This is a genomic window from Pseudomonas sp. YJ42 (assembly GCF_047225135.1).
In the GTDB taxonomy this organism is placed as follows: Bacteria; Pseudomonadota; Gammaproteobacteria; order Pseudomonadales; family Pseudomonadaceae; genus Stutzerimonas; species Stutzerimonas stutzeri_E.
Map to the genome: position 1 here is coordinate 2,934,496 of NZ_CP178378.1, position 226,789 is coordinate 3,161,284.

The following is a 226,789-nucleotide window of genomic DNA, read 5'->3' on the forward strand; positions in this document are numbered from 1 at the left end:
TCACCGTGGTCGAAATCATGCAGCAGGCCAAGAACATCGGCTCAGAGAGCTTTCGCTACCTGGAACCGATCACCATGGTCGGCCTGTTCTTCCTGATCCTAAGCCTGGCCCTGGCCTGGTGCGTCCGCCGCCTCGAAAACCGCTTGGAGCTTGCCCGATGAACACTTCACCGCATTTCGACGCCAATCCGAACACCTCCTTCAATGGCAACCCTGAGATGGCCGAGCCACTGGTGCGCTTCGACCAGGTGACCAAGCGCTACGGCGACCTCACCGTACTCGACCATCTCGATCTGGAGGTTGCCAATGGCGAGAAGGTCGCCATCATCGGCCCCAGCGGCTCGGGTAAATCGACCCTGCTGCGGGCGCTGATGACCCTGGAGACGATCGATGATGGCGTCATCGAAGTCGACGGTGAGCCATTGACCCATATGCCGGCATCCGATGGTCATTTGGTGCCGGCCAGTGGCCGTTACCAACGCCATGTGCGCGGCAAGGTGGGCATGGTATTCCAGAGCTTCAACCTGTTTCCGCACATGAACGCTCGGCAGAACGTGATGGAAGCACCGGTACAAGTCCTCGGGCTATCGAAAAACGAAGCCCGTGAACGCGCGGATGAATTGCTGGCCATGGTGGGACTGGAGGACAAGCTCGAGCATTACCCGGCGCAGCTGTCAGGCGGCCAGCAGCAGCGTGTCGCCATTGCCCGCGCCATGGCCATGCGGCCACGGGTGATGCTGTTCGACGAGGTGACCTCGGCGCTGGATCCGGAGCTCTGCGGAGAGGTGCTCAATGTCATTCGGCGGTTGGGGGACGAGCACAACCTGACCATGTTGATGGTCACCCATCAGATGGGCTTCGCCCGGGAGTTCGCCGACCGGGTATGCTTCTTCAACGAGGGCCGCATTCACGAACAGGGCACGCCGGACGAGCTGTTCGGCAATCCGCGGGAACTGCGCACTCAGGAATTTCTTAGCGCGGTCACCCAGGCAAGCTAGCTTTCGGCGACGGTGGGCCGGCCCGCGCCTTTGCACCGGTACTGCCGCCCCGCGGCCAAGAGGAAGCCATGCTCGAATCGCTGGAAAAGATGCTCGCCAAAGGTATGGATAATTCCATGCTGCGCTTTGGCCTCGGCAAGGGTTATCTGGACGCCGGTGACGCGGCTCGGGCCGCTGACCATCTGCAGCGCTGCGTCGAGCAGGATCCCAAATATTCGGCTGCCTGGAAGCTTCTCGGCAAAGCGCTACAGGCCGACGGCAACCTCAATGGAGCCCGTCATGCCTGGGAGCAAGGCCTGATCGCCGCGCAAGCGCACGGTGACAAGCAGGCCGAGAAGGAAATGACGGTATTCCTGCGCAAACTGAACAAGCAGACCGGGGCCTAGCGTCGCTGGCGAGACCCGCCGTGCGGCAGCATCACCTCGTTCAGGTGTCTTGAATGAAGCGCAAGCCGACCCCCTCGGCATCGACGCGCATCACTTCCATCTGCAGAACAGGCGCCGGGATAGGCAGATCCTGCACCTGACCAGTGACGACCATCCCGAGCCGCAACTCAGTCAGCTGCGGATGTTTGACGTAGACACCGCCATCCGATAGATCGCGGGTATGCGCAAACACCTCGCCAAAGGATTCATGGGCGATGCGTATTCGACATTTCATGGGTGAGCGCGGGTGCTGTCGCTGGTTTGACATCTGACGTTCCCTTGTTCGTTAGCTGGTGGTCAGTACCAGCGGCGTTCGCCTGCCGGGCGTTTCTTGAAACGTTTCATGGTCCACATGTATTGGCTCGGCCAGGTGCGCACGTAGCGCTCGATGACGCCGCTCATGGCAGCGACCGCGACATAGACGTTCTCGTCGTACATCGCCGGCGGCGCCGCTTCGAGAATCACCTTGTAGCCTGAACCATCCTCCAGGCGCAACGCATGAAGAAATACCCCGATGGCCTTGCCACCCGTGAGCATACCGGGCACGAACTTACTGGTCAGCGCCTGCGTGCCGAGAAAGGGCACGAATACACCGGCACCTTCACTGGGTTCCGGATCGGCCGGAATGCCGACGGCGCCCCCCCTGCGGACTTCCTTGATGACGCTGATGATGCCCTCGCGAGTCGAAGGCGCAACCTTGTTACCCAGCTGGACCCGTTGGCGCTGCAAAAGGTCATCCACAGCCTTAAGCTTCGGCGGACGGTAGAAAATGATCGGCTTGCACTGCGCGCAATAGAAGTGATTGAGCACTTCCCAATTACCCAGATGGCTGGTGATACCCACGACCCCCTTACCGGATGCCAAAGCATTTTCCAGCACCTCCAGTCCTTCGACCTGCCTGACCAGACGCAACGTCTTTTCTGCTGGCCAGATCCAGGCACAGGCACTTTCGGTAAAGGTTCTGCCGATCTGCTGCAGACCGTGCCGCAACAGCCGTTCCTGTTCGGCGGCGTCAAGCTCGGGAAAGCACTTGCTCAGGTTGGTTCGGGCAACCTCACGAGAACGGTTGGGCAACTTCCACATCAACCAGCCGATGAAGCCGCCCAGACCCTGTACCGCACGCCAGGGCAGCAGCGCGAACAGGCGCAGGAAGCCGACCACCAGCGCACCTTTGAACTTGTCCAAGGATCTCTCCCGAAAAATCAAAGCCGCTAGTGTAACTGCTTCGGGCGCTGCGCTACTCGTCCGCCCGCCTGGCCGCTACGTACGGGTCGATGTATCGGTCAGCAGCGCGTAGCGATCACAGTTGGTGGTGTGGTCCATGACCATGCCGCAGGCCTGCATGTAGGCGTAGCAGATCGTCGGGCCCACGAAGCTGAAGCCGGCCTTCTTCAATGCGCGACTCATCGCCTCGGCTTCGGCTGTCACCGCCGGTACCTGCTTGATCGACTCGAAATGGTTGACCTTCGGCCGCCCACCGACGAACGACCACAACCAGCCGACCGGATCCTCCAGCTCGAGCCACAGCTGGGCGTTGCGCCGTGCCGCTTCGAGTTTTCGTCGGTTGCGAATGATGCCGGGGTCGAGCATGCGCTCATCGATTTCAGCATCCGTCATCTGTGCCAGGCGCTGGGGGTCGAAACCGAACAGGACCTGGCGATAGCGCTCGCGCTTGCGCAGGACCGTGATCCATGACAGCCCGGCCTGAAAGGCCTCAAGAATGAGAAATTCGAACAGGACCTGTGGGTCGCGGGTCGGAACACCCCACTCGCTGTCGTGATATTCGATATACAGCGGATCATCGCTACACCAGGCGCAACGCGGCATTTTTTCTAGTCCTTCGAAGGGCGACGAGCAGAGGGGGTTGTTCACCAACGCCTGCCGGAAGGCACGCGCTACAACGGGCCGGAGCCGTTATCGGGTATACTCCGAGGCTTTCTGTCGAAGCCAGCACAGGTGAAATTTTGACCCAGCCTACGCCTGCCGTGCGCACCTTCCAAGACCTGATCCTCGCCCTGCAAAGCTATTGGGCAGAGCAGGGTTGCATCGTTCTGCAACCCTATGACATGGAAGTGGGCGCCGGTACATTCCACACCGCCACGTTCTTGCGTGCCGTGGGTCCAGAGACCTGGAACGCAGCCTATGTCCAGCCTTCGCGCCGTCCGGCCGATGGCCGTTACGGTGAAAACCCCAACCGCCTGCAGCACTATTACCAGTTTCAGGTAGTGCTCAAACCGAATCCCGACAATATCCAGGAGCTGTACCTCGGATCCCTGCGCCACATCGGCGTAGATACGTTGGTGCACGACGTACGCTTCGTTGAGGACAACTGGGAATCGCCGACATTGGGCGCGTGGGGGCTCGGCTGGGAAGTCTGGCTGAACGGCATGGAAGTCACCCAGTTCACCTACTTCCAGCAGGTCGGCGGGATCGAGTGCTACCCGGTCACCGGCGAGATCACCTATGGCCTGGAGCGTCTGGCCATGTACCTGCAGGGCGTCGACTCGGTCTACGACCTGATCTGGACAGACGGCCCGTTCGGTACCGTCACTTACGGCGACGTGTTCCACCAGAACGAAGTGGAGCAGTCCACCTATAACTTCGAACACGCCAACGTAGACAAGCTGTTCGAGCTCTTCGATTTCTACGAGTCGGAGGCTAACCGGCTGATCGAACTGGAGCTACCGTTACCCACCTATGAAATGGTGTTGAAGGCCTCGCATACCTTCAATCTACTGGATGCGCGGCGCGCCATCTCGGTGACGGCGCGTCAGCAGTACATCCTGCGCGTACGGGCGCTGGCGCGGGCAGTAGCGCAGAGCTACCTGCAGGCACGTGCCAAACTCGGCTTCCCCATGGCCACCCCCGACCTGCGTGACGAAGTACTGGCCAAGCTGGAGGCTGCAGAATGAGTGCACTGGATTTCCTGGTCGAGCTCGGCACCGAAGAGTTGCCACCCAAGGCCTTGGGCAAGCTGTCTGACGCCTTCCGCTCAGGCATCGAAAAAGGCTTGAAAGACGCCGGCCTCTCACATGGGCGGGTACAGGCATTCGCTGCGCCACGACGTCTCGCCGTGCTGATCGAGCAGCTCGAAAGCGAGCAGCCGGATCGCAGCATCAACCTCGAAGGGCCACCGTTGCAGGCCGCTTTCGACGCCGAAGGCGAGCCCACTCAGGCCGCGTTGGGTTTTGCCCGTAAATGCGGCGTCGACCTCGCTGAGATCGATCGCAGCGGTCCGAAACTCAGATACAGCCGCTCGATACCCGGCCAGGCGACTGCTGAGCTGTTGCCCGGTATCGTCGAAACCTCGTTGAGCGAGCTGCCGATTCCCAAACGCATGCGCTGGGCCGCACGCAAGGAAGAGTTCGTCCGGCCGACCCAGTGGCTGGTGATGCTGTTGGGTGACCAGGTCATAGACTGCACGATCCTCACCCAACGCGCCGGTCGCGAATCCCGGGGCCATCGTTTCCATAGCCCCGGCCCGGTGCGCATTTCCAAGCCGACAAGCTATCTGGAAGATCTGCGCGGCGCCCGGGTAATCGCCGATTTCACCGAACGCCGTGAGCTGATCGCCAAGCGTGTCGAGCAACTGGCTGGCGAGCAGAACGGCAGCGCCATCGTGCCGCCGGCGCTGCTGGACGAAGTCACCGCACTGGTCGAATGGCCGGTGCCGCTGGTGTGCTCGTTCGAGGAGCGCTTCCTTGAAGTTCCGCAGGAAGCGCTGATCACTACCATGCAGGACAACCAGAAGTACTTCTGCCTGCTAGATGCCAATGGCAAGTTGCTGCCGCGTTTCATCACCGTGGCCAACATCGAATCCAGAGACCCGGCGCAGATCGTCGCGGGTAACGAGAAGGTCGTCCGTCCACGTCTGACCGATGCGGAGTTCTTCTTCAAACAGGACAAGAAGCAGCCGCTGGACAGCTTCAACGAACGGTTGAAGAACGTAATCTTCCAGGCGCAACTGGGCACGGTGTACGACAAGGCGGTGCGGGTTTCAAGGCTCGCCGCCTTTATCGCCGAGCGCACGGAGGGCAACGCGCAATGGGCGGCCCGTGCCGGACTGCTCAGCAAGTGTGACCTCGCAACCGAAATGGTCGGTGAGTTTCCGGAAATGCAAGGCATCGCCGGTTATTACTATGCCCTCAATGGCGACGAGCCCAACGATGTAGCCCTGGCGTTGAACGAGCAATACATGCCGCGCGGTGCGGGTGCCGAGCTGCCTTCTACCCATACCGGCGCGGTACTGGCAGTCGCCGACAAGCTGGACACCCTGGTCGGCATTTTCGGCATCGGCATGCTCCCCACCGGCAGCAAGGACCCTTACGCGCTTCGTCGCGCGGCCCTGGGTATCTTGCGCATCCTGATCGAAAAACAGCTTGATCTCGATCTGGTGGAGGCGGTGCGCTTTTCCATCGGCCAGTTCGGCAATCAAGTCAAGACCGCTGGGCTGTCCGATCAGGTCTTGGAGTTTGTCTTCGATCGCCTGCGGGCACGCTACGAGGACGAAGGCGTCGATGTCGCCTCGTACCTGTCGGTACGCGCCGTGCAGCCCGGATCGGCGTTGGATTTCGATCAGCGAGTGCAGGCGGTGCAAGCGTTCCGCAATCTACCGGAAGCCGAAGCCCTGGCGGCGGCAAACAAGCGTGTGTCGAATTTGCTGAGCAAGTTCGAAGCGAAACTGCCGGAAACCGTCGAGCCTCGCTATTTCGACAATGCCACCGAGTTTTCACTGTACTCGGCGCTGCAGCAGGCCGAGCAGGCCGTGCTGCCATTGGCCACCGCGCGTCAGTATCGGGAAATGCTCGAACGGCTGGCGCACCTGCGCGGACCGGTGGATGCGTTTTTCGAAGCGGTACTGGTCAATGCCGAAGACGCTTCGGTGCGAGCCAACCGCTATGCCTTGCTAGCCAGGTTGAGGGGGTTGTTCCTTGGCGTTGCCGATATTTCCACACTTGGCTAAGCCGGTGAAACTGATCGTGCTCGACCGCGACGGCGTCATTAACGAAGACTCCGATGCGTACGTCAAAACTCTGGACGAATGGATCCCCATTCCGGGTTCACTGGAAGCCATAGCACGATTATGCAAAGCCGGCTGGACGGTGGCGGTCGCCACCAACCAGTCCGGCCTGGCTCGCGGCATGTTCGACGCCTCCACACTCAGCGACATGCATTTCAAAATGCAGCAGCTGGCAATGGAGCAGGGCGGACACATTGACCTGATCGTGCATTGCCCCCATGGCCCGGATGACGGCTGCGATTGTCGTAAGCCGTTACCTGGGTTATTCCAGACAATCGCCGAGCATTTTCATTTGGAAGATCTCAAGGGTGTGCCGGTCGTTGGTGACAGCCATCGGGACCTTCATGCAGGAATGTGCCTCGGGGGCGTGCCTTATCTCGTGCGCACCGGTAAAGGCATCAAAACGTTGGAAGGATCACTGCCACCGGGAACGCAGGTGTTCGATGATCTTGCGGCAGTGGCCGATCATTTACTGAGAACCAAACGATGAGCGTTTTGCTGCCTGTACGCATCGCGCTGTTCTACTTCTTATTGGCGTTCACCGCCTTCGCCTGGTGTCTGGTCAGCCTGGTCTTCGCGCCGTTCATGTCGTTCCGTACGCGCTACCGATTCGTGGTGCAGACTTGGTGTCGCAGCGCCGTCTGGTTGGCTAAGACCGTTATTGGCTTACGTTACGAAGTGAGCGGTCAGGAAAACATTCCAGACAGGCCCTGCGTGATCCTCTCCAAGCACCAGAGTACCTGGGAAACCTTCTTTCTCTCGGCGTATTTCGAACCGCTGAGCCAGGTACTCAAACGTGAACTGCTCTATGTGCCGTTCTTCGGCTGGGCGATCATGCTGCTCAAACCCATCGCCATCGACCGCGACAACCCCAAGGCGGCGTTGCGCCAGGTCGCCAAGCAGGGCCAGGAGCGGCTGGAGCAGGGCGCCTGGGTGCTGATATTCCCTGAGGGCACTCGCGTTCCGGTTGGCCAGGCGGCCAAGTTCTCTCGCAGCGGAGCGGCGTTGGCGGTCAACGCCAAGCTGCCAGTGCTGCCGATCGCACATAATGCCGGGACCTTCTGGCCGAAGTCGGGCTGGGGCAAGCGGCCTGGGACCATTCGGGTGGTCATCGGTCCGGCGATGCAGGCCGAAAGCGAAGGACCGCGCGCGGTCGCCCAGCTCAATCAGCGCGCCGAGGACTGGGTCAACCAACAGGTCATGGAACTTGAAAGCAGCGCCTGAGCCAGGACGGGAAGCAAAAAAAGGGGAAGCAGACGGACGTCTGCTTCCCCTTTTTCCTTAGCGCTGTGCTCAGTCGTCGACGGAGCTGCGGATCAGGTGGTCGAAGGCACTCAGCGAGGCCTTGGCGCCTTCGCCGACGGCGATGACGATCTGCTTGTACGGCACGGTGGTGACGTCGCCGGCGGCAAAGATGCCCGGCAAGGAGGTCTCGCCACGCGCATCGACGATGATCTCGCCACGTGAAGTCAGCTCCACGGTGCCTTTCAGCCAGTCGGAGTTGGGCAACAGGCCGATCTGTACGAAGATGCCTTCCAGCTCCAGCTCATGAAACTCGCTGGAGTTGCGGTCCTTGTAGATCAACCCGTTGACCTTCTGGCCGTCGCCGGTGACTTCGCTGGTCAGCGCGCTGGTGATCACGCTGACGTTCGGCAGGCTGTAGAGCTTCTTCTGCAGCACGGCATCGGCGCGCAGTTGGCTGTCGAACTCGAGCAGGGTCACCTGAGCGACGATGCCGGCCAGGTCGATGGCCGCTTCGACACCCGAGTTGCCGCCACCGATTACCGCCACGCGCTTGCCCTTGAACAGCGGGCCGTCGCAGTGCGGACAGTAGGCGACACCGCGCCCACGATATTCCTGTTCACCGGGCACGTTCATCTCGCGCCACCGCGCACCGGTGGCCAGGATCAGGGTCTTGGCCTTCAGCGAGCCGCCATTCTCCAGTTTGATCTCATGCAGGCCGCCTTGGTTCGAGGCCGGGATCAGCTGGGCTGCGCGCTGCAGGTTCATGATGTCGACGTCGTATTCGCGCACATGGTTTTCCAGCGCACGGGCCAGTTTCGGGCCTTCGGTCTCGTTCACCGAGATGAAGTTCTCGATGGCCATGGTATCGAGCACCTGACCACCGAAACGCTCGGCGGCGACACCGGTACGGATGCCCTTGCGCGCGGCATAGATGGCCGCTGCGGCGCCGGCTGGTCCACCACCAACGATGAGTACGTCGAACGGTTCCTTGGCGCTGAGCTTCTCGGCATCACGCGCCGAAGCGCCGGTGTCGAGCTTGGCGAGGATTTCTTCCTCACCCATGCGCCCCTGGCCGAACAGCTCACCGTTGAGGTAGATGCTCGGCACGGACATGACCTGGCGCACCGTGACCTCTTCTTGGAACAGTGCACCATCAATGGCGACATGGTGGATGTTGGGGTTGAGCACCGCCATCAGGTTCAGCGCCTGGACCACGTCCGGGCAGTTCTGGCAGGACAGCGAGAAGTAGGTTTCGAAACGGTACTCGCCGTCGAGGTTCTTGATCTGTTCGATGATCGCCGGCGCAGTCTTCGACGGATGACCGCCGACTTGCAGCAGGGCGAGGACCAAGGAGGTGAATTCATGTCCCATCGGGATGCCAGCGAAGCGCAGGCTGGTATTGCCGCCGATACGGTTGAGCGCGAACGAGGGGCGACGCACGTCATCGCCGTCAGTACGCAGGGTGATCTTGTCGCTCAGGCTGGTGATCTCTTCCAGCAGCTCGAGCATTTCCTGTGACTTCTCGCCGTCACCGAGGGACGCGACGATCTCGAACGGCTGGGTGACCTTTTCCAGATAGGTTTTCAGTTGCGATTTCAGGTTGCTGTCGAGCATGTGAAATTTCCCCGTAGCGAAAGGCCTCTGTCAGGGCAGAGAACCAGAAGGTTGAATACTTTTGATGAGAGGAGCATACGAGGCCACAAAGAATTCTGAAAATTGATTAATCCAAGAGCGATGATCGAGTAAGTCTATCGTGTTCCACGTGGAACAAAAAAACCCGGCTTGCGCCGGGTTTAGTGATTCTTATTGATCCAGCGATCAGAAATCCAAATTGGATACCGCTAAAGCATTGGATTCGATGAAATCGCGCCGTGGCTCTACAGCGTCGCCCATCAAAGTATTGAAGATCTGATCCGCTGCAATGGCGTCTTCGATGGTGACCTTGAGCATCCGGCGAACCGCCGGATCCATAGTGGTTTCCCATAGCTGATCCGGATTCATTTCACCCAATCCCTTGTATCGCTGGACACTATGGCGGCGAGTTCCTTCGGTCATCAACCAATCAAGCGCCTGCTTGAAAGTCGTGACCGGCTTCTTGCGCTCACCACGCTGAACGTAGGCACCTTCCTCAAGCAGGCTATTCAGCTTCTCACCCAAAACGGTAACCGTCTTGTAGTCGTTACTGCCAAAGAAGTCGCGATTGAAAGTGATGTAGCTGGCCAGCCCGTGGGAAATAATCTCCACCTCTGGCAACCAAAGATTTCGCTCTTTATCTTCACGCAGGCTTGCCTTGTAGGCCAATCCGGAACGCTCGACACCTTTCAGCAAAGCCGCGTAGGGCTCCAGCCAGGCCTGCATCGCTGCGTGATCACCGAGCTGCTCGACGCTCACCCGCGGTAGATAGATGAAGTGTTCGGTCAGCTCTTGCGGATAAAGGCGGGAGAGCCGCTGCAGCGTTTTCATCACAGTGCGATAGTCGTTGACCAGCCGCTCCAGCGCTTCGCCCGAAAGGCCTGGCGCGTGCTCGTTGACGTGGAGGCTGGCGTCCTCGAGCGCAGACTGGGTGAGATATTCATCCATCGCCTCGTCGTCTTTAATGTACTGCTCTTGCTTGCCGCGTTTGACCTTGTAGAGCGGAGGCTGAGCGATATACACATAACCACGCTCAATCAACTCGGGGAGCTGGCGGAAGAAGAACGTCAGCAGCAGCGTGCGGATGTGCGAACCGTCAACGTCGGCATCGGTCATGATGATGATGTTGTGATAACGCAACTTGTCGATGTTGTACTCTTCACGGCCGATGCCGCAGCCAAGCGCCGTTATCAGCGTGCCAACTTCCTGCGAAGAGATCATCTTGTCGAAGCGGGCCTTCTCAACGTTGAGAATCTTGCCTTTGAGCGGCAGGATGGCCTGAGTCCTGCGGTTGCGGCCCTGCTTGGCAGAACCGCCCGCGGAATCACCCTCCACTATGTAGAGTTCGGAAAGGGCAGGGTCCTTTTCCTGGCAATCAGCGAGTTTGCCGGGCAGACCGGCAATGTCCAAGGCGCCCTTACGCCGGGTCATTTCACGGGCCTTGCGGGCAGCTTCGCGTGCACGAGCGGCATCGATCATCTTGCCAACGACCGCCTTGGCCTCATTGGGATGCTCCAGCAGGAAGTCAGCGAAATGCTTACCCATTTCCTGTTCGACCGCCGTCTTGACCTCGGAAGACACGAGCTTGTCTTTGGTCTGAGAACTAAACTTGGGATCCGGCACTTTTACCGAGATGATGGCTGTCAAGCCTTCACGGGCATCATCACCGGTAGTCGCGACCTTGTGCTTCTTCGCCAGGCCTTCTTGCTCGATATAATTGTTCAGGTTACGCGTCAGCGCCGAACGGAAGCCCGCCAGATGAGTGCCGCCGTCACGCTGCGGAATGTTATTGGTGAAGCACAACAAATTTTCATTGAAGCTGTCGTTCCATTGCAGCGCCACTTCGACACCAACACCATCATCGCGTTGAACATTGAAGTGGAATACTTCGTTAACGGGCGTCTTGTTGGTATTGAGGTAGGTCACGAACGCGCTCAGACCGCCCTCGTACTTGAACAGCTCCTCCTTGGCATTTCGCTCATCGCGAAGCACGATTCCCACGCCCGAATTAAGGAACGACAGTTCTCGCAAGCGCTTGGCCAGAATGTCCCAGCTGAAATGAATGTTCTGGAAGGTTTCGGCCGACGGTTTGAAATGAATTTCGGTGCCTGAACCGTCAGTTTCGCCGACTGCGGCCAATGGTGCTTGTGGTACGCCATGACGGTAGGTCTGCTCCCAGACCTTACCCTCACGGCGGATCGTCAGTACAAGCTCTTCTGACAGAGCATTCACTACCGAGACGCCCACTCCATGAAGGCCACCAGAAACCTTATAGGAATTGTCGTCGAACTTACCGCCGGCGTGTAGCACGGTCATAATGACTTCGGCTGCGGATACACCTTCTTCGTGAGTATCGACCGGGATCCCGCGGCCGTTGTCACGGACACTGATGGATTCATCTACGTGAATGGTGATGCAGATATCGCTGCAATGACCAGCCAGCGCTTCGTCGATCGAATTGTCGACGACTTCGAAGACCATGTGGTGCAGACCGGTGCCGTCGTCCGTGTCTCCGATGTACATGCCGGGACGTTTACGAACTGCATCGAGGCCTTTGAGGACCTTGATGCTGGACGAATCGTACGTGTGATTTTCACTCATGCCTTCACTCCCGAGGGGCCGTGGACTTGGGTTATCTCACCATGTTCCACGTGAAACATTGAGACTGGCGTATCTTCACGCCAGCCTTCTCGCAATACGTTCGAATCGACACAGGTGATAAATACCTGACAATTCAGTTGTTCCAACAACCGGCACAACGAAAGCCGGTGGTAATCGTCCAGTTCGGACGGCAAATCATCGACCAGGTAAATGCACTGACCCCGCTTGGCCTCGCTTACCAAATGCCCTTGAGCGATTCGCAGTGCACAGACGACAAGCTTCTGCTGGCCACGCGACAGTGTCTCGGCCGCATTATGATTAGCAATCCGTAAGCGAAGATCAGCCCGCTGCGGTCCTGCTTGGGTATGCCCCATAAGTCTGTCGCGCTCGATCGAAGCTGCCAGCACCTCAGCAAGGGACCGCTCTTTATCCCAGCCGCGGTAATAGCTCAATTGAAAGCCTTCCAGCTCCAGAAGGGAGGCCAAGATGCGTTCGAACACGGGTTTGAGAGCCTGGATATAGGCACGCCGATAACTATCGATTTCATCGCTTGCCGCACTCAGCTCGCGGCTCCAAGCAGCCTGCGAAGCGGCGTCCAGTGTACCATGCCGTAACCATGAGTTTCGTTGCCTCAGCGCTTGCTGAAGGCGCTGCCAGGCTTGAAGAAAACGGGGTTCCACGTGGAACACGCCCCAATCTAAAAATTGACGACGAAGCTTTGGTGCACCTTCCAGTAAACGAAAGCTATCAGGATTGATCAGTTGCAATGGCAGGGTTTCAGCAAGCTCCGCAGCGCTCCGGACGCTCTGACCATTGATGCGTATACGGATTTCTCCACCGCGATCTCTCGCAATACCCAACGCGCTGGATTGTTCTACACCCAGCTCAACCTGGCCGAAGACGGTGCAACTCGTCTGCTCATGGCTAATAACGGGATTCAGGCGCGTGCTGCGGAAAGAACGGGCCATGCCAAGGAGATGGATGGCCTCAAGAAAACTGGTTTTCCCACTGCCGTTGTCGCCGTGGAGGATGTTGATCCGAGGGGAGGGAGTTAGCGTCACCGGCTGCAAATTGCGAACGCCGGTGACGGAGATACGGCTAAGCGACATCTAGTTGTGGTTACAGGCGCATCGGCATAACGACATAAGCCGAATCATCGTTATCGAACTCCTGAACCAGGGCGCTGCTGTTCGCATCGGAGAGGATCAGCCGGACCTGGTCGGTAGTCATGACGCCCAGTACATCGAGCAGATAGCTGACGTTGAAACCGATCTCCAGCGAGCCGCCCGAGTAATCGACGGCGACTTCTTCTTCGGCTTCTTCCTGCTCAGGGTTGTTGGCCTGGATCTTCAACAGACCGCTTTCCAACTGCAGACGAATGCCTCTGTACTTCTCATTGGACAAAATCGCTGTACGGCTGAATGCTTCGCGTAGCGTCTGACGCTCACCCACAACGAGCTTGTCACCACCGCGCGGCAGGACGCGCTCATAGTCAGGAAACTTCCCATCTACCAGCTTGGAAGTGAACGTGAACTCGCCAGTGGTTGCCCGGATGTGGTGCTGACCGAGAACGATACTGACATCACCGTCCTGATCGGTGAGCAGGCGCGCCAGTTCGAGAATACCTTTACGTGGCACAATGACCTGATGGCGATCAGGCTGTTCGATGCCGGCCTGCATGGAGCACATCGCCAAACGATGGCCGTCAGTCGCGACGGCGCGCAGCATTCCGCTGGATACCTCGATCAGCATCCCATTCAAGTAATAGCGTACATCCTGCTGCGCCATGGCAAAGCTGCTGCGTTCGATCATGCGGCGCATCTTTCCCTGATTGACACTGAAATTCAGCGAACCCGGGCCTTCCTCAACGGTGGGAAAATCGTTTGCCGGCAAGGTCGACAGGGAAAAGCGACTGCGCCCCGATTTAATTACCACCTTTTGATCGTCCAGACGGATATCTATCAGCGCGTCAGGCTGCAGGCTCTTGCAGATGTCCATCAGCTTTCGTGCCGGCACGGTAATCTCGCCCGGCTCGAATGCATCCTCCAAAGCGACACGGCCAACCAATTCGACTTCGAGATCGGTTCCGGTAAGGGACAACTGGTGATCCTGAACCACCAGTAGAACGTTGGACAACACCGGCAAGGTCTGGCGCCGCTCAACGACGCCGGCCACTAACTGCAGGGGTTTCAACAGGGCTTCGCGCTGGATAGTGAAATGCATGGTCTGGTCCCTTGCCTATTAATTGGCCGCAGTCTGTTAAGTTGTCAAAGTACGCAGCAGATTTTTGTAATCTTCGCGAATATCAGCATCTAATTCCCGAAGTTCAGCAATTTTACGACAAGCATGCAGCACCGTCGTGTGATCACGCCCACCAAACGCGTCGCCGATTTCGGGCAGGCTGTGATTGGTGAGTTCCTTGGACAACGCCATCGCAACCTGGCGTGGTCTCGCTACGGAACGCGAGCGTCGTTTCGACAGCAGATCGGATATCTTGATTTTGTAGTATTCCGCGACCGTGCGCTGAATATTATCAACGCTGACCAGCTTGTCCTGCAGGGCAAGCAAGTCTTTCAGCGACTCGCGAATAAGCTCGATGGTGATGTCACGCCCCATGAAATGCGCATGGGCGATCACTCGCTTCAATGCCCCTTCCAGTTCGCGGACATTCGAACGGATCCGTTGCGCAATGAAGAAGGCTGCGTCATGAGGTAGATCGACATTGGCTTGATCGGCCTTCTTCATCAGGATCGCCACCCGCGTCTCGAGCTCCGGTGGCTCTACAGCCACGGTCAGGCCCCAGCCGAAGCGGGACTTGAGTCTTTCCTCGAGCCCGTCGATCTCCTTCGGATAGCGGTCGCTGGTCAGGATCACCTGCTGGCCACCTTCGAGCAAGGCGTTGAAGGTATGGAAGAACTCTTCCTGCGACCGTTCTTTCTTGGCGAAGAACTGGATGTCATCGATCAGCAACGCATCCACGGACCGATAAAAGCGCTTGAATTCATTAATGGCGTTGAGCTGCAGCGCCTTGACCATATCGGCAACGAAGCGCTCGGAATGTAGATAGACCACTTTGGCGTTGGGGTTCTTCTTCAGCAGGTGGTTACCTACCGCGTGCATCAGGTGGGTTTTACCGAGGCCCACGCCACCATAGAGAAACAACGGGTTATAGCCGTGCTTCGGATTGTCCGCGACCTGCCACGCCGCGGCACGGGCCAGCTGGTTGGACTTGCCCTCGACGAAATTCTCGAACGTGAAGGTGCGATTGAGATAGCTGGTGTGCTTGAGGCCGCCTTCGACCTGGACGTTGCGTTCGATGCGCGTCGGAGCGGGTGCCGCTACGGCTTCGGCCGCAACCGGGACCGCGGCGTCCGAAAGCGCTGCCTGCGCCGGCGGCGCGGCCGCGGCGGGCGCGCCTACCGGCTGTTGGGTACGCGGAGCGGATGCGGGCGCCAGCGCCGCGGAGGCCGTACGCCTGCTACCGATCAATAAAGATAAAGAAGGGGCCAAGCCCGTGGCGCGCTCGGACAACAACTCAAGCAGCCGAGACAGATATTTCTCGTTGACCCAATCGAGAACGAAGCGGTTCGGCGCATAGACGCGCAGCTCATCGCCTTCGGCTTCAACCTGAAGCGGACGAATCCATGTGTTGAATTGCTGGGCCGGCAGCTCATCTCTCAAAAGGTCAATGCATTGCTGCCAAAGTTCCACCGACACGGAATCTCCTAGACGCTGTCGAGCTTTTAAACGGCTGCCATTGTAGCCCCCGGTCGTGCAGTTATCCACAGTCCGTACGCCATATGAACGCAAAGAATGATTTCGTAGTATCACGCACTTGCGTCATGAAGCCTGTTGATAACCAAGCCTGAACCCTCAGGAAAAGCCTGTGTGCAAGATGCCAGCAACCCCATCTGTTGATAAAAAGCAATTTCATCCACAGGAAACCCAATAGGTTCCCACCGGAGCCACACCGCTTCCACAGAGCCTTTCAAACCTCTGAAAAGCCCGTCGTGTCTGCTTCAAAAGCCCTTATCCACAGATTCACCGCTCACCTTCTATAAGCATTGCATTAAGAAGAACTTTAACTTCTTTTCTTTCTTATTTAATTCTCTCTCTATCTTGCTGGTTGGAAATTGACCTCACCGCGCAGCTTCTCTACAATCGCCGGTCTCTTAAAAGGGGGCCATTCCGGCCCGCAATGGATCACCAGGTAACGCATCATGAAACGCACTTTCCAACCCAGCACCCTCAAGCGCGCTCGCACTCACGGTTTCCGTGCTCGTATGGCCACCAAGAACGGTCGCGCCGTCCTGTCGCGTCGTCGTGCCAAAGGTCGTAAGCGCCTGGCAGTCTGAACACGTCGGAACAGGTAGTGAGTCGAGACTTCGCTCGGGAAAAGCGATTGCTGACCCCGCGTCAATTCAAGGCAGTCTTCGACTCCCCTTCCGGCAAGTTACCGGGCAGGAATGTCCTGCTCCTGGTGCGCGAAAATGGATTGCCACATCCCCGTATCGGGCTGGTGATCGGCAAGAAAAGCGTCAAGCTCGCGGTGGAGCGCAATCGCATCAAGCGGCAACTGCGCGAAACCTTTCGTCTCCACCAGACGGAACTAACGGGGTGGGACATCGTGGTTATCTCGCGCAAGGGATTGGCTGATCTGGATAATCCCGAACTGGCACGGCAATTCGCCAAGCTCTGGAGGCGGTTGTCTCGCACCCCTTCCCAGAACGTCGACAATCCGGAACAGGGCAAGCCCGCCCATGCGTAACCTGGCTTTGATTCCGATCCGGGTCTACCGGTATGCCATCAGTCCCATGATGGCGAGCCATTGTCGCTTCTACCCCAGTTGCTCTTGCTACGCACAAGAGGCCATCGAAAGTCATGGCCTGCTGCGCGGTGGCTGGCTGAGCCTGCGCAGGCTTGGCCGTTGCCATCCATGGAATCCGGGCGGCTATGATCCCGTGCCTTCCAACCACACCTCCAATTCATCTTCGATGACCGAGTAACCATGGATATCAAACGCTCGATTCTGCTTGTCGCACTGGCAGTCGTTGCCTACCTGATGGTCCTTCAGTGGAATCAGGACTACGGCCAGGCCGCCTTGCCTGCCGAGACAAGCCAGGAACAACCTTCGCTAGCTCAGCTACCGGACACACCGCCAGCCACCCGCGCTGAAGACGCCCAGCAGGACATTCCTTCCGTTGGCGGCGAGCAATCGGCCAGCACGTTGCCTGAAACCCAGGCCAGCAGCACCCAGCTGATCCGCGTACGTACCGATGTCCTCGATGTCGCGATCGATCCGCGTGGTGGCGACATCGTCGACCTACGCTTACCGGAATTTCCCCGTCGCCAGGATCGGCCGGACGTTCCGTTCCAGTTATTCGAGCGTAGCGCGGAGCGGACCTATGAAGCCCAGAGCGGCTTGATCGGTGACGGGCCGGACAAGGCCAGCGGACGTCCGCTGTACAGCAGCGAGCAACAGCAGTACCAACTGGGCGAAGGTCAGGATCAACTGGTCGTCGATCTGAAGTACAGCGAAGACGGCGTCGATTACACCAAGCGCTTCACCTTCGATCGCGGCGACTATGACCTGCGCGTCAGCTATCTGATCGACAACCAGAGTGAAAAGGCCTGGACGGGCCACATGTTCGGTCAGCTCAAGCGTGACGACAGCGGCGATCCGTCTTCCAGCACGGCGACCGGCACGGCAACTTATCTGGGGGCCGCGCTCTGGACCAAGGATGAGCCCTACACCAAGGTCTCCATGAGCGACATGGACGACAAGAACCTGAAAAAGACCGTCGAAGGCGGCTGGATCGCCTGGTTGCAGCATTACTTCGTGACGGCTTGGATCCCGGCGCCCGATCAAACCAACCAGGTGCAGACCCGCAAGGACAGCCGCGGCAACTACATCATCGGCTTCACCGGTCCGGCGATCTCCGTCGCCCCGGGTAGCCAGGGTGAAACGTCCGCTACGCTGTACGCCGGCCCCAAGAGCCAGGACAAGCTTGAGGAACTCTCGCCGGGCCTGCGCCTGACCGTTGACTACGGCATCCTCTGGTTCATCGCCCAGCCAATCTTCTGGCTGTTGGAAAACATCCACGCGCTGCTCGGCAACTGGGGTTGGTCGATCATCGTGCTGACGATCGTGATCAAGCTCGCGTTCTTCCCGCTCTCGGCGGCCAGCTATAAATCGATGGCCCGCATGCGTGCGGTATCGCCGAAAATGCAGGCGCTGAAGGAGCAGTTTGGCGATGACCGCCAGAAGATGTCCCAAGCGATGATGGAGCTGTACAAGAAGGAGAAGATCAATCCTCTTGGGGGTTGCTTGCCGATTCTGGTGCAGATGCCGGTGTTCCTTGCGCTCTACTGGGTGCTGCTGGAAAGCGTCGAGATGCGTCAGGCGCCGTGGATGTTCTGGATCACCGATCTATCCATCAAGGATCCGTTTTTCATCCTGCCGATCATCATGGGCTTGACCATGTTTATTCAGCAGCAGCTGAACCCCACGCCACCGGACCCAATGCAAGCCAAGGTGATGAAGCTCTTGCCTGTAATCTTCACCTTCTTCTTCCTCTGGTTCCCAGCTGGCCTGGTGCTGTACTGGGTGGTCAACAACGTCCTGTCGATCGCACAGCAGTGGTACATTACGCGCAAGATCATCGGGCAGACCGCAGCCGCAACCTGAGATTTTCGTTGACGTGAACAGAACGCCCCTTGATTGGGGCGTTTTGCTTTTTTCGATCTGCCTGGGAGAGAAGACACATGAGCCAAGATCGCGAAACCATCGCCGCAGTCGCTACCGCTCAGGGAAGAGGCGGCATCGGCGTGGTGCGCGTCTCAGGATCACGAGCCAAAGCTGTCGCCATCACCCTCAGCGGACGAGAACCGGTCCCGCGGCATGCGCACTATGGCCCCTTCCACGCCGATGACGGCGAGGTCATCGACGAAGGGGTGATGCTGTATTTCCCAGGCCCCCATTCGTTCACCGGCGAAGACGTGCTGGAACTGCAAGGCCATGGCGGTCCCGTGGTGATGGACATGCTGCTACAGCGGTGCGTGGAACTTGGCGTTCGCCTTGCCCGCCCCGGTGAATTCAGTGAACGGGCCTTCCTCAACGACAAGCTGGATCTGGCCCAGGCCGAGGCGATCGCCGACCTGATCGAGGCGAGTTCCGCTCAGGCGGCGCGCAACGCTGTCCGCTCGCTGCAAGGCGAGTTTTCCCGCCGGGTTCATCAACTGACGGAAAAGCTGATCCAGCTGCGCATCTACGTCGAGGCGGCAATCGATTTCCCTGAAGAGGAGATCGATTTTCTGGCCGACGGCCGAGTGCTGGCCTTGCTGCAAGCCGTCAGGCAGGAGCTGGCCGAGGTGATCCGCGAGGCGGGTCAGGGCGCGCTGCTGCGCGAAGGCATGAACGTGGTGATCGCCGGTCGCCCCAATGCCGGTAAATCCAGCTTGCTCAACGCCTTGGCGGGCCGTGAGGCGGCTATCGTCACCGACATCGCCGGCACCACGCGCGATGTGCTGCGCGAACATATTAATATCGACGGCATGCCCTTGCATGTCATCGATACCGCCGGCCTGCGCGATACCGACGACCAGGTCGAGCGCATCGGCGTGGAGCGGGCCATCAAAGCCATCGAGGATGCCGATCGCATACTGCTGGTGATGGATGCCAGTGCAGCTTCGGCAGGCCCTGACAGCTCCGATTGGCCCGATTTCCTGGCCATCAGGCCCGATCGCGCGAAGACCACCCTCATTCGCAACAAGGCTGACCTGACGGGGGAGGGCGCCACCCTCTCGATCGATCCTGACGGCTATAGCACGCTGAGCCTTTCGGCACGGTCCGGCGAGGGCCTTGAGATGCTCCGCGAGCATCTCAAGCGCTGCATGGGGTACGACCAGACCGCAGAGAGCGGCTTCAGCGCCCGCCGCAGGCACCTGGACGCACTGCGGCAGACGGCAGCGCATCTGGACCATGGCCACGCGCAGCTCACCCTGGCCGGAGCCGGAGAGCTGCTGGCCGAGGACCTGCGCCAAGCCCAGCAAACCCTTGGCGAGATCACTGGTGCCTTCAGCTCAGATGACTTGCTGGGACGCATTTTTTCCAGCTTTTGCATCGGCAAATAGCACATCGCCTGAAGCCGCCATCGCCGTCCGATGACTGGGACGGGCGCTGAGGCGTTTCCCGCAGGGAAACTGGCGCTCGGCCGGTGCCCTTCAAAGACACCGGGCTGCGACGTCCCTGCCTCGATTCCGGCGAAACCGTTCGTTTTTTATTATCAACCGCCCCCCTTGAGCCCTGTGGAAAACCAGCCCTAAGGTCGGTCCATAACCCTCTGGATAAACCGGTGATGAGCTGGCCTGTGTATAAGTAGCTATTTAATACACAGGCTGTAAACCGGTACTGCACCGTCCGAGCCCAGCTTCAGCACAAGGTTTTGGTACGCTGAAGCCCTTATAAATAAAGGGTTGCAGCGATCTATCCACAGATAATCGGCACATATTTATAAACATAGAAATAAGCTTTAAATCATTTCTCTCTTTTTTATATATTGCTTGAGCTCCCGGCACACCTTGAGCAGTTGGTCATTTTTTGTGCAAAGGCCCTTCTTTCACAGCCCTCCAGCCCCTATACTTGCGCGTTTTCCCAGGCTCAACTGAACAGGCACGAGGTGCGTGGTGGATTTCCCTTCCCGTTTTGACGTCATCGTTATCGGCGGCGGCCATGCCGGTACCGAAGCTGCGTTGGCAGCCGCTCGAATCGGTGTAAAAACCCTGCTGCTCACCCATAACGTCGAAACACTGGGACAGATGAGCTGTAATCCAGCCATAGGCGGCATCGGTAAAAGCCATCTGGTCAAGGAAATCGATGCGCTAGGCGGTGTCATGGCAACGGCCACCGACCAAAGCGGCATTCAGTTCCGTGTGCTCAACAGCCGCAAAGGCCCAGCCGTACGCGCGACTCGTGCCCAAGCGGATCGCGTGCTGTACAAGGCTGCGGTCCGTGGGGTTCTGGAGAACCAGCCGAATCTGTGGATATTTCAACAGGCCGCCGACGATCTGATCGTTGAAGCCGACCAAGTCAAGGGTGTCGTGACACAGATGGGTCTGCGTTTCTTCGCCGACTCCGTGGTACTCACCACCGGTACCTTTCTTGGTGGACTTATCCACATCGGTCTGCAGAATTATTCCGGCGGTCGTGCTGGTGATCCGCCCTCGATCGCCCTGGCTCGTCGTCTTCGTGAGTTACCGCTTCGCGTTGGTCGCCTGAAGACAGGCACGCCGCCACGCATCGACGGACGCAGCGTCGATTTTTCGGTGATGACAGAGCAACCAGGCGATATACCCATCCCACCTATGTCGTTCCTGGGGCATGCCGCGCAGCATCCGAAGCAGGTCAGTTGCTGGATCACTCATACCAACACGCGAACCCACGAAATTATTGCCGCAAATCTCGACCGATCGCCGATGTATTCCGGCGTCATCGAAGGCGTCGGTCCACGTTACTGCCCGTCGATCGAGGACAAGATCCATCGTTTCGCAGACAAGGACAGCCATCAGGTCTTCATCGAACCAGAAGGCCTGACCACACACGAGCTTTACCCCAACGGTATCTCCACATCGTTGCCATTCGACGTGCAGCTGCAGGTCGTCCAGAGCATCCGCGGCATGGAGCAGGCGCACATCGTTCGCCCTGGCTATGCCATCGAGTACGACTACTTCGACCCGCGCGATCTCAAGTACAGCTTGGAAACCAAGGTGATCGGTGGCTTGTTCTTTGCCGGTCAGATCAACGGCACCACCGGTTACGAAGAGGCCGGCGCTCAGGGGCTGTTGGCCGGCGCTAACGCGGCTTTGCGCGCACAGGGCCAGGACAGCTGGTGCCCGCGCCGCGACGAGGCCTATCTGGGCGTACTTGTCGACGACCTGATCACCCTGGGAACCCAGGAGCCTTATCGCATGTTTACTTCGCGCGCCGAGTACCGGTTGATCCTGCGAGAAGACAATGCGGACCTACGGCTGACCGAAAAAGGCCGTGAATTGGGCTTGGTCGATGATGCTCGTTGGGCCGCTTTCGAGCGCAAACGCGAAAGCATCGAGCAGGAAGAGCAGCGACTGAAAAGTACCTGGGTGCGTCCGGCAACGCCGCAGGGCGATGCGATCGCCGAGCGTTTTGGAACGCCGCTGACCCATGAGTACAACTTGCTCAATCTGCTTGCACGACCCGAAATCGATTATCTCAGCCTGATCCAGCTTACCGGGGCGGGAGTCGAGGACCCGCAGGTTGCTGAGCAGGTCGAGATAAAGACAAAGTACGCCGGCTACATTGATCGTCAGCAGGAAGAAATCGCCCGCCTTCGCGCCAGCGAGAGTGTTGCGCTACCGGCGGATCTGGACTATTCGACCATCTCTGGCCTGTCCAAGGAGATCCAGCACAAGCTCACCCTTGCTCGACCGGAAACGCTCGGCCAGGCGTCGCGAATTCCCGGTGTAACCCCAGCAGCAGTGTCGCTTCTGATGATCCATCTGAAAAAACGCAGCGCCGGAAGCAAGCTGGAGCAAAGCGCTTGATGGACGACGAATACGCACGCTATGCCGAAGAACTCCAGCGTGGCGCCGAATTACTCGGCGTAGAGCTTAGCGACTCGCAGCAAGCGCAGCTGCTTGCCTATCTGGCGTTGCTGAACAAGTGGAATAAGGCCTACAACCTGACCGCCGTGCGCGATCCGGCTGAAATGGTCTCGCGTCATCTGCTCGATAGCCTTAGCGTCGCTCCATATGTAGAGCAAGATGGCGCTCGCTGGCTGGACGTGGGCAGTGGCGGTGGGATGCCTGGCATTCCGCTAGCCATTTTGTTTCCCGAGCGCAGCTTTACGCTACTCGACTCGAACGGCAAGAAGACCCGTTTTCTTACGCAGGTCAAACTGGAGCTGAAACTCGCCAAGCTCGAAGTTGTCCACAGCCGCGTCGAGCAGTTCCGACCCGAACGGCCTTTTGCCGGCATCACGTCTCGGGCATTCAGCTCGCTGAGCGACTTCGCCGACTGGACGCGCCATCTGGGAAATCTCGAAACTCGCTGGCTCGCCATGAAAGGAGTCCAACCCGATGACGAGCTACAGGCGCTACCGGCGGATTTCCAACTAGAGCGCTGCCTCGTTCTCAAGGTTCCCGGTTGCCAAGGGCAACGCCATCTGCTGATACTGCGCCGCACTTCATGACTCCGGACAGACGCTGACCATGGCTAAAGTATTTGCCATCGCCAACCAGAAGGGCGGTGTCGCCAAGACAACCACCTGTATCAACCTCGCCGCCTCGCTTGTAGCGACTCGTCGTCGTGTTCTGCTCATTGATCTTGATCCACAGGGCAACGCCACAACGGGCAGCGGTGTGGATAAGTTAAGCTTGGAGTATTCGATCTACGACGTGCTCATCGGCGAGTGCAGCCTGGTCGATGCCATGCAGTTTTCCGAGCATGGTGGCTACCAGCTGCTGCCGGCCAACCGTGATCTGACTGCCGCCGAGGTCGCGCTCCTCAAATTGCCAACCAAAGAACATCGCCTGCGCGAGGCGCTTGCACCGGTACGCGAGAACTACGATTACATTTTGATCGATTGCCCGCCCTCGCTGTCGATGCTCACGATCAACGCGCTAACGGCCGCAGACGGCGTGATCATTCCAATGCAGTGCGAATACTATGCACTGGAGGGGCTGACCGATCTGGTCAATTCGATTCAGCGCATCGGTCAGGCGTTGAATCCGTCGCTGCAGATCGAAGGTCTGTTGCGCACCATGTACGATCCGCGCAGCAGCCTCACCAACGATGTCACCGAGCAGCTCAAGACGCATTTCGGTGAGAAACTCTACGACACGGTCATTCCTCGCAATGTACGGCTGGCCGAAGCCCCCAGCCATGGCATGCCGGCGCTGGTCTATGACAAGCAATCCAAGGGCGCCTTGGCCTATCTGGCACTGGCCGGCGAGCTGTCACGCCGTCAGCGGCGGGCCGCTCGCAGCGCAACTGCATAAGGAAATTTTCATGGCGACCAAAAAACGAGGCCTAGGACGCGGACTGGATGCCCTGCTCGGAGGCGCCAATGTGACGGCGATGCAGGAAGGCGCCGTTCAGGTCGATGAGCGGGAATTACAACAATTGCCGCTCGACATCATTCAGCGAGGCAAATATCAGCCTCGCCGCGATATCGATCCGGTGACCCTCGATGAGCTGGCACACTCCATTCGCAGTCAGGGCGTAATGCAACCGATTGTCGTTCGTTCGATCGGCTCTGGCCGCTACGAAATCATTGCTGGCGAACGTCGCTGGCGTGCCAGCCAGCAGGCCGGCCTCGAGAAGATCCCGGCACTGGTGCGCGACGTTTCCGATGAAGCGGCGATTGCCATGGCGCTGATCGAGAATATCCAGCGTGAGGACCTTAACCCGATCGAGGAAGCCGTAGCCCTGCAGCGGCTGCAGCAGGAATTCCAGTTGACTCAGCAGCAGGTGGCTGACGCGGTGGGCAAGTCGCGCGTGACCATCAGCAACCTGCTGCGTCTGATCGCGCTGCCGGAGGAGATCAAGACGCTCCTGTCGCATGGCGATCTGGAAATGGGCCATGCCCGAGCGCTGCTCGGGTTGCCGGCGGAGCAGCAGGTCGACGGGGCGCGTCATGTTGTCGCACGTGGTTTGACTGTCCGCCAGACCGAGGCGCTGGTGCGGCAATGGCTGAACAGCTCCGAGGGTTCGAAAGCCGAGACGAGGAATGATCCTGACATTGTCCGTCTGGAACAGCGTCTGGCTGAGCGTCTGGGTTCTCCAGTGCAAATCAAGCATGGTGAAAAGGGCAAAGGACAGTTGGTGATTCGCTACAACTCTCTGGATGAATTGCAAGGTGTGTTAGCACACATACGCTGAAACAATTACGGGCGTATAAGGTTGTAGTACTGCCTGGTAGTCACTACCAAACGGTTGTACCTGACCCTAACGCCACATATAATCTGCGCGCATTTTCAAAGACATAAGGCATGGTGATTGACTGACATGCCGGCGAAAGCCAAGGGACAATAATTGGTCGGCTACGAGCAGAAACGCCTACCCTTCCATCGGTTAGCGGTTTTTCCGGTTCTGATGGCGCAGTTGTCGTTATTGCTCATCTCAGCGGTCGTGCTGTGGCTGTGGGTCGACAATGTTGCGGGTTACTCTGGATTGCTTGGTGGTCTGATCGCCTTGCTTCCGAATATTTATTTCGCTCACAAGGCTTTTCGCTTTAGTGGCGCTCGGGCTGCTCAAGCTATCGTCAGGTCATTTTATGCTGGCGAAGCAGGGAAACTGATCTTCACGTCAGTGCTGTTCGCGCTGGCCTTCACAGGGGTGAAACCGCTGAACCCACTTTCGTTGTTCGGTGTGTTCATACTGACTCAAGGAGTCGGCTGGTTTGCTCCTCTGCTGATTAAGAAAAGAATTTCAAATTGATTCATTGAGGCAATCATGGCAGCAGAGAACGCTTCGGGTTACATACAGCACCACCTGTCTAATCTGACCTACGGGCGGTTGCCGACTGGGGAATGGGGGTTCGCCCATTCCGCGGAGCAAGCCAAGGAAATGGGTTTCTGGGCATTTCATGTGGATACTCTGGGAGTTTCCGTGGTGCTCGGCCTGGTTTTTATCCTGCTGTTCTGGGCTGTTGCTAGAAAGGCTACATCCGGCCAGCCCGGTGGCGCGCAGAACTTCGTCGAGTTGATGGTCGAGTTCGTCGATAACAGCGTCAAGGACACTTTCCATGGCCGCAACGCCCTTATCGCTCCGTTGGCTCTGACCATTTTTGTCTGGGTGTTCCTGATGAACTTCATGGACCTCATTCCGGTAGATTGGCTGCCTATGCTGGCTGCCAACATCGTCGGCAATGAGCACCTGTTCTTCCGTGTGGTCCCCACCACCGACCCGAACGCGACGCTCGGTCTGGCACTCTCGGTGTTCGCTCTGCTGCTCTTTTACAGCGTCAAGGTAAAGGGTCTGGGCGGTTTCTTCGGGGAGCTCACACTGCATCCGTTCAGCAGCAAGAACATGGCCGTGCAGGTCCTGCTCATCCCAATCAACTTCCTTCTCGAATTCGTTACCCTGATCGCCAAGCCTGTTTCGCTGGCGCTGCGTCTGTTCGGCAACCTCTATGCTGGCGAACTGATCTTCATCCTCATTGCCATCATGTTCGCTAACGGCGTGATCCTGGGTGGGCTGGGTATTGTTCTGCAGTGGGCGTGGGCTGTGTTCCACATCCTGATCATCGTGCTGCAGGCTTTCATCTTCATGATGCTGACGATCGTCTATCTATCGATGGCTCATGAAGAAAACGATCACTGATTCGATTCGCTTTACCTAAACCCTTAACCAATACGACATAAAGTCGGAGGAAAAATGGAAACTGTAGTTGGACTGACTGCTATCGCTGTAGCTCTGCTGATCGGCCTGGGTGCCTTGGGCACTGCAATCGGCTTCGGCCTGCTCGGCGGCAAATTCCTGGAAGGCGCAGCGCGTCAGCCGGAAATGGTGCCGATGCTGCAGGTGAAAATGTTCATCGTCGCCGGCCTGCTCGATGCGGTGACCATGATCGGTGTAGGTATTGCGCTGTTCTTCACTTTCGCGAACCCCTTCGTTGGTCAATTGGCAGGCTGATCCATTCGGTTTATCGAATGGATGGTTTGACGGACAACGAACGAGCGAGGTGTTGGCGTGAACATTAATGCAACCCTGATTGGCCAGTCCGTTGCGTTCTTCATTTTTGTGCTGTTCTGCATGAAGTTCGTATGGCCTCCGGTCATAACAGCTCTGCGGGAACGCCAGAAGAAGATCGCTGACGGTCTGGAAGCTGCCAGTCGCGGTGCTCGTGATCTGGAGTTGGCTCAGGATAAAGCGAGCCAGCAACTGCGCGAAGCCAAGACGCAAGCGGCTGAAATCATCGAGCAAGCCAAGAAGCGCGCTAACCAGATCGTCGACGAAGCTCGCGATCAGGCCCGTGTCGAGGGTGAGCGGCTCAAGGTCCAGGCTCAGGCCGAGATTGAGCAGGAATTGAACGCGGTCAAGGATGCCTTGCGCGCCCAGTTGGGTAGCCTGGCGGTCAGTGGCGCCGAAAAGATCCTGGGCGCATCCATCGATCAGAACGCGCATGCGGAGCTGGTTTCCAAATTGGCAGCCGAAATTTAAGCGAGGGGCGCGATCATGGCAGAACTGACCACGCTGGCCCGACCTTACGCCAAGGCTGCCTTCGAGTACGCACAGGTCCATCAGCAACTGGCCGAATGGTCAGCCATGCTTGGTCTGGCTGCTGCGGTGTCGCAAGACGACACCATGCAGCGCGTGCTCAAGGCCCCGCGTATGACGAGAGACGACAAGGCCACCACCTTCGTCGAGGTGTGTGGTGAAAAGCTTGATGCTCAGGCACGCAATTTCATTCACGTGTTGTCCGCCAATGACCGCTTGCCGTTGTTGCCGGAAGTCTCCGAACTGTTCGAGCTGTACAAGGCCGAGCAGGAAAAAACGGTTGACGTGGATGTGACCAGTGCTTTCGCGTTGAGCAACGAACAGCAAGACAAACTCGCCAAGGTTCTCAGTGCACGGCTCGGCCGGGAAGTGCGCCTGCATGCCGCGGAAGATGCCTCCCTTTTGGGTGGCGTGTTGATCCGCGCCGGCGACCTGGTTATCGATGGCTCAGTCCGCGGCAAGATCGCGAAACTGGCCGAAGCATTGAAATCTTGAGTTTGAAGGGGCAGCAGAGCAATGCAGCAACTCAATCCTTCCGAAATAAGTGAAATCATCAAGGGGCGTATCGAAAAACTCGATATCGCCTCCCAAGCCCGTAACGAAGGCACCGTCGTCAGCGTGTCGGACGGCATCGTGCGAATTCATGGTCTGGCCGATGTCATGTATGGCGAGATGATCGAATTCCCGGACGGCGTCTACGGTATGGCCATGAACCTTGAGCGCGACTCTGTCGGCGCCGTGGTTCTGGGTGCCTACCAGACGCTTGCCGAAGGCATGAGCGCCAAGTGCACCGGTCGCATCCTCGAAGTTCCGGTGGGTCCTGAGCTGCTCGGTCGCGTCGTCGACGCGCTGGGCAACCCGGTTGACGGCAAGGGTCCGCTCAACAACGTCGCTACCGACGCGGTTGAAAAAGTTGCGCCGGGCGTGATCTGGCGGAAGTCGGTCGATCAGCCGGTGCAAACCGGTTACAAGGCCGTTGACGCCATGATCCCGGTTGGCCGCGGTCAGCGTGAGCTGATCATTGGCGACCGTCAGATCGGTAAGACTGCTCTGGCGATCGATGCGATCATCAATCAGAAAGACAGCGGTATTTTCTGTGTGTATGTCGCCATCGGACAGAAACAATCGACCATTGCCAACGTGGTGCGCAAGCTCGAGCAGAACGGTGCTCTGGCCAATACCATCATCGTTGCCGCGAGTGCTTCTGAATCTGCTGCGCTGCAGTTCATCGCACCATACGCTGGCTGCACCATGGGCGAATACTTCCGCGACCGCGGCGAAGACGCGCTGATCGTTTATGACGATCTGTCCAAGCAAGCAGTAGCTTACCGCCAGATTTCCCTGCTGCTGCGCCGTCCGCCAGGCCGTGAAGCTTACCCGGGCGACGTGTTCTATCTCCACAGCCGTCTGCTGGAGCGTGCATCGCGCGTTTCCGAAGAGTATGTCGAGCAGTTCACCAAAGGCGAAGTGAAAGGCAAAACCGGTTCCTTGACCGCTCTGCCGATCATCGAAACCCAGGCTGGCGACGTTTCCGCGTTCGTTCCGACCAACGTGATCTCGATCACCGACGGTCAGATCTTCCTGGAATCGGCGATGTTCAACTCCGGCATCCGTCCTGCTGTGAACGCCGGTGTGTCGGTTTCCCGCGTAGGTGGTGCCGCTCAGACCAAGATCATCAAGAAGCTATCCGGTGGTATCCGTACCGCTCTGGCTCAGTACCGTGAATTGGCGGCTTTCGCCCAGTTCGCCTCTGATCTGGACGAAGCCACCCGTAAGCAGCTTGAGCATGGTCAGCGTGTTACTGAGCTGATGAAGCAAAAGCAATATGCGCCTATGTCCATCGCCGACATGTCGCTGTCCCTGTACTCGGCCGAACGTGGCTTCCTGCAGGACATCGAAATCGCCAAGATCGGCAGCTTCGAACAAGCGCTGATTGCTTACTTCAACCGCGATCACGCCGATTTGATGGCGAAGATCAACGTGAAGGGTGACTTCAATGACGAAATCGACGCGGCCCTGAAAGCCGGTATCGAGAAGTTCAAGGCCACCCAAACCTGGTAAGCCGCAGCGGAGGTCGCAAGGCCTCCGCCTGCTAACCCGATAGGTGTCAAATGGCAGGCGCAAAAGAGATTCGCAGCAAGATTGCGAGCATCAAAAGCACGCAAAAGATTACCAGCGCCATGGAAAAGGTAGCTGTCAGCAAGATGCGCAAGGCTCAAATGCGCATGTCTGCCAGCCGTCCTTATGCGGAGCGTATCCGCCAGGTGATTGGTCATCTGGCCAACGCCAACCCGGAGTATCGCCATCCTTTCATGGTCGAGCGTGAAATCAAGCGCGTCGGTTATGTCGTGGTGAGCAGTGACCGGGGGCTGTGTGGTGGCTTGAACACCAACCTGTTCAAGGCGCTGGTCAAGGATATGGCAGCGAACCGCGAGCAAGGCGTGGAGATTGATCTCTGCGTCATTGGCAGCAAGGGCGCTGCGTTTTTTCGCAACTTCGGTGGCAATGTCGTAGCGGCAATCAGCCACCTGGGCGAGGAGCCGTCGATCAATGATTTGATCGGTAGCGTCAAGGTCATGTTGGACGCTTACCTCGATGGTCGTATCGATCGTCTGTCGGTGGTCTCGAACAAATTTATCAATACCATGACGCAACAGCCGACAGTGGAGCAGTTGGTTCCTCTGGTGGCCGATCCGGATCAGCAACTCAAGCATCACTGGGACTATCTGTACGAACCCGACGCCAAGGAACTGCTCGACGGTTTGATGGTGCGCTACGTGGAGTCGCAGGTGTACCAGGCGGTGGTCGAGAACGGCGCGGCTGAACAGGCCGCCCGGATGATCGCGATGAAGAACGCAACTGACAACGCCGGTGATTTGATCAGCGATCTCCAGCTGATCTACAACAAGGCTCGTCAGGCCGCGATCACCCAAGAGATCTCGGAAATCGTCGGCGGCGCTGCCGCGGTTTAACGGTTCAAATATTCAGAGGAACCAGCTATGAGTAGCGGACGTATCGTTCAAATCATCGGCGCCGTGATCGACGTGGAATTCCCACGTGATCAGGTCCCGAATATCTACGACGCCTTGAAAGTACAAAGCGTCGAAACCACTCTGGAAGTCCAGCAGCAGCTGGGTGACGGCGTGGTGCGTACCATTGCGATGGGCTCGACCGAAGGTCTCAAGCGCGGTCTGGACGTCAACAACACGGGCGCAGCCATCTCTGTACCGGTCGGTAAAGCGACCCTGGGCCGGATCATGGACGTGCTGGGCAACCCGATCGACGAAGCCGGCCCGATCGGCGAAGAAGAGCGCTGGGGCATTCACCGCCCTGCGCCTTCCTTCGCTGAACAAGCGGGCGGCAACGATCTGCTGGAAACCGGCATCAAGGTTATCGACCTGATCTGCCCGTTCGCCAAGGGCGGTAAAGTCGGCCTGTTCGGTGGTGCCGGTGTGGGCAAGACCGTAAACATGATGGAACTGATCCGTAACATCGCCATCGAGCACAGCGGTTATTCCGTGTTCGCCGGTGTGGGTGAGCGTACTCGTGAGGGTAACGACTTCTACCACGAGATGAAGGATTCCAACGTTCTGGACAAAGTGGCACTGGTTTATGGCCAGATGAACGAGCCGCCGGGAAACCGTCTGCGCGTAGCCCTGACCGGCCTGACCATGGCAGAGAAGTTCCGTGACGAAGGTAACGACGTTCTACTGTTCGTCGACAACATTTACCGCTACACCCTGGCCGGTACCGAGGTATCCGCACTGCTCGGCCGTATGCCGTCGGCGGTAGGTTATCAGCCGACCCTGGCCGAAGAGATGGGCGTTCTGCAGGAACGTATCACCTCGACCAAGAGTGGCTCGATCACTTCGATTCAGGCCGTATACGTACCTGCGGACGACTTGACCGACCCGAGCCCGGCGACCACCTTCGCCCACTTGGACGCCACCGTCGTATTGTCGCGTGACATCGCTTCGCTGGGTATCTACCCGGCCGTGGATCCACTTGACTCGACTTCGCGTCAGCTCGACCCGAACGTGATTGGCAATGAGCACTACGAGACTGCTCGTGGCGTTCAGTATGTTCTGCAGCGCTATAAAGAGCTGAAGGACATCATCGCCATTCTGGGTATGGATGAACTGTCCGAATCCGACAAGCAGCTGGTATCTCGCGCACGTAAGATTCAGCGTTTCCTGTCGCAGCCGTTCTTCGTGGCAGAAGTTTTCACGGGCTCCCCAGGAAAGTACGTTTCGCTGAAAGACACCATCGCAGGCTTCAAAGGCATCCTCAGCGGCGACTACGATCACCTGCCGGAACAAGCGTTCTACATGGTTGGTGGCATCGAAGAAGCCATCGAAAAAGCCAAGAAACTGTAATCCTGCGCCCGGCGACGGGCGCTCACCAGGCGGCGCGGCTGGCGGTAGCCAACCTCGCCGTTTGATACGTGAGGCTAGATATGGCTATGACAGTCCATTGCGATATCGTCAGCGCTGAAGGCGAGATCTTTTCCGGTCTGGTCGAGATGGTGATTGCCCATGGCAACCTCGGCGACATTGGTATTGCTCCGGGCCACGCGCCGTTGATTACCGATCTGAAGCCAGGTCCGATTCGCCTGACCAAGCAAGGTGGCGAAAGTGAGGTGTTCTACATCTCCGGCGGATATCTGGAAGTTCAACCCAACATGATCAAGGTGCTTGCCGACACCGTGCAGCGTGCCAGTGATCTCGACGAAGCGTCTGCTCAGGAAGCGCTCAAGGCAGCCGAAAAAGCCCTCAACCAGAAGGGTGCGGAGTTCGATTACGGTTCCGCGGCGGCGCGTCTGGCCGAGGCCGCGGCGCAACTGCGGACGATTCAGCAGATGCGTAAGAAGTTCGGCGGCTAACCCTCGGCTTCTTCATCGCAGGTAATTAAAAGGGTAGCCTTGGCTACCCTTTTTTATTGTCCAGGCTCGGCAAAAAACGTCGTCTAGGCGGTACGAGCCGCCCCATGATTTGCTCAGGATCTGCCATGTCTCTCGATATCGTCATTCTCGCTGCCGGTCAAGGAACACGTATGCGTTCCGCTCTGCCCAAGGTACTTCACCCGGTCGCTGGACAATCCATGCTCGGTCATGTGATAGAAACCGCTCGCGGGCTCAAACCGAAGGCCATCCATGTGGTGATCGGCCATGGTGCCGAACAGGTTCGTGAACGGCTCGCTGCGGATGACCTGAGCTTCGTGGTGCAAGCCGAGCAGTTGGGGACCGGGCATGCGGTCGCCCAGGCGCTCCCGGCGCTGACGGCCGAGCGGGTGCTGATTCTGTATGGCGACGTGCCATTGATTGAGGTCGCGACGCTGGAGCGACTTCTGCAAAAGGTCGGTCCGCAACAATTGGCGCTGCTAACGGTGAGTCTGGACGATCCGACCGGTTACGGGCGGATCCTGCGCGACGAGCAGGGCGTGGTTCAAGCGATCGTCGAGCACAAAGATGCCTCGGCCGAGCAGAAGCTTATAGCGGAAGGGAACACCGGGATTTTGGCCGTCCCAGGTGAGCGCCTTGGCGATTGGCTGGGTAGGCTTTCGAACAGCAATGCGCAGGGCGAATACTACCTGACCGATGTGATCGCCATGGCAGTGGCCGATGGTCTGGTGGTTGCGACCGAGCAGCCGCAGCATGCAATGGAGGTGCAGGGTGCCAACGATCGCATGCAGCTGGCCGAGCTCGAGCGGCATTATCAACAACGCGCTGCGCGCCGTCTGATGGCTCAAGGCGTGACCTTGCGTGACCCGGCCCGTTTCGACCTGCGCGGAGAGGTTACGGTCGGTCGCGATGTGCTGATCGACGTGAACGTGATTCTTGAAGGTCAGGTAGTTATTGAGGATGACGTCGAGATCGGCCCCAATTGCGTGATTCGCAACAGCACGCTTCGCCGTGGCGCGGTGGTCAAGGCCAACAGCCATCTGGACGGTGCCGAGCTGGGCGAAGGCGCTGATTGCGGACCATTTGCACGTTTGCGTCCCGGCGCAGTGCTGGGCGACCGGGCGCACGTCGGCAATTTCGTCGAGGTCAAGAACTCACGCTTGGGCGATGGCGCCAAAGCTGGCCACCTGGCGTACCTGGGCGACGCGGAAATCGGTGCGCGAACCAACATCGGGGCCGGCACCATCACTTGCAACTATGATGGCGCCAACAAGTCCCAAACGGTGTTGGGCGAGGACGTTTTCATCGGCTCCAACAGCTCGCTGGTCGCTCCGGTTACCCTTGGCGATGGTGCTACCACCGGCGCCGGTTCGGTTATCACGGCCGATGTGCCGGCCGGCACGCTGGCGCTGGGGCGGGCACGGCAGGCATTGATCCAAGGCTGGGAGCGCCCACAGAAGACTCGCAAATAAGTTATCGCGATGGCAGAGGACCTCGGTGTGCTACCGAGGTTTTTGAATAGCGATACTCAAGAGATCGTATATCTGGCCGATCTAACGGGGCATAACAACATAGGACGCGGTCATGCCCTCCCTCACTCGCTTGTCCATCCAGTGGAAGCTCACCCTGCTGGCTGGTCTCTGCCTCCTGCTAATCGTCGGCTTGCTGGTCGGCGCATCGCTCTATCAATCGCGCCAGGCCGTGGCTCTGGTCAATGCATCGAGCAGCGCCATGCTCGAAGAGGCGGCGCGCAATAACTTGCAAGCGCGGGGCCTGTCGCAGGCGCTGCGTATGGAACGCCAGTTCAACGATGCCTATCAGTACGGCAAGGGTTTCGTTCGCCAAGTGCTGTCGCTGCGTGAACAATCCATCGAGCGAATGTCGAACGCCTTCGAACTTCGGGAGGACTTGCATCATCAGATCGAGAGTGCGCTCCGAGCCAATCCGGATCTGATCGGTCTCTACGTGGTGTTCGAAACCGATGCGCTGGATGACAAGGATGGCATGTTCATCGGTAACCAGGAGATGGGTGGTAACGACAGCGGCCGCTTCTCGTTGTACTGGTCGCAACGTACGCCGGGACAGCTCACCGCTGAAACCATGAGCGAGGAACTCCTCGCCGATACTACGCCGGGCATCAGTGGTGCCCCTTACAACGCCTGGTACAGCTGTCCGCGCGACAGCGCCCGGGTCTGCTTGCTCGATCCGTATTTCGATGAGGTGGAAGGTCAGCCACTGCTGATGACCAGTGTCGCCTTTCCGTTGATCGAAAATGGAAAGGTCATTGGCGTTGTTGGCGTCGATATCAGCCTGGCTTCCCTGCAGCAGCTCAGCCAACAGGCTCATCAGGAGCTGTATCAGGGTGAAGGCCAGCTGAGCGTGATCAGCCCGGCCAAGCTTCTCGGCGGACACAGTCGAGATACCAGCTTGCTGGGTCAGCCGTTGAGTGCCGCATTTGGCGCTGATAGCGAGGCCATCGCCCGAGCGGTCGATGCAGGCCAGAAGGCGATGCTTGAGAACGACGACATGCTTCGTGTACTGCAACCTGTACAACCGATTGCTGAACTCAAGCCCTGGGCAATTCTGCTGGAAGTACCGAAGTCGGTGCTGCTCGGCCCGGCGTTGCGTCTTGAGCAGACACTGCAAGCCCAAAGCCGGCAGGACAGTGCGATCGCCCTGGCCATCGGGCTCGGTGCGGTCCTGTTGGGTCTGGCGTTGATGTGGTTGACCGCTCGAGGGGTCACCCGGCCTATCGAAGGGGTCGCAGCAATGCTCAAGGACATCGCCAGTGGCGAAGGTGATCTCACCCGCCGCCTGACCTACACGCGAGACGATGAACTGGGCGCCCTGGCCGGTTGGTTCAACCGATTCCTCGACAAGTTACAGCCGACCATCGCCGACGTGCAGCGCTCGGTTCAGGATGCACGCAGCAGTGCCGATCAATCGGCAGCCATTGCCAGCCAGACCAGTGCGGGTATGCAGCAGCAGTTCCGCGAAGTTGATCAGGTCGCAACCGCATCGCAGGAGATGAGCGCCACCGCCCAGGATGTCGCACGCAACGCCGCTCAAGCGGCCGAAGCAGCCCGCGACGCGGATCAGGCCACCCTCGAGGGGCTGAGCGTGATAGATCACACCACGCACAGCATCGGCAGCCTCGCTGACGAACTCAACCATGCGATGAGTCAAGTCGAAAGCCTGGCGGCCAGCAGCGACCAGATTGGCTCGGTGCTCGAGGTGATCCGCGCTATTGCCGAGCAAACCAACCTGCTGGCGCTCAACGCGGCGATCGAGGCGGCGCGAGCGGGTGAAGCCGGGCGCGGTTTCGCTGTGGTGGCCGATGAGGTGCGCAGCCTGGCGCAGCGTACTCAGAAATCCATCGAAGAGATTCGCCAGGTCATCGAGCGGCTGCAGAATGGCACTCGAGATGTGGTGACGGCGATGCAGAGCAGCCGGAGCCAGGCTCAGGGCAGTGTCGATCAGGTGAGCCATGCGGTTGCGGCGCTGCGCAAGATCGGTGATGCGGTAGCGGTGATTTCCGACATGAATTTGCAAATCGCCAGCGCGGCCGAAGAGCAGAGCGCGGTGGCCGAAGAGATCAACCGCAACGTGGCAGGTATCCGCGACGTGACTGAATCGCTGTCCGGGCAGGCCGACGAATCGGCACGGGTCAGCCAGGCGCTCAATCAGTTGGCCAATCATCAACAGAGCCTGATGGGCTATTTTCGCGTCTGATGCCAAACGGGAGTTGACGTATTTGGCGGAGTAGGTTTTGATTCGAGAAATATTCTTTCGAATCGAAACTTAAGCATGTCGAAACGCAACACCCCGCAACGACGTCACGCCATCCTGGCCTTGCTCAGCGATCAGGGTGAGGTGAGCGTCGATGAGCTGTCCAAGCGTTTCGAAACGTCCGAGGTCACCATCCGCAAGGACCTCGCGGCGCTCGAGAAGAATGGTCTGCTGCTGCGTCGTTACGGCGGTGCGGTGCCCTTGCCGCAGGAACTGATCGGCGACACCACACAGCCTGTTTCGCCCTGGAAACAGGCCATTGCCCGAGCGGCCGTTAACTGCATTCGCGAGCATGCTCGCATCATCATCGACAGCGGCACCACCACCGCGGCAATGATCCCCGCGCTGGGTCACAAGCACGGCCTGCTAGTCATGACCAATTCGCTGGGCGTTGCCAACGCCCTGCGTGAGCTGGAACACGAGCCCACGCTGCTGATGACCGGCGGTACCTGGGATCCGCACTCCGAGTCGTTCCAGGGGCAAGTGGCGGAACAGGTACTGCGCTCCTACGATTTCGATCAGTTGTTCATCGGCGCGGACGGCATCGATCTGCAGCGCGGCACGACCACCTTCAATGAATTGCTCGGCCTTTCGCGGGTCATGTCGGAGGTGGCTCGCGAAGTCATAGTGCTCGCCGAATCCGACAAGATCGGCCGGCGCATACCCAATCTGGAGTTGCCCTGGGGCGACATCCACACCCTCATCACGGACGAACGCCTCACTGCCGAGGCGCGATCCAGTATTCAGGCCCGCGGCATCAAGCTGATCTGCGCGGCCATCGAACCTTCTCAGGAGACCTGATCATGTGTGGCATCGTCGGCGCGGTCGCTGAACGCAACATCACTGCAATTCTGCTCGAAGGCCTCAAGCGCCTCGAGTATCGAGGTTATGACAGCGCTGGCGTTGCCGTGCTGGATGCCAGCGGTCAGCTGAATCGCCTGCGCCGCTCCGGCAAGGTTGCCGAGCTTGAGCTGGCGCAACAACAGGCGCCGCTCGCCGGTCGGCTGGGTATTGCACACACCCGTTGGGCCACCCACGGGGCGCCCTGTGAGCGTAATGCACATCCGCATTTCTCTGGCGAAGACCTGGCGGTGGTGCACAACGGGATCATCGAAAACCACGAAGCCCTGCGCCACCAACTGAGGGCGTTGGGTTATGTGTTCGTTTCCGATACCGATACCGAAGTCATCGTGCATCTGCTGCGCCACAAGCTCGATGAGTTCGGCGATCTGACGGTCGCGCTCAAGGCGGCGGTCAAGGAGCTGCATGGTGCCTATGGCCTGGCCGTGGTCAGCGCCAAGCAGCCCGACCGCCTGCTGGCGGCCCGCAGTGGCAGTCCGCTGGTGATCGGCTTGGGCATGGGCGAGAACTTCCTTGCCTCTGATCAGCTGGCCTTGCGTCAGGTGACTGACCGTTTCATGTATTTGGAAGAAGGCGACATCGCCGAAATCCGTCGCGACAGCGTGCATATCTGGGACGTCGGAGGTCAGCCCGTTGAACGCGAAAGCGTGCAGTACCACGAGGGCGCCGAAGCGGCGGACAAGGGCGAGTACCGTCACTTCATGCTCAAGGAGATCCACGAACAGCCCAAGGTCGTGCAACGCACGCTCGAAGGCCGGCTGGGCGATCATCAGGTGCTGGTGCAGGCCTTCGGTCCGCAGGCCGCCGAGCTGTTCGCCAAGGTGCGCAACGTGCAGATCGTCGCTTGCGGCACCAGCTACCATGCCGGCATGGTTGCACGTTACTGGCTGGAAGAGCTGGCCGGCATCCCCTGCCAGGTCGAAGTGGCCAGCGAGTTTCGCTACCGCAAAGTGGTGGTTCAGCCCGACACGCTGTTCGTGACCATCTCCCAGTCCGGTGAGACAGCCGACTCCCTCGCGGCGCTGCGCAACGCCAAGGCGCGTACGGCCGAGGAGGGCCGTTACCTCGCCAGCCTGGCGATCTGCAACGTCGGTATCAGTTCGCTGGTGCGCGAATCCGATCTCACCCTGCTGACCCAGGCCGGGCCGGAAATCGGCGTGGCGTCCACCAAGGCGTTCACCACCCAGTTGGTCGGCCTGCTGCTGCTGACCCTGTCATTGGGCCAGGTACGCGGCACCCTGGCACCGGCGCTGGAGGCGGAATTGATCGATGAGCTGCGCCGTCTGCCGACGCGTCTGGGCGAGGCGCTCGCCATGGACACCACCGTGGAAAAGATTTCCGAACACTTTGCCGAGAAGCACCACACGTTATTTCTCGGACGCGGTGCGCAATACCCGGTGGCGATGGAGGGGGCGCTCAAGCTCAAGGAAATCTCCTATATCCATGCCGAGGCCTATCCGGCCGGCGAACTCAAGCATGGCCCGCTGGCGCTGGTAGACGCCGATATGCCGGTGGTCACCGTGGCGCCGAACAACGAGCTGCTGGAAAAACTCAAATCCAATCTGCAGGAAGTGCGCGCGCGCGGCGGCGAGCTGATCGTTTTTGCTGACCGGGAAGCGGGCATCGAAAACGGCGAGGGCACCTTCATTGTCAGCATGCCGCACATACACGACGTACTGGCGCCGATTCTCTATACCCTGCCGTTGCAGCTGTTGTCCTATTACGTCGCGGTACTGCGCGGCACCGATGTCGATCAGCCCCGCAACCTGGCCAAGAGCGTAACGGTGGAATAAGCGGCGCCGTTCCGAGCGAGCTCCCTCATCCTCTCCTCCTGGGATACGCTCGCTCGGGGCGGCCAGCGGCATTCCGTTCTGCCAGACGGATGCTGACGCTAGGGGCGGCGTGTCTCACCCCCAACGGCGCGTAGTGCCTCGGCGATGATCATCAAGCGGTCCGCGACGGCGAACTCTCCATCGTTGTCATGCAGATCGAATATTCGCTGAAGGAATGGTTCCGGCGTGCGCAATGCTGCGCCCTAGCTCATCGCGGTGTCGATTTCAGCCGCCCTCATTCGATGATTCAGTGACCGGGAAAGTCGTTGAGGATCGTCGGCGGGCTCCACGCACGCTTGCACACGAATATCCCGCCACCTGAAACGGAAGCAAAAAACCGAGGACACCCGTCGTTCGTTCTCTGGATAACGCAACCACGGGAACTGGAGAAAGCTGATGAGAAAGATCATTGCCATCACCCATGTCACTCTCGACGGCATCATGCAGGCCCCTGGCGGGCCGGAGGAAGATCCGAGGTACGGGTTTCTGCACGGCGGCTGGGTCATGCCGTTCTGGGACGACGCCCTGGGCCAGGCGATCGGCGAGATTCTGTCCGGTGAGTTCGACATGCTCCTGGGGCGGCGCACCTATGAAATCTTTGCAGCATATTGGCCGTACGCTGGCGACAATTACATCGCGACGGCCTTCAACAAGGCCATCAAATACGTCGCCACCTGCAGCCTGGAAAAACTCGAGTGGAACAATTCGCTGGTCATAAACTGCGATGTCATGGCTGGGATCCGCCGGCTGAAAGCAACGGAAGGGCCTGAGGTACATATCTGGGGTAGCGGTGAACTGCTGCAATCGTTGATCGCCGCCGAGCTCATCGATGAATACCGCCTCTGGATCTTCCCGCTGATGCTCGGCGGAGGAAAACGGCTATTCGAACAGGGTGTGCCGCCGCGCAGCCTTACCCTTGTCGACACGCACAGCACGCCGAAGGGCGTCCTCATCAGTACCTATCGACCAGCCGGCCCGCTAGCGCTGGGCGCCACCGAGGCAGATACGCCCTCGGCCGCTGAATTGGCTCGACGCGAAAAGATCGCTGGCGAAGAAACTGACGCATACGAGACGGAGTCGCCGAAGGGCTAATTCGTTCAGAGCATGGCGCGCGCGCGTAGCAGCGCCATGACCTGTTCGGCGAGCACCTCGGGTGACGCTTCGCCCGCTGGCAGGCGCAACTCGGGCGCGCTCGGCGGCTCGTAACGGCTGTCGATGCCGGTGAAGTTAGGCAACTGGCCGGCCCTCGCCTTGCGGTACAGGCCCTTGGGATCGCGCGCTTCGCAGATTTCGAGCGAGGCGTCGACGAAAATCTCGAGAAATTCGCTCGGCTCCATCAACGTGCGCACCATCTGCCGTTCACTGCGGAACGGCGAGATGAAGCTGACCAGCACGATCAGCCCGGCATCCACCATCAGCCGTGCGACTTCTCCCACTCGGCGAATGTTTTCGATTCGATCGGCGTCGCTGAAGCCGAGATCGCGGTTGAGCCCATGGCGCACGTTGTCACCATCCAAAATCATGGTGCGTTTGCCCAGAGCGTGCAGCTGCTGTTCGACCAAGTCCGCCACTGTCGATTTGCCCGCTCCCGACAATCCGGTGAACCACAGGACACACGGCTTCTGACCGTTGATTGCGGCTCGTGCGGCCTTGTCCACCGTCATCGCATGCCGATAAAGATGCGCTTCCGGCTTCGCGCCAACCCGCGGGATTTCCTCGATGCCAGGCGGCTCGGCCTGGTGCAGCGGGGCGCCGGTATGTGCCATGGGGACCTCTTCAATGGGCTGAGTCATCTTCTGGAAACTGCGTCTTCGCCGTAGCCGAAGCGGGCTGCGACCGGACCGGTGATGGTCTGGATGAGCGCCAGCTCCTCGTCGCTGAACGTCGGACGGTAATAGCCGGGGGCGTGCAGTCCTGCTGCGGCGGTGTCCAACCAGTCACCTGTAACGGGCAGGTCACTGTGTTCGAAAACCCGTGCCAGCGTGGTCCTCGGGTCACTGCACAAGGCTTCGTAGCGCACCATCAGGCAAGCTTGGTGTAACGCCTCGTCGTTCGCCAACACATCGGCCACGTAGCTGTAGATGGCTGCCCAGTAGTGCGCCCAGCCTTCCACTTCGCGTCCCGATGCCCAGAGCTCGGTGATCTTGCGGGTCAGGGCGGTGTCGCCGGTATTGATCGCCCGCCGGTCGAGCCCGAATTCATAGTGGCCGACCCTACGCATGTGTTCCAGGGCTCTGGGCTCTGCGTTCTCGCCGGTGACGAACAGGCGGTGCTGCTTGATCAGCGAAGCGATGTGCCAGATCGGATCGCGGATCGCCAGCACGAAGCGGGCTTCGGGATAGAGACGATGTAGGTATCCCAGCCGGACCAGATTGTAGTTTCCCTTGGCGACATAGCGCTGGCGTTTACGCACGGCCAACAGCTTGCGCAGGTGCTCCGCGTAGAAGCGCTCGAACTCGGGATGGACGTGTTGCCCCCCCATGACCGAGCTGTGATCCGGATCGTGAGCGTCGGGGAAAAACGCCATCCAGAGAACCTCCTCGAAGGCTTCCGGACTCTGCGAGGTGATGCTGATGCCGTCCTGGTGCGCACGCTCCCTGGCGACTTCGGTCGCACGTGGCACCATTTCCAGCCAGCGGTTCCACCAATAGGGCGTCAGTACCGGCGGATAGTCGATATAGCGATGGCTGGTCACCTGCGGGTGCGTAGCCAGCTGCTCGAGCAACACGGTGGTGCCTGAACGAGCCAGTCCGGCGATAAAGATCGGCCGATCCACCCGCACATCCTCGATGGCGTCGGCGACCGCCTTGGTCTCCAGATTACCGAGCCGGATCCAGAGCTGCGGATTGCGATGAATCCAACCGCTGAGCAGGTGCATCCAGGTCGGTACCGTGAAACCGGGATCGCGCGTCTCGTGCTTGATGTTGGCGACGTTCAGATCGTTCATTCCACGCGCGCCCAGCGATAGGTGAGCAATGACACCAGCACCATGGTTGGTAGCAGAATGGCCAGCCAGGAGCGCATCCAGGGGGGGCCGAAAGGCAGGTAGGCGCGCTGTGGCAGGTCAATGCTGACGCGCTCCAGGCCGGTTTCGCCGGACAGATAGCCAAGGGGGTTGGCGACCAGCCAGTTCCACCACTGGCGCCGCTCGATCACTGGGATCGGTGCGGTTAAGGCGATTTCCACCAGTTCGCTGCCGGCAACGCCGATGCGGACCAGCGGTATGTCGCTGTCGGCGATCCATTCAGCGAAATCGGGTTCGGGTTCGACCATCATCACCGGGGGATCGTCTCGGTCCGGAAAATCGTAGCTGTAGGTATGATCGATCCAGGTCAGCAGCGCGAGTAGCGGCAACATGGAGAGTAGGGTAGGGATCAGCACCAGGCCAAGATGGCGAAAGGCAGCGCTGAACTGACCCCGGATCAAGGGACCGGCCTCGGCGAATTCGCCGTCGAACTCGTTCAGTCGACGTCGGGCTTCGCGAGCGTCTCGCTTGGCCTGCCCGATCCGTGCCTGGGGCGAGATCAGCCGATACAGCAGCAGAGTGCCGGCGCCGGCCATGATGGCCCAGATGACCAAGCGTGCACCAGCGGGCATCAGCGCAGCCATCAGGCTGTCAATCGCGGCGAATAGCGGTCCGGGCAGATCCAGAATTCCCATGACAATCCTCCCAATCAACCAGCCGCTTGGCTGCTATGTCGGCCGGCCTTCCAGGCGTTGCCCTGGCTCGGCAAGCCGGGTCAGGAGTGCGTGGAATCCCGGCTACGTTCAGGCTCGATGGTGGGGTGCGCGGCTCCCTCAGTGCGCGCCGTAGCGGCGGCCTGTTCGGCCTTGCGCCGCCGGCGCATGCGGCGGATCGGCCACATCACTACGTAGAAGACCGCGACTCCGACTGCCGCCAACAGACCCCACAGCGCCGTCAGGAGCCCCAGCCCAGCGCCTGGACCGACATAGGCGTTAGCAACCAGCGGCAGCGCGGCGGCCGTCACGATAAGAAAATTCATGCTGTTTCGGATGTGCCGTGAATTCATGTCATTCACCTGTTCAGCGACTGATCGATAACGGCGCGGAATGTCGCGTCGAGCGTTTCGTAAGCGATCCGTTGCCCAGATGAGACGATGGGGATAAAGGCTTCGTTATCACCGCCCCGAACCGGGTTGATGAACTCCCAGACGATGTTCCCTTCCTGAGTGACCTCAAACAGGCGCCCGCCATCGGATTCGGTGATCAAGCGGTTGCCGTTGGGCAGTGTTTCCGCAGAGCTGCGGACGTAACTTTCAAAGGGTTGCTCATCGTTTCCTTCGTAACTCCAGACCACTTCATGGGTGCCCGGGTTCACTTCCAGCACCCGGGAAATATTCGCCTCCCGATAGTTGGCCGCATTGTCGAAGAGGGTCATATTTCCGTTCGGCAGCACACGGGCATCGTGCTGGACCAGCCAGGGGCCGGTGGTGGCCCAGGTTGCGACGCCCTGTTGTGGGTCGACCAACGCGATGGTGCTGAGGTTGCGGAACGAGACGAGCACCTGCCCCGGTCGGCCCTTGGCTGGGGCGAAGGCAGCGGTTTGCCGGTCGTCGAGAAAGTGCACGCTGTTGGCATGCAGCGGATCGCCGGTGGCGTAGCTGGGCGTCTGGTACAGCGGCTCGGCGAAGCGCGACTCGAGAAAGGCCTGGGACAGCGATACCTTGCTCAACTCTTTGCCGCTTTCCAGATCCAGGGTCACCAGAAAATCATCCAGCCAAGGGCGTTGGAGACCCTGCAGGCCGGGGATATCTTCCTCGCTGAAGTCATGGGTGAGGGTGACCACCCGACCGTCCGGCGTCAGGTGCAGGTCGTGATGGGCAGCGCCGTGGTAAGCCCAGACCAGCTTGGAGTCGCGATCGATGCGGATCAGGCCGTAGCCCCAAGGCGTGTCGTTATCGGCGGTGATCACCACCAGCAAATCGCCGTTGGGCAGCAGGCGAACCTTGTCCCAGTAAATTCTGTCTTCCGGCCTTGGGGTGCGGCCGGCCGGGCTCTGTTTCCAGATCTCGCGATAGGGCAGCTGCCAGCGGTGAATCACCTTGCCCTGCATATCCATCAGGTTGGCGTAACTGCCATCGCCTGAGGTGTAGACCGTCAGCCCCTCGAACGCGCCCTGCGCATCATGAATGGTTACGCCCCGCTCCTGGCGCCGTGCTTGTCGCCATAGATGCGTCTCGGTGTAGAGATCGGTTTCGGTGAGCTGGGCCAGCGCCGCGTGAGCCGCCTTGTAAGCGTCGTTCAGATAGCGATAAGGAAAGCTCTGCGAAAGCGTGACCAACGCGCCACCCACAAAGGCGATGAAGGCAATGGCAAGGATGAATACAACGAAACCGGCACGATCTGCCTTGTCCATGAACCCCCCTGGTGGGCTGCGATATCGAGTTGGCTGCTGGCCGTTTCTGGCTAACGAAACGGTGAATGCTGCGTGTTGAGACTCGCATAGCCGGACCAGGTTCGCCGTTGCGCCCATAGGGAGCGATCGTTGGGAAGGTGAAGAAGAAATGGCCGGACGGCGCTAAGGCGATGGCGAGGCGGTCGCTTGCAATTCGTACTCGGCGGCCCGGAGAAACCGGCCGAATGCCAGCTGGGTCCCGAGCAGCAGTTGGCCGCGGTCGACGCGCGTTGCTCGTTGCTCGAATTGCGCCAGAAAACGCGGCCACAACGGAATGCCTTCGCCATGAGCGAGGTAGTGCAGTGGACTGCCCGAGCCGCCGGCGCGGACACGCTGGGACAGCACCCGGCCACCGAGCCGCGAGCCTTCCAGCACATAGACGACCCCCCAGTACCAGCCCTCGTCGCTGCCCGGTTGGACACTCAGCGCTGCTGGTAGGGCGATCTGCAGCGCCTGCAGGTCTTGCCGTAACGCCGCGCTGCGGCGCCGTTCGGGCCAATCATTCAGCAGTTGTGCTATCGGGCCCTGTTCGAGTGCCGTTTCCAGGGCGAACAGCGCCGCAGCGTGTGCACGCAGAAAAAGTTCGTAATCATGGCGTTCGCTCAGGTCGAAGCGGGAGAATGCCGTATCGACGCGCTGGTGCAGCGGCGCGCTAGCGTCGCGGAGCCATTGACGCAGGGATGACATCAGGCGGGACTCGTTTCGGTGAGCGCGCCGAGAATCTTGCTGGCCAGATCGTCTTCGCGGAAGGGCTTCTGGATGATCGTCGTGCTGCCCATGCCCAGTTCGCCGAGCTCGGCATAGCCGGTGATGAATACCACGGGCAGCTTCGGGTAACTCGACAGAACGGCGCGGGCCAGCTCGCCGCCGTTCATGCCCGGCATGGCGAAGTCGGCCAGAAGCAGATCCACCGTCGTGCCGTCTTTCAGCAATTGCAGGGCCCGCTGGCCGCTCTCCGCCTGGATCACCGAATAGCCCAGGTTGATCAGCATCTGCGCGGTCACTTCACGTACGCTCTGATCGTCGTCCACCAGCAGGACGGTGTTCGATGCGTCACCGATCGGTGTGCTGTGTGAGTATGCCGGCGCGTCGATCGTCAGCTCCGGAGCCCGAACCCGAGGCAGGTAGACGCTGACGGTAGTACCCACGCCCAGCTCGGTCTCGATCCGCGCGCCACCCCCGGATTGCTTGGCGAAGCCGAACACCTGGGCCAAGCCGAGCCCCGAACCCTTTCCCACCTCTTTGGTGGTGAAAAACGGTTCGAAGGCCTTCTGCAACACCTCGTCGCTCATACCTGAACCGGTATCTCTCACCGACAGCACTACGTACTCGCCGGGCCCCGGCTCTTCGGCACGTTGCGCGGGTGTGTCGATCACCGCGTTGGCGGTACTGAGGGCGAGCCGGCCACCAGAACCCATGGCGTCGCGAGCGTTGATCGCTAGGTTGAGGATGATCATCTCGATCTGGGTCGGATCGACCAGTGCATGCCAGAGCCCGGCGCAGGTGTCGGTTTCGATGGTGACGGAGCCACCAAGCGTGCTGTGCAACAGGCTGAGCATGCCGACCAGCGTGTCGTTGAGGTCCACCGCCTTCGGGGCTAGCTGCTGACGACGAGCGAACGCCAGCAGCTGACTGGTCAGGGTCGCACCGCGCTCGCCGGACTCCTGGATGTATTGCAGGCGGCTCAGCGACTTGGCCAGCGGCCCGCCACGCTCCAGGTCGTTCTTGAGAAAGCTGGCGCTGGTGAGGATCACTGTCAGCAGATTGTTGAAGTCATGCGCGACGCCGGCGGTGAGCTGGCCGACAGCCTCCAGTCGCTGCATCTGCTGAAGGGTCGCCTCGATGCGTTCACGTTCCTTGATCTGTTCCGTCAGCTCGCGGTTGGCCGCCGCGAGCCGGTCGACGGCCGCGATCTCGCTGGTGATGTCGCGTCCCGCGGCGTACATCTTTTCGCCCTCGGGCACGGCGGTCCAGGACAGCCAGCGATAGCTGCCATCGCGGTGCTGCATGCGGTTGACGAAGCGGTCGGTGACTTGGCCCCGGCGAATCCGCTCGGTTTCTTCGAGGGTTGCGCTGAGGTCGTCGGGGTGCACCAGCGCCCAGAGCGGTCGGTCAGTGAGTTTTTCGCGCGGCCAGCCGAGCATGCCTTCCCAGACCGGATTGAGCGCGACGGCCGTGGTATCGAAGCGCATCACCGCGAGCAGGTCGCGTGACAGCTCCCAGGTGCGGTCGCGCTCGCGGGTGCGTGCCTCGACGCGCTCGCCGAGTGTTTCGTTCATGCGCTTGAGCGCTTCGGTGGCCAGTTTCTGTTCGGTGACATCCATCACCACGCCGATGAAGCGCTTGCACGCGCCGTCCTCGAAGAAGCCTTGTCCGCGGGTCTCCACCCAGCGTACCCGCCCGTCGCCGAGCAGAATGCGATAGTCGACGGTGAATTCCTTGTCGCCCTCGTCCGTAAGCGTGTCCCGGACCTTCTCGCGTATGCGCGACAGATCATCCGGATGGCAGAACGACGCCAACGCGGTGATGTTCACCGCTGCGTCGGGTGGCAGACCGAACATGGTGCGACAGCGCTGATCGAGAATCATCGTGCCGCTTGCCAGCTCGTAGTCCCACATGCCCAGGCCCGCCGCATCGATCGCCAGACGAGCGCGCACCTCCACTTCGCGCAGCGCCTCTTCGGCGCGCAGGCGTCCGTGGCGTTCCTGCACCTCGCTCAGAGCCCGCTCGACCGCTTTGGGCAAAAAATTCAGGTTCTGTTTGAGCACGTAATCAACGGCGCCGGAGCGCATCATGTTGACCGCGTGCTCCTCGCCGAATACGCCGGAGAGGAAAATGAAGGGGGTGTCGGGGGCCAGTTGCTTGGCGTCCTGCAGGGCCTGGCTGCCGGAATAACCCGGCAGGATCAAGTCCGAAAGAATCAGATCGAAACGCCGTCGTTGCAGTGCCTCGACAACGCCGGCACGGTCGTAGACGACTTCCGTCTCGATGATGTAATGGTTTCGTTCGAGCGTCAGGAGCGCCAGCTCGGCATCGTGCGGGCTGTCTTCAACGAACAGGAGGCTGATGTTTTTTTTCGGTGGCATAACCATCCTGTTGCGGGTGTCGCACGGCTTGATAAAAGTCTGCTTCTGAGTCGCTCAAAGTCGCTGCCTTTCAGCTCTGCTCCTCATCGTCCTGGCGATCCCGGCGTTGGCGTTGCAGCCGCAACGATCCCGGCGGCGGCTCGTTGAGCACAGCCCAGAAGATACCGAGGTCGGAAATGGCGGCCACGAAGTCCCGGAATTCGACCGGTTTGACCACGTAAGCGTTCACCCCCAATTCATAGGCCTTCGTCAGGTCGGGTTCCTCACGCGAGGACGTCAGCATCACCACCGGTATGCTGCGCAGCTCAGGGGTCTCGCGAACAATTTTCAGCACCTCAAGCCCGTCTACTTTGGGCAACTTGAGGTCTAGCAGCAGCACGGCCGGATTGCCATCGGCGCGATGGGCATAGTCGCCGCGACGCAGCAGGTAATCGAGTGACTCGGCGCCATCGCGCATGACAATCACATCGTTGGCCAGTTGACTGCGCTCGAGCGCGACCAGCGTCAGCTCGAGGTCGTGAGGATTGTCTTCTACCAAAAGAATCGGTTTGAGCATCAAAGGTCTCGTACTAAAGGGATGACGCGTAAGCGAGGCGAGGCAGTGAAAAGAAGAAGGTAGCGCCCTGGTCGACTTCGCCGTTCGCCCAGACCTGCCCATCGTGGCGCTCGATGATACGTCGCACGCTGGCCAGCCCGATTCCGGTGCCTTCGAACTCCTCCATCCGATGCAGGCGCTGGAAGACGCCGAATAGCTTGTTGGCGTATTGCATGTTGAAGCCGACACCGTTATCGCGAACGTAAACGATGGTTTCTTCGGCGCGCTGTTCGGCGCCTATCTCGATGACCGCCTGCTCACGCGTGCGGCTGTACTTGAGCGCATTGGAAATCAGGTTGCGCAGGGCCATGTGGATGAACGCGGCGTCGGCGACCACGACGGGCATGGACTGAACGTGCCATTCTATCTGCCGGCCTTCGCAGTCCGGCGCCAACTCCCGACGGATGGATTCGACCAGCGCGCTGAGATTCACGTCGGACAGGCGCAGCGCGGCGCGGCCCATCTGGGAGAAACTCAGTAGATTGTCGACGAGCGTGCCAGCGAAACGGGCGGCATCGCCGATGTTGTCAAGGAAGCGCAGGCCACGATCGCTGAGTTTGCTGCCTTCGAGCTCGCCCAACAGCTCGGCATAGCCGGCGATATGCCGCAGCGGCGCGCGCAGATCATGCGAGACGCTGTAGGAGAACGACTCCAGCTCTTTGTTGCTTTCACGCAGCTCACCGGCGAGCTGGGCCATTTCTTCGGCCTTACGCAGCACGATGCCGAGCACTGCGGTGCGCAGTTCGAGTGCACCTTCCAGCTCCACCGGTTGCCAGGGCTGGGCGTAGCCACGCACCGTCTCGCGCCAGCTCTCGAAACTGTCGCGCGGGGACAATCCGCCGCGACCGTCAAACTGCTTGCCCGTCTGACCGGCCCAGTTCACGGTCTTGATCTGCTCACGACGGAACCACAGCAGGTAATGCGGATGCAGGCGCGAAATCGACACCGCCAGCAGGCCCGCACAATGCGCGGCCAGTTCCGGCACGGCGGGAATGTCGCGAGAAACGCAATCGGAACTGAACACCAGACGCTCATGCTGCTGCGACAGCCATAGCGTCAAGGCGGTCAGCAATTCGGGAGGAGGTGTCTCACCGATGATTTCGTGGGATTCGCCCGAGACGATGGCGGCGCCGTCGGCACTGGCGAATCCGAGTACGGCGGCCGGAAGATTCTTGAAGCCTTCGATGACGCTGTCGCGGTCGGCCATTGCCGAAAGCAGCTCGACGATCTGGCGACGTAATTCCAGCTTGCGCTGGGCCAGCGCCGCCGCCTCCTTGGCTTCGATCTGCAGCGAAAGAATTCGCCCCAACAGCTCGCAAGCCGTGCGGGTCTGATAACCCACGGTGCGCGGCGCGGCGTCATGGCAAGAGATCATGCCCCAGAGCTCGCCCTGCACGACGATGGAAATCGACATCGTCGCGAGCGTGCCCATGTTGCGCATGTACTGTAGGTGTACCGGCGACACGCTGCGAAGCGAGGCGAAGCTCAGATCCAGCGGTTCACCCGTGTCCGGATTGAGCGCGGGTACCAGCGGGGAGGGTCGGTAGTTGGCGTCCTGGATCACGCGGATCAGGTTGTTGCGGTAGAGCTGGCGTGCCTGTGGCGGAATATCCGAAGCTGGAAAGTGCAGCCCCAGATAGCGCGGGTAACCTTCGTCGGCTTCTTCTGCCAGTACCACGCCGTTGCCTTGGGCATCGAAGCGGTAAGCCTTGACCCGACCGAAGCCGGTGATGCGTTTGACTTCGCGCACGGCCAGTTGGCAGATGAATTCAAGCGCCTGCGCTTCTTGCAGCTGCACCACGAAGGTTCGCATCAGCGGATAGAGCGTGTCGTAGGCCTTGCCGGAACTGCCCGCGGCCTCGAACTCGACGATGAGCCGGCCCGCGTAGCGGTGGGCCATCAAGGCGAATGTCGGCCGGTCATTGCTACCCGGCAGCGTGAAACTGATGTCGCTCAGGTGGAACGGATTGTGATCGTCTTCGGCCAGCGCAGCCAGGCGTTCGGCGAAGCCGCACTCACCGATGAGCTCGGCGAGGGGCTGGCCGAGCAACGCATGGGCTTCGACGCCGAGCCACTGCAAGACATTGTCGCTGGCTTGAACGATGGTCAGCTGAGGTTCGCGGAGCACCAGCAGAAACCCATGGGGTTGAATACTGCCGGGGATGTGGATGGGTTCTTCAGCGCACTGGGCGAGCGCCTCTGTGAGCCTGTCGCTTGCTGGGGTGGATGCCACGATATCTCCTAGTCGAGCCCGAGCGGGCTGAACGATGAGCAGGCATCCATGCGGCTATTCAGGTCGGTGCCTGCTTCGTAACGCTTGCATGGGCACACCGGATTTTCGAGCGGAGGCCACTTTAGCGCGACTGGTACTGGCTAGCCAATGCGAGGGCTTGTATAAACGGCGCATTCCAGGCGACTGCAGAGGGGGGATTGTCATGGAAGAGGTGATCGAGCAACTGCGTGAGCTCAACGAACCGGTACCGGTTCCGTTGGAGCTCCCGGACGACGACCGGCTGGTCGAGGTCGAGGAAGAGCTGTTGATCAACCTGCCGTTCGGTTTGCGTGAATTCCTGCTGACGGTCAGCGACGTGGTCTATGGCCGGCTGGAGCCGGTGACCGCGGCCGACCCACAGTCGCACACCTATTTGCCGGAAGTGGCCGCCAACGCCTGGGACGCTGGCGTGGCGCGCGACCTGCTGCCGATCTGCCAGGACGGGCCGGATTATTACGTGGTCGATCTCGAAGGCGAGGTCATGCTGTTCGACGGCGACGAGCACGAGTTGACCGACGAGAGCTGGGAGTCGGTGTGGCACTGGGCGCGCGACGTCTGGCTGGAAAGTTGAGCGGCCAGGCCCACGTCTGCGGGCGCATATCGCCCATATCGGGCCGGCACGTGCCGTTCGCGGCGATCTCCCATGGAGCGCAACGTCCATGGTGACGCTCGGCAATCTGTTCATCTTTCTCTTGCTGCTAACCGGTGTCGCCTGGCTTTGGCATGCGCATGGCATCCGTGAGCGCGCGCTGGCAGCGGTGCGGCGCCACTGCAAGACGATGGATGTCGAGCTGCTGGACGGCAATGTGGCGTTTCGCCGTCTGGGAGTGATTCGTGACGCACGGGGACAACGCCGTTTCGCACGGGTCTACGGTTTCGAATTCACCGTCACCGGAGAGCAACGCCATCAGGGCAGCATCGTCATGTTCGGTGCCCGTCCAGGATCGATCGAGATGGAGGCGCACCCCTTTCATGCGCCACCTGATTCGGGACGAGTGATCCAGTTGGACGAGTGGCGCCGTCGCGGCGAGTGAGCCTGCGTTAGAGTCGACAGGCCGCCATTGCTGCCATCAGACGCTCTTGGTCTTGGGGCTCGTCGAAAATCAGTTCGAGCCTCGAATCCTTCCGCCATTCGCTGGGCTCGAACCGCAGCGGCTCGCCGGCCAGTGCGTTAGCCGAGCGCCAGCCATCGGGCCCGTGCACGACCAGCTTCGCTCTGCGCCAGTTGAGACTACCGAGCCATTGGGCTATGTCTTGCAGATCGAAATGCTGGCTCGGATGCCAGCGCCAGCCGATGCTCCAGCCATCCGCGCCGCCCTGGCTCTGGGAGAAGGGCTGTTGCGGATCCAGCCAGACGCCACCGGTTACGCCGGCGGTAGCGGGCAAAGGCATTTCAAGCTCGTCATGGGCCATGCCGGCTTGTCTGTCGATGCCGGGCAGTTCGGTGATCGGCAGAGCGCCCTCACGTGTCCAGCGCAGGGGTAGCGCGGGCAGCCGCGTAGCGAGGTGCTGGCGATCGGTCTGAGTCAGCTGTTCGCACTTGTTCAGCAGCAACAAGCCGCTGCTCTGTAGCGCTTGTTGCTGGCTCGGCGGCAACGGCTCACCACGCGCCAGAGCTGCGGCGTCGAGCACGGTGACGCACGGCTGTAACGCCAGAACTTCGTGCCAGGGTGGCGCACTGAGTTGCTTCAGCAGCTCGGACGGATGCCCCAGTCCTGAGGGCTCGATCAGCAGCCGATCCGGTTTGGCCTTGCGCAGCAAGCGGCTCAGGCCGACCTGGAACGGCACGCCATTGATGCAACACAGGCAGCCACCGGCGATTTCGGCCAGGCTGATACCGGTGTCATCGGTGGTCAGCAGCGCGGCGTCGATTCCAATCTGGCCGAACTCGTTGATCAGCACGGCCCAGCGTTCGCTGGCGGGCTTCTGCGCCAGCAGCGAGCGGATCAGACTGGTCTTGCCGGCGCCGAGCGGTCCGCAGATTACATGGGTAGGTATGTGGGTCAGCATGTGGGCTATGGTGCGCATTCGGTGGCTGGGGTGGAAGCGATTTCAGGATCTGCGTGCTAGAGTCGCGGCGGGTAGATCAAGGGTACCGTTCGATGCGTTCAATGTGTTTTCTGTTGCTGTCGCTGACCATCGCTGGACAGGCGTGGGCCGAGGGTTGCGTGATCCACAGCCAGGATGAGCGGATCGAGGTGAAGCTCTGTCAGCAGAATCGCACGATCCCGGCGGAACTGTTTCGCTCCGGCTTCTGCCAACCGCAACTCAAGGACCAAGAGGTGGAAGTCGCTTTCGTCGAGCAATGCCCCACCGGCGCCTTTGGTATCTGCCGTAATGCCCAGGTCTCCAATATGCCCTATCGGCAAGATATTCATTATTACGGCGTCGCCAGCGACGCACGCTTTCTCCAGCCAGCCTGCGAGCAGACCAGCGGCGGTGAATGGGCTGAAGAATAGCGTGGGGCAGGCTGATGCCCATGGGTTCCACGTGAAACCTTCGCTATTTTCTCGGCTTGAGCGTGCCGCAATCGGTGCCCAGCCACTTCCCGCGTGATTGCATGCGGCTGCTGCCCTGCTGCGTGCCGACCCGATAATCGCTTTCGATCGTGCTGACCACCTCTCGCTCGCTGATCAGCTGGGTCTCGCCGTGCCCCTTGGCGTCAGGGCATTCGAAGCTGAATTTCCACAGATTGTCGGTCTGTTCGACGAGTTTCTGGCTGCAGCCGGGCTCATCCTGAAATGGCAGTTCACGGGATTTCACCTGCGCTTCGCTCAGGCACATGCGCACCCCGCCAGAGCCCAGCTCGACGCCTTGCGCCGCAAGCATGTCTTCCATCATTTTCTTTTGCTCAGGCGGCAAGCCTTTCATCTGCTCGAGCATTTCCGCCATGCCTGGCATCTGCGTGCCATCCACTTCGATGTTGTCACTGGAAAACTCCCAAAGCCCAGGAAGCATTTCCAGCGCCTGAACAGGGAGTGAGCCAAGCAGTAACGCAGCAGCGCAGAGGTGAATGATGGGTTTCATCTCGAGACTCCAAAGTGATGTCCGTAAAGCCTAGCCGAGTCAGAAAAACCCGAGTGGTGTTGAGTCATGCGTGTCGACGCGCGAGGGGCATAGCTTTGTGTTTATGAGAAGCGTTAGCATTAACGCTTCTCAAGGCGAAGGGTACGACCATGGCGACCGAGGGTATGGTCAGACATGAGCTGGTGCATCGGCTGTATGTCGACCATCAAGGCTGGCTGAACGGCTGGTTGCGGCGTCAGCTCGGCTGCAGCCAGAAGGCCGCCGATCTGGCGCAGGACACCTTTGTTCGCGTATTGAGCAAAGACCATGGTCTGGAACCCATTCGCGAACCTCGCGCCTACCTGCACACCATCGCCAAGGGGTTGCTGATCAATCACTGGCGACGCAAGCAGATCGAGCAGGCCTATCTGGACGCGCTCGCTTTGCAGCCGGAGGCGGTCATGCCGTCGCCCGAATCCCAGGCGCTGATCGTCGAAACGCTGATGCAGGTCGATACGATGCTGACGCGTCTACCTTACAAGGTGCGTCGCGCATTCCTGCTGTCGCAGTTGCACGGGTTGACCTATGCGGCCATCGCCGTCGAGCTCGATGTGTCCGAGCGAATGGTTAAGAAGTATATGGCGCAGGCCATGCTGCATTGCCTGATGCTGGCCGAGGAGGCGCCATGAGCCTCGACTATCAGGTGCTGCAAGCGGCGGCGCAGTGGTTCGCGGTGCTGCAGTCCGATTCGGTCAGCGAGGCCGATCGCGAGGCCTGGCGCGCCTGGCTCTCGACGCCGGAACATGCCCGGGCCTGGCAGCGGGTGGAGCGGATCAGCGGACGTCTGGAGCCCTTGGCCGGCGATCCGTTCAGCCCCGCAGCGACGGCTTTATTGCGCTCGGGACAGCCAACTCGGCGACAGGCGCTGAAAACCCTGTCGATTCTTTGCGGAGGCGGCGCGCTGGCCCTGGCCACGGGCGCGGTGCCTTGGCGAAGCTGGGCGGCGGACCAGCGCACGGCTGTTGGAGAGGTGCGCAACTGGCGCCTGGATGATGGCTCGCGGCTGTGGCTGAATACCGACAGCGCGGTGGATGTCGTCTTCGAAGAGCGCACCCGTCAGCTCTCGTTGTACCGCGGCGAATTGCTGATGCAGGCGGCCGCCGAGCCTCGTCCGCTGGTGCTGCAAACGGCCGAACGCAGGTTACGGGCGCATGGCGTTACCCGGTTTTCGGTACTGCAACGTGACGGCAGCTCCCAGCTCAGTGTGTTCGACGGCACGGTCGAAGTCATGCCCAGCGGGCAGGGGGGCGCGCGTACCGTCATGAGCGGCCAGCAAGTCGCTTTCGACAGCCGTCACATCGAACCCGAACGTTCCGTGCAGGCGGGCCGGCAGTCCTGGACCAATGGTGTTCTGGTGGCCGATAACCTGCGCCTCGACGCGTTCGTCGCCGAGCTGGCGCGTTATCGCCAGGGCTATCTCGGTTGCGATCCGCGTGTAGCGGGCTTGCGCGTGGTGGGCGCCTATCCCCTGGCGGACACCGATCGAGTGCTGGACGTGTTGGCGGACACCCTGGCGCTTCGCATCAATCGCCGGCTGCCTTGGTGGGTGAGCCTCGAACCTGCGGAACAGCGTTCCAGTGCCTGATTAAACACGAATGCAAAAAAATTCGTATCTGCAGTTCCCTTTTTGCGATGTCACGGGGCTTAACGGCAACGATCACGATTTTGCCTTTCGCAAAAAGGATGACTCATGCGCTCCATCGCTCTTCCGTTCCGCCGCTCCAGTACGCTTGCCCAGGCCGTTCGTGCCGCCATGCTCTGCCTGCCTCTGGCGGCGCTCGCCACTTCGCCGATGGCCTTGGCGCAGTCCACCAGCCAGCAGTCGGTGCGCGGTTACGACATTCCCGGGGGCTCGCTGTCCAGCGCCCTTAGTCGCTTTGCCGGCGAAGCCGGGGTCATGCTGTCGGTCGATGCCCGACTGATCGAAGGGCGGCAATCGAGCGGCCTGCAAGGCCAATACGGTATCGAGGATGGCTTCGCGGCGCTGCTCCAGGGCAGCGGGTTGCAGGCGGTGCGCGATGGGCACGGCACCTATTCGCTGGCGCCGCGTCCTGAGCAGACCGGCACCGTCGAACTGAAGCCCATGGTGGTCGAGGGCTTTGCGCTGGGTAACGCCTTGGGCGAGATGGAAGGCTACAACGCGACCCACAGCAGCGTGGCGACCAAGACGAGCATGCCGCTGGTACGTACTTCGCAGAGTGTTTCGGTGGTGACGCGGGAGCAGATCGACAAACAGGGCTCGATGACTGTCGCAGAAGCGGTGCGCTATACCCCGGGTGTGCTCAGTAACCCCTACGGCAGTACGCGGCGCTACGACTATCTGGCAATGCGTGGGATCAATGACGGGTCGGTGGACAACATCATCATTGACGGCCTGAAGTCCATGGGCGACCCGGGCTCGTACAGCAGCTTGCAGATCGATCCATACTTCATTGAGCGCATCGACGTACTCAAGGGGCCATCGTCTGTCCTTTATGGCCGCAGCAACCCTGGAGGTCTGGCGTCGCTGACCACCAAGCGGCCGCAATCCACAGAGGATGCGCGCATCGATCTCTCCTACGGCAGTAATGACTATAAGAGCCTAGGATTTGACGTGACCGGGCCGCTAAATGAGAACATAGCTTATCGCGTGCTCGGCGTATCCGAGGATGCCGACAGCCAGGTCGATCATGTCGAGGAGACCCGCTACGCGCTGATGCCAAGCCTGGCGATCTACCTCAACGATGACACCAGCCTTAACCTCTATGCCTATTTGCAGCACGACCCCAACGGCGGCTACCACGGCAGTCTGCCGGCTTCCGGAACGCTGGAGAAGCGCAACGGAGAACGACTTTCCGGCAGCTTTTTCGAGGGCGATCCGGATATCGAAGAGTTCAAGCGTACCCAGCAAATGGTCGGCTACGAGTTCCAGCACCGCTTCAATGATGTATGGAGTGCGAGACAGAACTTCCGCTATCTGGATGCAGAGGTCGAGAACAGCCAGGTTTGGCAGAGCGGCTATTATGGTCCGACCAGCAATCTTCTGTACCGTGGCTTCAGCGGAGGCGAGGAAAGTCTCCACGCATGGATCGTCGACAACATGCTACAAGCGGATTTCAGCACCGGTTCGGCGATGCACACGGTCGTGGTCGGACTGGATTACCAGTCCACCAAGAACAAGACACTCGACGAATACGATTACAGCACTGTCAGCCCGCTGGACATCGCCAACCCCATCTATACAAGTAACGACTTGGCCGGCCTAGCCACCAGCAGTAACGCGCTTCGCCGACAGAAGCAGGCTGGCCTCTATGTGCAGGATCTGATCGAACTGGACAATTGGAACTTCTCCTTCGGCCTGCGACAGGACTGGTACGACGTCTCGATCGACGATGCCATCAAAGGCAAAGATGCGAATCAGGGCGAGAAGCTCAGCGGTCACGCCGGTGTGCTCTATGCGTTCGACAACGGCGTATCGCCTTATCTGAGCTATTCCACCTCGTTCAATCCGACCTCCAACTATTCCAGTGGCGCCCAGATACTCAAGCCGACCACCGGCAAGCAATGGGAAGCAGGTGTGAAGTTTCAGCCAGTCGGCCGTAATGATCTGTACACCCTGTCGTTTTTCACCATCGAGATGGAGAATCTCTTCGCCAAGGAAAACAGCCTGGTCACTGACAACTTTTATAAAGGCGTCGGCGGGATGAGATCGCGAGGTGTCGAACTCGAAGCTCGGGTGAGCGTAACGGAGCGTCTGCGCCTGCTGGGAAGTGTCACGCTGAACGATGTCGAATACAGCAAGGGCTATTTTACCTTCGACACGTCCGGTGCCGTGGTGAATGCCAAGGGCAATACGCCGTATCAGACCCCCGAGCGTATGGCCAGCCTCTGGGCCGACTATAGCTTCGCCGAAGGTCTTCTCGCAGGGTTGAACATTGGCGGCGGCGCGCGGTATGTCGGCTATAGCTGGGGTAACGATGCGCATGACTTCAAAGTGCCGTCCTACAATTCTGTTCGATGCCTCTATTGGCTATGATCTGGGCAGATTGGGGTTGCCCGGCACCTCGGTTCGGCTCAATGCCAACAACCTGACCGATGAGTACTACGTAGCCTCCTGCTACAGCGCGTCCTCGTGCTATCTGGGCGCTGAGCGCAATGTCGTGGCGACCATCACCCATCAGTTCTGATCGAAGAACTAGCCGCTGGCTCAAAAGGCCGGCGGCTTTTTGCTATCTGCAAGAAGGGAACCGACGATGCGCTCCATACTCGTTCTTCTGCATCGCTACATCGGCCTGGCCACGGCGCTGTTCCTTTTTCTCGCCGGCATCACCGGCAGCGTTCTAGCCTTTCACCATGAGCTGGACGAGTGGCTGAATCCGGAGTTCTATCACACTGAGAGCCGTGGTCCGGTGCTGGCCCCGGGCACGCTGGTCGATCGTGTCGAACGGGCGAACCCGCGGATGCAGGTCTGGTACATGGAATTCCCGGATGAACCGGGGCACGCCGCGCTGATGGCGTTGGTGCCGCGCAACGACCCGGCGACCGGCAAGCCATTCGAAGAGCAGCCGGTGGTGCATTATCTCGACGCGGTGACCGGTGAGCAGGTCGGCACGCGCTATTGGGGCGAGTGCTGTTTCTCGCGGCAGAATTTCGTGCCGTTCCTGCTGGAGTTTCACTACAACCTGTCGCTGCCGGGCAACTGGGGACTTTGGTTGATGGGGCTCGTTGCCATCTTCTGGACCCTCGACTGCTTCGTCTCACTGCTGCTGACCTTCCCTCGCGGGCGGCCGTTCTTCGGCAAGTGGTGGACGGCCTGGAAAATCAAGCGGCAGCGTCTCAACCATGATGTGCATCGTGCCGGCGGCCTTTGGTTGTGGTTGTTGCTCACGCCGGTGGCGGTCAGCAGCATTGCGATGAACCTGCCCGAACAGGTCTTCAAACCGGTGGTGTCGCTGGTATCGAAGGTGGAGCCGAGCGTCTACGCGGCGCGCGGCAAGTTGCCAAAGGAAGAGCTGGGCGTGACTCAGTACGACTTTCATCGGGCCTATGACTTCGCCATGCAGCATGCCGCCGAGCTGGGCCTGAGCGAGCCCATCGGCGAGCTGTATTACAGCTTCGAGTACAACTTCTACGGGGCCGGTTTCGGTGATCACGACAGCGATCAGGGCAACGCCTGGCTGTTCTTTCATGGCAGTGATGGCACGCAGTTGCTGGGGCAGGAAATACCGGGGCAGGGCACGCTGGGCGAGCAGTTCCACATGCTGCAGCCGGCGATCCATGGCGGACGGATTCTCGGCTTGCCCGGACGCATTTTGATCGCGGCATTGGGCATAGCGATCGCCGTGCTCTCAGTGACCGGCGTGGTGATCTGGCGGCGCAAACGGCGCGCCAGGTACGTAGCGGCCAGCAAGCGCAACGAGGCATTGCACGCGATCTGATGAACGCCTTCGGCGCTGAGTCAACGTAGGGTGGATCTCGCTTCACCGATCTACCGTGAAGTGATCCCGAGCGCGGCAGGCCTCCAGCTAACGTAGGGCGGATCACGCTTCACCGATCCGCCAGGGCGTTGTACGCGCCCCGAACGAGGCGAAGCCTGACACAGAATTAGGTGGAGCCGTCCGCTTGCGCGGCGCAACTCCAGAGTTCCAGCGCGGGCTGGTCCGCTTTTGGCGGGCCGAGCCATTCGCTCACCGCGTGGCAACGCTGGTCGAAACACAGTTGGTAGTCCCCTGCTTCGGGGGTTCGCCCCACACGCAGCGGTTGTAACGGTGGCATCTGGCGCTGGTAGTGCCAGGCCCCGTCACGCAGTTCGGCGTTGTCCGGAATCTCCATCCCGGCACCTGAACCCTTGACCCGCGCTTCGCCGAGCAGCAGCCCGTCCGGTGTCACGCGGTAATCTTCTTCCCAGCGGATCTTCTCGATCGTATGGGTCCAGGCCAGGGTGAAGTCGGCTGTGGGCACCTGTGCCCACACCACCCCGGCCAAGCCCAGGCAGAGTCCGATCACGCCAGCGCCGGTCCGGCGCGGCGGGCCCGGACGATGTGCTGTGCCAGCAGCAGCGCGCCGATGGCGAAGCCAATTTCATCGGTGATCGGCATGGCCATGATCAGCGTCGCACCTGCGGCAAATCCAAGCACGCGTTCCCACCAGGCCAGCGGACGCTGCAGATAGCCGATCGAGGCGATACCCCAGAGACCGATGGCGAATGCGGCCTTGAACAGCATGTACGCAGTCATCCAGAGGCTGTCGCCCTGCAGCATCAGCGCCGGGTTGTAGACCGCCATGAATGGCACCACGAATCCCGCGATGGCGATCCGTACGGCCCACATGCTGATTTTCAGCCCGGTCTCCTTGGCAATCGGCGCAGCGGCAAAGCACGCCAGCGCCACGGGCGGGGTGAGATCGGCAAGGATGCCGAAGTAAAACACGAACATATGCGAGACGATCAGCGGTACCCCGAGATCCAGCAGCGCTGGCGCGGCGATCGAGCTGGTGATGATGTAGTTGGGGATCGTCGGGATGCCCATCCCCAGAACCAGACAGGTCAGCATTGTCAGGAGCAGGGAGAGGAACAGGTTGTCCTGGCCAACCGCGAGGATGTAACCGGCGAAGGTCGAGGCCACACCGGTCAGTGAAACCACGCCGATGATCACGCCCACCAGGGCACAGGCGATACCGACCGGGACCGCATGACGGGCGCCTTCGACCAGCGCATGCAGACATACCCGCAGCGTGTCGCGGCCACCCTTGATGAACCAGCAGGTCGCCACCAGTGCCGCGATGACCCCGAAGATCACTCCGATGCCCATCTGGAAGAATCCTGCGCAGAGCAGCCCCAGGGCGATCCAGAAGGCGATTCGCAAGCCGAACGAGGAAACCTTCAGAATGATCGCCGAGCCGAGGATCACGATGGCGGTCAGCGACAGGCCGATAATCCCGGCGAACATGGGCGTGCGGCCGGAGAACAGCAGCCAGACCAGCACCAGCAGCGGAATCAGCAGGTACCAACGTTCTTTCACAGCCGCCATGGCGCTGGGGCACTGATCTTTCGGGAGACCCTTGAGGTCGGCGCGTTTGGCTTCCAGATGCACCATCCAGAACGTCGAGCCGAAATACAGCAGCGCCGGAATCAGGGCGGCCTTGGCCACTTCGACGAAGGGCACGTTGATCGTCTCGGCCATGATGAAGGCTACGGCGCCCATCACGGGCGGCATCATCTGGCTGCCCATGCTCGCCGTCGCCTCGACACCGCCGGCAAACGCGGCGCGGTAACCAAAGCGCTTCATCAGCGGGATGGTGAACTGGCCGGTGGTGACCACGTTGGCCACGCCTGAGCCGGTGATGGTGCCCATCAAGGCTGATGACACCACCGACACCTTCGCCGGGCCGCCGAGCTTGTGGCCGAACAGGCCCATGGCGAAATCGGTGAACAGCTTGATCATGCCAGCCTGCTCTAGGAAGGCACCGAACAGGATGAACAGGAAGATATAGGTGGCCGACACGTAGGTCGGTGTTCCGTATAGGCCCTCGGTGCCAAATGCCAGCTGATTGACCAGTTGGTCGAAACCATAACCGCGGTGTGCAAGGTCGCCGGGCAGGTATTCACCCAGCAGACCATAGGCGAGGAACGTCGCGCAGATGATAGGCAGTGCGATTCCCATCACACGGCGCGCGGCCTCGAAGACCATGACGATGAGCACCACCCCGACAGCGAAGTCGAAGGTCGTCAGATCACCGGAACGCTGAATTAGGTCGCCTTCGAAATACCACTGATAAAACGCCGTACCCATGCCGGCCAGCGCGAGCACCCAGGCCAGGGGTTGCCAGGGGCGACCTTTGCCATGGGCAGGGAAGCTCAGGAAGACAATCATCAGCAAGAAACCGACGTGCCCCGCCCGCAGTACCTGACTCGACACCGGATGAAACGCCGCCATGGTGATCTGGTAGATGGAAAACAGCAGGGCGACATAGAACAGCGCCTTGGGCCACTCGGCAGGGCTGCCGCCCAGGCCTTGCTCTTGTTGTAATTCGCTCATGAAATGCCTCGAGCTGATAAAGCGTGGTCGCGTAGAGCCGCTAACAAAACCTGCCGTGAACACACGCTGGTTTTACTAGCACCTCTGCAAAGATCGTTTGGGATGCCGGCAGCGAGTGCGGGGATGCACTCGCCAGCCGGAGTCGGAGCGGCGTTTGCCGCTCCTCGGCGTACTCAGAGTACGCCGGCTTCCTTGTAGTAGCGCTCGGCGCCCGGATGCAGCGGGATCGGCAGGGCCTTGGTGGCGTTTTCGAGCTTGATGTCCTTGGCAGCCGAATGGGCCTTGGTCAGCTGGTCGAGGTTCTCGAACAGCAGTTTGGTCATTTGGTACGCCACGTCATCGGATACGCCTTCATGGGTCACCAGAATGTTGGTGATGGCCACTGTAGGTACGTCAGCATCCTGGCCGTCATAGGTGCCCGCCGGGATGTTGGCCGCCTGGTACGCCGGGTTGTTGATCTTGGTGACGACGTCTTGCGGAATTTCGACGTAGTTCAGCGGCATGGTGGATGACAGGTCACGGATCGCAGCCATGCCCAGACCAGCGGACTGCAGGGTGGCATCGAGCTGACGGTTCTTGATCAGCTCCACGGACTCTGCGAACGGCAGGTATTCGACCTTGCCGATGTCCTCGTAGCTCAGGCCTGCGGCCTTGAGGATGGCGCGAGCATTGAGCTCGGTACCGGACTTCGGTGCGCCGACGGACAGCGATTTGCCCTTGAGATCGGCCAGGGTCTTGATGCCGGACTCTTTGCTGGCAACGATCTGGATGTAGTTCGGGTAGCTGCCGCCGATGGCGCGCAGCTTTTTCAGCGGGGCCTTGAAGCCGGCGTCTTCGACACCATTCCAGCCGTCTGCCACCGAGTCACCAAGCGCGAGGCCCAGCTCACCGCGGCCGGCTTGCAACAGGTTGAGGTTTTCCACCGAAGCCTTGGTGGCCTGTACGGACGTTTTCGAGCCTTCGATGCCTTTGCTGTACAGCTGGGAGATGGCTACGCCGATCGGGTAGTAAACACCGCTGGTGCCGCCAGTCAGAATATTGATAAAGGTCGGCGCGGCAACCGCGGCGGTGCTGGCGGTAAAGGCCGCTGCGGCAGCCAGCAGGGTGAGTTGTTTGGTCAATCTCATTGTGTTTCTCCGTTTCGTTGTTATTGGTTTTCGCAGAACTGACGATAGACGATCAGCCGCAGCCATAGCGCTGCGAGCGGGCAAGAAAAGACGGATACACACGAATGGCTTTCGCTGGAAAGCGGGAGTGCGCTGTGCGGCTTTTCTTGTGGTTGATCGCATCGGGCACTACAGACATAGCACGAGCTGTGCCATCACTGGCGAAGGCTCTGGCCTGCGGCGTCGATCTATTTCCGCTGTGTCTATGGGCGAAAAGCTGCCTATGGGTGCATGGGGATCGGCGGATTTTCGCCTATCAACCCGGCTCTATGGGAACCCCGGCATGCATCGAGGCGTCGCATTGGGACGCCCTTTCAGACGAGGTGCAGCATGGCCAGCGAAATCAGTGCGAAGGAACTCGGTATCGACATCGAGAAGGGTGAAGGCGAGCTGTTCAAATGGTTCATTGCCAGCTTTCTGTTCGGCAAGCGCATCCAGCAGGACATCGCCGCCGAGGCCTATCGGGTGATCGTCGAAAAGCATGGGCGCGACACGCCCCGCAAACTCTGCAATTGCAGCTGGCAGACGCTGGTGAACATGCTCGGCGAGGGGCATTACGTGCGCTACGACGAGTCGACCGCCGAGCGTCTGCTCAAGCTGTGCGACAAGCTCAACAAGGAATACGGCGGCAAGCTCGGTAACCTTCACCAGCAAAGCAAGGATCGCAAGGACCTGGAGAAGCGGCTGGCGGAGTTCGAGGGCGTCGGGCCGAAAACCGTTGAAATCTTCATGCGTGAAGCACGCAAGGTCTGGGACTGAGCGCGCCGGGTGACGCTTGCGCCGGCCCAGGATCCGGTTAAAGTGGCGCCAGCTCCCCATCGAATCCCGATCATGCGCGCCTTCCTTCTCGCGTTCAGCCTGTTTCTGCCTCTGCTGGCCACCGCTGGCCCCGCGCCTTATTACCAGTGGCAAAGCAAGGCCGACGGTACCGTGATATGCCGGCAGACGCCGCCCGGGCATGGCTGGGAGCTGCTCAACGGACAGCCGTTTCGTGATCTCAACTGTACGCAACCGGCGGGGCGAGTCGAGCGTCCCAGTGCGGTGCCGGGCTTTCGCCCACAGCCGGGGCGGTGACGACGAGCCGTTTCATCAGCGTTGAGCAGCGGCTGCGCTAGCCAGTGCTCAGCACGATCATTCCTTAAGCCAGCAGAACCCATGCTCGACCTGCCCGCCTACTTCGGCCTGTTCGGTGCTGCCTTTGCCGCGGCCACGCTGCTGCCCGCGCAATCCGAAGCCGTGCTGGTCGGGCTGTTGCTGCACGGCGGCTACTCGGCCACGGGCCTGCTGCTGGTTGCCACCTTGGGCAACGTGCTGGGCTCGCTGGTCAACTGGCTGCTGGGCCGCTCGGTTGAGCGGCTGCGTCATAAACGCTGGTTTCCGGTCAGCGACCAACAGCTCGAACGCGCACAGCGCCGATATCACCGCTACGGTCGTTGGTCGTTGCTGCTGAGCTGGGTGCCGATCATCGGCGACCCGCTGACCGTGGTCGCCGGCACCCTGCGCGAGCCGCTGTGGAGCTTCCTGCTGTTGGTGACCCTGGCCAAGGGTGGCCGCTATGTGCTGCTTGCAGCCATCACGCTCGGCTGGCTATGAGCCCATCCAGAGCCTTCGTTAACCTCAGCGTAACGAAACACCTCTGCGCTTGATTGATGACCCTTCGGTCGTCTCCCTACTGTGCGCTCCACAAGCGGAAAACCTGTGGAGTCGCCATGACAACAACAATCTCCCCACCGCCGCAGTGGTCGCGTCGCCGCGCTGAAAAAGCCCGTCGTCTCGATCAGGTGCGGCGCCTCGCCGATGGCGTGGTGCTGCCCAGCGAGCGGATCGTCGAGGCCCTGGAACTCTTGATCGCCCCCGGCGACCGGGTGGTGCTCGAGGGCAACAACCAGAAGCAGGCGGACTTCCTCTCCCGCTCCCTGGCCAAGGTCGATCCCGGCAAGCTGCATGACCTGCACATGATCATGCCGAGCGTCAGCCGCGCGGAGCATCTGGACCTGTTCGAACGGCAGATCGCCCGTAAGCTCGACTTCTCCTTTGCTGGCCCGCAGAGCCTGCGCATCAGCCAGCTACTCGAAGACGGCCTGCTGGAAGTCGGTGCCATCCATACCTACATCGAGCTCTATTCGCGCCTGTTGGTGGACCTGATTCCCAATGTCGCGCTGGTCGCCGGCTTCCAGGCCGACCGTCACGGCAATATCTATACCGGCCCTAGCACTGAGGACACCCCAGCGCTGGTCGAGCCAACCGCCTTCTCCGATGGCATCGTCATTTTCCAGGTCAATGAAATTGTCGACGAGCTGCCACGCGTGGACATCCCGGCCAGCTGGGTCGACTTCGTGGTGGTCGCCGACAAGCCGTTCTACATCGAGCCGCTGTTCACCCGCGACCCGCGCCATATCAAGCCGGTGCACGTGCTGATGGCGATGATGGCCATCCGCGGCATCTACGAGAAACACAACGTGCAGTCGCTCAACCATGGCATTGGCTTCAATACCGCTGCCATCGAGCTGATTCTGCCGACCTACGGCGAGTCGCTGGGCCTCAAAGGCAAAATCTGCCGCAACTGGACTCTGAACCCGCACCCGACGCTGATCCCGGCCATCGAGACTGGCTGGGTCGAGAGCGTGCATTGCTTCGGCACCGAGCTGGGGATGGAGAACTACATCGCCCATCGTCCGGACGTGTTCTTCACCGGCCGCGACGGCTCCATGCGCTCCAATCGCATGATGTGCCAACTGGCCGGGCAATACGCGGTGGACCTGTTTATCGGCGCCACCCTGCAGGTCGATGGTGATGGGCATTCCTCCACCGTCACCCGCGGCCGCCTGGCCGGTTTCGGCGGTGCGCCGAACATGGGCCACGACCCGCGCGGTCGCCGTCATCCAACTCCGGCTTGGCTGGACATGGCCATGCCCGGTGGCGAAGCCCCGGTGACCCTGCTCGAGCGCGGCAAGAAGCTCGTGGTGCAGATGGTCGAGACCTTCCAGGAAGGCGGCAAACCCACCTTCGTCGAGCAACTCGATGCGGTGGAGGTGGCGAAGAAGAGCGGCATGCCGCTGGCCCCAATCATGATTTACGGCGACGACGTCACCCACCTGCTGACCGAGGAAGGCATCGCCTACCTGTACAAGGCGCGTTCGCTGGAAGAACGCCGGGCGATGATCGCCGCGGTGGCCGGCGTCACCAGCATCGGCCTGCGGCACAACCCGAAAGACACCGAGCGCATGCGCCGCGAAGGCCTGATCGCGCTGCCGGAAGATCTTGGCATCCGCCGCAACGATGCGACCCGCGAGCTGCTGGCCGCCAAGAGCATCGCCGAACTGGTCGATTGGTCCGGCGGCCTCTACAACCCGCCCGCGAAATTCAGGAGCTGGTGATGAGCGCACTCATTGCAAGACAGGCGCAGCCAACCCTGGCTGAGCGCCTGGCGGACCTGGCGGTGCAGGCGCTGATCGACGAGGCCGACCTCTCGCCCAAGCCGGGGCTGGTCGATCGGCGCGGCAACGGCGCGCATGACGACCTGCACCTGGGCCTGATGCACGCCTCGGCTGATGCGCTGTGGCCGGCCTTCAAGGCGATGGCCGAAGCGGCGCAGGAAATTGGCGAAGTCGGCCAGCCCTTGCGCGAAACCCTCGGCCAACTGGGCCGGGCCGGAGAAGCCGACATGCTCCGCGTCACCGGCGGTGTGAATACCCATCGCGGCGCTATCTGGGCGCTGGGGCTGCTCAGCGCGGCGGCGGCGCTGCAAATCGACGCGCCTGATGCCCGAGGCGTTGCGGCGACCGCCGCGGCACTGGCGCGTTTGAGCGACCCGGCCGCCCCGCACAATCCGCACAGCCATGGCGCACGGGTCTGCCGTACCTATGGCGTGCTCGGTGCACGCGAACAGGCGCAGCACGGCTTTCCCGCCGTCATCGAACAGGGCCTGCCGCAGCTGCTGGTGAGCCGTCGCGGCGGGGCGGGTGAGCAGAACGCCCGGCTTGATGCGCTGCTGGCGATCATGACCGAACTGAGCGACACCTGTGTATTGCACCGCGCTGGCCTCGCCGGGCTGAGTCGCATGCAGCAAGGCGCCCGCGCCGTACTGGCTGCCGGCGGTTGCGCCAGCCTCGCCGGGCGCCGCCAGCTGCGCGCACTGGAAGGCGAGATGTTGTCGCTGCGCGCCTCGCCGGGCGGAGCTGCCGATCTACTCGCCGCCACCTTATTCCTCGACCGCCTGGCGCCCACCGCACCGGCGCCGACTGGGAGCAATTGAACATGGAAACCCTGTCTTTCGAATTCGCCGCCGGGCAACCCGCCCGCGGCAGGGCCCTGGTCGGCGTGGTCGGCTCGGGCGATCTGGAAGTGCTGCTGGAACCCGGCCAGGCCGGCAAGTTGGCGATCCAAGTGGTCACCTCGGTCAATGGCGCCGAGCAGCGCTGGCAGCAACTGTTCGAGCGGATGTTCCGCGAGCAGAACCTGCCAGCGCTGAATATCGATATTCACGATTTTGGGGCCACACCCGGCGTAGTGCGTCTGCGTCTGGAGCAGGGGTTGGAGGAGGTCGGCCATGACTGATTCCTTTGCTGATAACGTGGCCCGTTTACTCAAGTCGCGCAGCTTCGTCGAACTGGGCGCCCGCCAGCGTGCCCGTGTGCTGCTGGACGCGGGCAGCTTTCGCGAATTGCTCGATCCCTTCGCCCGCGTCACTTCGCCCTGGCTACCGAAGCAGGGCATCGTCACCCAGGCCGACGATGGCGTGGTGGTTGCCAAGGGCACGATCGACGGCCAACCGGCGGTGATCGCCGCCATCGAAGGTGCCTTTCAGGGCGGCAGCATGGGCGAGGTGGGTGGCGCAAAGATCGCCGGCGCCCTGGAGCTGGCGGTAGAGGACAACCGTAATGGCATCCCGACCCGCGCCGTGCTGCTGCTGGAAACCGGCGGTGTACGTCTGCAGGAGGCCAACCTGGGCCTGGCGGCCATCGCCGAGATTCAGGCAGCCATCGTCGAACTGCGTGACTATCAGCCGGTGATTGGCGTGGTCGCCGGCTCCGTCGGCTGCTTCGGCGGCATGTCCATCGCCGCCGGGCTGTGCAGCTATCTAGTCGTCACCCGCGAAGCCCGCGTCGGTCTCAATGGCCCACAAGTGATCGAGCAAGAAGCCGGGATCGAGGAATACGACTCGCGCGACCGGCCGTTCATCTGGAGCCTGAGCGGCGGTGAGCAGCGTTATGCCAGCGGCTTGGTGGACGCCTATGTCGCTGACGACACCGACGCCATCCGCGAGCAGCTGCACGAGCTGTTCGCCCTCGGCATTCCCGTTCAACCGCGCAGCCGCCGTCACGCCTGGTTTCTGCAGCGCCTGGCGGACGTCGATACCCGTGCGCAGCTCGATGCAGACGCCGTGCGTGCCCTCTACGAAGGAGATGCCCAATGAGCCGTGGACTGAACTGGTTGCAAGCCCTGGCCGGTGGTCAAGCACTGGATGGCTATCCGGCCTCGGTACAGGTGGTCGACGGGTCGCTGGACGACCGCACGGCACGCTATATCGCCGTGGTGCCGGACGCCGAGAATCCCTTCCCGCGCGCGCGCAATGGCGAGGTCGGTCTGCTCGAAGGCTGGGCGCTGGGCCAGGCGCTGGACGAGGTGATCGCGGCCGATCGCGACAAGGCGGACAAACGCGTGGTGGTCGCCATCGTCGACGTGCCGAGCCAGGCCTATGGCCGTCGCGAGGAGGCGCTGGGCATCCATCAGGCCCTGGCCGGTGCGGTGGACGGTTATGCTCGCGCGCGCCTGGCCGGGCATCCGGTGATCGCGCTGCTGGTGGGCAAGGCCATGTCCGGTGCCTTTCTCGCCCACGGTTACCAGGCCCAGAGGATCGTCGCCCTGCGTGATCCGGGCGTAATGGTGCACGCCATGGGCAAGGCCGCCGCGGCGCGCATTACCCTGCGCAGCGTCGAAGAGCTGGAAGCCCTGGCCGAATCAGTGCCGCCAATGGCCTACGACATCGACAATTACGCGACCCTCGGCCTGCTTTGGGAAACCCTCTCGGTGGACAGCATCGAGCAGCCTTCTGCCGGCGATCTGCAGCGTGTGCGTGACTGCCTGCAGCGAGCCGTGGACGACATCGGCAGCAGTACCGACTTGCGTGGTCGTCTCGGCGCACCGAACCGTGAGGCCTCGTCGCGGGTGCGGGAGTTGATGCGCGCGCAGTGGTAGGTCATTCACGTCGGGGCTGCTGTCGAATGTGACGAAATCGGCTCCGATGTCTCACTCATAACGAGGTTTCGCGAGGAGGTTTTAATGCACGACCGTCCATGCCCCCATGATCTGCTCTGGGGCATGAGCCCGACACAACTGCCCTCTGACGCGCCGGTGTGGGTGCGACAGGTGCTTGAGATCGACCAACCCGTGGTCGTGCGACGGGCCATGGTGGCGAGCGGTCAGATCGCCGTCGGCGTACGTGGCGCCTCGCGTGATCAGCGCTATGCCACGCTCATGTCAGCAGACGCTGTGCGCCGTCGTGTGCGGCCTGAAGAGCTGACCGCGGGTGTCTACGCCAGTGAGCTACCGGCACTGCGTGCGCTGATACAGCTCAGGCCGGTGATGAATGAACTGGGCCTGGATTGGGGCATAACCGGTTCCGTCGGCTATCAGCTGGCCACCGGCATCCCGGCTGCGCATGCCAACAGCGATCTCGATTTGCTCGTGCGCGTGCCGCAGTCCTTTTCACGGCCCAGGGCCCGCGACCTGTTGCAGCATCTTGATGACGGTCCCTGTCGCGTCGACCTACAGCTGGAAACGCCCTTCGGTTCCATCGCCCTGCGCGAATGGGCCGGTGACTCTACACGCGTATTGCTCAAGTGCCCCACCGGGGCGCGGCTGGTCGGAAACCCATGGAACCAGCAGGAGCAGGTCGCATGAGCAGCCTGTTCGCTTTTCCCGGCCAGGGCGCACAGAAGCCCGGCATGCTGCATCGATTGCCGCAGGAGCCCGAGGTGATTGATTGCCTGGAGCAGGCAAGCGAAGTCCTTGGCCATAACGTGCTGGATCTGGACAGCGAAGATGCCTTGGCCTCAACCCGCGCCGTGCAGCTGTGCTTGCTGATCGCCGGGGTCGCGGCTGCCCGGTTGTTGATGCGCGGCGGTCAGGCGCCCGACTATGTGGCAGGCCTGTCCATTGGCGCTTATGCCGCTGCAGTGGCGGCGGGTGCGCTGGATTATCGCGATGCCGTGCGGCTGGTTGAGCTGCGCGGCGAGCTGATGCAGAACGCTTATCCCCAGGGTTTCGGCATGACCGCTATCCTCGGGCTCGATCTCACTTCGGTCGAACGCCTGCTGGGCGAAGTCCATGACAAGTCGGTGCACCTGGCCAATATCAATGCCGACAACCAGATCGTCATTGCCGGGGCAGACGATGCCATGGCGGCGGTCGCGGCACGCGCTAAAGCGCTGGGCGCCTCATGTGCCCGACGCCTTGCGGTCAGCGTGCCGTCGCATAACGCTATGTTGGACGCACCGGCTGCACGACTGGCCGAAGCGTTCTCCCGCGTCGAGCTCCGTGCGCCACGCATTCGCTATCTGAGCAGTACCACGGCACGTCCCATTGCTGTTCCCGAGCGCCTGCGCGACGACCTGGCTTTCAACATGTGCCGCGTCGTCGACTGGCACGGCACCCTGCGCACCGCCTACGAGCGCGGCGTGCGGCTGCATATCGAATTGCCCCCCGGCTCGGTGCTGACCGGCCTGGCACGGCGGGTGTTCGAACAGGGCACGCTGATCGCTTTCGACGGTGCACGGCTGGACACCCTGATCGCCTTGCTGCGTCAGGAAGCCGATCGAGTCGAATAACCCCATCACCGCACTGGCCTTACTTTCTAGGCGCTTAGATTGCTCCGATCCGAGCGCTACGCATTGGCGTAAGCGCAAAAAAAACGGGCTCCCCAAAGGAGCCCGTCAAATTCGCCTATGGCCAATGGCCAGCATATATGCTTATAGGGCTTCGCCCATCACATAGTCAGGCAGTACGGTCGCGATCTGTGGGAACGCACACAGCACGATGATCGCCAGCACCATGACCAGCGCGTAAGGGAGCGCCCCCCAAAGGATGTCCCGGGTCGGCACCTGGGGTGCGATGCCATTGATGACGAACAGGTTCAGGCCCAGCGGCGGCGTGATCAAGCCGATCTCCATGTTGATGGTGAGGACCACTGCGAACCAGTAGGGATCGAAGCCGGCCTGTACGACGATGGGGAAGAGCAGGGGCGCAGACATCACGATGACCGCGACCGGCGGGAGGAACATCCCGGCCACCAGCAGGAACAGGTTGATCACACCCATCAGCACCCAGCGGTTGACCTCCAGACTGGCAATCGTCTCGGCCAGCGACTGAGTGATGTAGAGCGACGACAACGCGAAGGCAAACAGCTCGGCAGAGGCCAGGATCATCATGATCATGACGCTTTCACGCATGCCGGAGCTGAAGATATTGCGGAAGGTGCCCATCTTGAACAGCCGGTAGGCCAGCACCACGACCACCAGCGTGAGCATCGCACCTGCGCCGGCTGCCTCGGAAGGCGTGGCCACGCCGCCATAAAGCACGTAGAGCACGCCGATGATCACCAGGATCAGCGGAAAAATACGCGGCAGTGCTGCCAGCTTGTCGCGCAGGCTGTAATACACACCTTCGGTGCCGAAGCGGAAGCCCTTGCGGCGGGCATCGATCATCGCCCAGCACATGAACATGGCCGTCAGCATCAGGCCCGGCAGAACCCCGGCGAGGAAAAGCCGGCCGATGGAGGTTTCCGTGGCGATGCCATAGATGATCATCGTCACCGACGGAGGTAACAGGATGCCGAGCGTGCCGCCCGCGGCAATCGAACCAGTCGCCACCGAGGAGGGGTAGCCGCGGTTGATCATCTCCGGGATGCCCAGCTTGCCGATCGCGGCGCAGGTGGCCGGGCTCGAGCCTGTCATACCGGAAAAGACAGCGCAGGCGCCGATGTTCGAGAGCACCAGACCGCCTGGAACCTTGTACATCCAGCGGTCCAGCGCGCGATAAAGATCGGCTCCGGCGGGCGTGCCGGCCACGATGGCACCCATCAGCACAAACATCGGAATCGAGACGAAGGCCAGATTGCCGATGCCGGCGAACATGGTTTCAGCCACCACGCTGATGACATCAGGGCCCATCGCCAAGAACAGACCGCCCATGGCCGCCAGGCCCAGGGCAAAGGCGATCGGCATGCCGGTGGCCAGAAACAGGAGCAAGGCACAGATCAAAAGCGTGCCGGTAAGGGTCGGCGTCATGGTGCTTCTCCCAGATTCTGGCGGCTGTGTCCGATGGGTTCATCCGTGACGGCCGAAGCGCTTTGCTGCTCCGAGATGGCCAGGGCGGGGCAGATGAGTTTCATCATCTCTGCCACGTATTGCAGGCACAGCAGGCCGAAGCCCACCAGCATAGGCGTTGCAGGAATCCATAGCGGTATGGCGGCAATCGTCGGGGTGGTCCAGCCGCCTTCCCAGGCTTCGTGGACATAGATGACGCTCGCCACGGTCATCAGCAGGCAGAACGTCAGGCCCAGCACCGCCCCGAGCAGCTGCATACGGCGTCGGTTGGGCGAGGACATCATCAGTTCTATGACGTCGACGCCGACGTGGCCTTTTTTCATCAGCACGTAGGGCGCGCCGATAAAGATCGCCGCAGTGGCGGCAAATACCACGACCTCGGTCTGCCAGACGGTGGGCGCTCTGAATAAGTAGCGCATCAGGATCATCTGGCACATCACAACCATGGCGATGATCAACAGGAACACGGAGCTGACCCCACCAAGGCGCGACAGGGCCTCGATGGAGCGAATAAATCGTCTGGACATGGGGACTCCTTTGAACCCGGGCCATGAAGCAGAAGCACGGAGCGTGCTTGAACACAGCGAAGGCCGCTGAGGTAGCGGCCATGTGGGGCATCACTGCACGGCGAGGGCCTTGTCCAGGAGGTCTTGGCCGCCTTTGACTTTCTCGGCGAAGTACTTGTAGGAAGAGTCGCGGGCGACCTGCATCCAGGCGTCGTGTTCTTCTTTGCTCAGGCTGACAACCTTGACGCCGGCCTTGGCGAACGTCTCGTTCATCCGCTGCTCACCTTTTGGTCCTTCCTCGGCGAAGTAGGCCTCGGCCTTGCTTGCTGCCGCGAGCATGGCTTCCTTTTGTTCCGGGGTGAGTTTGTCGAAGGTGCGCTTGGAGATGAGGACGGGTTCATACATGAACCATAGGGCGTTCTCGCCCGGCGCGGTCAGGCATTTCACCTGCTCATACAGGCGGTATGAGACGAAGCTGTCGTTGGAGGTGTTGGCCGCATCAAGTACGCCGGTCTGCATGCCGCTGTAGATCTCGGACGAAGGCATCGACGATATCGAGGCACCGGCGGCGGCGAGCATGTTTTCGAAAGCCGGACCGGCGGCGCGGATGACCTGCCCTTTGATGGTGTCAGGCGAGGTAATGCAGCTCTCTTTGGAAGCGAATCCACCAGCCAGCCAGGCATCAGCGAGAATGATCGCGCCGTTCTTCTCAGCCAGCGCGTGTATTTCCTTGATGAAGTCGGAGTCGTTCAGGCGCTCGGCGTGCTCGTAGTTCTTGACCAGCCCAGGCATCAGCGTGGCGGAGAATTGCGGTACGCGGCCCGACGCGTAGTCCAGCGGCAAGGCGGTCATGTCGAGTTGGCCACGGGTCAACGCGCCCCATTGTTCGTTGGCTTTGTACAAGGAGGAGGCGGGATAAATCTGGACTTTGAGGCCAACATTGGCGGCGGCCACTTCGCGCGCGATGATCTGCACCATTTCATCGCGCGGGTCGCCCTGATTGCCAGGGAACTGATGGGAAGCGCGAAGGACTGTCTCGGCGAAACTGGGGGCGCTGGCGACTAGCATTGCAGCCACAACCGATGTACGGAGTAGGGCTTTCATTGGAATTCTCCTAGATTGACACTTAGAGCCACGCTACGCGGCTCATAATTATTTTTATTACGTCACAGGAATTTCTTCTTGTTATCCGAGCGTCCGTGCTCGAGTGAAATGCAGGCTAGCGTGCGCAACGGGGGGGATCAATTAAGACCTCCCTTCTATCGTTACGGCTAAGTTAACGATCAGTTGAAGACCCCGGTTCGGTGCTGGATCGGGACCGATACATTCGGCATTCGGCGACCAGAGCAAGCAGGTTGGGATCGCGCTCCTTGGCCTTGAGGAACACAATGCCGATCTGCTGCTGCAGGCGGTACTTGCTCTGTAGGGGGATCAGGCGGATGCGGTTCTCGTAAACCGCTGCGACCCGCCCTGGAAGGAGGGCGTAACCGACGCCTGAACTGACCATGCTGAGCAGAGTGAAGATGTCGTTGACCTGCATCCCTACATTCGGCTTGAAGCCTGCCTGGTCGAACACACGAGCGCTGTCGCGATGGGTGGCGAAACCCTGGGTGAGGGTGATGAAGGTCGCATCACGCAAGTCGCCTAAGTCCACCTCTGCCTGCTCGGCAAATGGGGAGTCGGTGGGTACAGCAAGAAAGATGTCATCGGCAAAGAGCAGCAATTGCTCGCAATCTATATTGATCAGGCTGTCGTCGAGAGAAATCAGGACTGCATCGAGTTCCATGTTCTTGAGTTTGTAGAGCAGATCGACGTTGGAGCCGAGGATCAGGTCGATGTTGAGCTCGCTGCGGCGCAGCTTCAGGCCCATGATCAGCTGCGGCACGGTCTTCACCGTCAGCGAATAGAGCGCCCCGAGTTTGAAGCGCTCGGCCGAGAACCCAGCCGATTCACGCGTCTGGCGCACCGTTTCGAGGACATCCTGGACCAGCTTCTGCGCATGTTCCTCCAGCACAAAGGCACTCTCCAGCGGGATCAGGTTGCGGCCCTCGTGTTTGAACAGCGGGCAGCGCAGGGCGCTTTCCAATGAATGGATGGCGCGGTGAACGCTGACGTTGCTGGTGTTCAGCTCGGCGGCCGCTTTGCTCAGGTTGCCGCTACGCATGAAGGCCAGAAAGACTTCAAGCTTCTTCAGGGTGAGTTCTTCGTCGATTTGCATGGGCAAGGGCTCGGGCAAGGAGGTCAATTATGCCTAACGCGGACCGGCTTAGGGCTTGGTCGTGGGAACGATCTGCGCGTGTCGGGTTGCTCGTCCTGTTCGGCTGTGTGTGATGCCTGCTCAAGGCGCCAGCGGGCGACATGCACATCGCATGGCGCGCTAACGGAGGTCATGCAATTTGCACGATAATTGAAATTTGCCATCACAGCAACTATTTGATTTATAAGGAAAAATCAAAAAATACCCGATGGCACGTTCGATGCTGTTGTGCTGTGCCAATTTGGCAAAGCAGACAAAAATACGAACGAGGGCTGGACGACGCTCCGGCCCAGGAAATGGAACGAAATGGATAACAGGCTAAACAGCAAGACTCAAATATGGGCCGACGGGTACTCCTTCATGGAGGTTACCGAGACGCTGCTGATGGCCCTGGGAATCCGACCGGACGACCCCGGGCGTGGCGAACCGGAACCTGCGCAACCGGAGCCGGCCGCCTCGACCACCCATGGTTCAACCGACGCGAAGGTGGGCCGCTAGCCCGGCTCTGGTGAGCGAGTATCGATAGCGCCCAGACCGCTGAGCGAAAGCCGATCGTCTTGGCATTCTTAAGCGGCCGAGGCGGTCGGCTCCCCTTCAGCCCACCGCCGAGGCATGTCTTTGAGCCGCGTTACGCGATCCGGCTGACCTGTTTCCGTTATCGCGCCAACTGGCCGAGGATGCGATAGGCGAGCTTCACCCGGTCCTCGTTCGGGTAATACCGGTTGGCCAGAATGACAATGCCCAGCTGTTCGGCCGGAATGAAGGCCAGGTAGGCACCAAAACCGTTGGTCGAGCCGGTCTTGTTGATCCAGACGTCGGCCTGCGGTGGTGACGGAGGGGAAATCGGTTCCACCGGCTGGCTGTCGAGTACCATCTTGCTGCCATTGCCAACCAACAGATCGTCCAGCGCGACCGGATAATCGTACTGTTCCCATACCAACGCCTGGGTCATGGCGCCCACCCGGTAATGGCGGGTTTGGGTCGCGGTTATGGCCTGTCTGACCGAGCGGTCCGTTTTGATCGTGCCGAGCTGCGCTTCGACGAAGCGCAGCAGATCCTGACTGGTGGTCTTCACGCCGTACGCTTCATTCGCCAGCAGCGCCGGATTCAGCCGGACCGGGTCGCCGTTCTTGTTGTAACCCTGGGCATAGCGCATTCTCTCCCCGGACGGCAGATCGATGTAGGTGCTGTTCATCCCGAGCTTTGGCAACAGCCGGCTCTGCAGGGCCTCGACATAGGGGATCCCCAGGCCGCTGGCCGCCGCCATGCCCAGCAGACCCATGCCGGGATTGGCGTAGACGCGCCTGGTGCCAGGTGCGTAGCGCGGCTGCCAAGACCTGAAGTAATCCGTCAATTGCTGATCGTTGCGGATCGCATCGGGCAGCTGCAACGGGAAATCTCCAGCCGTATGGGTGGCCAGGTCGATCAGGGTGATCCGGTCGAGCTGGCTGCCTTGCAGGGCGGGCAGATAGCGGCTGGGGCTGTCGGTGAGAGACAGCTTGCCCTGGGTTTCGGCATAGGCCGCCAGGGTTGCGGTCAGGGTTTTGCTGACCGAGCCGATCTCGAACAGGGTATCGCGGGTCACGGCCTGCTGCGTCGCCTTCGAGGCCACGCCGAACTCATAGAAACGCTGCTCGCCCTGTGCCGTGATCGCGATCGCCAGACCGGGGATCGCGTGTTGCGCCATGACGGCTTGGGCGGCGTCCGTTACAGTCGCGTCGATGCCGGCGAAATCCACGCCGGCCGCGGCGGGGCGGCTGAGCGCCATGGTCATCGCGACGAGCAACAGCCCCGCCCGGCACTTTCTGAATAAGCGCATCATGGTCCTCGAATCACCTGAAGGGCTTGGAAACTAGCATCTGCCGGCCGCTTGCAGAAGTGCCTTTCCAGCCCGGTCAGTGATACCGAACATTTAACCCACCGTGACTTCCAGCGTACCGATACCTTCAACGCCGCCGCTCAACCGATCGCCACGCTGCACCGCGCCGACACCGGCCGGCGTGCCGGTCATGATCAGGTCGCCGGGCTCGAGCACGAACAGCCGCGACAGGTAGGCGATTACCTCCGGCACGCTCCAGATCAGCGACGCCAGATCACCTTCCTGACGGAGCTCGCCATTGATCTCAAGCCAGATGCGGCCTTCGCTCGGATGGCCGACCTTGGTTGCCGGTACCAGCGCCGAACAGGGCGCGGCGTGATCGAAGCCCTTGGCCACCGCCCAGGGTCGGCCCATCTTCTTCGCCTCGGCCTGCAGGTCGCGGCGGGTCATGTCCAGCCCCACGGCATAGCCGTAGACGTGCTCAAGCGCCTGTTCAGGCGGAATATCGGCGCCGCCACGGCCAATGGCCACGACCATCTCGATCTCGTGGTGCACACTCTCGGTGCCCGGCGGGTAGGGGAACACACTGCCATCGGGCAGCAGGCTGTCGGGATGCTTGGTGAAGAAGAACGGCGGCTCGCGGTCCGGATCATGACCCATCTCGCGGGCGTGTTCGGCATAGTTGCGGCCCACGCAGTAGATGCGCCGCACGGGGTAGCGTTGGTTGCTATCCGCAATCGCGAGGCTGGGGATGCTGGGGGTGAAGAGGTAGTCGTTCGGGTCTGTCAAATTCACTGTTCAGGCTCCAGGTTGTTGAGGTTTTGCGCTGGGTGCGACGCGACGGCTTTGGAATCATTTACGCAGCGGCACGCTGCCGGCCTCGTCCAGGCTGCGCAGAAAGTCGAAATCACAGCCGCGATCGGCTTGGGTCACGGTGTCGAGGAACAGCTTGCGATAGCCGCGCTCGTCGCCTTCGCGCGGTTCCGGTCGCTCAAGCGCATCGCGCCGACGCGCCAGCTCCCCGTCGCTGACCAACAAATCCAGGGAACGCTCGGCCACGCTCAGACGCAGGCGATCGCCGCTTTCGATCAGCGCCAGTGGCCCGCCATCCGCCGCTTCGGGCGTGACGTGAAGGATGATGGTGCCGCCCGCCGTGCCGCTCATGCGGCCATCGGAGATGCGCACCATGTCTTTGACGCCGGCACGCGCCAGCTTGCGCGGAATGGGGATGTAGCCGGCTTCCGGCATGCCGGGCGCGCCCTTCGGGCCGATGTTCTTCAGCACCAAGATGTCGTCGGCGTTGACGTCGAGGTCCGGGTCGTCGATGCGCTGGGCCAGATCCTCCAGGCCATCGAACACCACCACCCGGCCTTCGTGCTCCATCAGCTCGGCGCTGGCCGCCGACTGCTTGATGATCGCCCCGTCCGGCGCCAGGTTGCCGCGCAGGAAGGCGATGCCGCCCTGTGGATAGATCGGGTTGTCCAGCGAGCGCACCACGTCCTGCGGGAAGGCGGCGATTTCATCCAACTCTTCGCCCAGCGTGCGTCCGGTGACGGTCAGTGCATCGAGGTGCAGGAAAGGCCGTAGTTCGCGCAGCACGGGGGCCAGGCCGCCGGCCTTGTGCAGGTCTTCCATGTAATGCGTGCCGGACGGTTTGAGATTGACCAGCACCGGGATCTTGCGACCGAGCGCGTCGACCTGATCCATGTCGATGCGGATGCCGCAGCGGCCGGCGATCGCTGACAGATGCACGATGGCATTGGTCGAGCCGCCGATGGCGAGCAGCACCATCAGGGCGTTCTCGAAGGCCTGCTCGGTGAGGATGCGGTCTGGCGTCATCCGTGACTGGATCATCGCCACCGCCTGGGTGCCGGTGCGCTCGGCGATACGGATGCGGTCGGCGGTGACCGCCGGTGGTGTGGCGCCGCCGGGCAGCATCATACCCAGTGCTTCGGTGACGCAGGCCATGGTGCTGGCGGTTCCCATCACCGAGCAGGTGCCGACGCTGGCCACCAGCTGGTCGTTGACCTCGGTGATCTCCTGCTGGTCGATCTCATCGCCGCGGTACATGCCCCAGAAGCGCCGGCAATCGGTACAGGCGCCGACCCGTACACCACGGTGCGAACCGGTAAGCATCGAGCCGCTGACCAGTTGAATGGCCGGTACCCCGGCGCTGGCGGCACCCATCAACTGAGCGGGCACGGTCTTGTCGCAGCCGCCGATCAGGACCACCGCATCGATCGGCAGGGCGCGGATCATTTCCTCAGTGTCCATCGACATAAGATTGCGCAGGAACATGCTGTTGGGATGGGCGAAGCTCTCGTGAATCGAGATGGTTGGGAAGTCCACCGGCAGCCCGCCGGCGAGCATCACCCCGCGCTTGACCGCTTCGATCAGCTGCGGCGCGTTACCATGGCAGGGATTGAAGCCGCTGCCGGTGTTGGTGATGCCGACGATCGGGCGCGACAGGGCATCGTCCGAATAGCCGGCGCCCTTGATGAAGGCCTTGCGCAGGAACAGCGAGAATTCCGCGTCGCCATAGTTGGTCAACCCTTTGCGCATGCCGCGCGCCGGATCGTCGGTTTTGCTGCCGGAGTCATTGTTGTTGTTCACGGGCGTTACCTCTCGATCGTTGTGATGCGTGCCGGGCGTGCGGCACTTTGGCGGCGAGGCGCGCGGCCTCAACCGGAGGGTTCGGGTGCCGGCCCCGAGCTGCCGCGTACGATCAGCTCCGTGGCGACGGCGATGGGGCCCGGCCTGGGCTTGCCGTCGAGCGCTTCCAGCAGGTAGGTGCCGGCGCGAGTGCCGATCTGTTCGAGCTCGACGCGGGTGGTGGTCAGCGGTGGCGACAGGTGCCGGGCATAGTCGAAGTCGTTGAAGCCGACCACCGAGACATCCTCGGGCACCCGCACGCCAAGGTTCTTCGCCGCCAGCAGGGCGCCAAATGCCAGCAGGTCGTTGGCGCAAATCACCGCCGTGGGCCGTACTGCGCCCTGCAGCAGGCTGTGCATCGCGGCGATACCGTCTTCGAGCGTCAGGTTGGTCTCCATCAGCCATTGCTCGGGCACTTCCAGCCCGACTTCGGCTAGGCGTGCCCGGGCGCCGAGGATTCGGTCGCTGACCCGGTCGTTGAAGGGCGCGTTGACCAGCATGGCGAACCGGCGATGACCGAATGCCAACAGGTGATCGACCATATCCCGGGAAACCGCGATGTTGTCGAAGCCGACGCTCGGGCGGGCGCTGTCCTGCGTCCACGCCTGTACGCAGGGGATGCGCTTGTTGTCGATCATCTGCCACATCTTCGGATCGTGCGTTCGACCGACCACCATCAGCGCATCGACGCCGTGTTCGAGCATGGTCTGGACCTCCTTCAGTTCGACCTGTTCGTCGAAGCCGAAACTGGCCACCAGCAGCGTATAGCCGGCCTCGTGCACGGTGTGCTGAAAGGCGGCGAGGGGGCGGGAAAAGGTTTCCGTGGCGAGCGTCGGGACGACCGCGCCGATGGTCATGCTGCGGCGCGACGCCAGGGTTCGCGCCGCGGCGTTCAGCACATAACCAAGCTCATCGCAGGCGCGCTGCACGGCCTGGCGCTTGTCGTCGCTGACGGCTGCACTGCCGTTGATCACCCGCGATACCGTAGCCGTCGAAACACCGGCTACGCGGGCAACATCGTGCAGACTGGCGCGGGACAGTAACGCTTGTGGGGGAGGCATCGAGTTACTCATTTGTTGAGCTGGAAATAAGCCACTCAGCGAATGGCGTTTGACATAAGGAAAAACCGAAACTAACTTTTTGTAAACGCTTACATCGCATTTTTTCGCAAATGTAAGCGATTACATAGCGCCGTTTCGCATTACTGGCGACGCGGTTGGGGTCATACGAGCGAACCCCGGCAGACGATGAAAACGTTTACATCGGCCTGCCGGCTTGAGACAGGACAAGAACAACAATGGCAAAGATCAGCTCCATTTCCGTTTGTGCGGCCCGCGTGCCGCTGGATCAGGTCACCTCATTCTCCAACCGCACCGTGCACGCCCGCGATTACGGCCTGGTCAAGGTAACCGGCGCCAACGGCGTGAGCGGCATCGGGTTCTGCTACGTCGGCAGTGCCGGCGGTGAGCTGCTGCCGATCGCCGTGGAGAAGTTGCTGGCGCCGGTGCTGCTGGGTCGCGATTCGCTGGACGTCGAGGCGCTGTGGAAGGAGATGTACCAGGAGGCCCTCCTGCAGGGCCGCGCCGGGGTGGTCATGCGTGCGATCAGCATTCTCGACACCGCGCTCTGGGACCTCAATGCGCGCAGCGCCGGCCTGCCGCTGCATCGCTATCTCGGTGCGGCCAGTGCTGACCGAGTGCCGGCCTACGCCAGCGGTGGCTACTACCTCGATGGCAAGACCCCCACGCTGCTCGGCGAGGAGATGGCGCACTACGTATCGCTCGGCTTCAAGGCCGTGAAGATGAAAACCGGCCGTCTCTCGCCCAAGGAAGAAGAGGCGCGGGTGGCGGCGGCACGCGAAGCCATCGGCCCCGACGTCGAACTGATGCTCGACGTCAACAACGGCTGGAGCGATGTCACCGAGGCGCTGCAGTACGTGCGCCGCTTCGAGCGCTACAACCCGGCCTTTATCGAGGAGCCGTTCCTGGTCGATGACATCGACAGCCATGCGCGGCTGGCGCGGGCCACACCGATTCCCATTGCCACCGGCGAGGTGGAGGTCGGGCGCTGGCGCCACAAGGAGCTGCTCGACAAGGGCGGCGCGGCCATCCTGCAGACCGACGCGGTGGTCTGCGGTGGCATTACCGAGTGGCGCCGCATCGCGGCGATGGCTGCCGGTTACGGCGTGCCGATGTATCCGCACTGGTTCCATGACGTGCATGCACCGCTGGTGGCCGCCACGCCGAATGCGCGATACGTGGAGTTCTTCTGGGATGACCAGGTCCTCAACTTCCGCCGGTTGATCGACCGCCAGCTGGAGCAGGAGAACGGCTACATCAAGCTGCACCAGACGCCGGGGCTCGGCTTCGACTTCGACGAGCAAGCCATTGCGCGCTACTCGATCGCGGCCGGCAGCCAAACCTGGATGACCCTCGAAAACAACCGCTGAGCAGAGAAGGCATTACCCGCTGTAGGGGCGGCGGCGCGCGGTTGTCGCCCCTGACCACGTCTGGATCCGATTGGCCAGACACCATAAATCCAACAAGAAAATGTGGAGTGAGCGAAATGAAGATCAACAAGCAACTGTCCGCAGCCGTCTTGACCGCCGTCACGGCGTTTTCCGTTCCTTTTGCGGCCCAGGCGGACTACGTCGCCGGCGACGAGGTCACCGTGCTGCAAGGCTTCAAGCCGGGCGGCGGCAGCGACGTGCTGGCGCAGCTGGTACAGCCCTACCTGACCAAGAAACTGGGCGCCAATTTCGTCAACGAGTACATCCCGGGTGCCACCGGCGCGATCGCCTGGACGCGTCTGGCACGGCAGTCGAAGAAGGACGGCACGGTGATCAGCATCACCAACACGCCGATGCTGATGACCAACTACATCATGAACGACGCCATCACCTACAACATCAAGGACCTGACGCCGATCGCCAACGTGGTGACCGACTCGGGCATTGCGGTGGTCGCCAAGGACAGTCCCTACAACACCATCGAAGACCTGTTCGCGGCGGCCAAGGAAAAGCCCGGCCGTATCACCGTCGGCAACTCCGGGGTGGGTGGCGATGATTTCTTCACCACGCTGGTGATCGAGAAGGCCACCGGGCTTTCCTTCAAGAAGGTGCCGTTCCAGGGCGATGGTCCTTCGGCCACCGCGGCCATGGGCAACAAGATCGACGTCAGCTTCAACAACGTCGGCAATGTTTACAGCCAGATCAAGAGCGGCAACCTCAAGGCGCTGGCGGTGTTCGCGGACGAGCGTTTCGAAAGCCTGCCCGATGTGCCGACCCTGAAAGAGAAGGGCATCAACGTGGTCGCCGGCTCCTCGCGCGGCTACAGCGCACCGGCCGGCATTCCGGATGAAGCGCGCCAGCAGCTGATCGCCGCCTTCGAAGCGCTGAAAACCGACGAGGCATTCCTGGCTGATGCCAAAAAGCGTGCGTTGCACATCGACATCGTCACCGGCGACGACTACGGCCAGATGTTTGAGGACATGGAGCAGGAGTTCCAGGGCATCTGGAGCGAAGTCGGTGGCAAGCAACAGTGAAGCCATCGGCCGAACGCGACGAGGGGAGGCGCCCATGAACATGAACAGGCTGGTACTCGGACTCTTTGGCATGGCCCTGGCGATGGTGTTTTTCAGCAACGCGCAGGGCTATCCAGAAGCCGCAGCGCAGATGCCGCTGATCTATTCGGTCACGGTGGGGCTGTTCTCGCTGGCCATGGTGTGTTCGGAACTGCTGCGCTGGCGCGCGGCCCGGCAACGCGAGGTCGAGCCAGCGATTCCCAGCGAAGCACCCGCCGCCCCGCCACGTTACGCGGTGACGGCCCTGGTTTTCGTGTTGGCGATTGCCTACGTCGCGGCCATCACCACGCTCGGCTATGTGCTGGCGACCGTACTGTTCATGGCCTTGGCGCTGGTGCTGATCCGCACCGTATCGATGCGCTTCGCCGTGATCGGCACGGTGGTACTGGTGGCGGTGGTATGCCTGGTGTTCGTGCAGTTCCTGGGGCTTCCCATACCGCTGTTGCCGTCAGCGATCGCCTGACCGCTCCTTTCCATTTTCGACGAGGCCTTTTCCGTGGAAAGTTCGATCGTCATGACAGGGTTGGTCAACGTGCTGACCCTGGCCAACTTCGCTGCCATTTTCGGGGGCATCCTGCTGGGGCTGTTCGTCGGCGCCATGCCGGGGCTCTCCGCCACCATGGCGCTGGCCCTGCTGTTGCCGCTGACCTTCAGCATGGATACCGCCACCGGCCTGAGCATGCTCGCCTCGCTCTATGTCGGCGCCTCCTACGGCGGTTCCATCGCGGCGATCCTGTTGCGCACACCGGGCACCCCATCGGCCGCCGCAACGGTGCTCGACGGCTTCCCGATGTCGCAGCAGGGCCAGGCGGGCAAGGCGCTGGGGATCTCGCTGTTCGCCTCCTTTATCGGCGGCACCATCAGCGGCATCGCGTTGTTGCTGGCGGCGCCGTTGCTTGGCAGCATCGTGGTCGAGTTCGGCCCCATCGAGCTGTTCGCCATCGCCGTGCTCGGCATCACCATCATCGGCTCGCTGGCGCAGGGGTCGGTGATCAACGGGCTGTTTTCCGGTGCCGTCGGGTTGCTGGTGAGTACGGTGGGGATGGACCTGATGACCGGCACGCCGCGCATGGCCTTCGGCAACATCAATCTGTTCTCCGGTATCAGCTTTACGGTGGCGCTGATCGGCTTGTTCTCGATACCCCAGGCGCTCTCGCTGATCGAGAATTCCCATGGTGCGGCCAAGATCGCCAGCCGTATTACCGACCGGCTGATTCCCAAGTTCGGCGAATTGAAGGCGCTGATGCCCAACATCCTGCGCTCGAGCGGTATCGGTGTGGTGGTGGGGCTGATCCCTGGGACCGGCGGCGATACCGCCAGCTGGTTCGCCTATAACGAGGCCAAGCGTTTCGCCAAGGACAAGAGTCGCTTCGGCAATGGCGATCCGGCCGGGGTCGCGGCACCGGAAGCGGCGAACAATGCGGTGGTTGGCGGTGCGCTGATTCCCACCATCGCGCTGGGCATTCCCGGCAGCTCGGCCACCGCGATCCTGCTCGGGGCGTTGATGGTGCAAGGCATTCTGCCCGGGCCGAACCTGTTGAGCGACTATGGCGACGTCACCTACACGCTGATCTGGGCGGTGATCTTCGCCAATATCGGCCTGCTCGGCGTAGGCCTGATGTTCACCAAAGCCAGCGTGGCGGTCACCCGCATTCCGGACGGCTTCGTCGCCTGCGCCATCATCGCGCTGTGCATCATCGGCGCCTACGCGCTCAACAACAGCCTGTTCGAGGTGGGACTGATGCTCGGTTTCGGCCTGTTCGGCTACTGGCTGGCCAAGGCCGGTGTATCCCCGGCACCCATGGTCATCGGCCTGATTCTAGGGCCGGTGATGGAGAACGCCTTCCACCAGTCGATGCTGATCGGCAACGACGATTATCGGATCTTTTTGACCAGCCCAATCGCCGTAGTGCTGCTATCCATCGCGTTGCTTTCGATATTGCAGGCGACGCCGATCTTCCGCTGGCTGCTCGCACCGCTTCGCCGTCGCATACGCCTCGCCTGAGGTCATGGCTGGCAGCCCTGCGGGGCTGCCAGATAATCACAACAAGAGGAGAGCATCATGAGTCAGGAAAGCGGGCGTGTCTGGTCGCCAGTCATTACGCCGTTCGGTGCGGATCTTTCGCCGGATACCAAGCGCTTCGTGGCGCATTGCCGCTGGCTGCTGGATCAGGACGTCGGGCTGGCCGTGTTCGGCACCAATTCCGAGGCCAACTCATTGGCCGTCGGAGAAAAGATCCGGCTGTTCGATGCGCTCATCGACGCAGGGATTCCAGCCGCGCGGCTGATGCCGGGCACCGGAAGCTGCGCGCTGCCGGACACCGTCGCGCAAACCCGGCACGCGGTAGCCAAAGGGGTGGAAGGGGTGCTGATGCTGCCGCCGTTCTACTACAAAGGCGTGTCCGACGAGGGGCTGTTCCGTTATTTCAGCGAGGTGGTCGAACGGGTCGGCGACGAACGCCTGCGCATCTACCTCTACCACATCCCGCCGGTGTCCCAGGTGCCGCTGTCGCTGGCGTTGATCGAGCGGCTGCTCCGGGCTTATCCCGGCAACATCGTCGGGCTGAAGGACAGCTCCGGCGACTGGTCCAACACCCGTGCCGTCATCGAGCAGTTCGGCGCGGACGGTTTTCAGGTCTATGCCGGCAGCGAATCCTTTCTGTTACAGACCTTGCGCGCAGGCGGAGCCGGCTGTATCAGCGCCACGGCCAACGTCAATCCGGGCGCCATCGCGCGCCTTGCCAAAAGCTGGCAGGCAGACGATGCCGACGAACAGCAGGCGGCATTGGTACGTACGCGGCAGATCTTCGAACGCTTCCCGGTGATCGCGGCGCTCAAGGCCGCGACGGCACGATTCAGTGTTGACGAGCAGTGGGCACGACTGCGGGCGCCACTGCTGGCACTCGACGAGCGGCAGCGCGCCGAGTTGTTCGCGCTGCTCGACGATGCCGGCTTCGACATGCCCGGCCTCAAAACAGCTGATCTGGAGTGATCGATGCACAAGAAACGAATCGTCGCCTTGCGGCGGCTCAAAGAGTCGCACCTGCAACGCTTGCATGAAGCCTTCGAGGTTGCCTATTTCGAAGAGCCGGAGCTGCAGCCCGAGGCCGTCACCGCCGCGTTGCGCGAAGCACACGGCCTGATTGGCGGCAAATTGCAGGTCACCTCGGCGTTGCTCGATGGGGCGCCGGCGCTGGAAGCCATCGCGACCATCTCGGTGGGCTACGACAACCTGCCGGTCGCCGAGCTGAGTCGCCGCGGCATCGTGTTGACCAACACCCCGGACGTGCTTACCGAGACAACCGCGGACACCGGCTTCATGCTGATCATGGCCAGCGCCCGGCGGCTGGTCGAACTGGCCAACATGGTGCGCGAGGGTCGCTGGACCCAGCACGTCGGCGAGCCCCATTTCGGTCACGACGTGCATGGCAAAACCCTTGGTCTGGTCGGCCTCGGGCGCATCGGCCAGGCCATCGCCCGTCGCGCACGCGGCTTCAATATGCAGGTGCTGTACAGCAACGCGTCGCCCAAACCGGCGCTGGAGGCCGAGTGGGGCCTGCAGCGTCGCAGCTACGAGCAGCTGTTGGCCGAGTCGGATTTCGTCTGCCTGACCGTACCGCTCACCGAGCAGACTGAGCACCTGCTCGGCTACGAACAATGCCAGGCGATGAAGCGTTCGGCCTTCGTGATCAATATCGCCCGCGGCCGGGTGATCGACGAGGCCGGGCTGATTCGGGCGCTCGACGAGGGTCTGATCGCCGGGGCGGGGCTCGACGTCTTCGAGCGTGAACCGCTGCAAGAGTCGCCACTGCTGCGCATGGACAACGTGGTAACCCTGCCGCACATCGGCTCGGCGACTCATGAAACCCGTGAAGCCATGGCCCATCGCGCGGTAGAAAACATCACTCAGGCCCTGCGCGGCGAGCGCCCGCGGGATCTGGTCAACCCGGAGGCCCGCCCGAACGGGTTCCACAATCAGCAGGACCCGTCTGTAAATGCCCAGTAACCCCTCGCGCCGCCTGGCGTCGATTCTCAACCTGCACGATCTCGATCACGCTGCGAAGCGCCATCTGCCACGGCCGATCTACGGCTACATCGCCAATGTCGCCGAAGATGGGCACACCGCCCGGGCCAATCGCAGCGCCTTCGATGCGTATTCGTTCCTGCCACGGGCACTGGTGGACGTATCCAACATTGCGCTTGAAACCGAGCTGCTGGGTCAGCGCTACGCCTTGCCGATCGGCATCGCGCCAATGGGCATCAGCGCGCTCTCGGCCTACCGCGGCGATCTGGTGCAGGCACAGGCGGCAGCCAAGGCCGGCATTCCGATGATCCTCAGCGGCAGCTCGCTGATCCGCATGGAGGACGTGCTCAATCACGGCAAGACCGACTGGTTCCAGGCCTATCTGCCAGGCGATGAGGCCGGCATCGAGGCGCTGATCGAGCGCGTGCGCGGTGCCGGCTTCGACAAGCTGGTGATCACCGTCGATTACCCGGTGCCGCCCAACAGCGACAACAACACCCGCTCGGGCTTCAGTTCACCGCTGCGTCCCAGTCTGCGGCTGGCCTACGACGGGCTGGTGCGGCCGCGCTGGTTGTTCGGCACCTTCCTGCGCACCTTGATCAATCACGGCATGCCGCACTTCGAGAACAACTACGCCACGCGCGGCGTCGCGATCCTGTCCGGTAACGTAAAGCGGGATTTCTCGGGTCGCAGCCACCTCAACTGGCGCTATCTCGAACGGGTCCGACGGCTGTGGCCGGGCAAGCTGGTGGTCAAGGGCATTCTCCACCCGGACGATGCGCGCAAGGCTCGCGACGTGGGTGCGGATGCGCTGATCGTGTCCAACCACGGCGGGCGCCAGCTCGACGGCACAATCTCGGCGCTGGCGGCCTTGCCTGGGGTGGTGGAAGCGGTCAGCGAACTGCCGGTCATGGTCGACAGCGGCTTCCGGCGCGGCACCGATGTGTTGAAGGCGTTGGCGCTGGGCGCGCGCATGGTGTTCATCGGCCGGCCATTCAACTACGCCGCGGCCTATGCGGGCGAGGCGGGGGTGGCCCACGCCATCGAACTGCTGGGCGCCGAATTGCAGCGAGACATGGCGCTGCTGGGGCTGACCCGGATCGAGGACGTCACCCGCGATTGCCTGATCAATAACAAGAACTAGCGCAAAGCCGCTAGCGGAGGGCTTATGGGACGTGGACTGCTGTCAGGACTATGGGATGTGGAGGCTGCCATCTATGCGGGGCCTCCGCCATTGGAAGATCGTTACCAGCTCGGCATGCAGCGCACCGAAGCCGCTCTGCGCGCGGCACGTGCCGAGGCCGAGCGCCGTGGCTGGGCGGTATCCATCGCGGTAGTCGATAGCGCGGGCGAGCCGCTTGGCCTGGTGAAACTCGACGGCAGCCCGCCCGATAGCGCCCGCTGCGCGATCAGAAAGGCCCAGCGGGCTGCGGCCGTCGAGCGATGCGGTCTGCTCGAGACGGCGCCACTGATGCGGTCTTCTCCGCGTCTGCGCTGCGTCGCGGACGCGATGCCGATCTATGTCGACGACCGTTGCATCGGTGCGGTTGGCGTGCACGGCGTCCACCGCAGCGAAGCCGCGCAGGTCGCGAGTGCTGGCGCCGAGGCGGTCGAGCGAGCGGGTTGAATCGCCGGAGCCCCGTTCTACTCTGGCCGCAAAGCCATGATCCGTAACGGAGTCTGACCATGCAGCCTCGTATCACCGTCATCACCCTCGGAGTCGAGGACCTGGAAACGTCGTTGCGGTTCTACCGCGATGGTCTGGGCTTGGCCTGCGAAGGCATTGTTGGACAGGAATTCGAGCATGGTGCGGTTGCGTTCATCCAGCTACAACCTGGTCTGCGTCTGGCCCTCTGGCCGCGCAGCAGCATTGCGCATGACACCGGGTTGGCCCTCGGTCCGGCCAGTTCGACGGAAATGACGCTGGGCCACAACGTGTCATCGAAGACCGAAGTCGACGCCGTCATGGCCACAGCCGCCACGGCCGGCGCGGTCATCGTCAAACCGGCGCATGACACCTTCTGGGGCGGCTATTCCGGCTACTTCAAGGACCCGGACGGCCACCTTTGGGAAGTGGTGTGGAACCCGCAATTGCTGGACTGACCGCCGCGTGGTGAATGCCCCGCCCGTTGGTTCAAAACACGTGCTTCGATATGTGCTTGGATATTTCCACGATCGACGTCTTGCCGGTGAACTCGAACTTCACCTGGCCCAGCGACGAGAAATAGATCTCCAGTTCGGAATCCAGATCGAAGGTCCCGGAGGTTTCGATCGAATAGGCAACGATGTTCTTGTAGGGCAGCGAGGTGAAATCCTTCTTGCTGCCGGTGATGCCCTGTACGTTGACCGCGATGATGCGCTTGTTGGTGAATACCACGCCGTCGCGCATGGACTTGTAGGCGTCGATTACCTGTTCACCGTCCAGCAGCAGGGATCTGACCCGCTCCGCGTATTCGTCGTTCTGCTTGAGCTTGAAGAAGCCCTTGTTGTTGAAGTCGATCATTCGCGTTCCTCGGTTCTGGTTTGCGTCAGTTGAGCAAGGGAAACTAATCCTGTCCACGGCTGCACCGTACCCGGCCTCAAGCGCATTTATCATGGCCACGGTGACAGCGTGACCCAGCGAACGCTCAAACGCGGGCTTCGAGCCGCTTGCGTAGAAATGCCATGAACGCGGCCAACGATGGCGAGCGTGACACCGGCCGGGTTTCCAACAGACCAATCGAGCGCCGTGCCGGTTGTTCGACCGGCACCGTGGTGCACCGCTCGATATTGAACACCGACGCGCAGCTGGCCGGCAGCAGCGAAAACCCCAGCCCCTCACGCACCAGCGCCACCACCGAACTCATGTGCGCCACCTCCCAGACGGGTGTCGATTGCATGCCCAGGTGCCTGAGCGCGGCGTCGGCCAGCGGTCGGATGCTGGTGTCCGGCGTGAGTGCGATATAAGGCAGGCTCTGCCATTGCGTGCACCGCTTGGCATCCTCTCGCACCAGCAGCACCAGGTTATCGTCCAGCAGCGGCTCGAAGTTCAGGCTCAGCCCCTCAGCGGGCGACGAGGTGATTCCGGCTTCGACCTCGCCGCTCTGCAGCCAACCGAGAATCTCGCCGGCACGGCCGTCCCGCAGATGGACTTCGATGCCCGGATGCTGCTGAGCAAAGGCGGCAATGGCTTCGGGCAGGAACGACGCCGCGGCGGTCGGCAGCGCACCCAGACGAATGATGCCGCGGGTCAGCGCCAGCGTTTCACGCGCATCGCGCACCGCATCCTCCATGTCCCGCAGCATCCGCCGTGCCTGGGTCAAAAAATGCTGACCAGCCGGGGTCAGCTCGACCATGCGGGTGTTGCGCGCCAGCAGCTGCAGGCCGAGCGACTCTTCCAGCTTGCGGATGGTGTAACTCAGCGCCGGCTGGGACAGATGCAGCAGTTCGGCGGTGCGGGTGAAGCTGCTGCTCTCGGCAACCAGAGCGAATGCACGTAGCTGACGGAACGAGACGTTCATGGCCTACCTATAAAAATAGTGAATCAATTGATCGTACTTTTCGAATTCACAGAAGAATGACGCAGCTCCACCATGCAGGCAAACCGCAGTGGAGCCCCTATGACAAAAATCATCCACATCGGCTGTGGTGCCGGCTTTGCCAATGACCGCCCCGATGCCGCGCTGCGGCTCGCCAGGGATCTGGCCGGCCGTGACGGCCAACGCTACCTGATGCTCGAACTGCTGGCCGAGCGCACCCTGGCCGAAGCACAGCTGCGCAAGCGTGCCGATCCCGCCCTGGGCTATGCGGCGCGGCTGTTCGATTTCATCGAGCCGATCCTCGAGCTCTGCCTCGAACACCAGATACCCATCATTACCAATGGCGGTGCGGCCAATCCCCAGGCTGCCGCGCGGCGGCTACGCGGGTTGCTTGGAGCACACCACGCACAGACGCGGATCGCCTGCGTGCTGGGCGATGACCTGTTGCAGGCTGACACCGCGGCGCTGGACCGCTGGTTGCCCGCCGAGACGCCGGTCGAAGGGCGGGTCTCGATCAATGTCTATACCGGTGCCGACGGCATCGCGCAGGCGCTCGAGCAGGGCGCACAGATCGTTCTTTGCGGGCGCGTCGCCGACCCATCCCTGGCCGTCGGGCCAGCGCGCCATGGGCTCGGCTGGGCGCGCGATGACTGGCAGAAGATGGCCGTCGCCACCGTCGCTGGGCATTTGCTGGAATGCTGCACCCAGGTCACCGGTGGCTATTTCGCCCATCCCGGCATCAAAGACGTTCCCGATCTGGCCAACCTCGGCTGCCCCATCGTCGAACTGGGCGAGGACGGCAGCCTGGTGATCACCAAGACTGGCGGCAGTGGCGGCTTTGTCAGCGAGCGTACCGTCAGGGAACAACTGCTCTATGAAGTCCATGATCCACGCCGCTACCTGACCCCCGATGTGGTGCTCGACCTGGGCACGGCGCGTGTTCACCAACAGGGCGAGAACCGCGTCGAAGTCAGCGGTATCCAGGGGCATCCGCAGCCGGACACCCTCAAGGGGCTGGTCGGCCTGCGCGGCCTCTGGTTCGGCGAGGGCGAGATTTCCTACGCCGGCCCGGCCGCGCTGGCCCGCGCCCGGCTGGCGCGGGACGTGCTGTTACAGCGCTTCGCGCAACTGGCACCGCAGATCGAGCCCTGGATCGATCTGTCCGGCGTTGCCAGCCTGTTCAACGACAGCCGCGGCGAGTATCTGGCGCAGCGTTTGGAGCGGGCGCCTGAGCTGGAAGACGTTCGTGTTCGTGTCGGACTCACGCACCGGGACAAACACCTGATCGACGCGCTGCTGGGCGAGGTGGAGTCGCTCTACACCAATGGGCCCGCAGGCGGCGGTGGGGTGCGTCGGCATCTCAGCGAAAGCATCACCACGCAAAGCTTTCTGATCCCCCGCGATGAAATCGAAACATCCCTGGAGTGGTATTGATGAGCGCATTCGTCACCCTGGCCGACTATGCCCATGCCCGTGCCGGCGATAAGGGCAACATTCTCAGCATCGCGGTGTTTCCGCTGAACGACGCGCACTATGCCTGGCTGCAGCGCGAGCTGACCTGCGAGCGCGTCGCCGAGCAGTTCGCTACGCGTCGGCCGAGCAAGGTTCGCCGCTACGAGCTCGACAGTCTCCGGGTGCTGAATTTCGTCCTGGAAGACGCGCTGGAAGGGGGCGTCAACCGAAGTCCCGGGCTCGACCGACACGGCAAGAGCCTGAGCTACCTGTTGCTGTCGATGCGCTTGCCCGCGCCACCGACTGGCTGACCGCTGCTACCGCCGTATCCATGCCGGCGATGCATGCCGGTCCCGACTATAAAAACAAGACGAGGCAAACCACATGATCACAACCCTGGGCTTTCTGATGATGCTCAGCATCATCGTGCTGATTCTGCTGCGCCGGATCAGTCCGGTGGTGGCATTCACCACCATTCCCGTCGCCATCTGCCTGCTGGCCGGCTTCAGCCCGCAGCAGATAGGTGAGTTCATCAAGAGTGGTTTGATCACCGTCGCACCGACGGCGGCACTGTTCCTCTTCGCCATCCTGTTCTTCGGCATCATGCGTGATCGTGGCCTGTTCGATCCGCTGGTCAACCTGCTGATCCGCAGCACCGGCGGCAAGCCGCTGGCGGTGGCTGTGGTCACGGTGCTGGTCACCGCCGTGGTGCACCTGGACGGAGTGGGCGCAGCGACCTTTCTATTGACGATTCCGGCGCTGTTGCCCCTTTATCGGCGGTTGAACATGAGCCCCGCCATGCTGCTGTGTCTGGTCGGGACCACCGCCGGGGTTGGCAACATGGTGCCCTGGGGCGGCACCACTGCGCGTGCGGCCGCGGTCTCCGGGCTGGACGCCACCGAGCTGTGGCTGGGGTTGCTGCCGGTACAGGCGGTCGGCCTGGTCTGCATGTTGATCGTTGCGGTGCTGCTCGCCCGCCGCGCTCAGCGTGGCCGGCCGGTGTCGCTGGGGGCTGCGGCGACGATCGACTTCGCGTCGACCCAGCCCGAGCCGCGCGAACACGCGCTGTCGCCCAGGACGCTGCGCTACTGGCTCAACGTAGCCCTGACGGGCGCGATCCTGGCCTGTCTGTTCACCGGTATCTTTCCCCTGTACGCCTGTTTCATGGTCGGCCTGGGTATCGCACTGCCGCTCAATTTCGTCTCGCTGGACGCCCAGGCCGAACGGCTCAAGGCCCACGCTTCGGATGCGCTGCAGATGGTGCTGGTGATGATGGCCGCAGCGGTACTGCTGGGCGTGTTGTCCGGCGCGAAGATGTCCGACGGCATGGCGCTCGCGCTGATCGAGATCCTGCCCGCCGGCTCGGCGCAGTTCCTGCACGTGATTATCGGTGCCTTCGGCGTCCCGCTGGGCATGATCTTCTCCCCGGACGCCTACTACTTCGCCCTGCTGCCGGTGATCCGCGACGTCGCGGTGGCCGCCGGTGTGCCGCTGGAGGCTGTCGCACGGGCCATGCTGATCGGTGAAAACACCGGCTTCGCCATCAGCCCCGTGGTCCCGAGCGTCTACCTGGCGCTCGCCCTGGCCGGCGTCGAGCTGCGCAAGCACATCGCCTTCACCTTCTTCTGGGCGTGGGGCGTGAGCCTGGTCATGCTGGCCTTCGCCCTGGCGATCGGTGCGGTGCAGGTCTGATCGCCGCGATGGCAATGGCATGACGCGAAACGCAAAAGCCCCGGACTTTCATCCGGGGCTTTTGCGTTGAAGATGGCGCACTCGGCGGGATTCGAACCCACGACCCCTGCCTTCGGAGGGCAGTACTCTATCCAGCTGAGCTACGAGTGCGCTGCGGGGCGCAATCATACGCATGTCCTCCGCGGTCGTCCATGGCGCTTGGACAGCTGGGTGGCGAATCGCGTTAGGGCTGCGGTGGCGAGTCGAGCGGCCATCAGGCTGGGCTATGGCGCGTTAATTTTTCCGAACATGGTGTTGCCTGTTATCGGGCGATAGGCCTAGCATTCGTTCGAGATTTCAAACGCTTCGCCCCATAACAGGAACCCTGAGGTCATCCCTCGCTCTGACAAGGTCGGACGGTTCCACTGTTGATCGCCCCCGTATCGGCCAGACGGCCTCGGTCCAATTCCCGGCATCGCGCCGGCTTTCAGGAGACTGCCATGCAACTCAAAGACACTTCGCTGTTCCGCCAGCAGGCTTATATCGACGGCGCCTGGCAGGACGCGGACAGCGGCCAGACCATCAAGGTCAACAACCCGGCCAGCAACGAGATTCTCGGTACCGTGCCGAAGATGGGCGCCGCCGAAACCCGCCGTGCCATCGAAGCGGCCGAGCGCGCACTGCCGGCCTGGCGTGATCTGACCGCCAAGGAGCGCTCGCAGAAGCTGCGTCGCTGGTTCGAGCTGATGATGGAGAACCAGGACGATCTGGGCCGGCTGATGACCCTGGAGCAGGGCAAGCCGTTGGCTGAATCCAAGGGCGAAATCGCCTACGCCGCCTCCTTTATCGAGTGGTTCGCCGAAGAGGCCAAGCGCATCTATGGCGACACCATCCCGGGCCATCAGAAAGACAAGCGCATCATCGTCATCAAGCAGCCAATCGGCGTCACCGCGGCCATCACGCCGTGGAACTTCCCGGCGGCGATGATCACCCGCAAGGCCGGCCCGGCATTGGCGGCCGGTTGCACTATGGTGCTCAAGCCGGCCAGCCAGACGCCGTTCTCCGCGTTGGCCCTGGCCGAACTGGCCGAGCGTGCCGGTATCCCGAAAGGTGTGTTCAGCGTCATTACTGGCTCGGCCGGCGACATCGGTGACGAGCTGACCGCCAACCCGACGGTGCGCAAGATCAGCTTCACCGGTTCCACCGAGGTCGGCGCCAAGCTGATGGCGCAATGCGCGCCGGGGATCAAGAAGGTGTCGCTGGAGCTGGGTGGTAACGCGCCGTTCCTGGTATTCGACGATGCCGATCTCGACGAGGCGGTGAAAGGCGCGATGCAGTCCAAGTACCGCAATGCCGGCCAGACCTGTGTCTGCGTCAACCGCATCTATGTGCAGGACGGCGTCTACGATGATTTCGCCAAAAAATTCCAGGCTGCAGTGGAAAAGCTCAAGGTCGGCAACGGACTGGAAGAGGGCACCGACATCGGCCCGCTGATCGACGACCGGGCCGCGGCCAAGGTCAGGGAGCATATCGAAGATGCAGTCGCTAACGGCGCGCAAGTGGTTACCGGTGGCAAGGCGCATCAGATGGGTGGCAGCTATTTCGAACCGACATTGATGGTTAACGTGCCGCATAACGCCAAGGTGGCCAAGGAAGAAACCTTCGGTCCGCTGGCGCCGCTGTTCCGCTTCAAGGACGAGGCCGAGGGCATCGCTCTGGCGAACGACACCGAGTTCGGTCTGGCTGCGTACTTTTATGCCCGCGACCTGGGGCGCGTGTTCCGCGTGGCCGAAGCCATCGAGTCGGGGATGATCGGCATCAACACCGGGATGATTTCCACCGAGGTGGCGCCGTTCGGTGGCGTGAAGTCCTCCGGTCTGGGCCGCGAAGGCTCGAAGTACGGAATCGAGGATTATCTGGAAATCAAATACCTCTGCCTGGGGTTGTAAACCCGCACTGTTCCACGAGGAGCCAGTTCCTATCCAGGGCTGGCTCTTTTTTTCGTTCCGGTTTCGTCATTGCCTGATGACCGGCGTGCCCTGAGCGCCGCTCGTCTGCCCATCTCGCATGGCAGAGTTACCAAGCCTCGGTTATGCCCCGAGCGCGGCATGGTTTATGTCGCTTGCTAGCCGCGGGGATTATTGCCAGTCTCTCGACATGCGGAAATGAGTCAACTATTCTGCTGTGCGAAACATGATTCCGTGAAATCATAAATCCAATCACATTTCACAAAGCGGAGGCCTGCCATGACGGACGTCGTACGGCTCGAACTTCAGGGCGAGATTGCTCTGATCACGGTCAACAATCCACCGGTCAACGCCCTCGGCCAGGCGGTGCGTGAAGGTCTGTTGCAGGCCTTTCAGAGCGCCGAAGCGGACCAGCAAGTCCGAGCAGTGGCGCTGGTGTGCGAAGGCACTACCTTTATTGCCGGCGCTGACATCAAGGAGTTCGGCAAGCCCCCGCAAGCGCCGAGCCTGCCGGAGGTGATCGAGGTCATTGAAGGCAGCAGCAAGCCGAGCGTCGCCGTCATTCATGGCACCGCCTTGGGCGGCGGATTGGAAGTCGCGCTGGGCTGCCATTACCGCATCGCCCGCAAGGATTCCAAGGTCGGGCTGCCTGAAGTGAAGCTGGGCTTGTTGCCCGGCGCCGGTGGCACGCAGCGCCTGCCGCGTCTGGCCGGCGTCGAGAAGGCGCTGGACATGATCGTCAGTGGCACGCCGATCAGTGCTGCCGAGGCGGTTGAGCACAGCATCGTCGATGAGCTTTTCGAGGGTGATCTGCGCGAAAGCGGCCTGGCCTATGCCCGCCGTATGGTCGAAGAAGGCCGCGCACCGCGTCGCACCGGCGAGCAGACCCGCGGCTTGGAGGGTGCCGACAATGAGGCGCTGATCCGCGCCAAGCATGCCGAAGTCGCCAAACGTATGCCTGGGCTGTTCTCGCCGCTGCGTTGTATCGCGGCGGTCGAGGCGGCAACCAAGCTGCCGCTGGCCGAAGGTCTCAAGCGTGAGCGTGAGCTGTTCGCCGAGTGCCTGAACTCGCCACAGCGGGGTGCGTTGGTTCATTCATTCTTCGCCGAGCGCCAGGCCGGCAAGATCAATGACCTGCCGTCCGATGTGAAGCCACGCCCGATCAAGACGGCCGCGGTGATCGGCGGCGGCACCATGGGCGTCGGGATCGCCCTGAGCTTCGCCAATGTCGGTGTGCCGGTGAAGCTGTTGGAACTCAATGACGAGGCCCTGCAACGTGGCCTGCAGCGCGCTCGAGATACCTATGCGGCGAGCGTCAAGCGCGGCAGCCTGACAGAAGACACAATGGAAAAGCGCCTCGCGCTGATCACGGGCGTGACCGATTACGCCGTGCTCGCCGATGCTGATGTGGTGGTCGAAGCGGTATTCGAGGAAATGGGCGTCAAGCAGCAGGTCTTCGAACAGCTGGATGCGGTGTGCAAACCCGGCGCGATCCTCGCTTCCAACACCTCATCACTTGATCTGAACGCCATTGCCGCCTTCACCGAGCGTCCTGAAGATGTGGTCGGGCTGCATTTCTTCAGCCCCGCCAACGTCATGCGCCTGCTCGAAGTGGTGCGCGGCGAGAAGACCAGCAATGAAGTGCTGGCGACCGCCATGGCCATCGGCAAGCAGTTGAAAAAGGTCTCGGTGGTGGTCGGTGTGTGCGACGGCTTCGTCGGTAACCGCATGGTCTTCCAGTACGGCCGCGAGGCGGAATTCCTCTTGGAAGAGGGCGCCACGCCGCAACAGGTCGACGGTGCACTGCGCAACTTCGGCATGGCCATGGGGCCGTTCGCCATGCGCGACCTGTCCGGCCTCGACATCGGCCAGGCGATCCGCAAGCGCCAGCGCGCGACGCTGCCGGCACATCTGGATTTCCCCACCGTCTCCGACAAGCTCTGCGCCGCAGGCATGCTCGGGCAGAAGACCGGTGCCGGTTACTACCGCTACGAGCCGGGCAACCGCACGCCGCTGGAGAACCCTGAACTCGCGCCTATGCTGGAAGCAGCGTCGCAGGAGAAGGGCATCGAGCGAAAGGCGCTGGACGAGCAGTACATCGTCGAGCGCTGCATCTTCGCGCTGGTCAACGAAGGCGCGAAGATCCTCGAAGAAGGCATCGCCCAGCGCTCCAGCGACATCGATGTCATCTACCTCAACGGCTACGGTTTCCCGGCCTTCCGCGGCGGCCCGATGTTCTATGCCGACAGCGTCGGGCTGAACACCGTGCTGGCGCGGGTCAAGGAACTGCACGCACGTTGCGGCGACTGGTGGAAGCCCGCGCCGCTGCTGGAAAAACTGGCCGCCGAAGGCCGCACCTTCACCGAATGGCAGGCCGGGCAGTGAGCACCGCCCGCCTGCAAACCGAACGCACCATGAGGACCTTCCCATGAACGTCAACTACACGGCCGAAGAGCTCGCCTTCCGCGATGAAGTGCGCGCCTTCCTCACCAACGAGCTGCCGGCGGACATCGCCGCCAAGGTCAAGCTCGGCAAGCACATGTCCAAGGAAGATCACCAGCGCTGGCAGCAGATCCTGGTCAAGCGCGGCTGGTACGCGCCGGGCTGGCCGGTGGAGCTGGGCGGCACCACCTGGGGCCCAGTGGAAAAGCACATCTTCGACGAGGAATGCGCCGCCTTTGGCGCGCCGCGTAGCGTGCCGTTCGGCGTCAACATGGTCGCACCGGTGATCATCAAGTTCGGCACCCAGCAGCAGAAGGATCATTACCTGCCGCGCATCCTCTCGGGTGAAGACTGGTGGTGCCAGGGCTATTCCGAGCCGGGCGCCGGTTCCGACCTTGCCAGCCTCAAGACCCGTGCCGTGCGCGATGGCGACCACTACGTCGTCAACGGCCAGAAGACCTGGACCACCCTCGGGCAGCACGCCAACATGATCTTCTGCCTGGTGCGCACCGACCCCGAAGCCCAGCAGCAGCGCGGCATCAGCTTCCTGCTGATCGACATGAAGAGCCCCGGTATCAGCGTGCGGCCGATCATCACCCTCGATGGCGATCACGAGGTCAACGAGGTCTTCTTCGACAACGTTCGCGTGCCGGTGGAGAACCTCGTCGGCGAGGAAAATCAGGGGTGGACCTGCGCCAAGTACCTCTTGACCCACGAGCGCACGGGCCTGGCCGGCATCGGTGCCTCCAAGGCCGCGCTGGCGCATCTCAAGCGCATCGCCATGAAGGAAGTGTGCGACGGCAAGCCGATGCTCGAAGACCCGCTGTTCCGCGCTCAGGTCGCGGAAGTAGAAATGCAGCTGATGGCCATAGAAATGAGCACCCTGCGCATCCTCGCCGCGGCGAAGGAAGGCGGCGTGCCCGGCGCCGAGTCGTCGATCCTCAAGGTCAAGGGCACCGAGATCCGTCAGGCCATCACCCACCTGCTGCGCAAGGTCATCGGGCCCTACGCGTTGCCCTTCCTCGAAGAGGAGCTGCAGCTGGACTACGACGGCGAGTTGCTGCACGCCGACTACAGCGCGTCGCTGGCCGGCGATTACTTCAACATGCGCAAGCTGTCGATTTTCGGCGGCTCCAACGAAATCCAGAAGAACATCGTCTCGAAGATGATTCTCGAGCTGTAAGGGGGCACCGCAATGGACTTCAAACTGACTGAAGAACAGCAAATGCTGCAAGACACCGCGGCGCGTCTGGTGCGCGACGCCTACCCGTTCGAGCAGCGCGAGAAATTCAGCGAGTCGGAACTGGGCTTCTCCGCCGAGTTCTGGGGCCAGCTGGGAGAGCTGGGCCTGACCGCCGTGCCGTTTGCCGAGGAGATCGGCGGCTTTGGCGGCGGCGGCGTGGAAACCATGCTGGTCATGACCGAGCTGGGCCGTGGCCTGACGCTGGAGCCGTATCTGCAATCGGTGATCTTTGGCGGCGGCTTGCTCAGCCAGCTCGGTTCAGACGCGCAGAAGCAGGACCTGCTGCCCCAGGTCGCCGCCGGTTCTCTGCAACTGGCGGTGGCGCTCGACGAGCCGCAGAGTCATTACAACCTCAACGATGTACAGACCAAGGCTGAAGCGGTCAACGGCGGTTATCGCCTGTCCGGACGCAAGGCCGTAGTGATCGGCGGCCACAGCGCCGGGCAGATCATCGTCTCCGCGCGCACTTCCGGCGACAGCCGCGACGAAGCCGGCATCAGCTTGTTCCTTGTCGATCCGAACGCCCGAGGCGTCAGCCGCCGCGTCTACCCGACCATCGACGGGCGCAGGGGCTGCGAGCTGTTCCTCGACAACGTACAGGTCGGCGCCGACGCGCTGCTTGGCGAAGTCGGCAGCGCACTCCCGGCGCTGCGCTACCAGCAGGGCCGCGCTATCGCCGCGCAATGCGCCGACGCGTTGGGCAGCATGGACGAAGCTTGCAAGCTGACCCTCGACTACCTGAAGACGCGCAAGCAGTTCGGCGTGCCGATCGGCAAGTTCCAAGTGCTGCAGCACCGCATGGTGGACATGCAGACCGAGCTGGAGCAGGCCACCAGCATGGCGATCCTCGCCGCGACCTTTGCCGATGGTGAAGACAACGACGACCGCCGTCGTATCATCGCCGCGGCGAAGTACATCTGCGCCCGCGCCGCGCGCAAGGTGGCCGAGGAGGCGATTCAGCTGCATGGGGGCATCGGCATGACCTGGGAATACAACCTCGCCCACCACGCCAAGCGCCTGGTGATGATCGCCCACCAGTTCGGTGATGATGATCATCATCTGAAGGCCTATGCGAAGTTGATGCAGGTGGCGTAATCGGCCAGCTTGCAACGCAAGAACCCGCTCTCAGGAGCGGGTTTTTTTGTCGGCTGGCGCCGGTAGGGTGGATGTCGCCTTTTACATCCGCGCGGGTGGCTTGGCGCCGCCGCATTGCGGTGGATCGGTGAAGCGTGATCCACCCTACGATCGCAGGCGATATTGCGGCTCACGTAGATGATGTCGTGGGTGGCGATGAGGCTACGTCGCCGTTGCCAGCGCACCAGTTTGGCCCTGGTGGCTCTGCTCCAGCTCCGGCAACAAATACTGCGTCCAGAGTGTAGGTGCGAAGGCGCGGCGGAAGAACCCGAAGTGGCCGATGCGATCGGCACCGACTTCGTCTGGGGCGATGCGGCGCATCTGTTTCGGTGCGGCGGTGTAGAAGCCATGCAAGGACTCGGTATTGCGCGCCGACATCATCTCGTCGTCAGTAAACGACAAGGACGTCAGCGGCGTCTGTACCTCGGCGAACGCACGGCGCATGGGGTCGCCCTCGATGCCAACCAGGTAATCAGGATGCAAGCACCAGCGACGCCACTGACGAATGACGCCCGCCGGCAGGTCACCGACTGCACCGATACGCCCACCGGGGAAATAGCCGAACAGAGGCGTGAGCAGCGGAGCCAACCCATGCCAGAGCAACCAGGCTTGGCGACGAATCTGTGGACTGTTATCGCGCCAGTAACCGCTGCCTGCGGCAATGGTGACGATACGGGCGAGTTGCTCATGGCCTTTGACCAACGGCAGGATCTGCGCACCGACACTGTGGCCAATCCAATAAAGCGGTAGCGTTCCGGCCGCTTCCGCAACGTTTGCCAGTACGGCGCTGCAGTCGTGGCGGGCCCAGTCGAGAATGTTCACCTCGAGCTGGCGTAAAGGAATATGGCGGGATCGGCCCATGCCGAGGTAGTCGAAGGTCACCACTAGAAATCCGCGCTCGGCGAGCCAACTGGCGAAATGGGCGTAGAAGTCCTGCTTCACAGCCATCGCTGGAGCGATCAACACGGCACCGCGAGGTGTATCGGCGGGGTGATACCAGCAACTGGCCAGCTGATGGCCGTTACCGTTGTCGATTGAGCGTGCTTCGGCCTGTATCGTCGCCATATTCTTCTCCGGTCCTTTTTGTTGTGCCTGGATCGGTGCAGTATACGAACACTAGAAATTAATTCTAGAACATTATTCTAATCGGAGCGCCGATGGCCCGAAGCAGTCGCAAGCAGGAAATTCTCCAGGCCGCGCTGGCCTGTTTCACCGAAAACGGAGTGGAAGCCACCACCATCGAGATGATCCGCGACCGTTCCGGCGCGAGCATCGGCAGCCTTTATCACCATTTCGGCAACCGCGAGCGGATCATTGCGGCGCTGTATCTGGAAGGCATCGGCGAGTATGCCGCATTGCTGGAGGCCGGGCTGATCGAGACGCTGGAGGCCGAGGCCTGCGTAAAACTCTTCGTTACCAGCTATATCGATTGGGTGGTGGCGAACCCGGACTGGGCGCGTTTCGTGCTGCATAACCGTGGTCGGGTCGAGGCGGGAGAAATGGGCGAGCGTCTACGTGAGGTGAATCGAACCCATGGCGAGCGAGTTGCTGCGATTCTGCGTCGCCATCGCGACAGCGGCGCCTTTCGCCGCATGCCCGGCGACTGCTTCCTTGCAGTGGTGATCGGGCCCTGTCACGACATGGCCCGTAACTGGTTGGCCGGGCGTGCGCGAACGCCGTTGGCCGATTGCCGCGATCTGCTCGCCGACATCGCCTGGGCGAGTGTCAAAGCCTAGTGGTTGCCCGCGTAGGTCAGACGCCGAGACTCTCGATGTCACGTGCGAGCATTTCCAACTGGTGCGCCAATGAGCCCCTGAGCGTTTCTTCGCTGAGCTGGAACGACGGTGCGCCACAGGTCAACGCCATGATGCTGCCGTCGGCCAGGTGCAGCGGCACGCCAGCGGCCATTACATTGCGGTCCCAATCGCCGAGGGACAGGCAGAAGCCATGCTGACGGAATTCCTCGAAGGACTCCTGTAGCGACTTTTTCATGGTGGGCCAGTCTTCGCCGTATTTGGTTTCCAGCGCGGCCATCAGGTGCTCACGCTCTTTTTCCGGTGTGGCGGCGAGAAAGGCGCGGCCTGCCGAGGTGGTGGCCAGCGGCAGGCGCACACCTGCATCCATCCGCAGCGTCGAAATCTCGGGTGGACGACAGTTCTCGACGTAGATCATCGACAGCCGATCGCGGCAGGTAAGGCCCACGGAGGTATTGGTGCGACGAGAAAACTCGTCCATATACGGCTTGGCCAGCTGGCGCACGCGCAGGTTGGACACATAGGCATAACCCAAGGCCAACACGCCGGAATCGAGCTGGTACTTCTCCAGTTGCTGGGAGTAGCTGAGGTAGCCGAGCTTGGTCAGGGTGTAGGTCATGCGCGACACCGTCGGCTTGGGCAAGCCGGTGATGCGAGCGATGTCCTGATTGCCCATCACCACCGAGCCGTGGGTGAAGGCGCGCAACACATCCAGGCCGCGAGACAGGGCCTCGACGAACTTGCGGTCCTTGGGGTTCTCGATCTCTTCAACATCGCTCATGGTGGTGTCAGTCTGTCTGGTAGTGGGCAGCGGGGGCGAACGATAGCAGATCGCCCCGAAGCCTGGCATGGACCCGTTGCTGCGGGGAACTTATTCCATGATAGTCAAAAAAGGCGAATCTGAATTCCGCACAGTAAAATAATAATCCGCTCTATGTGGCCGGAAGCCTTTTCCTACGAGGATTTCTGATGCCTGGACGCCAATGATTGGAGGCTTAGCCGCTGATGGCGAGCGCCTGCCGGGCAATGTCCTTGGCCGCTGCAGCTGCGGCAGTCCGTTTCGACGCTATAAGCCTATATAAGGTAGACCACTAAGTCTGCGAGGCGACGAATGGCGAATTCATGCGATCCGGCCACGGTGCGGCCTGGCGGGTGTTCGAGACGAGCGGGGCCAGCGAGGAAAAGTCACTCCGCGCTTGTTGCTCGGGGGGCTTTCTGATATAAAGCAGCGCTCTTTTCTAGGGGCCCGGTTTCTTCGCTTGCCGCGTAGCCGGTAAGACCCCAACGAAACGTGGCGCTGAGCGCCAAAAAAGACATTTGAATTCAAGCGGCCAACCCATGCCGGGTTGGGCATGTGGTTTTAGAGGGCTGAGGCATGTCGAGAGTCTGTCAAGTTACCGGTAAGGGTCCGGTAACCGGGAACAACATTTCCCACGCGAACAACAAAACCCGTCGTCGTTTTCTGCCGAACCTGCAGCATCACCGCTTCTGGGTCGAGTCCGAGAACCGCTTCGTCCGTCTGCGCCTGACTGCCAAGGGCATGCGCGTCATCGACAAGCGCGGCATCGACGCCGTTCTGGCTGAACTCCGCGCTCGCGGCGAAAAGGTTTAAGGAGAACTATCATGCGTGACCTGATCCGTTTGGTGTCCAGCGCCGGTACCGGCCATTTCTACACCACCGACAAGAACAAGCGCACCACGCCCGACAAGATCGAAATCAAGAAGTACGATCCGGTTGTGCGTAAGCACGTGATCTACAAGGAAGCCAAGATCAAGTAATTGATCGGCCCTTGAAGAAAAACCCGCCTCGGCGGGTTTTTTCGTTTCTGCGCTAGCGCTCCTGTCAGGCTGTCTTGCGGATGGCGTCAGCCAGGCGCTCGATCATCGCGTCGATGTGTTCACGCTCGACGATCAGTGCTGGCGACAGGGCGATGGTGTCGCCGCTGGCGCGCGCTAGGAGGCCATCCTCGAAGCATTGGCGGAACACCTCGTAGCCGCGCCTGCCGGCGCCCTCAGGGTGGGCGGCGAACTGGACGCCGGCGACCAGGCCAACGGTCCGGATATCGGTGACGTTGGGCAGACCCTGCAGGCTGAACAGCGCGTCCTGCCAATAATCCTCGATCTCGATGGCCTTCTGGAACAGGTTGTCCCGCTGGTAGATCTCCTGGGCCGCCAGCGCAGCGGCGCAGGCCACCGGGTGACCGGAATAGGTGTAGCCGTGGAAGAACTCGATGGCGCCTTCCGGGCCTTGCATGAAGGCGTCGTGAATCGTTTCGGCGACGAACACCGCACCCATAGGGATCGCCCCGTTGGTCAGGCCTTTGGCGCAAGTGATAATGTCCGGCGTGACGCCCCAGCGCTGCGCGGCGAAAGCTTCACCGACGCGCCCGAAACCGGTGATCACCTCATCGAATATCAGCAGGATGCCGTGTTTGGCGGTGATGTCGCGCAGACGCTGCAAGTAGCCCAGCGGCGGTAGAACGACGCCGGCCGAGCCGGACATCGGTTCAACGATCACCGCCGCGATATTCTCCGCACCATGCAGCGTGACCAGGCGCTCCAGCTCGTCGGCTTTTTCCATGCCGTGCTGCGGCAGGCCACGGCTGAAGGCGTTGCGTTGGACGTCCAAGGTATGCGGCAGATGATCGACGCCCGGCAGCAGCGCGCCGAAGGCCTTGCGGTTGTTGGCCATGCCGCCGACCGAAATGCCACCGAAGCCGACCCCGTGATAGGCCAGCTCGCGACCGATCAGGCGGGTGCGACTGCCCTGGCCGATGGCGCGTTGGTAGGCCAGGGCGATTTTCAATGCGGTGTCGGCGGACTCCGAGCCCGAGTTGGTAAAAAACACCCGGTTCAGTCCGGTCGGGCTGATCTGCGCCAGCCGCTCGGCCAGTTCGAAGGCCAGCGGATGACCCATCTGGAAGGTCGGTGCGAAGTCCATGCGGGCGATTTGTCGGCTGACCGCCTCGGTAATTTCGCGGCGACCATGACCGGCATTGCAGCACCAGAGCCCGGCGGTGCCATCGATCACCTGGCGTCCATCGCTGGCGGTGTAATACATGCCCTCGGCGCTTTCGAGCAGGCGCGGGCTGCCTTTGAACTGGCGATTGGCGGTAAAGGGCATCCAGAAGTGTTCGGCAGACGCGGCAGCGTGCAGATCGTTGGCCATGACTCGCTCCGACAGGACAGTTTTGACGGCTATGCTGTAACGCGACGTCATTCCAGCGCACAGCGGTTTCGGCGAGTCTATGTTTGATAAAACGCACAAAACAAGGCGTCAACAGCAGTTTCGTAAAAAATATTGATAGGCCTGGCACTGCTGGTTTAGGGTGCTCTTCTGATTGTTCGACAGATACCGAGGATGCCCCATGACCACCCTGACACTTGCCGACTGGCAACAGCGCGCTCGCGATCTGCACATCGAAGGCCGGGCCTTCATCCAGGGCGAATACACGGCATCCACGGCTGGAGCCAGTTTCGACTGCATCAGCCCTGTCGACGGGCGGGTACTGGCGCAAGTGGCGAGCTGCGATGAGGCTGATGCCGATCGTGCCGTGATCAGCGCGCGCATGGCCTTCGAATCCGGCGTCTGGTCGCGGCTGGCGCCGGCCAAGCGCAAGGCCGTGATGATCCGTTTCGCCGATCTGTTGGAAGCCAATGCGCAAGAGCTGGCGCTGTTGGAAACCCTCGACATGGGCAAGCCGATCAGCGATGCCCTGGGCGTGGACATTCCCGGTGCGGCGCGGGCGTTGCGTTGGTCCGGCGAAGCCATCGATAAGATTTACGATGAAGTGGCGGCCACCCCGCACAATCAGCTCGGCCTGGTTACCCGCGAGCCGGTCGGCGTGGTGGCAGCCATCGTGCCTTGGAATTTCCCCCTGATGATGGCCTGCTGGAAACTCGGCCCGGCGTTGTCCACCGGTAACTCGGTGGTACTCAAACCCTCCGAGAAATCACCGCTGAGCGCGATCCGCGTGGCGCAACTTGCCATCGAAGCCGGCATCCCGCCAGGTGTGTTCAACGTGCTGCCCGGTTATGGTCATACGGTCGGCAAGGCGCTAGCGCTGCACATGGACGTCGACACACTGGTGTTCACCGGCTCAACCCGGGTCGCTAAGCAGCTGATGATCTACGCGGGCGAGTCGAACATGAAACGCGTCTGGCTGGAGGCGGGCGGCAAGAGCCCGAACATCGTCTTCGCCGATGCGCCGGACCTGCAGGCGGCTGCCGAGTCGGCGGCCAGTGCCATTGCTTTCAACCAGGGCGAGGTTTGCACCGCCGGCTCGCGCCTGCTGGTCGAGAGCTCAGTGAAGGAGCGCTTCCTGCCGCTGGTGGTCGAGGCGCTCAAGGGGTGGAAGCCGGGCAATCCGCTGGACCCGGCCACCAACGTTGGCGCCCTGGTCGACACCCAGCAGCTCGATACCGTGCTCGGCTACATCGAGGCGGGGCGCAATGATGGCGCCCAAGTGCTGATCGGTGGCCAGCGGACCCTGCAGGACACTGGCGGACTATACGTCGAACCGACCATTTTCGATGGCGTCAGCAATGCCATGAAGATCGCCCGGGAAGAGATCTTCGGTCCGGTGCTGTCGGTGATCACTTTCGACACCGCGGCCGAAGCCGTGGCCATCGCCAACGATACCCCCTACGGCCTTGCCGCGGCGGTGTGGACGGCGGATCTGTCCAAGGCGCACCTGACCGCCAAGGCATTGCGTGCCGGTAGCGTCTGGGTCAACCAGTACGACGGCGGCGACATGACCGCGCCGTTCGGGGGCTTCAAGCAGTCCGGCAACGGCCGCGACAAGTCCCTGCATGCGTTCGACAAATACACCGAGCTGAAGGCCACCTGGATCAAGCTTTGATGGAGCGGCTAGAAGTCGAAAGCTAGAAGCTAGAAGCTAGAAGTAAAGAAGCCGTAGGGTGGATGTCGCTTTTTACATCCACCTTGAGTTCGTTACGGTGGATCGATGGGGCGTGATTCACCCTACGCTTCCAGCTTCCAGCTCCAACCTGCCTACTGCCCCCAACGACCGCTGCGGCGCATCGCGCCCCATTGATGCTTGCGCCGCGAAAACCATTGCCATAGCCCACGGCAGCGCCACAGTGTATTCAACTGGCGGTAGCCGAAATTTTCCAGCACGGCCATGAGAAACAGCCTCAACATGTCGCGCCGCCGCTCATAGACGCGGAACGACATGGTTTCCAGCAGCAGCCCGTTCACCGACAACAGAATGCCCATGCCGATGGCGACCAGCAGGAAGGTCGCCAGCGCCGCGTAGGAGACCGCGCCAAGCATGAAACCACCGATCATGAAGCCATAGCCGACCAGCTCGATCAGCGGCCCCAGCCACTCGAACAGCGCCATGAATGGCCAGGCCAGCCAGCCCGGCGTGCCTCCGCGCGGGCTGAACGCGAGGCGAGCGTGGCGGGTCAGGCTTTCCGCCAGCCCACGCTGCCAGCGGCTGCGCTGGCGCCCCAGGGTGCCGATGTCTTCTGGACACTCGGTCCAGCAGATCGGATCCGGGAGGTAGCGGATGCGATAGGGAATGCGCTTTTCCCGGTGATAGCGATGCAGCCGCACCACCAGTTCCATGTCCTCGCCGACCGTGTCGGTGCGATAGCCGCCAACATCCATGACCCGCTCCTTGTCGAACAGGCCGAAGGCGCCGGAAATGATCAACACTGCGTTCATCGGCGACCAGCCGAGGCGGCCAAAGAGAAAGGCGCGCAAATACTCGACGATCTGGAAGCGTGCCAGCCAGTTGCTTGGTAAGCCGGCACGGATCAGAAAGCCGCCGCGCACTTGCGAGCCGTTGGCGATGCGCACGGTGCCACCTGCCGCCACGGTGCGCTCGTCTTCCAGAAACGGCTGCACCACGCGCAGCAGGCTGTCACGCTGAAGGATGGAGTCGGCGTCGACGCCGCAGAACAAGCCGTGACGCGCGGCGTTGATGCCGGCATTGAGCGCGTCCGCTTTACCACCGTTGGCCTTGTCGATCACGCGCAGATTGCCATAGCGGCGCGAGCGATAGATGGTCGCGACCGGCTGATGAGCGACGGCCTGGCGCAGTGGCTCGGGATGCGGCACCAGCTCGAACTCGTCGATCAGTACGGCAAGGGTGTTGTCCTTCGAGCCGTCGTTGATCACCACCACTTCGAACTCGGGATACTGCAACTGCAACATCGAGCGCACCGAGGTGCGGATCGTCGCCTCCTCGTTGAAGGCCGGCATCAGCACCGACACCGGCGGCTCGACACCGAGGTAGGGCGCGATTTCGCCGGTTTCGGTGCGCTGGCGGATGTAGCCCGTCAGGCTGGCCATCGACAACATATTGAGCAGCAGGTACATACCGTTGAGCAGTAGAAAATAGAGGATGAATCCCAGTTGCAGCCACCACAGCCAATCGCCGCTCACCGCCGCACCTCCGCGATGGCTCGGCGCAGTGCGTCTTGACCGTAGCGGTCTTGCACCTGATCGAGCAGTTGCTCCAGACGTTCCGGTGTGGTGCCGGGCAGCGCCGCCAGGCTGTCCGCGGCGGCTTGTCGAACCCACCAGTTGCTGTCGCTCAGCAGCGGCATGAACAGGGCGTTGTCGTCGCTGCGCGCCTGGTTGTGCAGTGCCCGCAGCGCCTCCAGGCGCACCTCGGCATGGCTATGCTGCAGCGCGCGTAACAGCCGCGCTCGATCACGCGGATCGCCCAGTTCGCAGAGGCAACGCAGGGCGACCTGCAACTGCTCCGGCGCGGCGTCTTCCTCCAGACGCGCGCGCGCCCACGGCGCTGCGTGACGGGGATCGCCATAGACCAGCAAACCCACCAAGCGCTCGCGGCGTGGATCTTCAGAACCGGCAAGGGCGATCAGCAAGGGCAGGGTCACGGCCTGTTCACCGGCCTGCTGGCAGAGACTGGCCAGGCGTGGCAACGCCCAGTCGGAACGCGCAACGGCCGCCGGCAGGATAAGTTGCATCGCACGCGGCGCATCCATGGCGATCAGCGTCTGTGCCGCCGTCAGTGAGACGATCGCGTTGCGGTTCATCAACAGCGACTGCACCGCCTCCCAGTGGGCGGGATCGGCAAGATGGCGCAGGCAGGTCAGCCCGATCAGCTTGCTTCGCACCCGCCCGCGCAGCAATCCCAGGGCGTGGCGGTCCATATCAAGGGCGACGAGGGCGCGATTCATGCGCTCGCGCGCGGTACCGCGCAATTGCAGTTGGGTGCGGTTCCATTGCAGCAGAAACCACAGCTGGCGATTGCGAGGCAGCGCAGGCACCGGCTCGGGTAGCTCGTCACCGAGGCTGCACAGCGCGAAGAAAGGTCGCCATTGCTCGTTGAACGATTGCCGCCGTGCTGAACGGCGCCTGGCGACCTCACCGAGCAGCAAGACCTGGAGCATCACCAGAGAGGTCAGGCCACCCAGGCCCACGGCGCAATAAAGCGCCAATTGCAGCATGCCGTCTTCCGGCCATATGGCCAGCCAGGCAATGCGCGGCACCTCGCAAAGCCAGATCGGGCAATCCAATTCAGAAAGCATGGCGGACGCCGAGCTGCAGCCAACGCCGCGTGTAATAGTCACCCTGGCGGTGATGGCCGATCTCCCAGGTGAGTGCCCACCGGTTGTCGAGCCAGTGCCGGCCTTGCAGGCTGAGGGCGCGCACGTCGCTGGTGATCAACCGTTGCTCCTCGACGGCTTCTTCCTCGCCGACTGTCAGGCGAAGCCCCGCGTAGTTGAGCCCGGCGTAGTAGTAATCCAGCGCCAAGTCGTGGCCGATCGGCGTACCGGCGTTGGCGACGTCGGTCACGTTCAGCGTGTAGCCGGCGCGCCACGAGTTCCAGTAGCGCTCGGCGCTGAGCGCCAGCCGATCGACTCGGGTGGTTTCGTACTCGGTGCGTCTGATACTGGCGGCGCCGAGAAAGCCCGCCGGTAGCCGTCGTTGCAGGCGTAGATCGGCGTGCCATTCAGGCAGAAAGTAGGGCGATGGCTGGTAGCCGATCTCGGGCTGGAGGGTCCAGTTGTCATCCAGGGCGATCACCGCACCCGCCTCGACACCCTGATCCCATTCGCCGAAGCGCTGTTCGCGCAGCAGGGCACCGTACCAGCCGAGGCCTTCCGGTTGCGTCGAGGCATAATCCAGGCGCTGACTACGCCAGTTGTCGAAACCGCTGTCCAGCCAGTCCTGGCGGGCGGACAGTTCGAGCTCATGGCGGCGCTGCGTCGGCGCTATGACAGGTGGCGCGGTCGCGGTTGCCGGTGATGTCAGCGCGGCACGGGCCTGCTGTATGACCTGCTGGATGTCGGCATAATCCGGCGCGATCTCGGCGGCCCGCTCGAGAGCCGTCAACGCTGTCTGCGGATCTCCGGCCCAGAGCAGCGCCTGGCCCTGCCCGAGCAGATAGTCGGCATTGTTCGGCTCGCGTTGCAGTAACTGCTCGTAAAGGGGCAGCGCCTGCTCGGGGTTGCCCTGCCAGGCACGAACGCGGGCCAGCAGAAATTGTGCTTCGCTGTCATCGGGCTGGCTGGCCAGGTGGGTTTCAAGGGTCGCCCCGGCGGCATCGAATTGCTGTGCCGCGACCTGCCGTTGAGCGGTCGCGACATCCGCCAGCGTCAACGACGGCAAGAGGCACAAGGGCAGCGCCAGAAGCAGGCGATTCATCGTGGCCTCCTCAGCAGGCGACGGATACGCGCCAGCAGTTCCTCCGGTTGGAAGGGTTTGGTTACGTAATCATCGGCGCCCAGTTCCAGCGCCCGGACGATGTCCACTTCACGCGCCTTGGCCGTGAGCATGAGTACCGGAACGCGTCCCAGCCGGGCTGGGCGCGCAGCCGTTCGATCAGCTCCAGGCCATCGTGATAGGGCAACATGATGTCCATCAGCGTCAGGTCGGGCGGGCTGGAGCTGCTCAGTTTCTCCAGGGCCTGACGACCGTCGACCGCATGCTCGACGCTGAACCCATGGCGCTCGAGCATGAAGCGGATGAGGAATGCGATGTCCTCTTCGTCCTCCACCATCAGAATGCGCTGGCTTCCGGAATCACTCATGCGTTGACCTCTTCGGTATCTGGGGCCTGACCAGGCGGCCAGTGTTGAAGCAACTGCTGGATCAGTTCGGCAAGCTCTTTGCCGTCATGGCGGGTCTTGACCAGCTGGCGCAGCGCCAGGCGGCTGTCTTGCACAGGCGAATCCAGCGCGGAAAAGATGATCACCGGCGGGGGTGGCAGGGTCTGAGCCAACTGATCGAACAGTTCGCTACCATCACCGTCGGGCAGTAGCAGGTCGATGATCGCCAGGTCGAAGTGCTGGTGGTCCAGCAGGCGGCGGGCTTCGGCCAGACTGGCGGCGCACTGCAACTCGATGTCCAGGGGTGCGACCAATCGGACCAGCAACGCCTGCAGATCTTCGTCGTCCTCGACATGCAAGATGCGCGCGCGGGCTCCCCGGGGATCGAGACAGGCACGCACCACCTCCATGACCCGTGACGGATCGACCGGCTTGTGCAGCCAGTCGATTACGCCCACCGCACCGCCGCGCAGGGTGCCGTCGTCATTGTCGCGGCGCTGCGGTTGCAGGCTGACGATCAGCACTGGCAAATGCCGATAGAGGTTCTGGCTGCGCAGGTTCTGCAGGAAAGCGATGCTGTCCTCATCGTTCAGCGCGGGGCTAAGGGTCAGTGCCTGGACGCTGTATTCGGCCAACAGCGCACGGGCCTGGGCGGCGGTTTCGGCGAGCAATGTCGTGTAGCCGTGCTGCTCAAGGATATTCGCCAGCTGCGCAGCGGCGGGCGCATCGGGTTCAAGTATCAGAATGCGCGCTGCTGGCCGGCTCGTCCCGTCGTCCGGCAATGCCCGCTCCGCCATCGTCGGACTGATTGCCGGCGTCCGTACTCGTGGCAGACGTAGCCAGAAACGCGTGCCCTGGCCTTCCTGCGAGTCGAAGCCGATCTGACCGCGCATCTGGTGCACCAGCGACCGGGTGATCGCCAAGCCCAACCCAGTGCCGCCACGTCTGCGCGCATCGGAGGAATCGGCCTGGGCGAAACGCTCGAAGATGCGCGCATGGAACGCCTCTGGAATACCCTGGCCCTGGTCCTGCACGCCAATCTCGAGGTTGCCGTCGTCGCTGTGCAGCTCGACGCTGACCACGCCGCCGGCCGGTGAGTGCTTGATCGCATTGGAGAGCAGATTGGCCATCACCTGGGCAAAGCGGTCGGGGTCTAGATCGACCTCGGCCCGGAGCGGATCGGCAGGCTGAACGAGCTTCAGGCTGACAGCGTAATCGTCCGCGTAGGGCCTGATGTCGAGCAGGGCCTGTTCGATCAGCGCCTGTACATCGCAATGGCTGAAGTGGAACCGCAAGCGTCCAGCTTCCAGCTTCTCGATATCGAGAATGTCATTGATCAGGCGCACCAGGCGCTCGCTATTCTTGTGGGCGATATCGAGCAGTGGACGCGTCCCTTCGCCGATCTCGCCGCCGATGCCGCCGACCAGCATCCCGAGTGCGCCGCGAATGGCGGTCAGCGGTGTACGCAGCTCGTGGCTGACGGTGGCGATGAATTCGGCCTTCATCTGTTCCATGCGTCGCCTGAGCGACATATCGACCGCCACGGTGACGACGTGGCAGGCGCCGCTGGACATCGTCATGGGGCGCTTGACCACCTGCAACCAACGCTCATGGCCCTGTGCATCGGTCAGCTCGACCTCGGTGATGCGCAGTTCGCCGTTGCCGCTGAGCAGCTCCATTTCACCCTGCAACAGGGGCAGCACCCGCTGGGCACCGATAACGTCCTCGGCTCTGCATCGCTCGATAGCGCTCGGATGACTGTCGAGCAGGGCGGCGAAGGCGTTGTTGCACAGCAGGAAGCGGCCCTGCACATCGCGTACGAAAATCAGGTTCTCATCGGTGTCCACCACTCGCCGCAGGAACATCTTCTGGTCTTCGAGTTTGTCGTGGCTGCGTTGGAGTGCGGTGACGTCGCGGGCGATTGCCAGGTGATCGCCAAGACCGGTGGGCGCCAGGCGCACCTCGAAGGTGCGCTGGCTATCCGCTTCACACCAGGTCGTTCGAGAGAACGCCAGGGCGTCGTCCGCCTGCTGTAGCAGGCCCAACAGCAGCGGCTCGATGGCACTGGGTGCCGGGCTGCGACTGTCGCTCGCCTGGGACAACGCGGTGACTCGCTGCTGCTTGTCGATGGCGTACAGGTTGTCGGGGATGGCCTGCAACAGGGCATCCAGGCGCGCCTTCCCGGCCTGCGCTTTGTCCGCCAGTGCGTAGCGGATCTGCAAATTGCGGCGAGTCGCCCACAGGGCTGCGAAGAACAAGCCTGCCACCGTCAGGCTGCCGATCAAAGCCTGCCGCCTGCTGTGCTCGATCGTCTCGGCCAATGCGCGGTTGGCGGCGGCGAGCTGTTTTCGCTCGCGCTGCTCGACCGCCCCGAGGAGCGCTCGTAAATTGTCCATGACCTGCTTGCCACCGGACAGGCGCGAGTGCTCGGCGGCAGCTTGCAGTCCAGCGTTGCGGCGTGTCTGGATGTTACCGGCGGCGATCACCAGGCGCTCGGCCACGTTCCGGTCGAGCTGCTCGAACCAGTGACGGTTGGGATATTCGCGATTATCGAGCAGCGTCTGCAATTCACGACGGCGTGCTTCGACTTGCCTCAGCCCGCGCTCGTAGGGTTCCAGATAGTCGGGTACGCCGGTCAGGACAAAACCACGGGCCCCGGTTTCGATGTCCTGCAATGAGGAAAACATGGCCTGGATGGCCGTGATGACTTCCAGACTGTAACTGACGGACTGGTTGGTTTTCAGCACTGCTTCTGTGGTTCGCTTGCCCTGCCAGCCGAGGGCGACGAGCAGCATGAACGCAAACAGGAAGGCGAGCGGATGCCAGCGTATAGCGGGTTTTGCATGCAAAACCGATACTCCTTCCGCCGGTTGAAAAGGCATGGACCGCAATGGAATCGGCTTTAGCTACGTCCAGCGCTGCAAACCTGGGGCGTGCGACGTGGCTGCAAGATTTAATACAGTGTAGTTGGAGTCCCGGACTGCGCAGCGGTTCGCCTGGTTTCGCGCGACGAGGCGATTAGCGCGGTAACGCGATCTGAACCTGATCGCGGCCGTTGTGCTTGGCGGCATAGAGGGCCTGATCGGCTCGCTCCAGCAATGCCGATGAGCTGGAATGGCCGTCGGTCTCGCTGATGCCGGCACTCAGCGACACGCTGAACACCCTGGAATCTGCATGGAAGGGTAGCGCTGAGAAGCGTTGACGGATTTCATCGAAGATCTGCCTGGCCTGCTCCAGGTTGCAGTCAGGCAATACCGCGACGAATTCCTCGCCACCATAGCGGCCGAGGCTGTCGATGCGGCGCAGGCGCTGACGCATCAGGTTGGCCAGCGATCGGATGACATTGTCACCGGCCGCGTGGCCGTACTGGTCGTTGACCTGCTTGAAATGGTCGAGATCGAGCATGACCACGCTCGCGGGTTTGCCGCTGCGCAGCGCGCGCTCCACTTCCAAGGCGACCTGCTCCTTGATATCGGCATGTTTGAGCAGCCCGGTGAGGCTGTCGCGCGACAGCGCCATACTCAGCGCGCGGGCTCGCTGTGCATGGGAAAGCACCGCGGCGGTCAAGGCGCCGTCGCCGATGGGTTTGGTGATGAAATCGTCGCCCGCCTTGAGCAGCGCCGCCATTTGCCGGTTGATGTCGGTTTCGCCGGAGAGGTAGATGAGCGTCACGCGCAACCACTCGTCATTGAGCCGAATCATCTGCGCCAGTTCGAGCCCGGTGAAATCTGGCATGTTCATGTCGAGCAGCACCACCTCGGGATTGAACGCCCGCATGACCTCGAACAGCTGGCTGGGATCGGTCAGGGTCTGCACCAGCATCTGCGAATTGCGCAGCACCAGGCTGTAACGCGCCGCCAGATCGGTATCGTCATCGACGATCAGCACTCGGTATGGCTCGCTTAGCTGCAGGTTGAGGCAGTTTTCCAGCTTGTTTTCCAGCTGGGTAACGTCCAGCGGACGCGTGAAATAGCCTTTAGCGCCGGCGCGTACGGCCGCCAACTGACTGTCGAAATCGACGTGATGGCCGATCACCAGCAGGGGCAACGGCGATTCCAGGGTCTGCTGCAGCCTGTCCACCTCCTCGAGCTCAGCCTCGTGCTGGCTGACGATCAGGGCGTCCGGCAACTGCCCCTGGATAGCGGTCTGCAGAAGGTGGGGTTCCGGAAACAGCAGCACGTCGTAGCCGAAATTGCTCAATGTTCGGCACATTTCCTGTCCGGCTTCGACATTTTTTTCGAGTAGATAAATGCGGCAGCCTGCCGGCAATTGTTCGTGGTTCTCCAATGGCTCGGCCTGGCCGAGGGTTCCGGTCTGCGCGGCAGCGGCCAGTTGGTGGATGGCCTGAGTCAGCGCGGAGAGTGCCTGACCGCTGGGCCTGGCCGCGTTCAGCCAGCAATCGGCACGCTGCTCGAGCAACCGCGACTGCTCGCCCAGAGCGGTGAAGCCGAAGGTGCCCGCCGTGCCCGCCAGGCGGTGCAGACGTTGGTGAAGATCAATCACCATCTGCCGGCGCTGCTCCTGCTCATGAATTAGCAACAACCGCTCGGCACCTTGTTCGAGGGCCGCCAATTCCTCTTCCAGGCGGTCGGCAAACTTCTCGTTCAGAGCTTGCAGTTTGTCGTGCAACGCTTCGTTGGCGCTGTCATTCATGCTCAGCATTCCATACTTCATTCAGCTGCGCCGCCAGCTGTAAGGGGTCGAAGGGTTTGTGAAGCATCTTGCGCACACCGAGCCGCCGGAATTCTTCCGGATCGGTGGGCGTGTGCGACTGGCCGGTGAGTAGTACCACCGGCGTGGCCCGCAAGTCGATCAGCTGCGCCAGCTGGCACAGCAGCTCCATACCGCTCATTCGCGGCAGCATCATGTCCATCAGAATCATGTCCGGGGCGAAGTGTTGGACCTGATCCAGCGCTTCCTGGCCAGAGGCGCAGCTGAGCACCTCGAAGCCACCAATTTTTTCCAGGGCGACCCGGGTCACCACCCGGATGGAAGGCACGTCTTCGACATGCAGGATTCGCCGCAGCGGCTTCACGTCCGAGGCTCGTGCAGCGGATGGCAGGGCAGCTCGAACCAGAAACAGGCGCCTGCACCGGGTGTCGAATCGAAACCGATCTGTCCGGCCATATGCTCGATCAACTCCTTGCTGATGGCCAATCCCAGGCCGGTGCCGCCTTGTTGCCGGGTATCGGAGGCGTCCGCCTGGGCGAACTTGCTGAATATCCGTGAGCGGAATGCATCGGCGATACCCGGCCCCTTGTCACGGACACTCACGCGCACCTTGCGATCATCAACTGCTTCGGCCCACAGCTCAACGATTTCGCCGGGCGGTGAATACTTCGCCGCATTGGACAGCAGATTGCTCAATACCTGTTCCAGACGCATCGTATCGACCTCGATCAATACGGCCGGACAACTGCGCAGTTCGATAGTGACAGCATAGCTCTCGGCGTACCCCTGGTTGCTACGAAGGGCTTGCTCCAGCAATGGCTGCAGCGGTTGCCGCTGAAACTCGAAGCGCATCTTGCCGGCGTTGAGCTTGTCGATGTCGAGCAGGTCATCGATCAGCGCGCTCAGGCGTTTGCTGTTCTGGTGGGCGATCTCGAGCAACTCCTGCAGATGCTCCGGCACCTCGCCCATCACCTGCCCGCAAATCAGCCCCAGCGAAGCGGTGATAGAGGTCAGCGGCGTGCGCAGTTCATGGCTGACGGTCGAAACGAAATCACGCTGCAGGTTTTCGATCTGCTTGCGTTCGGTGATGTCATGCAGCACCACCACCGCACCGCTCTGCTGGCCATTGGATGCATACATTGGATCGGCGTTGGCCAGCACATGGCGGGCCTTGCCGTGCAGCACGATGGCCATTTCCACGTTGCGGATCTGCTCGCCACGCAGCGCGCGCATCAGCGGGACCTCGTCGTAAGCCATCGGCGTCACGCCGTCGGCTTGGTAGAGGCGGTAGACGTTCGGCCACTGTTCCGGTGCAAGGCGTTGCGCGTCGAGCCCGTGCCAGCGTCGGGCGGTGTGATTGAACAGGGTCAGATTGCCTTCGGCATCGCAGGCCACGACGGCCTCGGACAGCGCCTCAAGTAGGCGTCGATTCATTTCCTGCTGCTTGTCCAGCTCCAGCTGCTCGGCTTTGCGCTCGGTGATGTCGGTCACCAACCCGTGCCAGAGCACCGAGCCATCTGCCTGACACATCGGCGTGGCGCGCGCCTCGACCCAGATACAGCCCTTGCGCGGATGGTTGATCCGGTGCTCGAAATGCCACGGCGTGAGCGTCGAGGCTGCGTGGCGGATGCTCGCCAGCACATGCTCGCGATCCTCGGGATGAACCCGTTCGTAGACCGGACCAATGCTTGGCGCCATCTCGGCCGCGCCCAGCCCGTAAATGTCTTCGACGCCTTCGCTGAGGTAGGGGAATGAGCTGTTGCCATCGGGCTTCCAGCAGAACTGGAACAGCATGCCTGGGACTTGCGCGGCAATCTGCTGCAGACGTAGCTGCAAGTGCTCCTGATGGGCCAGATCATAGGCGCTGACGATGTAGCCGCGCAGCAGCTCGTGTTCGTCATGGATCGCCGAGACATTCAACAGTACGGGCACGCTGTCGCCGTTGCGATGCAGCAGGCGCCATTCGCGCATCTCGCGACGCCCTTCGAGCAGCGGCGCGGTGAGAACGGCGAACCCCGGCGCGACGGGCTCACCCAGTTCGTTACTGAGAATGGCCGCGCGGCGGGCCAGGGCGGCCGGCGGAAACAACACCGAGGTCAGTGGATGACCGATCAGCATCTGCTCGGAATAGCCGAACAGCCGCTCGGCCGTCGGGTTGACCCCCGATATCCGCCCTTCGGCGGTGGTGACCAGCATCGCGCTTGCGGCGCTGTTGAGCAGGGCCTGTTGCAGCGCTGCCTGTTCGGCATAGCGGTGCGCCTGCAGTCGCTCCTCGAACAGTCGCATGATTTGGCGGCTCAAGCGCACCAAGGCGCCGCGTTGCGCCTCGCTGAGCTGGCGCGGCTGGCGGTCGATCACGCACAGCGTGCCGAGGTTGTAGCCATCCGGGGTGGTCAACGGCGCGCCGGCGTAGAAACGGATGTGCGGGTCGTCGGTCACCAGCGGGTTGTCGCGAAAGCGTTGATCCTGGCTCGCGTCATCGATCTCGAAAATGCCCTGACCTTCGATGGTATGAGTGCAGAAGGAAATGTCCCGTGGCGTCTCGCTGACCTCCAGACCAATGCGACTCTTGAACCACTGGCGATGGTCGTCCACCAGCGAGATCAGGGCGATGGGGGTGTCGCAGATGTATGCAGCCAATTGGGCGAAATCGTCAAAGGCGGACTCGTCCGGCGTGTCGAGAATCTCGTAGCGCAGCAGCGCAGCGAGTCGGGACAGCTCACGGGGGGCGGGCATCGATTTCGGTGACTCCATCTGGCGGGCCTTTCTCGCTGGGTTGAGGGCTGGTCGATGACGGCTAATCGCCGTCGGCGTCCCAGATGGCTTGGATCTGGCTGGCCAGACGCATCGGGTCGAAGGGCTTGATGATGACGTCGCGCGCGCCGAGGTTGCGCAGATGTTCGATCTCGCCGGGCTGTACCTTGGCGGTCATGAAGGCCACCGGTACCTGTGCCAGGTCAATCCGCTCGCCGAGTTTGGTCAGGGTCTCAGTGCCGCCCATGCCGGGCATCATCACGTCGAGCAGGATGAAGTGGGGGACGAAGCGTTCAACCTCCTCCAAGGCCTGCAGGCCGGACGAGCAGGACAGCACCTGATAACCACCGATCATCTCCAGCGCGACCTTGACCACCGCCTGGATGGAGGGGTCGTCCTCGACGTGCATAATCCGTTTCAGCTCGGTCATGCGGGACCTCCGACAACAATACTTCGAGCGCTCGAAACGAGCAGTTTGCCACCTTGCAGGTATGCTGGCACATCGCTCACGAAAAATAGCCTTACAGACGGAATAGCCCGGGGTTGCTGACGTTCGGCTGATGCGGGGCAGCTGTTCGAAAACGGGCCGAGCCGATGCGCAGCCGCCCGCAGTTGCGGTTTCGTCCCAAGGCTTCACAGCGTTCGACTTCGCGGCCAGACGAGAATTTCCCCGTGCGAACCCTTCTCGCGGCTCATTTACCGGGCTCAGGTGAGTGGCATCTGCAGGCTACACGCTGCAAATGCCGGACTAGAGCTGTCGATAGCGCAGCCGCGACCGGGCGACGGCGGCCATCCGTTGCGCTCGCGCCGGCAGCTGGCCGCCGGACGGGCCTTGGCCTCGTCGCAAAATCGATATCTTGCGACGGGCGGGTGCGGCAATACGCCGCCATAAGCAGATAATGTTCGGGTGCTGGCATTGCCGGCCTGTGTTTCTCTTCGCTGCGAGGCTGCAACAACTATGTGGTACACCGGTTTCCTCGACCTTTCGGCCTGGGGGGTGATCGCCGCCACCCTGCTTTTGACTCACGTGACGATCGTTGCCGTTACCGTCTACCTCCATCGTTATTCCGCTCACCGTTCGCTCGAGCTCAACGCAGGGCTCAAGCATTTCTTCCGTTTCTGGCTGTGGCTTACCACGGCGATGAACACCCGCGAATGGACCGCCATTCATCGCAAGCACCACGCCAAATGCGAAACCCCGGACGATCCGCACAGTCCGGTGCAGAAGGGCCTGGGCACGGTTCTGCGGCGGGGCGCCGAGCTGTATATGGAAGAGGCGAAAAACGAAGAAACCCTGCGCATCTATGGCAAGAACTGTCCGGACGACTGGATCGAGCGCAACCTGTATTCGCGTTTCCCCAACCTGGGCATCGTGCTGATGCTCGGCCTCGATCTGGCACTGTTCGGTGTCCTGGGCCTGACGGTCTGGGCGGTGCAGATGATCTGGATCCCGCTCTGGGCCGCTGGGGTGGTCAACGGGCTGGGGCACGCTGTGGGCTATCGTAACTTCGAGTGCCGCGACGCGGCGACCAATCTAGTGCCGTGGGGCATCCTCATCGGCGGCGAAGAGTTGCACAACAATCACCATACCTATCCGAATTCGGCCAAGCTGTCGGTGCGCAAGTGGGAATTCGACATGGGTTGGGCCTGGATCAAGTTGTTCAGTCTGTTCGGGCTGGCGAAGGTGAACCGCACCGCGCCTATCGCCCATCGCGTCACGCCCAAGCATCAGCTGGACATGGACAGTGCCATGGCGATTCTCAACAACCGCTTCCAGATCATGGCGCAGTACCGCAAATTGGTCATCAAGCCGTTGGTGCGCCTGGAGCTGGATCGCGCCGATGCATCGGTGCGTCATCAGTTCCGCCGGGCCAAACGGCTGCTGTCGCGCGAGCCGAGCCTGCTGCAGCACGAGCAACAGGCGCGTATCGCCGTGATCCTCGAACAGAGCCAGTCGCTGCGGGTGATCTATGAGCAGCGCTTGGCGTTGCAGCAGATCTGGACCCGTACCAGCGCCAACGGGCATGACATGCTCGCGGCGATCAAGCAATGGGTTCAGGACGCCGAAGCCAGCGGTATCCAGTCGCTACGCGAGTTTGCCGAGCACCTGAAAACCTACTCATTAAGACCAGCCGTCGCCCTGGCATGACCTTCGATCGACACGATCACTGACGGGGGGGCGAACTGGAACTTTGCCCATCTGGCACTCTCTGATGGGCATTCTGGTGCTAACGCGACAGCTGCCCCTGCGGGTCTCCGCTGGTGCCTGGCGCCTTTCGGAACGCAGGTATGAATTTCGTGAAGCAGCGAAGCGAAGTGGGGGCCGGCATTCTGCCTCCGACCGAGGCGCAAACTTTGTTGGCTTTGATGCACGCGCGCGCCGAGGTCGAACGCCTCAGCGAGCGAGAGCAGCTGTTCAGTACCCTCATGGGTGCCGTCAACGCGGTGCTCTGGGCCTTCGACTGGCAAGCCCAGCAGATGATCTATGTCAGCCCGGCGTACGAGCAGGTGTTCGGTCGCTCCGCCGCTTTGCTGCTGGCGGATTTCGGCGAGTGGCGCAACAGCATTTATCCGGACGATTCGGAATACGCCCAGCAGAGCTTGCTCGAAGTGCTGGAAAAGGGCTCCGTCGAAGCGCGCGAATATCGCATCATCCGCGCCGACGGGCAGCTGCGCTGGCTTAGCGACAAGTGCTTCATCGCACGCAATGCGGACAACTCGCGCGGGCCGATCATTGTCGGGATCGCCGAAGACATTACGGAAAAGAAGCAGCTCGAAGGTGAGCTGCAGCGTCTGGCCACCGTCGACGTGCTGACTCAAAGCAGCAACCGCCGCTACTTCTTCGAATGCGCCCAGCGTGAATTCGACCTGGCTCGGCAATACGCCACCTCGCTGGCGTTTCAGCTGCTGGACATCGACGACTTCAAACGGATCAACGATACCCATGGCCATCAGATGGGCGATCAGGTGTTGCAGCGCGTGGCCCAGTGCGGTTCATCCGTGTTGCGCCGTGGCGACCTGTTCGGCCGCATTGGCGGTGAAGAATTTGCCTTGCTGCTACCCGGTTGCCAGCCAGACCTCGCCGAGCAGATCGCCGAGCGCCTGCAGCGCGAAATCCAGCGGCTGGTCTTCACCAGCCCGGACGGCCAGCGCTTCGGCGTCACCATCAGCCTTGGCGTGACCTACCTCCGGGCCAGCGACCCGGACCTCAGCGCGCTGTTCGCCCGCGCCGACGCGGCCATGTATACGGCCAAGCGTCTGGGCAAGAATCAGGTGATCGTGTCCTGAGTGGCGCCTCGGGCTGGTACGGCGTCGCTCGCCGCGACCGATGGCCTATGCCGTCGGTCGCGGATGCTGTCACTGCGTGAACTGCTGAGCTAACCCTTCCATCTCTTGCTTGAACTCATCGCATTTGGCCTGACGTTCAGACGCCGGAATGGTTGCCCATTTTGCTTTCGCCTCGCTTGCACCGGCGTTGAAGGCTTTGTCAAAAGCGGCCGCGTCCATACCGTTTTGGATCGACAGGGCTCTTTGCTTCTCTTTTTGCTCGGCCAGCTGTTCGTCCGAGGAATCCCCGCAGACCTTGGCCGTCGTGTGCATAGAGCCGCCGAAGTTCGCCAGTTGGGTGTGCATGTTCGACATCATCATCTGATGACTCGGTTCCTGAGCCTGTCCGCTGAGGCTGATCAGCATGAGTACGCCGGCCATGGAAAGCGTTTGCAGCCCTGTCGCTAAAGACATGTTCGCTCCTGTTTCCTGTTTTTATATTCTGCGCTGTCGCTGCGCTTAGTTTGTTCATTGCCTTGCCCGTTCAGTTTCTGTGACGTCAACGAAGCATCTTGTGAACGGCAACCGCACCTTCAATGGCTTGGTCGTTGGTGATGCCCCGCATGCTCTCGACTTTCTGCAGCGCAATGCCTCCCGCCGCCGCGGTAACGGTGACTCTGCCGACAACCACCTGCGGGCCAACGATGCCCAGCTGGGCAGCAGGATCCAGCTGCTTGCTCGGGTCCACGACGAATCCACCAATGTCCTCAACCCTGTGATCGTCGTAGATCATCCCCATCTGTCGAAGCAGCTTCGCGTCCGACGGCTCCGGGTCCACGCTGATGGCGATGGCCAAGCCGCCGCCCTTGACCATCTCGAACGCGTTGCCGGACTGCGTTTCCTTAGATAGCCAGGTGCAGTTGATGCCGTAGACATTCACATTGTCATAGCGGCCGCCGTCTTCTTCGTCGACCAGCACCAGGCCGTCGATCATCGGCCCAAGCGTTGCGCCTATCTGGTTGCAGTTGGGAAGTTGCTCCAGGGTCGGCGGGACGTAGTCAGCGCTGGGATCGGCGCCGGGGTCGCCATCGTCATCGCAGCCGCCGGTGACAAGCGCAAGGGCCAACAAAGCCGGCCGGGCAGAACGGGGCATCAGCACAGCAGCATGTTCCTGTTCATAGTCAGGTGATCGGGATGGCGACCGCGGTGCTGGCGCCGCCGCCGTCTGAAAGCCTGAACTCTAGACCAGATCGGCTGCGCTTCAAGGAAGCGAGATCAGACAGAGCGTTAGGGTGCTTCGCGGTAGACGTCGTCGAACCGAACATTCATCCCGCCGCAATGGCTGTTGTCGCTCACGACCAGGTTACCGGCAACGTACTGCAAGGTGACACTGCAGTCGTGGTCGCCATCACCCTCGGCGATCTTCAGCAGATCGCCGGAAGGCTGTGCCTTGCCCGCGAATGCACCGACATGCACGATCCGCTCGCCATGGCTGTTGAGACCGCCATACCAGATCGCCTCGCCTTCGGCGAAAAGCGGGCCGGTCGGCGAGGGACGGCTGATGACGATGCTGTTGCCGCCCGCAATCGGCAGCCAGCGGCCGATCCAGACATCAGTCGACGGTGTTGGCGCGGTTCTGCTGCTGACATTGCGTGCGGGCAGCCATCCGACGAACTCGCGTTTCTCGGCGAAGTACCAGACGCATGCCCAGCCATCCGCCTGGTTGCCGACAAGGAGCCTGTCGCCGTCCACGAGATAGGCCTTCTGCAGGCAGGACTCATCTTCGGGGCAGCCGGCGGCGTCGTTTCTGAAATGCACCCGCTGGCCACTATCAGCGACCACTTCGGCCTGGCGCACCTGACCTGCGAATGCCGGGAATAAGCCGTTGCGGCACGAATAGGCCTCGATCGCCTGAACCGGTGGTGCCAGCAACATGCACAGTAGAACGGCTCTGAAAAGCATGGCCGGCGACCTTCTCTGATGGGTGCGCTACGCCGAAGAGCGGCTCGACGCGGCGGGCTGCTGTTGGGTAATGCAGTGGATGTTGCCGCCGCCGAGCAGAATCTCGCGACCCGGCACCATGACCACCTGGTGATTGGGAAACAGTCGCGCCAGGATGGTTTCAGCTTCCTGATCCAGCGGATCACCGAACGACGGGGCGATGATGCCCCCATTGACGATCAGGAAGTTCACGTAGCTGCCCGCCAGGCGGATCGAGGGATCACGCGGCTGGGTGCCCACCAGCGGCACGACACCGGCGCATTCCTGCTCGGTAGCGTGCAGCGGGCCGGGAATCGGCATCTTGTGTACGGTCAGCGGACGATCCCACGCATCCCGTGCCTGCTCCAGCACGCGCATGGCGGCCTGGCAACGCTCGTAGTTGGGGTTGTCGCGATCGTCCGTCCAGGCCAGCAGCACTTCGCCTGGACGGACGAAGCAGCAGAAATTGTCCACATGGCCGTCGGTCTCGTCGTTGTACAGGCCGTGCGGCAACCAGATGACCTTGTCGATCGCTAGATAATCGGCGAGAACCGCTTCGATTTCTTCGCGGGACAGGTGTGGGTTGCGGTTGTGGTTGAGCAGACACTCCTCGGTGGTGATCAGGGTGCCTTCGCCGTCGACGTGAATCGAGCCGCCTTCAAGCACGAAGCCCTCGGTGCGGTAGCGATCGCAGCGCTCTATTTCGAGGATCTTGCGTGCCACCTCATCGTCGCGCTGCCAATCTTCGTAGAGCCCGCCCTCCAGCCCGCCCCAGGCATTGAACGTCCAGTCGACACCCCGTAAACCGCCCTTGCCGTTGATCACGAAGGTCGGCCCCGTGTCGCGCACCCAGGCGTCGTCGCTACTAATCTCCACCAGCCGGATGCGCGCGTCGTCCAGCTGTTCCCGCGCGGTCACGTACTGCTCGGCGGTGGCACAGACGGTGACGGGCTCGAAGCGCGCAATGGCTTTGGCCACCGCGGTAAAGGCCGCTTGCGCCGGCGTGCCCTGGTCGCGCCAGTTGTCCGGGCGCTGCGGCCAGACCATCCAGGTCTGGCTGTGCGGGGCCCATTCGGCAGGCATGTGGTAGTCGTCGGCGCGCGGGGTCGTGGTCAGTGTGGTCATGGGTTTACCTGGCAAGGACGGCAATTTTCGAGGCCGGGATACGATCGGCCATTCATCAGGGACGAACTATCTGACCACGCCGGACAGGATTCAGCCGCACCAAAGCTGTGCGGTTGCATCCTGTGCCGATCAGAGGCCGGGCTCAGGACTCCAGCGAACCATCCAATGTCTTGATCGGGCTGTACAGGTTCGGCCGGCGGTCACGGAACACGCCCCAGGCACTGCGGATGTGCTCCAGCTGATCGAGATCGAACTCGTGCACCAGCACACCTTCGCTGGTTTCGTCCATTTCCTCGACCTTGGCGCCGAACTGGTCGGCAATAAAGGACGAGCCATAGAAGGTGATGTCGTAGCCGTCCTGCTCTTCCTTGCCGATGCGGTTGCTGGCGATCAGCGGCATCAGGTTGGCGCCGGCATGGCCCTGCTGAACGCGCTGCCAGTGGTCGCGCGAGGTGATGTTGGGGTCATGCGGCTCGCTGCCGATGGCGGTGGGGTAGAACAGCAGCTCGGCGCCCATCAGCGCCATGCTGCGCGCCGTCTCGGGGAACCACTGGTCCCAGCAAATGGCCACGCCGATCTTGGCGTAGCGGGTGTTCCAAACCTTGAAGCCGGTGTCGCCCGGGTTGAAGTAGTACTTCTCGTGATAGCCGGGGCCGTCTGGAATGTGACTTTTGCGATAGACGCCGAGGACCTTGCCGTCGGCATCGATGATAGCGATGGAATTGAAACGCGCACGGCCGGCGACCTCGAAGAAGCTGACCGGCAGCACCACCTGCAGCTCGGCGGCGATTCGCTGGAAATGCTGGATCGCCGGGTTCTCCTCGACCGTGGTGGCCAGCTGCAGATACTCCGGATTCGGTTTCTGGCAGAAGTAGGGCGTCTCGAACAGCTCCTGGATCAGGATTACCTGCGCGCCCTTGGCGGCTGCTTCGCGAACCAGCTTCTCGGCATTGGCAATGTTGGCTTGGCGATCCCAGGAGCAAGCCATCTGGGTAGCGGCGACGGTAACGGTGCGGGACATGGAAAACCTCGCGGATGCGGCGTGAGTGTGAACCCTACCTCGGGCGGAGCGGAATTTATTCGATACTTATCCGCTTTTAAAGCGTTATTTTTTGCCAGGGCTGCTTAGATGACCACCGGTTATCGATAAGTATCGGTCATGCGTTCGACTAATCACGTTTGGGCAGAAACGGCGGAAGATAAAGACCCAGATACGCATCGAATACTCGCATGCCTTCTTCCGCCATTCGCTTCGTAATATGACCGTGCTCCTGCACGGACCGCGCATACACCCGGTCGCCCAGTTCCAGCGCGAGGGCGAACACCTCGATATCGCCGGGCAGTGGGGGAAGATGGAAATGCCGTTCAAAAAGGACCCGCATCAGTTCACCGAGTTCGACGTCGTGCTGGCGGTCCGCCTGGGTGACTTCGGTCAGGCCATGCTGTGTCAGGATCAGTTGCCGGGCCGCGGCATCGTCCTCATAGATCATCAGCATGCGTCGTTCGATCAGCCGGGACAGGTCTTGCCAGCGGTTCAACGTCTGTGGGTCGACGGGCTGCTCAAGGCTGGCCCGAAAGGCCGCATGCACGTCGGCCGTTAGCGCGCGGAGCAGCGCCGGTACGCTGGCGAAGAAATGATAGACGGAGGACGGCGGAATCGCCGCCCGCTCTGCCACGCTGTAGATCGACAGGCCAACCACCCCCTGTTCGGCGAGCAGTTCGCGGGCGGCCGCGAGAATCTGCGCAATCCGCGCCTGGCTACTGGCGCGAGGCTTGCGGCTGGTGGGAATGTTTGAGGAAGGGGTGGCTGCGCTCATGGATCCTATTGGATGCCAGGGCGGCGCCAGATGCAACGGCTTTGGCCGTCTTGCCCGCCGCCAGGATTAACGCCGTTGTCGGTCCCTACCAGCACGCTATCCCCCTGCTTGGAGCTGCCGCGGTGACAAGGCGGAGATTCGGGGTATGAGCCGGTTACATGCTCCGGCCGAGACGTCGTCTAAAGTAACAGAGGCGCGAATTGATAGACCGGACGGAGTCGGTGGAGCCCATTCTGGACGCAGCACCAGTCGGTAGGCTCGGTACATGTGATGGGTAACTGACGGCTGAGCAGGTCTCCGATGAGCTTGAAAAATCACTTCGAATTAATGGCTTCCTACAACCAATGGATGAATTCAAAGATCTATCAGGCTGCGGGTCAGCTAGGTAGAGATGAACTGGCGATGGACCGTGGAGCTTTTTTTGGTTCGATTTTGGGTACGCTGAACCACATCCTGGTTGCCGATATCATTTGGCTGAAGCGCTTTGCTACACCGCCGCACGGCCTGCCCGCTCTGCGCGAAATCGTCGAGCTTCCATATCCGAGTCGCCTGGATCAGATACTTTTTGAAGACGTTGCCGCCTTGTCCGAGCGAAGGTTCTGGTTGGATCGCCAGATCTGCAGTTGGGTCAGTGAGCTCTCCAACGACGACTTGGAGCTCGACCTCAGCTACCGCAACACCAAAGGAGTTCCGGGTAATAAACGGTTTTCGAGCCTGATTCTTCACTTCTTCAACCATCAGACTCACCACCGCGGTCAGGTAACGACGCTGCTATCTCAGGCGGGTAGGAATGTCGATGTTACCGACCTTCTGGCTTTGATTCCGGATGAGGGCAATCTATAGCCCTTTGCATCTGGCCTATGAGAAGGAGCTAGCAATTCATTCCGACCGACGCCGTTCCGTGGCGCGGCTTAATTGAGGCGTTAGAGAGGCTTTAACGACATGGACCTAGCCACCTTTACTACGCGAGAACTGCTCAATCTCCAGGCCGTCGTAATAGGCGAGCTTAGAAACAGGGGCATTCTTCGAACGAAAAATAATCCTGTCGGTGATTATGCCGAATGGCTGGTTTCTTCAGCCTTGAATTTAAAGCTCGCAAAGAACTCAGCGGCAGGCCATGACGCTGAGTCTGATTCCGGTCGAAAATTTCAAATAAAGGCCCGCCACGTAACTGCCGACAATCGATCTAGACAGTTAGGGGTAATACGGAATCTGGAGAAAATGGACTTCGATGAGCTCGTCGCTGTTATTTTTGACGAGTCGTATGAAGTTGTTGTGGCTGTATCCATCCCTCACGTCGTAATCGCGGACTACAGCATCTATCGGGCGCATGTTAACGGCCATATCCTGCATATCCGCGGAGCGTTATTGTCCGACAGCCGTGTTCGAGACATTGGCGCAGAATTAAAGAACTCCAACCATGTGCTCAAAACCCTCGCTTCGTTTGCTGGGTAGCTAAGCCCGCTCGTATGACCGTTCCTTCCGCTCGCCAACCCCGGCCCTTAACCAAACGCCAGCCCTACATCGAGCGCTCGGGGTCGTTGCTGAGGTTGCGCTGTGTGGCGTTTTGCGCCGGGGTTGGTTTCCGAGTAGAAGACGGCGGCCAGGTCGGTTCTCCCCGCTCTTCAATCACCGACGCCTTGGTATAGAAGCGTGGTGTGAGGAGAACGCATTCCTGGATTTCACACCGCTCCGTTTGCACGCAATGGAACGAGCCAACACCCGCCTCATGTTCTATCGTTAGCCGTCACCAAGGCCGCAAAGCGTAGCGCACGGAGCAAACATGGTCAGTGTCGAGTTCCTTCTCACTTCCCTCATCGTTGTGCTCATCCCCGGCACGGGCGTCATCTATACCGTCTCCACAGGGCTTACTCAGGGACGCCGAGCCAGTGTCTACGCCGCGTTGGGGTGCACTGCCGGAATAGTGCCGCACCTTCTTGCCACCGTGCTCGGCCTGGCAGCCGTCATGCACACCAGTGCCTTGGCGTTCCAGGTGCTGAAGTACGCAGGCGTCGCGTACCTCTTTTACGTCGCCTACGTCACTTGGCGCGACCGTTCCGCCTTCGCCGTCGATGGCACCTTGTCGAAGGTCTCTGCCGTGGAGCTGGTCATCAAGGCCTTCCTACTGAACATCCTCAACCCCAAGCTCACCATCTTCTTTCTCGCGTTCCTGCCTCAGTTCATCGAGCCCAATACGGCCCGGCCGCTGTTGCAGCTGCTGTTCCTCAGCGGGGTGTTCATGGCCATGACTTTCACTGTCTTCGTCATCTATGGGCTCGTTGCCCATGCGTTCCGCCGGATGGTTATCGAGTCCACCACCGTGCAGCGGTGGCTTCGCTACAGTTTCTCCGCCGCTTTTGCCTGTCTCGGAGCCAAGCTCGCCCTCAGCGAGAAATAACCCGCCCATCTCAAACGTCAGGATATACGACACGTTCTCGTTCGAACGTTAGCCGTTTAAGGAATACCGCACATGTCCATCGAACTCTGGTTTGCCTTCGTCGCCGCGTCTGCGCTCCTGCTGATCATCCCGGGCCCGACCATTCTCACGGTCATCAGCTACTCCATGGCTCACGGGCGACGAGCCAATGTGCCGCTCGTCGCTGCTGTGGCGCTGGGTGACTCAACCGCCTTGGTTGTCTCGCTTCTCGGGCTGGGCGCGTTGCTCGCCACTTCGGCCTTCTGGTTCACCGTCATCAAGTGGGCCGGCGGTCTGTATCTGCTCTATCTTGGCGTCAAGCTCCTGCGCGCAGGTATTTCGGCAACTGAACGGGTCGTACCAGCCGCGTCGGGCTCACGTTGGAAGCTGTTCGCGAACACCTACCTCGTAACCGCGCTGAACCCGAAGGGCATTGTGTTCTTCGTAGCCTTCTTGCCTCAGTTCATAGATCCGAGCGCGGGTGTCACGCAGCAGCTTTGGGTGCTTGCCATCACGTTCGTGGTCATGGCTACGCTCAATGCGACCTTGTACGCGGTCTTTGCTGGCTCGGCTCGAAAGGTGCTGTCTTCGCCAGGTGCACAGCGGCGGTTCAATCTGGCTGGCGGGTCCCTTCTGTCCATCGCGGGTGTATGGGCGCTGCTGGCCAAGCGCGCATAAAAAGGCGTGGGTGGACGTGCTTGCCCATCAGGACCGTCGCTTGACGGCTCGGCTTAAGAAGTGCCATGCGCTTGCCACGTCGGGAGCAAGACGATGAAATCACTGCGATTTCTCACGATCATGCTGACGGCCCTCAGCCTGAGCGCGGCGTTCGCCCACCTTCTGGAACTGCCGGCCAAGCTCACCTATAACGGTGCTCAATGGCTTGGCCTGCTACAAACGCTCTATCCGACCTATGGCAAGGTCTCAGGTGTTTGCGAGATCGGCGCGGTTGTCGCTGTGCTGGTGCTCGTTGTTGCCCTTAGCAGCCACCGAACGGCGTTTCTCTGGACGTTGCTTGCCGCCACTTGCCTGATCGCGACGCATGCGACTTTCTGGATATGGGTCGCTCCAGTGAACGCAGCGCTGGTGCCTCTGTCGCCTGAGACGTTGCCTGCTGACTGGACGCGGCTGCGCAATCAGTGGGAGTTTGCGCATGCCGCGCGCGCGATCCTGCAGATGTCGCACTGGCGGCGTTGGTGATCTCCATCCTCGCCGAACTTCCACCGAACGCTGGCGACGCAGAGGAGCGATCCACTTGATCGACATGGACATGTGCCGCGACCAGCAAATAATCGACTCGTGGAGAAAAAATGCTCATCAATGGGTGGTGGCGGTGCGTGGCGGGCAGGTCGCGAGCCGCAAGCTGGCTACGGATGAAGCGATAGTCAACGCAGTCATGAGCCGCGCGCCCCGTTCCGTTCTGGATGTCGGTTGCGGAGAGGGGTGGCTGGTCCGCGAGCTGGCGGCCAAAGGCGTCCATGTGCTTGGCGTGGATGCCATCCCGGACTTGCTTCAGCACGCCCAAGCGGCCGGAGCTGGACGCTTCCGCGCGGCGACCTACGAAGCGATTGCGGCGGGCATTCTGGAAGAAGCCTTCGATCTCGTCGTCTGCAATTTTTCCTTGCTGGGAAAGGAGTCGGTCGAGGTTCTGTGCAAGGCGATGCCATCGCTGTTGCGTCGGCAGGGCGCGTTCGTCGTACAAACGCTTCACCCGATAGCCGCCTGCGGGCATTTGCCGTATCTGGAGGGCTGGCGAGAAGGGTCATGGGATGGTTTCGACTCGGCTTTCACGGATCCTCCGCCCTGGTATTTCAGAACTTTGGCAAGCTGGGCGACGCTGCTATCAGAAAGTGGCTTGCGGCTTGTCGAATTGCGCGAGCCGGTCCACCCGACGAGCAGAGAACCGCTCTCGATCATATTCATTGCAGAGTTGGCGACTAACGATTCGCCGTAGCAGGCACGCTAACGCGAGCGCTTTACCCACACGTCAGATGGAAAAACGAGGTATGTGCTGATGGGCATCAAATGTCATTCACTCGGCGAAGTTCGCGACAACATCGACAGGGTCGATAGAGAAATAGTGACGTTACTCGCCGAGCGAGGAACGTTCGTCACGCAAGCAGCATCCTTCAAAGCGACGGTGGCTGAAGTAAAAGCCCCCGATCGGGTAGAGCAAGTCATCGCGAAGGTCAGATCGCTTGCGCAAGAACATGGGGCAAACCCTCGCGTGGTGGAAAGCGTTTATCGCGCCATGATTGCAGCGTTCATCGAAGCCGAGCTCACAGCTCATTCGTTGCTCGCTGAAAATGATGCACAACGCTGACCTGGGGTTTAAATCGGTTACTGGCAATCGCCTATGGCGCGTCGCCTCCTATGGGAGTTCGCATGAAGGTCAAACGCATCGTGGCCAACGTTTCCGTCGCCGATCCGGCTGTTGCGCATGCATTCTACAAAGACGTTCTGGGGCTTGACCTGGCAATGGATCATGGCTGGATTCGTACCTATACGAGTCCGGCGAACATGACCGCGCAGGTCAGCTTCGCAAGCCAGGGCGGCTCCGGCACGGCTGTCCCGGATCTTTCCATTGAGGTGGATGATTTATCTGACGCCCTGCGTCGAGTTCAGGATGCGGGTATCGCCTTGGAGTACGGCCCGGTCATCGAACCCTGGGGTGTTCGGCGCTTCTATGTCAGGGACCCGATGGGCAAGTTGATCAATATCCTGCAGCATGAGCAAAACCCGTCAACTCAGATGTGAGTGCGAGGAAGGTATGGCCAGTAGCCGCGACTTCGTGGAATACATCGCTGAACAGGTTGGCCTGGGTGGTCGCCTGACCTATCGAAAGATGTTCGGAGAGTACGCACTCTATCTTGACGGCAAGGTCGTGGCGTTCGCTTGTGACAACAGCCTCTTCGTCAAGCCATCCCAGGCCGCCTCCGATCTTGCGCCCGAGCTGCCACAACGGCCGCCGTATCCCGGCGCGAAGCACTATCCTGTCGCTGACGAGCTGCTGGACGATACCGATGTGCTTCGCCGTCTCATCATTGAAACCGCAGCGCTCATGCCTGCCCCGAAAGCCGCCAAGCCGCGCAAGATTCGTTCGGCCAGGGTAGCCAAGTCGCTCGAGCCCTGACGCAGCATTTCCGGCAGAACAGCAAGGCGCTTCAAGTCTGGCGTCGCTCTGCAAAGTGTTTTTCTACAGGCTCTTACTTACGAGGAGATCGCCATGCAGTTTCACCGAGGCAGACTCGTTGACCATATCCACCTACGGGTCGCCGATCTTGACGCCAGCAAAAACTTCTATCGCGCGGTGTTCGCGGCGTTGGGGCACAAGGATGCACTGCAAGAGGGGCCAGGCTTCTTCTACGCCGATGAGTTGTTCGTGGACAAAGCCGATGGTTATATCACCCGGGTTCATCTCGCTTTTCAGGCGCCCGATCGCGAAACGGTGCAACGCTTTCATCAGGCAGCGCTTGCGGCGGGCGGTCGGGATAATGGCGCGCCGGGCGAACGGCCTTATCATCCCGGCTACTTTGGCGCGTTCGTCCTGGATCCTGATGGAAACAATATCGAGGCCGTCTTTCATGGACCGGCCGAGCGCAGTGCGCCCTCGGTGGTGATAACCGCCTGATGATCAGGCGCACCGTTGCGCACTGGGCTGATGACTGAATCGAGTCGGCCCGCGGCTTGATTCGGGGAAACCGGACTCAACCTTGGATCCTGCATGAGTGGAGAAACCGCCAGCCAGAGTCCCGAGTTGCTGCGTCGACTGCTGCGCGCGAAGGATAGGATGGATGCCGCACCGGCCGAGGATTGGCCTGTCTGGCGGTTGGCGCGCGTCAGCTGCATTTCTGCGGCCCATTTCGCACGATCGTTCAAGCAGGCGTTCGGCGTTCCACCACATCGCTACCTGCTCACGCGACGCATCGAGCGAGCCACGACATTGCTGCGAGAAACTGACCTGCCCATCACCGAGATCGCCTATCGCACAGGTTGGCGAAGCCTGGGCACGTTCGGGCGCACCTTCCGCGACATAACCGGCAGGAATCCGGGCGAGATCCGAGCGTACGAGCGGTCCAGGATGCAAGACCCCGGTCGCGTACCCGCCTGTGTCCTCGGCGCAGCGCTGCGACCCGCCCTGACAATGGCAGTTTCGGAGAAGCGACGTCGGAAAGCGGGCGATATAACGGGAGCCCAAGAAAAGGAGGCTCTATGACTCAAGGTATCGAAGTGGCTGGTTTGTACGTTCGGGACCAGGATGAAGCGCTGGCGTTCTATGTCACGAAACTCGGCTTTCGCGTTCACACGGACGTGCGCAACGGCGATTACCGCTGGCTCACGGTACAGCATCCCGAGCAGCCGACATTCCAGCTCGGGCTGCTCTTGCCGGGACCGCCGACTCACGATGCGGCGACCGCACAGACACTGCTCGCAATGGTAGCCAAAGGCGCGATGCCGCCCCTCGTGCTGGTTGTCGACGATTGCCGTGAGGCCTACACGCGGATGCGCGACCAGGGTGTGGAATTTACGCAGGAGCCCGAAGATCGGTACGGCAACGTGGATGCCGGTTTCCGTGATCCATCCGGAAACGGATGGAAAATGCTGCAGATGCGCCGCTGAAACAGCGAGCCCCGCACGCTCGGGTGCGGGGCCCGGGGCGTCACACGGTGTGCAGATACCAGTTGTATTCCAGGTCGGAGATCGAGTGTTCGAATTCGGCCAGTTCACTCTCTTTGCAAGCGACGAAGATGTCGATGTACGTGGAGTCGATATAGCGCGCCATGATCTCGCTGTCGTCCAGCTCGCGCAGGGCATCGCGCAGGTTGGTCGGCAGGCTCTGCTCGACCTGCTCGTAAGAGTTGCCCTCGATCGGCTCGTCCGGGGCGATCTTGTTGGTCAATCCGTGGTGAACCCCGGCCAGTACGCCCGCCAGCAGCAGGTAGGGGTTGGCGTCGGCGCCGGCTACACGATGCTCGATGCGCACGGCGTCCGGGCTGTCGGTCGGCACTCGTAGTGCCACGGTGCGGTTGTCCAGACCCCAGCAGGGCGCATTCGGTACGTAGAACTGAGCACCGAACCGGCGGTAAGAGTTGACGTTAGGGCAGAGGAAGGCCATCGACGCGGCCATGGTCTGCTGAATGCCGCCAATGGCGTGGCGCAGCGTCTCGCTTTCCAGCGGATTATCGGTGGCGAAGATATTGTTGCCGTTCTTGTCCAGTAGCGAAATGTGCACGTGCAACCCGTTACCGGCCTGGCCCGGGTAGGGCTTGGCCATAAAGGTGGTGTCCATCTCATGGTCGTAGGCAATGTTCTTGATCAGCCGCTTGAGTAGCACCGCATAGTCACACGCCTTGATCGGGTCGGCGACGTGGTGGAGGTTGACCTCGAATTGCGCCGGGGCGCTTTCCTTGACGATGGCATCGGCGGGAATGCCCTGTTCCTTGGCGCCCTCGAGAATGTCCTGCAGGCAATCGACGTATTCGTCGAGGTCATCGATCAGATAGACCTGCGTGGAGTGCGGGCGCTTGCCGGAGATCGGTGAGCGTGGCGGTTGCGGACGGCCGTTCACGTTCTCTTGATCGATCAGGTAGAACTCCAGTTCGAAGGCCGCGCAAATGGTCAGGCCCAACTCGTCGAACTTGCTCACCACCTGGCGCAGCACCTCACGCGGATCGGCGAAGAACGGCGAGCCGTCGCGCTCGTGCATGGTCATCAGTAGCTGCGCGGTGGGGCGCTTCTGCCAGGGTTCGTTGCTCAGCGTGTTGGGGATGGGGAAGCAGGTTCGGTCGGAATCACCGATGTCCATCCCCAGCCCGGTGCTTTCCACGGTGATGCCATTGATGTCGAGGGCAAACAGCGAGGCGGGGAGGTTAATACCTTTTTCATACACCCGATGCAGGCTGGCGCGCTCGATGCGCTTGCCTCGAACGACACCATTCATGTCTGCGATCAGCAGGTCGACGTATTGGACCTCCGGGTGTTCCTTGAGAAATGCGTTCGCTTCGTTGAGCTGAACGGCACGCGGCGGCGGGAGCATGATGAAGCACCTTAATTGTTAAAAATTTCAATCATCAAATAGCTTGTCTCGGAGTCAATCGAAAAGCCAGGTCGCTGTCAATAGCGCCTCGAAATGCCCCGTCGAGGCCCACAATGGGCGTTTTTGGGGCGGTTCGAGAAAAAATCGCAAAGCGCTTACTCAGCTTTCCGAAGCGGCAACGGTCGGCTATTGTCTATAAAAATGAACAAGACTACTCTCCGACGAGCCCCATCCGGAAAGACGAGTATCCCATGCCTCGCGTGCCATTGATCGGCGTTTCCGCCTGTACCAGGCAGATTGGCCACCACAACTTTCACATTGCCGGCGACAAGTACCTGCGTGCAGTCGCTATCGCGGGTTTGCCGCTGGTCATCCCGGCGCTGGATGATCTCATCGATCCAGCCGCCCTTCTTGATAGCGTAGACGGGCTGTTCCTCACCGGCTCGCCTTCCAACGTCGAACCTCACCGCTATGGCGGACCCGCCAGCGCCGAAGGCACGCCGCACGACCCTTCTCGCGACCAACTGACCCTGCCGCTGATTCGCGCGGCGGTCGAGGCCGGCCTTCCGGTATTTGGAGTCTGCCGCGGGTTTCAGGAGATGAACGTGGCGTTCGGTGGCAGCCTGCATCAGAAGGTGCATGAAGCCGGCCCCTACGCCGATCATCGCGAGCGCGCCGAAGATCCGGTCGAGGTTCAATACGGGCTCAGCCACGACCTGCATGTACAGCCTGGCGGGCTGCTGGAGCGGCTCGGCCTGCCGCCGCGCATCGAGGTCAATTCGGTGCACGGTCAGGGCGTCGAGCGCCTCGGGGGGGGGCTGCGCATCGAAGCGCTGGCGCCCGACGGGCTGATCGAAGCCTTCTCCGTGGAGCGTGCGCAAAGCTTCGCACTCGGCGTGCAATGGCATCCGGAATGGAAAGTGCACGACCACCCTTATTATCTGGCGTTGTTCCAAGGCTTTGCCCGAGCATGCCGGGAGCATGCAGAGCGCCGTTAAGCGCAGTTGCACGGTGCCTGTTTCATACATCGAGGTCGTTATGTCCAGCAAGCTCGACCAGCTCACCGGCTGGCTGAAAGAACGCAAGATCACCGAGGTGGAATGCCTGATCAGCGATTTGACCGGTATCGCCCGCGGTAAGATTTCCCCCACCAACAAGTTCCTCGACGAGAAAGGCATGCGCCTGCCGGAGAGCGTGCTGCTGCAGACCGTGACCGGCGATTATGTCGAGGACGACATCTATTACGAGCTGCTCGACCCGGCCGATATCGACATGTTCTGCCGACCTGATCCGGATGCGGTGTTCCTGGTGCCCTGGGCCATCGAACCGACGGCTCAGGTGATTCACGACACCTACGACAAGATGGGCAACCCCATCGAACTCTCGCCACGCAATATCCTGAAGCGCGTCTTGAAGATGTACGCCGACAAAGGCTGGCAGCCTATCGTCGCGCCGGAGATGGAGTTCTACCTGACCAAGCGCTGCGAGGATCCGGATTTGCCGTTCCAGCCGCCAGTCGGCCGCTCGGGCCGCCAGGAGACCGGCCGGCAGTCGTTCTCCATCGATGCGGCCAACGAATTCGACCCGCTGTTCGAAGACATGTACGACTGGTGCGAAGCCCAGGGCCTGGATCTGGACACTCTGATTCATGAGGAAGGCACCGCGCAGATGGAAATCAATTTCCGTCATGGCGAAGCGCTGCATCTGGCCGATCAGATCCTGGTGTTCAAGCGCACCATGCGTGAGGCGGCGCTCAAGCACAACGTCGCGGCTACCTTCATGGCCAAGCCCATGACCGGCGAGCCGGGTAGCGCCATGCATCTGCACCAGAGCGTGATCGACGAGACCGGGCGCAATATTTTTTCCAACAGCGACGGCACCATGAGCCAGCTGTTCCTGCATCACGTCGGCGGCCTGCAGAAGTACATTCCCGAGCTCCTTCCGCTGTTCGCACCCAACGTCAATTCGTTTCGTCGGTTCCTGCCTGACACCTCGGCGCCGGTCAATGTCGAATGGGGTGAGGAGAACCGTACCGTCGGCCTGCGCGTGCCGGATTCAGACCCGCAGAACCGTCGCGTCGAGAACCGTCTGCCGGGGGCTGATGCCAACCCGTACCTGGCCATCGCGGCGAGCTTGCTGTGTGGCTACATCGGCATGGTCGAGGAGTTGCCACCGAGCCAGCCGGTGAAGGGGCGGGGCTATGAACGGCGCAACCTGCGCCTGCCATTGACTCTGGAAGCCGCGCTGGAACGGATGGAGAGCTGTCGACAACTGGAGAAGTACCTGAGCCCGAAATTCATCACCGGCTACGTCGCAGTCAAACGGGCCGAGCAGGAAAACTACCACCGGGTCATCAGTTCCTGGGAGCGCGAATTCCTGATGCTCTCGGTGTGAAAAGCAGCTGGAAGCCGGAAGCCGGACTTCGGCGTTGCGCTTTGACTTCCAGCTTCCAGCTTCAAGCTAAATTCTGATCAAGAGGTGATCGATGAGCGATTCGCAAACCCTGCAGTGGCAAGCCCTGAGCCGCGACCATCACCTGCCGCCGTTCACCGACTTCAAGGCACTCAACGCCAAGGGCACGCGCATCATCACCCGTGGCGAAGGCGTTTATCTGTGGGACAGCGAGGGTCACAAGATCCTCGATGCGATGGCCGGGCTCTGGTGCGTCAATCTGGGTTATGGCCGCGAGGAGCTGGTCGAGGCGGCGACTCGGCAGATGCGCGAGCTGCCCTACTACAACCTGTTTTTCCAGACTGCCCACCCGCCGGCCCTCGCGCTCGCCAAGGCGATTGCCGAAATCGCGCCGGACGGCATGAACCATGTGTTCTTCACCGGCTCGGGTTCGGAAGCCAACGACACCGTGCTGCGCATGGTGCGCCATTACTGGGCGATCAAGGGTCAGCCGCAGAAGAAGGTGGTCATTGGCCGCTGGAATGGCTATCACGGGTCGACCATCGCTGGCGCCAGCCTCGGCGGGATGAAAGCCATGCACGAACAAGGCGATGGTCCGATTCCGGGGATCGAGCACATCGACCAGCCCTACTGGTTCGGTGAGGGCGGCGACATGGAGCCGGAGGAGTTCGGCGCTCGTGTGGCCGAGCAGCTGGAGCAGAAGATTCTCGAGGTGGGTGAGGACAAGGTCGCGGCCTTCATCGCCGAACCGATCCAGGGCGCCGGCGGCGTGATCATTCCGCCGGACAGCTACTGGCCGAAGATTCGCGAGATTCTTGCCCGCTACGACATCCTGTTCATTGCCGACGAAGTGATCTGTGGCTTCGGGCGCACCGGAGAATGGTTCGGCAGCGACTACTACGGCAACGCGCCTGACCTGATGCCGATTGCCAAGGGCCTGACCTCCGGCTACCTGCCGATGGGCGGCGTGGTGGTGCGCGACGAAGTGGTGCACACCCTCAACGAGGGCGGCGAGTTCTATCACGGCTTTACCTACTCGGGGCACCCGGTAGCCGCGGCGGTGGCGCTGGAGAACATCCGCATCATGCGTGAAGAGAAAATCGTCGAGCAGGTGAAGAGCAAGACGGCACCTTATTTGCAGTCTCGCTGGCGTGAGTTGGTCGAGCATCCGTTGGTGGGCGAGGCGCGTGGCGTCGGCATGCTCGGCGCGCTGGAGTTGGTAAAGAACAAGAAAACCCGTGAGCGTTTCGCTGATCCGGGAGTGGGCATGCTCTGCCGCGAACATTGCTTCCGTAACGGCCTGGTAATGCGGGCGGTGGGCGACACCATGATCATTTCGCCGCCGCTGGTGATAAACGAAGAGCAGATCGACGAGCTGATCGGCAAGGTTCGCCTATGTCTGGATGCGACTGCCAAGGACGCGCTCGGCTGAGCGGGGCGAGGTGCACCGGGCAATGCACACCGGTGCCGGGATGAATGCAACCAATGAGCGTGCCAGCACGCTCAGGTTGTTGAAAAACGGCCCCCGACCTTGCCAGACTGCGCGCGTGCTTTGGCCTGACTTACCGAGGGGTGTGTCGATGCCGGCACTGCCTCAGTTTGCTGCCGGGAAGTGGTGGAAGATGGCACTCATCTTTCCAACCTGTCCCTAGCCCCGATACTAACGACGACAACAGGAGCTGCACGGATGAAACCCTTTGCCAAGACCCTACTCGCCATGACGCTGGCCGGCGCAGTCGCCGGTGCCGCGCAGGCTGAAGACAAGGTGCTGCACGTCTATAACTGGTCCGACTATATCGCCGAAGACACCTTGGAGAACTTCACCAAGGAAACCGGTATCAAGGTCGTCTACGACGTCTTTGACAGTAACGAAGTGCTGGAAGCCAAGCTGCTCGCCGGCAGCTCAGGCTATGACGTGGTCGTACCGTCCAACCCCTTCCTGGCCAAGCAGATCAAGGCCGGCGTATTCCAGAAGCTCGACAAGAGCCAGCTGCCGAACTGGCAAAACCTCGATGAGGACCTGCTCAAGGCACTGCAACCGAGCGATCCGGGCAACCAGTATTCGGTTCCCTACATGTGGGGCACCATCGGCATTGGCTACAACCCCGAGAAGGTCAAGGCCGCGCTCGGTGCGGACGCTCCGGTGGATTCTTGGGACCTGGTATTCAAGCCAGAGAACATGGAAAAGCTGAAGTCGTGCGGGGTGTCCTTCCTTGACTCGCCAACGGAGATCCTGCCGGCCGCATTGCATTATCTGGGCTACAAGCCGGACACCACGAAGTCCGATGAGCTGAAAAAGGCCGAGGAGCTGTTCATGCAGATCCGTCCGAACGTGGCCTACTTCCATTCTTCCAAGTACATCTCGGACCTGGCCAACGGCAACGTCTGCGTCGCCATCGGCTATTCCGGCGATATCTACCAGGCCAAGGCGCGTGCAGAGGAAGCGGGCAACACGGTCACGGTGAAATACAACATTCCGCAGGAAGGCGCGGGCACTTTCTTCGACATGCTGGCCATCCCGGCCGATGCGAAGAATGTCGAGAGTGCGCATGTGTTCCTCAATTACCTGATGAAGCCTGAGGTGATGGCCTCCATTACCGACTACGTGCAGTTCCCCAACGGCAACGCAGCGGCCACCCCGCTGGTGGACGAGGCGATCCGCACGGACCCCGGTATCTATCCGAGCAAGGCTGTCCTGCAGAAGCTCTATACCTTCCCGGACCTGGATCCGAAAACCCAGCGGGCGATGACTCGCAGCTGGACCAAGATCAAGTCCGGTCGTTGATGCACAGCCAACTCGCCAGATCCCCTTGCAGGTCTGGCGGGTTGGCAACAAAACCCTGAAGGAGGCCATGTACGGACCCGCATCTCTGGCTTGCGATCCGCATGCAGTGTCTCCTTTCGAGCGTAGCCGTATCGCTCTTTACGCAGTGCCAGTTGATTTTTAGAGGTTTTTCCAATAAACAGCCCGCCTTTCGCCCGCTGATCGCGCGGCTTGCAACAAGAGGACACTCTCATGCGCTCGACATTGAAGTCGCTTCTTCTAACCGCTGCGGTCAGCGGTGCTGCATCCGCTCAGGCTGCCACGGTGCATATCTACAACTGGTCCGATTACATCGGTGAAACCACTCTGGAAGAATTCGAGAAAGAGACTGGTATCAAGCCCGTCTATGACGTCTTCGATTCCAACGAAACCCTCGAGGGCAAACTCCTCGCCGGCCGCACCGGCTACGACGTGGTGGTGCCCTCCAACCATTTCCTCGGCAAGCAGATCCAGGCCGGGGCTTTCCAGAAGCTGGACAAGAGCAAGCTGCCAAACTGGGAGAACCTGGATCCGGCGTTGCTCAAGCAGTTGCAGAAGAACGACCCGGGCAACGCGTACGCGGCGCCTTATCTCTGGGGAACCAACGGCATCGGCTACAACGTCGAGAAAGTGACCGCGGCGCTGGGCATCGAGAAGGTCGACTCCTGGGCCGTGTTGTTCGAACCGGAAAACGCCAAGAAGCTCGCCGGTTGCGGCATTGCCTTTTTCGACTCGGCCGACGAGATGATTCCGGCGATGCTCAATTATCTGGGGCTGGACCCCAATAGCGAAAACCCGGACGACTACGCCAAGGCCGAAGCCAAACTGCTGGAAGTGCGTCCTTACGTGCGGTATTTCCACTCTTCCAAATACATTTCCGATCTGGCTAATGGAAACATCTGCATCGCTGCCGGTTACTCCGGGGATGTCTTCCAGGCCGCCGCTCGTGCCGATGAGGCCGGCAAAGGCATCGACATCGCCTATGCCATTCCCAAGGAGGGCGGCAATCTCTGGTTCGACATGCTTGCCATTCCGGCCGACGCGCAGAATGTCGACGAAGCCCATGCGTTCATCAACTACCTGCTGAAGCCGGAGGTGATTGCATCCGTCAGCGATTACGTGGGCTATGCCAACCCCAACCCGAAAGCGGACGGGCTCATGGACCAGGAGGTGCGCAATGACCCCGCGGTTTATCCGCCGCAAGAAGTATTGGACCGGTTGTATGTCTCCGCCGAGCTGCCGCAAAAGATCTTGCGTCTTAAAACGCGTAGTTGGAACAAGGTGAAGTCCGGTCAGTAAAAGCCGCGAACAACACGAGCGCGGCGGAGCTGCCGCCGCGTATCGAATCGATATTCCCGGTGCTGTCCGGGCCCATTCTTTTTTCCAATCGGGAGTTCGCGCATGGCCGTTGCCTCCAGCGCCTACAAAAAAGCCCTCACCGGCGAGAGTCAGAACAAACAGGTGCTGCTGAAGATCGACCGCGTCACCAAGAAGTTCGACGAAACGGTGGCCGTCGATGATGTCTCGCTGAGCATCCATCAGGGCGAAATCTTCGCTCTGCTGGGCGGTTCCGGCTCGGGCAAGTCGACCTTGCTGCGCATGCTGGCGGGTTTCGAGCGACCGACCGAAGGGCGGATTTTTCTCGACGGTCAGGACATCACCGACATGCCGCCTTACGAGCGGCCGATCAACATGATGTTCCAGTCCTATGCACTGTTCCCGCACATGACGGTTGCGCAGAATATTGCCTTCGGCCTCAAGCAGGACGGACTGCCCAAGGATGAGGTGCAGGCGCGAGTCGATGAGATGCTGACCTTGGTGCAGATGAGTCAGTACGCCAAGCGCAAGCCGCATCAGCTGTCCGGCGGCCAGCGTCAGCGCGTCGCCCTGGCCCGCTCGCTGGCCAAGCGGCCCAAGCTGTTGCTGCTCGACGAGCCCATGGGCGCGCTGGACAAGAAGCTGCGCTCGCAGATGCAGCTGGAACTGGTGCAGATCATCGAGCGGGTCGGCGTGACCTGCGTGATGGTCACCCACGATCAGGAAGAGGCCATGACCATGGCCGAACGTATCGCCATCATGCATCTGGGCTGGATCGCCCAGGTCGGCAGTCCGATGGATATCTACGAGACTCCGGCAAGCCGGCTGGTCTGTGAGTTCATAGGCAACGTCAACCTGTTCGAGGGCGAGCTGATCGAAGACGTGGAAGATCACGCCGTCATCGCCTCTCCCGGTCTGGAGAATCCGATCTACGTCGGGCATGGCATCAGCACCCGTGCGCAGGACAAACAGATTACCTATGCCATTCGTCCAGAGAAGCTGCTGATCGGCACCGAACTCCCTGAGCTGCAGCGACCGGGCTACAACTGGGCCAAGGGCGTGGTGCACGACATCGCCTATCTGGGCGGGCATTCGGTCTACTACATCAAGCTCTCGTCGGGGATGATCGTGCAGGCTTTTCTCGCCAACGCCGAACGCCACGTGAAATGGCCGACATGGGAGGAAGAAGTGTTCGTCTATTGGTGGGACGACAGCGGCGTGGTACTGCAGGCATGAACCGCTCACGCTTGAATACCGGGCGCCGACTGGTCATCGGCGTACCCTTCATCTGGCTGATGCTGTTTTTCCTGCTGCCGTTCGCCATCGTGCTGAAGATCAGCTTTGCCGAGGCGGACGTGGCGATCCCTCCCTATACGGAGATATTCACCTACGCCGAGCAGCAGCTGCAGCTGGTGATCAACCTCGGCAACTACATTTTCCTCAGCGAGGATGACCTGTACTGGGCGGCGTACGCCGGCTCGCTGCGCATCGCCTTCTTCAGCACCCTGATCTGTCTGGCGGTCGGCTATCCCATGGCCTACGCCATCGCCCGGGCGCGCAAGGATCTGCAGACGGTCCTGTTGCTGCTGATCATGATGCCCACCTGGACGGCGATTCTGATCCGGGTCTACGCCTGGATGGGCATTCTCAGCAGCAACGGCATCCTCAATGGCCTGCTGATGGGCATGGGGCTGATCGACGAGCCGCTGCGCATCCTCAACACCGATCTGGCGGTGTACATCGGAGTGGTCTATTCCTACCTGCCGTTCATGATCCTGCCGCTCTACGCCAACCTGGTGAAGCATGACACGAGCCTGCTCGAGGCCGCCTCGGACCTCGGCGCCAGCAATCTGAAAGCGTTCTGGAAGATCACCGTGCCGCTGTCCAAGAACGGCATCATCGCCGGCTGCATGCTGGTGTTCATTCCGGTGGTGGGTGAGTTCGTCATCCCCGAACTGCTCGGTGGACCGGAGACGCTGATGATCGGCAAAGTGCTCTGGCAGGAGTTCTTCAACAACCGTGACTGGCCGGTGGCGTCCGCTCTGGCGGTGGTGATGCTGGCGATCCTGCTGGTGCCGATCATTCTGTTCAACCGCAACCAAGCCAAAGAGCTTGAGGGCAAGCTATGACTCACCTAACTAGCTGGCTGCCCTGTTCAACCGGCACTCTACCCACAAGCATGGCGAAAGAGTTGGAGGGCAAGCTATGAAGCGCTACAGCTTTTCCAACCTGATCCTGGTCCTCGGGCTGCTGTTCATCTATTTGCCGATGGTGTTGCTGGTTATTTACTCGTTCAACGCCTCGCGGCTGGTGACGGTGTGGGGTGGCTGGTCGCTGAAGTGGTATGCGGGGCTGCTGGACAATAGCCAGCTGATGGGGGCTGTGATGCGCTCCCTGGAGATTGCGCTCTACACGGCAGTCACAGCAGTGGCACTGGGCACCATGGCGGCGTTCGTACTGACTCGGATTCCCAACTTCCGCGGCCGCACGTTATTCGGTGGCCTGGTGACGGCACCGCTGGTAATGCCCGAAGTGATCACCGGTCTGTCGCTGCTGCTGTTGTTCGTGGCGATGGCCCAATTGATCGGTTGGCCGGCGCAGCGGGGTATCACGACCATCTGGATCGCGCACACCACCTTCTGCTCGGCTTATGTCGCGGTGGTCGTGATGGCGCGGCTGCGCGAGCTCGACCAGTCCATCGAGGAGGCGGCGATGGACCTTGGCGCACGGCCCTGGAAGGTGTTCTTCCTGATCACCATACCGATGATTGCACCATCGCTGGCAGCTGGCGGGATGCTCTCGTTCGCGCTGTCACTGGATGATCTGGTCCTGGCCAGCTTCGTCTCCGGGCCGGGTTCGACCACGCTGCCGATGGAAATCTTCTCTGCGGTCCGGCTCGGCGTGAAGCCCGAGATCAATGCCGTGGCGAGCCTGATTTTGTTGGTGGTGTCGCTGGCAACCTTCATTGCCTGGTACGTCAGCCGCCGCGCCGAGAAGCGTCGCGTGCGCGCGATGCGGCAGGCCATGGACGAGGGCGCCAAGCAGAACTGGCAACCAGCCACCAGCAACGTGGCGACGCCGCCCTCGGCGCATAGCTGATCGGTAGGCCGGTCGGCCGGAATGCCTGGCCGCGGCAGGTTGGCTACTGTAGCGGTATCTCAGCCCTCCGGCAGGTAACCGTTCCAGTCACAGAAGCAGCCCACCGCGAGCGAGTGCGTGGCGTTGACCTGCCGGCCGGCCAGCACCGCTTCGAGGATCGGCTCGATGAAGCTGTTGCTGGAATTGCACACCGCCCCTTCGCTATAGGGGCCGATGTACACCAGCCGGCCACTGGCATCCCAGATGCCCACGGCCGGGCTGGCCGGCAGGTCTTCCGCGCCCGGCAAGGCGTTGAGGGTCTGCAGGCCGGCCAGCTGTTCCGGCAGACGACCGTGGCTTCCCGGTTTTTGCAGTGCGTAAAAACTGACGCCTCGGGCACCGAAGCGCTGTACCAGCTCGGCCAGATGTTGCTGGTTGCCGGCGTTGCAGGGGCAGGCGGGATCCCAGAAATGCACCAAGCGGATCGGCCCGGCTCCTTTCAAGGCCTCGGGCAATGCCAGCTTTTCGCCTGAGAACAGCGCCGCACGTTCGCTTTCGAAGGGCCTCAGATAACGCGCTTCGAACCACCGGAAGGCGGCCAGCATGGCGCCGCCCCAGAGCAGCGCGACGAGTGCGGCGATCAGATATTTGTTGCGGACGGACATGGCGGCACTCTTCAGCGGATACGCATCAGGGAATACGCCAGCTTGCCACGTCGCGTTGCAGAGCTGAATATTCCGTTCAATTCGAGCTAGAAATCCTGTCATGCCCTCGCGAATCGATCCCGACACCCTCCGCGCACAGCTGAAACCGCTCAGTCATGATGGCGAGCTTTCCTCGCAAGCCCGCTTTTATCAGGCGTATTACGGTCTGGATCTACCCCAGCATGCCAACGTGCAACGCCGGCTGGGGTGCTTTGCGGTGCACGGCTACAAGGTGGTCGCGCAGGCGTGGTATCCCGAACAGCCGGTGGCGACGCTGCTGATCCTGCACGGTTACTACGACCACATGGGCCTCTACCGGCATGTGGTGGACTGGGGCCTGCGCATGGGGTTCGCGGTACTCGCCTGCGACCTCCCGGGGCATGGGCTGTCCAGCGGGCCGCGCGCCAGTATCAATGAGTTCGATGAGTATCAGACGGTTCTGCAGGGGCTGCTGCATGAGGCCGCCGCGTTGCGATTACCTCAGCCGTGGCATCTGCTGGGACAAAGCACTGGCGCCGCAATCGTGCTGGATTATCTGCTCAGCCATCCACGGCAACCGCAGCTGGGTCGCGGTATTCTCCTGGCGCCGCTGGTGCGACCGCGCGCCTGGGGTTGGTCCAGAATGAGCTACGAAGTCATGCGCCGTTTCGTCAAACAGATCCCCCGGCGCTTCAGTGAGAACTCGGGCGATCCGGCGTTTCTCGACTTCATTCAATCGAACGACCCGCTGCAGCCGGATATTCTGCCCACTGCCTGGGTCGGCGCGCTGTCGCGTTGGATCCCGCGAATCGAAGGCGCACCGCGTAGCCCGCACAGTCCGATCATCATTCAGGGGGACGCTGACATGACCGTCGACTGGCAGCACAACCTACCAGTGCTCGAGCGTAAGTTCAGCGAGCCGGAGATCCTGCGCCTCCCAGAGGCGCGTCATCATCTGGTCAACGAACGCGAAGCCATACGCCAGCAATACTTCGACTTTCTCAGCGAACGGCTGCGATAACCTCAGCCCTAGCGCGCGGCGCCCGCTTGTGCCTGGACCGCGCTGCCGCTCATGCCGACCGCGAGACCTGCTCGCAGGGCTTGTAGCGCGGCCTGGTAGTAGCGCTGGCCGGCTTCTGACTGGGCGAACTCGACGAATTTCTCCAGCTCGACGTCGGACAGGTCGCGATAGATATACAGCAGGGTATTGTCCAGATCGCTCTCGACCTGTTGCTGCAAGCGTTCGCGCTGGCTATCCAGCAGTCCCTGTGCCTGATCGCCGCCTAACAGCCCGGGAATCATCTGGCTGAGACTGTCGGCTGCGACCCCCGCCAGCGCCAGGCTCACCTCGGCCCCGGCTTCGGCGGCCGGCAACGCCTGGGCCAGATGACGAATCAGCAACTGCCGGTTGCTGCCGGCTTCCATTCGCGGCAAACCATTTTCATAGCGGGCCAGCTGCTCGCGTCGGCCGGCCAATGTTTCGGCTGCGACTACCTTGTGGCCCAGCGTCGACTGGAAGAAATCCAGCGCTGGTTGAGGATCCGGCAGGTTCTGGCGCAGTGCGCGCTGGGCACGCTGGTCGATGGCGTTAGCGGCGAAGCGTCGGTTGCTATTGGTCACCAGGGCCTGATAGACCGCCGGCGGGAGGCTGTTCTTGTAGCGCTGCTGGGCGGCGGTCAGGGCATCGGAAAAATTGGCGCGTTGTTCGGTCCAGCCCGCGGCCTCGTAAAGTTCATCGTAGCTATCGGCCAGCGTGTTCAGGCTGAAGGCGAGTAATACACAAGCGATAAGGGCGCGCATGGAAGCTCCTCTGTGGCGGGCGGTTTATTTTCAGCGCCGCGACCCGGGCTTGTCGAGGAGCGAAAGCACTGCTGCTAGACTCAGCCGCTGTTTCCCTGCGGGCCCACCGAGGCCGCAGGGAAGCGTCATCCTGACCCGTTGGAGTCACTTTCCTTGCCGTTCTCTACTATCATCGACGACCTGGCCGCACGCGGCTGGTCGCTGCAGAGTTCTTTCCTGTCCAGTGATGTGACCCGAAAGCTGACCGACGAGTGCCGCAGACGCTATGCCGAAGGGGCGCTGGCGCCCGCCGGCGTCGGCCGAGGCGAGGAGCAGGCGGTGCGCGAAGGCATTCGCGGCGACCACATTCACTGGCTGGAAGAGGGGCAGGCGGAGGTCTGCGATGCCTACCTGGCATTGATGGACGAACTGCGGCAGACGCTCAATCGCGAGCTGTTCCTCGGCCTGGAAGAATTCGAATGCCACTTCGCGCTCTATCCGCCCGGTGCTTTTTATCAGACCCATCTGGATCGTTTCCGTGATGACGACAGCCGCTGCGTAAGCGCGGTGCTCTATCTGAATCCGGACTGGCAACCGACTGATGGCGGCGAGCTGCGCATGCATTTCGCCGACGGTTCCAGCCTCGACATTGCACCGCTGGCTGGCAATCTGCTGATGTTTCTATCCGGCGACTTCCCTCACGAGGTGTTGGTTACCCAGACCGACCGACTGTCACTGACCGGCTGGTTTCGCCGACGTCCGGTGGATGTGCTGGCGCTTTGAAACCTGAATAGCTGCGACGACAGATAAAAAAGCCCGGCACAGGGGCCGGGCTTAAGGCAAAGCTTGCGTTGGGGTGTCACATCCCCAGCAGGTTCGGCAGGCCGAGGGATATCACCGGCACGTAGGTGATAATCATCAGGAAGCTCAGCAGCAGCGCCAACCACGGCAGCACCGCCCGGATCACCTGAGTCACCGGCATGCCGGTCACGGCTGAGGCGACGAACAGGTTCAGACCCACCGGCGGGGTGATCAGGCCGATCTCCATGTTCACCACCATGATGATGCCCAGGTGGATCGGGTCGATACCCAGTTGTACGGCGATCGGGAACAGGATCGGTGCCAGGATCAGGATGATCGCCGAGGGCTCCATGAAGGCGCCGGCGATCAGCAGCACGATGTTCACCACCAGCAGAAACATCCACGGTTGCAGGCCGGCCTCGAGCACCATGGCGGTGATCTGCTGCGGAATCTGTTCGGTGGTCAACACATGCGCGAAGAGCATGGCGTTGGCGATGATGAACATCAGCATGATGGTGAGCTTGCCCGACTCCAGCAGCACCTTCGGGCAGTCGCGAAAGCTGATGTCCTTATAGACGAACAGCGCGATGAAGGCCGAATACACCGCCGCCACGGCTGCTGCTTCAGTCGGGGTGAACATGCCCGAGTAGATGCCACCGAGGATGATCACCATCAGCAGCAGGCCCCACAGCGCCTTGCGGGCCGACGACAGCCATTGGCGCAGAGTCGCACGCGGCATGGCGGGCAGGTTCTTTTTCACCGCGACGATGTAGATCGCTACCATCAGCCCGACGCCCAGCAGAATGCCAGGAACCACACCGGCCATGAACAGCTTGCCTACCGAGGTTTCGGTGGCCGCGGCGTACACCACCATGACGATCGATGGCGGGATCAGAATGCCCAGGGTACCGGCATTACATACGATGCCGGCGCCGAAGGCCTGGGGGTAGCCGGAGCGGACCATGCCGGCGATGGCGATGGAGCCGACCGCCGCCACGGTAGCCGGCGACGAACCGGACAGGGCCGCGAACAGCATGCACGCCAGTACCGCGCCGATGGCCAGACCGCCACGGATGTGGCCGACGGTCGCGTTGGCGAAGTCGATGAGACGCTTGGCCACGCCGCCGGTGGTCATGAAGGCGCCAGCGAGCAGGAAGAACGGAATCGCCAGCAGGGTGTAATGCTCGGAGGTCTCGAACAGCTTGATCGCCAGTGAGCGCACCGAATCGGGGCTGAAGAAGAAGATGGTCAGCGAACCGGCCAGGCCAAGGGAAATGGCCACCGGCACACCGATGAACATCAGCACGAAGAGCGCCAGGAAGAGGAACAGGATAGTCATTACTTCGGCTCCTCTTCACCGAGCTTGGCCGCTTCGGCCGCTTCGTCTGCAAGGCCTAGGCCGGTTTGTTCGTTGCGCAGGATGCGCACGAAAATTTCGGCAAAACGGATGAAGACCAGGGCGAATCCGATCGGCACGATCATGCCGATGTGCCACTGTTTGACGCCGAAATGGCCCAGATCTTCGGCACCGATGTTGGCGGTGAACAGGGCCTGGATCCACTCGAAGCTGGCCACAGTCAGTAGACCGGCGTAGCCCAGGCAGACCAGGCAGGCGATCACGCCGATGTAGCGTTGTACGTGGCGCGGGGCCAGCTTAACCAGCGCATCGACCCCGATGTGCCCGGCAGTGCGTACACCGTAGGCGAGGCCAGAGAAGATCAGCCAGGCGAAGAGGGCCTTGGTCAGCGCGGTGCTCCAGGTCATCGCCTGGGCCAAACCGATGATGAAGTCGCCGAGTGCGAAGAAGAAATCACTGGCCGCCTCAAACGTGTCACCAAGGCTGTAGAAAACGGTATAGAGGTTGTTCAGGACCACATAAACGAAGGTCACCAGAGTCATGGCGGCCAACAGGAAGGCAATGAATCCTTCCTCGAAATGGTCCCAGACCCGCCAGAGGGCGTTCATGGATGACATCTCCCGATGGAATGCGTTGTTTCGACAGGCGTACGGAACGTGCGCCATGAACCGGTCTGGTAACCGGATGATGACAGAGCAATGAAAAATGTTGTTCTAGGCGAGGCGCAGAGCCTGGATAGGCTTGCCGTGACGTTTGCCTGGCCGCTGTGTTTTTCACTGCGCTGTCGGTATTGCCAATCTCGTAACGGAGGGAGCGAATACCCCCGCTCCCTCCGGTCAGGGCTTACTGCGCCTGGTTGGACGCTTCGGCGGCCTTGATCAGGTCAGCACCAATTTCGTTCTCGAACTTCTTCCAGACCGGCTTCATGGCTTCGCGCCACTTGGCACGCTCTTCCGGCGTCAGAACCAGGATTTCGGTGGTGCCAGCGGCCAGGATGTCAGCCTTGGCTTTCTGGTTCAGCGCGTCAGCCTGCTTGTTCACTTCGACAGTGACTTCGTCCAGGATGGTTTCCAGTTCGCCACGGACGTCATCCGGCAGACCGTTCCAGAACTTGGTATTGGTGATCAGCATGTAGTCGAGCAAACCATGGTCGGACTCGGTGATGTGCTTCTGCACTTCATGCATCTTCTGCGAGTAGATGTTCGAGTACGGGTTCTCGGCACCGTTGACCACGCCGGTCTGCAGACCTTGGTAGACCTCGGCGAAGCTCATCTTGCGTGGGTTGGCGCGCAGGGCCTTGAACTGCTCGTCCAGCACCGCCGACGCCTGTACGCGGAACTTCAGGCCACGGGCGTCTTTTGGCTCGCGCAATTCCTTGTTGGCGGACAGCTGCTTCATGCCGTTGTGCCAGTAGCCCAGGCCGGTGATGTTCTTGTCTTCCATGGAACTCAGCAGGCTCTGGCCGGCTTCGCTCTGCTGGAAGCGGTCGACCGCCTGGATGTTGTCGAACAGGAACGGCAGGTCGAATACCTGAACGCCCTTGGAGTAGTGCTCGAACTTGGCCAGCGAAGGTGCGATCAGCTGCACGTCGCCCAGCAGCAGCGCTTCCATTTCCTTGCCATCACCGAACAGCGACGAGTTCGGGTAGACCTGAACCTCGACCTTGCCGGGCAGGCGCTCTTCCACCAGCTTCTTGAACAGGTTGGCGCCCTGGCCTTTTGGCGTGTTGTCGGCAACCACGTGGGAGAACTTGATCAGAATTGGATCGGCAGCCTGGGCCAGGCCTGCGATTCCCAGGGACAGGGCGCAGGCAAGCGCGGTGGCGGTCAGTTTGAACATTGTTGTTTTCCTCTTGTTGTGAATTGAGCTACCGCTTGGGAGCGAAAAGCTCGGCTGTAACCAGCAAGACAAGTCTAGAAGCCATCGGGAACATGCGCCCCTAATCGGCTCGGCTTGCCGGTTCATCGTGTTAGCGAGAGCAAGCCCTATGCCAAATGCGCAGGGCGATGCGACTCGTAACGCGGGAGTTTACTCGCATGATGGCAAAATACTGACGAATAATTCTCAGCCGGCCCGTCTGGCTCGCAGGTTTGGCGTATTGTCAGCAGCTCATGGCCATAAGCCGCAAGCGGCGAAATGCTGTGCTGGCGATCGGCTCCGTTCATCTTTCGAGTGATGCACGTTTCGGATGACTCTACTCGGCGCCCTTGGCCGCTGGAAATTCATCATTGAACAAGCCGGGCTTCGCCTTTCGCGAATGCGGGGGCCTGGGAATGCCGGTTCTCGGGAGGAGGATTCGCGATTGATGAGCGGGTTGGCACTGCGGCTCAGCTGTCAGAGGCGCGATGGCGGCGCTTCGTCTTCTGAGATCCCTGCTCAATGCGTGGCGGAAATCCGCCAGCTAGTCGCCATCATCCGGCGAGGTTCCGCCAGCATCGTTGAAGACCAGGCCATGCTTGCGCAACTTGTCATGAAGGGTCTTGCGTGGCAGGCCAAGAGCTTCGGCCACACTGCGCAACGAGCTGTGGGGACGGGCCAGCTCGGCGGCGATCAGCGCGCGTTCGAAGCCATCGACTTGCTCGTTGAGCGTGCTGGCGGTCGCTGCGGCGATACCGTCTGGGACATGTGCGGGCTCTTCAAGGCCCAGCTCGAGGCCGAGGGCAAAGCGCTCCGCGGTGTTTTGCAGCTCGCGGACGTTACCTGGCCAGGTATGCCTGAGCAGTTGCGCGCGCTGCTCAGGCCGTAGCTCACGGATCGGCAAGTCGTGGCGGCTGGAAGCGGTCTCGGCAAAATGCTGGAACAGGAACAACAGGTCCTCGCTACGCTCGCGCAGCGGTGGGATGCGCAGCGGCGCGACGTTTAGCCGATAGTAAAGGTCGGCCCGGAAACGGCCTTGATCGGCGGCTTGGCGCAGGTCTTCCTTGGTGGCGGCAATGACCCGGATGTCCAGCGCGATCGACTGATTGCCACCAAGGCGCTCGACCACCCGCTCCTGCAGCATGCGAAGCAGCTTGACCTGCACGTCCAGGCTCATGCTCTCGATCTCGTCGAGAAACAGGGTGCCGCCATTAGCGAATTCGAACTTGCCGATGCGGCGCTTCTGCGCACCGGTGAAGGCGCCGGCCTCGTGGCCGAAGAGTTCGCTCTCGACCACCGATTCGGCCAGCGCTCCGGCGTTGATGGCGACGAATGGGCCACTGCGGCGGCTGGACAGATCATGCAGCGCGCGCGCCACCACTTCCTTGCCGGCGCCGGTTTCGCCGAGGATCAGCACATCGGCCTGGGTTCCGGCGAGCGCGCCAATCTGTTCGCGCAGGCGCTGCATGGCCGGCGACTGTCCGAGCAGGCGGGCCGAGAGTTGCTGACGATCGGCCAACGCCAGGCGCAGGCTGCGGTTGTCTAGAACCAGCTGGCGCAAGGCCAACGCACGGCGTACGCCGTCGAGCAGCGCCTCGCTGGGAAAGGGTTTTTCGAGAAAATCGTAGGCACCGGCGCGCATCGCCTGCACCGCCAGCTGAATATCCCCGTGGCCGGTAATCAGCAGCACCGGAAGTTCGCTGTCCAGTGCGTGCAACTGCTGCTGCAGTTCGAGGCCGTCCAGGCCGGGCATGCGAATGTCGCTGACCACCACGCCGGGCCAGTCCACCGGTAACATCGCCGGCAGACCGCGCGCGTCGCCCAGGCTGAGCACCTTGAGCCCGGCGAGATCGAGTGTCTGGCTCAACGCCTTACGCAGGTGCGGATCGTCATCGACCAGGACTACCTGAAACTGCGGGTCGATCTGGCTGGTCATGCTAGTCCTCGCTGGGGAAGGTGACGCCGGGATCGGCGGATCGCAGATAGAGGCTGAGCTGGGCGCCGCCCTCGGGATGATTGGTCATCGTCAGCTCGCCGTCCAGGGCACGCGTCAGGGTATCGCAGATGGCCAAACCGAGCCCCAACCCCTGAGCGCTGGTCTTGGTGGTGAAGAAGGGCTCGCGGGCGCGCTGCAACGCTGCGTCGGAAAACCCGGGGCCATTGTCGCGCAGCGTGAGTAACACCCCATCGTCCTTGCGTTCGGCGCGCAGCCAGATGCGCCGTACCGGCGGCCGCTCATTGAGCGCATCGAGCGCATTGGCCAGCAGGTTGGAGATAATCTGACGCAGACGGGTTTCGCCCGCCTGGACCCACAGCGTCGCGTCCGGAAGATCTCGAATCAGCTCGACGCCCATGGCCTGGCGGCGCTTGGCCAACAGCGCCAGCGCATCATCGAGTGCCGGTTGCAGCGCCACCCGCTCCGGCGCATGCCGATCACGCCGCGCGAACGCGCGCAGATGGGCGATGATCGACGCCATGCGCGCGGTCAGCTCGCTGATCAGCCGGAGGTTGTCGCGGGCTTCCTCATTGCGCTGCTGGTCGAGCAGCACGCCAGCGTTATCGGCATAGCTGCGAATCGCTCCCAGCGGTTGATTGAGTTCGTGGCTGATGCTGGCCGACATGGTGCCCAACGCCGACAGCTTGCCGGCCTGCAGCAGTTCGTCCTGGGCGCGGACCAGTTCCTGCTGGGCCTGCTCGCGTTCCAGCACCTCTTCCTTGAGACGGCTGTTCAACGCTTCGAGGTCCTGCGTGCGTTCCTGTACGCGGCGCTCGAGTTGCTGTCGCGCCTTCGCATCCAGCGCAATGCGCTCCAGATAATGGCGGCGCCGCTGCATCAGCAAACCGAGCAGCAGCAACAGAGCGGCGAGGGTGGCGGCGCCGATGGCCACCACCGTCTGCACCGGCCGCTCGACCAGGCTGATCGGCGCCAGAATACGCACCGTCCAACCGGTTTCCTTGAGCTCGCGGCTTTGGATCAGCCAGGCATCGATGTCGAGCGTCAGCGCCTGAGGGTCGAGCGTCGGATAGGGCCGCTCGGAAGCGATCTGCTCACGCTCGTCGGCATCCAATGCGCGACTGGCGCGAAAACGCCATTCGGGTTTGGAGGTCAGGATCACCACGCCGAAGTAGTCGGTGACCATCAGCTGTTCAGGCGTGCTGCCCCACAGGGTCTCGGTGTGGTCCAGATCCACCTTGACTACCAGTACGCCGAGTGTCTTGTCACCATCGCGTACGGCCGCGCCAAAGTAGTAGCCGCGCTTGCCCGAGGTGGTGCCGAGGCCGAAGAAGCGGCCCAGCTTGCCGGCCATGGCTTCGCGGAAATAGGGCCGAAAGGCGAAGTTGCGGCCGACGAAGCTGTCTTCCTCGTTCCAGTTGGAGGCGGCGAGCGTTTCGCCGTCCGGTGCCATCAGATAAATGACGTCGGCTCCGGTTTCCTTGCGCAGCTGGTCGAGCAGGCGATTGGCCTGATCCTTGACGGCCGGACTGCTTGGCTGGCGCAGCGCAGTGCGCAGCGCCGGTAGGTCGCCGAGAATGCGTGGCAGCACTTCGTAGCGGCGTAGCGAACCGAGCAGGTTGGCCACGTAGAGATCGAGCGTCTGGCGATTCTGCTCGATCAGTTCGTTGCTGTAGTAGCGCTCGGCCAGTTGTTGCAGCGGCCACAGCAGCGGCGCCAGCAGCAAAGCGACCAGGGCCAGATTGCGCCAGCGTGGGCGACGAGGAGATTCGGATGGTGTCATGCGGATGCGCCTGTGAGTCGGGCGACATTATGCACGTTCAGCCCATCGCCGGTGCTCCGGTGCTGGAACCTTGCCGGCTGAGCCGGTCGGGCAAATTCAAACGCTCTGTATGGTCTGGACGCTATGCTCTGCCAGCACCTCGGTGGTACTGCCGAGACACTGATGCAGTGCAGCTTCCCAATCCGGCAGCTCGATATTCCAGTCACGCTGCAGCCGTGCGCAGCTAAGGCGTGAGTTGAGGGGGCGCTGAGCGGCGGTGGGGTAATCCGTGGACAGAATGGGGGCGATGTTGGCGCGCAGCAGGCCCTGCTGCTCCAGGTGTCGGGCGATGCTGCAGGCGAAGCCGTACCAAGACGTCTCGCCAGTGGCGGTCAGATGGTACAAACCGCTGGGCCCGCCGGTTCCGTTTCGCCACTTGCGAATCATCTCCGTCGTGACAGAGGCGATGGTGCCGGCCCAGGTCGGTGCTCCGATCTCATCGTCAACCACTGACAGCGATTCGCGTTCCTGCAGCAGCCGCTGCATGGTCAGCAGGAAGTTGCGCCCTTGCAACGAGTAGACCCAGCTGGTGCGCAGGATCAGGTGCTCGCCGCCGACTGCCTGAATCGCCTGTTCGCCGGCCAGCTTGCTGGCCCCGTATACGCTCAAAGGGGCCGGTTGATCCTCCTCGCAATAAGGCTCGGTCTTGTGCCCGTCGAAGACGTAATCGGTGGAGTAGTGAATCAGCGGTACACCCAGCGCTGCGGCTTCTTCGGCCAACACGCCAGGGCCGGTGGCATTCACCGCGAAGGCCTGATCGCGATCGCCCTGCGCCGGGTCGACGGCGGTATAAGCGGCGGCGTTGATGATCAGGTCGGGGCGTAGCAGGCGAACCTGGTGACGAATCTGTGTCGGTTCGGCCAAATCCAGCACCTTGTGACCCAGTGCGAGGACCTTTCCTTCACCGGCGAGTGCCAGCTGCAGCGCCTGAGACAATTGCCCCTTGCTACCGGTGATGAGGATCTTCATGCAAACAGCTCCGCCTCGCTGAGGATCTTGCCCGCGGCGTCCTTCTGTGACAGCTGCGGCAACTCCTGGAACGGCCATTCGATGCCGATCTGTGGGTCGTTCCAGAGCAATGAGCGCTCATGGTCCGGCGCATAGTAATCGGTGGTCTTGTAAAGGAATTCGGCGCTTTCGCTGAGCACCACGAAGCCGTGAGCAAAGCCTTCGGGAATCCACAGCTGGCGCTGGTTCTGCGCGCTCAGACTGACGCCGACCCAACGCCCGAAGGTCGCCGAGCTGCGGCGAAGGTCAACGGCCACGTCGAACACTTCACCGGCCACCACCCGTACCAGCTTTCCCTGCGGCTGCTGGATCTGGTAGTGGAGCCCGCGCAGCACGCCGCGCTGGGACTTCGAATGGTTGTCCTGCACGAAGCTGCGCTTGACCCCTGTCGCGGCCTCGAAAGCCGCGGCGTTGAAGCTCTCGTAGAAGAACCCGCGCTCATCGCCAAATACCTTGGGCTCGATGATCAACACATCGGGGATATCGGTGGCGATGACCTTCATGCGTCTTCACCGGCCAACTTGAACAGGTACTGGCCATAGCCGGTCTTGCCCAGGGCATCGGCGCGACGCAGCAACTGCTCGCGGTCGATCCATTTGTGCTGATAGGCGATCTCTTCCAGGCAGGCGACTTTCAGGCCTTGGCGATGCTCGATGGTCTGCACGTACTGCGAGGCTTCCAGCAGGCTGTCGTGGGTGCCGGTGTCGAGCCAGGCGAACCCGCGGCCGAAGCGCTCGACGTTGAGGTCGCCGCGCTTGAGATAGGCATTGTTGACGTCGGTGATCTCCAGTTCGCCGCGTGGCGATGGCTTGATCGACTTGGCGATCTCGACCACGTCGTTGTCGTAGAAATACAGACCGGTGACGGCATAGCTGGATTTCGGCTTCGCCGGCTTTTCTTCGATCGACAGCGCCTTGCCGGTCTCGTCGAAGTCGATCACGCCGAAGCGTTCCGGGTCCTTGACCCAATAGCCGAACACCGTGGCGCCTTTCTGCTGCGCCGAGGCACGCTGCAGCTTCTCGGTGAAATGCTGACCGTGGAAGATGTTGTCGCCGAGGATCAGGCACACCGAGTCATCACCGATGAATTCCTCACCGATCAGAAAGGCCTGGGCCAGGCCGTCCGGTGACGGCTGTTCGGCGTAGCTGAAGCTCACCCCGAACTGGCTGCCGTCGCCCAGCAAATTTTTGTACTGCGGCAGGTCCTGTGGCGTGGAGATCAGCAGGATGTCGCGGATTCCGGCGAGCATCAGCACCGAGATCGGGTAGTAGGCCATCGGCTTGTCGTAGATCGGCAGCAGCTGCTTGGATACGCCCAGGGTGATGGGGTGCAGCCGGGTACCGGAGCCTCCGGCGAGGATGATTCCTTTCATGCGTTCTCCAGCGCGCCGAGGCGCTCACGTTGATAGCTGCCGTCCTGGACGCGACGACACCATTCGAGATTGTTCAGGTACCACTGCACGGTCTTGCGCAGGCCGGTCTGGAAGGTTTCCTGCGGCACCCAGCCCAGCTCGCGCTCGATCTTGCTGGCGTCGATGGCATAGCGCAGGTCGTGACCGGGGCGATCCTTGACGAAGGTGATCAAGTCTTCAAATCGCTCAATGCCGGCCGGCTTCTGCGGTGCCAGTTCTTCCAGCAGGGCGCAGATGCCGCGTACCACGTCGATGTTCTTCTGCTCGTTGTGGCCGCCGATGTTGTAGGTCTCGCCAACCTTACCTTCGCTGACGACCTTGAACAGGGCGCGCGCGTGGTCCTCGACGAACAGCCAGTCACGAACCTGGGTGCCGTTGCCATACACCGGCAGCGGCTTGCCATCGAGCGCGTTGAGAATCACAAGCGGAATCAGCTTCTCGGGGAAGTGATAAGGCCCATAGTTATTCGAGCAGTTGGTGATCAGCACCGGCAGTCCGTAGGTGCGTTGCCAGGCGCGAACCAGATGGTCCGACGAGGCCTTGCTGGCCGAATAGGGCGAGCTGGGTGCGTAGGGCGTGGTCTCGGTGAACAGATCGTCGACACCGTGCAGGTCGCCATATACCTCATCGGTGGAAATATGGTGGAAGCGGAAGGCTTCACGGCGCTCGGTCGGCAGGGTCTGCCAGTAGGCGCGTGCCGCTTCGAGCAGCTGGTAGGTGCCGACGATGTTGGTCTGGATGAATTCGGCCGGGCCATCGATGGAGCGATCGACATGGGATTCGGCGGCCAGATGCATGATGGCGTCCGGCTGGAATTCCAACAGGGCTTCGCTCACCCGCTCGCGGTCGGCGATATCGGCCTGGAGAAACTGATAGCGGTCACTGTTTTCCACGTCCGCCAGCGACTCGAGATTGCCAGCATAGGTCAGCTTGTCCAGGTTGAGGACGCTGTGCTCGGTGTCTTGGATGAGATGACGGATCAGTGCTGAACCGATGAACCCGGCTCCGCCGGTTACGAGAATGCGCATGATTGATAGGCTTCCTTGGCGCGCTACAGAGCAGCAAGCTCTTCGCATGTCGGCAGGATAGACATGCTGAAAATGTAAAAATTCCCAGCCGTAGCGTAGGAGATGGTAAGGCGGTTGAAAGTTTGAGGCAGCTTCGCTCGGCAGACAATGAAATTGACCGCATGGCGCGGATGGCACTTGTGACATGCGGCGCGGCAAGCGCCTGGAAGTACCTGGTCCCAGTACACAAAAATGGCGTTACGGCGAAAGCGTACGTGGCGCGGCGGGCGCAATTGAGTACTATCGCGTCGACATTCATGACCGGTGCAAAGGAATGCATATCCGTAACGAACAGCTCGCCGAGCTGCTGAGTCTCACCGCACACAATCTGTCGCAGCTGTCCGAGGCGCTGACAACGTTCTCCTTGGAGTTGATGGCCAGCGAGGACCCGGCCGTGCGCATCGCCAGTCGCCGAATGGTGTCTCGTGTCTCGGCGATTCAGGCGGTCTTCGATCAGAAGTCGAGCGTGCTTCTCGCGACGCCATCCGGTCCGTTGGCGTCGCATGCGATCGCCGATTCGGCGCCAAATGACGGTGCTGAAAGCACCGCTGAGCAGCCCCCGCCCCCGGAGCGCTAACGCAACGACTGCCGCAGCCGCGACAACGCACCGAGGAAAAACACCGCGCCAATCCCCAGCAGCGCCAGCAGTTGTGGCCAGATCACCGAGACGCCGGCGCCACGAAACAAAATCGCCTGCGCCAGTTCGACGAAATGGGTGGTCGGCGCCGCCAGCATGATGTGCTGGATCAGTGCGGGCATGCTTTCGCGCGGGGTCACACCGCCGGAGAGGATCTGCAACGGGATCAACGTGAGAATCACCAGCAGACCCAGTTGCGGCATGGAGCGCGCCACCGTGCCGAAGAAAATGCCCATGGACGTGGCGGCGAACAGATGCAGCGCGGCGCCGCCAACGAACAGCAGAAGCGAGCCTTGAATCGGGATATCGAGCCACCCCTCGACCACGAAGCGCAGCGCGAACGCCGCGGCCGCCAACACCACCAATCCCATCGCCCAGACCTTGCCGACCATGATTTCGAACGGCGTCACCGGCATCACCAGCAGGTGCTCGATGGTGCCGTGCTCACGTTCGCGGATCAGGGCGGCGCCGGTGAGGATGATCGCCAGCATGGTGATCTGGTTGATCACCTCGTTCACGGCGCCGAACCAGGCCCGATTCAGGTTGGGGTTGAAGGCCGTGCGCACGACGGCTTCGACCGGCAGCGCATCAACACTGCGGTAGCGCCGGACGAAGTCGGCGGTCTCGCTGGCGATGATCTGCTGGATCTGTCCGGCCCCGGTGAACGCCTGGCTGACCTGGGTGGCGTCGACATTGAGCTGGATCGTCGGCTGGCGACCGGCCAGTAAATCTGCCTGGAAGTTCGGCGGAATGTTCAGGGTGAAGGTATAGAGGCCGGCATCCATGCCGCTGTCCATCTGCTGCAGGGTGATGGCCTTGGGCTCGATGAAGTAGGGCAGCTGGAAGGCGTTGACGATACGCAGCGAGGCCTGCGAGCGATCCTCGTCGACGACGGCGATGCTGGCGCGGTGCGGCGCCTCGGGCACGGCAGTGGCGCCTTCGTAGATGGCCAGGGTGAATGAATAGATGATCAGCACCAACATTGCCGGGTCGCGGTAGAGGCTGCGCAGCTCTTTGAGGCCGAGCTGGATGATATTGCTGAGCTTGCGCCGGACATTGGCCATGTTATTTCTCCTGCTTGCGCAGGCCTGCGACGCTGAGCAGAGTCAGTAGCGGAATCGCCAGGAGCATCGGGATGAAATAGGGGTACAGGTCGGCCAGGCCCAGCGCCTTGGAAAACACCCCGCGGCTGATGATCAGAAAATGGCTGGTGGGATAGAGTTTGCCGATAAAGGCGCCAAACCCTTCCATCGCCGAGGTCGGGTGGATCAGCCCGGAAAACTGGATCGCCGGCAGCAAGGTGACGATGGTGGTGCCGAAAATGGCGGCGATCTGGCTGTTGAGGATCGACGACATCAACAGGCCCAGCCCGGTGGCGCAGGCGACATAGAGCAGGGCGCCGAGGCAGAGGGTCAGAATGCTGCCCTTGATCGGGATGCCGAAGACGAACACCGCCAGCAGTGCCAGGGTGGCGAAGTTGAACATGCCCAGGGCGATGTAGGGCAGCTGCTTGCCGAGTAGGAACTCCAGGCGGGTGGTCGGGGTGACGTAGAAGTTGGTGATCGAGCCCAACTCCTTCTCTCGCACGACACCGAGGGCGGTGAGCATCGCCGGAATCATCATCAAGAGCAGCGGAATCATCGCTGGCGCCATGGCCGGCAGGCTCTGCACGTCGGGGTTGTAGCGATAGCGGATGGCGACGTCCGCCGGTGCCAGTTGCCCGTCAACGCCGGCTTCGCGGGCCAGTTGCTGCAGGTAGGTCAGATGGATGCCCTGCACGTAGCCTTTGATGGTGTCGGCCCGCATCGGCATGGCGCCATCGATCCAGAACGCGACCTGAGGCACGGCCCCGCGTTTGAGGTCGCGGCCGAAATCGGGCGGGATTTCCACCGCCAGGCTGATGTCGCCGCTGCGCAGGCGTGCGTCCAGTTCGGCATGGCTGGCCAGCGCCGGCTTTTCCAAGAAGTAGCGCGAGCCGGCGATGTTCTGCAGGTAATGCTGGCTGGTGGTGGTCCGGTCACCGTCGAGCACGGCATAGGCCAGGTTTTCCACGTCGAAACTGACGCCGTAGCCCATGATGAACATCAGCAGCACGCTGCCGAGCATCGCCAGCGTTGCGCGGATGGGGTCGCGGCGCAGTTCCATCGCCTCGCGGCGGGTATAGCTGAGCAGCCGACGCAGGCTGAAGCGGGGCTGGCGGCCACTGTTGCTTGTCGCTTCGATCGAATCGTGCGTAGCGGTTGAGGCGGCTGCTGGCTGTTCGACGGCGTGCGCCGCGGCGGCTTCCTTCAGATAGGCGATGAAAGTCGCTTCAAGGGTCGGCAGCCCGCGCTTGGCCATCAAGGCTTGCGGCGTGTCGCTGTCCAACACCCGACCGGCGTGCATCAAGGAGATTCGGTCGCAGCGTAGCGCCTCGTTCATAAAGTGGGTCGAGATGAAAATCGTGACGCCGTCTTCTCGTGACAGTTGCACCAGCAGTTCCCAGAAACCGTCGCGGGCCACCGGATCGACGCCGGATGTGGGCTCGTCGAGAATCAGAATTTCCGGGTTGTGGATCACGGCCACCGCCAACGACAGGCGCTGGCGCACGCCCAATGGCAAGCGACTGGGCAGGCTGTCGGCGTCGTCGCTGAGATCGAAGCGCGTGAGCATCTCCTGCACGCGTGGACCACGCCGTTCGGCCGGTAGGTGGAAGAGCCGGGCGTGCAGGTCGAGGTTCTGCCTTACGGTCAGCTCGCTGTATAGCGAGAAAGCCTGGGACATATAGCCGACCCGCTGGCGGGTCTGCATGTCGTGCGGGTCCACCGGCTTGCCGAACAGCAGCGCTTCCCCCTCGCTGGCCGGCAGCAGGCCGGTGAGCATTTTCATGGTGGTGGTCTTGCCGCAGCCGTTGGAGCCGAGAAAGCCGAAGATCTCGCCGCGGGCGATGCGGAAATTGACCTGATCCACCGCGACGAAATCGCCGAAGCGCATGGTCAGCCCATGGGCTTCGATCGCAACACTGTCGCTGGGCGGCTGCGGTGGGATGACCAGCTCGCGGTGCTGGCTGCGTTTGGCTTCCGGCAGCAGGCGGATGAAGGCCTGCTCCAACGAGTCGCTGCCGGTGCGCTCAAGCATCTCGGCGGGCGTGCCGGTGGCGAGCACCTGGCCGGCATCCATCGCCACCAGATGGTCGAAGCGCTGTGCCTCATCCATGTATGCAGTGGCCACCAGCACGCTCATCTGCGGACGCTCGCTGCGGATGCGCTCGATCAGCTCCCAGAACTGCGCACGTGACAGCGGATCGACGCCGGTAGTGGGCTCGTCGAGGATCAGCAGGTCGGGGTCATGGATCAGCGCGCAACAGAGGCCGAGTTTCTGTTTCATGCCGCCGGACAGTTTGCCCGCCGGCCGCTCGAGAAAGGACGCGAGACCCGTGCTGCGGGTCAGTTCGGCAATGCGCCAGCGGCGCTCCTCGGCCGCCTGGCCGAACAGGCGGCCGAAGAATTCGAGGTTTTCGAAAACAGTGAGCGTTGGATAGAGGTTCTTGCCCAGCCCTTGGGGCATGTAGGCGATGCGCGGGCAGACCCTGCGCCGGTGGCCGGCTTCCGCGATGTCGCCGCCGAGTACGCGTAGCGTGCCCTGCTGCAGCTTGCGCGCCCCGGAGATCAACGCCAGCAGGCTGGACTTGCCCACTCCGTCGGGGCCGATCAGGCCGACCATGCATCGCGCGGGCAAGGTTAGCGTCAGCTCGTCCAGCGCACGCGTCTTGCCGTATTGCAGGCTGACCCCGGCAACCTGCACCACCGGATCGAGCGGCTCGCTCATGGCGTCACATTGATCTGCAGATGGGCGGGCCACTCGCTGTCAGCGTCGAGCTTCAGATAGGCCATGCCCGGCAGGCCGGTCTTGACCTGCTCCATGTGGCGCTTGAGCAGTTCGGGATCGATGCGCGCCTTGACCCGGAACATTAGCTTTTCGCGCTCGCTTTCGGTTTCCACGGTCTTCGGTGTGAATTGCGCCACGCTGGCCACATAGCTGACTTTGGCCGGAATTACGTATTGCGGGGCGGCGTCGATCACCAACCGCACCTCGGCGCCGATCGCCACGCGTCCGGCCTGACGTTCGGGCAGGAAGAAGGTCATGTAGACGTCGGCCAGATCGACCAGATTGAGCAGCTTGCCCCCCGCGCCGAGGACTTCGCCGGGCTGCGCCACTCGGTATTGCACACGAGCCACCCGGTCGCTCTTCAGTTCGCTGTCACGAATGTCCGCTTGCAAGCGCTCAACGCCGGCCTGCGCCGCTTCGACAGCCGAACGCGCCTCGATCACCTGGGATTTCGCTGCGGCAATGCCGGCGTCGGCGGAGATCACTTGAGCGCGCGCGGCCGCGAGCGCCGCCTGGGCGCTTTGCATGGCGGCGAGGTCATCGTCGAGTTGCTGGCGCGCCATGGCGTTGCGCGCCACCAGGGTTTCGGTCCGTTGGTGGCGCTTCTGGGCCGCGGTCAGTTCAGCTCGGCGCTGGGTCACCACGGCTTCGGCGGTGGCACGCTCGCTTTCCCGCTGGGCGACCATGGCCTCTGCGGTAAGGATGGCATTCTCGCCCTGACGGACCTGCGCACGCGCTTGGTTCAGTTGCGCCTGGAGCACATCGGTATCCATGCGCGCCAGTACCTGGCCCGGCTGGACGAAATCACCCTCGTCCGCGAGGATTTCCAGCACTCGGCCCGGGTTCTTGGTGGCGACATCAATCTCGGTCGCTTCGATGCGACCGTTACCGCTGGCGAACCCTTCGCCGAGACCGCTGGGGCGCAATTCGCTCCACAGCAGCGCCCCGATGACGGCAATCACGGCGGCGGCTGCGAGAACCTTGAGTGCGGCTCGGGTGCGTGGCTGACTCATGACTCTGCTCCGGCAATTAAACGTCCGGAGTCATCTTAGGCGCTCTAATACGCTACTTGTGTGTATCTGGATCAATTCCGAGGCGATTAGCGCCTACCGTCCGGCAGTTGCTCAGGGCAGTTGTCGGGCATGGCTCAGCGTCCATTCGAGAATGTCGGCACTGAGCCGGTCACTGGCCTGGCCGAAGGCCTCGACCACGCTTTCCACGCGGGGATCGGCGCTCGGCTGGCGAACTTCAAAGCGACGGTTGGCCAGGGTGCGTTGGTCGTTGCGATTGACCAGCCGCGCGTCGAGGGTGATCACCACGTCCGGCTTGCCGTCGATGTAGACGGTCTGAAAGGCGCGCAGATCGCTGTGCAGGCTGAGGTCGGCGTAGAGATTGACGTCTTCGTTGCTTACCGAAGGCATGCGTCCGTCGCGCTGGAAGGCTTCGATCAGGCGGTCACGCAGCAACACTGGCGCAGCGTCGGCCCAGCGTGCGCCGCCGTAAGCGCTGATCTGGTTGCCCTGCGGCACGACGGCGATGCGCTGCCCGGAGAGAATCCTGCTGGCCTGCGGCGTGTTGATACGCAGCGCCTGCTGGACGGTCGGCTCGCTGGCTTGCTGCGGCGTCGGTGAGCTCGGCAGCAGGAAGATCCGCAGGGTCTCGGATTCCGGCAGAACCGAACAGGCCGTGAGCGCCGTGATCAGTCCGAACAGGATGACGAGGACCACGGAACGGTAGCGAAGGCTCATGGATTGAACTCCTGTAATTTATCTCGGCCGAGCAGGAACCCCCTGGGGTTGTCTTCCAAACGCTGGGTCACCCGGCGCAAGGCGGCGAGGGTAGTGCGCAACTCATTGATCGCCGGTCCCAGTTCGTTGAAGCCCTGCATGCCGTTGTTCAGCGCGCTCTGGTTGTCCTCAAGCAGCGTATCCAGGCGCGCAGTGGCGCGATCCAGGGCTTTCATCGAGTGTGCCGCGCTGGCGAGCACGCTGCGACCCTGATCGTCGAGCAGGCCGTTAGCGTTGCGCGCCAGGCTCGACAGCTCGCTCATCACAGTGTTGGCCTGCTGGCTCAGCTGATTGAACTGCTCGAGCGTCTGCGCCAGGTCGCCGCGCTGTTCGGACAGCACGCTAGTGGCCTGCTCCAGGTGTTCCAGGGTGCGGCTCAAGCGCGTGGTGTTCTCCTCGGAGAAGATCTGATTGGCACTGAGCAAGAGGTTATTGATGTTGCTCAGCAGGTCCTCGCCGTTTTCCAACAGCGCGCTGAGCGGCGAGGGATCGGCGACGATCAACGGCGGGTCGTCGGGATCGCCTGCCAGGCGTGGACTCTGCGGGGTGCCGCCATGCAGCTGGATAACCATGCTGCCGGTGATGTTGGCCAAAGCCAGGCGCGCCTGGGTGTCGGTCTTGATCGGCGTGCCGCCATAGACGCGGATGCGCGCGCGGACCTTGCGCGGGTCATCCGGCTCCAGCCACAGCTGGACGACATCGCCGACCTTGATGCCGCTGTATTCCACCGAGCTGCCGCTCGACAGTCCGCTGACCGTCTGGCTGAAGCCGATGTCGTAGTAGCTGTATTCACGATCAATGCTCGATTTGCCCAGCCACAGCGCGAACAGCAGCGCGCCGCCAACCGCGATCACGGTGAACAGTCCGATCAGGACGTGATGGGCTCGGGTTTCCATTCAGGGCATCTCCAGCTTTGGCGCAGCGTCGTGCGCGGCGCGACCACGCGGGCCGTGAAAATATTCGCGAATCCAGGCGTCCTCGGTGGCGGCCACGGTTTCGAGGGTATCGACCACCAGCACGCGCTTCTGTGCCAGCACGGCGACGCGGTCGCAGATGGTGTAGAGCGTATCCAGGTCGTGTGTGACCAGGAACACGCTGAAGCCCAGCGCATCACGCAGGGTCAGGATCAACTGATCGAAGGCGGCCGCGCCGATCGGGTCGAGGCCGGCGGTCGGCTCGTCGAGAAACAGCACCTCCGGATCCAGCGCAAGCGCCCGGGCCAGCGCCGCGCGCTTGACCATGCCGCCGGACAACTCGTCGGGGTACTTGCAGGCGGCATCCGGCGGCAGGCCGGCCAGCGCCAGCTTCTGCCGCGCCAGGTGTTCGGCGTCGGCCCTTTTAAGGCCGATGTGCTCGATCAGCGGCAGGGCGACGTTTTCCTGCAGGTTGAGTGAGGTGAACAAGGCGCCACGCTGGAACAGTACGCCAAAGCGTCGTTCGATCTCCGAGCGGCGTTGGCCGGACAGCTTCAGCAAGTTCTCGCCGAACACCTTGATGCTGCCGGCGTTGGGCTGGCGCAAGCCGACGATGCTGCGCAGCAATACCGACTTGCCGGTGCCGGAGCCGCCGACCACGCCGAGAATCTCGCCGCGGCGGATATCCAGGTCGAGATTGACGTGCACCGCCTGGCTGCCGAAGCGGTTGACCAGGCCTCGCACCTGGATCACAGGCTCGCCAGCCATCACCAGCCCATCTCCATGAAAAACAGCGCGGCGATCGCATCGATCAGGATCACCATGAAGATCGACTGCACCACGCTGGAGGTGGTGTGCTCGCCTACCGACTGCGCGCTGCCGCTGGCTTTGAAACCTTCCAGGCACCCAATCACGGCGATCAGAAAAGCGAATACCGGCGCCTTGCCGAGGCCGACCAGGAAGTGGTTGAGCGGGATGTCGCGCTGCAAGATGGTGAAGAACATCGCCGGCGAGATATCCAGCGCCAGGGCACAGACGGTCAGCCCGCCGACGATGCCGCTGAGCATGCCGATAAAGGTCAGGATCGGCAGGGTGATCAGCATCGCCAGCATGCGCGGCAGTACCAGAAGCTCGATCGGGCTGAGGCCCAGGGTGCGAATGGCGTCGATTTCCTCGTTGGATTTCATTGCTCCGATCTGCGCGGCGAAGGCGCTGGCGGTGCGCCCGGCGAGCAGGATCGCGGCCAGCAGTACGCCGAATTCGCGCAGGAAGGAAAACGCCACCAGGTTGACCGTGTAGATGGTCGCGCCGAAATCGGCCAGCACCGTGGCGCCGAGAAAGGCCACCACGGCGCCGACCAGAAAGGTCAGCAGTGCAACGATGGGTATCGCATCCAGCCCGGTCTGCTCGATATGCGCCACCAGCGAGGTGATCCGCCATCGGCGCGGGCTGAGGCTGACGCTGAACAATGTCTGCAGGGTCAGGCCGATAAAGCCGAGCAGGGTGCGTTGCTGGTTCCAGACACTGGAAACGCTGCGGCCCACGTGAGCCAGAACATCGGCAAACCCGTTGGTTTCAGGCTTCTGTTGTGCTTGCGGCTTATCCAGCGCGGCGGCGACGGTTTTCAGCAGCGCCTGACGTTCCGCGGGCAGTTCCGGCGCCCAATCGCTCAGGCGGGCCACCCGCGCCGGGCCGAGCAGCTCCGCCAGCAGCCCGGCGCCGGCGGTATCCAGTTCGCCGAGCCCATGCAGATCGACCTGATCGGCATCGGTCACCTGACGGCGAGCCCGTTCCACCTGACGCCGGAGGATGGCGTAGTGCGGCAGCGTCCAGTCGCCCTCGACCGCCAGAATGATGGCCTGGGTATCGCTGTTCGGGCGCCGCTGTAGGTTGCCGGGTGGCGAAGTGGGGTGCGTCAAAATGCTATCCCGTCATGCAAGTGGCGATGAAAGGCACGCGCCTGGTCGCCGAGGTATTTTCGCCAGACGCTTATGGTTCGGACCCTACTCGCGCGGTTCCGTTTAGCCGGTTGCCCGTATGGCGGCACTTGGTCGAAAGGGCGCAATTTGTTACAGGAGAGCGCGAACTATCGATGGGTTTAGGCCTCCATAGCGTGCACGCCGACGGCCATGCTCGGTACGCATCGCGTCGAAGGGCTGCTATCTTACGCCGCCTTTGCTGGCGTCAGCATTACGCCCGGTATTCGGGGCCTGCCAATCTTTTCGTCTATTTCCACGATTCCAGCGAGGCTACCGGTTGCCTATGAATTGCTTGCGTTTCCTGCCGTTTCTCGCGGTTCTGGCGGTCATCGTCTTCAGCGGACTCCGCCCGGAACCCATTCCGCAAGTGTTCGATCAGCAGGACAAGCTGCATCACATGCTCGGTTTCGCCGCCCTGATGTTTTCGCTGCGTCTGGCGTTTTCGCAATGGAGCGCCATTTGGTCGGTCGCCGCCAGCGTGGGCGTTTCCGCTCTGATCGAGGTCGCTCAGGGCCTCTTGCCCAATCGCGAGGCGTCGCTCGGCGACATGCTGGCCAATACGCTCGGGGTCCTGCTTGGCTGGGGCTGCTCGTACCTGGCGTATCAGTGGTACCTGCGGCGGATCGGCGTGACCACCGAACCCGAGGTGCCTGATCCGGCAGAGCGTCTCGGCCATCCCGAACGCCCCTGAGCCGGCTTCATGATCGCGCGGCCGATTGGTCGGCCGAGCCGCCGCGCAATGTCTGTCGGGCTGTGCCAGCCAGCACTGCGGTCAGAACCATGGCGACGATCGCACCGGCCGTGGCCAGGGCCATGTCTTTCTGCGGGTCCCAGCGATCCTGCTGGGTGGCGAGAAAGGTTCGGCCCTCCGCTGCGCTGAGTGTCTCTGCACCGAACCATTCGATCAATTCGTAGATCGCCGAGGTCGAGAGCACGATATCCACCGGCAGCAGCAGGCTCCAGAGACCGGGGCGCAGGCCCAGACGGATCAGCACTTCGCGGATCGGGTAGGCCAACAGCAAGCCGTAGCTGAGGTGGGCCAGCCGGTCGAACTGGTTGCGCTCCCAGCCAAATGCCTGGTTCAGGCTGTCTCCCGTCAGCGCTTGCCACCAGTCGTCGTAGGGCACCTTGGCATAGGTGTAGTGTGCGCCCAGCTGATGGATGCACAGATAAATGACGATCAGTGTCGCTGCCAAAGGCGAGGGCAGGTAATGCCGATGACCCAGTAGCAGGGCGACGGCCAGCACGAGCACTAGCTGGTTTTCCAGCAGCCAGTCATGACGATCCACGGGCGCGATGGCCAGCGCGCCCCATATCGCCAGGAACGACAGCAACAGCGTCAGCAGATAGCGTCGGTGACTGCGGTCGGCATCCATGTTCTCTCCTCGAACGTCATGTACCTATCCGTATGGACCGGCGTAACGACGAGAGAATCCGTTAGCCCTTCTGGCGACTCGATGCCAGCGGGAGCGCGCCGCTATCCAACTTTTTGGCGCGCTTGTGGGTCACACGAACGGGACCTTGGACGAGCAGGACCATGTGGCTTCAGCTGTGCGAAAACCTTCTGCGAGCGCGACAGTGGCGGCGCTGCTTCTGCTTGGTGCAGATGGCATTGCTGGCCGCCTGCGACGGTCGGCAATCGGCGCTCGACCCCGCCGGAACCGGTGCCGAAAGCATCGTCGTGCTGTTCTGGTGGATGTGCGGCGGTGCAGCGCTGATCTGGGTCGCGGTGATGGGCATCGCCGTCTATTCCACCCAGGCGCACCCCGAGGCGCACGGCATTCGCAGCGCGCGCTGGCTGATCTTCGGCGGCGGCATCCTCTTTCCCATCGTCGTGCTCACCGCGCTTCTGGTTTACGGACTGATGCTGATGCAGCCACTACGCTCGACCGCCGACATCGCTCTGCGGGTGGATGTATCCGGGGAGCAATGGTGGTGGCGGGTGCGCTACCACACGGATACGGGAGAAGCAGTGGAGTTGGCCAACGAGATCCGCTTGCCGGTCGGCCAGCGGGTGGCCTTCAACCTGACCAGCCCGGACGTCATCCACTCGTTCTGGATTCCCTCGCTGGGCGGTAAGGTGGACATGATCCCCGGCCGCAGCAATCAACTGGTGCTGGAGCCAACCCGTACCGGCACCTTTCGCGGCGTCTGCGCCGAGTTCTGCGGCACGTCCCATGCGCTGATGGCCTTTTCAGTGGTAGTGATGGAGCCGGCGGCTTTCGATGCCTGGCTCGCCGGGCAGGCGAAGCCGGCGCCGGAGCCGCAATCGGCGCTGCAGCGCCAGGGCCAGCGGGCCTTTCTCAGCAATGGCTGCGGCGCCTGCCATCGGGTGCGCGGCACCGAGGCGGACGGCACGGTCGGCCCCGACCTGACCCATGTCGGCAGTCGCCTGAGCCTCGCCGCCGGTACCTTGCCCGCCGATATCGAAGCTTTCCAGCGCTGGATCGGTCATACCGGGCAGATCAAGCCCGACGTCAGGATGCCCACGTTCGGCATGTTGCCCAATGACCAGCTGACGGCCATGGCGCACTACCTGAAGGGGCTGGAATGAGCGAGCCGATCGAATATCGCGACCCGCAGGAGCAAGCCCGCGCCGAAGCGCAGGCCGAGCGCCTCGCCGCGGCCTGGAAGACGCCCACTGGTTGGCGCTACTGGTCGGCGGTGAACAACACCGAGGTAGGGCTCTGGTACACCGGCGTGTCGTTCCTGTTCTTTCTCTTCGCCGGCGTGCTGGCGATGCTGATCCGTGCGCAGCTGGCGGTGCCGGACAACGATCTGCTGTCGGCCGAAACCTATAACCAGGTGTTCACCCTGCACGGCTCGGTGATGATGTTTTTGTTTGGCGTGCCGATCTTCGAGGCTTTCTCGATTCTCATCCTGCCGCAGATGCTCGGGGCGCGGGATCTGCCGTTTCCGAGGCTGTCAGCCTACGGCTTCTGGTGCTTCATCATCGGCGGCGTATTCGTCTGCGGCTCGATCTTCTTCGGTGTTGCGCCCCAGGGCGGCTGGTTCATGTACCCGCCGCTGACCACTACCTACCAGGACGGCCTCGGTGCGGACATCTGGCTGCTCGGGCTGTCGTTCATCGAAGTGTCGTCGATCGCGGCGGCGGTGGAGCTGATCGTCGGCGTGCTGAAAACGCGGCCGCCGGGCATGCGCATCAACCTGATCCCGCTGTACTCCTGGTACATCCTGGTGGTCGCCGGGATGATCCTGTTTGCATTTCCACCGCTGATCGCGGGCGACCTGCTGTTCGAGCTGGAGCGCGCTTTCGACTGGCCGTTCTTCGATGCCAGCCGCGGCGGTGATCCGCTCTTGTGGCAGCACCTGTTCTGGATCTTCGGCCATCCCGAGGTCTACATCATCTTCCTGCCTGCCGTGGCGCTGGTGGCGACTATCGTGCCCACCGCCGCGGGGCGGCCGATCGTCGGCTATACCTTCATCGTGCTGGCCGCGGTGGGTACCGGCTTCATCAGCTTTGGGCTGTGGGTGCATCACATGTTCACCACCGGCATGCCAGGCATCTCACTGGCGTTCTTCTCGGCGGCGTCCGAGGCGGTGGCGATTCCCACCGGGGTGCAAATCTTCTGCTTTCTGGCGACAGCGCTTGCCGGGCGCTTCGTCAAATCGGTGCCGATGCTGTTCGTCGCCGGCGCGCTGGCGATTTTCGTGCTGGGCGGGCTGACCGGGGTGATGGTGGCGCTGGCGCCGTTCGACTTCCAGGCCCACGACACCTACTTCATCGTCGCCCACCTGCATTACGTGCTGATCGGCGGCATGCTGTTCCCAGTGATCGCCGGGCTCTACTACTTCTTCCCGTTGGCGATGAGCAAGACGCTATCGGATCGCCTCGGGCGGATCGCCTTCTGGCTGATGTTCGTCGGCTTCAACATCGCCTTTCTGCCGATGCACTTCACTGGCCTGCTGGGCATGCCGCGGCGCGTCTATACCTATGCGCCGGACATGGGCTTCGATGTGCTCAACATGGTGTCCACTGTGGGCGCCTTCATCCTCGCCGCCGGCGTCGCGGTGTTGGTCTGGGACGTCATGCGGCCCAAGGGCAAGCAACCCTACAGTGCACGCAATCCGTGGAATGCCGGTACCCTCGAATGGCTGGCGGAGATGCCCGGCAGGCCCTGGGGCTCGCGCTCGATCCCGATCATCAAGAGCCGCTACCCGCTGTGGGACCAACCCAACCTGATGCGCGACGTCGACGCCGGGCGCTTCTATCTGCCGGATGCCGAAGAAGGCAAGCGCGAGACGCTGATCAGCAGCATCATCGATGCCGAGCCAATCCAGTGCCTGCGCGTGCCGGGCCCGACCTTCCTCAGCATGTGGGCGGCGATCTTCACCGGGGGGCTGTTCATCTTCGCCACTTACAGCTGGTACGTCTCGGCGTTGGTCAGCGGTGGCCTGGCGCTGGTCACCATCCTGATATGGCTGTGGACCGGCACCGCGATGATCCCGGAGAAGCCGCGCAAGGACATCGGTCTGGAGGTGTCGCTGCCGCTGTATGCCTCAGGCGCCAAATCGGTGGGCTGGTGGGCCACCTTCATCACCATGATCGGCGACATGAGTGCCTTCGCCAGCCTGGTGTTCGGGTACTTCTTCTTCTGGACCGTGCATGAGGACTTTCCACCGGCCAACGCTGCCGGTCCCGGTGTGTTCTGGCCGATGATCGCGTTGGGGCTGATTCTCTGCGCCTGGGCGCTGACGCTGCTGGCCCGGCGCTGCAACGCTCGGGACCAGGCCGCGGGTTTCTATCTCGCACTGGGGCTGGCGGCGCTGCTCACCCTGGTGGGCGCCTGGTCACTCTGGGCCGGGCCTCATTTCAGCGGGCTCGACCCAACCCGCGATGTCTACCCCGCGACGGTCTGGGTGTTGGTGCTCTGGTGCCTGCTGCACCTGGCGGTCGGGCTGGTCATGCAGCTGTATTGTCTGGCGCGTCGCGCCGCAGGCCGCATGACTGCCGCTTACGACATCGATATCCACAACGTCGCGCTCTATTGGCATTTCATGGCCATTACCCTGGGTGTGACCGTCGCGGTCATCGCCGGATTCCCGGAGCTCGCATGAACGAACAACCTGAACGCACATTCGAGGCCCAGCCCGAACCCGCGCCGCAGCTGCGAGACTCCCTGTGGCTGCTGACCCTCGGGCCGGCGATCTGGGCGGTGCACTTTCTGCTGTGCTACGTGGCGGCGGCGGTCTGGTGCGCCAAGCTGGCGGGGCGCGCCGGCCCGTTGGGTGATCTGCGCACCGCCATTGGCGTGCTGACGCTGGTCGCCCTGGTGGGCATCGCATTGGTCGGCTGGCGTGGCTGGCGCGGACATACCTTCGGCACGGCGACGGCGCCGCATGATTTCGATACCCCGGCCGATCGACATCGCTTCCTGGGCTTCTCGACGCTTCTGCTGAGCGGCCTGAGCTTCGTCGCCACGGTGTTCGTCGCGCTAAGCGTGGTCTTCATCGGGAGCTGCGAATGATCTGGCGTCACCTGTCGCTGATGTTGGGGCTGGTCACGCTGGCGGTGGTCTGGCTCGGTCCGCTGCCGGCCATGGCCGATCAGTTGTTCGTCGGGCATATGTTGATGCACGTGATGGTGGTGGCCGTGGCAGCACCATTGCTGGCGATCGGGCTGGCTGGCGGCCGGCTGGATCTGTCCAGCCGGATCCCGTTCGTTTTCTCACCGATTCTGGCCTCGGTGATCGAGCTGTTCGTGGTGTGGGCCTGGCACATGCCGGTGTTGCACCATGCGGCGCGAACCGCCACGGCCGCGCAACTGCTGGAGCAGGGCAGCTACCTGTTCGTCGGGTTGCTGGTGTGGCTCGCGGCGTTCGGTGGGGTCAGGCATCGCCGTGCCCTGGCCGGCATCGCCGGTCTGCTGCTGACCTCTATGCACATGACGTTGCTCGGCGTGCTGCTGGCGATGTCCAGCCGACCGCTGTTCGACCACACCGGCTCGGCACTGTCGGGTCTGAATCCGCTGGAGGACCAACAGCTGGGCGGCGTGATCATGCTGGTGTTCGGCGGCACCAGTTACCTGATCGGCGGGCTGTGTCTGCTCGGTGGGCTGTTACAGGACAAGCGCGATGTCGTTTCGCTCAGTTAGGTCGTTGTTCCGCCGGGCGGCGATGCCGTTGCGTCGCGGGTTGTGCTGGCTGACGGGTGGCTCCTGGCGGCGCGCGGCGGCGGGCGTCGCGCTGCTGACGGGGCTCGCCGGTGCGACTGCCGTGCTGCTGGCGTCGCTGGGACTGGTGCCGATCAGCGCCAGCTCCGGGCATTGGAAGGCGACCGGCTGGATGCTGCACTACGTGATGCGCCGCGCGGTCAGCACCCAATCGATGGGCATCGAGGTGCCGCCGCTCGACGATCCGGCCTTGGTGCTCAAGGGCGCCGGGCATTATCAAACCGGTTGCCTCGCCTGTCATGGCGCACCGGGACGCAAGCGCTCGCTGATCGTTCGGCAGATGACCCCCGAACCACCATTCCTGCCGTCGCGCATAGCGCATTGGGAGCCCCAGGAGCTGTTCCTTATCGTCAAGCATGGAGTCAAGTTCACCGCCATGCCCGCCTGGCCGGCGCCGCAGCGCGACGATGAAGTCTGGGCAATGGTGGCCTTCCTGCAAGCGCTGCCGGGCATGTCCGAGCAGCGCTATCGCGAGCTTGCGCTGGGGGATCGCACCGAGGACAGCCGCGGATCGAGGGCTGCCGAAAGTGCCAGACCGCGGGATGATGCGCTGGCGCCGGTGCTGGCCGACTGCAGTCGTTGCCACGGCGTCGACGGTAACGGGCGGGGCGGGCTGGTGCCACGCCTGACCGGGCAGAGCCAGGCCTATTTGCATGGCGCGTTGCGGGCCTATGCTCGAGGCCAACGCCACAGCGGCATCATGCAATCGGTGGCTGCGGGGCTCGAACCCTCCGTTCTGAAGGCGCTGGCCAGGCATTACGCCAGGTTGCCGGTGCCTGCCCGAGCGGATGAACCCCAAGCCTCCGCTGAAGCGCTGGAGCGCGGTCGTACCCTGGCCGAACGCGGCGTGCCGGAACGGGGTGTTCCGTCCTGCGTGCATTGTCACGGCCCGAAGCGCTCGCCGCGTAATCCGATGTACCCCGGCATTGCAGGCCAGTACAGCGGTTACCTGAAGCAGCAACTGGAATTGTTCACCGCCGGCCAGCGTGGCGGCAGTGAATACGCCAACGTCATGCATAGCGCCGCGCAGCGCCTCACGCCGGAGCAGATGCAAGCGGTGGCGGATTATTACGCTTCGTTGCCGTCAGACGCGTCAGCTTCCCTGACGGAAGAGGCGCCCAACCCATCCCAGCCACAACAGAGGTAACGATGTTCGACAAAATCGTCGAGGTGGTATCGGCGTTTGGCTATCTCGGCGTGTTCGCGCTGATGTTGCTGGAAAACATATTTCCACCGATCCCCTCGGAGCTGATCATGCCGCTGGCCGGCTTTGTCGCGGCACGTGGCGAGCTCAACTTCATCGGTGTGATCGCTGTCGGCACGACCGGTTCGGTGGTGGGTGCGCTGCCCTGGTACTACGCCGGCGCCAGGCTTGGCCAGGTGAGCATGAGGCGCCTGGCCAAACGCTGGGGGCATTGGTTGACGCTGTCGCCGGAAGATGTCGACAAGGCGAGTGCCTGGTTCGATCGGCATGGCAAAGCGGCGGTGTTTTTTGGCCGCCTGATGCCTGCGGTGCGCACGCTGATCTCGGTGCCGGCCGGTATCGTCGGTATGCCGATGCCCCTGTTTCTGCTCTATTCGAGCCTGGGTTCGCTGATCTGGACGGCCCTGCTGGCGCTGGCGGGTTTTGCGCTCGAATCGCAATACGAGAAGGTCGCGCAATACCTCGACCCGATCTCCACCGGCGTGGTGGTTCTGTTCGTCGTTTACTATCTGTACCGGCTGGTCCGCCAGCGATTTGCCCGGCATGGCTGACAGGTGGGCCGAAGCCCACGCTGCCCTTTCAGTGCCTCACCAGGCCAGTGCCATCAAGCTTCAGGCCGCGCCCACCGCCGCGTGGCGATCGTGGCGGATGCGCTCGCATTGATCGATCACAGCGAAGACCTGCTGCCACATCTGCTCGGACTGCTGCTTGAGCTGATCGGTACGGCTCTGGATCAAGCCCTTGATCCGCTCGGCATCGTCCGTCACCAGATCGATCTTGCGTTTGATTTCAGCCTCGTCGGTGGTGACCTGCACCAGCCCTTCGGGAAATCCGTAGTCCTCGAACAGCATCTGGTACTTGTGGCTCCAACCCGTGGCCAGCGCCGGCACGCCCTGGGACAGCGCACTGACCAGCCCATGGAAACGACTGCCCAGGGTGCCGCTGCAGGCGCCGAGGATGCCCTTGATCTCTAGCGCGCCGCTTTCCTTGACGATCGGGATGCCGCCGACGGCCGCCGACAACTCGTCGGCGAGCCGCTGATCATCCTTGCCTTCATGCACCAGGACGAAGGGCTTGGCGCCCTTCTCCAGCAGGTAGCGTGTGCAACTGATCAGAAACGGCAGGTAGGCATCGCGGGTCTGTTGGTCGGTTTTGTCGAGCATCCGGCAGTTGGGCACGATGCAGAAACGGTTCTGCTCGGTATCGAAATTCGCCGGCAACACGCCTTTGATCAGGTTGGTGAAGTCCGGCGACTGCTTGATCTTGCTCTGCTCGCCGACCAGGCCGGTCAGGTGCTCGTACGACACGCGCTCGCGCGGGAAGATCAGGTCTACATTCTCGACCACCGTCTTCATCGCAGCCTGGTTCTTCTCGGACTCGAACGGGCCCAGCGCCTGGGGCATGAGGATCACGCGGGTGCCGTTTTTCTTCCAGCGCTTGGCCGACTGGGCGAGTTCGGCGCAGGGGCTCTCGCCCCATTGATCGCTGTAGGCGAAGCCGGCCGCGTCGATGACCACATCGACCTCTTTATCCAGCACTACGCCATACATCTCACGAAGCTGGCGCGGCGCGAAATTGGCCAGCGTTCCCCATTGGATGCCATAGCGCCACAGCCAGGCCTTGGGGTAAAAACCCAGCTGGACCAGTTTGCGGAACGGCTGCTCGGCTTTCTTCGGAGTGGGTGCCATGACGAAGGTAGCGTCTGGATACCGGGCCTTCAGCCTCTGCAGCGCTGCATGCAACATCAGCTCAGCGCCTTTATTGACGAAGCCTGCCTTTCTGATCTCGATAATCATCGCTTACCTCAGTTGTATACGATCAAGTCTGTCTCGGTCTTCTTGTCCGAATAAGGAATCCCTCCCGTTGGATCGGCATAGCCCACGGCGAGCAGCATCACGGTGCGCTCGTGGTAGGCCAGGCCCAATATCTTCGCCAGTTGGCGCTCGCGTTCTTCGACGTCCGGCCAGTTGATCGAGCAGCTGGACAGGCCCAGGCTCTCCAGGGCCAGCATCAGCTGCATCGCTGCCAGCGAACCGTCGATATAGACCACGTGGCGGTCGCGCGCCTCGGGATAGCAGCCCAGATCGCCGACCACGGCGATCACGCACGGCAGGTTGTCGTGGAAGCCCGCCGTACCGCCGGCGCACTTGGCGACCTCGGCGGCCTTTTCCTTGCCATTGCTGATATAGAAGCGGAACGGCTGGCGGTTGCAGGCCGAAGGCGCCAGTGCGGCGGCGCGGACCGCCTGCTCCAGCAGTTCGCTGCTGACGGGCTTGTCCTGATACCAGCGCACCGAGCGGCGACGGCGGAACAGCACCATCAGCGCGTCGTAGCTGACCGGGCATTCCGGCAGCTGGCTGTGCGGGTAGGGCACGCAGCGGTTGTCGTCGTCGCGCTGCGTACCGGCGAACGCCTGCCTGGCCGAGTCGATGCGCGGCGTATTGCCGACCGCTGAGAAGTAGTCGGTGAGCACATCGTTGGCCCAGCGTTGCTGGCCGTTGACGATGCCTGCCTGGGCCGCGTCGGCAAAGCAGCGCACGGTGGGGCCGATGTAATCCTCCGCGAAGGTGGGGCGGCGCGGGCGCATGATCAAGCCTTTTTCCAGGCGGTGAACATTGCGCCGCAGAAAGGCGTCGTTCTCGCCCTTGCTCTGCATTCGCCGGGCGAAATTCAGACGTCCGAGCAGCACCGCACGGTGCTCGCGGTCGAACTCACGGCTGACGAAGCAGTAATACAGCGAGGCGAGAAAGCCGGTGCTGGAAAACAGCCGGACCAGAGCCAGGCCGGTGGTGCTCCGGGTCGCCTTGATCGCGTTCTTGACGGGATCGGGCAAGGCTCTGGCGATGGACATGAGGCTCATCGGGCGGCTCCTACGGCTTTGAATGCATAGCGAATGGGACTGACCATCGACTTGGTCATCATGAGAAAGACCGGGCGCGTTTTGCTGTGCACCAGCAGCGCAGCGTACGAAGCGACGGCATAAGAAATGAGGGTTGCCATAGCGGCGCCTTCACCGCCGTAGTGCGGGATCAGCAGCGCGTTCAGGCCAACATTGGCCAGCGCGCCGAGGCCTTGGGTGATCAGGGAAAACATCAGCGCCCCCTCGATCAGGATCCAGCGGCTGAACGCCGCGCGCATGAAGATGAATACGCCTGCCCAGATATGGATGGTGAGGATCGAGGCAGAGTTCTGGTACTCGGCGCCGAACAGCAGGGAAATCAGTGGCCCGGCGACGAGTGACACCAGCAGCGCAACGGCGATGGCCAGAATGAACAGCAGATCGAACAGCTGCTGGAAGCGCTGGTTGAAGCGGGCCGGGTCGGCCTCGTGCAGTTTGATCAGCTTGGGGAAGAAGGACGCGACGATGGCCGTTGGCAAGAAGTACCAGGCCTCCGACAGCTGTGCGGCCACGGCATAGACGCCCACTTCCTCGGCGCCGACCATCCACTTGAGCATCACCTGGTCGATCTTCATATAGACCACCGCGAAGATCGAGCCGAGATAGATGATCCAGCCCTGGCTGAGTAGCTCGCGCGCCCGTGCGAAGCTGGCTTTCCAGCTCATCAGTGAGACGCGCGTGGTGCCCTTGTAGAGCAGCGCGAGGATCAGCGCCGCCATGACGAACTGCGCCGTATGGGCAAAGGCGAAGGCCACCACGCCGGCACCGCTGACCACCATCAGCAGCTTCAGCCCGGCCGAGAGCAGGATCGCGCTGGACTTCGCAATGGCCGGGTATTTGGCCTGGACCTGCGACTGGAACCAGTATTCGACCACATCGAAGGTCTGGAAGAAGATTGCCGAGGCGACGATCAGCAGCATCCAGAACTCGGTGCCGCCTACCTTCTCGAAAAGCGAGGCATAGATCAGGATCAGCAGAAAGCCGAGGGTCATGCCGCTCAGCTTAAGCATGAAGGTGGTGCCCAGGGTTTCCGGAACCGCCGCCGGCTGCTTCACCACCTCACGCACCACCAGGCCCGCCAGGCCCATATGGCCGGCCGAGGCGAAGATGGCCGTCATCGAAATCGCGTAGGCGAGGATGCCGAACTGCTCAGGCCCCAGATAGCGGGCCAGCACGATCGCCATGACAAAGCCCACGCCGATGTTCAGCAGCCGCTCCGCCATCATCCACGAGGCGTTGAAAAAATAGAGTTTGAGTTTGTCGAAGATGCTTCTGATCGCTGTCATCAAGTGGCCTGGCTCCTCAAGGCGGGCTCCGTGGTGGCAGGCATTGCCTTTCAGTTGCGCTGGAGTGGCGACGCACAGCAGACCGCGTTTTGCCCCTCATGTTCCGGCACCAAGCAAATGCGCAGACGTAACGGTTGATTGCGCGCAGGCCCTGGCGAAAGGCCAGCGATGGCTCGATACCCGACTGCACGTTAGGGGGCGGTACGAGCGATACGCGATCGTTCAACCCTGCGAATATCGAGCCCGCAATTTCCGCTCCGACCAGCTGCATCGGATGGCACGGGCGCCACGGCTACGGCGTTCGGCAGCGATCCGCTTAATCTGATGGCCTTTTCATTTCAAAAGTGGAACTTTTGCCATCACTGCATCTCTTAACCCTGCTGCCGTTGCTGGCCGCTCCGTGACCCGTTTCGACGCGTCATGAAGCGCCTAGCGCGGTGCCCAGCCTGCAACGTTTGGGTTGGGGTGAGCTGCCGCGAAGGATCTCGCAAGCGCCAGGTTCGGCGTAAGGAATTGCCGCAAGGAGCGGCCGAAAGGACAGGACACAGCCCTAAAAAGCCCCACCTCTCTGGAGGTGGGGCTTTTTGTTTGTAGCGTCAGAAGTCGTAACTGGCGTGGCTAGAGGGTACGCAGTGCAAGCGCATCGCGACCGAAGCATCTCGTTGATGTGCCATGAACCAGCGGTGAGTTCTGCGAGATCGAAAGCTTCGGCCAAGGCATGCTCCTGTCACCTCGCACGGCGCCTTCTCACCGGCATACCTCTACTCCTCAGCACGGCCCGTCCCTTCACGATCATGCTCGTATCGCCTCGTGAGCGGGAACGGCGGCAACCAGGACTCGCGACGGACGACCCAGCTTTCATAACTTGGCATCAGTTGACCCGGGGCATCCAACGAGCCCAGGTTCACTTCGATTTCGTCTGCGGTGCGGGCGAAGACCGACGAGCCGCAGCGCGGGCAGAAAAACCGCCCAGCGTAATCACGTGTTTCGCCTTCGATTACCACCGCGTCCTCAGGGAACACCGCAGCGGCGTAAAAAAGAGCCCCGTGATGCTTGCGGCAATCGAGGCAATGACAAAGGCCGACCCGGTACGGCACGCCCGATGCCACAATTCGGACGCCGCCGCAAAGGCAGCCACCTTTGTATTGGACCATGCTGCGCCTCCTCTTCAATCAGTCGCTCGGATTGTTTACCGCGACTTTTGCCGGACGTCCACGAACGGCGCCCGGCTTACGCGGTTATCGGCTTTACAGCATCGCCAGGCTGCAAGAGAAAGACCCCGTCGTTTTTGATTGGCGACATCCGTGATTGTTCATCGGCATGCGGCGAGAGAACAGGCAGCGATGCTGCGAGAAGGCGGGGCGCTGGTTCCGAGCCGGTCGGTTCGTTTCGACCAAAGGGAATCGAAGTGACAAATCCCTTCCGGGAAACGTTCAGCCAACAAAAAAGGGCTACGCTTCCGCGTAACCCTTTGATTTGTATGGTGCCGGCACCAAGAGTCGAACTCGGGACCTACTGATTACAAGTCAGTTGCTCTACCAGCTGAGCTATACCGGCTAAAAGATGGGCGCCATTATAGCCATTGCTCGCGGCGAGTAAACTGTTTGTTGCCAGTTGTTTGCATGACGTCCTTCATGTGTTTGCGCGGTGGTCGTCGAGTTCGGCGATCAGCATTAAATTGCGTGGGGTCAGTTCGGCTGGACAGAAGGTGCCCAGCCTTACCGCGTAGCCATTTTCGGCCAGCAGCAAGGCGCGGTCGAGCAGCAGCCAGATCTCCAGCGGACGACGGAATAGGCCGCGCAACAGCTCTAGATTGCGCACTTCGGCAAGGCGCTGCCAGCCGCCTCGTTCGAGGGCGGCCCAGTCCCGCGGGGGCGGTTCGGGCAGCTTCTTCATCGTGGCCAGGTCGCGGCAGTAGGTTTCGAAGCTCTTTTTCAGCCAGCTGCACGGTAGAGAAGGTGTCGGCAGGTAGACGTCCTCGCCGCGTAGCTCACGTTGGAGCAGGTCGAAGCCCAAGCGCCAGGCCATGGACTGATCGCGTTGTCGCCTTTCGCGCGCGCCAGCGGTGACCGTTTCGCTGAGTGGCAGGCCGAGATCGTCGCGGGACAGCAGAAGCTTCGAGCGTGCGGCCTGCTTCGACAGGGGTTGATAGTGAGCGGCCTGGATGCGGTTGTAGCAGCAGGGCGCGATCGCCAGGCGGCGGCAGCGCTGCGCGATGCTCAGATCGATCAGGCGGACATGCAGATCGCCGCAGGCGTGCAACGCCACCGGCGTCACTGTCGGGCTGAGTTGCGTGGTAGCGCTTTCATCCATCACGTCCTGCTGGTGATGTGTCGCGGCGATGCCAAGCCGCTCGCTGAGACGGCTGCCCTCCGCGACCAGCGCCGAATCCCATTCCAGGCAGGTCAATGTGCCGCCACGAGCGGCCAGTTGACGTCCGAGATGGCCCTTGCCTGCACACCAGTCGAGCCAGTGCCGCGGGGCTTCGTCGAACGCCAGCGCCGAGTCGAATGCCCGGATCTGCAGCCATTTGCGCCCAGGCACGTCGACTGCCTGCCGGGCATCAGCACGGGTGGGGGGTGACTGGGGCAACTCATCGATGACGCTCAAGGCCGTGGCTTGTTCAGCCAGTAGGGGAAATGGCGTGGGCGCCATGAGGTCGACGGGATGGTTGTGTGCCGCCTCGGCTTCTGCCAGCGAGCGGCTGCGCAGCCATCGGGCAAGCTCGGGGTGGTCCGCTTCCCAGAGCAGGTTTCGCTGAGTGAACGGGCGCGGTCGCCATAACGCCTGATGCCGCAGCAGAAAGGCGTCGAGCTGCTGAAAGCGCTCAGCCAGTTGTGCGTGGCGGATTGATTCGGTGGGCATGAGGGCTCGGCGATGGTGGCTCGGCCCCTATGATCGCGCCGAAACCGGTTGCCGAAAAGCCAGACGCCCGTCGAAACGGGCGTCTGCATGGGACTATTTGCCGTAAACCTGCTCGGGCAGCCAAGTGACCAGGCCAGGGAACTGATAGGCGATCACCAGCAGCAGAATCTGGATCAGGATGAACGGCAGCACGCCTTTGTAGATCGTGCTGGTGGGCACGGATTTCGGCGTCACGCCGCGCAGGTAGAAGAGGGCGAAACCGAAGGGCGGCGTGAGGAACGAGGTCTGCAGGTTAAGTGCGATCATCACCCCGAGCCACACCGGGTCCAAACCCATGGCCAGCAGCACCGGGCCGACGATCGGCACCACCACGAAGGTGATTTCGATGAAGTCCAGGATGAAGCCCAGCAGGAAGATCACCACCATCACCAGGAAGAACGCACCGAGCACGCCGCCTGGCAACTGCGCGAAGACGTCCTCAATCAGCGCTTCGCCGCCGAAACCGCGGAAAACCAGGGAGAACAGCGAGGCGCCGATCAGGATCAGGAACACCATGGCACTGATCTCGGTGGTGCCGTAGGCCACGTCGCGCAGCTGGCCAAAATTCAGCTTGCCCTTGTAGAAGGCCAGGATCATCGCGCCCAGTGCGCCCAGCGCAGCGGCCTCGGTGGGCGTCGCGTAGCCGGCCAGGATCGAGCCGAGCACGGCGCTGATCAGCAGCAGCGGTGGCACCAGCGCATTGATCAGCTTGCCCCACTCGATCGGGCCGAGCTCTTCTTGTGGCAGCGCCGGTAGCTTCTTCGGCTGAAAGATCGCCACGGCGATGATGTAGAGAATGTACAGGCCGACCAATAGCAGGCCGGGAAGAAGCGCGCCGACAAACAGGTCACCGACCGAAACGGTCTTTGGCGAGAAGATGCCCATCTTCAGCTGGGCTTGCTGATAGGCGCTGGACATCACGTCGCCCAACAGCACCAACACGATCGAAGGGGGGATGATCTGGCCCAGAGTGCCGGTAGCGGCCAGGGTGCCGGTGGAGATGGCCGGGTCATAGCCACGGCGCAACATGGTCGGCAATGCCAGCAGGCCCATGGTCACCACCGTGGCGCCGACGATGCCGGTGCTGGCCGCAAGCAGCGCGCCCACTACGCATACGGAAATCGCCAGGCCGCCGCGCAGGGTGCCGAACAATCGCGACATGGATTCGAGGAGGTCCTCAGCCACGCGGCTCTTTTCCAGCATCACGCCCATGAACACGAATAATGGCACTGCCAGCATCGTCTGGTTGTTCATGATGCCGAACAGGCGATTCGGCAGCGCGCTCAGGTAGCCGCCATCGAAGGTGCCGGTGAGCATGCCGATGCCGGCAAACAGCAGCGAGACGCCGCCCAGGGTGAAGGCCACGGGGTAGCCGGCCATCAAGGCCGCGCAGATGCTGATGAACAGCAGTATCGCCATCATCTCAGCCATGCTTCACCTCCGATGCGGGCATGCGACCGGCGACGATGTACGCGGCCTTGATGATTTCGGAAAGGCCTTGCAGGCTCAGAGAGACAACCAGGACGAGAATGATGCTTTTCTGCAGAAAGACGAACTTCAGGCCGCCTGACTCGCTGGAGCCCTCGAGGGTCGCCCAGGAGTTGCTGACGTAATCCCAGCTGGCCCAGCCGAGAAACAGGCAGACCGGCAGAAGAAACAGCAGGGTGCCGAGCACTTCGACCAAGGCCTGGTAGCGAGGGTTGAAGCGCTGATAGAAGATGTCGACGCGGACATGGCCGTTGCGCTGTAGAACCCAGGCGGCGGCACCCATGAAAACCAATGCATGTGCGTAAAGGACGGCTTCCTGCAAGGCGGTTGCGCCGATGCCGAAACCGTAGCGCAACACCACGACCACGGCGGTGCCGAGGACGAGGAATAGGGTGAGCCAGGCGCAGGCCTGTCCGAAGCGGGCGTTCACGGCGTCGATCACCCTGGAGAGACCGAGCAGTGGAGGGGCGTGTTTCGACATGGCAGATCCTTTATTGTTATGGCCCAGAAGGCCGGCGATTCTAGGCGGCTGCGCGCTGGAGCCGCAACCGGCAGTACTACGTACGTAGTCCTTGTACGTAGTCGCGGTGCTTGAGCGAGAGATAGCCATATGATAGCTAGAACCACCTGAGTTCGGGGGTTCCGATCTTCAGCATTACAACAACAAGGAGTGACTCATGAAACGTCGTCAAATTCTGGCCGCCGCTGGTGTCGGCCTGGCTGCAACCGCGCTGGCGGGTTGCAACAAGGAAACCGAGAAAACCGCAGCCAAAACCGAAGGCAGTGCAAGCACCGAGAAATTCAATTGGAAGATGGTTACTTCCTGGCCGAAGAATTTCCCTGGCGTGGGCGTCGGTGCGGAGAACTTCGCCAAGCTGGTCAATGAAATGAGCGACGGCCGCCTAACGGTCAAGGTGTATGCCGCTGGCGAGCTGGTGCCAGCGCTGGAAGTCTTCGACGCCGTCTCGCGCGGCACCGCCGAAATGGGCCATGGCGCTCCTTACTACTGGAAGGGCAAGGTCCCGGCCGCGCAATTTTTCTGCGCATTGCCGTTCGGGCCCAACGCCCAGGAAATGAACGCCTGGTTGCATCGCGGCGGCGGCATGGAGCTGTGGGAGGAGGTGTACAAGCCTTACGGCGTACTGCCAATGGCTTGCGGCGCCACTGGCGTACAGACCGCGGGCTGGTTCAACAAAGAAATCAATTCGGTCAACGATTTCAACGGGCTCAAGATGCGTACCCCGGGCCTGGGCGGCGAAGTGCTGACCAAGATGGGCGGGACCGTGGTCAACATGCCGGCCGGTGAGATCTTCACCGCGCTGCAGACCGGTGCCATCGACGCCACTGAGTGGATCGGCCCGTACAACGACCTCGCCTTGGGCCTGCACAAGGCATCGAAGTACTACTACACCCCGGGCTGGCAGGAGCCGAACGTGACCTTCGAGCTGGACGTCAACCTGAAGGCCTGGGACACCCTGCCGGACGACCTCAAGGCCATCGTTCGTGCCGCTGCCCGTGCGGTCAACGGCGACATGCTCGACGACTACAACGCCAAGAACATGGAAGCACTGGAGCAACTGCGCGAGCAGGGCGTCGAAGTACGTCGTCTGCCCGACGACGTGCTGGCGCGCCTGAAGGAAGTCGCGGCCGAAGTGGTCGACGCTTCTGCCGCGGCCGACCCGGTTGCGAAGAAAGTCTGGGATCAGCAGAGCGCCTATCTCAAGCGTCTGTACGAATACGCCGAGCTGAACGAAAAGGACATCTACAACATTCGCGGCTGATCGTCGCAAGTCGTCCGAAACGAAAACGCCGCCCAGTTGGGCGGCGTTTTTTTTGCCTGCCGAATCAGCTCTCCAGGGTGGCGTTCAGGCTGATCTGCGCGTTGAGGACCTTGGAGACCGGGCAGCCTTCCTTCGCCTGATTGGCGATCTGCTGGAATTGGTTTTCGTCAGCCCCTGGAACCTTAGCCTTGAGGGTCAAGGCGATGGCAGTGATCGAGAAACCCTCGCCGACCTTGTCCAAGGTAACTTCCGCCGAGGTCTCGATGCGCTCGGCCGTAAGTCCGGCCTGCCCGAGCATCATCGATAATGCCATGGAGAAACAGCCGGCATGGGCGGCACCGATCAGCTCCTCGGGATTGGTGCCAGGTGCTTCTTCAAAGCGGGTATTGAAGCCGTAGGGATTGTCTTTCAGCGCGCCGCTCTGGGTGCTGATGGTGCCTTTGCCGCTTTTCAAATCACCTTGCCAGACGGCGGATGCGGTTTTTTTCATGTCTCCTCCTGCGAGTGGAACGGATACCGCCACGTGGCTGCACACGGAGCAATAGGCCGACCTCGTACCGGTCGGCCTGCTTCGTGACCTACTGCTGTTCGGCGGCGAGAATGGCGTTGGCCAGCTGCATGTCACTGGCCTGCAACTGTGGCTGCTCGCTGCGTAGCTTCATCAGCATCGCTTCGAGATAGGGGCCTCGAATGGCGCCATCGCTGGCGACGAAGCTACCGGCGTCCTCCCGGGCGGCAGCGACTCGCTTGTCATCCTTGAAGGTCATGTAGGTGGAGGCGGTGGTCGCGCCCGAGGACAGGACCTGCCGGACGAAATCGCCGTCCGCCATCGCCGCGCCAAAGGGAATACAGCTCAGGGTGATTGCCGCCAGTATTGTTCTGCGCATGATTGATGCCTCCGCTTGATCCTTTTCTAGAGAGTACGCAGCGGTCGGCAGAGTTCCTTGCCGCGACTATCCGCTGCGTTCGATCAACTGACGAACCTTGGCCCCGAGCATGTCGATGCTGAAGGGTTTGGCCAGCATGTCCATGCCGGGTGCGAGGAACTCTCCGCGAACCTCGGCGTTCGGCGCGTAGCCGGTGATGAACAACACGCGTAGATTCGGCCGGTGCTGGCGGGCGACTTCAGCCAATTGTCGACCGTTGAGACCCGGCAGGCCGAAATCGCTGACCAGCAGATCGATGCGCTGATCGCTCTGTAGATGGGGCAGCGCGCTGGCGCCGTCCACGGCCTCGAGAACCTTGTAGCCCAGTTCCTGAAGCACCTCGACCACCAGCATGCGCACGGCGGCTTCGTCTTCCACAACCAGCACCGTTTCATTGGTCCGGGCGCCCTGGATCGCCATGGGCGTACTGCGAAGGTCCTCCTGCTGTTGCGTATGGATTCGATTGCGCGGCAGGAACAGAGTGATCAGCGTGCCCTGACCGGGCGTGCTGTCGATGCGTACATGGCCGCCGGTCTGCTTGACGAAGCCATAGACCATCGACAAACCGAGGCCAGTACCCTGGCCGATGGGCTTGGTGGTGAAGAACGGATCGAAGGCCTTGGCAACCACGTCAGCCGGCATGCCGCAACCAGTGTCGGCCACACTGAGGGTGACGTAGTCGCCGGGTTCGGGACCGTCGGGTTGCGCACTGCTGATCTGTACGCAGCCGGTTTGAATGACCAGCCTGCCGCCGTCGCCCATGGCGTCGCGGGCATTGATTACCAGGTTGAGCAGGGCGTTTTCCAGTTGGTGCGCATCGGTGTAGGCCTGCCAGGGGTCCGACTGCAGATGGGTGTCGAACTGGATGTGTTCGGCCATGGTTCGGCGCAGCATGTCCTCCATCGACCGCACCAGCTGGTTGACGTCCACCGGTTGCGGATCGAGTGACTGGCGACGGGCGAATGCCAGCAAACGGTGGGTCAGGGCCGCGGCTCGGTTGGCCGAACTGGTCGCCGCATCGACATAGCGGTTGAGGTCGGTCAGCCGTCCGCTGGCGACCCGGCGCTGGATTAGGTCCAGCGCGCCCAGCACACCCGTCAGCATGTTATTGAAGTCGTGAGCGAGGCCGCCGGTGAGCTGGCCGATGGCTTCCATCTTTTGCGCGTGGCGCAGGGTTTCCTCGGCGCGCGCGCGTTCGCCCATTTCCAAGTGCAGCAGGTGGTTGATCTCCGCCAGCTCGCGGGTGCGCTCGGCAACGCGCCGTTCGAGGTTGTCGTTGAGCTCGCGCAGCGCTTCTTCGGCCGCCACCTGTGCGGTGATGTCGGTATTGGTGCCGAACCAGTGCGTGACCTGACCGAAGTCGTCGCGAATGGGCACGGCACGTGCGAGAAACCAGCGGTACTGACCGTCCTTGCCCCGCATCGGGAAGGTTTCCTCCCAAATCGAGCCGATGGCGACGGCGCGCTTCATCGAGGCGCTGACACGTACGTGGTGATCGGGGTGATGCACCGACCGCCAGCCCAGCGCGCGCATGGCTTCCAGGGTGGTGCCGGTGTAGTCGTACCAGCGCTTGTTGTACCAGTAGATGCGTCCTGCCGGGTCCGCCATCCAGGCGAACTGGCTCATGTTGTCGGCGAGGGTGCGGAACTGCTCCTCACTGGCGCGCAAGGCGCGTTCGGCGCGCATCCGCTCGTCGGCGGTCCAGGCGCGGTCGGCGACTTCGCGGATAAAGGAAATGTCGTCTTCGGCCCACTGGCGCGGACGGTCCTGCAACAAGATCAACGCGGCGCTCAGGCGCCCCTGTTCGTGCAGCGGCACGCAGACCAGACTTTGTATGCGTCGCAGCCTCAGGCTTGCGGCCTGCGCGGCGGTGCGGGTGTCGTGCAGGACGTCATCCACCACCACCAGCTCGTCATTCTGCAGGTCATAGATGAAGTCACCGTAGTCAGCGAAGCACATATGCTCGCTATAGTCGCCCAACGCACCGTCGCTCCAGTAACGTTCGACGGTGGCGTACTGACCGCCGGGATCGACACTCAGGAAGGCGGCGCGGGTTACGTTGAGGGTCATACCCAAGGCGCGTACAGCCGCCGCGACGATAGTGGCGCTGTCTGGCTGTCCGCGTAGCAGGTCGCCCAGCTCCATCAGCACCGATTGCCGCTGCCCGGTTATCTGACGCTCCTGTATCTGTTCCTCGAGCAAGGCGTTCATGCGCAGCAGCTTCAATTCTGCGTTGCGTTCGTCGGTGATTTCCCGGGCGGTACCGAGCAGGCGAATCCTGCCGTCGGCATCGAACAGCCGCCGGCCACGGTTGGTCAGCCAGCGGAATCGATCGCTGGCCTCGTCATAGACGCGGTAGTCGAGGTTCAACTCGCCGTCCCCGACGCCTTCCAGGGCGCTGCGGAAGGCATCGAGCAGGACGCGCCGATCGTCGGCATGGACCCGTGCGAGGAACTCGTCGACAGACAGTGCCGGCTCGTTCGGGGCGATCCCGGCGAGCGCCTTGAGCTGCGCATCCCAATGCAACGTGTTGCGCTCGAAGTCGTACTCCCAGACACCGATCGAGGCGATCTCGTTGGCCAGGCTGACCCGCTGCTCGGCCTCGAGCAAGGCTTTGCGCGCCCTCGTACGATCGGCCGCCGCACGGACGCGCTCGGCCACTTCGCGCACCAGCGAAATGTCGGCCTGGCTCCAGGGTCTGGGTTGGCGACTGGCGAACAGCAGGAAGGCGCAATTGGCGGGCAATCCCAACAATGGTGCCAGCAACAGGCTGCGGTAGCCGAGATGTTCATGCAGGGCGTCGCACTTGTCGCGGCAGCCGGCTTCGTCCAGCAGGTCTTCGAACGGCACGATAAGGCCCTGCGATAATCTCAGCCGCAGAATGTTTGCGCAGTCGCCAAGCGGATACGGCTCGGCGCGATTGCCGGTGTCCGGCGGCCAGTAGTGGTCGATGACCAGGCCGCCGTGCTCGTCGAGATGACCACTGGCGATGCACTCCACCGACATCAGCGGAGCCAGTTGCTCGGCCATGATGTCGGTCAGCTCGATACGGCCATCGGTGTCCTGAAGGTGGTCGCTGAGGTCCAGCAGATAAGCCTGCTGCGCCTCGCCGCGTGCACGCTCGCTGATGTCGGTGAAGGTGCAGATGGCGCCTTGCAGGATCCCGTCGCGGTAGAGCGGTGCGACCCGGTACTCCACCGGCAGGCTGCTGCCGTCCTGTCGGAAGAACAGTTCATATTCGACATGCGCAGGCTCGCCGGTACTGGCGGTACGCTGGATGGGGCAATCTTCGACGGCGTAGGGCAAACCGTCCGGGTGGCTGTGGTGGATCACCTGATGCAGCTGCTGGCCAAGCACCTGATCCTTGCTGGCGAAGCCGAGCAACCTGACGAAGGCCTCGTTGCACAGGGTGACGAAGCCGCGGGTATCGACGGAATAGAAGCCCTCGCTGGCCGAGTCCAGCAGGCTGCGAGTAAACGCCTCGCTTTCCAGCCGCTCGGTCTCGGCGCGGCGCCGTTCGTGTATGTCTTGGGCCACCAGCACCCAATGCAACAGGCGACCGTCCTGGTCGTAGACTGGCGCGCCGGAGCCCTGGAACCAGCGCGGGCAACCGTCAGCAGCGAGCAGGGGCACTTCGAAGCTGCCCGACTTGCCGCTTTTCAACGCTGAGCTCCACTGCTGCAGCACTGCTTCCCGGTGGTCCGACGCGACGGCGTTGAGCCAGCCCCAGCCAGCCGACTCTTCGGCCGATAGCCCGGTGAAGTCGCACCAATAGCGGTTGCAGAAAATCAGCGAGCCGCTGGCATCGCACTGCCAGATCACCTGGGGACTGAGATCGACCAGTGCGCGGTAGCGTTTCTCAGCCTCGCGTACCGAGGCCGCGTAACCCGGCGAGCCCTCGTCTCGCGGGTCGTTCTCGCTTGTTGAGAGGGCATGGCGCGGCTCCAGCAGCGCCATCACCTGACGGGCCAAGGTTTGCAGGTACGCCAGTTGCCGCTCCGACAGCTGCTGCGGTTGGCTGTGCATCACGCACAGCGCGCCGAGCGACAGGCCTTGCGGGCTTTCCAGTGGCACGGCGGCGAAGAAGCCGGAGAGGCCTTCGGCGAGCGGCTCATCGGCGAGACTGGGGATCACCAATGGCTGTGAACGGCCGACTGCGCGGGCACATAGCGTCCGGCTCGGCTCGTGGGGGTTGTCCTCGTTGCTGATGAAGCTTTTCAGCCACTGACGTTCACCGTCGATGAGTACGATGGCCGCGCTGGAGCAGCCGCACAGCTCCACCGCGAGCAGCGCCAGATCGTCGAACGCTGCTTCTGACGGACTGCCGATAATACGGTAACGGCCCAGCGTGGCCAGTCGGTCGGCCCCGCTCCCCGTGTTGTCTAGGTTCTCCAGGTTCACAATTTCTGCTCGGCTATCCATGGCGTCGAGAATGACATGCTCAGCCGTACGGCCCGAGCAATTGCGTGTAGCGGTGCTGCTTGTTCATCTGTTGGTGATTGCGGCTGCGAAAGATACTCTGGGTGGAATTTGTGGCAAGTAGACCTTGGCCTGCGGACAGTCTGCCAGTGCCGCCGGTCCGGTCGCAGGCCTGCGAACGCTCGGTCAGCCATCGCGTCGCGGCTATTGTTTGCCTGCGTCGGGCTGCGGTCCCTCGAGCAACCGTAGTCGGTCGGCAGCGAGCAGTGCGGCCAGCAAGTCGGGGTCGCGGTGATAGATATCCGGCCGGTAGCTTGCTTGTCCCGCGCTGTCCGCTTCGGCTGTCCAGTAGGCCAGAAGGATCGGAGTGGGTTTGGCCAGACCGAACTCGTGCGTCTGGCCCGTCGCGAGCAGCCGAGAGAAGCGCTCGTGTTCGCCATCGGCCAGCAGTAGATCGACCAATTGCATCACCGACTCGACGCGGACGCAGCCGGAACTGAACGCGCGTTGTGAACGGGCGAACAAGCCTTGGCTCGGCGTGTCGTGCAGATAGATCGAAAAGGGATTGGCAAAGCGAATCACCAGACGTCCGAGCGGGTTGTCGGGGCCCGCCGCCTGACGCAGCAGGATCCTGCCGGGACTGTTCCAGTCAACTTGCTCCGGATCCAGCGTGTTGCCCTGATAATCGAGTACTTGCAGGCCCTGCCGGGCGAGGTAGCCCAGATCCTCGCGGATCTTGGGCAGTTTGTCTTCGCGCAAGATGGTCGGTGGCACGGTCCAGGTCGGATTCAGGGTGAGGCGGGTGACAGTCGACTTGATCGCGGGGGTCTGCCGGGTGTCGCGACCGACCTGGCTACGGGCCTCCCAGCGTGGACGCTTGTCGCGGAAATAGATGACCCGTCCGCCCGCAATGTCGACCAGCAGCGAGCGTGCTTCGATGTCGCGAGACAGCCAACGGAACCGTTCCAGGTTGATCTTCAGCTGATTCAGCCGGTCGCTCGGCGATGTGTTCAATGCGGCCAGCGTATCAGCGCCCAGCACACCGTCGTCCTGCAGTCCGTGGCGGGTTTGGAAGGCCTTGAGTGCCTGCTCGATGGGCGGGCTATAGCGTGTTTCGAGCGCTCCCGTAGCGACCACGTCGACGAGATAGCCATCGCTGGCCAAGCGCTGGCGCAGCAGCGGAACCCGAGGATCCGACATGCCGGGGCGCAAGGTCGGCCCCGGTGGGATCGGCAGCCAACGCTGCGCAGGTTCGGCGCGCAGGCGGGCATGCGCTTTGCGCAGATTGTGGTACTGCTCGAGCGCTGGGCGCGCCTTGTCGAAGGCCTGCTCGAGATGCGTCAGGCCGTCGTCGGCGATTGCCAGTAAGCGGGTGTCCGCTTCTTGTTGGGCCGCGGCGCTGGGGCTGCGCCAGACCGGCTCGAGACGATCCTGCGGCAAACGCCCTTGAGTCAGGTGCCGCAGCGCCAGCAGATAGGCGTGCGTGGCGAGAATGTCGCTGCACTCGCGATGCAACGGTTCGGTCGTGGCCGTCTGCAGGGCATGACGAATGGCTTCGGGATGGTAAGCCGCGGGGTTCAAGCCGTCATCAACCAGTTCATGGAGCTGCCCCAGCAGTTCGTCGAGTTGCGCGTAGGAGGTCCACAGCGCAGCGAACTGGTGCCGGCGATAAAGCTCGGTCAGCGGTGGCAGAGCGCTTTGGTCGATCTGGGCGAGGGGACCCTCGCAGACGCTGGGCAGCACCTGCAGGGCGTTACGGATAGGGTTGTATGGCTCGCTGGTCGGTTGCGCCGACGCCAGAAAGGGTACGAACAACAGAGCGATAACCAGACGAAATGCATGTTTTTTGTACAACGCTTCACTCCCGGTCATCCCACCGACTGCTAGACTCCGCCGCAGATCCGCTGCGGTTTTGGGAAAACCAGACCCTTTCGGGCCACTACAAAATGATCTGTCAGACGAAGTGGGAGCCTGTCCGCTCCTGTCTGACCTGTTTCGCTGTCGCCTCCCGGGCCGCAGTGTGTGAGGCGCCTGTCAAAAGGGACGTTTGGCCTTGGCGTCGGTGAGGTAGTTCAACACATGATGGTTTCGTTCCGACGCCTTTGTCTTTTGGCAGGCCTGCTCCTGTCGACGCCGCTGCTTGCGGCCAGCCCTTCCTACCAGCCGATGGTGGACAGCTTGGTCCCACTGGCGCCCTCGCTCAACCCCAAAGTGCTTACGCACGCCGTCGCGGCCATGCAGTGCGCGGTCAACAATGGCGCTAACCCCGCGCAGCGACTGGCGGTGATCGATTTCTCGCTGCCGTCGTCGGAGCGCCGACTGTGGATCTTTGACCTGCGACAGCGCCGATTGTTGCTGGAAGATTATGTCGCTCATGGGAAGAAGTCTGGCGAAAACCTCGCCACGCGCTTCTCCAATGTGCTCGGCAGCCACCAGTCGAGTATCGGTCTGTTCCGCACGGCCGAGAGCTACAGCGGCAAGCACGGCTACTCGCTGCGCATGGACGGTCTCGAGCCCGGCGTGAACGATCTGGCGCGTGAGCGGGCCATCGTGATCCACCCGGCCGACTACGTGAATCCTACCTGGATCGTTACTCAGGGCCGTATCGGCCGCAGCCAGGGCTGCCCTGCGGTGCGCCCGGAAGTGGCGCGCATGGTAGTCGATAGCCTGAAGGGCGGGCAGTTCATGTTTTCCTGGTATCCCGATCAGGACTGGCTGCAGTCCTCGGCTTATCTGAATTGCGAGCCTGCGCGCGTGGCGGGGATACTGGCGGCGCGGCAGGGCTGACTTTACGGTAAGCAGGTGGGGGCGCGGACAAAGCATCGTCTGGCGTAGGGTGGATCACGCTTTATCGATCCACCGGGCGGTGTCTGTTGGATGCAAAAAGCGACATCCACCTTACGAGCGTCCAGCCCGGCCTATTTCTGCTCGCTCTGCGGCGTCACTCGCAGCACTTCCTCCAGCGTGGTCAGTCCCGCGGCGATCTTCTGCGCGCCGGACAGGCGCAAGCTGTGCATGCCGTCCTTGAAGGCCTGGCGGCGCAAGGCGATGAGGTCGGTATCGGCGGTGATCAGTGGCTTGATGGCGTCATTGAGCAGCATGATTTCGTAGACCCCAGCGCGGCCGCGATAGCCGGTGTCGCGGCATTCGATGCAGCCCACCGCCTGTTGTGCATTGCTCGGCAGCGGCGCGTTCCAGGGTTTGGTCAGGGCCTGCCAGTCATCGGCATCCAGCTGAACCGGCGCCTTGCAGTGCGGGCAGAGCGTTCGCACCAGGCGCTGAGCCATGACCCCGAGCAACGTGGCGCGCAGCAGATAGTGCGGCACGCCAAGCTCGAGCAGACGGGTAATTGCTGACGGTGCGTCGTTGGTATGCAGCGTGGACAGCACCAGATGCCCGGTGAGCGCCGCCTGGATCGCCATTTCTGCGGTTTCCAGGTCACGGATCTCGCCGACCATGATGATGTCCGGGTCCTGACGCATCAGTGCACGCACGCCGCTGGCGAAGGTCAGGTCTATGTTGTGCTGTACCTGCATCTGGTTGAAGGCGCCCTCGATCATCTCGATCGGGTCCTCGATGGTGCAGACGTTCACCTCGGGCGTCGCCAGTTGCTTGAGCGTGGTGTAAAGCGTGGTGGTCTTGCCCGAGCCGGTGGGGCCGGTGACCAGGATGATGCCGTTGGGCTGGCCGGTCATGCTCTGCCAGCGGCGCAGGTCCTCGGCGGAAAAGCCCAGCTGATCGAACCCCTTGAGCAAGACCTCCGGGTCGAAGATCCGCATCACCATCTTTTCGCCGAAGGCGGTCGGCAGGGTCGACAGGCGCAGCTCGACCTCGCCGCCGTCCGGGGTCTTGGTCTTGACCCGGCCGTCCTGCGGTTTGCGCTTCTCGGCTACGTTCATCCGACCCAAGGTCTTCAGGCGGCTGACCACCGCCATCGCCACCTGGGGCGGGAACTGGTAGACGTTGTGCAGCACGCCGTCGATGCGAAAGCGCACCGTACCCTGTTCACGCCGTGGCTCGATGTGGATATCGCTGGCACGTTGATCGAAGGCGTACTGGAACAACCAGTCGACGATATTGATGATGTGCGAGTCGTTGGCATCCGGCTCCTGATCGCTGGCGCCGAGGTTGAGCAGCTGCTCGAAGTTGCCGGCACCGCTGACCTTCTGATCGGTCGCGGTGGCGCCGCTGACCGACTTGGCCAGGCGGTAAAACTCCACGGTGAAGCGCTGCAGGTCGACCGGATTGGCAACGACCCGCTTGATTGGGCGTTTGAGCACGTGGATGAGGTTGGCTTCCCAGCTCTTCACGAACGGCTGGCTGCTGGCGATGGTCACCGCCGAACTGTCCACCGCCACGGCAAGAATCTTGTGGCGCTGGGCAAAGGCGTAGGACATCAACGGTGTGACCGCGGCGACGTTGATCTTCAGGGGGTCGATGCGCAAATAGGGCTGTCCGGCCTGCTCGGCGAGCCAGACGGTGAGAGTCTCGAGGTCGAGTTTCTTGCCGGGCCGCGTCAGGTCGTCGAGTTGCTGGGCGCCCAGAAATTCCAGCGGATGCTGCTGAGCGTTCGCCGCGCTGCGCCGCAACGTCATGCATTGCTCGGCGGTTTCCTGTTGCAGCCGGCCCTGAGCGACGAGATCACGTAACAGGTCGTTGAGGTCGAGAAAGCGGTCCTGGGCGGGGGAATTCAACACGGACATGGGGCCCTTCGAGCAGGATGGAGACGAGGGCCAAGCTTGCCGTTAAACGCGCGTCCTGTCTGCCACGATGGTTCAACTTTGCGCAGTGTCGGCGCTTGACGAAAGATCGTTACGCAGCGTCCTATCACCCGATCGGCCCACGGTGGATCGGTAACTCGATCCACCGTGGGCTTGGCTCCGGCTTACTTCTGCAGCATCTTCCAGGCTTTTAGCGTCCAGACCGTATGCGTCTGGGCTACGCGGGCGTCGAGCAATTCATCGTCCAGCGGTTGCTGCGCCAATGCATAGAGCTTGGCCAGCTCACCGTAGAGGCGATCGACTTCCGGCAGGTCCAGGGTGGTACGGGCCAGATGCAACCAGACGAGCAGCCGCTCCATGCGTGGGCGCTGTTCGGCGAGGTCTTCGGGTTGCTGCTGATAGCGTTGCAGCTGCAGCGCTGCGGCTTCTTCGGCCAGCTGGCGTGGCAGCCAATTACCCAGCTCGGCTGCGCCCTGGCGGTTGCCACGGTTATTGCGGCCAACTGTCCAGCCCCGTTGCAGCAACCACAGCGAGGCCTTCAGCGAGAACAGGCCCCAGCGCGGCTGCGCCAGTTCGGCGGCGAAGGCCTCGGGTGCGCTTTTGCGTGCGCTTTCGTCATCCTGCCCGGCTTCGACCCTCGGGCGCCATTCCTGGATGAGCGCGTCGAGCTGCTCGCGCAGCTCACGGCTGGTGGCACGCGGTGCGGCCTGGCCGAGGCTGCCGAGCAGGGCGCGTAGCTCGACCAATTGTTGCAGCCACTCGCCGAGCAGCTTCCAGTGGCCGTTGAAGCGGTATTGCTCGGCCAGCCGCTGGCTGTTGCCCAGCAGATGCCAGGCCAGCGCGGCGAAGGCGTCATCCAGCGGCATTGTCGCCTCGAGAGGCGGCACCGGAAGGCTCAGTGAGTAGCTGTCGGTGTCGTACAAGCGGTAGCCCCGCTCGGCCTTGCTGATATCGCAGGGCATCAGCGCCAGATCGGCCGCGAGCTCGGCGGCCAACTCCAGCAAGGCTTCAGGCTCGCCTTGGCGCAGCTCGAGCTCCAGCTCGCAGATCTCTTCGCTCTGCTTGCCAACGATGACCTTGCCCAAGTCCAGCGCCGCTTCGATGACCACCTTGGTCTTGCCGCGCCCCCAGGCGATTTCGGCTTTCTCGCGCACGAAATCGGTGGTGAAGATCGGCTTCAAGGTCTTCTTGTCCAGCTCGGCGAGGCTGGTGGGCCAGCAATCGTCGGTGAGCTTTTTGGTATCCAGCTTGGCCTTGTCCAGGTACCAGTCCCACTCGTTGCGTTCGGACAGCCCGGCCACGCTCTGGCCGCGGCTTTTCAACGTCTGGATGAACTGCTCGCCGTCGCGACGCAGGCGCAGCGCGACTTTGGCCTGAGCAAGCTCGCGCGTGGGGGTGTCGAAGTATTGGTTGAACAGCTCATGCCGCTGCCAGCCGCTCTTGTTGCGCTTTTTCAGCAGCGGGTGATCGCGTAGCGCCAACAGGGTTTCGCGACTGGCGCGCAGTTTGATTTCGGTTTCTTTCTGCATGGTGCCGAGATGATGCCTATGTTTGAGTGTGACCTACGTCACTTGGTAGCGGCCCTTTGAGGTCATCCGTATACTTGCCGCCTTCTGAAGCCGGGGTGCTCCCTATGCCAATCAATCCTTTCGTCAGCCTGTTCGGACGCTCGCCCATCGGTCCGATGCAACAGCATATGGCCAAGTCCCACGAATGTGCCGCCAACTTGGTACCGCTGTTCCAGGCGATCACGGCCGAAGACTGGGAACGAGTCGAACAGATCCAGAAAGAGATGGCCCGACTGGAAAACGAGGCCGACAAGCTCAAGAAAAGCGTTCGTCAGCACCTACCCAAAAGCCTGTTTCTGCCGGTTCCGCGTTCGGATCTGCTGGAGCTGCTGAGTGTACAGGACAAAATTGCCAACCGTGCCAAGGACATCGCCGGGCTGATGCTGGGCCGTTGCATGACCATTCCGCCGGCCTTGCAGCCGGAGATGATGGCCTTCGTGCAGCGCAGCGTCGACGCCAGCTGCCAGGCACTCAAGGCACTCAAGGAGCTGGATTCGTTGCTGGAAACCGGCTTTGCCGGCCGTGAAGCCACACTAGTAGAAAAAATGGTCGAGGAGCTCGAGGAAATCGAGCGCGAAACCGACCGCATGCAGATCACGGTGCGCCGTGCCCTGTTCAAGCTGGAAAAGGAATTGCCTCCAGTCGACGTGATGTTCCTCTACAAGATCATCGAATGGATCGGTGACGTAGCTGACCGTGCCGAGCGAGTCGGCAACCGTCTGGAACAATTGCTGGCGCGCTGAGGCGCCAGCGTCTTTTCTGGTTCAACAGGTAATTCCTTATGTCCTTTATCGCGGAATACGGCTTCGTACTGCTGGTGCTCGCCTGCGCTTTCGGTTTCTTCATGGCCTGGGGCGTGGGCGCCAACGACGTGGCCAACGCCATGGGAACCTCGGTGGGTTCCAGGGCGCTGACCATCAAGCAGGCCATCATCGTCGCGATGATCTTTGAGTTCTGCGGTGCCTACCTGGCGGGCGGCGAAGTCACCGAAACCATCAAGAACGGCATCGTCGATGCGGAAGTCATTTCGCCGGATCTAATGGTGCTGGGCATGATGTCAGCGCTGTTGGCGGCCGGCACCTGGTTGATGATTGCCACCATGAAAGGTTGGCCGGTTTCCACCACGCACTCGATTATCGGTGCGGTGATCGGCTTTGCCGCGGTCGGCGTGTCCACCGATGCGGTGCACTGGGACGCCATCGGCCCCATCGTGGCGAGCTGGGTGGTGACGCCGATGCTGTCCGGCATTGTCGCTTTTGGCCTGTTCATGAGCGTACAGAAGCTGATCATCAACACCGATGATCCCTTCATCAACGCCAAGCGCTTCGTGCCGCTGTACATGTTCCTGACCGGTTTCATGGTTGCATTGATGACGGTCACCAAGGGCCTCAAGCATGTCGGCCTGACGCTGAACGGTGGTCAGGGCATCCTCTTGGCGTTCGCCATCGGCGTGCTGGTGATGCTGGTCGGGATCGCACTGCTGTCGCGCATCAAGGTCGACGTCGAGGCTGATCGCACCTTTCACTACGCCAGCGTGGAAAAGGTCTTTGCCGTTCTGATGATCTTTACCGCATGTTCCATGGCCTTCGCCCACGGCGCCAATGACGTGGCTAACGCGGTGGGTCCGCTGGCCGCCGTGGTGGGTGTTATTCAGTCGGGCGGCGCGGCGGAGATTGCCGCCAAGTCGGCGGTGCCGGGCTGGGTGCTGCTGCTGGGCGCGGTCGGTATCGTCATCGGTCTGGCTACCTACGGTTACAAGGTGATCGCCACCATCGGCAAGGAAATCACAGAGCTGACCCCTAGTCGCGGGTTCGCCGCGGAACTGGCGACCGCCACTACGGTAGTTGGTGCCTCCGCCATCGGCCTGCCGGTTTCCACCACCCATACCCTGGTCGGCGCCGTCCTCGGTATCGGCATCGCGCGTGGTATCGGCGCACTGAACCTCGGCGTGGTCGGTTCGATCTTCATGTCCTGGCTGATCACCCTGCCTGCCGGCGCGATCCTCTCGATCATCTTTTTCACCATCCTGCAGGCGATCTTCGTCTGATCCGGCCCGTCGCCGCAGTTTTTGCTTCTTAGGTAAGGCTGCGGCGGCACGTTTCATGTTTCACTGGGTGCCTTCTCAACTGTCTTTCAGGAGGTCGCCCGTGCCCATCCCCTCGCTCAAAGACCAGTTCGCCGCTCTGATTGCCGCGCCTTCGGTGAGCTGCACCCAGGCGCATTGGGACCAGACCAATCGTCCGGTCATCGACCTGCTCGCCGGTTGGCTGGGCGACCTCGGTTTCACCTGTGAAACGCAGGAAATCTCGCCCGGAAAATTCAATCTGCTCGCCAGCTACGGCACCGGGCCGGGCGGACTGGTGCTGGCCGGGCACAGCGATACCGTGCCCTTCGACGATGAACTGTGGACGACCGATCCGCTGCGGCTACGCGAAGCCGACGACCGCTGGTACGGCCTCGGCAGTTGCGACATGAAAGGTTTCTTCTCGCTGATCATCGAAGCCGTGCTGCCATTGCTCGATCAACCATTCAGGCAACCATTGCTGATCCTGGCGACCTGCGACGAGGAGAGCTCCATGGCTGGTGCCCGCGCGCTGGTAGCGGCCGGCCGGCCGCTGGGGCGGGCCGCGGTGATTGGTGAGCCGACGGGGTTGCGCCCGGTGCGCCTGCACAAGGGCATCATGATGGAGGGCATCGAGATTCACGGGCAGAGCGGGCACTCCTCCAACCCGGCCTACGGCCATAGCGCGCTGGAGGCCATGCACGACGTCATGGGCGAGCTGCTGACGCTGCGCCGCGAGTGGCAGGGGGAGTACAACAACCCGTTGTTCGACGTGCCGCAGCCGACGCTCAATCTGGGTTGCATCCACGGCGGTGACAACCCCAACCGGATCTGTGGCCAATGCTCGCTGGAATATGACCTGCGCCCGCTGCCGGGCATGCAGCCGGAGCAGCTGCGCGAGGCGATTGCGCAGCGCTTGCGCCCGGTGGCCGAACGACACCAGGTCAAGATAGACCTGATGCCGCTGTTCCCCAGTGTGCCGGCCTTCGACCAGCCCGCCGAGGGGGAGCTGGTCAGGCTGGCCGAGCGGCTGACTGGCCATGCCGCCGAGGCAGTGGCCTTCTCCACCGAAGCGCCTTATCTTCAGCAGCTTGGCTGCGAAACGCTGGTGCTCGGCCCGGGCGATATCGCCTGTGCACACCAGCCAGACGAATACCTGGATCTCGACAGAGTCGAACCCACCGTGAGGTTGTTGCGCGCAATGATCGAGCACTACTGCCTGCAACCGGCGAGCCGAGGATAGGAGCAGGTTCGGCGATCCTAGAATCGCAGCATGGATCTGCTCCCTTCTTCCCATCACTCGACCCGGCATTCCGGACTGAACAAGCGGTTACCTAAGGCTTCTGCAATGCACAATTACGTCACCTGGCTTCGCGACTCATCGCCCTATATCAACGCGCACCGCGACCGTACTTTCGTGGTCATGCTGCCGGGCGATGCCCTGGAACATCCTAATTTCGCCAACATCGTCCACGACCTGGTACTGCTGCACAGTCTCGGCGTGCGCCTGGTGCTGGTGTTCGGTTCGCGCCCTCAGATCGAGGCGCGACTGGCCGCGCGGGGCATTGAGCCGCGTTTCCACCGCGACCTGCGCATCACCGACTCGGCGACGCTGGAATGCGTGATCGACGCGGTCGGCCATATGCGCATCGCGCTGGAGGCACGGTTGTCGATGGACATGGCCTCCTCGCCAATGCAGGGTGCTCGGTTGCGCGTCGCCAGCGGCAATTTCGTCACCGCGCGCCCGATAGGCGTGCTCGACGGCGTCGATTTCCACCACACCGGCGAGGTGCGTCGGGTCGATCGCAAGGGCATCGGCCGGCTACTGGACGAACGCACCATCGTGCTGCTCTCGCCGCTGGGCTATTCGCCGACAGGGGAAATCTTCAACATCGCCTGCGAAGACATCGCGACCCGCGCGGCTATTGACCTGCAGGCCGACAAGCTGGTGCTCTACGGTGCCGAGCGCGGACTGCGCGACGAGCTGGGCAAGCTGGTGCGCGAGCTGCGCCCGCAGCAGATCCCGGCCTATGTGGAGCGGCTAGGCAGCAGCTACCAGGGCGAGCTGCTCGACGCGGCGGCGCAAGCCTGCAAGGGCGGCGTGCGGCGCAGCCATGTGATCAGCTATGCCGAGGACGGCTCGCTGCTCAACGAACTGTTCACCCGCGATGGCGGTGACGGCACGCTGGTGACGCAGGAGCAGTTCGAGCAGTTGCGTGAGGCGACCATCGAGGACGTTGGCGGGCTGATCGATCTGATCACACCGCTCGAGGAGCAGGGCATTCTGGTGCGGCGTTCACGCGAAGTACTGGAACGCGAGGTGGAGCAATTCACCATTGTCGAGCGCGATGGACTGATCATCGCCTGCGCCGCGCTGTATCCGATCGCCGACTCCGATTCCGGCGAGCTGGCCTGCCTGGCGGTGAACCCCGAGTACCGCCACGGGGGGCGCGGCGACGAGTTGCTCGAGCGCATCGAGGCGCGGGCGCGCAAGCTGGGGCTGAAGACTCTGTTCGTGCTCACCACCCGCACGGCGCATTGGTTCCGCGAACGGGGCTTCGAACCCAGCGGGGTGGAGCGATTGCCAGCGGCGCGGGCTTCGCTCTACAACTTCCAGCGCAACTCGAAAATCTTCGAAAAGACGCTGTAGACCCTTGGTGGCATCCATCACCCAGATGGGTGCCGCTCTGGCTGGCGCTGGTTCTGACCTACGGCCGCTCGCGAACGGCCGTGGGGGCTCTGCGCACTTGCGCTATGCCGGCGTCAAGCAGGTCAGGCTGCACTGGTAGTCCTCGACGAAACTGTCGAAGTCCTGGGTGTCACTGGCTTCCATCTCGGCCTGTTGAGCCAGTGAATCCTGTGCCGTTGTGTCGAACCACGTCATGTCGGCTTCGGACAAGGCGTTACTGCGGAAGTAATCGGCGTGCTGGCGCGTCTGGCGCAGGGCGAACTGGCTGAAGCTTTCTCCATTACGCTGCAGCGCTTCGAGGACTCGCGCCGAGGGCGTCAGGCTGCTGTCGACGACCTTCGCCTGTTGCTCGGCCACCGCGTGGGCATGCTCGACGCCTCCATGGCTGCGATCCAATAGCGCGGCGACTTGACCGATCTCGGCGATCAGCTCGCTGGCCCAGCTATGCAGGGTGACGTTCTCGCCGCGCCGCTGCAGTTCCAGCCCGGGCTTGCGGCCTTCCTTGACCACCTTCAGGAAATTGTCATTGCTGGCACTGCACTCGCCGTCGACCAGGCAGGGGCTCTGCTGCAATGCGCAGAACAGCAGGAAGGCATCGAGGAAGCGCGCTTCAACGACGTCGATGCCCAGCGGCAGGAAGGGGTTGATGTCCAGACAGCGCACTTCGATGTACTGAATGCCCCGTGCTCGTAACGCATGCAGCGGGCGTTCGCCGGTGGCGGTGACCCGCTTGGGGCGGATGTTGGAGTAGTACTCGTTTTCGATTTGCAGCACGTTGGTGTTGAGCTGCTGCCAGTTGCCCTGGGCGTCCTTGGTGCCCAGTGCCGCATAGGCCGGGTAGGGCGTGGAAACCGCCTTGTGCAGACTGCTGGTGTAGCTGGGCAGGTCATCGTAGCAGGGCGTCAGACCGGCCTGGGCGTTGCTCTGGTAGCCCAGGTCGCTCATGCGCAGGCTGGTTGCCCAAGGCAGGTACAGGGTGTCTTCGTCGAGCTGATCGAGCTGGTGTGACCGACCGCGCATGAAGCTCGCGTCCAGTGCCGGCGAGGCGCCGAACAGATACATCAACAGCCAGCTGTAGCGGCGGAAATTGCGGATCAGCGCGATATAGCGCCAGGATTGATAGTCCTGCTGCGGGCGGTCGTCGCCCTCGTCGGCCTGGAGTACCGACCACAACGACTCGGGCAGCGAGAAGTTGTAGTGAATGCCGGCGATGCACTGCATGGTCTTGCCATAACGCAGCGCGAGGCCTTGCCGGTAGACATACTTGAGCCGGCCGATGTTGGAGCTGCCGTATTCGGCGATGGGAATCAGCGGCTCTTCCGGCAGGCGGCCGGGCATCGACGGGCTCCAGAGAAACTCGTCATCGAGCTTGCTGTAGGTGTAGCGATGGATCGCGTCCAACTCGGCCAGTGTCCGCTCCGGATCGGTCTCGGTGGCCGTGATGAACTCCAGCAGCGCCTCGGAGTAATCGGTGGTGATCTTCGGATGCGTCAGCGCCGAGCCCAGCGCGCGGGGATGCGGCGTCATCGCCAGCTCGCCATGAGCGTCAACGCGCAGGCACTCGCGCTCGATCCCATGCAGGCATTGCGAAAGCAGCGGAAGGTTAGTGTGCTCGGCCAACAATGCCAGGCGGTGGGAGAGGAGGTCGCTCAAGTTTGGATTCCTTCACGCATCAGTCGGCACAATATGGGGCGGTGAGCGACAAGCTTCAAGCCACAAGAGAGGGCTCGGTGTGCTTACTTGGCGCTCGTAGCGTGTTGCTTGCCGCTTTTAGAGGCAGGCGAAGGTTGATTGCGCCTTGGCCACCAGCTTCTCGCCCTGATGTACTTCGGCTTCCAGCACCTGGGTGCGTCGCCCGCCATGCACCACCCAGGCGCGACAAAGCAGCTCGCCGTCCGTCACCGGGCGGATGTAGTTGACCTTGCATTCCAGGGTCACGCTGTTCGGCGAGCCATCGCCCAGGCTGTGGCTGGCCTGGCCCATAGCGGTGTCGATCAGCGAGAACAGCGCACCGCCGTGCAGCTTGCCGTGCAGGTTGCGCAGGCCGTCATGCATCTTCAGGCTGAGAAGGGCTTCGCCGCCTTCCGCCTTGAGAATCTCCAGGCCTAGCAAGCGCCCGAAGGCGCTGCTGCTGCCGATCGCCTCGGCTTTTGCGGTCATCGCTTATTTCCTAAGGTTCTTGGCGTTGGCGAACAGCGCGGCCATGGCGTTGTTGGCCGGTGCCGGCTTGGTCTCCGGCTTGCGCTCGCCACGTGCGTGGCCGCCACGGTTGTTGCCACCGCCGCGCATGCTGTTCGCTTTCTCGCCGGGCGTGTCGCTCATTCGCATGGACAGGCCGACGCGCTGGCGCGGGATGTCCACCTCCATGACCTTCACCTTGACGATGTCGCCGGCCTTGACCACTTCGTAGGGATCCTTGACGAACTTCTCCGATAGCGCGGAGATGTGCACCAATCCGTCCTGATGCACGCCGATGTCGACGAAGGCACCGAAGTTGGTCACGTTGGTCACCACGCCCTCGAGCATCATGCCCGGTTGCAGGTCGCTGAGCTTTTCCACGCCTTCCTGGAACTCAGCGGTCTTGAACTCGGGTCGCGGGTCGCGGCCGGGCTTTTCCAGCTCCTGCAGGATGTCGCTGACGGTGACCAGGCCGAAGCTTTCATCGGTGAACTGCTTGGGGTCGAGACGCTTGAGGAAGGCCGAGTCGCCGATCAGCGAGCGGATGTCGCGACCGGTGTCCTGGGCGATGCGCTTGACCAGCGGATAGGTCTCCGGGTGCACAGCCGAGGCGTCCAGCGGGTTCTCGCCGTTCATTACGCGCAGGAAGCCGGCCGCCTGCTCGAAGGTCTTGTCGCCCAGGCGCGGGACTTTCTTCAGCTCGCTGCGGGATCTGAACGCGCCATTGGCGTCGCGGTAGGCGACGATGTTCTGCGCCAGGGTGGCGTTCAGGCCGGAAATCCGCGCCAGCAGCGCCACCGAGGCGGTGTTGACGTCGACGCCGACAGCGTTCACGCAGTCCTCGACCACCGCATCCAGCGAGCGCGCCAGCTTGAGCTGGGACACGTCGTGCTGGTACTGACCGACACCGATGGCCTTGGGCTCGATCTTCACCAGCTCGGCCAGCGGGTCTTGCAGGCGGCGCGCGATGGATACGGCGCCGCGGATCGAGACGTCCAGGTCGGGGAATTCCTTGGCGGCCAGTTCCGAGGCCGAATACACCGAAGCGCCGGCTTCGGAGACCATTACCTTGGTCAGCTTGAGCCCCGGCACCTGCTTGATCAGGTCGGCGGCAAGCTTGTCGGTTTCGCGGCTGGCAGTGCCGTTGCCGATGGCGATCAGGTCGACGGCATGCTTGGCACAGAGCTTGGCCAGCACCGCCAGGGTGCCGTCCCAATCGTTGCGCGGGGCGTGCGGATAGACCGTGGCGGTGTCCAGCAGCTTGCCGGTGGCATCGACGACGGCCACCTTGCAGCCGGTACGCAGGCCCGGATCGAGGCCCAGGGTTGCGCGCGGGCCGGCCGGCGCGGCCAGCAGCAGGTCGTGCATGTTGCGCGCGAAGACACCGATGGCGTCGTCCTCGGCCTTGTCGCGCAGTTCGCCGAGCAGGTCGGTCTCCAGATGCGTATAGAGCTTGACCTTCCAGGTCCAGCGCACCACCTCGGCCAACCACTTGTCCGCCGCGCGGCCACGGTTGGCGATGCCGAAACGCTCGCCGATCATCACTTCGCCCGGGTGCATGGTGCCCGGCGCCTCGTCTCCCACTTTCAGGCTGACGCTGAGCACGCCTTCGTTGCGACCACGGAAGATCGCCAGCGCACGATGCGACGGCGCGCTCTTGAGTGGTTCGTCATGTTCGAAGTAATCGCTGAACTTAGCGCCTTCGTTCTCTTTTCCCGGCACCACGCGCGCGCTGAGCGTGGCGTTGTGGGTGAGAAAGTCACGCAGCTTGGCCAGGAGGTTGGCGTCTTCGGCGAAGCGCTCCATGAGGATGTACTTGGCGCCTTCGAGCACCGCCTTGACGTCGGCAAAGCCTTTCTCTGCGTCGACGAAACGGCCGGCCTCGCTTTCCGGGTCGAGCTCCGGATCGGCAAAGATCGCATCGGCCAGCTCGCCGAGGCCGGCTTCCAGGGCGATCTGGCCCTTGGTGCGGCGCTTCTGCTTGTAGGGCAGGTAGAGGTCTTCGAGGCGGGTCTTGGTGTCGGCGAGGTCGATCTCGCGCTTCAGTTCGGGTGTCAGCTTGCCCTGCTCTTCGATGCTGGCGAGGATCGAAGCGCGGCGGTCATCCAGCTCGCGCATGTAGCGCAGACGCTCTTCGAGCAGGCGCAGCTGGGTGTCGTCCAGGCTGCCGGTGACTTCCTTGCGGTAACGGGCGATGAAGGGCACGGTGGAACCTTCGTCGAGCAGCGCCACGGTGGCGGCAACCTGTTGCGGGCGCACGCCCAGTTCTGCGGCGAGGCGGGAATTGATGCTGTCCATTGAATGTCCTGCGGGCGGAAATGACGGCCGACCGGCCAGAAAAGCCGGCAAGTATAACTGCCGGCGCTCTGGCTGGGTCGGTTACCGCGTCGTCATCTGAAGTCAGCGTAGGGCAGCAATGGCTCGACGGGCAGGGCAAGATCGCCTCGCCATGGCGCGAAGCTGTAGCGCAGATAGAGCATGGCGCGGCTGGGTGCGTATTCGTCGCTCTGCAACAGGCTGAGCCCACCGCCCAGCACGAAATGATCGCTGAGCCGCCGTTCGAACAGCCCCTGCAGGCGATAGCTGAGTCCACGGCTGGTCGACCCTTCGCTGGTCTGGGTGGCCACCTCTGAATCGATCGCGGCCACCTTGTCCCGCAGCGCCGCCAGCGGATAGTCACGGCTGCCGCTCGATTGCGATACGGACCAACCGACGCTGCTTTCCAGCAGCACGGACCAGTCCTGGTTGCGCCAGGCGTAGCTGATCGGCACGCTGATGGAATTGTAGTTCTGCGGACTCCAGTAGCCGCCCTGGCCGAGAGTATGGCCGCTCAGGTCCTTGTCGTAGCCGAAGTGGATGAAGGTCAGGCCCGTGCGGACGCGCTCGTCGGGGCGGTCGACCAGTTTGTAGTAGTAGCCGGCCATGGCCGTGAGACGGTTGTTGCTGGCGACGTTGTCGCCGAGCAGCCAGTGGTAACCCAGCGACGACCACAGACCATGCGCGCCGCCCTCGTCCCAGCTCGTGCCCAGGCTCATGCCGTTGGCGGTGACCGAGCCCCAGCGGGTTCCGATTACCGGATCGCGAGCGCCGCCGTAGGACAGCAGCGAGTTGCTCATTGGCCGCCGTGACGCACTGAGTGACATGCCGATGGGGCCGATATCTCTTCTACCGGTTACGCCGCCGTAGAAATTGTCGATTTCGAACCCTTCGGTCAGGCCCAGATCCGCCTCCAGTCGCTCATCGCGCCAGCCCCCGGCCAGCAGCGTTGCCGTGCCGCGCTGGCTCTGGCCCGCGCAATCGTCGCGTGCCCTACAAGCGCCAAAGAAAGCATCTTCTTCCAGCTTGCCGGCATCCAGCGCCAGGCGTTCGGCGCGCAGGAAGCTGCGGCCGTTGGCTACTGGGGTTTCCAGGTGCAACAGGGTGGTGTCGGTGAGCAGCTCGGAAATGCCCGGGGTGCCATCATCGTTACGCCAGCCGTGGTCGTGCTGCAGCGTTAGGGTGGTGTCTTGCTGCTGGTGGAGGGCGGCGGTGTCACTGCGAAGGCTGCGGATCAGCCAGTCATCTGCGGCGTTCTGCCGGGTGGCCTGGGTCAGTTCGGCGGTGCTGGCGGATTCTGCCAGCAGGTCGGCATCAATCAGTGCCTGCCGGTAGTAAGCCATCGCCGCGCTCGGATCGATCCCGGCAACAAGCCGCGCGGTGTCGCGCCGGATCAGCGGATCGGGGCGCTGCAGGCCTGCCTCCAGCTGTTGAAGCATCTGCCGCGCCTTGTCCAGCTCACCGACCTCGGCCCAGCTGTTGGCCAGGCGTCGATTGGCGTTCCAGTCATTCTCGGTTAATGCGGGCGGGGTTGTTCGTAGCGCCTGTCTGGCGGCATCCGTTTGGCCCTCGGCGAGCAGAAGTTCGATGCGCATCAGGCGCGCTTCCGGGTGAGTCGGGTCGATGTGCAGTGCGCGTTCGACATAGGGAGAGGCGACCGCGGACTCGCCGCGTATCACCGCCCAATCGGCCAGCACCAACAGATCGTCCACGGAATCGCCGTGCGTGCGCAGCCGCTTCTGCATCAGCTCGACGGCCGCCGCCTCACGGCCGGTGGCGCGTAGCTTGTCGATGCGGGACATCAACTCCCGCCGCTCGAGGCGCGTCGCCAGGGCGTGCATGTCTTCGTCCCAGTCGGACTCTTTGATGCGATGCAGGCTGGCGAGCGCCTGGGCATCGCGCTGTGCACCGGACAGATAGAGCGCGTGGGCGTAGCGCGCGCTGGGATCGTCGGCCTGCCGCTTGAGCAGGTCGTCGAATACCCCATCGGCTTCGATAAAGGCTTGTTGCTGCCGTAAAGAGCTGGCTAGTCGATAGGTCAGCCAGGGGTCGGCTGGCGCCAAGCTGCGGGCCTGCTTCAGTGCAGTGATCGCCGCAGGCTGGTCGCCGCGTTCCAGCGCCTGTTCGGCGAGCAGGCGATAGCGGGCCAACAGTAAACCATTGCGCATCTCGGCGAAGGAATTTCGTTGGCTGGCTCCGAGCGTTTCGATGAACGCCAGCGCGCGTTCTGGCGATTGCGCCTGATACAGGCGAAGCAGTCCGCGGATCGCGCTGGCGTTGCCCGGCTCCCGGCTGAGCAGCTGCTGGTAGCCGGCTTCAGCGTCGGCAAGTCGATTTTGCGCTTCGGCGACTTGTGCCAGCCCGAGCTGGGCGAAGGGGTTGCTCGGTTGTTGCTTGAGGGCGCTGGCGTACAGCGACGCCGCTTCCTCAGTCCGCTTTTGCTCGAGCGCCTGGTCGGCTTTTTCGAGCGTGAGCCAGTAGCGGGTCGAGACGATCAGGTCGTTCCACTTGCTCAGATTGTCGATGTCTTCTTCGTGTTCCTTGGCGCGGCCGAAATACACCAGCGCCTCTTGGCGATGGCCCGGCCGCATCAGCGCCAGGCCGAGGCCGCCCAACAGCTCGGGGTCGTTCGGATAGCCGCGCAAGGCCTGCCTTAACTTGGCTTCGGCGGCCGCGTCCTGCGAGCGATCGAGCAGGCGCAGTCCCTCTTGCCCGGCTCGCCAGTATGGATCGGCCAGCAGCCGCTGGCTTCGTTCCAGATTCGATCGCGCATCGGTGGCAAAACGGCCGGTGGGATAACGCTGAAGGAAGCCGGTCCAGGCTTTTATGCTGGTGTCGTCGATTCGCCGGGTCGCGAGGTATTCGAACTCGCGTTGGGCTGCCGCATCGGTCGCGGCCGGGTTGCGTCCCAGCTCGGCCAACAGAGCGAGGGCCGCCGTGTCCTGTCCATCTTCGAACAGCAGGTTGGCCAATAGCTGACGAGCGGGTGGATTGCCCGGGTATTGCTCGTCAAGGCGGCGTAGCGCGTCGATCGCCAGCGAACGCTGACCCGGCTGAGCGCTGCGCACACGCCAGTACTCGACTGCTAGTTCCAGCGTCGGCGGTTTGTCACCATAGAGCGCTCTAAATCCTTGCAGTGCGTCTTCTGGCCTGCCCGCCATGGCTGCCAGCCGGGCCTGCTGCAGTTGCTGCTGCCCGGCCTCACGGCTCAATGAGTAGAGAACGCGTCCAGCTCGCTCGGCCTCGGTGCCGGCCGCCGACCGCTGCAAGCGCTGTTGCAGCGCTTCCACCTGTTGCGGGTTCCTCTGACGCAGGGCGAGTCGCATTTCGGCCAGCAGCGCACGCGCATCGCCAGGGGCAACGCGCTGTAGACGCGTCAAGGCGTCATGAACCAGTTCGTCGCGGCTCACCGCCTCGGCGGCGCGGATCTGGGCCAGCAGCCATTCGGCCTGCTCTGCCCGGTCCGCCGGTACCTGTGCGTGGCACCACACCGGGAGCAGTGCCGCGAGCAGCAACAATCGATAGCTGCGCATCGGGCTCACTCAGCGTCGGCCAGGCGCCGACGAGCAGCCCAGCTCAGTGCCCGCCAGAGCACGATAGCGAACAGCACGATGCTAGCGGCTGCCAGGAAAGCCAAAAGAACTGGATGCGAAGAAAGGTGGAACCACAGCAGCAGCCACCAAGGCAGATCGCCCACATAGTACTGGTCGCCAACGAAATGGCTGCTGACTCCGCTGTTGCGAATCAACGCGATAGCACCGGCAAAAGCCTCCTGCTTGCCGGAATCAGTCAAGGCATCGCGTAACAGCGCGTAGTCCTGCGGAGCCGAGGCGAGCAGTGCAACCAGGCTGCGTTGCGTGTGAAAAGGCGACTGCAGGCCAACCACTGCTGCCAGTGGACCGTTGGCGGTCATGCCGAGGTTGCCGTTGGCCGGCTCGATGGTCGGCCCGCCCCCGCCGTTCTGTAACCAGCTACGTGGCGATTCCAGCAAAATCGGTAATGTCGCGCCGTCTGCCAGCTGTTGCGGCAGCGGGCCGATTAACAACAGATCGGCATCGACCTGCTCGGCCATCTTCCAGTCATCCGTGATACGAACGCCATAGGCCGGATAACCGGTTTGCGAGCCAATCAGGGCAAGCGTATCCAACAGGGTTCCGACTTGCTCCTGGTTGGGCTGCGAGGGGACCAGTACCAGCGTCTCGGACAGGTCAGCCATCCGGCTGAAAGGGAAGCCGCTACGAGAGAAGGCCTTCAGGTCGGGCATGGCCATGTAGTGGTAGTAGCCCGAGAGGTCGATGGAAGACTGCTCGTCGATGGCGGCCTGGATATTGGTCGGCAGGTAGGTCTGGCAGCGGTCTCGCTGGGCATTGCCCAGCTTGCTGGCGAAATTGAACTCGAATCGCACCTTGTTGCGGATACCCATCTTGAGCGCGGGCACCAGCAACTTCTCGCTTTCGGTTGTCGAGTCGGATGAAAGGACGGACAGTCGAACGTTTTCCACACCGCTGCGGCTATCGCTGCCTTGCAAGGCGATGCTGGTGATGTACTGATCGTTGACGCTGATATTGAGGCGTGATTCGTCCGTGGTCGTTGGCGGGGTGTAGCGATAACGGGTCTGTAACGGAATGCCCTGGTTGCGCCAGACAAACAGATCCGGCGGCAGATTGACGTCCAGTGTGATCGGGTATGGTTGTAGCCCGCTTACTTGTAACTGCTGGGGATAGTCGATCAGCTCTGAAAGCTGTACTGCACGATCGGTACGTATCCAGTTGGGCGCGTCGTACGGCACGCGAGCAGGCGGCTCCATTCGCTCCATCCGGACCCGGTTGCCACGCAACTGACCGTTGTCCATTGCCAGCGCCGATGCCACTACGATGAGGTCGTTATCGTCGCGACCGAAGATGAGCAGCAACTTGCTGTAGCGATCTTCTGGATGCTCGATCAGTTCTACCGTGGGGCCGTCTACCTCGGGGTGTTCGGCGAGGAACGACGGGCGGCGGGAGTTGGTGGCGAAGACCACGGTTGGCTGCGGGCGGGCTGTTGTGGACGGCAGTGCATCGAACAGCACGGGGAAGCTGGCGCCTCGCCAGGCCGCCAAACCGCCAAAGTAGGAAGCCAGAATGCCAGCTGCACGCTGCTCGTTGGGTGTCGGGGCGCCACTGAATACGACCGGGAGGTTGAGAGGCTGACTGTCGCGTTCATCGAAGAATGGTTGCGGAAACCAAGCCAGATCGCCGGCGATGTCCAGCGCCTGCTCATGAAGACTGACCCGGCTCTGCCTGCCGAGATTGAGCCACAAGCCACTGTGCGCCGGGTCCTCGCAGATATCGCTGTAATGGCCAACGAATTCGACGCGTACCCGGTTGAAGTCTCCGAGCAGATGCGGGTCGAGCGCCAGGTCTTTGCTGACCCGCTGGCCTATTTGCTCCTTAGTGATGGGCAGCGTTCCCATCAGTTCGTCGTTCAGGTAGATCCGCAGGTGCGAGAGCACTGGAAGCAGGGCCGGTGAAGGTGTGTAGTCCAGGTGCAAAGTGGCGTCGGTGGCGATCCGGTCGTGGCGCAGGCGAAATTCGATCTGCTCGGCGTTGCGGATACCCAATAGCAACTGATCCCGAGGACGGCCCAAGTCACTGAAGCTACGACTGGAATCCCAGCTGGGTGGCGCGATATCAACGTCAACGCTCGGCTCCGTGGAAGCAACAGCAGTGAGTGCCCACAGTAAGGTGGTAAGCAGCGTCCAGGAGTGCGTTTGGGTGTTCATGGTAGATTTACCAGAGGTTTAGAGGCTGGGGTACGGGGGCAGAAGCTGAGTAGCCAGGCGGCTAGTCGAAAAATGGGGCGAAGCGGTTTGCTCAAGCCTTGCGGGAGCTGTTCGAGCAAGCGGTAATAGCCGCGACCTCCCATACGCAGAACCTCGATGAGGCTGTGTAGTGGGCGGTCCGTCTCGAAGCCATCATGGCGATCCAGCCAGACGTCGGCACGAGCGAACGTGCACTGAACCAGATCGATTTGCTGGGCCAGATCGAGGGTGTCGAGCCGGATTCCCAGACGTTCTCCAACTTGGCGAGAGGCGCGCCCGGGGAAAATGAATTCACGGTCGCCGCGCCGCAGGATCAGGGAAATCGGCTGATCCATGCCGATTTGCAGGCCAGACGGGATCTGCAGACCGGCACCGCCTTCGGCGAAGTCCAACAATGTGCAGGGGAACAGGTGTCCGTTGCTGAGCTTCAGCGATGCGGGCTGGCGAGCCATAACGCGATGCGCCCGGCGTATCTGCCTCACCTCCGACGCAACCGCCACGGCAGCGCCGATGATGAGCAGGTTGTAAATGACCCAGGCGGAGCTGACCAGGACGGTACCGATCTCGGTGACTGGGCCTGTGAACAGTCGCCAGACGGCAAATCCCAACCCCGCGACGTTGAGTATGGCCAGGACCAGGTAAGGCCGGGCGATACGCCAGTCGAACTGATCGTGATCCATCAGCCCGCCCTTTGCCGTGACGTTGAACTTTCCTTTCCCGGGATTGAACAGCGCCACCGTCGTGGGACGGGCGATGTACCAGGCCAGTACCGTCTCGTAGACCTCGCCCCAGAACGAATGCCGGTGCTCGCCCTGCATGCGTGCGTTGGTCAGGCTGGCGTGAATCATGTGCGGCAACACATACAAGACGATCATCAACGCCGGCGCATAGATGATGTACGCGTGCAGGAGCAGGAATGCGAGCGGTGCGGTCAGGTAGATCAGGCGAGGCAGGCCGGCAAGGAAATGCAGCATGGCGTTGGCGTAGCACAAGCGCTGAAAGATGCTGAGGCCGCGACCCAGAAGAGGATTGTCGGTACGGAATATCTGAGCCATGCCGCGTGCCCAGCGTATCCGCTGGCCGATATGCGCCGACAGGCTTTCTGTCGCCAAGCCGGCCGCCTGAGGCGTAGGCAGATACGCTGAATTCCAGCCCGAGCGATGCAGGCGCAGCGCGGTATGCGCGTCCTCGGTGACGGTTTCAACGGCGAAGCCGCCAATGCTCTCTACGGCTGTGCGGCGCAAAATCGCACAGGAGCCACAGAAGAATGCAGCGTTCCACATGTCGTTGCCGTTCTGGACCAAGCCGTAAAACAGCTCGCCCTCATTGGGCTTGCGACGGAACGAGCCGAGGTTGCGCTCGAAGGGATCTGGCGAGAAAAAGTGATGTGGGGTTTGCACCAGCGCCAACTTCCAATCGCGAAGAAACCAGCCCGTGGTGACCTGAAGAAAGGAGCGCACCGGGATGTGGTCGCAGTCGAAAATGGCGATCAGCTCGCTGTGGGTCACGGTCATGGCGTGGTTGAGGTTGCCGGCTTTTGCGTGGTTGTTGTCCGGGCGAGTGATGTAGCCCACCCCAACCTCTTCGGCAAAGCGTCGGAAACTGTCCCGCCGTCCATCATCGCAGATGTATATGTTCAGCTTTTCATGCGGCCAGTCCAGCCCCAACGCGGCTAGCACAGTGGTGCGCACTACCGAGAGGTCTTCGTTGTAGGTCGGTATGAAAAGATCGACCGACGGCCACTCAGCAGTGTTTTTCGGTAAGGGTGCAGGCTGACGATCGAGCGGCCAGCAGGTTTGGACGTAGCCGAGGATCAGCACGATCCATGAGTAGGTCTCGGCGGCAAGCAGGACAATGCCGCAGGCCAGATCGAAGTGCGAATCCCACCGGAGCGTCGCCGTGTAACGCCACCACAAGTAGCGGCAGGAAATGATCGCAGAGAGAACGATGAGCATCAGTACCGCGAAGCGGCCCGGCACCCGCCTGACCAGCAGGGCGACCCCCCAGAGCAGCAGAACGAAGGTGATCTGTGCGGCATAGCCGAAGGGCTCGGTGATGCAAAGAATGCTGAGCAGCGTGGCGAGCACCGCGATGGCCGCGTTAAATGCGTATCTGGCTGGTTTCGATAGTTTGGAGTGCCAGCGTTCGGCACGGTTGGCGCGCGCCTCGACGTTGCGCAGACCCTTCAGCCCCGGCAGAAGGTCGCTGCTCGCGCGCATCGGCACGGCCAGCTTGGCCGCGACGCTACGCAGCCGGTGGCCTGCTGATCGGGCTGGATTCCATAGGCGACGCGTGCCTGGTTCCTGCAAGGGGCGCGCGAGGATCAACCAGACGCTCTGAATCAGAACCCGTAATGGGTCGCCCGCGCTAGGGCGTTTGTCGGCCACGTGCGGATAGAGTCTGCGACGCTCAGCCAATACCCACTGCCAGCCGGGGGCTTCGAGGCGCAATAGCAGCCAGGCCAGTGTATAGGCGACCAACCAGCTGAGCGCGCCGTACAGACTCGCGCCACGCCGGTATCGGATGGCTTGGTAGTAACGCAGTGGGCTGAGCATGTTCAGCACTCTGCGCGCTGAGCAAGGCACCAGATCGCCAGGCTTCGCAGGTCGCTGGCCGCCTGGCTTTGAGGTGCGTAGTGGCCAATTGTCATCTTGTGTGCGAGAGCCTCTGGTGCTGCCTCGTCTTCATGCACCAGCTGCGGCGGTCGTGACATTCCAGGACGCCTGCGCCAGATCATTAACAGATCCCGCTGTAGCTGGCTCGCCGGATTGACGCGGTTGACCAGCAGCAGATCGGCGATCGGCTGCGTTCTTTGCTGAAGCAGCACATGGCAAGCCGGATCCGTTGTCGCGAGATCGATCAGCAGGTCGGCCCGGTCATCTTCGGATACACCCACCCGGTGGCCGGGCAACCTCTGCGGCAGGTCGAACAGAATCCAGTCGTAGTCGCGCGAAACCAGGCCGCAGCGTTGTGACCAGCAACTCGAGTCGGCGCAGAGCTGCAACTCAATCTGTGCGACCTCCGAATCGTTCAGGCGCCCGTATGGCAGCAGATGCAACCCTGGCAGCATCTCCAGGGCAGCATCGTTCCACTCGCTGCCGTCCAGCTGCGCACGCGCCCAGCCAGCTTCATACGTGGTGTCGACATTGAAATGCAGGCGCAGCATGTTGTCCGGACTGAGATCGACCAACAGCACGCGCTCGCCCTGTTCATGGAGGGCCAGAGCCAGATCGGCCAGCAATGTCGTGGCGCCGAGGCCTCCACGGATTGCCCGCATCACGAGACGCTTCATACGGGCTGTCTACCGACGGTTGGCGCCGTTACCGGCTCGAGTGACACGCTGTCGAAGGCGGTTTCCAGATCGGCAATGATCGAAAGTTCCGTGAGCAGTGGCCATCGCTGAATGGCCCTATCCAATTCCAACGATGCGGAAATGTCCTGGTAGCCGAGATCTGGCAGTCCCAGATGACGCTCTAGGCGGGCAATGTCGTCGTGTTGAACACGCTGAGCCAGGCTGACCATATGCTTGCTACTCGAACCGATTTGGGTAAGGGAGCCAGACGGTCTGGCCGCCCAGTCGTACGTAAGGTTGTCCAGCCTGTTCGATAACTTGGGCACCGGCGGTTTCGGAGACCGGCTCGGTCTGCGGCAGGTTGGCGATCAGCGTGTTGACGTCCACCGCGCTGCTGCTTCCCTGCGCGGCGTAGAGCCTGGAAATCAGCTCGGAAAGCGCTAGGAAGCTCGAGGGTTGCTGGACGTGGAGCGGTAGGCCTGAGGTGGGCGGCGTCATCCCGATCAGTTTCAACCCGACGGGGACCTGAGTAATCGAGGGTCGTGGTATCTCGCGCATGCCAGCAATTTGCATGCGGTCGCCATGCAGCGCAGCGCCGTGTTCCGGCACCAGCAATAAGGCTACAGGTCGGCCGCTACGCTCCAGCTCATCGATGAAGCGACTAAGGTCGTCCAGAAGTCGCTGCGCTCTGGGGCGATATTCTGCTGACTGGGCATTTCCGTCTGATCCGACGATGCGGTTTCCATCGTGCAGGCTGATGCTGTTGTAGAAGAGGCTGACGTGGGCGTCCGGCAGCTCCTGCCGACGCTTCCACCAGCCGCTGAGTACGTCCAGATCCCCTGCGATCGGGGAGCCGTCGAAGCCTGCAAGGGCGCGAGCGAACTTCTGGCTGGGCAGAACCGGTTGTGGCATACCCTGGGCCTGGATCTCCTCGGCAAATCCATCGAAGCGGCCGTTGTGGTTCATCAGAGTTTCGGAGCGAAATCCCAGATTGGCCAGGTTTTGAAACAGCAGACATTGCTCCGGCGCAGGTTCGTACAGCGCTTGATGACGAGGTTGACCGCAGCTGGCACGCAACAGCCGGATTGCCGCGGGCCCGCTATAAGACGTCGCGGAATTGAATCGATCGAAAATTACATCCATGCGTTGAAGCAATGCGTTCTCGCGCAGGCCGACCGCATCGAGATCGTCCCATGCCAATGAGCAGACGTTAATGATCAGTACGTCGAACGCCGCCGTTTGCTCGCTGGGTTGGGGGAACTGCGTCTGGCGGGTCGCTTCGGTCTTGAAAAAGGTTTCAAGCCAATTGTCCAGTGCAACGTTGTCGTTGCTTGCCGCTGCCGTCGACGCTGCCGGCTGTCCCTGGGCGGGCGTCGTGGCTGGCGAGGCAGCCATGCTTGTCGCGGGAGCCAGAAAGGGAATGCTGCCCAGATTCAGCCAGAGGAGTCCGCCCAGGCAGAACGTCGACAGGCGAATCCAGTTGGAAAGGTAGCTATAGCCGATGACCAACAACGCGCAGAGACCCACGAGTGTCCAGTCAATGAAGCGCCCGACGAGTTCGAGCAGGTATGCCGGCGTGAAGTCCAGTACGCCAGGTTGCGCCAGCAACCGCTCGAACGGAGGGAGCCAAGTGTCATGGTAGAGCAGCGCTACACCGATCGGGATCGCGATGAGCTGGCGTGCGATGCGCCAAGCGCGGCCAGGGAGCGGCACGACAAGGAATGCAGCGAATATCAGATTCGGCAACGGCTGGAAATTCAGCATGCCAAGACCCAGCAACAGAAACTTGAGCAGGAAATAAAGGTTCCAGGTGCCCAGGCCAGGCCAGGTCACAGCGGCTGGCACGGGTACGCTCAAGCGCTCGTGTGCGGTCATTGTTTTTCTTCCTCGCCGATCGATCCGGCAGGGCGGCGTCGCAGTGCAGCCGTCTTCAAATAGCGAGGCGGAAGCAGCCGATCGAATGAGCGAACGATTTTGTAGTGGCTTGTTGCTATCAGCCAGCCGATGCAGGCGCCAATTACGGTGAACAGGCCTGCCACCTCAAGGAGTTGTTCGAGGGTCATGGCCGTGCTTCCAGAGAAAGACGCATAGGGCGTGGATGAAAAGGCTGTTTCGGTTCACCCGCGCTGGCAGCGACTGGCGTACTGCTGGGCATCGGCGAGGCGTCACTCTGGAAACTGGGTCTTGATAGGGGGTCGAGATCGGTCAGCTGCTCCAGTCCCACGAAAAGCTCCTGCCATCTGACCCCGAAAATATTACTCAGGGCGGCTTCGAGCGATTCCGGACGGCAAGCGAAAAGAAACAAATGGAGGGCTTTGTCGGCAATACAGGCGATATCGCCGCTGCGCCGCAGACGCGTCTGGCTCAGGACCTGCTGCAGGCTTAAACCCGACACGGGCTGCAGGCGAATCAGCTGATGGATGATCTCGCCCGTTGCGCTGCTCGGCCACATTTCCCGAACGGCTTCGGCGAATCCCAGCGGACTTTGCTGGCCACATAGGGGAAGTGGTTTCAATTCGTCAAGGTTGACGCCTATGTCTTTCAGCTGCCTTTGCCAGAGATGACCCTGGACACTTTCGACCAATGTCAGAAAACGGGGAAGGGAAGTACCAAAAGGCACGACCAGCGAGGCACCGCTGGTCAGTAGCAACTGTTCGTCGCGGTAGCGAAGACAGGGCGCTATTTCCCGAACGATCAGCTTGAGCTGGTTGCCACACGAGCGGCGCAGCTGATTAAGCTGATGCGCCAGATCTTCGACTTGCTCGTTTTTCGTAATGGCGAACAAGACACTGGCCGCTCTGGCTGCAAGCGCATGCTGAAACAGCTCGTTTCTGTTTTCGAACAAGCGCCATTGCACTGAGAGATTTTGCGCGCCGTCCAGCACACTGCGCTCGGCGTGAATCCGCCCTTGGTCCGGGTACTCGATGGTGGGCTCGATATCGCTTGAAGCCGCCACTCGGAAGCCGTCGGGTCGGTACTGAAGATGAAGTTCGCGAGCGCTCGTAATGCCCTGACCGCCGTTCCAGAAGTGCAGAAACAGGCGAGGGCCAAGGGGCGTGCGATTCAGCGATGCAAAGCCGGCAAGCGAATAGGTGAGCTGACTAAGGCGCTCGCTCAAGCCATCGCACACACCGTCGCTGATGACGAGCAACGTCGCCTGGCGTTCGATAAGCCAGCGACTCACTTTTTCGAGCCAGGTGGCAATTGTTCGCTCGCCGAACCGGTCCCACACGGTGGTTGGAGGCGTCAACAATATGCAGCGACCCCGCATGTCGCCCGCGCGGTCCAGTTCCGAGCCTAGACGCTTGAGAAAGGCGGTGAAATGGCTTGATGCCAGTGTCAGACACAATAACTCGCTCGGCCCTGAATCTGCGGGTAGTTTGGCGAGAAGGCTCTTCTGTCTGGCGTCGTCCGACACTAGGACAGCCTGGTGGTGTGGACCGAACGCCTCGATGACTTGCTGTGACAAGAGCGCTGCATCGCTTGCTTGCTCTACGATGACCCACTGCACACGGCCAACGCTTAGCGTCAGGGCTCCGCGGTCGATATCCAGCCCCAGCGAGGCTGGGCCGTGTTCGGGATAGCTAGCAGTAGTGGACAAGGTGTCACCTGTGGTGAGTGCTTTCGACGATCTGAAGTCGCCGTAGCCAGATTTCGGCTGAGTTGAGATGGGCTTTAATCCGCTAACTGCAGCTCGTCGGAATCTGGCGTGATAGCTATTGCGATATCATTATGATATCAGCAGGCAGGGCGCCCAGATACCCGCTCTGATAAGTGGTAACCACGCTCAGCGAACCGGCAGGTTGCCCGTCCGGATGACTCAGAAGAGAACATGATGAAAACCGAAACAGCCAGCGATGCTTCTGCGCTGAAAACCAAGCCCGGCCTGGGTCGCTTGGCCAAGGCCGCTAGCTACTCTCTCGCCGGTCTCAACGCCGCTTGGCAGCATGAGGCCGCTTTTCGCCAACTGACGTGCATGGCCTTTTTGCTGATTCCCCTTGCTTTTTTACTGACAGGTTCGCCCGTTGAACGGGCGCTCCTGATTCTCCCCATCCTTATGTCGCTTGCGCTCGAATTGGTGAACTCCGCCATTGAGGCGGTGGTGGATCGCGTATCGCTGGAGATTCACCCGTTATCCAAGCGAGCAAAGGATCTGGGCAGTGCTGCCCAGCTTGTCGGGCTTTGCTCCATCGTCATCATCTGGCTCGCCATCCTCCTCTGAGAGGTGCAAGCCGCATGGCTAACGCATATCTGCTCGGCCACGAAAAATCTGCTAACAATGGCTTCCGCTGCGCCTTCATCACTGTGCGCATAATGCGTTGACGATTTTTCCGGGAGCTCCCATGAGTAGCACTGCATCCGCCAGCGAAGGCGAAAAGATCCTCATAGTCGATGACGACGCGCGCTTGCGGCGCTTGCTCGAGCGCTTTCTCGATGAGCAGGGCTATCGCGTGCGTACTGTGGAAAGCGCCGAGCAGATGGACCGCGTACTCAGCCGCGAGTTGTTCCATCTGGTCGTGCTGGATTTGATGATGCCTGGCGAGGATGGCTTGTCCGCCTGCGCGCGTCTGCGCGGCGGCGGCAATCAGATTCCGATCATCATGCTCACCGCCAAGGGCGACGAGACCAGCCGGATCCAGGGACTGGAGCAGGGCGCCGATGACTACCTGGCCAAGCCCTTCAACCCTCGCGAGCTGCTGGCGCGGATCCGCGCGGTGCTGCGCCGGCAGGCGCCGCAGGTGCCAGGTGCCCCGGGCAGCGAAGACGAGACGGTGACCTTTGGTGATTACGAGCTGTTCCTCGGTACTCGCGAGTTGAAGAAAGGCGATCAGATACACATGCTCACCACGGGTGAGTTCGCTGTGCTCAAGGCCCTGGTTCAACACGCCCGCGAGCCGCTGACTCGCGACAAGTTGATGAATCTGGCCCGCGGTCGCGAGTGGGACGCACTGGAACGCTCCATCGACGTGCAGATTTCCCGCCTGCGCCGGCTGATCGAGCCGGATCCGTCCAAGCCGCGTTATATCCAGACGGTCTGGGGTGTGGGTTATGTGTTCGTGCCCGATGGCAATAAATGAGCACAAGCTGCACGGCTCGAGCTGCAATTACAGAGCGCTACGGTACGGCACTATCCCTTCTTTTCTTGCCGTCTGTAGCTTGAGACGTTCAGCTCAATGAAGACCCCACTCTGGTTTCCGCAAAGCTTCTTCGCCCGCACCCTGTGGATGGTGCTGATCGTCGTGCTGTTCTCCAAGGTACTGATGCTGGTGTACCTGATGATGAACGAGGACGTTATGGTCGATCGGCAGTACAGCCACGGCGCGGCGCTGACCCTGCGCGCGTACTGGGCTGCCGACGACGAGAACCGTGAGCGTATCGCCGAGGCCGCTGGCTTGCACCGGGTCAGCGACGACGAGGTGCCACCCAGCGAATATCACTGGCCCTACACGGAAATCTTTCAGCGACAAATGCAGACCGAACTCGGTGAGGAAACCGAGGTTCGGGTGCGTATTCAGCCGCAGACGGCCATCTGGGTGCGTGCGCCCAGTCTGGGGCCGGACTGGCTACAAGTGCCGCTCTATGCATACCCGTTGCGCGGTCAGCGGATCTGGAGCGTGCTTGGCTGGTTCCTCGGGATCGGGCTGTTGTCCACCGCAGCCGCGTGGATCTTCGTCAGCCAGCTCAACCTACCGCTCAAGCGGTTGGTCTACGCGGCTCGGCAGATCGGCAAGGGTCGCAGCGTACGGCTACCCATCGGCGACACGCCGAGCGAGATGACCGAGGTGTATCGCGCATTCAACCAGATGGCCGAAGATGTCGAGCAAGCGGGCCGCGAGCGCGAGCTGATGCTCGCCGGCGTCTCCCATGATCTGCGTACGCCGCTGACCCGTCTGCGCTTGTCGCTGGAGCTGATGACCAGCGATTCCGAGCTCACCGAAGACATGGTGCGTGACATCGAAGACATGAATGCGATCCTCGATCAGTTTCTCGCCTTCGTCCGTGACGGCAGCGACGAGTCGGTGGAAAGCGTCGACCTGGGCGAGTTGGTCCGCGAAGTCGTGGCGCCCTATAACCAGTATGGCGAAAGCGTGCGTTTGTGCGTCGAGCCGATGCCACCGCTGGCGCTGCGCCGGGTATCGATCAAACGCCTACTGGTCAACCTCATCGAGAACGCCTTGCGCTACGGTGGGCATGGCGTCGAAGTCGCCGCCCACGTCTCCGGTGACAGCAGCGCCCCCTATGTGGTGCTCAGTGTGCTCGACCGGGGAGCTGGTATCGATCAGGACGAGCTGGGGGAAATCTTCAACCCGTTCATCCGTGGTGATCGCGCGCGCGGTGGACAGGGTGCCGGACTGGGATTGGCCATCGTCAAACGCATCGCCTCGCAGCACGGCGGTGTGATCGAGCTGCGCAATCGTGAAGGTGGCGGGCTTGAGGCCCGGGTTAGCTTGCCGCTGGGCCTGCTGCTGCCTCGCGATGCGATAAAGGCTTGAAAATCGCTGGGAGATTGACGCTGACTAGCCCTTACCTTTGGTTCGGGTCAGGTGCGGGCCGGCGTTTTTCTCCAGGTACTGGATGATCAGACCGGCCACGTCCTTGCCGGTGGTCTCCTCGATGCCGGCAAGGCCGGGTGATGAGTTGACCTCCATCACCAGCGGGCCGTGATTGGAGCGCAGGATATCGACGCCGGCCACGCTCAGACCCATGACTTTGGCAGCGCGGATGGCAGTCATGCGTTCTTCCGGGGTGATCTTGATCAGGCTAGCGGTGCCGCCGCGATGCAGGTTGGAGCGAAACTCGCCGGGCTTGGCCTGACGCTTCATCGCCGCAATCACCTTGTCGCCGACGACGAAACAGCGGATATCCGCGCCGCCGGCTTCCTTGATGTACTCCTGGACCATGATGTCCTGCTTCAGACCCATGAAGGCCTCGATTACCGATTCGGCGGCCGTGGCGGTTTCGCACATCACCACGCCGATGCCCTGGGTACCTTCGAGCACCTTGATGACCAAGGGCGCGCCGTTGACCATCCGGATCAGGTCGGCGATGTCGTCGGGCGAGTGCGCGAAGCCGGTCACCGGCAGGCCGATGCCCCGGCGCGCCAGCAATTGCAGCGAGCGCAGCTTGTCACGCGAGCGAGCGATGGCCACCGATTCGTTGAGCGGGAATACGCCCTGCATCTCGAACTGGCGTAGCACGGCGCAGCCATAGAAGGTGACCGAGGCACCGATCCGTGGGATCACTGCGTCGAAGCCTTCCAGCGGACGGCCGCGGTAGTGGATCTGTGGCTTGTGGCTGGCGATATTCATGTAGGCGCGCAGGGTGTCGATCACGACGACCTCGTGGCCACGTTGCTGGCCGGCCTCTACCAGGCGGCGGGTCGAATACAAACGTGGATTGCGCGACAGCACGGCGATTTTCATTGGGCACCGGGAGAGGTAAGGGTCTGGGGTTTTTCCTGCACGTAGGTGCGCGCAGGGTCGACCAGCCATTTGCCGTCCATCAGGGCTTTTGATCCCAGCAGCAGGCGATAGCGCATGGTCTTGCGACAGGTAAGGGTGAATTCCACGGGCCACAGATGAGAGCCCAGCGCCAATAGCGTGCGCACCACATAGCGGGTCTGCGCATGGCCATTGGAGCTCTTGATCGTCTTGCGCGCGACGACAGGGGCTTCACAGCGATGGCGTCGCTGCACCAGCGTGCCCAGATGCGCGGTAAAGCGAACCCAGCGCTTGCCGCCGCGTTCGAATTCGGTGATATCGGTTGCATGCAGCGCGGAGGTGCTGGCACCTGTATCGATTTTTGCGCGCAACCCGACCACGCCAAGCTCGGGCAGGGCGATCCATTCGCGCAAACCGATGATTGTCTGGGGGTCGGGATTGTTCAAAAGGCGTATCCAGTAGATTTCCGCGCATTCTAGACGGGGTGCATGACAACCGCATCTACCTGTACGACTCTATGACAACACGACGGCTGACTGAGTTGAGCAATGAGCGAAAAAGACGACGGCAAGGTCCGGTTGGACAAGTGGCTATGGGCCGCGCGCTTCTTCAAGACACGCGCACTGGCCAAGGCTGCCATCGAGGGCGGCAAAGTCCATTGCCGCGGCGAGCGCTGCAAACCGAGCAAAGAACCCAAGGTCGGTGAGGAGCTGATGATTCGCGCTGGTTTCGATGAACGTACCGTGGTTGTACGGGCCCTGTCAGCGGTGCGCCGAGGCGCGCCGGAAGCGCAGTTGCTTTATGAAGAAACCGCCGAAAGCCAAGCGCGTCGCGAAAACGCTGCGGCGATGCGCAAGGCCGGCAGCCTGGGCGTAGAAACCGATGGCAAACCGAGCAAGAAACAACGACGCGCCTTGCAGCGCTTTCGCTCTGATGCGGGATGAACGCTGACGGTTGGACCGTTGCCACTTTCCCCCTAGAATGCGGTCCCTTTTTCAGGTGCCGTGCACGCGCGCCCGGGTCGATGCGACCCGGCCCTCCAATGGCTCCGGCCTTCAACCTGCCCTGGTCTGCCCAATGCTTGATTTCGACTTCACTCAGCGTTTCCTCTTCGATGACACCGACGTCCGTGGCGAGTGGGTCGGGCTCGAGCGCAGCTATGCCGAGGTGCTGGCCAAGCACGCCTATCCGGAGCCTGTGGCGCAGCTGCTCGGTGAGCTGCTCGCCGCCGCGGCGTTGCTGGTGGGTACGCTGAAATTCGACGGGTTGATGGTGCTGCAGGCGCGTTCGGCCGGTGCGGTGCCGCTGTTGATGGTCGAGTGCTCGAGCGATCGCGAAGTGCGTGGCATTGCGCGGTACCACGAAGAGCAACTGACACCTGGCGCCACGCTATCCGAGCTGATGCCGGAAGGCGTGCTGGCGATGACCATCGACCCGGCCAATGGGCAGCGTTATCAGGGCATCGTCGCGTTGGACGGGGTCGATCTGGCGGACAGCCTGTCGAACTATTTCGCCTCGTCCGAGCAGTTGCCGACGCGCTTCTGGCTGGCCGCCGACGGCCGTCGCGCCTGTGGCATGTTGCTGCAGCAGCTACCGGCCGATCGCATCCGTGACGGCGAAGCGCGTGAAGCCAGTTGGCAGCATTTGCGCACGCTGGCCGACACCCTGTCGGCCGAGGAACTGCTCGGCCTGGACACCCAGACCGTGCTGCATCGTCTTTATCATGAGGAGCAGGTGCGGCTGTTCGAACCGCGTTCGATCGTCTTCCGCTGCAGCTGCTCGCGCGAGCGTTCGGCCAACGCGGTGGTGAGCCTCGGCCAGCACGACGCCGAGCAGTTACTCAACGAGCAGGGTGGCGCGATTACCATCGACTGTCAGTTCTGCAATCACAGCTATCGCTTCGATGCAGCCGATGTCGCTCAGCTGTTTGCCGGTGCCGGCATCGAGGGGCCTTCCGGCACTCGGCATTAAAAATGGCGGGGGGCGTAGAACCTTTTCGCCATTACGCCCTCATACCCAGCGCCGCGCCTTTTCTGTCATAATCGCGCGCACTTTTTTCGATGTAGTCCATCGTCAGTTGGGCTACAACAGCATGGAGGAATCGGCCCAGGGCCGACGGGGAACTCATGACGCAAGCCAATAACGCCGTGTACATCGATATCAGCATCGCTCAACTGGTCGAAGAGGCCATCAAACGCGGTGAAGGTGAATTGGCCGCCAACGGCGCGCTCGTCGTGAGAACCGGCCATCGGACCGGTCGTTCGCCAGCTGATCGCTATATCGTCGAGGAGCCCAGCACGCAGGCTTCGATCGCCTGGGGGCCGATCAACCGTCCGTTCCCGGCCGACAAGTTCGATGCCCTGTGGGATCGCGTCGAGACCTTCAACAAGGCCCAGGACCATTTTGTATCTCACGTTCATGTAGGCTCTTCCGAGGGGCACTACCTGCCGGTCAAGATGTCCACGGCGACGGCCTGGCAGAACCTCTTCGGTCGCCAGCTGTTCATCAATCCCACGCAGTACAACCCGGCCGGCAAGGACGAGTGGCAAGTGCTCAACGTCGCCAACTTCGAGTGCGTGCCCGAACGCGACGGCACCAACTCCGACGGTTGCGTGATCATCAACTTTGCCGCCAAGAAGGTCCTCATCGCCGGTATGCGTTACGCCGGTGAAATGAAGAAAGCGATGTTCTCGGTGCAGAACTACCTGCTACCGGAGGCCGACGTGCTGCCGATGCACTGCGCCGCCAACATCGGCGACGACGGCGACGTCACCCTGTTCTTCGGCCTGTCCGGTACCGGCAAGACCACCCTGTCGGCCGACGAGTCGCGTTACCTGATCGGCGACGATGAGCACGGCTGGGGTACGGGCGTCGTGTTCAACATCGAAGGCGGCTGCTACGCCAAATGCATCGATCTGTCCGAGAAGAACGAGCCGGTGATCTGGAAAGCCATCCAGTTCGGCGCGGTTCTCGAGAACGTTGTATTGAACGACGAACGCATCGCCGACTATGGCGATGACAGCCTGACGCAGAACAGCCGTGCCGCCTATCCGCTGGAGCACGTCGAGAAGCGCTCCGAGAAGAACCTGGGCGGTGAGCCGAACGCGGTGATCTTCCTGACTTGCGACCTGACCGGTGTGCTGCCTCCGGTGTCCGTACTCAATGAAGAGCAGGCGGCTTACCACTTCCTCTCCGGCTACACCGCGCTGGTCGGTTCCACCGAGATGGGTTCGGGCAGCGGCATCAAGTCGACCTTTTCCACCTGCTTCGGCGCGCCGTTCTTCCCGCGCCCAGCCGGTGTCTACGCCGAGCTGCTGATCAAACGCATTCAGGCGTTCGGCTCCAAGGTCTATCTGGTCAATACCGGCTGGACCGGCGGCGGCTATGGCGTCGGCAAGCGCTTCAACATCCCGACGACCCGTGCGGTAATCGCGGCGATTCAGAGCGGCGCGCTGGTGGGTGCAGAGACCGAGCATCTGCCGATCATCAACCTGGACGTACCGAAGGCCGTCGAGGGCGTGGATACCCAGCTGCTCAACCCACGCAATACCTGGGCAGACCAGAACGCGTACGACGAAGCGGCGAAGGAACTGGCGAACAAATTCATCGAGAATTTCAAGAAGTTCGATGTGTCCGAGGTCATCAAGGCTGCCGGCCCACAGCTTTAAGCCAGTACTGCATCAGACAAGCCGCCTTCGGGCGGCTTTTTCTTGCCTCAACGGCACCTGCGCAACGGATCGAAGCAGGTGATGAGTACCATCAGTAAAGACGCATGGATTCGATCAATCCGTTGGGCATAGCATGGCGGCCACATTTCTCAGCCAGTGGAGCCGTTCATGCACATCGAAGAAGCCATCCGCACCCGTCGCGCCGTCAAAGCCTACGACACCAACTTTCAGCTCAGCCGCGAAGAAAAGGACGAGCTGCTGCAACTGGCGCTGCTGGCGCCGTCGGCGTTCAATCTGCAGCACGTACGCTTCGTCGAGGTCAGTGATCCGGCGTTGCGTGCGCAGATCCGCGAGGTGGGCTGGAATCAGGCGCAGATGACCGATGCGTCGATGCTGGTGGTGGTCTGCGCGCAGCTCGACAGCTGGGAAAAGAATGTCCGCCGCGTCTGGGAGGGTGCGCCGCCCGAGGTGCAGGACTACATGGCCGGCGCCATCGACAATTACTACCGTGGCCAGCCGCAGGTGCAGCGTGACGAAGCCATGCGCAGCTGTGGCCTGATGGCGCAGACGCTGATGCTCGCCGCGCGTGGCAAGGGTCTGGACTCCTGCCCGATGGATGGCTTCGATTTCGATGCCGTGGCCAAGCTGATCAACCTGCCGGACAACCATGCCATTGCCATGATGGTCGCGGTCGGCAAGCGCACGGTCGACCCCAAGCCGCGAGTCGGTAAGCTGCCGTTCGATGAGGTGATCATCCGCGATCGCTTCTGATCGCTCGG

209 protein-coding genes, 2 tRNA genes and 2 pseudogenes (1 of these 213 cut by a window edge) are annotated in these 226,789 nt (G+C 61.9%); 114 read left to right on the forward strand and 99 right to left on the reverse strand.

Annotated elements, in window-relative coordinates:
• From ehuD to ACL0K2_RS13520, 3 genes are all read left to right on the forward strand, one after another.
• A protein-coding gene (gene ehuD / locus ACL0K2_RS13510; protein ID WP_045159967.1) for an ectoine/hydroxyectoine ABC transporter permease subunit EhuD crosses the window boundary here: on the forward strand, positions 1–161 show its end. 499 nt of this gene lie to the left of the window's left edge; the window shows 161 of its 660 coding nt (coding positions 500–660); the start codon falls outside the window, past its left edge; the stop codon is at positions 159–161.
• Between the two features lie 56 nt (positions 162–217).
• Positions 218–997, forward strand: a complete 780-nt coding sequence (ehuA, locus tag ACL0K2_RS13515; RefSeq protein ID WP_045160034.1) for an ectoine/hydroxyectoine ABC transporter ATP-binding protein EhuA — start codon at positions 218–220, stop codon at positions 995–997.
• A 68-nt stretch (positions 998–1,065) separates the two neighbouring features.
• Positions 1,066–1,383 (forward strand): tetratricopeptide repeat protein, encoded by a 318-nt coding sequence (locus tag ACL0K2_RS13520; RefSeq protein ID WP_413042833.1) that lies wholly within the window; start codon positions 1,066–1,068, stop codon positions 1,381–1,383.
• A 40-nt stretch (positions 1,384–1,423) separates the two neighbouring features.
• On the opposite strand, the gene ACL0K2_RS13525 is transcribed toward ACL0K2_RS13520, so the two are convergent.
• From ACL0K2_RS13525 to ACL0K2_RS13535, 3 genes are all read right to left on the reverse strand, one after another.
• On the reverse strand, positions 1,424–1,690 hold the full coding sequence (locus ACL0K2_RS13525; protein ID WP_045159965.1) for a PilZ domain-containing protein: 267 nt from the start codon (positions 1,688–1,690) through the stop codon (positions 1,424–1,426).
• A gap of 29 nt (positions 1,691–1,719) precedes the next feature.
• Positions 1,720–2,607: a lysophospholipid acyltransferase gene (locus ACL0K2_RS13530; RefSeq protein ID WP_413042834.1), complete on the reverse strand. Its 888-nt coding sequence runs from the start codon at positions 2,605–2,607 to the stop codon at positions 1,720–1,722.
• A gap of 75 nt (positions 2,608–2,682) precedes the next feature.
• A complete protein-coding gene (locus ACL0K2_RS13535; RefSeq protein ID WP_239611448.1) occupies positions 2,683–3,249 on the reverse strand; it encodes a DNA-3-methyladenine glycosylase I in 567 nt (188 codons plus the stop codon).
• 137 nt (positions 3,250–3,386) lie between these two features.
• On the opposite strand from ACL0K2_RS13535, the gene glyQ reads away from it, so the two are divergent.
• Genes glyQ through ACL0K2_RS13555 form a run of 4 tightly spaced genes read left to right on the forward strand, consistent with a single transcriptional unit; the run spans position 3,387 to position 7,666 of the window.
• The gene (gene glyQ, locus ACL0K2_RS13540) at positions 3,387–4,334 is read left to right on the forward strand and encodes a glycine--tRNA ligase subunit alpha (protein WP_045159962.1); all 948 of its coding nucleotides are present in this window, start codon (positions 3,387–3,389) and stop codon (positions 4,332–4,334) included.
• Positions 4,331–6,385, forward strand: coding sequence for a glycine--tRNA ligase subunit beta (glyS, locus tag ACL0K2_RS13545; protein WP_413042835.1), 2,055 nt, complete (start codon positions 4,331–4,333; stop codon positions 6,383–6,385). The genes glyQ and glyS overlap by 4 nt, the downstream gene beginning before the upstream one ends.
• A 4-nt stretch (positions 6,386–6,389) precedes the next feature.
• Positions 6,390–6,932, forward strand: coding sequence for a D-glycero-beta-D-manno-heptose 1,7-bisphosphate 7-phosphatase (gene gmhB / locus ACL0K2_RS13550; protein ID WP_413042836.1), 543 nt, complete (start codon positions 6,390–6,392; stop codon positions 6,930–6,932).
• A complete protein-coding gene (locus ACL0K2_RS13555) occupies positions 6,929–7,666 on the forward strand; it encodes a lysophospholipid acyltransferase family protein (protein ID WP_045159958.1) in 738 nt (245 codons plus the stop codon). The genes gmhB and ACL0K2_RS13555 overlap by 4 nt, the downstream gene beginning before the upstream one ends.
• A gap of 69 nt (positions 7,667–7,735) precedes the next feature.
• On the opposite strand, the gene ahpF is transcribed toward ACL0K2_RS13555, so the two are convergent.
• From ahpF to dnaA, 5 genes are all read right to left on the reverse strand, one after another.
• Positions 7,736–9,301, reverse strand: coding sequence for an alkyl hydroperoxide reductase subunit F (gene ahpF / locus ACL0K2_RS13560; RefSeq protein WP_413042837.1), 1,566 nt, complete (start codon positions 9,299–9,301; stop codon positions 7,736–7,738).
• Between the two features lie 204 nt (positions 9,302–9,505).
• On the reverse strand, positions 9,506–11,920 hold the full coding sequence (gene gyrB, locus ACL0K2_RS13565; RefSeq protein ID WP_045164347.1) for a DNA topoisomerase (ATP-hydrolyzing) subunit B: 2,415 nt from the start codon (positions 11,918–11,920) through the stop codon (positions 9,506–9,508).
• Positions 11,917–13,029, reverse strand: coding sequence for a DNA replication/repair protein RecF (recF, locus tag ACL0K2_RS13570; protein WP_413042838.1), 1,113 nt, complete (start codon positions 13,027–13,029; stop codon positions 11,917–11,919). The genes gyrB and recF overlap by 4 nt, the downstream gene beginning before the upstream one ends.
• Positions 13,030–13,039: 10 nt before the next feature.
• Positions 13,040–14,143, reverse strand: a complete 1,104-nt coding sequence (dnaN, locus tag ACL0K2_RS13575) for a DNA polymerase III subunit beta (protein WP_045164345.1) — start codon at positions 14,141–14,143, stop codon at positions 13,040–13,042.
• 36 nt (positions 14,144–14,179) lie between these two features.
• On the reverse strand, positions 14,180–15,637 hold the full coding sequence (gene dnaA, locus ACL0K2_RS13580) for a chromosomal replication initiator protein DnaA (protein WP_045164344.1): 1,458 nt from the start codon (positions 15,635–15,637) through the stop codon (positions 14,180–14,182).
• A gap of 503 nt (positions 15,638–16,140) precedes the next feature.
• On the opposite strand from dnaA, the gene rpmH reads away from it, so the two are divergent.
• The 24 genes and pseudogenes from rpmH (at position 16,141) to ACL0K2_RS13700 (ending at position 39,650) form a co-directional block, all read left to right on the forward strand.
• A complete protein-coding gene (rpmH, locus tag ACL0K2_RS13585) occupies positions 16,141–16,275 on the forward strand; it encodes a 50S ribosomal protein L34 (protein ID WP_019340723.1) in 135 nt (44 codons plus the stop codon).
• A 17-nt stretch (positions 16,276–16,292) separates the two neighbouring features.
• Positions 16,293–16,688: a ribonuclease P protein component gene (gene rnpA, locus ACL0K2_RS13590; protein WP_045164343.1), complete on the forward strand. Its 396-nt coding sequence runs from the start codon at positions 16,293–16,295 to the stop codon at positions 16,686–16,688.
• Positions 16,681–16,926: a membrane protein insertion efficiency factor YidD gene (yidD, locus tag ACL0K2_RS13595; protein WP_045164342.1), complete on the forward strand. Its 246-nt coding sequence runs from the start codon at positions 16,681–16,683 to the stop codon at positions 16,924–16,926. Before rnpA ends, yidD begins: the two co-directional genes overlap by 8 nt.
• Positions 16,927–16,928: 2 nt before the next feature.
• Positions 16,929–18,608, forward strand: a complete 1,680-nt coding sequence (yidC, locus tag ACL0K2_RS13600; protein ID WP_413042839.1) for a membrane protein insertase YidC — start codon at positions 16,929–16,931, stop codon at positions 18,606–18,608.
• A gap of 77 nt (positions 18,609–18,685) precedes the next feature.
• Positions 18,686–20,053 carry a tRNA uridine-5-carboxymethylaminomethyl(34) synthesis GTPase MnmE gene (gene mnmE, locus ACL0K2_RS13605; protein WP_413042840.1) on the forward strand — a complete coding sequence of 456 codons (1,368 nt, stop codon included), beginning with the start codon at positions 18,686–18,688 and terminating at the stop codon, positions 20,051–20,053.
• Positions 20,054–20,605: 552 nt separating this feature from the next.
• On the forward strand, positions 20,606–22,498 hold the full coding sequence (mnmG, locus tag ACL0K2_RS13610; RefSeq protein WP_413042841.1) for a tRNA uridine-5-carboxymethylaminomethyl(34) synthesis enzyme MnmG: 1,893 nt from the start codon (positions 20,606–20,608) through the stop codon (positions 22,496–22,498).
• Positions 22,498–23,145 (forward strand): 16S rRNA (guanine(527)-N(7))-methyltransferase RsmG, encoded by a 648-nt coding sequence (gene rsmG / locus ACL0K2_RS13615; RefSeq protein ID WP_413042842.1) that lies wholly within the window; start codon positions 22,498–22,500, stop codon positions 23,143–23,145. The genes mnmG and rsmG overlap by 1 nt, the downstream gene beginning before the upstream one ends.
• A 19-nt stretch (positions 23,146–23,164) precedes the next feature.
• Positions 23,165–23,953, forward strand: a complete 789-nt coding sequence (locus ACL0K2_RS13620) for a ParA family protein (protein WP_045164337.1) — start codon at positions 23,165–23,167, stop codon at positions 23,951–23,953.
• Between the two features lie 10 nt (positions 23,954–23,963).
• Positions 23,964–24,836 (forward strand): ParB/RepB/Spo0J family partition protein, encoded by an 873-nt coding sequence (locus tag ACL0K2_RS13625; RefSeq protein WP_239611395.1) that lies wholly within the window; start codon positions 23,964–23,966, stop codon positions 24,834–24,836.
• A 153-nt stretch (positions 24,837–24,989) separates the two neighbouring features.
• Positions 24,990–25,394, forward strand: coding sequence for a F0F1 ATP synthase subunit I (locus tag ACL0K2_RS13630; protein WP_268988836.1), 405 nt, complete (start codon positions 24,990–24,992; stop codon positions 25,392–25,394).
• Between the two features lie 15 nt (positions 25,395–25,409).
• Positions 25,410–26,279: a F0F1 ATP synthase subunit A gene (gene atpB, locus ACL0K2_RS13635; protein ID WP_045164335.1), complete on the forward strand. Its 870-nt coding sequence runs from the start codon at positions 25,410–25,412 to the stop codon at positions 26,277–26,279.
• A gap of 54 nt (positions 26,280–26,333) precedes the next feature.
• Positions 26,334–26,591: a F0F1 ATP synthase subunit C gene (gene atpE / locus ACL0K2_RS13640; RefSeq protein ID WP_002555987.1), complete on the forward strand. Its 258-nt coding sequence runs from the start codon at positions 26,334–26,336 to the stop codon at positions 26,589–26,591.
• A 57-nt stretch (positions 26,592–26,648) separates the two neighbouring features.
• The gene (locus tag ACL0K2_RS13645) at positions 26,649–27,119 is read left to right on the forward strand and encodes a F0F1 ATP synthase subunit B (RefSeq protein WP_045164334.1); all 471 of its coding nucleotides are present in this window, start codon (positions 26,649–26,651) and stop codon (positions 27,117–27,119) included.
• A gap of 15 nt (positions 27,120–27,134) precedes the next feature.
• Positions 27,135–27,671 (forward strand): F0F1 ATP synthase subunit delta, encoded by a 537-nt coding sequence (locus ACL0K2_RS13650; protein ID WP_045164333.1) that lies wholly within the window; start codon positions 27,135–27,137, stop codon positions 27,669–27,671.
• A 21-nt stretch (positions 27,672–27,692) separates the two neighbouring features.
• The gene (gene atpA, locus ACL0K2_RS13655; protein WP_045164332.1) at positions 27,693–29,237 is read left to right on the forward strand and encodes a F0F1 ATP synthase subunit alpha; all 1,545 of its coding nucleotides are present in this window, start codon (positions 27,693–27,695) and stop codon (positions 29,235–29,237) included.
• Between the two features lie 50 nt (positions 29,238–29,287).
• Positions 29,288–30,148, forward strand: coding sequence for a F0F1 ATP synthase subunit gamma (gene atpG / locus ACL0K2_RS13660; protein ID WP_045164331.1), 861 nt, complete (start codon positions 29,288–29,290; stop codon positions 30,146–30,148).
• Between the two features lie 27 nt (positions 30,149–30,175).
• Complete coding sequence (gene atpD / locus ACL0K2_RS13665; protein ID WP_045164330.1) at positions 30,176–31,552, forward strand: F0F1 ATP synthase subunit beta; 1,377 nt, start codon at positions 30,176–30,178, stop codon at positions 31,550–31,552.
• A gap of 80 nt (positions 31,553–31,632) precedes the next feature.
• Positions 31,633–32,058 carry a F0F1 ATP synthase subunit epsilon gene (locus tag ACL0K2_RS13670; RefSeq protein ID WP_045164329.1) on the forward strand — a complete coding sequence of 142 codons (426 nt, stop codon included), beginning with the start codon at positions 31,633–31,635 and terminating at the stop codon, positions 32,056–32,058.
• Positions 32,059–32,183: 125 nt separating this feature from the next.
• Positions 32,184–33,548: a bifunctional UDP-N-acetylglucosamine diphosphorylase/glucosamine-1-phosphate N-acetyltransferase GlmU gene (gene glmU, locus ACL0K2_RS13675; RefSeq protein ID WP_045164328.1), complete on the forward strand. Its 1,365-nt coding sequence runs from the start codon at positions 32,184–32,186 to the stop codon at positions 33,546–33,548.
• 406 nt (positions 33,549–33,954) lie between these two features.
• A pseudogene (locus tag ACL0K2_RS13680) lies at positions 33,955–34,950 on the forward strand (HAMP domain-containing protein); the annotation flags it as partial.
• A gap of 102 nt (positions 34,951–35,052) precedes the next feature.
• On the forward strand, positions 35,053–35,808 hold the full coding sequence (locus tag ACL0K2_RS13685; protein WP_413044471.1) for a methyl-accepting chemotaxis protein: 756 nt from the start codon (positions 35,053–35,055) through the stop codon (positions 35,806–35,808).
• A 75-nt stretch (positions 35,809–35,883) separates the two neighbouring features.
• Entirely contained in the window at positions 35,884–36,666 is a 783-nt protein-coding gene (locus ACL0K2_RS13690) for a DeoR/GlpR family DNA-binding transcription regulator (protein ID WP_045164325.1), read from the forward strand.
• A gap of 2 nt (positions 36,667–36,668) precedes the next feature.
• Entirely contained in the window at positions 36,669–38,519 is a 1,851-nt protein-coding gene (gene glmS / locus ACL0K2_RS13695) for a glutamine--fructose-6-phosphate transaminase (isomerizing) (protein ID WP_045164324.1), read from the forward strand.
• A 435-nt stretch (positions 38,520–38,954) separates the two neighbouring features.
• The gene (locus ACL0K2_RS13700; RefSeq protein ID WP_045164323.1) at positions 38,955–39,650 is read left to right on the forward strand and encodes a dihydrofolate reductase family protein; all 696 of its coding nucleotides are present in this window, start codon (positions 38,955–38,957) and stop codon (positions 39,648–39,650) included.
• A gap of 5 nt (positions 39,651–39,655) precedes the next feature.
• On the opposite strand, the gene cysC is transcribed toward ACL0K2_RS13700, so the two are convergent.
• The 9 genes from cysC to ACL0K2_RS13745 all read right to left on the reverse strand — a co-directional run bounded on the left by cysC (position 39,656) and on the right by ACL0K2_RS13745 (position 49,888).
• A complete protein-coding gene (cysC, locus tag ACL0K2_RS13705; protein ID WP_413042843.1) occupies positions 39,656–40,324 on the reverse strand; it encodes an adenylyl-sulfate kinase in 669 nt (222 codons plus the stop codon).
• Positions 40,325–40,347: 23 nt separating this feature from the next.
• Positions 40,348–41,505, reverse strand: a complete 1,158-nt coding sequence (locus tag ACL0K2_RS13710; RefSeq protein WP_413042844.1) for a sulfotransferase family protein — start codon at positions 41,503–41,505, stop codon at positions 40,348–40,350.
• The gene (locus ACL0K2_RS13715) at positions 41,502–42,218 is read right to left on the reverse strand and encodes a hypothetical protein (RefSeq protein ID WP_045164321.1); all 717 of its coding nucleotides are present in this window, start codon (positions 42,216–42,218) and stop codon (positions 41,502–41,504) included. The genes ACL0K2_RS13710 and ACL0K2_RS13715 overlap by 4 nt, the downstream gene beginning before the upstream one ends.
• An 80-nt stretch (positions 42,219–42,298) precedes the next feature.
• Positions 42,299–42,562 carry a hypothetical protein gene (locus ACL0K2_RS13720; protein ID WP_239611393.1) on the reverse strand — a complete coding sequence of 88 codons (264 nt, stop codon included), beginning with the start codon at positions 42,560–42,562 and terminating at the stop codon, positions 42,299–42,301.
• Between the two features lie 32 nt (positions 42,563–42,594).
• Positions 42,595–43,935 (reverse strand): arylsulfotransferase family protein, encoded by a 1,341-nt coding sequence (locus ACL0K2_RS13725; protein WP_045164319.1) that lies wholly within the window; start codon positions 43,933–43,935, stop codon positions 42,595–42,597.
• Positions 43,936–44,097: 162 nt separating this feature from the next.
• Entirely contained in the window at positions 44,098–44,661 is a 564-nt protein-coding gene (locus tag ACL0K2_RS13730) for a biliverdin-producing heme oxygenase (protein WP_413042845.1), read from the reverse strand.
• Complete coding sequence (locus ACL0K2_RS13735; RefSeq protein ID WP_413042846.1) at positions 44,661–47,060, reverse strand: response regulator; 2,400 nt, start codon at positions 47,058–47,060, stop codon at positions 44,661–44,663. Before ACL0K2_RS13735 ends, ACL0K2_RS13730 begins: the two co-directional genes overlap by 1 nt.
• A 70-nt stretch (positions 47,061–47,130) precedes the next feature.
• Positions 47,131–47,616: a response regulator gene (locus ACL0K2_RS13740; protein WP_045164316.1), complete on the reverse strand. Its 486-nt coding sequence runs from the start codon at positions 47,614–47,616 to the stop codon at positions 47,131–47,133.
• A 13-nt stretch (positions 47,617–47,629) separates the two neighbouring features.
• Positions 47,630–49,888 carry an ATP-binding protein gene (locus ACL0K2_RS13745; RefSeq protein WP_413042847.1) on the reverse strand — a complete coding sequence of 753 codons (2,259 nt, stop codon included), beginning with the start codon at positions 49,886–49,888 and terminating at the stop codon, positions 47,630–47,632.
• A gap of 202 nt (positions 49,889–50,090) precedes the next feature.
• Between ACL0K2_RS13745 and ACL0K2_RS13750 the strand changes: the two genes are divergently transcribed.
• On the forward strand, positions 50,091–50,498 hold the full coding sequence (locus ACL0K2_RS13750; protein WP_045164314.1) for an SMI1/KNR4 family protein: 408 nt from the start codon (positions 50,091–50,093) through the stop codon (positions 50,496–50,498).
• Between the two features lie 88 nt (positions 50,499–50,586).
• Positions 50,587–50,961 (forward strand): DUF3301 domain-containing protein, encoded by a 375-nt coding sequence (locus ACL0K2_RS13755; RefSeq protein WP_045164313.1) that lies wholly within the window; start codon positions 50,587–50,589, stop codon positions 50,959–50,961.
• Between the two features lie 7 nt (positions 50,962–50,968).
• On the opposite strand, the gene ACL0K2_RS13760 is transcribed toward ACL0K2_RS13755, so the two are convergent.
• Positions 50,969–51,937 carry a CobW family GTP-binding protein gene (locus ACL0K2_RS13760; RefSeq protein ID WP_413044472.1) on the reverse strand — a complete coding sequence of 323 codons (969 nt, stop codon included), beginning with the start codon at positions 51,935–51,937 and terminating at the stop codon, positions 50,969–50,971.
• Between the two features lie 92 nt (positions 51,938–52,029).
• Here ACL0K2_RS13760 and ACL0K2_RS13765 point away from each other — a divergent pair, with 92 nt between their 5' ends.
• Positions 52,030–52,386 carry a hypothetical protein gene (locus ACL0K2_RS13765; RefSeq protein WP_045164311.1) on the forward strand — a complete coding sequence of 119 codons (357 nt, stop codon included), beginning with the start codon at positions 52,030–52,032 and terminating at the stop codon, positions 52,384–52,386.
• A 43-nt stretch (positions 52,387–52,429) separates the two neighbouring features.
• On the opposite strand, the gene ACL0K2_RS13770 is transcribed toward ACL0K2_RS13765, so the two are convergent.
• A complete protein-coding gene (locus tag ACL0K2_RS13770) occupies positions 52,430–52,954 on the reverse strand; it encodes a DUF3617 domain-containing protein (protein WP_045164310.1) in 525 nt (174 codons plus the stop codon).
• Positions 52,955–53,103: 149 nt separating this feature from the next.
• On the opposite strand from ACL0K2_RS13770, the gene ACL0K2_RS13775 reads away from it, so the two are divergent.
• The 4 genes and pseudogenes from ACL0K2_RS13775 (at position 53,104) to ACL0K2_RS13790 (ending at position 58,410) form a co-directional block, all read left to right on the forward strand.
• Complete coding sequence (locus ACL0K2_RS13775; protein WP_239611391.1) at positions 53,104–53,622, forward strand: sigma-70 family RNA polymerase sigma factor; 519 nt, start codon at positions 53,104–53,106, stop codon at positions 53,620–53,622.
• Positions 53,619–54,578: a FecR domain-containing protein gene (locus tag ACL0K2_RS13780; protein WP_413042848.1), complete on the forward strand. Its 960-nt coding sequence runs from the start codon at positions 53,619–53,621 to the stop codon at positions 54,576–54,578. Before ACL0K2_RS13775 ends, ACL0K2_RS13780 begins: the two co-directional genes overlap by 4 nt.
• 105 nt (positions 54,579–54,683) lie before the next feature.
• Positions 54,684–57,159: pseudogene (locus ACL0K2_RS13785) on the forward strand (TonB-dependent siderophore receptor).
• Between the two features lie 66 nt (positions 57,160–57,225).
• A complete protein-coding gene (locus ACL0K2_RS13790) occupies positions 57,226–58,410 on the forward strand; it encodes a PepSY-associated TM helix domain-containing protein (RefSeq protein ID WP_413042849.1) in 1,185 nt (394 codons plus the stop codon).
• A 166-nt stretch (positions 58,411–58,576) separates the two neighbouring features.
• Here ACL0K2_RS13790 and ACL0K2_RS13795 read toward each other — a convergent pair whose 3' ends face one another.
• From ACL0K2_RS13795 to ACL0K2_RS13805, 3 genes are all read right to left on the reverse strand, one after another.
• On the reverse strand, positions 58,577–58,978 hold the full coding sequence (locus tag ACL0K2_RS13795) for a DUF1850 domain-containing protein (protein ID WP_045164305.1): 402 nt from the start codon (positions 58,976–58,978) through the stop codon (positions 58,577–58,579).
• Positions 58,975–61,008 carry a TRAP transporter permease gene (locus ACL0K2_RS13800; protein ID WP_045164304.1) on the reverse strand — a complete coding sequence of 678 codons (2,034 nt, stop codon included), beginning with the start codon at positions 61,006–61,008 and terminating at the stop codon, positions 58,975–58,977. Before ACL0K2_RS13800 ends, ACL0K2_RS13795 begins: the two co-directional genes overlap by 4 nt.
• 173 nt (positions 61,009–61,181) lie before the next feature.
• The gene (locus tag ACL0K2_RS13805) at positions 61,182–62,135 is read right to left on the reverse strand and encodes a TAXI family TRAP transporter solute-binding subunit (protein WP_045164303.1); all 954 of its coding nucleotides are present in this window, start codon (positions 62,133–62,135) and stop codon (positions 61,182–61,184) included.
• Positions 62,136–62,504: 369 nt separating this feature from the next.
• Here ACL0K2_RS13805 and ACL0K2_RS13810 point away from each other — a divergent pair, with 369 nt between their 5' ends.
• The 10 genes from ACL0K2_RS13810 to mdcH all read left to right on the forward strand — a co-directional run bounded on the left by ACL0K2_RS13810 (position 62,505) and on the right by mdcH (position 70,003).
• Positions 62,505–62,933, forward strand: a complete 429-nt coding sequence (locus ACL0K2_RS13810; RefSeq protein WP_239611387.1) for a DNA methylase — start codon at positions 62,505–62,507, stop codon at positions 62,931–62,933.
• A gap of 72 nt (positions 62,934–63,005) precedes the next feature.
• Entirely contained in the window at positions 63,006–63,248 is a 243-nt protein-coding gene (locus ACL0K2_RS13815; protein ID WP_239611386.1) for a hypothetical protein, read from the forward strand.
• Positions 63,249–63,329: 81 nt separating this feature from the next.
• A complete protein-coding gene (locus ACL0K2_RS13820) occupies positions 63,330–63,767 on the forward strand; it encodes a YqaA family protein (RefSeq protein WP_239611385.1) in 438 nt (145 codons plus the stop codon).
• Positions 63,768–63,883: 116 nt separating this feature from the next.
• The gene (gene mdcA, locus ACL0K2_RS13825) at positions 63,884–65,551 is read left to right on the forward strand and encodes a malonate decarboxylase subunit alpha (protein WP_239611384.1); all 1,668 of its coding nucleotides are present in this window, start codon (positions 63,884–63,886) and stop codon (positions 65,549–65,551) included.
• Positions 65,551–66,429, forward strand: a complete 879-nt coding sequence (locus tag ACL0K2_RS13830; protein WP_413042850.1) for a triphosphoribosyl-dephospho-CoA synthase — start codon at positions 65,551–65,553, stop codon at positions 66,427–66,429. The genes mdcA and ACL0K2_RS13830 overlap by 1 nt, the downstream gene beginning before the upstream one ends.
• Positions 66,430–66,431: 2 nt before the next feature.
• Positions 66,432–66,731 carry a malonate decarboxylase subunit delta gene (locus ACL0K2_RS13835; RefSeq protein WP_045164297.1) on the forward strand — a complete coding sequence of 100 codons (300 nt, stop codon included), beginning with the start codon at positions 66,432–66,434 and terminating at the stop codon, positions 66,729–66,731.
• A complete protein-coding gene (locus ACL0K2_RS13840) occupies positions 66,724–67,590 on the forward strand; it encodes a biotin-independent malonate decarboxylase subunit beta (RefSeq protein ID WP_413042851.1) in 867 nt (288 codons plus the stop codon). Before ACL0K2_RS13835 ends, ACL0K2_RS13840 begins: the two co-directional genes overlap by 8 nt.
• Positions 67,587–68,372 carry a biotin-independent malonate decarboxylase subunit gamma gene (gene mdcE, locus ACL0K2_RS13845; RefSeq protein WP_045164295.1) on the forward strand — a complete coding sequence of 262 codons (786 nt, stop codon included), beginning with the start codon at positions 67,587–67,589 and terminating at the stop codon, positions 68,370–68,372. The genes ACL0K2_RS13840 and mdcE overlap by 4 nt, the downstream gene beginning before the upstream one ends.
• An 84-nt stretch (positions 68,373–68,456) precedes the next feature.
• Complete coding sequence (locus tag ACL0K2_RS13850) at positions 68,457–69,077, forward strand: malonate decarboxylase holo-ACP synthase (protein WP_413042852.1); 621 nt, start codon at positions 68,457–68,459, stop codon at positions 69,075–69,077.
• On the forward strand, positions 69,074–70,003 hold the full coding sequence (gene mdcH / locus ACL0K2_RS13855; RefSeq protein ID WP_413042853.1) for a malonate decarboxylase subunit epsilon: 930 nt from the start codon (positions 69,074–69,076) through the stop codon (positions 70,001–70,003). The genes ACL0K2_RS13850 and mdcH overlap by 4 nt, the downstream gene beginning before the upstream one ends.
• Positions 70,004–70,144: 141 nt before the next feature.
• Here mdcH and ACL0K2_RS13860 read toward each other — a convergent pair whose 3' ends face one another.
• The 4 genes from ACL0K2_RS13860 to ACL0K2_RS13875 form a co-directional block, all read right to left on the reverse strand.
• Entirely contained in the window at positions 70,145–71,461 is a 1,317-nt protein-coding gene (locus ACL0K2_RS13860) for a TRAP transporter large permease (RefSeq protein ID WP_413042854.1), read from the reverse strand.
• Positions 71,458–72,027, reverse strand: a complete 570-nt coding sequence (locus tag ACL0K2_RS13865; RefSeq protein WP_413042855.1) for a TRAP transporter small permease subunit — start codon at positions 72,025–72,027, stop codon at positions 71,458–71,460. Before ACL0K2_RS13865 ends, ACL0K2_RS13860 begins: the two co-directional genes overlap by 4 nt.
• Before the next feature lie 90 nt (positions 72,028–72,117).
• Positions 72,118–73,110, reverse strand: coding sequence for a TRAP transporter substrate-binding protein DctP (gene dctP / locus ACL0K2_RS13870; RefSeq protein ID WP_413042856.1), 993 nt, complete (start codon positions 73,108–73,110; stop codon positions 72,118–72,120).
• A gap of 172 nt (positions 73,111–73,282) precedes the next feature.
• Positions 73,283–74,224, reverse strand: coding sequence for a LysR substrate-binding domain-containing protein (locus ACL0K2_RS13875; RefSeq protein WP_413042857.1), 942 nt, complete (start codon positions 74,222–74,224; stop codon positions 73,283–73,285).
• A 345-nt stretch (positions 74,225–74,569) separates the two neighbouring features.
• Between ACL0K2_RS13875 and ACL0K2_RS13880 the strand changes: the two genes are divergently transcribed.
• Positions 74,570–74,761 carry a hypothetical protein gene (locus tag ACL0K2_RS13880; RefSeq protein WP_413042858.1) on the forward strand — a complete coding sequence of 64 codons (192 nt, stop codon included), beginning with the start codon at positions 74,570–74,572 and terminating at the stop codon, positions 74,759–74,761.
• A gap of 157 nt (positions 74,762–74,918) precedes the next feature.
• On the opposite strand, the gene ampC is transcribed toward ACL0K2_RS13880, so the two are convergent.
• From ampC to ACL0K2_RS13900, 4 genes are all read right to left on the reverse strand, one after another.
• On the reverse strand, positions 74,919–76,082 hold the full coding sequence (gene ampC, locus ACL0K2_RS13885; protein WP_413042859.1) for a class C beta-lactamase: 1,164 nt from the start codon (positions 76,080–76,082) through the stop codon (positions 74,919–74,921).
• Positions 76,083–76,175: 93 nt separating this feature from the next.
• Positions 76,176–76,877, reverse strand: coding sequence for a fumarylacetoacetate hydrolase family protein (locus tag ACL0K2_RS13890; protein ID WP_230623722.1), 702 nt, complete (start codon positions 76,875–76,877; stop codon positions 76,176–76,178).
• Positions 76,878–76,934: 57 nt separating this feature from the next.
• Positions 76,935–78,644, reverse strand: a complete 1,710-nt coding sequence (locus ACL0K2_RS13895; protein WP_413044473.1) for an IlvD/Edd family dehydratase — start codon at positions 78,642–78,644, stop codon at positions 76,935–76,937.
• A gap of 119 nt (positions 78,645–78,763) precedes the next feature.
• On the reverse strand, positions 78,764–79,795 hold the full coding sequence (locus ACL0K2_RS13900; RefSeq protein ID WP_045164287.1) for a LacI family DNA-binding transcriptional regulator: 1,032 nt from the start codon (positions 79,793–79,795) through the stop codon (positions 78,764–78,766).
• A gap of 236 nt (positions 79,796–80,031) precedes the next feature.
• On the opposite strand from ACL0K2_RS13900, the gene ACL0K2_RS13905 reads away from it, so the two are divergent.
• The 9 genes from ACL0K2_RS13905 (at position 80,032) to ACL0K2_RS13945 (ending at position 88,443) form a co-directional block, all read left to right on the forward strand.
• A complete protein-coding gene (locus ACL0K2_RS13905; RefSeq protein ID WP_413042860.1) occupies positions 80,032–81,183 on the forward strand; it encodes a mandelate racemase/muconate lactonizing enzyme family protein in 1,152 nt (383 codons plus the stop codon).
• A 116-nt stretch (positions 81,184–81,299) separates the two neighbouring features.
• Positions 81,300–82,277, forward strand: coding sequence for a Bug family tripartite tricarboxylate transporter substrate binding protein (locus ACL0K2_RS13910; protein WP_413042861.1), 978 nt, complete (start codon positions 81,300–81,302; stop codon positions 82,275–82,277).
• Positions 82,278–82,311: 34 nt separating this feature from the next.
• Positions 82,312–82,779, forward strand: a complete 468-nt coding sequence (locus ACL0K2_RS13915; protein WP_413042862.1) for a tripartite tricarboxylate transporter TctB family protein — start codon at positions 82,312–82,314, stop codon at positions 82,777–82,779.
• A 33-nt stretch (positions 82,780–82,812) separates the two neighbouring features.
• A complete protein-coding gene (locus ACL0K2_RS13920; protein WP_230623720.1) occupies positions 82,813–84,321 on the forward strand; it encodes a tripartite tricarboxylate transporter permease in 1,509 nt (502 codons plus the stop codon).
• Positions 84,322–84,378: 57 nt separating this feature from the next.
• Positions 84,379–85,308 (forward strand): dihydrodipicolinate synthase family protein, encoded by a 930-nt coding sequence (locus tag ACL0K2_RS13925; RefSeq protein WP_413042863.1) that lies wholly within the window; start codon positions 84,379–84,381, stop codon positions 85,306–85,308.
• 3 nt (positions 85,309–85,311) lie between these two features.
• A complete protein-coding gene (locus ACL0K2_RS13930; RefSeq protein ID WP_045164282.1) occupies positions 85,312–86,322 on the forward strand; it encodes a 2-hydroxyacid dehydrogenase in 1,011 nt (336 codons plus the stop codon).
• Entirely contained in the window at positions 86,312–87,484 is a 1,173-nt protein-coding gene (locus ACL0K2_RS13935) for an alpha-hydroxy acid oxidase (protein WP_045164281.1), read from the forward strand. The genes ACL0K2_RS13930 and ACL0K2_RS13935 overlap by 11 nt, the downstream gene beginning before the upstream one ends.
• A gap of 24 nt (positions 87,485–87,508) precedes the next feature.
• A complete protein-coding gene (locus ACL0K2_RS13940) occupies positions 87,509–87,967 on the forward strand; it encodes a GlcG/HbpS family heme-binding protein (protein ID WP_052679352.1) in 459 nt (152 codons plus the stop codon).
• A gap of 59 nt (positions 87,968–88,026) precedes the next feature.
• A complete protein-coding gene (locus ACL0K2_RS13945; RefSeq protein ID WP_045164280.1) occupies positions 88,027–88,443 on the forward strand; it encodes a VOC family protein in 417 nt (138 codons plus the stop codon).
• Positions 88,444–88,474: 31 nt separating this feature from the next.
• Here the strand turns inward: ACL0K2_RS13945 and ACL0K2_RS13950 are convergent, their stop codons facing one another.
• Both ACL0K2_RS13950 and ACL0K2_RS13955 read right to left on the reverse strand, forming a co-directional pair.
• Positions 88,475–88,843, reverse strand: a complete 369-nt coding sequence (locus ACL0K2_RS13950; RefSeq protein ID WP_045164279.1) for a PH domain-containing protein — start codon at positions 88,841–88,843, stop codon at positions 88,475–88,477.
• 124 nt (positions 88,844–88,967) lie between these two features.
• Positions 88,968–89,840, reverse strand: a complete 873-nt coding sequence (locus tag ACL0K2_RS13955; RefSeq protein WP_045164278.1) for a LysR family transcriptional regulator — start codon at positions 89,838–89,840, stop codon at positions 88,968–88,970.
• A gap of 99 nt (positions 89,841–89,939) precedes the next feature.
• Between ACL0K2_RS13955 and ACL0K2_RS13960 the strand changes: the two genes are divergently transcribed.
• The 3 genes from ACL0K2_RS13960 (at position 89,940) to ACL0K2_RS13970 (ending at position 93,002) form a co-directional block, all read left to right on the forward strand.
• Complete coding sequence (locus tag ACL0K2_RS13960) at positions 89,940–91,292, forward strand: acyclic terpene utilization AtuA family protein (protein ID WP_045164277.1); 1,353 nt, start codon at positions 89,940–89,942, stop codon at positions 91,290–91,292.
• The gene (locus ACL0K2_RS13965) at positions 91,292–91,621 is read left to right on the forward strand and encodes a hypothetical protein (RefSeq protein ID WP_196298706.1); all 330 of its coding nucleotides are present in this window, start codon (positions 91,292–91,294) and stop codon (positions 91,619–91,621) included. Before ACL0K2_RS13960 ends, ACL0K2_RS13965 begins: the two co-directional genes overlap by 1 nt.
• Positions 91,622–91,694: 73 nt before the next feature.
• On the forward strand, positions 91,695–93,002 hold the full coding sequence (locus ACL0K2_RS13970) for a CitMHS family transporter (protein WP_045164275.1): 1,308 nt from the start codon (positions 91,695–91,697) through the stop codon (positions 93,000–93,002).
• Positions 93,003–93,075: 73 nt separating this feature from the next.
• Here ACL0K2_RS13970 and ACL0K2_RS13975 read toward each other — a convergent pair.
• Positions 93,076–93,152: transfer RNA gene (locus ACL0K2_RS13975), tRNA-Arg, on the reverse strand.
• 329 nt (positions 93,153–93,481) lie between these two features.
• Here ACL0K2_RS13975 and gabD point away from each other — a divergent pair.
• The 4 genes from gabD (at position 93,482) to ACL0K2_RS13995 (ending at position 99,728) form a co-directional block, all read left to right on the forward strand.
• Positions 93,482–94,930, forward strand: a complete 1,449-nt coding sequence (gabD, locus tag ACL0K2_RS13980; protein WP_413042864.1) for an NADP-dependent succinate-semialdehyde dehydrogenase — start codon at positions 93,482–93,484, stop codon at positions 94,928–94,930.
• A 297-nt stretch (positions 94,931–95,227) separates the two neighbouring features.
• Positions 95,228–97,333 carry a 3-hydroxyacyl-CoA dehydrogenase NAD-binding domain-containing protein gene (locus ACL0K2_RS13985; RefSeq protein ID WP_413042865.1) on the forward strand — a complete coding sequence of 702 codons (2,106 nt, stop codon included), beginning with the start codon at positions 95,228–95,230 and terminating at the stop codon, positions 97,331–97,333.
• Between the two features lie 43 nt (positions 97,334–97,376).
• Positions 97,377–98,573 (forward strand): acyl-CoA dehydrogenase family protein, encoded by a 1,197-nt coding sequence (locus ACL0K2_RS13990; RefSeq protein WP_045164271.1) that lies wholly within the window; start codon positions 97,377–97,379, stop codon positions 98,571–98,573.
• Between the two features lie 12 nt (positions 98,574–98,585).
• Positions 98,586–99,728, forward strand: a complete 1,143-nt coding sequence (locus ACL0K2_RS13995) for an acyl-CoA dehydrogenase family protein (protein WP_045164270.1) — start codon at positions 98,586–98,588, stop codon at positions 99,726–99,728.
• A gap of 201 nt (positions 99,729–99,929) precedes the next feature.
• On the opposite strand, the gene ACL0K2_RS14000 is transcribed toward ACL0K2_RS13995, so the two are convergent.
• Positions 99,930–100,832: a serine aminopeptidase domain-containing protein gene (locus ACL0K2_RS14000; RefSeq protein WP_045164269.1), complete on the reverse strand. Its 903-nt coding sequence runs from the start codon at positions 100,830–100,832 to the stop codon at positions 99,930–99,932.
• A 92-nt stretch (positions 100,833–100,924) separates the two neighbouring features.
• On the opposite strand from ACL0K2_RS14000, the gene ACL0K2_RS14005 reads away from it, so the two are divergent.
• Positions 100,925–101,503, forward strand: a complete 579-nt coding sequence (locus ACL0K2_RS14005) for a TetR/AcrR family transcriptional regulator (protein WP_045164268.1) — start codon at positions 100,925–100,927, stop codon at positions 101,501–101,503.
• A gap of 16 nt (positions 101,504–101,519) precedes the next feature.
• Here the strand turns inward: ACL0K2_RS14005 and ACL0K2_RS14010 are convergent, their stop codons facing one another.
• Positions 101,520–102,302, reverse strand: a complete 783-nt coding sequence (locus ACL0K2_RS14010) for an IclR family transcriptional regulator (protein ID WP_045164393.1) — start codon at positions 102,300–102,302, stop codon at positions 101,520–101,522.
• A 594-nt stretch (positions 102,303–102,896) separates the two neighbouring features.
• Here ACL0K2_RS14010 and rpmB point away from each other — a divergent pair.
• Together rpmB and rpmG are read left to right on the forward strand one after the other, a co-directional pair.
• Positions 102,897–103,133: a 50S ribosomal protein L28 gene (rpmB, locus tag ACL0K2_RS14015; RefSeq protein WP_019339373.1), complete on the forward strand. Its 237-nt coding sequence runs from the start codon at positions 102,897–102,899 to the stop codon at positions 103,131–103,133.
• 11 nt (positions 103,134–103,144) lie between these two features.
• Positions 103,145–103,300, forward strand: a complete 156-nt coding sequence (gene rpmG, locus ACL0K2_RS14020; protein WP_014854577.1) for a 50S ribosomal protein L33 — start codon at positions 103,145–103,147, stop codon at positions 103,298–103,300.
• Positions 103,301–103,364: 64 nt separating this feature from the next.
• Here the strand turns inward: rpmG and ACL0K2_RS14025 are convergent, their stop codons facing one another.
• Positions 103,365–104,690 (reverse strand): aspartate aminotransferase family protein, encoded by a 1,326-nt coding sequence (locus ACL0K2_RS14025; RefSeq protein WP_239611370.1) that lies wholly within the window; start codon positions 104,688–104,690, stop codon positions 103,365–103,367.
• A 199-nt stretch (positions 104,691–104,889) separates the two neighbouring features.
• On the opposite strand from ACL0K2_RS14025, the gene ACL0K2_RS14030 reads away from it, so the two are divergent.
• A complete protein-coding gene (locus ACL0K2_RS14030) occupies positions 104,890–106,383 on the forward strand; it encodes an aldehyde dehydrogenase (protein WP_045164266.1) in 1,494 nt (497 codons plus the stop codon).
• A 152-nt stretch (positions 106,384–106,535) separates the two neighbouring features.
• Here the strand turns inward: ACL0K2_RS14030 and ACL0K2_RS14035 are convergent, their stop codons facing one another.
• The 10 genes from ACL0K2_RS14035 to ACL0K2_RS14080 all read right to left on the reverse strand — a co-directional run bounded on the left by ACL0K2_RS14035 (position 106,536) and on the right by ACL0K2_RS14080 (position 118,429).
• Positions 106,536–107,936: a glycosyltransferase family 2 protein gene (locus tag ACL0K2_RS14035; protein WP_413042866.1), complete on the reverse strand. Its 1,401-nt coding sequence runs from the start codon at positions 107,934–107,936 to the stop codon at positions 106,536–106,538.
• Positions 107,933–109,051 carry a HEAT repeat domain-containing protein gene (locus ACL0K2_RS14040; protein WP_045164264.1) on the reverse strand — a complete coding sequence of 373 codons (1,119 nt, stop codon included), beginning with the start codon at positions 109,049–109,051 and terminating at the stop codon, positions 107,933–107,935. The genes ACL0K2_RS14035 and ACL0K2_RS14040 overlap by 4 nt, the downstream gene beginning before the upstream one ends.
• Entirely contained in the window at positions 109,041–110,171 is a 1,131-nt protein-coding gene (locus ACL0K2_RS14045) for a YaiO family outer membrane beta-barrel protein (RefSeq protein WP_045164263.1), read from the reverse strand. The genes ACL0K2_RS14040 and ACL0K2_RS14045 overlap by 11 nt, the downstream gene beginning before the upstream one ends.
• Positions 110,168–110,278 (reverse strand): hypothetical protein, encoded by a 111-nt coding sequence (locus ACL0K2_RS14050; RefSeq protein WP_413042867.1) that lies wholly within the window; start codon positions 110,276–110,278, stop codon positions 110,168–110,170. The genes ACL0K2_RS14045 and ACL0K2_RS14050 overlap by 4 nt, the downstream gene beginning before the upstream one ends.
• On the reverse strand, positions 110,233–110,556 hold the full coding sequence (locus tag ACL0K2_RS14055) for a response regulator (RefSeq protein WP_413042868.1): 324 nt from the start codon (positions 110,554–110,556) through the stop codon (positions 110,233–110,235). Before ACL0K2_RS14055 ends, ACL0K2_RS14050 begins: the two co-directional genes overlap by 46 nt.
• Entirely contained in the window at positions 110,553–113,423 is a 2,871-nt protein-coding gene (locus ACL0K2_RS14060; protein ID WP_413042869.1) for an ATP-binding protein, read from the reverse strand. The genes ACL0K2_RS14055 and ACL0K2_RS14060 overlap by 4 nt, the downstream gene beginning before the upstream one ends.
• A 169-nt stretch (positions 113,424–113,592) precedes the next feature.
• Entirely contained in the window at positions 113,593–115,227 is a 1,635-nt protein-coding gene (locus ACL0K2_RS14065) for a diguanylate cyclase (protein WP_413042870.1), read from the reverse strand.
• Positions 115,220–115,609 carry a response regulator gene (locus tag ACL0K2_RS14070; protein WP_045164261.1) on the reverse strand — a complete coding sequence of 130 codons (390 nt, stop codon included), beginning with the start codon at positions 115,607–115,609 and terminating at the stop codon, positions 115,220–115,222. The genes ACL0K2_RS14065 and ACL0K2_RS14070 overlap by 8 nt, the downstream gene beginning before the upstream one ends.
• Entirely contained in the window at positions 115,606–117,999 is a 2,394-nt protein-coding gene (locus ACL0K2_RS14075; protein ID WP_413042871.1) for a PAS domain S-box protein, read from the reverse strand. Before ACL0K2_RS14075 ends, ACL0K2_RS14070 begins: the two co-directional genes overlap by 4 nt.
• Positions 118,000–118,042: 43 nt before the next feature.
• The gene (locus ACL0K2_RS14080) at positions 118,043–118,429 is read right to left on the reverse strand and encodes a response regulator (RefSeq protein ID WP_045164259.1); all 387 of its coding nucleotides are present in this window, start codon (positions 118,427–118,429) and stop codon (positions 118,043–118,045) included.
• 528 nt (positions 118,430–118,957) lie between these two features.
• On the opposite strand from ACL0K2_RS14080, the gene desA reads away from it, so the two are divergent.
• Both desA and ACL0K2_RS14090 read left to right on the forward strand, forming a co-directional pair.
• On the forward strand, positions 118,958–120,148 hold the full coding sequence (gene desA, locus ACL0K2_RS14085; RefSeq protein ID WP_045164258.1) for a delta-9 fatty acid desaturase DesA: 1,191 nt from the start codon (positions 118,958–118,960) through the stop codon (positions 120,146–120,148).
• A gap of 140 nt (positions 120,149–120,288) precedes the next feature.
• Positions 120,289–121,287 (forward strand): GGDEF domain-containing protein, encoded by a 999-nt coding sequence (locus ACL0K2_RS14090; RefSeq protein WP_413042872.1) that lies wholly within the window; start codon positions 120,289–120,291, stop codon positions 121,285–121,287.
• 69 nt (positions 121,288–121,356) lie between these two features.
• On the opposite strand, the gene ACL0K2_RS14095 is transcribed toward ACL0K2_RS14090, so the two are convergent.
• The 6 genes from ACL0K2_RS14095 to ACL0K2_RS14120 all read right to left on the reverse strand — a co-directional run bounded on the left by ACL0K2_RS14095 (position 121,357) and on the right by ACL0K2_RS14120 (position 126,188).
• Positions 121,357–121,740 carry a hypothetical protein gene (locus ACL0K2_RS14095; RefSeq protein WP_413042873.1) on the reverse strand — a complete coding sequence of 128 codons (384 nt, stop codon included), beginning with the start codon at positions 121,738–121,740 and terminating at the stop codon, positions 121,357–121,359.
• 85 nt (positions 121,741–121,825) lie between these two features.
• On the reverse strand, positions 121,826–122,419 hold the full coding sequence (locus ACL0K2_RS14100; RefSeq protein WP_413042874.1) for a lytic murein transglycosylase: 594 nt from the start codon (positions 122,417–122,419) through the stop codon (positions 121,826–121,828).
• 134 nt (positions 122,420–122,553) lie between these two features.
• Positions 122,554–123,201 carry a hypothetical protein gene (locus ACL0K2_RS14105; protein ID WP_275589535.1) on the reverse strand — a complete coding sequence of 216 codons (648 nt, stop codon included), beginning with the start codon at positions 123,199–123,201 and terminating at the stop codon, positions 122,554–122,556.
• A 54-nt stretch (positions 123,202–123,255) separates the two neighbouring features.
• Positions 123,256–124,371, reverse strand: a complete 1,116-nt coding sequence (gene aguA / locus ACL0K2_RS14110) for an agmatine deiminase (protein ID WP_045164253.1) — start codon at positions 124,369–124,371, stop codon at positions 123,256–123,258.
• A gap of 142 nt (positions 124,372–124,513) precedes the next feature.
• Positions 124,514–125,392 (reverse strand): N-carbamoylputrescine amidase, encoded by an 879-nt coding sequence (gene aguB / locus ACL0K2_RS14115; protein ID WP_045164252.1) that lies wholly within the window; start codon positions 125,390–125,392, stop codon positions 124,514–124,516.
• A 148-nt stretch (positions 125,393–125,540) separates the two neighbouring features.
• Positions 125,541–126,188: a TetR/AcrR family transcriptional regulator gene (locus tag ACL0K2_RS14120; RefSeq protein ID WP_045164251.1), complete on the reverse strand. Its 648-nt coding sequence runs from the start codon at positions 126,186–126,188 to the stop codon at positions 125,541–125,543.
• Positions 126,189–126,488: 300 nt separating this feature from the next.
• Between ACL0K2_RS14120 and ACL0K2_RS14125 the strand changes: the two genes are divergently transcribed.
• The 12 genes from ACL0K2_RS14125 to ACL0K2_RS14180 all read left to right on the forward strand — a co-directional run bounded on the left by ACL0K2_RS14125 (position 126,489) and on the right by ACL0K2_RS14180 (position 133,224).
• Positions 126,489–127,031 carry a DinB family protein gene (locus ACL0K2_RS14125; RefSeq protein ID WP_413042875.1) on the forward strand — a complete coding sequence of 181 codons (543 nt, stop codon included), beginning with the start codon at positions 126,489–126,491 and terminating at the stop codon, positions 127,029–127,031.
• Between the two features lie 99 nt (positions 127,032–127,130).
• Complete coding sequence (locus ACL0K2_RS14130; RefSeq protein ID WP_413042876.1) at positions 127,131–127,643, forward strand: DUF6998 domain-containing protein; 513 nt, start codon at positions 127,131–127,133, stop codon at positions 127,641–127,643.
• A 328-nt stretch (positions 127,644–127,971) separates the two neighbouring features.
• Positions 127,972–128,586, forward strand: a complete 615-nt coding sequence (locus tag ACL0K2_RS14135) for a LysE family translocator (RefSeq protein ID WP_045164248.1) — start codon at positions 127,972–127,974, stop codon at positions 128,584–128,586.
• A gap of 72 nt (positions 128,587–128,658) precedes the next feature.
• Entirely contained in the window at positions 128,659–129,282 is a 624-nt protein-coding gene (locus ACL0K2_RS14140; protein ID WP_413042877.1) for a LysE family translocator, read from the forward strand.
• A 93-nt stretch (positions 129,283–129,375) separates the two neighbouring features.
• The gene (locus ACL0K2_RS14145; protein WP_413042878.1) at positions 129,376–129,804 is read left to right on the forward strand and encodes a hypothetical protein; all 429 of its coding nucleotides are present in this window, start codon (positions 129,376–129,378) and stop codon (positions 129,802–129,804) included.
• Positions 129,805–129,868: 64 nt separating this feature from the next.
• Entirely contained in the window at positions 129,869–130,558 is a 690-nt protein-coding gene (locus tag ACL0K2_RS14150; RefSeq protein ID WP_045164391.1) for a class I SAM-dependent methyltransferase, read from the forward strand.
• Positions 130,559–130,618: 60 nt separating this feature from the next.
• On the forward strand, positions 130,619–130,927 hold the full coding sequence (locus ACL0K2_RS14155) for a chorismate mutase (RefSeq protein WP_413042879.1): 309 nt from the start codon (positions 130,619–130,621) through the stop codon (positions 130,925–130,927).
• 62 nt (positions 130,928–130,989) lie between these two features.
• Positions 130,990–131,361 carry a VOC family protein gene (locus ACL0K2_RS14160; protein WP_413042880.1) on the forward strand — a complete coding sequence of 124 codons (372 nt, stop codon included), beginning with the start codon at positions 130,990–130,992 and terminating at the stop codon, positions 131,359–131,361.
• A gap of 34 nt (positions 131,362–131,395) precedes the next feature.
• A complete protein-coding gene (locus ACL0K2_RS14165) occupies positions 131,396–131,737 on the forward strand; it encodes a TfoX/Sxy family protein (protein ID WP_413042881.1) in 342 nt (113 codons plus the stop codon).
• 93 nt (positions 131,738–131,830) lie between these two features.
• Positions 131,831–132,235 carry a VOC family protein gene (locus ACL0K2_RS14170; protein WP_413042882.1) on the forward strand — a complete coding sequence of 135 codons (405 nt, stop codon included), beginning with the start codon at positions 131,831–131,833 and terminating at the stop codon, positions 132,233–132,235.
• Positions 132,236–132,328: 93 nt separating this feature from the next.
• Entirely contained in the window at positions 132,329–132,820 is a 492-nt protein-coding gene (locus ACL0K2_RS14175) for a helix-turn-helix domain-containing protein (RefSeq protein WP_045164242.1), read from the forward strand.
• The gene (locus tag ACL0K2_RS14180; RefSeq protein ID WP_045164241.1) at positions 132,817–133,224 is read left to right on the forward strand and encodes a VOC family protein; all 408 of its coding nucleotides are present in this window, start codon (positions 132,817–132,819) and stop codon (positions 133,222–133,224) included. Before ACL0K2_RS14175 ends, ACL0K2_RS14180 begins: the two co-directional genes overlap by 4 nt.
• Before the next feature lie 40 nt (positions 133,225–133,264).
• On the opposite strand, the gene ACL0K2_RS14185 is transcribed toward ACL0K2_RS14180, so the two are convergent.
• On the reverse strand, positions 133,265–134,641 hold the full coding sequence (locus ACL0K2_RS14185) for a glutamine synthetase family protein (protein WP_045164240.1): 1,377 nt from the start codon (positions 134,639–134,641) through the stop codon (positions 133,265–133,267).
• Between the two features lie 251 nt (positions 134,642–134,892).
• On the opposite strand from ACL0K2_RS14185, the gene ACL0K2_RS14190 reads away from it, so the two are divergent.
• From ACL0K2_RS14190 to ACL0K2_RS14225, 8 genes are all read left to right on the forward strand, one after another.
• On the forward strand, positions 134,893–135,639 hold the full coding sequence (locus ACL0K2_RS14190; protein WP_413042883.1) for a gamma-glutamyl-gamma-aminobutyrate hydrolase family protein: 747 nt from the start codon (positions 134,893–134,895) through the stop codon (positions 135,637–135,639).
• A 40-nt stretch (positions 135,640–135,679) separates the two neighbouring features.
• On the forward strand, positions 135,680–137,035 hold the full coding sequence (locus ACL0K2_RS14195; protein ID WP_045164238.1) for a glutamine synthetase family protein: 1,356 nt from the start codon (positions 135,680–135,682) through the stop codon (positions 137,033–137,035).
• A 91-nt stretch (positions 137,036–137,126) separates the two neighbouring features.
• Positions 137,127–138,485 carry an aspartate aminotransferase family protein gene (locus ACL0K2_RS14200; RefSeq protein WP_413042884.1) on the forward strand — a complete coding sequence of 453 codons (1,359 nt, stop codon included), beginning with the start codon at positions 137,127–137,129 and terminating at the stop codon, positions 138,483–138,485.
• 255 nt (positions 138,486–138,740) lie between these two features.
• On the forward strand, positions 138,741–139,838 hold the full coding sequence (locus ACL0K2_RS14205) for a polyamine ABC transporter substrate-binding protein (protein ID WP_045164236.1): 1,098 nt from the start codon (positions 138,741–138,743) through the stop codon (positions 139,836–139,838).
• Between the two features lie 231 nt (positions 139,839–140,069).
• Positions 140,070–141,155: a polyamine ABC transporter substrate-binding protein gene (locus ACL0K2_RS14210; protein ID WP_045164235.1), complete on the forward strand. Its 1,086-nt coding sequence runs from the start codon at positions 140,070–140,072 to the stop codon at positions 141,153–141,155.
• 102 nt (positions 141,156–141,257) lie between these two features.
• Positions 141,258–142,409 (forward strand): polyamine ABC transporter ATP-binding protein, encoded by a 1,152-nt coding sequence (gene potA / locus ACL0K2_RS14215; RefSeq protein ID WP_045164234.1) that lies wholly within the window; start codon positions 141,258–141,260, stop codon positions 142,407–142,409.
• An 11-nt stretch (positions 142,410–142,420) separates the two neighbouring features.
• The gene (locus tag ACL0K2_RS14220) at positions 142,421–143,302 is read left to right on the forward strand and encodes an ABC transporter permease subunit (RefSeq protein ID WP_196298714.1); all 882 of its coding nucleotides are present in this window, start codon (positions 142,421–142,423) and stop codon (positions 143,300–143,302) included.
• Between the two features lie 76 nt (positions 143,303–143,378).
• Entirely contained in the window at positions 143,379–144,272 is an 894-nt protein-coding gene (locus tag ACL0K2_RS14225) for an ABC transporter permease subunit (protein WP_045164232.1), read from the forward strand.
• Positions 144,273–144,331: 59 nt separating this feature from the next.
• Here ACL0K2_RS14225 and ACL0K2_RS14230 read toward each other — a convergent pair whose 3' ends face one another.
• Positions 144,332–144,916, reverse strand: a complete 585-nt coding sequence (locus ACL0K2_RS14230) for a DUF6436 domain-containing protein (RefSeq protein WP_045164231.1) — start codon at positions 144,914–144,916, stop codon at positions 144,332–144,334.
• Between the two features lie 100 nt (positions 144,917–145,016).
• Here ACL0K2_RS14230 and ACL0K2_RS14235 point away from each other — a divergent pair, with 100 nt between their 5' ends.
• The gene (locus tag ACL0K2_RS14235; protein WP_413042885.1) at positions 145,017–145,955 is read left to right on the forward strand and encodes an alpha/beta hydrolase; all 939 of its coding nucleotides are present in this window, start codon (positions 145,017–145,019) and stop codon (positions 145,953–145,955) included.
• Positions 145,956–145,963: 8 nt separating this feature from the next.
• Here ACL0K2_RS14235 and ACL0K2_RS14240 read toward each other — a convergent pair whose 3' ends face one another.
• Positions 145,964–146,734, reverse strand: coding sequence for a hypothetical protein (locus ACL0K2_RS14240; RefSeq protein ID WP_045164229.1), 771 nt, complete (start codon positions 146,732–146,734; stop codon positions 145,964–145,966).
• A gap of 153 nt (positions 146,735–146,887) precedes the next feature.
• Between ACL0K2_RS14240 and ACL0K2_RS14245 the strand changes: the two genes are divergently transcribed.
• Complete coding sequence (locus ACL0K2_RS14245; RefSeq protein ID WP_413042886.1) at positions 146,888–147,496, forward strand: 2OG-Fe(II) oxygenase; 609 nt, start codon at positions 146,888–146,890, stop codon at positions 147,494–147,496.
• 76 nt (positions 147,497–147,572) lie between these two features.
• Here ACL0K2_RS14245 and dctM read toward each other — a convergent pair whose 3' ends face one another.
• The 9 genes from dctM to rfbB all read right to left on the reverse strand — a co-directional run bounded on the left by dctM (position 147,573) and on the right by rfbB (position 157,951).
• Entirely contained in the window at positions 147,573–148,853 is a 1,281-nt protein-coding gene (dctM, locus tag ACL0K2_RS14250; RefSeq protein ID WP_045164227.1) for a C4-dicarboxylate TRAP transporter large permease protein DctM, read from the reverse strand.
• A complete protein-coding gene (locus ACL0K2_RS14255) occupies positions 148,853–149,479 on the reverse strand; it encodes a TRAP transporter small permease (RefSeq protein WP_045164226.1) in 627 nt (208 codons plus the stop codon). The genes dctM and ACL0K2_RS14255 overlap by 1 nt, the downstream gene beginning before the upstream one ends.
• Before the next feature lie 235 nt (positions 149,480–149,714).
• Positions 149,715–150,710, reverse strand: coding sequence for a C4-dicarboxylate TRAP substrate-binding protein DctP (gene dctP, locus ACL0K2_RS14260; protein ID WP_045164225.1), 996 nt, complete (start codon positions 150,708–150,710; stop codon positions 149,715–149,717).
• Positions 150,711–151,272: 562 nt separating this feature from the next.
• Positions 151,273–152,664 (reverse strand): sigma-54-dependent transcriptional regulator, encoded by a 1,392-nt coding sequence (locus ACL0K2_RS14265; RefSeq protein ID WP_045164224.1) that lies wholly within the window; start codon positions 152,662–152,664, stop codon positions 151,273–151,275.
• Position 152,665: 1 nt separating this feature from the next.
• Complete coding sequence (locus ACL0K2_RS14270; RefSeq protein WP_045164223.1) at positions 152,666–154,465, reverse strand: sensor histidine kinase; 1,800 nt, start codon at positions 154,463–154,465, stop codon at positions 152,666–152,668.
• Between the two features lie 96 nt (positions 154,466–154,561).
• Positions 154,562–155,473: a dTDP-4-dehydrorhamnose reductase gene (gene rfbD / locus ACL0K2_RS14275; protein WP_413042887.1), complete on the reverse strand. Its 912-nt coding sequence runs from the start codon at positions 155,471–155,473 to the stop codon at positions 154,562–154,564.
• Positions 155,470–156,015: a dTDP-4-dehydrorhamnose 3,5-epimerase gene (gene rfbC, locus ACL0K2_RS14280; protein ID WP_045164221.1), complete on the reverse strand. Its 546-nt coding sequence runs from the start codon at positions 156,013–156,015 to the stop codon at positions 155,470–155,472. The genes rfbD and rfbC overlap by 4 nt, the downstream gene beginning before the upstream one ends.
• The gene (rfbA, locus tag ACL0K2_RS14285; RefSeq protein ID WP_045164220.1) at positions 156,012–156,884 is read right to left on the reverse strand and encodes a glucose-1-phosphate thymidylyltransferase RfbA; all 873 of its coding nucleotides are present in this window, start codon (positions 156,882–156,884) and stop codon (positions 156,012–156,014) included. Before rfbA ends, rfbC begins: the two co-directional genes overlap by 4 nt.
• Positions 156,881–157,951 (reverse strand): dTDP-glucose 4,6-dehydratase, encoded by a 1,071-nt coding sequence (gene rfbB, locus ACL0K2_RS14290; RefSeq protein ID WP_045164219.1) that lies wholly within the window; start codon positions 157,949–157,951, stop codon positions 156,881–156,883. Before rfbB ends, rfbA begins: the two co-directional genes overlap by 4 nt.
• A 184-nt stretch (positions 157,952–158,135) precedes the next feature.
• Here rfbB and ACL0K2_RS14295 point away from each other — a divergent pair, with 184 nt between their 5' ends.
• Positions 158,136–158,567: a hypothetical protein gene (locus ACL0K2_RS14295; protein WP_052679351.1), complete on the forward strand. Its 432-nt coding sequence runs from the start codon at positions 158,136–158,138 to the stop codon at positions 158,565–158,567.
• Here ACL0K2_RS14295 and ACL0K2_RS14300 read toward each other — a convergent pair.
• The 7 genes from ACL0K2_RS14300 to ACL0K2_RS14330 form a co-directional block, all read right to left on the reverse strand.
• Positions 158,564–159,691 (reverse strand): ABC transporter permease, encoded by a 1,128-nt coding sequence (locus tag ACL0K2_RS14300; RefSeq protein ID WP_239611343.1) that lies wholly within the window; start codon positions 159,689–159,691, stop codon positions 158,564–158,566. The genes ACL0K2_RS14295 and ACL0K2_RS14300 overlap by 4 nt on opposite strands.
• Position 159,692: 1 nt before the next feature.
• Entirely contained in the window at positions 159,693–162,434 is a 2,742-nt protein-coding gene (rbbA, locus tag ACL0K2_RS14305; protein ID WP_413042888.1) for a ribosome-associated ATPase/putative transporter RbbA, read from the reverse strand.
• A complete protein-coding gene (locus tag ACL0K2_RS14310; protein WP_413042889.1) occupies positions 162,431–163,507 on the reverse strand; it encodes an HlyD family secretion protein in 1,077 nt (358 codons plus the stop codon). The genes rbbA and ACL0K2_RS14310 overlap by 4 nt, the downstream gene beginning before the upstream one ends.
• A gap of 111 nt (positions 163,508–163,618) precedes the next feature.
• The gene (locus tag ACL0K2_RS14315) at positions 163,619–164,242 is read right to left on the reverse strand and encodes an ABC-type transport auxiliary lipoprotein family protein (protein WP_045164215.1); all 624 of its coding nucleotides are present in this window, start codon (positions 164,240–164,242) and stop codon (positions 163,619–163,621) included.
• Positions 164,239–165,177: an MlaD family protein gene (locus tag ACL0K2_RS14320; RefSeq protein WP_413042890.1), complete on the reverse strand. Its 939-nt coding sequence runs from the start codon at positions 165,175–165,177 to the stop codon at positions 164,239–164,241. The genes ACL0K2_RS14315 and ACL0K2_RS14320 overlap by 4 nt, the downstream gene beginning before the upstream one ends.
• Complete coding sequence (locus ACL0K2_RS14325) at positions 165,178–165,963, reverse strand: ABC transporter ATP-binding protein (RefSeq protein WP_239611339.1); 786 nt, start codon at positions 165,961–165,963, stop codon at positions 165,178–165,180.
• Positions 165,963–167,114, reverse strand: coding sequence for an MlaE family ABC transporter permease (locus ACL0K2_RS14330; RefSeq protein WP_413042891.1), 1,152 nt, complete (start codon positions 167,112–167,114; stop codon positions 165,963–165,965). The genes ACL0K2_RS14325 and ACL0K2_RS14330 overlap by 1 nt, the downstream gene beginning before the upstream one ends.
• Positions 167,115–167,457: 343 nt before the next feature.
• Here ACL0K2_RS14330 and ACL0K2_RS14335 point away from each other — a divergent pair, with 343 nt between their 5' ends.
• Positions 167,458–167,865, forward strand: a complete 408-nt coding sequence (locus tag ACL0K2_RS14335) for a VanZ family protein (RefSeq protein WP_045164211.1) — start codon at positions 167,458–167,460, stop codon at positions 167,863–167,865.
• Between the two features lie 7 nt (positions 167,866–167,872).
• Here ACL0K2_RS14335 and ACL0K2_RS14340 read toward each other — a convergent pair whose 3' ends face one another.
• The gene (locus tag ACL0K2_RS14340) at positions 167,873–168,550 is read right to left on the reverse strand and encodes a DUF2238 domain-containing protein (protein WP_045164210.1); all 678 of its coding nucleotides are present in this window, start codon (positions 168,548–168,550) and stop codon (positions 167,873–167,875) included.
• 161 nt (positions 168,551–168,711) lie between these two features.
• On the opposite strand from ACL0K2_RS14340, the gene coxB reads away from it, so the two are divergent.
• Genes coxB through ACL0K2_RS14370 form a run of 6 tightly spaced genes read left to right on the forward strand, consistent with a single transcriptional unit; the run spans position 168,712 to position 175,122 of the window.
• Positions 168,712–169,728, forward strand: coding sequence for a cytochrome c oxidase subunit II (gene coxB, locus ACL0K2_RS14345; protein ID WP_413042892.1), 1,017 nt, complete (start codon positions 168,712–168,714; stop codon positions 169,726–169,728).
• The gene (gene ctaD, locus ACL0K2_RS14350; RefSeq protein WP_413042893.1) at positions 169,725–172,253 is read left to right on the forward strand and encodes a cytochrome c oxidase subunit I; all 2,529 of its coding nucleotides are present in this window, start codon (positions 169,725–169,727) and stop codon (positions 172,251–172,253) included. Before coxB ends, ctaD begins: the two co-directional genes overlap by 4 nt.
• Positions 172,250–172,663 carry a hypothetical protein gene (locus tag ACL0K2_RS14355; protein WP_045164208.1) on the forward strand — a complete coding sequence of 138 codons (414 nt, stop codon included), beginning with the start codon at positions 172,250–172,252 and terminating at the stop codon, positions 172,661–172,663. The genes ctaD and ACL0K2_RS14355 overlap by 4 nt, the downstream gene beginning before the upstream one ends.
• Positions 172,660–173,289, forward strand: a complete 630-nt coding sequence (locus ACL0K2_RS14360) for a cytochrome c oxidase assembly protein (protein WP_045164207.1) — start codon at positions 172,660–172,662, stop codon at positions 173,287–173,289. Before ACL0K2_RS14355 ends, ACL0K2_RS14360 begins: the two co-directional genes overlap by 4 nt.
• Complete coding sequence (locus tag ACL0K2_RS14365; RefSeq protein ID WP_230623715.1) at positions 173,270–174,514, forward strand: c-type cytochrome; 1,245 nt, start codon at positions 173,270–173,272, stop codon at positions 174,512–174,514. Before ACL0K2_RS14360 ends, ACL0K2_RS14365 begins: the two co-directional genes overlap by 20 nt.
• 2 nt (positions 174,515–174,516) lie before the next feature.
• A complete protein-coding gene (locus ACL0K2_RS14370; protein ID WP_045164206.1) occupies positions 174,517–175,122 on the forward strand; it encodes a DedA family protein in 606 nt (201 codons plus the stop codon).
• A gap of 60 nt (positions 175,123–175,182) precedes the next feature.
• Here the strand turns inward: ACL0K2_RS14370 and ACL0K2_RS14375 are convergent, their stop codons facing one another.
• The 8 genes from ACL0K2_RS14375 to ACL0K2_RS14410 all read right to left on the reverse strand — a co-directional run bounded on the left by ACL0K2_RS14375 (position 175,183) and on the right by ACL0K2_RS14410 (position 183,629).
• A complete protein-coding gene (locus ACL0K2_RS14375; RefSeq protein WP_413042894.1) occupies positions 175,183–176,367 on the reverse strand; it encodes a polysaccharide pyruvyl transferase family protein in 1,185 nt (394 codons plus the stop codon).
• Between the two features lie 8 nt (positions 176,368–176,375).
• On the reverse strand, positions 176,376–177,431 hold the full coding sequence (locus tag ACL0K2_RS14380) for a nitroreductase family protein (protein ID WP_413042895.1): 1,056 nt from the start codon (positions 177,429–177,431) through the stop codon (positions 176,376–176,378).
• Positions 177,428–178,756 carry a flippase gene (locus tag ACL0K2_RS14385; protein ID WP_045164203.1) on the reverse strand — a complete coding sequence of 443 codons (1,329 nt, stop codon included), beginning with the start codon at positions 178,754–178,756 and terminating at the stop codon, positions 177,428–177,430. The genes ACL0K2_RS14380 and ACL0K2_RS14385 overlap by 4 nt, the downstream gene beginning before the upstream one ends.
• Before the next feature lie 761 nt (positions 178,757–179,517).
• Positions 179,518–179,910: a GFA family protein gene (locus ACL0K2_RS14390; protein WP_413042896.1), complete on the reverse strand. Its 393-nt coding sequence runs from the start codon at positions 179,908–179,910 to the stop codon at positions 179,518–179,520.
• Between the two features lie 327 nt (positions 179,911–180,237).
• Positions 180,238–180,313: transfer RNA gene (locus ACL0K2_RS14395), tRNA-Thr, on the reverse strand.
• Between the two features lie 75 nt (positions 180,314–180,388).
• Complete coding sequence (locus tag ACL0K2_RS14400) at positions 180,389–181,621, reverse strand: methyltransferase (protein WP_413042897.1); 1,233 nt, start codon at positions 181,619–181,621, stop codon at positions 180,389–180,391.
• Between the two features lie 93 nt (positions 181,622–181,714).
• Positions 181,715–183,091 (reverse strand): TRAP transporter large permease, encoded by a 1,377-nt coding sequence (locus ACL0K2_RS14405; protein ID WP_413042898.1) that lies wholly within the window; start codon positions 183,089–183,091, stop codon positions 181,715–181,717.
• A complete protein-coding gene (locus ACL0K2_RS14410) occupies positions 183,084–183,629 on the reverse strand; it encodes a TRAP transporter small permease subunit (protein WP_239611328.1) in 546 nt (181 codons plus the stop codon). Before ACL0K2_RS14410 ends, ACL0K2_RS14405 begins: the two co-directional genes overlap by 8 nt.
• A 196-nt stretch (positions 183,630–183,825) precedes the next feature.
• On the opposite strand from ACL0K2_RS14410, the gene ACL0K2_RS14415 reads away from it, so the two are divergent.
• Positions 183,826–184,929, forward strand: a complete 1,104-nt coding sequence (locus ACL0K2_RS14415) for a TRAP transporter substrate-binding protein (RefSeq protein ID WP_045164198.1) — start codon at positions 183,826–183,828, stop codon at positions 184,927–184,929.
• A gap of 64 nt (positions 184,930–184,993) precedes the next feature.
• Here the strand turns inward: ACL0K2_RS14415 and ACL0K2_RS14420 are convergent, their stop codons facing one another.
• From ACL0K2_RS14420 to ACL0K2_RS14435, 4 genes are all read right to left on the reverse strand, one after another.
• On the reverse strand, positions 184,994–185,419 hold the full coding sequence (locus tag ACL0K2_RS14420) for an OsmC family protein (protein WP_045164197.1): 426 nt from the start codon (positions 185,417–185,419) through the stop codon (positions 184,994–184,996).
• Between the two features lie 88 nt (positions 185,420–185,507).
• Positions 185,508–185,816 (reverse strand): DUF2388 domain-containing protein, encoded by a 309-nt coding sequence (locus ACL0K2_RS14425; RefSeq protein WP_045164196.1) that lies wholly within the window; start codon positions 185,814–185,816, stop codon positions 185,508–185,510.
• A gap of 66 nt (positions 185,817–185,882) precedes the next feature.
• Positions 185,883–190,256, reverse strand: a complete 4,374-nt coding sequence (locus tag ACL0K2_RS14430; RefSeq protein WP_413042899.1) for a PAS domain S-box protein — start codon at positions 190,254–190,256, stop codon at positions 185,883–185,885.
• A 222-nt stretch (positions 190,257–190,478) separates the two neighbouring features.
• The gene (locus ACL0K2_RS14435; protein ID WP_230623712.1) at positions 190,479–192,128 is read right to left on the reverse strand and encodes a L,D-transpeptidase family protein; all 1,650 of its coding nucleotides are present in this window, start codon (positions 192,126–192,128) and stop codon (positions 190,479–190,481) included.
• A 225-nt stretch (positions 192,129–192,353) separates the two neighbouring features.
• On the opposite strand from ACL0K2_RS14435, the gene ACL0K2_RS14440 reads away from it, so the two are divergent.
• Positions 192,354–193,061 (forward strand): murein L,D-transpeptidase catalytic domain family protein, encoded by a 708-nt coding sequence (locus tag ACL0K2_RS14440; protein ID WP_413042900.1) that lies wholly within the window; start codon positions 192,354–192,356, stop codon positions 193,059–193,061.
• 131 nt (positions 193,062–193,192) lie between these two features.
• On the opposite strand, the gene ACL0K2_RS14445 is transcribed toward ACL0K2_RS14440, so the two are convergent.
• Positions 193,193–194,977, reverse strand: coding sequence for a GspE/PulE family protein (locus ACL0K2_RS14445; protein ID WP_045164193.1), 1,785 nt, complete (start codon positions 194,975–194,977; stop codon positions 193,193–193,195).
• 182 nt (positions 194,978–195,159) lie between these two features.
• Positions 195,160–196,524 carry an inorganic triphosphatase gene (locus tag ACL0K2_RS14450; RefSeq protein WP_413042901.1) on the reverse strand — a complete coding sequence of 455 codons (1,365 nt, stop codon included), beginning with the start codon at positions 196,522–196,524 and terminating at the stop codon, positions 195,160–195,162.
• Between the two features lie 104 nt (positions 196,525–196,628).
• Between ACL0K2_RS14450 and ACL0K2_RS14455 the strand changes: the two genes are divergently transcribed.
• The 4 genes from ACL0K2_RS14455 to argA all read left to right on the forward strand — a co-directional run bounded on the left by ACL0K2_RS14455 (position 196,629) and on the right by argA (position 201,275).
• Positions 196,629–197,306, forward strand: coding sequence for a TIGR00153 family protein (locus ACL0K2_RS14455; RefSeq protein WP_045164191.1), 678 nt, complete (start codon positions 196,629–196,631; stop codon positions 197,304–197,306).
• 38 nt (positions 197,307–197,344) lie between these two features.
• Positions 197,345–198,610, forward strand: a complete 1,266-nt coding sequence (locus ACL0K2_RS14460) for an inorganic phosphate transporter (protein WP_413042902.1) — start codon at positions 197,345–197,347, stop codon at positions 198,608–198,610.
• 100 nt (positions 198,611–198,710) lie between these two features.
• A complete protein-coding gene (gene argE, locus ACL0K2_RS14465) occupies positions 198,711–199,868 on the forward strand; it encodes an acetylornithine deacetylase (RefSeq protein WP_239611322.1) in 1,158 nt (385 codons plus the stop codon).
• A gap of 105 nt (positions 199,869–199,973) precedes the next feature.
• On the forward strand, positions 199,974–201,275 hold the full coding sequence (gene argA / locus ACL0K2_RS14470) for an amino-acid N-acetyltransferase (protein WP_045164188.1): 1,302 nt from the start codon (positions 199,974–199,976) through the stop codon (positions 201,273–201,275).
• Positions 201,276–201,377: 102 nt separating this feature from the next.
• Here argA and gshA read toward each other — a convergent pair whose 3' ends face one another.
• The 11 genes from gshA to ACL0K2_RS14525 all read right to left on the reverse strand — a co-directional run bounded on the left by gshA (position 201,378) and on the right by ACL0K2_RS14525 (position 218,501).
• Positions 201,378–202,967 (reverse strand): glutamate--cysteine ligase, encoded by a 1,590-nt coding sequence (gene gshA / locus ACL0K2_RS14475; RefSeq protein WP_413042903.1) that lies wholly within the window; start codon positions 202,965–202,967, stop codon positions 201,378–201,380.
• Between the two features lie 117 nt (positions 202,968–203,084).
• Positions 203,085–203,474: a PaaI family thioesterase gene (locus tag ACL0K2_RS14480; RefSeq protein WP_045164185.1), complete on the reverse strand. Its 390-nt coding sequence runs from the start codon at positions 203,472–203,474 to the stop codon at positions 203,085–203,087.
• A gap of 3 nt (positions 203,475–203,477) precedes the next feature.
• Complete coding sequence (locus ACL0K2_RS14485; RefSeq protein ID WP_413042904.1) at positions 203,478–205,790, reverse strand: Tex family protein; 2,313 nt, start codon at positions 205,788–205,790, stop codon at positions 203,478–203,480.
• Between the two features lie 92 nt (positions 205,791–205,882).
• Positions 205,883–209,341, reverse strand: coding sequence for a cellulose synthase complex outer membrane protein BcsC (bcsC, locus tag ACL0K2_RS14490; protein ID WP_413042905.1), 3,459 nt, complete (start codon positions 209,339–209,341; stop codon positions 205,883–205,885).
• 5 nt (positions 209,342–209,346) lie between these two features.
• Entirely contained in the window at positions 209,347–211,569 is a 2,223-nt protein-coding gene (gene bcsB / locus ACL0K2_RS14495) for a cellulose biosynthesis cyclic di-GMP-binding regulatory protein BcsB (protein WP_045164182.1), read from the reverse strand.
• A complete protein-coding gene (bcsA, locus tag ACL0K2_RS14500) occupies positions 211,566–214,163 on the reverse strand; it encodes a UDP-forming cellulose synthase catalytic subunit (RefSeq protein WP_045164181.1) in 2,598 nt (865 codons plus the stop codon). The genes bcsB and bcsA overlap by 4 nt, the downstream gene beginning before the upstream one ends.
• A 2-nt stretch (positions 214,164–214,165) precedes the next feature.
• A complete protein-coding gene (bcsQ, locus tag ACL0K2_RS14505; protein WP_045164180.1) occupies positions 214,166–214,900 on the reverse strand; it encodes a cellulose biosynthesis protein BcsQ in 735 nt (244 codons plus the stop codon).
• A complete protein-coding gene (bcsR, locus tag ACL0K2_RS14510; RefSeq protein WP_045164179.1) occupies positions 214,897–215,130 on the reverse strand; it encodes a cellulose biosynthesis protein BcsR in 234 nt (77 codons plus the stop codon). Before bcsR ends, bcsQ begins: the two co-directional genes overlap by 4 nt.
• Before the next feature lie 7 nt (positions 215,131–215,137).
• A complete protein-coding gene (bcsG, locus tag ACL0K2_RS14515; protein WP_413042906.1) occupies positions 215,138–216,775 on the reverse strand; it encodes a cellulose biosynthesis protein BcsG in 1,638 nt (545 codons plus the stop codon).
• Positions 216,772–216,963: a cellulose biosynthesis protein BcsF gene (gene bcsF / locus ACL0K2_RS14520; protein ID WP_045164177.1), complete on the reverse strand. Its 192-nt coding sequence runs from the start codon at positions 216,961–216,963 to the stop codon at positions 216,772–216,774. Before bcsF ends, bcsG begins: the two co-directional genes overlap by 4 nt.
• A complete protein-coding gene (locus ACL0K2_RS14525; RefSeq protein ID WP_413042907.1) occupies positions 216,960–218,501 on the reverse strand; it encodes a BcsE family c-di-GMP-binding protein in 1,542 nt (513 codons plus the stop codon). Before ACL0K2_RS14525 ends, bcsF begins: the two co-directional genes overlap by 4 nt.
• A 234-nt stretch (positions 218,502–218,735) precedes the next feature.
• Between ACL0K2_RS14525 and ACL0K2_RS14530 the strand changes: the two genes are divergently transcribed.
• From ACL0K2_RS14530 to ACL0K2_RS14540, 3 genes are all read left to right on the forward strand, one after another.
• The gene (locus tag ACL0K2_RS14530; RefSeq protein ID WP_045164176.1) at positions 218,736–219,122 is read left to right on the forward strand and encodes a diacylglycerol kinase; all 387 of its coding nucleotides are present in this window, start codon (positions 218,736–218,738) and stop codon (positions 219,120–219,122) included.
• A gap of 121 nt (positions 219,123–219,243) precedes the next feature.
• Positions 219,244–219,978, forward strand: coding sequence for a two-component system response regulator OmpR (gene ompR / locus ACL0K2_RS14535; RefSeq protein ID WP_045164175.1), 735 nt, complete (start codon positions 219,244–219,246; stop codon positions 219,976–219,978).
• Positions 219,979–220,074: 96 nt separating this feature from the next.
• Positions 220,075–221,394, forward strand: coding sequence for an ATP-binding protein (locus ACL0K2_RS14540; RefSeq protein WP_045164174.1), 1,320 nt, complete (start codon positions 220,075–220,077; stop codon positions 221,392–221,394).
• A gap of 24 nt (positions 221,395–221,418) precedes the next feature.
• Here the strand turns inward: ACL0K2_RS14540 and rimK are convergent, their stop codons facing one another.
• Both rimK and ACL0K2_RS14550 read right to left on the reverse strand, forming a co-directional pair.
• Positions 221,419–222,324 (reverse strand): 30S ribosomal protein S6--L-glutamate ligase, encoded by a 906-nt coding sequence (gene rimK, locus ACL0K2_RS14545; RefSeq protein ID WP_025243607.1) that lies wholly within the window; start codon positions 222,322–222,324, stop codon positions 221,419–221,421.
• Complete coding sequence (locus ACL0K2_RS14550; protein WP_413044474.1) at positions 222,321–222,755, reverse strand: ATP-dependent zinc protease; 435 nt, start codon at positions 222,753–222,755, stop codon at positions 222,321–222,323. Before ACL0K2_RS14550 ends, rimK begins: the two co-directional genes overlap by 4 nt.
• 135 nt (positions 222,756–222,890) lie before the next feature.
• Here ACL0K2_RS14550 and ACL0K2_RS14555 point away from each other — a divergent pair, with 135 nt between their 5' ends.
• The 4 genes from ACL0K2_RS14555 to ACL0K2_RS14570 all read left to right on the forward strand — a co-directional run bounded on the left by ACL0K2_RS14555 (position 222,891) and on the right by ACL0K2_RS14570 (position 226,781).
• Positions 222,891–223,286: an RNA-binding S4 domain-containing protein gene (locus ACL0K2_RS14555; RefSeq protein WP_045164172.1), complete on the forward strand. Its 396-nt coding sequence runs from the start codon at positions 222,891–222,893 to the stop codon at positions 223,284–223,286.
• A 133-nt stretch (positions 223,287–223,419) separates the two neighbouring features.
• Positions 223,420–224,313, forward strand: a complete 894-nt coding sequence (hslO, locus tag ACL0K2_RS14560) for an Hsp33 family molecular chaperone HslO (protein WP_045164171.1) — start codon at positions 223,420–223,422, stop codon at positions 224,311–224,313.
• Between the two features lie 155 nt (positions 224,314–224,468).
• Positions 224,469–226,010 carry a phosphoenolpyruvate carboxykinase gene (locus ACL0K2_RS14565; protein ID WP_413042908.1) on the forward strand — a complete coding sequence of 514 codons (1,542 nt, stop codon included), beginning with the start codon at positions 224,469–224,471 and terminating at the stop codon, positions 226,008–226,010.
• Between the two features lie 168 nt (positions 226,011–226,178).
• Positions 226,179–226,781 carry a nitroreductase family protein gene (locus ACL0K2_RS14570; RefSeq protein WP_413042909.1) on the forward strand — a complete coding sequence of 201 codons (603 nt, stop codon included), beginning with the start codon at positions 226,179–226,181 and terminating at the stop codon, positions 226,779–226,781.
• The last annotated feature ends 8 nt before the right edge of the window (positions 226,782–226,789 follow it).

Excerpts from the sequence above, each read along its gene's own strand:
- ehuA (WP_045160034.1), top strand. The coding sequence starts at position 218 with ATGGCCGAGCCACTGGTGCGCTTCGACCAGGTGACCAAGCGCTACGGC.
- ACL0K2_RS13520 (WP_413042833.1), top strand. The coding sequence starts at position 1,066 with ATGCTCGAATCGCTGGAAAAGATGCTCGCCAAAGGTATGGATAATTCC.
- ACL0K2_RS13525 (WP_045159965.1), bottom strand. The coding sequence starts at position 1,690 with ATGTCAAACCAGCGACAGCACCCGCGCTCACCCATGAAATGTCGAATA.
- ACL0K2_RS13535 (WP_239611448.1), bottom strand. The coding sequence starts at position 3,249 with ATGCCGCGTTGCGCCTGGTGTAGCGATGATCCGCTGTATATCGAATAT.
- glyS (WP_413042835.1), top strand. The coding sequence starts at position 4,331 with ATGAGTGCACTGGATTTCCTGGTCGAGCTCGGCACCGAAGAGTTGCCA.
- ACL0K2_RS13555 (WP_045159958.1), top strand. The coding sequence starts at position 6,929 with ATGAGCGTTTTGCTGCCTGTACGCATCGCGCTGTTCTACTTCTTATTG.
- ahpF (WP_413042837.1), bottom strand. The coding sequence starts at position 9,301 with ATGCTCGACAGCAACCTGAAATCGCAACTGAAAACCTATCTGGAAAAG.
- gyrB (WP_045164347.1), bottom strand. The coding sequence starts at position 11,920 with ATGAGTGAAAATCACACGTACGATTCGTCCAGCATCAAGGTCCTCAAA.
- recF (WP_413042838.1), bottom strand. The coding sequence starts at position 13,029 with ATGTCGCTTAGCCGTATCTCCGTCACCGGCGTTCGCAATTTGCAGCCG.
- dnaN (WP_045164345.1), bottom strand. The coding sequence starts at position 14,143 with ATGCATTTCACTATCCAGCGCGAAGCCCTGTTGAAACCCCTGCAGTTA.
- rpmH (WP_019340723.1), top strand. The coding sequence starts at position 16,141 with ATGAAACGCACTTTCCAACCCAGCACCCTCAAGCGCGCTCGCACTCAC.
- yidD (WP_045164342.1), top strand. The coding sequence starts at position 16,681 with ATGCGTAACCTGGCTTTGATTCCGATCCGGGTCTACCGGTATGCCATC.
- yidC (WP_413042839.1), top strand. The coding sequence starts at position 16,929 with ATGGATATCAAACGCTCGATTCTGCTTGTCGCACTGGCAGTCGTTGCC.
- mnmE (WP_413042840.1), top strand. The coding sequence starts at position 18,686 with ATGAGCCAAGATCGCGAAACCATCGCCGCAGTCGCTACCGCTCAGGGA.
- rsmG (WP_413042842.1), top strand. The coding sequence starts at position 22,498 with ATGGACGACGAATACGCACGCTATGCCGAAGAACTCCAGCGTGGCGCC.
- ACL0K2_RS13620 (WP_045164337.1), top strand. The coding sequence starts at position 23,165 with ATGGCTAAAGTATTTGCCATCGCCAACCAGAAGGGCGGTGTCGCCAAG.
- ACL0K2_RS13625 (WP_239611395.1), top strand. The coding sequence starts at position 23,964 with ATGGCGACCAAAAAACGAGGCCTAGGACGCGGACTGGATGCCCTGCTC.
- atpB (WP_045164335.1), top strand. The coding sequence starts at position 25,410 with ATGGCAGCAGAGAACGCTTCGGGTTACATACAGCACCACCTGTCTAAT.
- atpE (WP_002555987.1), top strand. The coding sequence starts at position 26,334 with ATGGAAACTGTAGTTGGACTGACTGCTATCGCTGTAGCTCTGCTGATC.
- ACL0K2_RS13650 (WP_045164333.1), top strand. The coding sequence starts at position 27,135 with ATGGCAGAACTGACCACGCTGGCCCGACCTTACGCCAAGGCTGCCTTC.
- atpA (WP_045164332.1), top strand. The coding sequence starts at position 27,693 with ATGCAGCAACTCAATCCTTCCGAAATAAGTGAAATCATCAAGGGGCGT.
- atpG (WP_045164331.1), top strand. The coding sequence starts at position 29,288 with ATGGCAGGCGCAAAAGAGATTCGCAGCAAGATTGCGAGCATCAAAAGC.
- atpD (WP_045164330.1), top strand. The coding sequence starts at position 30,176 with ATGAGTAGCGGACGTATCGTTCAAATCATCGGCGCCGTGATCGACGTG.
- ACL0K2_RS13670 (WP_045164329.1), top strand. The coding sequence starts at position 31,633 with ATGGCTATGACAGTCCATTGCGATATCGTCAGCGCTGAAGGCGAGATC.
- glmU (WP_045164328.1), top strand. The coding sequence starts at position 32,184 with ATGTCTCTCGATATCGTCATTCTCGCTGCCGGTCAAGGAACACGTATG.
- ACL0K2_RS13685 (WP_413044471.1), top strand. The coding sequence starts at position 35,053 with ATGCAGCAGCAGTTCCGCGAAGTTGATCAGGTCGCAACCGCATCGCAG.
- ACL0K2_RS13690 (WP_045164325.1), top strand. The coding sequence starts at position 35,884 with ATGTCGAAACGCAACACCCCGCAACGACGTCACGCCATCCTGGCCTTG.
- glmS (WP_045164324.1), top strand. The coding sequence starts at position 36,669 with ATGTGTGGCATCGTCGGCGCGGTCGCTGAACGCAACATCACTGCAATT.
- ACL0K2_RS13700 (WP_045164323.1), top strand. The coding sequence starts at position 38,955 with ATGAGAAAGATCATTGCCATCACCCATGTCACTCTCGACGGCATCATG.
- cysC (WP_413042843.1), bottom strand. The coding sequence starts at position 40,324 with ATGGCACATACCGGCGCCCCGCTGCACCAGGCCGAGCCGCCTGGCATC.
- ACL0K2_RS13710 (WP_413042844.1), bottom strand. The coding sequence starts at position 41,505 with ATGAACGATCTGAACGTCGCCAACATCAAGCACGAGACGCGCGATCCC.
- ACL0K2_RS13715 (WP_045164321.1), bottom strand. The coding sequence starts at position 42,218 with ATGGGAATTCTGGATCTGCCCGGACCGCTATTCGCCGCGATTGACAGC.
- ACL0K2_RS13720 (WP_239611393.1), bottom strand. The coding sequence starts at position 42,562 with ATGAATTTTCTTATCGTGACGGCCGCCGCGCTGCCGCTGGTTGCTAAC.
- ACL0K2_RS13725 (WP_045164319.1), bottom strand. The coding sequence starts at position 43,935 with ATGGACAAGGCAGATCGTGCCGGTTTCGTTGTATTCATCCTTGCCATT.
- ACL0K2_RS13730 (WP_413042845.1), bottom strand. The coding sequence starts at position 44,661 with ATGTCATCCCTGCGTCAATGGCTCCGCGACGCTAGCGCGCCGCTGCAC.
- ACL0K2_RS13735 (WP_413042846.1), bottom strand. The coding sequence starts at position 47,060 with ATGCCACCGAAAAAAAACATCAGCCTCCTGTTCGTTGAAGACAGCCCG.
- ACL0K2_RS13740 (WP_045164316.1), bottom strand. The coding sequence starts at position 47,616 with ATGCTCAAACCGATTCTTTTGGTAGAAGACAATCCTCACGACCTCGAG.
- ACL0K2_RS13750 (WP_045164314.1), top strand. The coding sequence starts at position 50,091 with ATGGAAGAGGTGATCGAGCAACTGCGTGAGCTCAACGAACCGGTACCG.
- ACL0K2_RS13755 (WP_045164313.1), top strand. The coding sequence starts at position 50,587 with ATGGTGACGCTCGGCAATCTGTTCATCTTTCTCTTGCTGCTAACCGGT.
- ACL0K2_RS13760 (WP_413044472.1), bottom strand. The coding sequence starts at position 51,937 with ATGCTGACCCACATACCTACCCATGTAATCTGCGGACCGCTCGGCGCC.
- ACL0K2_RS13765 (WP_045164311.1), top strand. The coding sequence starts at position 52,030 with ATGCGTTCAATGTGTTTTCTGTTGCTGTCGCTGACCATCGCTGGACAG.
- ACL0K2_RS13770 (WP_045164310.1), bottom strand. The coding sequence starts at position 52,954 with ATGAAACCCATCATTCACCTCTGCGCTGCTGCGTTACTGCTTGGCTCA.
- ACL0K2_RS13775 (WP_239611391.1), top strand. The coding sequence starts at position 53,104 with ATGGCGACCGAGGGTATGGTCAGACATGAGCTGGTGCATCGGCTGTAT.
- ACL0K2_RS13780 (WP_413042848.1), top strand. The coding sequence starts at position 53,619 with ATGAGCCTCGACTATCAGGTGCTGCAAGCGGCGGCGCAGTGGTTCGCG.
- ACL0K2_RS13790 (WP_413042849.1), top strand. The coding sequence starts at position 57,226 with ATGCGCTCCATACTCGTTCTTCTGCATCGCTACATCGGCCTGGCCACG.
- ACL0K2_RS13800 (WP_045164304.1), bottom strand. The coding sequence starts at position 61,008 with ATGAGCGAATTACAACAAGAGCAAGGCCTGGGCGGCAGCCCTGCCGAG.
- ACL0K2_RS13805 (WP_045164303.1), bottom strand. The coding sequence starts at position 62,135 with ATGAGATTGACCAAACAACTCACCCTGCTGGCTGCCGCAGCGGCCTTT.
- ACL0K2_RS13810 (WP_239611387.1), top strand. The coding sequence starts at position 62,505 with ATGGCCAGCGAAATCAGTGCGAAGGAACTCGGTATCGACATCGAGAAG.
- ACL0K2_RS13815 (WP_239611386.1), top strand. The coding sequence starts at position 63,006 with ATGCGCGCCTTCCTTCTCGCGTTCAGCCTGTTTCTGCCTCTGCTGGCC.
- ACL0K2_RS13820 (WP_239611385.1), top strand. The coding sequence starts at position 63,330 with ATGCTCGACCTGCCCGCCTACTTCGGCCTGTTCGGTGCTGCCTTTGCC.
- mdcA (WP_239611384.1), top strand. The coding sequence starts at position 63,884 with ATGACAACAACAATCTCCCCACCGCCGCAGTGGTCGCGTCGCCGCGCT.
- ACL0K2_RS13830 (WP_413042850.1), top strand. The coding sequence starts at position 65,551 with ATGAGCGCACTCATTGCAAGACAGGCGCAGCCAACCCTGGCTGAGCGC.
- ACL0K2_RS13835 (WP_045164297.1), top strand. The coding sequence starts at position 66,432 with ATGGAAACCCTGTCTTTCGAATTCGCCGCCGGGCAACCCGCCCGCGGC.
- ACL0K2_RS13840 (WP_413042851.1), top strand. The coding sequence starts at position 66,724 with ATGACTGATTCCTTTGCTGATAACGTGGCCCGTTTACTCAAGTCGCGC.
- mdcE (WP_045164295.1), top strand. The coding sequence starts at position 67,587 with ATGAGCCGTGGACTGAACTGGTTGCAAGCCCTGGCCGGTGGTCAAGCA.
- ACL0K2_RS13850 (WP_413042852.1), top strand. The coding sequence starts at position 68,457 with ATGCACGACCGTCCATGCCCCCATGATCTGCTCTGGGGCATGAGCCCG.
- mdcH (WP_413042853.1), top strand. The coding sequence starts at position 69,074 with ATGAGCAGCCTGTTCGCTTTTCCCGGCCAGGGCGCACAGAAGCCCGGC.
- ACL0K2_RS13860 (WP_413042854.1), bottom strand. The coding sequence starts at position 71,461 with ATGACGCCGACCCTTACCGGCACGCTTTTGATCTGTGCCTTGCTCCTG.
- ACL0K2_RS13865 (WP_413042855.1), bottom strand. The coding sequence starts at position 72,027 with ATGTCCAGACGATTTATTCGCTCCATCGAGGCCCTGTCGCGCCTTGGT.
- dctP (WP_413042856.1), bottom strand. The coding sequence starts at position 73,110 with ATGAAAGCCCTACTCCGTACATCGGTTGTGGCTGCAATGCTAGTCGCC.
- ACL0K2_RS13875 (WP_413042857.1), bottom strand. The coding sequence starts at position 74,224 with ATGCAAATCGACGAAGAACTCACCCTGAAGAAGCTTGAAGTCTTTCTG.
- ACL0K2_RS13880 (WP_413042858.1), top strand. The coding sequence starts at position 74,570 with ATGGATAACAGGCTAAACAGCAAGACTCAAATATGGGCCGACGGGTAC.
- ampC (WP_413042859.1), bottom strand. The coding sequence starts at position 76,082 with ATGCGCTTATTCAGAAAGTGCCGGGCGGGGCTGTTGCTCGTCGCGATG.
- ACL0K2_RS13895 (WP_413044473.1), bottom strand. The coding sequence starts at position 78,644 with ATGCGCAAAGGGTTGACCAACTATGGCGACGCGGAATTCTCGCTGTTC.
- ACL0K2_RS13900 (WP_045164287.1), bottom strand. The coding sequence starts at position 79,795 with ATGCCTCCCCCACAAGCGTTACTGTCCCGCGCCAGTCTGCACGATGTT.
- ACL0K2_RS13905 (WP_413042860.1), top strand. The coding sequence starts at position 80,032 with ATGGCAAAGATCAGCTCCATTTCCGTTTGTGCGGCCCGCGTGCCGCTG.
- ACL0K2_RS13910 (WP_413042861.1), top strand. The coding sequence starts at position 81,300 with ATGAAGATCAACAAGCAACTGTCCGCAGCCGTCTTGACCGCCGTCACG.
- ACL0K2_RS13915 (WP_413042862.1), top strand. The coding sequence starts at position 82,312 with ATGAACATGAACAGGCTGGTACTCGGACTCTTTGGCATGGCCCTGGCG.
- ACL0K2_RS13925 (WP_413042863.1), top strand. The coding sequence starts at position 84,379 with ATGAGTCAGGAAAGCGGGCGTGTCTGGTCGCCAGTCATTACGCCGTTC.
- ACL0K2_RS13930 (WP_045164282.1), top strand. The coding sequence starts at position 85,312 with ATGCACAAGAAACGAATCGTCGCCTTGCGGCGGCTCAAAGAGTCGCAC.
- ACL0K2_RS13935 (WP_045164281.1), top strand. The coding sequence starts at position 86,312 with ATGCCCAGTAACCCCTCGCGCCGCCTGGCGTCGATTCTCAACCTGCAC.
- ACL0K2_RS13940 (WP_052679352.1), top strand. The coding sequence starts at position 87,509 with ATGGGACGTGGACTGCTGTCAGGACTATGGGATGTGGAGGCTGCCATC.
- ACL0K2_RS13945 (WP_045164280.1), top strand. The coding sequence starts at position 88,027 with ATGCAGCCTCGTATCACCGTCATCACCCTCGGAGTCGAGGACCTGGAA.
- ACL0K2_RS13950 (WP_045164279.1), bottom strand. The coding sequence starts at position 88,843 with ATGATCGACTTCAACAACAAGGGCTTCTTCAAGCTCAAGCAGAACGAC.
- ACL0K2_RS13955 (WP_045164278.1), bottom strand. The coding sequence starts at position 89,840 with ATGAACGTCTCGTTCCGTCAGCTACGTGCATTCGCTCTGGTTGCCGAG.
- ACL0K2_RS13960 (WP_045164277.1), top strand. The coding sequence starts at position 89,940 with ATGACAAAAATCATCCACATCGGCTGTGGTGCCGGCTTTGCCAATGAC.
- ACL0K2_RS13965 (WP_196298706.1), top strand. The coding sequence starts at position 91,292 with ATGAGCGCATTCGTCACCCTGGCCGACTATGCCCATGCCCGTGCCGGC.
- ACL0K2_RS13970 (WP_045164275.1), top strand. The coding sequence starts at position 91,695 with ATGATCACAACCCTGGGCTTTCTGATGATGCTCAGCATCATCGTGCTG.
- gabD (WP_413042864.1), top strand. The coding sequence starts at position 93,482 with ATGCAACTCAAAGACACTTCGCTGTTCCGCCAGCAGGCTTATATCGAC.
- ACL0K2_RS13985 (WP_413042865.1), top strand. The coding sequence starts at position 95,228 with ATGACGGACGTCGTACGGCTCGAACTTCAGGGCGAGATTGCTCTGATC.
- ACL0K2_RS13990 (WP_045164271.1), top strand. The coding sequence starts at position 97,377 with ATGAACGTCAACTACACGGCCGAAGAGCTCGCCTTCCGCGATGAAGTG.
- ACL0K2_RS13995 (WP_045164270.1), top strand. The coding sequence starts at position 98,586 with ATGGACTTCAAACTGACTGAAGAACAGCAAATGCTGCAAGACACCGCG.
- ACL0K2_RS14000 (WP_045164269.1), bottom strand. The coding sequence starts at position 100,832 with ATGGCGACGATACAGGCCGAAGCACGCTCAATCGACAACGGTAACGGC.
- ACL0K2_RS14005 (WP_045164268.1), top strand. The coding sequence starts at position 100,925 with ATGGCCCGAAGCAGTCGCAAGCAGGAAATTCTCCAGGCCGCGCTGGCC.
- ACL0K2_RS14010 (WP_045164393.1), bottom strand. The coding sequence starts at position 102,302 with ATGAGCGATGTTGAAGAGATCGAGAACCCCAAGGACCGCAAGTTCGTC.
- rpmB (WP_019339373.1), top strand. The coding sequence starts at position 102,897 with ATGTCGAGAGTCTGTCAAGTTACCGGTAAGGGTCCGGTAACCGGGAAC.
- rpmG (WP_014854577.1), top strand. The coding sequence starts at position 103,145 with ATGCGTGACCTGATCCGTTTGGTGTCCAGCGCCGGTACCGGCCATTTC.
- ACL0K2_RS14025 (WP_239611370.1), bottom strand. The coding sequence starts at position 104,690 with ATGGCCAACGATCTGCACGCTGCCGCGTCTGCCGAACACTTCTGGATG.
- ACL0K2_RS14030 (WP_045164266.1), top strand. The coding sequence starts at position 104,890 with ATGACCACCCTGACACTTGCCGACTGGCAACAGCGCGCTCGCGATCTG.
- ACL0K2_RS14040 (WP_045164264.1), bottom strand. The coding sequence starts at position 109,051 with ATGCTTTCTGAATTGGATTGCCCGATCTGGCTTTGCGAGGTGCCGCGC.
- ACL0K2_RS14045 (WP_045164263.1), bottom strand. The coding sequence starts at position 110,171 with ATGAATCGCCTGCTTCTGGCGCTGCCCTTGTGCCTCTTGCCGTCGTTG.
- ACL0K2_RS14055 (WP_413042868.1), bottom strand. The coding sequence starts at position 110,556 with ATGAGTGATTCCGGAAGCCAGCGCATTCTGATGGTGGAGGACGAAGAG.
- ACL0K2_RS14065 (WP_413042870.1), bottom strand. The coding sequence starts at position 115,227 with ATGAATGACAGCGCCAACGAAGCGTTGCACGACAAACTGCAAGCTCTG.
- ACL0K2_RS14075 (WP_413042871.1), bottom strand. The coding sequence starts at position 117,999 with ATGGAGTCACCGAAATCGATGCCCGCCCCCCGTGAGCTGTCCCGACTC.
- ACL0K2_RS14080 (WP_045164259.1), bottom strand. The coding sequence starts at position 118,429 with ATGACCGAGCTGAAACGGATTATGCACGTCGAGGACGACCCCTCCATC.
- desA (WP_045164258.1), top strand. The coding sequence starts at position 118,958 with ATGTGGTACACCGGTTTCCTCGACCTTTCGGCCTGGGGGGTGATCGCC.
- ACL0K2_RS14090 (WP_413042872.1), top strand. The coding sequence starts at position 120,289 with ATGAATTTCGTGAAGCAGCGAAGCGAAGTGGGGGCCGGCATTCTGCCT.
- ACL0K2_RS14095 (WP_413042873.1), bottom strand. The coding sequence starts at position 121,740 with ATGTCTTTAGCGACAGGGCTGCAAACGCTTTCCATGGCCGGCGTACTC.
- ACL0K2_RS14100 (WP_413042874.1), bottom strand. The coding sequence starts at position 122,419 with ATGCCCCGTTCTGCCCGGCCGGCTTTGTTGGCCCTTGCGCTTGTCACC.
- ACL0K2_RS14105 (WP_275589535.1), bottom strand. The coding sequence starts at position 123,201 with ATGTTGCTGGCACCACCGGTTCAGGCGATCGAGGCCTATTCGTGCCGC.
- aguA (WP_045164253.1), bottom strand. The coding sequence starts at position 124,371 with ATGACCACACTGACCACGACCCCGCGCGCCGACGACTACCACATGCCT.
- aguB (WP_045164252.1), bottom strand. The coding sequence starts at position 125,392 with ATGTCCCGCACCGTTACCGTCGCCGCTACCCAGATGGCTTGCTCCTGG.
- ACL0K2_RS14120 (WP_045164251.1), bottom strand. The coding sequence starts at position 126,188 with ATGAGCGCAGCCACCCCTTCCTCAAACATTCCCACCAGCCGCAAGCCT.
- ACL0K2_RS14125 (WP_413042875.1), top strand. The coding sequence starts at position 126,489 with ATGAGCTTGAAAAATCACTTCGAATTAATGGCTTCCTACAACCAATGG.
- ACL0K2_RS14130 (WP_413042876.1), top strand. The coding sequence starts at position 127,131 with ATGGACCTAGCCACCTTTACTACGCGAGAACTGCTCAATCTCCAGGCC.
- ACL0K2_RS14135 (WP_045164248.1), top strand. The coding sequence starts at position 127,972 with ATGGTCAGTGTCGAGTTCCTTCTCACTTCCCTCATCGTTGTGCTCATC.
- ACL0K2_RS14140 (WP_413042877.1), top strand. The coding sequence starts at position 128,659 with ATGTCCATCGAACTCTGGTTTGCCTTCGTCGCCGCGTCTGCGCTCCTG.
- ACL0K2_RS14145 (WP_413042878.1), top strand. The coding sequence starts at position 129,376 with ATGAAATCACTGCGATTTCTCACGATCATGCTGACGGCCCTCAGCCTG.
- ACL0K2_RS14150 (WP_045164391.1), top strand. The coding sequence starts at position 129,869 with ATGGACATGTGCCGCGACCAGCAAATAATCGACTCGTGGAGAAAAAAT.
- ACL0K2_RS14155 (WP_413042879.1), top strand. The coding sequence starts at position 130,619 with ATGGGCATCAAATGTCATTCACTCGGCGAAGTTCGCGACAACATCGAC.
- ACL0K2_RS14160 (WP_413042880.1), top strand. The coding sequence starts at position 130,990 with ATGAAGGTCAAACGCATCGTGGCCAACGTTTCCGTCGCCGATCCGGCT.
- ACL0K2_RS14170 (WP_413042882.1), top strand. The coding sequence starts at position 131,831 with ATGCAGTTTCACCGAGGCAGACTCGTTGACCATATCCACCTACGGGTC.
- ACL0K2_RS14175 (WP_045164242.1), top strand. The coding sequence starts at position 132,329 with ATGAGTGGAGAAACCGCCAGCCAGAGTCCCGAGTTGCTGCGTCGACTG.
- ACL0K2_RS14180 (WP_045164241.1), top strand. The coding sequence starts at position 132,817 with ATGACTCAAGGTATCGAAGTGGCTGGTTTGTACGTTCGGGACCAGGAT.
- ACL0K2_RS14185 (WP_045164240.1), bottom strand. The coding sequence starts at position 134,641 with ATGCTCCCGCCGCCGCGTGCCGTTCAGCTCAACGAAGCGAACGCATTT.
- ACL0K2_RS14190 (WP_413042883.1), top strand. The coding sequence starts at position 134,893 with ATGCCTCGCGTGCCATTGATCGGCGTTTCCGCCTGTACCAGGCAGATT.
- ACL0K2_RS14195 (WP_045164238.1), top strand. The coding sequence starts at position 135,680 with ATGTCCAGCAAGCTCGACCAGCTCACCGGCTGGCTGAAAGAACGCAAG.
- ACL0K2_RS14200 (WP_413042884.1), top strand. The coding sequence starts at position 137,127 with ATGAGCGATTCGCAAACCCTGCAGTGGCAAGCCCTGAGCCGCGACCAT.
- ACL0K2_RS14205 (WP_045164236.1), top strand. The coding sequence starts at position 138,741 with ATGAAACCCTTTGCCAAGACCCTACTCGCCATGACGCTGGCCGGCGCA.
- ACL0K2_RS14210 (WP_045164235.1), top strand. The coding sequence starts at position 140,070 with ATGCGCTCGACATTGAAGTCGCTTCTTCTAACCGCTGCGGTCAGCGGT.
- potA (WP_045164234.1), top strand. The coding sequence starts at position 141,258 with ATGGCCGTTGCCTCCAGCGCCTACAAAAAAGCCCTCACCGGCGAGAGT.
- ACL0K2_RS14225 (WP_045164232.1), top strand. The coding sequence starts at position 143,379 with ATGAAGCGCTACAGCTTTTCCAACCTGATCCTGGTCCTCGGGCTGCTG.
- ACL0K2_RS14230 (WP_045164231.1), bottom strand. The coding sequence starts at position 144,916 with ATGTCCGTCCGCAACAAATATCTGATCGCCGCACTCGTCGCGCTGCTC.
- ACL0K2_RS14235 (WP_413042885.1), top strand. The coding sequence starts at position 145,017 with ATGCCCTCGCGAATCGATCCCGACACCCTCCGCGCACAGCTGAAACCG.
- ACL0K2_RS14240 (WP_045164229.1), bottom strand. The coding sequence starts at position 146,734 with ATGCGCGCCCTTATCGCTTGTGTATTACTCGCCTTCAGCCTGAACACG.
- dctM (WP_045164227.1), bottom strand. The coding sequence starts at position 148,853 with ATGACTATCCTGTTCCTCTTCCTGGCGCTCTTCGTGCTGATGTTCATC.
- ACL0K2_RS14255 (WP_045164226.1), bottom strand. The coding sequence starts at position 149,479 with ATGAACGCCCTCTGGCGGGTCTGGGACCATTTCGAGGAAGGATTCATT.
- dctP (WP_045164225.1), bottom strand. The coding sequence starts at position 150,710 with ATGTTCAAACTGACCGCCACCGCGCTTGCCTGCGCCCTGTCCCTGGGA.
- ACL0K2_RS14265 (WP_045164224.1), bottom strand. The coding sequence starts at position 152,664 with ATGACCAGCCAGATCGACCCGCAGTTTCAGGTAGTCCTGGTCGATGAC.
- ACL0K2_RS14270 (WP_045164223.1), bottom strand. The coding sequence starts at position 154,465 with ATGACACCATCCGAATCTCCTCGTCGCCCACGCTGGCGCAATCTGGCC.
- rfbD (WP_413042887.1), bottom strand. The coding sequence starts at position 155,473 with ATGAAGATCCTCATCACCGGTAGCAAGGGGCAATTGTCTCAGGCGCTG.
- rfbC (WP_045164221.1), bottom strand. The coding sequence starts at position 156,015 with ATGAAGGTCATCGCCACCGATATCCCCGATGTGTTGATCATCGAGCCC.
- rfbA (WP_045164220.1), bottom strand. The coding sequence starts at position 156,884 with ATGAAAGGAATCATCCTCGCCGGAGGCTCCGGTACCCGGCTGCACCCC.
- rfbB (WP_045164219.1), bottom strand. The coding sequence starts at position 157,951 with ATGCGCATTCTCGTAACCGGCGGAGCCGGGTTCATCGGTTCAGCACTG.
- ACL0K2_RS14295 (WP_052679351.1), top strand. The coding sequence starts at position 158,136 with ATGCGGCGCGGCAAGCGCCTGGAAGTACCTGGTCCCAGTACACAAAAA.
- ACL0K2_RS14300 (WP_239611343.1), bottom strand. The coding sequence starts at position 159,691 with ATGGCCAATGTCCGGCGCAAGCTCAGCAATATCATCCAGCTCGGCCTC.
- rbbA (WP_413042888.1), bottom strand. The coding sequence starts at position 162,434 with ATGAGCGAGCCGCTCGATCCGGTGGTGCAGGTTGCCGGGGTCAGCCTG.
- ACL0K2_RS14310 (WP_413042889.1), bottom strand. The coding sequence starts at position 163,507 with ATGAGTCAGCCACGCACCCGAGCCGCACTCAAGGTTCTCGCAGCCGCC.
- ACL0K2_RS14315 (WP_045164215.1), bottom strand. The coding sequence starts at position 164,242 with ATGAGCCTTCGCTACCGTTCCGTGGTCCTCGTCATCCTGTTCGGACTG.
- ACL0K2_RS14320 (WP_413042890.1), bottom strand. The coding sequence starts at position 165,177 with ATGGAAACCCGAGCCCATCACGTCCTGATCGGACTGTTCACCGTGATC.
- ACL0K2_RS14325 (WP_239611339.1), bottom strand. The coding sequence starts at position 165,963 with ATGGCTGGCGAGCCTGTGATCCAGGTGCGAGGCCTGGTCAACCGCTTC.
- ACL0K2_RS14335 (WP_045164211.1), top strand. The coding sequence starts at position 167,458 with ATGAATTGCTTGCGTTTCCTGCCGTTTCTCGCGGTTCTGGCGGTCATC.
- ACL0K2_RS14340 (WP_045164210.1), bottom strand. The coding sequence starts at position 168,550 with ATGGATGCCGACCGCAGTCACCGACGCTATCTGCTGACGCTGTTGCTG.
- coxB (WP_413042892.1), top strand. The coding sequence starts at position 168,712 with ATGTGGCTTCAGCTGTGCGAAAACCTTCTGCGAGCGCGACAGTGGCGG.
- ctaD (WP_413042893.1), top strand. The coding sequence starts at position 169,725 with ATGAGCGAGCCGATCGAATATCGCGACCCGCAGGAGCAAGCCCGCGCC.
- ACL0K2_RS14355 (WP_045164208.1), top strand. The coding sequence starts at position 172,250 with ATGAACGAACAACCTGAACGCACATTCGAGGCCCAGCCCGAACCCGCG.
- ACL0K2_RS14360 (WP_045164207.1), top strand. The coding sequence starts at position 172,660 with ATGATCTGGCGTCACCTGTCGCTGATGTTGGGGCTGGTCACGCTGGCG.
- ACL0K2_RS14365 (WP_230623715.1), top strand. The coding sequence starts at position 173,270 with ATGTCGTTTCGCTCAGTTAGGTCGTTGTTCCGCCGGGCGGCGATGCCG.
- ACL0K2_RS14370 (WP_045164206.1), top strand. The coding sequence starts at position 174,517 with ATGTTCGACAAAATCGTCGAGGTGGTATCGGCGTTTGGCTATCTCGGC.
- ACL0K2_RS14375 (WP_413042894.1), bottom strand. The coding sequence starts at position 176,367 with ATGATTATCGAGATCAGAAAGGCAGGCTTCGTCAATAAAGGCGCTGAG.
- ACL0K2_RS14380 (WP_413042895.1), bottom strand. The coding sequence starts at position 177,431 with ATGAGCCTCATGTCCATCGCCAGAGCCTTGCCCGATCCCGTCAAGAAC.
- ACL0K2_RS14385 (WP_045164203.1), bottom strand. The coding sequence starts at position 178,756 with ATGACAGCGATCAGAAGCATCTTCGACAAACTCAAACTCTATTTTTTC.
- ACL0K2_RS14390 (WP_413042896.1), bottom strand. The coding sequence starts at position 179,910 with ATGGTCCAATACAAAGGTGGCTGCCTTTGCGGCGGCGTCCGAATTGTG.
- ACL0K2_RS14400 (WP_413042897.1), bottom strand. The coding sequence starts at position 181,621 with ATGCCCACCGAATCAATCCGCCACGCACAACTGGCTGAGCGCTTTCAG.
- ACL0K2_RS14405 (WP_413042898.1), bottom strand. The coding sequence starts at position 183,091 with ATGGCTGAGATGATGGCGATACTGCTGTTCATCAGCATCTGCGCGGCC.
- ACL0K2_RS14410 (WP_239611328.1), bottom strand. The coding sequence starts at position 183,629 with ATGTCGAAACACGCCCCTCCACTGCTCGGTCTCTCCAGGGTGATCGAC.
- ACL0K2_RS14415 (WP_045164198.1), top strand. The coding sequence starts at position 183,826 with ATGAAACGTCGTCAAATTCTGGCCGCCGCTGGTGTCGGCCTGGCTGCA.
- ACL0K2_RS14420 (WP_045164197.1), bottom strand. The coding sequence starts at position 185,419 with ATGAAAAAAACCGCATCCGCCGTCTGGCAAGGTGATTTGAAAAGCGGC.
- ACL0K2_RS14425 (WP_045164196.1), bottom strand. The coding sequence starts at position 185,816 with ATGCGCAGAACAATACTGGCGGCAATCACCCTGAGCTGTATTCCCTTT.
- ACL0K2_RS14440 (WP_413042900.1), top strand. The coding sequence starts at position 192,354 with ATGATGGTTTCGTTCCGACGCCTTTGTCTTTTGGCAGGCCTGCTCCTG.
- ACL0K2_RS14445 (WP_045164193.1), bottom strand. The coding sequence starts at position 194,977 with ATGTCCGTGTTGAATTCCCCCGCCCAGGACCGCTTTCTCGACCTCAAC.
- ACL0K2_RS14450 (WP_413042901.1), bottom strand. The coding sequence starts at position 196,524 with ATGCAGAAAGAAACCGAAATCAAACTGCGCGCCAGTCGCGAAACCCTG.
- ACL0K2_RS14455 (WP_045164191.1), top strand. The coding sequence starts at position 196,629 with ATGCCAATCAATCCTTTCGTCAGCCTGTTCGGACGCTCGCCCATCGGT.
- ACL0K2_RS14460 (WP_413042902.1), top strand. The coding sequence starts at position 197,345 with ATGTCCTTTATCGCGGAATACGGCTTCGTACTGCTGGTGCTCGCCTGC.
- argA (WP_045164188.1), top strand. The coding sequence starts at position 199,974 with ATGCACAATTACGTCACCTGGCTTCGCGACTCATCGCCCTATATCAAC.
- ACL0K2_RS14480 (WP_045164185.1), bottom strand. The coding sequence starts at position 203,474 with ATGACCGCAAAAGCCGAGGCGATCGGCAGCAGCAGCGCCTTCGGGCGC.
- ACL0K2_RS14485 (WP_413042904.1), bottom strand. The coding sequence starts at position 205,790 with ATGGACAGCATCAATTCCCGCCTCGCCGCAGAACTGGGCGTGCGCCCG.
- bcsC (WP_413042905.1), bottom strand. The coding sequence starts at position 209,341 with ATGCGCAGCTATCGATTGTTGCTGCTCGCGGCACTGCTCCCGGTGTGG.
- bcsB (WP_045164182.1), bottom strand. The coding sequence starts at position 211,569 with ATGAACACCCAAACGCACTCCTGGACGCTGCTTACCACCTTACTGTGG.
- bcsA (WP_045164181.1), bottom strand. The coding sequence starts at position 214,163 with ATGCTCAGCCCACTGCGTTACTACCAAGCCATCCGATACCGGCGTGGC.
- bcsQ (WP_045164180.1), bottom strand. The coding sequence starts at position 214,900 with ATGAAGCGTCTCGTGATGCGGGCAATCCGTGGAGGCCTCGGCGCCACG.
- bcsR (WP_045164179.1), bottom strand. The coding sequence starts at position 215,130 with ATGGTCAGCCTGGCTCAGCGTGTTCAACACGACGACATTGCCCGCCTA.
- bcsG (WP_413042906.1), bottom strand. The coding sequence starts at position 216,775 with ATGACCGCACACGAGCGCTTGAGCGTACCCGTGCCAGCCGCTGTGACC.
- bcsF (WP_045164177.1), bottom strand. The coding sequence starts at position 216,963 with ATGACCCTCGAACAACTCCTTGAGGTGGCAGGCCTGTTCACCGTAATT.
- ACL0K2_RS14530 (WP_045164176.1), top strand. The coding sequence starts at position 218,736 with ATGAAAACCGAAACAGCCAGCGATGCTTCTGCGCTGAAAACCAAGCCC.
- ompR (WP_045164175.1), top strand. The coding sequence starts at position 219,244 with ATGAGTAGCACTGCATCCGCCAGCGAAGGCGAAAAGATCCTCATAGTC.
- ACL0K2_RS14540 (WP_045164174.1), top strand. The coding sequence starts at position 220,075 with ATGAAGACCCCACTCTGGTTTCCGCAAAGCTTCTTCGCCCGCACCCTG.
- rimK (WP_025243607.1), bottom strand. The coding sequence starts at position 222,324 with ATGAAAATCGCCGTGCTGTCGCGCAATCCACGTTTGTATTCGACCCGC.
- ACL0K2_RS14555 (WP_045164172.1), top strand. The coding sequence starts at position 222,891 with ATGAGCGAAAAAGACGACGGCAAGGTCCGGTTGGACAAGTGGCTATGG.
- hslO (WP_045164171.1), top strand. The coding sequence starts at position 223,420 with ATGCTTGATTTCGACTTCACTCAGCGTTTCCTCTTCGATGACACCGAC.
- ACL0K2_RS14565 (WP_413042908.1), top strand. The coding sequence starts at position 224,469 with ATGACGCAAGCCAATAACGCCGTGTACATCGATATCAGCATCGCTCAA.
- ACL0K2_RS14570 (WP_413042909.1), top strand. The coding sequence starts at position 226,179 with ATGCACATCGAAGAAGCCATCCGCACCCGTCGCGCCGTCAAAGCCTAC.